Annotated in this window: 202 protein-coding genes, 2 tRNA genes, 3 pseudogenes and 2 riboswitches (1 of these 209 running past the window's edge); of the genes and pseudogenes, 154 read left to right on the plus strand and 53 right to left on the minus strand. The window is 31.9% G+C overall.

Going from position 1 to position 230686, the window contains the following annotated elements; genetic code table 11:
- Positions 1-600, plus strand: the 3' portion of a protein-coding gene (locus ACWJKS_RS03410; protein ID WP_462960448.1) for a DEAD/DEAH box helicase. Its footprint begins 2346 nt before the window's first position; the window shows 600 of its 2946 coding nt (coding positions 2347-2946); the start codon falls outside the window, past its left edge; the stop codon is at positions 598-600.
- Positions 601-654: 54 nt separating this feature from the next.
- Positions 655-1068: a hypothetical protein gene (locus ACWJKS_RS03415; protein WP_165413906.1), complete on the plus strand. Its 414-nt coding sequence runs from the start codon at positions 655-657 to the stop codon at positions 1066-1068.
- 87 nt (positions 1069-1155) lie between these two features.
- On the opposite strand, the pseudogene ACWJKS_RS03420 reads toward ACWJKS_RS03415, so the two are convergent.
- A pseudogene (locus tag ACWJKS_RS03420) lies at positions 1156-1470 on the minus strand (tyrosine-type recombinase/integrase); the annotation flags it as partial.
- Between the two features lie 62 nt (positions 1471-1532).
- Here ACWJKS_RS03420 and ACWJKS_RS03425 point away from each other — a divergent pair.
- Positions 1533-1922: a DnaB-like helicase C-terminal domain-containing protein gene (locus tag ACWJKS_RS03425; protein WP_462960450.1), complete on the plus strand. Its 390-nt coding sequence runs from the start codon at positions 1533-1535 to the stop codon at positions 1920-1922.
- 230 nt (positions 1923-2152) lie between these two features.
- Here ACWJKS_RS03425 and ACWJKS_RS03430 read toward each other — a convergent pair whose 3' ends face one another.
- The 4 genes and pseudogenes from ACWJKS_RS03430 to ACWJKS_RS03445 form a co-directional block, all read right to left on the minus strand.
- Positions 2153-3439, minus strand: a complete 1287-nt coding sequence (locus ACWJKS_RS03430) for a TolB family protein (RefSeq protein WP_462960452.1) — start codon at positions 3437-3439, stop codon at positions 2153-2155.
- 62 nt (positions 3440-3501) lie between these two features.
- Positions 3502-5010 (minus strand): HAMP domain-containing sensor histidine kinase, encoded by a 1509-nt coding sequence (locus tag ACWJKS_RS03435; protein WP_462960453.1) that lies wholly within the window; start codon positions 5008-5010, stop codon positions 3502-3504.
- 18 nt (positions 5011-5028) lie between these two features.
- Entirely contained in the window at positions 5029-5715 is a 687-nt protein-coding gene (locus ACWJKS_RS03440; protein ID WP_462960454.1) for a response regulator transcription factor, read from the minus strand.
- Positions 5716-6534: 819 nt separating this feature from the next.
- Positions 6535-7470: pseudogene (locus tag ACWJKS_RS03445) on the minus strand (magnesium transporter CorA family protein).
- 234 nt (positions 7471-7704) lie between these two features.
- Between ACWJKS_RS03445 and ACWJKS_RS03450 the strand changes: the two are divergent.
- The 5 genes from ACWJKS_RS03450 (at position 7705) to ACWJKS_RS03470 (ending at position 11960) form a co-directional block, all read left to right on the plus strand.
- Complete coding sequence (locus ACWJKS_RS03450; RefSeq protein ID WP_165411501.1) at positions 7705-8253, plus strand: manganese efflux pump MntP; 549 nt, start codon at positions 7705-7707, stop codon at positions 8251-8253.
- A gap of 17 nt (positions 8254-8270) precedes the next feature.
- A complete protein-coding gene (locus ACWJKS_RS03455; RefSeq protein WP_462960455.1) occupies positions 8271-9731 on the plus strand; it encodes an aminoacyl-histidine dipeptidase in 1461 nt (486 codons plus the stop codon).
- A 168-nt stretch (positions 9732-9899) separates the two neighbouring features.
- The gene (locus tag ACWJKS_RS03460; protein ID WP_165411503.1) at positions 9900-10307 is read left to right on the plus strand and encodes a Fur family transcriptional regulator; all 408 of its coding nucleotides are present in this window, start codon (positions 9900-9902) and stop codon (positions 10305-10307) included.
- 15 nt (positions 10308-10322) lie between these two features.
- Positions 10323-10721: a DUF6762 family protein gene (locus ACWJKS_RS03465; protein ID WP_462960456.1), complete on the plus strand. Its 399-nt coding sequence runs from the start codon at positions 10323-10325 to the stop codon at positions 10719-10721.
- A 234-nt stretch (positions 10722-10955) separates the two neighbouring features.
- On the plus strand, positions 10956-11960 hold the full coding sequence (locus ACWJKS_RS03470; protein ID WP_462960457.1) for a rhomboid family intramembrane serine protease: 1005 nt from the start codon (positions 10956-10958) through the stop codon (positions 11958-11960).
- Between the two features lie 57 nt (positions 11961-12017).
- Here the strand turns inward: ACWJKS_RS03470 and ACWJKS_RS03475 are convergent, their stop codons facing one another.
- Entirely contained in the window at positions 12018-13781 is a 1764-nt protein-coding gene (locus ACWJKS_RS03475; RefSeq protein WP_216302744.1) for an ATP-dependent metallopeptidase FtsH/Yme1/Tma family protein, read from the minus strand.
- A gap of 416 nt (positions 13782-14197) precedes the next feature.
- On the opposite strand from ACWJKS_RS03475, the gene ACWJKS_RS03480 reads away from it, so the two are divergent.
- The 5 genes from ACWJKS_RS03480 (at position 14198) to ACWJKS_RS03500 (ending at position 21319) form a co-directional block, all read left to right on the plus strand.
- Positions 14198-15127: a ribonuclease H1 domain-containing protein gene (locus ACWJKS_RS03480; protein WP_462960458.1), complete on the plus strand. Its 930-nt coding sequence runs from the start codon at positions 14198-14200 to the stop codon at positions 15125-15127.
- Positions 15128-15150: 23 nt separating this feature from the next.
- Complete coding sequence (locus tag ACWJKS_RS03485; RefSeq protein WP_462960459.1) at positions 15151-17883, plus strand: ATP-binding protein; 2733 nt, start codon at positions 15151-15153, stop codon at positions 17881-17883.
- Between the two features lie 179 nt (positions 17884-18062).
- Positions 18063-18239 carry a YtxH domain-containing protein gene (locus ACWJKS_RS03490; protein WP_165411508.1) on the plus strand — a complete coding sequence of 59 codons (177 nt, stop codon included), beginning with the start codon at positions 18063-18065 and terminating at the stop codon, positions 18237-18239.
- Positions 18240-18502: 263 nt separating this feature from the next.
- Positions 18503-19801 (plus strand): helix-turn-helix domain-containing protein, encoded by a 1299-nt coding sequence (locus ACWJKS_RS03495; protein WP_165411509.1) that lies wholly within the window; start codon positions 18503-18505, stop codon positions 19799-19801.
- Positions 19802-20023: 222 nt separating this feature from the next.
- Positions 20024-21319 (plus strand): helix-turn-helix domain-containing protein, encoded by a 1296-nt coding sequence (locus tag ACWJKS_RS03500; RefSeq protein ID WP_220286433.1) that lies wholly within the window; start codon positions 20024-20026, stop codon positions 21317-21319.
- Between the two features lie 36 nt (positions 21320-21355).
- Here the strand turns inward: ACWJKS_RS03500 and ACWJKS_RS03505 are convergent, their stop codons facing one another.
- Entirely contained in the window at positions 21356-22081 is a 726-nt protein-coding gene (locus ACWJKS_RS03505) for a type 1 glutamine amidotransferase (protein ID WP_165411511.1), read from the minus strand.
- A gap of 32 nt (positions 22082-22113) precedes the next feature.
- Positions 22114-23472 carry a DUF1727 domain-containing protein gene (locus ACWJKS_RS03510; RefSeq protein WP_462952559.1) on the minus strand — a complete coding sequence of 453 codons (1359 nt, stop codon included), beginning with the start codon at positions 23470-23472 and terminating at the stop codon, positions 22114-22116.
- A gap of 759 nt (positions 23473-24231) precedes the next feature.
- Between ACWJKS_RS03510 and pckA the strand changes: the two genes are divergently transcribed.
- Together pckA and ACWJKS_RS03520 are read left to right on the plus strand one after the other, a co-directional pair.
- The gene (gene pckA, locus ACWJKS_RS03515; RefSeq protein ID WP_462960460.1) at positions 24232-25809 is read left to right on the plus strand and encodes a phosphoenolpyruvate carboxykinase (ATP); all 1578 of its coding nucleotides are present in this window, start codon (positions 24232-24234) and stop codon (positions 25807-25809) included.
- A gap of 416 nt (positions 25810-26225) precedes the next feature.
- A complete protein-coding gene (locus tag ACWJKS_RS03520) occupies positions 26226-27053 on the plus strand; it encodes an undecaprenyl-diphosphate phosphatase (protein ID WP_462954304.1) in 828 nt (275 codons plus the stop codon).
- A 101-nt stretch (positions 27054-27154) separates the two neighbouring features.
- On the opposite strand, the gene ACWJKS_RS03525 is transcribed toward ACWJKS_RS03520, so the two are convergent.
- On the minus strand, positions 27155-28021 hold the full coding sequence (locus ACWJKS_RS03525; protein WP_216302752.1) for a ComEC/Rec2 family competence protein: 867 nt from the start codon (positions 28019-28021) through the stop codon (positions 27155-27157).
- A 153-nt stretch (positions 28022-28174) separates the two neighbouring features.
- On the opposite strand from ACWJKS_RS03525, the gene ACWJKS_RS03530 reads away from it, so the two are divergent.
- Positions 28175-28903: a lysophospholipid acyltransferase family protein gene (locus ACWJKS_RS03530; RefSeq protein WP_216302753.1), complete on the plus strand. Its 729-nt coding sequence runs from the start codon at positions 28175-28177 to the stop codon at positions 28901-28903.
- A gap of 114 nt (positions 28904-29017) precedes the next feature.
- On the opposite strand, the gene ACWJKS_RS03535 is transcribed toward ACWJKS_RS03530, so the two are convergent.
- The gene (locus ACWJKS_RS03535) at positions 29018-29239 is read right to left on the minus strand and encodes a DUF378 domain-containing protein (protein ID WP_462960461.1); all 222 of its coding nucleotides are present in this window, start codon (positions 29237-29239) and stop codon (positions 29018-29020) included.
- A 321-nt stretch (positions 29240-29560) separates the two neighbouring features.
- On the opposite strand from ACWJKS_RS03535, the gene ACWJKS_RS03540 reads away from it, so the two are divergent.
- Positions 29561-29947 carry a hypothetical protein gene (locus tag ACWJKS_RS03540; RefSeq protein ID WP_216302754.1) on the plus strand — a complete coding sequence of 129 codons (387 nt, stop codon included), beginning with the start codon at positions 29561-29563 and terminating at the stop codon, positions 29945-29947.
- A gap of 118 nt (positions 29948-30065) precedes the next feature.
- Here the strand turns inward: ACWJKS_RS03540 and ACWJKS_RS03545 are convergent, their stop codons facing one another.
- On the minus strand, positions 30066-33098 hold the full coding sequence (locus ACWJKS_RS03545; RefSeq protein ID WP_220319939.1) for a vitamin B12-dependent ribonucleotide reductase: 3033 nt from the start codon (positions 33096-33098) through the stop codon (positions 30066-30068).
- Positions 33099-33588: 490 nt separating this feature from the next.
- Between ACWJKS_RS03545 and ACWJKS_RS03550 the strand changes: the two genes are divergently transcribed.
- Positions 33589-34119 carry a gamma carbonic anhydrase family protein gene (locus ACWJKS_RS03550; protein WP_165411520.1) on the plus strand — a complete coding sequence of 177 codons (531 nt, stop codon included), beginning with the start codon at positions 33589-33591 and terminating at the stop codon, positions 34117-34119.
- Positions 34120-34283: 164 nt separating this feature from the next.
- Complete coding sequence (locus ACWJKS_RS03555; protein WP_220286427.1) at positions 34284-35123, plus strand: CvfB family protein; 840 nt, start codon at positions 34284-34286, stop codon at positions 35121-35123.
- 57 nt (positions 35124-35180) lie between these two features.
- Here ACWJKS_RS03555 and ACWJKS_RS03560 read toward each other — a convergent pair whose 3' ends face one another.
- From ACWJKS_RS03560 to ACWJKS_RS03575, 4 genes are all read right to left on the minus strand, one after another.
- Entirely contained in the window at positions 35181-37844 is a 2664-nt protein-coding gene (locus ACWJKS_RS03560) for a cation-translocating P-type ATPase (protein WP_462960462.1), read from the minus strand.
- Positions 37845-37888: 44 nt separating this feature from the next.
- The gene (locus ACWJKS_RS03565) at positions 37889-38413 is read right to left on the minus strand and encodes a chromate transporter (protein WP_462960463.1); all 525 of its coding nucleotides are present in this window, start codon (positions 38411-38413) and stop codon (positions 37889-37891) included.
- On the minus strand, positions 38414-38932 hold the full coding sequence (locus tag ACWJKS_RS03570; protein ID WP_216302766.1) for a chromate transporter: 519 nt from the start codon (positions 38930-38932) through the stop codon (positions 38414-38416).
- A 266-nt stretch (positions 38933-39198) separates the two neighbouring features.
- A complete protein-coding gene (locus tag ACWJKS_RS03575; RefSeq protein ID WP_462960464.1) occupies positions 39199-41109 on the minus strand; it encodes an NAD(+) synthase in 1911 nt (636 codons plus the stop codon).
- A 430-nt stretch (positions 41110-41539) separates the two neighbouring features.
- On the opposite strand from ACWJKS_RS03575, the gene ACWJKS_RS03580 reads away from it, so the two are divergent.
- Positions 41540-41968: an NfeD family protein gene (locus ACWJKS_RS03580; protein WP_216302761.1), complete on the plus strand. Its 429-nt coding sequence runs from the start codon at positions 41540-41542 to the stop codon at positions 41966-41968.
- Between the two features lie 30 nt (positions 41969-41998).
- A complete protein-coding gene (locus ACWJKS_RS03585; protein ID WP_216302762.1) occupies positions 41999-42964 on the plus strand; it encodes an SPFH domain-containing protein in 966 nt (321 codons plus the stop codon).
- A 16-nt stretch (positions 42965-42980) separates the two neighbouring features.
- On the opposite strand, the gene ACWJKS_RS03590 is transcribed toward ACWJKS_RS03585, so the two are convergent.
- Positions 42981-43583, minus strand: coding sequence for a flavin reductase family protein (locus ACWJKS_RS03590; RefSeq protein WP_462960465.1), 603 nt, complete (start codon positions 43581-43583; stop codon positions 42981-42983).
- A 182-nt stretch (positions 43584-43765) separates the two neighbouring features.
- Here ACWJKS_RS03590 and ACWJKS_RS03595 point away from each other — a divergent pair, with 182 nt between their 5' ends.
- Positions 43766-44122, plus strand: a complete 357-nt coding sequence (locus ACWJKS_RS03595; protein ID WP_216303398.1) for a hypothetical protein — start codon at positions 43766-43768, stop codon at positions 44120-44122.
- Positions 44123-44484: 362 nt separating this feature from the next.
- On the plus strand, positions 44485-45408 hold the full coding sequence (locus tag ACWJKS_RS03600; RefSeq protein WP_165411530.1) for an alpha/beta hydrolase: 924 nt from the start codon (positions 44485-44487) through the stop codon (positions 45406-45408).
- Between the two features lie 162 nt (positions 45409-45570).
- On the opposite strand, the gene ACWJKS_RS03605 is transcribed toward ACWJKS_RS03600, so the two are convergent.
- The 3 genes from ACWJKS_RS03605 to ACWJKS_RS03615 form a co-directional block, all read right to left on the minus strand.
- Positions 45571-46347, minus strand: coding sequence for a nitroreductase family protein (locus ACWJKS_RS03605; protein WP_462954298.1), 777 nt, complete (start codon positions 46345-46347; stop codon positions 45571-45573).
- 85 nt (positions 46348-46432) lie between these two features.
- Positions 46433-47230, minus strand: coding sequence for a metal ABC transporter permease (locus ACWJKS_RS03610; protein WP_165411532.1), 798 nt, complete (start codon positions 47228-47230; stop codon positions 46433-46435).
- 9 nt (positions 47231-47239) lie between these two features.
- On the minus strand, positions 47240-47899 hold the full coding sequence (locus ACWJKS_RS03615; RefSeq protein ID WP_216303400.1) for a metal ABC transporter ATP-binding protein: 660 nt from the start codon (positions 47897-47899) through the stop codon (positions 47240-47242).
- Positions 47900-48203: 304 nt separating this feature from the next.
- Here ACWJKS_RS03615 and ACWJKS_RS03620 point away from each other — a divergent pair, with 304 nt between their 5' ends.
- The 4 genes from ACWJKS_RS03620 (at position 48204) to cobS (ending at position 51218) form a co-directional block, all read left to right on the plus strand.
- Complete coding sequence (locus ACWJKS_RS03620) at positions 48204-48464, plus strand: DUF3892 domain-containing protein (protein WP_253198210.1); 261 nt, start codon at positions 48204-48206, stop codon at positions 48462-48464.
- 190 nt (positions 48465-48654) lie between these two features.
- Positions 48655-49737, plus strand: coding sequence for a nicotinate-nucleotide--dimethylbenzimidazole phosphoribosyltransferase (gene cobT / locus ACWJKS_RS03625; protein ID WP_462960466.1), 1083 nt, complete (start codon positions 48655-48657; stop codon positions 49735-49737).
- Positions 49738-49756: 19 nt separating this feature from the next.
- Positions 49757-50347, plus strand: a complete 591-nt coding sequence (cobC, locus tag ACWJKS_RS03630) for an alpha-ribazole phosphatase (protein WP_220286418.1) — start codon at positions 49757-49759, stop codon at positions 50345-50347.
- Between the two features lie 118 nt (positions 50348-50465).
- A complete protein-coding gene (gene cobS, locus ACWJKS_RS03635) occupies positions 50466-51218 on the plus strand; it encodes an adenosylcobinamide-GDP ribazoletransferase (protein WP_216303404.1) in 753 nt (250 codons plus the stop codon).
- A gap of 399 nt (positions 51219-51617) precedes the next feature.
- Here cobS and ACWJKS_RS03640 read toward each other — a convergent pair whose 3' ends face one another.
- Complete coding sequence (locus ACWJKS_RS03640) at positions 51618-52451, minus strand: transposase (protein WP_462960467.1); 834 nt, start codon at positions 52449-52451, stop codon at positions 51618-51620.
- Positions 52452-52664: 213 nt separating this feature from the next.
- A riboswitch (cobalamin riboswitch) is annotated at positions 52665-52849 on the plus strand.
- 145 nt (positions 52850-52994) lie between these two features.
- Between ACWJKS_RS03640 and ACWJKS_RS03645 the strand changes: the two genes are divergently transcribed.
- The 12 genes from ACWJKS_RS03645 to ACWJKS_RS03700 all read left to right on the plus strand — a co-directional run bounded on the left by ACWJKS_RS03645 (position 52995) and on the right by ACWJKS_RS03700 (position 63625).
- Positions 52995-53828, plus strand: coding sequence for a sirohydrochlorin cobaltochelatase (locus ACWJKS_RS03645; RefSeq protein ID WP_462960468.1), 834 nt, complete (start codon positions 52995-52997; stop codon positions 53826-53828).
- 69 nt (positions 53829-53897) lie between these two features.
- Positions 53898-55016, plus strand: coding sequence for a pyridoxal phosphate-dependent aminotransferase (locus ACWJKS_RS03650; protein WP_462960469.1), 1119 nt, complete (start codon positions 53898-53900; stop codon positions 55014-55016).
- Positions 55017-55057: 41 nt separating this feature from the next.
- Complete coding sequence (locus tag ACWJKS_RS03655) at positions 55058-56383, plus strand: cobyrinate a,c-diamide synthase (protein WP_220319945.1); 1326 nt, start codon at positions 55058-55060, stop codon at positions 56381-56383.
- A 68-nt stretch (positions 56384-56451) separates the two neighbouring features.
- On the plus strand, positions 56452-57078 hold the full coding sequence (locus ACWJKS_RS03660; RefSeq protein WP_165411542.1) for a precorrin-8X methylmutase: 627 nt from the start codon (positions 56452-56454) through the stop codon (positions 57076-57078).
- 92 nt (positions 57079-57170) lie between these two features.
- On the plus strand, positions 57171-58265 hold the full coding sequence (gene cbiD / locus ACWJKS_RS03665; protein WP_462960470.1) for a cobalt-precorrin-5B (C(1))-methyltransferase CbiD: 1095 nt from the start codon (positions 57171-57173) through the stop codon (positions 58263-58265).
- A 59-nt stretch (positions 58266-58324) separates the two neighbouring features.
- Positions 58325-58930, plus strand: a complete 606-nt coding sequence (cbiE, locus tag ACWJKS_RS03670; protein ID WP_165411544.1) for a precorrin-6y C5,15-methyltransferase (decarboxylating) subunit CbiE — start codon at positions 58325-58327, stop codon at positions 58928-58930.
- A 67-nt stretch (positions 58931-58997) separates the two neighbouring features.
- Positions 58998-59663: a cobalt-factor II C(20)-methyltransferase gene (locus ACWJKS_RS03675; RefSeq protein ID WP_220286414.1), complete on the plus strand. Its 666-nt coding sequence runs from the start codon at positions 58998-59000 to the stop codon at positions 59661-59663.
- A gap of 81 nt (positions 59664-59744) precedes the next feature.
- A complete protein-coding gene (cobM, locus tag ACWJKS_RS03680; RefSeq protein ID WP_165411546.1) occupies positions 59745-60497 on the plus strand; it encodes a precorrin-4 C(11)-methyltransferase in 753 nt (250 codons plus the stop codon).
- 20 nt (positions 60498-60517) lie between these two features.
- On the plus strand, positions 60518-61234 hold the full coding sequence (gene cobJ / locus ACWJKS_RS03685) for a precorrin-3B C(17)-methyltransferase (RefSeq protein ID WP_216303412.1): 717 nt from the start codon (positions 60518-60520) through the stop codon (positions 61232-61234).
- A gap of 99 nt (positions 61235-61333) precedes the next feature.
- Entirely contained in the window at positions 61334-62101 is a 768-nt protein-coding gene (locus ACWJKS_RS03690; protein ID WP_216303413.1) for a cobalt-precorrin-6A reductase, read from the plus strand.
- A gap of 213 nt (positions 62102-62314) precedes the next feature.
- Complete coding sequence (locus ACWJKS_RS03695; RefSeq protein WP_216303414.1) at positions 62315-63163, plus strand: DegV family protein; 849 nt, start codon at positions 62315-62317, stop codon at positions 63161-63163.
- A 6-nt stretch (positions 63164-63169) separates the two neighbouring features.
- On the plus strand, positions 63170-63625 hold the full coding sequence (locus ACWJKS_RS03700; protein ID WP_165411550.1) for a PadR family transcriptional regulator: 456 nt from the start codon (positions 63170-63172) through the stop codon (positions 63623-63625).
- An 80-nt stretch (positions 63626-63705) separates the two neighbouring features.
- Here ACWJKS_RS03700 and ACWJKS_RS03705 read toward each other — a convergent pair whose 3' ends face one another.
- Positions 63706-64731, minus strand: a complete 1026-nt coding sequence (locus ACWJKS_RS03705; protein WP_462960471.1) for a PTS transporter subunit IIC — start codon at positions 64729-64731, stop codon at positions 63706-63708.
- A gap of 292 nt (positions 64732-65023) precedes the next feature.
- On the opposite strand from ACWJKS_RS03705, the gene ACWJKS_RS03710 reads away from it, so the two are divergent.
- Genes ACWJKS_RS03710 through ACWJKS_RS03730 form a run of 5 tightly spaced genes read left to right on the plus strand, consistent with a single transcriptional unit; the run spans position 65024 to position 69719 of the window.
- Positions 65024-65356, plus strand: a complete 333-nt coding sequence (locus ACWJKS_RS03710; RefSeq protein WP_462960472.1) for a hypothetical protein — start codon at positions 65024-65026, stop codon at positions 65354-65356.
- Positions 65340-66224, plus strand: coding sequence for an ABC transporter ATP-binding protein (locus tag ACWJKS_RS03715; RefSeq protein WP_462960473.1), 885 nt, complete (start codon positions 65340-65342; stop codon positions 66222-66224). Before ACWJKS_RS03710 ends, ACWJKS_RS03715 begins: the two co-directional genes overlap by 17 nt.
- Complete coding sequence (locus ACWJKS_RS03720; protein ID WP_462960474.1) at positions 66208-67314, plus strand: ABC transporter permease subunit; 1107 nt, start codon at positions 66208-66210, stop codon at positions 67312-67314. Before ACWJKS_RS03715 ends, ACWJKS_RS03720 begins: the two co-directional genes overlap by 17 nt.
- Before the next feature lie 35 nt (positions 67315-67349).
- Positions 67350-68384 carry a hypothetical protein gene (locus ACWJKS_RS03725; RefSeq protein ID WP_462960475.1) on the plus strand — a complete coding sequence of 345 codons (1035 nt, stop codon included), beginning with the start codon at positions 67350-67352 and terminating at the stop codon, positions 68382-68384.
- An 18-nt stretch (positions 68385-68402) separates the two neighbouring features.
- Complete coding sequence (locus ACWJKS_RS03730; protein WP_462960476.1) at positions 68403-69719, plus strand: S8 family serine peptidase; 1317 nt, start codon at positions 68403-68405, stop codon at positions 69717-69719.
- An 86-nt stretch (positions 69720-69805) separates the two neighbouring features.
- Here the strand turns inward: ACWJKS_RS03730 and ACWJKS_RS03735 are convergent, their stop codons facing one another.
- The 4 genes from ACWJKS_RS03735 to ACWJKS_RS03750 all read right to left on the minus strand — a co-directional run bounded on the left by ACWJKS_RS03735 (position 69806) and on the right by ACWJKS_RS03750 (position 73862).
- Positions 69806-70474: a DUF4397 domain-containing protein gene (locus tag ACWJKS_RS03735; protein WP_462959342.1), complete on the minus strand. Its 669-nt coding sequence runs from the start codon at positions 70472-70474 to the stop codon at positions 69806-69808.
- A 277-nt stretch (positions 70475-70751) separates the two neighbouring features.
- Complete coding sequence (locus ACWJKS_RS03740) at positions 70752-71585, minus strand: carbohydrate ABC transporter permease (RefSeq protein ID WP_462960477.1); 834 nt, start codon at positions 71583-71585, stop codon at positions 70752-70754.
- Positions 71582-72445: a carbohydrate ABC transporter permease gene (locus tag ACWJKS_RS03745; RefSeq protein ID WP_462960478.1), complete on the minus strand. Its 864-nt coding sequence runs from the start codon at positions 72443-72445 to the stop codon at positions 71582-71584. The genes ACWJKS_RS03740 and ACWJKS_RS03745 overlap by 4 nt, the downstream gene beginning before the upstream one ends.
- Positions 72446-72539: 94 nt before the next feature.
- A complete protein-coding gene (locus tag ACWJKS_RS03750) occupies positions 72540-73862 on the minus strand; it encodes an ABC transporter substrate-binding protein (protein WP_462960479.1) in 1323 nt (440 codons plus the stop codon).
- Positions 73863-74453: 591 nt separating this feature from the next.
- On the opposite strand from ACWJKS_RS03750, the gene ACWJKS_RS03755 reads away from it, so the two are divergent.
- On the plus strand, positions 74454-76151 hold the full coding sequence (locus ACWJKS_RS03755) for an oleate hydratase (RefSeq protein WP_165411561.1): 1698 nt from the start codon (positions 74454-74456) through the stop codon (positions 76149-76151).
- Positions 76152-76291: 140 nt separating this feature from the next.
- Here the strand turns inward: ACWJKS_RS03755 and ACWJKS_RS03760 are convergent, their stop codons facing one another.
- Positions 76292-76852, minus strand: coding sequence for a TetR/AcrR family transcriptional regulator C-terminal domain-containing protein (locus tag ACWJKS_RS03760; RefSeq protein ID WP_165411562.1), 561 nt, complete (start codon positions 76850-76852; stop codon positions 76292-76294).
- 204 nt (positions 76853-77056) lie between these two features.
- Between ACWJKS_RS03760 and ACWJKS_RS03765 the strand changes: the two genes are divergently transcribed.
- The 4 genes from ACWJKS_RS03765 (at position 77057) to ACWJKS_RS03780 (ending at position 80544) form a co-directional block, all read left to right on the plus strand.
- Positions 77057-77476 carry a HutP family protein gene (locus ACWJKS_RS03765; protein ID WP_165411619.1) on the plus strand — a complete coding sequence of 140 codons (420 nt, stop codon included), beginning with the start codon at positions 77057-77059 and terminating at the stop codon, positions 77474-77476.
- A 386-nt stretch (positions 77477-77862) separates the two neighbouring features.
- Entirely contained in the window at positions 77863-78873 is a 1011-nt protein-coding gene (locus ACWJKS_RS03770; protein ID WP_462960480.1) for an ABC transporter substrate-binding protein, read from the plus strand.
- Complete coding sequence (locus ACWJKS_RS03775) at positions 78873-79766, plus strand: ABC transporter permease (RefSeq protein WP_165411564.1); 894 nt, start codon at positions 78873-78875, stop codon at positions 79764-79766. The genes ACWJKS_RS03770 and ACWJKS_RS03775 overlap by 1 nt, the downstream gene beginning before the upstream one ends.
- Entirely contained in the window at positions 79750-80544 is a 795-nt protein-coding gene (locus ACWJKS_RS03780; protein ID WP_165411565.1) for an ABC transporter ATP-binding protein, read from the plus strand. Before ACWJKS_RS03775 ends, ACWJKS_RS03780 begins: the two co-directional genes overlap by 17 nt.
- Positions 80545-80624: 80 nt before the next feature.
- Here ACWJKS_RS03780 and ACWJKS_RS03785 read toward each other — a convergent pair whose 3' ends face one another.
- Positions 80625-80909: a DUF4491 family protein gene (locus tag ACWJKS_RS03785; RefSeq protein ID WP_165411566.1), complete on the minus strand. Its 285-nt coding sequence runs from the start codon at positions 80907-80909 to the stop codon at positions 80625-80627.
- A gap of 426 nt (positions 80910-81335) precedes the next feature.
- Here ACWJKS_RS03785 and ACWJKS_RS03790 point away from each other — a divergent pair, with 426 nt between their 5' ends.
- From ACWJKS_RS03790 to ACWJKS_RS03860, 15 genes are all read left to right on the plus strand, one after another.
- Positions 81336-82502, plus strand: coding sequence for a 1-propanol dehydrogenase PduQ (locus tag ACWJKS_RS03790; RefSeq protein WP_462960481.1), 1167 nt, complete (start codon positions 81336-81338; stop codon positions 82500-82502).
- A 220-nt stretch (positions 82503-82722) separates the two neighbouring features.
- Positions 82723-83067 carry an ethanolamine utilization microcompartment protein EutS gene (eutS, locus tag ACWJKS_RS03795; RefSeq protein ID WP_165411568.1) on the plus strand — a complete coding sequence of 115 codons (345 nt, stop codon included), beginning with the start codon at positions 82723-82725 and terminating at the stop codon, positions 83065-83067.
- Between the two features lie 9 nt (positions 83068-83076).
- Entirely contained in the window at positions 83077-83508 is a 432-nt protein-coding gene (locus ACWJKS_RS03800) for a EutP/PduV family microcompartment system protein (protein ID WP_462960482.1), read from the plus strand.
- 38 nt (positions 83509-83546) lie between these two features.
- On the plus strand, positions 83547-84122 hold the full coding sequence (locus ACWJKS_RS03805) for an ANTAR domain-containing response regulator (RefSeq protein WP_165411570.1): 576 nt from the start codon (positions 83547-83549) through the stop codon (positions 84120-84122).
- Complete coding sequence (locus ACWJKS_RS03810; RefSeq protein WP_165411571.1) at positions 84112-85521, plus strand: sensor histidine kinase; 1410 nt, start codon at positions 84112-84114, stop codon at positions 85519-85521. Before ACWJKS_RS03805 ends, ACWJKS_RS03810 begins: the two co-directional genes overlap by 11 nt.
- 142 nt (positions 85522-85663) lie before the next feature.
- Positions 85664-87097, plus strand: a complete 1434-nt coding sequence (gene eutA, locus ACWJKS_RS03815) for an ethanolamine ammonia-lyase reactivating factor EutA (RefSeq protein WP_165411572.1) — start codon at positions 85664-85666, stop codon at positions 87095-87097.
- Between the two features lie 22 nt (positions 87098-87119).
- The gene (locus ACWJKS_RS03820) at positions 87120-88484 is read left to right on the plus strand and encodes an ethanolamine ammonia-lyase subunit EutB (protein WP_216303434.1); all 1365 of its coding nucleotides are present in this window, start codon (positions 87120-87122) and stop codon (positions 88482-88484) included.
- A gap of 17 nt (positions 88485-88501) precedes the next feature.
- Complete coding sequence (eutC, locus tag ACWJKS_RS03825; RefSeq protein WP_165411574.1) at positions 88502-89380, plus strand: ethanolamine ammonia-lyase subunit EutC; 879 nt, start codon at positions 88502-88504, stop codon at positions 89378-89380.
- A 30-nt stretch (positions 89381-89410) separates the two neighbouring features.
- Positions 89411-90064 carry an ethanolamine utilization microcompartment protein EutL gene (eutL, locus tag ACWJKS_RS03830; protein ID WP_165411575.1) on the plus strand — a complete coding sequence of 218 codons (654 nt, stop codon included), beginning with the start codon at positions 89411-89413 and terminating at the stop codon, positions 90062-90064.
- 14 nt (positions 90065-90078) lie between these two features.
- On the plus strand, positions 90079-90657 hold the full coding sequence (locus ACWJKS_RS03835) for a BMC domain-containing protein (RefSeq protein ID WP_165411576.1): 579 nt from the start codon (positions 90079-90081) through the stop codon (positions 90655-90657).
- 14 nt (positions 90658-90671) lie between these two features.
- Positions 90672-92117: an acetaldehyde dehydrogenase (acetylating) gene (locus ACWJKS_RS03840; protein WP_165411620.1), complete on the plus strand. Its 1446-nt coding sequence runs from the start codon at positions 90672-90674 to the stop codon at positions 92115-92117.
- A gap of 47 nt (positions 92118-92164) precedes the next feature.
- Entirely contained in the window at positions 92165-92461 is a 297-nt protein-coding gene (gene eutM / locus ACWJKS_RS03845; protein WP_165411577.1) for an ethanolamine utilization microcompartment protein EutM, read from the plus strand.
- An 85-nt stretch (positions 92462-92546) separates the two neighbouring features.
- Entirely contained in the window at positions 92547-93302 is a 756-nt protein-coding gene (locus ACWJKS_RS03850; protein ID WP_165411578.1) for a cobalamin adenosyltransferase, read from the plus strand.
- Positions 93303-93315: 13 nt separating this feature from the next.
- Positions 93316-93942: an ethanolamine utilization phosphate acetyltransferase EutD gene (gene eutD / locus ACWJKS_RS03855; RefSeq protein WP_165411579.1), complete on the plus strand. Its 627-nt coding sequence runs from the start codon at positions 93316-93318 to the stop codon at positions 93940-93942.
- A gap of 97 nt (positions 93943-94039) precedes the next feature.
- Complete coding sequence (locus ACWJKS_RS03860) at positions 94040-94804, plus strand: hypothetical protein (protein ID WP_165411580.1); 765 nt, start codon at positions 94040-94042, stop codon at positions 94802-94804.
- Positions 94805-94991: 187 nt separating this feature from the next.
- On the opposite strand, the gene ACWJKS_RS03865 is transcribed toward ACWJKS_RS03860, so the two are convergent.
- The gene (locus ACWJKS_RS03865) at positions 94992-96485 is read right to left on the minus strand and encodes a hypothetical protein (RefSeq protein ID WP_462959674.1); all 1494 of its coding nucleotides are present in this window, start codon (positions 96483-96485) and stop codon (positions 94992-94994) included.
- 180 nt (positions 96486-96665) lie between these two features.
- Here ACWJKS_RS03865 and ACWJKS_RS03870 point away from each other — a divergent pair, with 180 nt between their 5' ends.
- The 4 genes from ACWJKS_RS03870 to ACWJKS_RS03885 all read left to right on the plus strand — a co-directional run bounded on the left by ACWJKS_RS03870 (position 96666) and on the right by ACWJKS_RS03885 (position 99189).
- Entirely contained in the window at positions 96666-96944 is a 279-nt protein-coding gene (locus tag ACWJKS_RS03870) for a EutN/CcmL family microcompartment protein (RefSeq protein ID WP_165411581.1), read from the plus strand.
- A gap of 42 nt (positions 96945-96986) precedes the next feature.
- Entirely contained in the window at positions 96987-97529 is a 543-nt protein-coding gene (locus ACWJKS_RS03875) for a BMC domain-containing protein (protein WP_165411582.1), read from the plus strand.
- Positions 97530-97602: 73 nt separating this feature from the next.
- Positions 97603-98700 carry an ethanolamine utilization protein EutH gene (eutH, locus tag ACWJKS_RS03880; protein ID WP_165411583.1) on the plus strand — a complete coding sequence of 366 codons (1098 nt, stop codon included), beginning with the start codon at positions 97603-97605 and terminating at the stop codon, positions 98698-98700.
- A 36-nt stretch (positions 98701-98736) separates the two neighbouring features.
- Complete coding sequence (locus tag ACWJKS_RS03885) at positions 98737-99189, plus strand: cupin domain-containing protein (RefSeq protein ID WP_165411584.1); 453 nt, start codon at positions 98737-98739, stop codon at positions 99187-99189.
- Positions 99190-99273: 84 nt separating this feature from the next.
- Here ACWJKS_RS03885 and ACWJKS_RS03890 read toward each other — a convergent pair.
- Positions 99274-100844: pseudogene (locus ACWJKS_RS03890) on the minus strand (acyl CoA:acetate/3-ketoacid CoA transferase).
- Positions 100845-101066: 222 nt separating this feature from the next.
- Between ACWJKS_RS03890 and ACWJKS_RS03895 the strand changes: the two are divergent.
- The 6 genes from ACWJKS_RS03895 to iolG are packed head-to-tail and all read left to right on the plus strand — an operon-like array spanning position 101067 to position 107905.
- Positions 101067-102230, plus strand: coding sequence for an iron-containing alcohol dehydrogenase (locus tag ACWJKS_RS03895; protein ID WP_165411585.1), 1164 nt, complete (start codon positions 101067-101069; stop codon positions 102228-102230).
- Positions 102231-103076 carry a class II fructose-bisphosphate aldolase gene (locus ACWJKS_RS03900; RefSeq protein ID WP_165411586.1) on the plus strand — a complete coding sequence of 282 codons (846 nt, stop codon included), beginning with the start codon at positions 102231-102233 and terminating at the stop codon, positions 103074-103076.
- Positions 103077-103085: 9 nt separating this feature from the next.
- Positions 103086-104102 (plus strand): 5-dehydro-2-deoxygluconokinase, encoded by a 1017-nt coding sequence (gene iolC, locus ACWJKS_RS03905; RefSeq protein ID WP_165411587.1) that lies wholly within the window; start codon positions 103086-103088, stop codon positions 104100-104102.
- An 11-nt stretch (positions 104103-104113) separates the two neighbouring features.
- Complete coding sequence (locus tag ACWJKS_RS03910) at positions 104114-104902, plus strand: 5-deoxy-glucuronate isomerase (protein WP_165411588.1); 789 nt, start codon at positions 104114-104116, stop codon at positions 104900-104902.
- A 35-nt stretch (positions 104903-104937) separates the two neighbouring features.
- Positions 104938-106872 carry a 3D-(3,5/4)-trihydroxycyclohexane-1,2-dione acylhydrolase (decyclizing) gene (gene iolD / locus ACWJKS_RS03915; protein ID WP_462960483.1) on the plus strand — a complete coding sequence of 645 codons (1935 nt, stop codon included), beginning with the start codon at positions 104938-104940 and terminating at the stop codon, positions 106870-106872.
- Between the two features lie 19 nt (positions 106873-106891).
- Entirely contained in the window at positions 106892-107905 is a 1014-nt protein-coding gene (gene iolG / locus ACWJKS_RS03920; protein WP_165411590.1) for an inositol 2-dehydrogenase, read from the plus strand.
- 168 nt (positions 107906-108073) lie between these two features.
- Here the strand turns inward: iolG and ACWJKS_RS03925 are convergent, their stop codons facing one another.
- Entirely contained in the window at positions 108074-109609 is a 1536-nt protein-coding gene (locus ACWJKS_RS03925; protein WP_462959514.1) for a transposase, read from the minus strand.
- 267 nt (positions 109610-109876) lie between these two features.
- Between ACWJKS_RS03925 and iolE the strand changes: the two genes are divergently transcribed.
- The 16 genes from iolE to ACWJKS_RS04005 all read left to right on the plus strand — a co-directional run bounded on the left by iolE (position 109877) and on the right by ACWJKS_RS04005 (position 129101).
- Positions 109877-110773: a myo-inosose-2 dehydratase gene (iolE, locus tag ACWJKS_RS03930; RefSeq protein ID WP_165411591.1), complete on the plus strand. Its 897-nt coding sequence runs from the start codon at positions 109877-109879 to the stop codon at positions 110771-110773.
- Positions 110774-110799: 26 nt separating this feature from the next.
- On the plus strand, positions 110800-112395 hold the full coding sequence (locus ACWJKS_RS03935) for a solute:sodium symporter family transporter (protein WP_216303165.1): 1596 nt from the start codon (positions 110800-110802) through the stop codon (positions 112393-112395).
- A gap of 96 nt (positions 112396-112491) precedes the next feature.
- Positions 112492-113247, plus strand: coding sequence for a DeoR/GlpR family DNA-binding transcription regulator (locus tag ACWJKS_RS03940; protein WP_216303164.1), 756 nt, complete (start codon positions 112492-112494; stop codon positions 113245-113247).
- A 627-nt stretch (positions 113248-113874) separates the two neighbouring features.
- Complete coding sequence (locus tag ACWJKS_RS03945) at positions 113875-114573, plus strand: FadR/GntR family transcriptional regulator (RefSeq protein WP_216303163.1); 699 nt, start codon at positions 113875-113877, stop codon at positions 114571-114573.
- A gap of 216 nt (positions 114574-114789) precedes the next feature.
- Positions 114790-115578: an electron transfer flavoprotein subunit beta/FixA family protein gene (locus tag ACWJKS_RS03950; protein WP_216303162.1), complete on the plus strand. Its 789-nt coding sequence runs from the start codon at positions 114790-114792 to the stop codon at positions 115576-115578.
- A 17-nt stretch (positions 115579-115595) separates the two neighbouring features.
- Positions 115596-116804, plus strand: coding sequence for an electron transfer flavoprotein subunit alpha (locus ACWJKS_RS03955; RefSeq protein WP_216303161.1), 1209 nt, complete (start codon positions 115596-115598; stop codon positions 116802-116804).
- Positions 116805-116893: 89 nt separating this feature from the next.
- The gene (locus ACWJKS_RS03960; protein WP_462960484.1) at positions 116894-118291 is read left to right on the plus strand and encodes an FAD-binding oxidoreductase; all 1398 of its coding nucleotides are present in this window, start codon (positions 116894-116896) and stop codon (positions 118289-118291) included.
- Between the two features lie 110 nt (positions 118292-118401).
- Positions 118402-119925, plus strand: a complete 1524-nt coding sequence (locus tag ACWJKS_RS03965; RefSeq protein WP_216303159.1) for an L-lactate permease — start codon at positions 118402-118404, stop codon at positions 119923-119925.
- A 12-nt stretch (positions 119926-119937) separates the two neighbouring features.
- Positions 119938-121212, plus strand: coding sequence for a nickel-dependent lactate racemase (gene larA / locus ACWJKS_RS03970; protein ID WP_462960485.1), 1275 nt, complete (start codon positions 119938-119940; stop codon positions 121210-121212).
- Between the two features lie 517 nt (positions 121213-121729).
- Positions 121730-122221, plus strand: coding sequence for a MogA/MoaB family molybdenum cofactor biosynthesis protein (locus tag ACWJKS_RS03975; protein ID WP_220286535.1), 492 nt, complete (start codon positions 121730-121732; stop codon positions 122219-122221).
- Positions 122222-122238: 17 nt separating this feature from the next.
- On the plus strand, positions 122239-123462 hold the full coding sequence (locus ACWJKS_RS03980) for a molybdopterin molybdotransferase MoeA (RefSeq protein WP_462960486.1): 1224 nt from the start codon (positions 122239-122241) through the stop codon (positions 123460-123462).
- 14 nt (positions 123463-123476) lie between these two features.
- Positions 123477-125384 carry a molybdopterin biosynthesis protein gene (locus ACWJKS_RS03985; protein ID WP_165411602.1) on the plus strand — a complete coding sequence of 636 codons (1908 nt, stop codon included), beginning with the start codon at positions 123477-123479 and terminating at the stop codon, positions 125382-125384.
- An 11-nt stretch (positions 125385-125395) separates the two neighbouring features.
- The gene (moaA, locus tag ACWJKS_RS03990) at positions 125396-126355 is read left to right on the plus strand and encodes a GTP 3',8-cyclase MoaA (protein WP_165411603.1); all 960 of its coding nucleotides are present in this window, start codon (positions 125396-125398) and stop codon (positions 126353-126355) included.
- Between the two features lie 4 nt (positions 126356-126359).
- Positions 126360-126839: a cyclic pyranopterin monophosphate synthase MoaC gene (gene moaC / locus ACWJKS_RS03995; RefSeq protein ID WP_165411604.1), complete on the plus strand. Its 480-nt coding sequence runs from the start codon at positions 126360-126362 to the stop codon at positions 126837-126839.
- Entirely contained in the window at positions 126839-127273 is a 435-nt protein-coding gene (locus ACWJKS_RS04000) for an MOSC domain-containing protein (protein WP_165411605.1), read from the plus strand. Before moaC ends, ACWJKS_RS04000 begins: the two co-directional genes overlap by 1 nt.
- A gap of 31 nt (positions 127274-127304) precedes the next feature.
- A complete protein-coding gene (locus tag ACWJKS_RS04005) occupies positions 127305-129101 on the plus strand; it encodes an aldehyde ferredoxin oxidoreductase family protein (RefSeq protein ID WP_165411606.1) in 1797 nt (598 codons plus the stop codon).
- 245 nt (positions 129102-129346) lie between these two features.
- Here ACWJKS_RS04005 and ACWJKS_RS04010 read toward each other — a convergent pair whose 3' ends face one another.
- From ACWJKS_RS04010 to ACWJKS_RS04020, 3 genes are read right to left on the minus strand one after another with little or no spacing between them, the layout of a single operon-like run.
- Entirely contained in the window at positions 129347-130423 is a 1077-nt protein-coding gene (locus tag ACWJKS_RS04010; RefSeq protein ID WP_165411607.1) for an ABC transporter substrate-binding protein, read from the minus strand.
- Between the two features lie 35 nt (positions 130424-130458).
- Positions 130459-131256, minus strand: coding sequence for an ABC transporter ATP-binding protein (locus ACWJKS_RS04015; RefSeq protein ID WP_165411608.1), 798 nt, complete (start codon positions 131254-131256; stop codon positions 130459-130461).
- Positions 131253-132326, minus strand: a complete 1074-nt coding sequence (locus ACWJKS_RS04020) for a FecCD family ABC transporter permease (protein ID WP_165411609.1) — start codon at positions 132324-132326, stop codon at positions 131253-131255. Before ACWJKS_RS04020 ends, ACWJKS_RS04015 begins: the two co-directional genes overlap by 4 nt.
- A 216-nt stretch (positions 132327-132542) precedes the next feature.
- On the opposite strand from ACWJKS_RS04020, the gene ACWJKS_RS04025 reads away from it, so the two are divergent.
- Positions 132543-132634: transfer RNA gene (locus tag ACWJKS_RS04025), tRNA-Ser, on the plus strand.
- A gap of 234 nt (positions 132635-132868) precedes the next feature.
- Here ACWJKS_RS04025 and ACWJKS_RS04030 read toward each other — a convergent pair.
- Genes ACWJKS_RS04030 through ACWJKS_RS04050 form a run of 5 tightly spaced genes read right to left on the minus strand, consistent with a single transcriptional unit; the run spans position 132869 to position 137318 of the window.
- Positions 132869-135097 (minus strand): SBBP repeat-containing protein, encoded by a 2229-nt coding sequence (locus ACWJKS_RS04030; protein WP_462960487.1) that lies wholly within the window; start codon positions 135095-135097, stop codon positions 132869-132871.
- Positions 135098-135124: 27 nt separating this feature from the next.
- Positions 135125-135412 (minus strand): Ig-like domain-containing protein, encoded by a 288-nt coding sequence (locus tag ACWJKS_RS04035; RefSeq protein ID WP_462961043.1) that lies wholly within the window; start codon positions 135410-135412, stop codon positions 135125-135127.
- Entirely contained in the window at positions 135376-135651 is a 276-nt protein-coding gene (locus ACWJKS_RS04040; protein WP_462960488.1) for a leucine-rich repeat domain-containing protein, read from the minus strand. Before ACWJKS_RS04040 ends, ACWJKS_RS04035 begins: the two co-directional genes overlap by 37 nt.
- Entirely contained in the window at positions 135652-137043 is a 1392-nt protein-coding gene (locus ACWJKS_RS04045; RefSeq protein ID WP_165411612.1) for an SBBP repeat-containing protein, read from the minus strand.
- Positions 137044-137102: 59 nt separating this feature from the next.
- Positions 137103-137318 carry a hypothetical protein gene (locus tag ACWJKS_RS04050; protein ID WP_165411613.1) on the minus strand — a complete coding sequence of 72 codons (216 nt, stop codon included), beginning with the start codon at positions 137316-137318 and terminating at the stop codon, positions 137103-137105.
- A gap of 442 nt (positions 137319-137760) precedes the next feature.
- Here ACWJKS_RS04050 and ACWJKS_RS04055 point away from each other — a divergent pair, with 442 nt between their 5' ends.
- Positions 137761-138024 (plus strand): hypothetical protein, encoded by a 264-nt coding sequence (locus ACWJKS_RS04055; protein WP_224578789.1) that lies wholly within the window; start codon positions 137761-137763, stop codon positions 138022-138024.
- A complete protein-coding gene (locus tag ACWJKS_RS04060) occupies positions 138008-139066 on the plus strand; it encodes an MFS transporter (protein ID WP_165411614.1) in 1059 nt (352 codons plus the stop codon). The genes ACWJKS_RS04055 and ACWJKS_RS04060 overlap by 17 nt, the downstream gene beginning before the upstream one ends.
- A gap of 129 nt (positions 139067-139195) precedes the next feature.
- On the opposite strand, the gene ACWJKS_RS04065 is transcribed toward ACWJKS_RS04060, so the two are convergent.
- The 4 genes from ACWJKS_RS04065 to ACWJKS_RS04080 all read right to left on the minus strand — a co-directional run bounded on the left by ACWJKS_RS04065 (position 139196) and on the right by ACWJKS_RS04080 (position 143089).
- Complete coding sequence (locus tag ACWJKS_RS04065; RefSeq protein ID WP_165411615.1) at positions 139196-139978, minus strand: ABC transporter ATP-binding protein; 783 nt, start codon at positions 139976-139978, stop codon at positions 139196-139198.
- Between the two features lie 15 nt (positions 139979-139993).
- Positions 139994-141010, minus strand: a complete 1017-nt coding sequence (locus ACWJKS_RS04070; RefSeq protein ID WP_165411616.1) for a FecCD family ABC transporter permease — start codon at positions 141008-141010, stop codon at positions 139994-139996.
- Positions 141010-142041, minus strand: a complete 1032-nt coding sequence (locus tag ACWJKS_RS04075) for a FecCD family ABC transporter permease (RefSeq protein ID WP_224578791.1) — start codon at positions 142039-142041, stop codon at positions 141010-141012. Before ACWJKS_RS04075 ends, ACWJKS_RS04070 begins: the two co-directional genes overlap by 1 nt.
- A gap of 106 nt (positions 142042-142147) precedes the next feature.
- Complete coding sequence (locus ACWJKS_RS04080) at positions 142148-143089, minus strand: ABC transporter substrate-binding protein (RefSeq protein ID WP_165411617.1); 942 nt, start codon at positions 143087-143089, stop codon at positions 142148-142150.
- Between the two features lie 325 nt (positions 143090-143414).
- Here ACWJKS_RS04080 and ACWJKS_RS04085 point away from each other — a divergent pair, with 325 nt between their 5' ends.
- Positions 143415-144278: a YitT family protein gene (locus ACWJKS_RS04085; RefSeq protein WP_165413088.1), complete on the plus strand. Its 864-nt coding sequence runs from the start codon at positions 143415-143417 to the stop codon at positions 144276-144278.
- A gap of 38 nt (positions 144279-144316) precedes the next feature.
- Complete coding sequence (locus ACWJKS_RS04090) at positions 144317-145234, plus strand: S66 peptidase family protein (RefSeq protein ID WP_462960489.1); 918 nt, start codon at positions 144317-144319, stop codon at positions 145232-145234.
- 49 nt (positions 145235-145283) lie between these two features.
- On the opposite strand, the gene ACWJKS_RS04095 is transcribed toward ACWJKS_RS04090, so the two are convergent.
- Positions 145284-146669 carry a tryptophanase gene (locus ACWJKS_RS04095; RefSeq protein WP_462960490.1) on the minus strand — a complete coding sequence of 462 codons (1386 nt, stop codon included), beginning with the start codon at positions 146667-146669 and terminating at the stop codon, positions 145284-145286.
- Between the two features lie 433 nt (positions 146670-147102).
- On the opposite strand from ACWJKS_RS04095, the gene ACWJKS_RS04100 reads away from it, so the two are divergent.
- The 3 genes from ACWJKS_RS04100 (at position 147103) to ACWJKS_RS04110 (ending at position 149507) form a co-directional block, all read left to right on the plus strand.
- On the plus strand, positions 147103-147792 hold the full coding sequence (locus ACWJKS_RS04100; RefSeq protein ID WP_165413091.1) for a helix-turn-helix transcriptional regulator: 690 nt from the start codon (positions 147103-147105) through the stop codon (positions 147790-147792).
- Between the two features lie 150 nt (positions 147793-147942).
- Positions 147943-148905, plus strand: a complete 963-nt coding sequence (locus ACWJKS_RS04105) for an aromatic acid exporter family protein (RefSeq protein WP_165413092.1) — start codon at positions 147943-147945, stop codon at positions 148903-148905.
- A 143-nt stretch (positions 148906-149048) separates the two neighbouring features.
- Positions 149049-149507 carry a hypothetical protein gene (locus ACWJKS_RS04110; RefSeq protein ID WP_165413093.1) on the plus strand — a complete coding sequence of 153 codons (459 nt, stop codon included), beginning with the start codon at positions 149049-149051 and terminating at the stop codon, positions 149505-149507.
- A 165-nt stretch (positions 149508-149672) separates the two neighbouring features.
- On the opposite strand, the gene ACWJKS_RS04115 is transcribed toward ACWJKS_RS04110, so the two are convergent.
- Together ACWJKS_RS04115 and ACWJKS_RS04120 are read right to left on the minus strand one after the other, a co-directional pair.
- Positions 149673-151040 carry a TolB-like translocation protein gene (locus tag ACWJKS_RS04115; RefSeq protein ID WP_165413094.1) on the minus strand — a complete coding sequence of 456 codons (1368 nt, stop codon included), beginning with the start codon at positions 151038-151040 and terminating at the stop codon, positions 149673-149675.
- An 82-nt stretch (positions 151041-151122) separates the two neighbouring features.
- Positions 151123-151380 carry a glycyl-radical enzyme activating protein gene (locus ACWJKS_RS04120; protein WP_165413095.1) on the minus strand — a complete coding sequence of 86 codons (258 nt, stop codon included), beginning with the start codon at positions 151378-151380 and terminating at the stop codon, positions 151123-151125.
- A gap of 388 nt (positions 151381-151768) precedes the next feature.
- Between ACWJKS_RS04120 and zwf the strand changes: the two genes are divergently transcribed.
- From zwf to ltrA, 12 genes are all read left to right on the plus strand, one after another.
- A complete protein-coding gene (gene zwf, locus ACWJKS_RS04125; protein ID WP_202881869.1) occupies positions 151769-153274 on the plus strand; it encodes a glucose-6-phosphate dehydrogenase in 1506 nt (501 codons plus the stop codon).
- An 11-nt stretch (positions 153275-153285) separates the two neighbouring features.
- Positions 153286-153912 carry a cyclase family protein gene (locus ACWJKS_RS04130; protein ID WP_165413096.1) on the plus strand — a complete coding sequence of 209 codons (627 nt, stop codon included), beginning with the start codon at positions 153286-153288 and terminating at the stop codon, positions 153910-153912.
- Between the two features lie 136 nt (positions 153913-154048).
- Positions 154049-155821, plus strand: a complete 1773-nt coding sequence (locus tag ACWJKS_RS04135; protein WP_165413125.1) for an aminopeptidase P family protein — start codon at positions 154049-154051, stop codon at positions 155819-155821.
- Positions 155822-156380: 559 nt separating this feature from the next.
- Positions 156381-156800: a SoxR reducing system RseC family protein gene (locus tag ACWJKS_RS04140; protein WP_165413097.1), complete on the plus strand. Its 420-nt coding sequence runs from the start codon at positions 156381-156383 to the stop codon at positions 156798-156800.
- Between the two features lie 72 nt (positions 156801-156872).
- Positions 156873-158210, plus strand: coding sequence for an electron transport complex subunit RsxC (rsxC, locus tag ACWJKS_RS04145; RefSeq protein WP_165413098.1), 1338 nt, complete (start codon positions 156873-156875; stop codon positions 158208-158210).
- Positions 158207-159199 carry an RnfABCDGE type electron transport complex subunit D gene (locus ACWJKS_RS04150; protein ID WP_165413099.1) on the plus strand — a complete coding sequence of 331 codons (993 nt, stop codon included), beginning with the start codon at positions 158207-158209 and terminating at the stop codon, positions 159197-159199. The genes rsxC and ACWJKS_RS04150 overlap by 4 nt, the downstream gene beginning before the upstream one ends.
- Positions 159200-159205: 6 nt before the next feature.
- On the plus strand, positions 159206-159778 hold the full coding sequence (locus tag ACWJKS_RS04155) for an RnfABCDGE type electron transport complex subunit G (protein ID WP_165413100.1): 573 nt from the start codon (positions 159206-159208) through the stop codon (positions 159776-159778).
- A 1-nt stretch (position 159779) separates the two neighbouring features.
- A complete protein-coding gene (rsxE, locus tag ACWJKS_RS04160; RefSeq protein WP_165413101.1) occupies positions 159780-160403 on the plus strand; it encodes an electron transport complex subunit RsxE in 624 nt (207 codons plus the stop codon).
- Positions 160403-160984, plus strand: a complete 582-nt coding sequence (locus ACWJKS_RS04165; protein ID WP_165413102.1) for an electron transport complex protein RnfA — start codon at positions 160403-160405, stop codon at positions 160982-160984. Before rsxE ends, ACWJKS_RS04165 begins: the two co-directional genes overlap by 1 nt.
- A 29-nt stretch (positions 160985-161013) precedes the next feature.
- Positions 161014-161880 carry an RnfABCDGE type electron transport complex subunit B gene (rnfB, locus tag ACWJKS_RS04170; protein WP_165413126.1) on the plus strand — a complete coding sequence of 289 codons (867 nt, stop codon included), beginning with the start codon at positions 161014-161016 and terminating at the stop codon, positions 161878-161880.
- 130 nt (positions 161881-162010) lie between these two features.
- Positions 162011-162814, plus strand: a complete 804-nt coding sequence (nadE, locus tag ACWJKS_RS04175; protein WP_462960491.1) for an NAD(+) synthase — start codon at positions 162011-162013, stop codon at positions 162812-162814.
- A gap of 462 nt (positions 162815-163276) precedes the next feature.
- Positions 163277-164686: a group II intron reverse transcriptase/maturase gene (ltrA, locus tag ACWJKS_RS04180; protein WP_165415056.1), complete on the plus strand. Its 1410-nt coding sequence runs from the start codon at positions 163277-163279 to the stop codon at positions 164684-164686.
- 121 nt (positions 164687-164807) lie between these two features.
- Here ltrA and ACWJKS_RS04185 read toward each other — a convergent pair whose 3' ends face one another.
- Positions 164808-166433 carry a methyltransferase gene (locus ACWJKS_RS04185; RefSeq protein WP_165413104.1) on the minus strand — a complete coding sequence of 542 codons (1626 nt, stop codon included), beginning with the start codon at positions 166431-166433 and terminating at the stop codon, positions 164808-164810.
- A 292-nt stretch (positions 166434-166725) separates the two neighbouring features.
- Here ACWJKS_RS04185 and ACWJKS_RS04190 point away from each other — a divergent pair, with 292 nt between their 5' ends.
- The 10 genes from ACWJKS_RS04190 to ACWJKS_RS04235 all read left to right on the plus strand — a co-directional run bounded on the left by ACWJKS_RS04190 (position 166726) and on the right by ACWJKS_RS04235 (position 177155).
- On the plus strand, positions 166726-168438 hold the full coding sequence (locus ACWJKS_RS04190; RefSeq protein WP_165413105.1) for a peptide ABC transporter substrate-binding protein: 1713 nt from the start codon (positions 166726-166728) through the stop codon (positions 168436-168438).
- A 67-nt stretch (positions 168439-168505) separates the two neighbouring features.
- The gene (locus ACWJKS_RS04195) at positions 168506-169462 is read left to right on the plus strand and encodes an ABC transporter permease (RefSeq protein WP_165413127.1); all 957 of its coding nucleotides are present in this window, start codon (positions 168506-168508) and stop codon (positions 169460-169462) included.
- Between the two features lie 15 nt (positions 169463-169477).
- Positions 169478-170395, plus strand: coding sequence for an ABC transporter permease (locus ACWJKS_RS04200; protein WP_165413106.1), 918 nt, complete (start codon positions 169478-169480; stop codon positions 170393-170395).
- Positions 170396-170408: 13 nt separating this feature from the next.
- Entirely contained in the window at positions 170409-171431 is a 1023-nt protein-coding gene (locus ACWJKS_RS04205) for an ABC transporter ATP-binding protein (RefSeq protein WP_165413107.1), read from the plus strand.
- Positions 171431-172399, plus strand: coding sequence for an ABC transporter ATP-binding protein (locus ACWJKS_RS04210; RefSeq protein WP_165413108.1), 969 nt, complete (start codon positions 171431-171433; stop codon positions 172397-172399). Before ACWJKS_RS04205 ends, ACWJKS_RS04210 begins: the two co-directional genes overlap by 1 nt.
- 45 nt (positions 172400-172444) lie before the next feature.
- Positions 172445-172795, plus strand: a complete 351-nt coding sequence (locus ACWJKS_RS04215; protein ID WP_165413109.1) for a hypothetical protein — start codon at positions 172445-172447, stop codon at positions 172793-172795.
- A 329-nt stretch (positions 172796-173124) separates the two neighbouring features.
- A complete protein-coding gene (locus ACWJKS_RS04220) occupies positions 173125-173685 on the plus strand; it encodes a nitroreductase family protein (RefSeq protein ID WP_165413110.1) in 561 nt (186 codons plus the stop codon).
- Positions 173686-173741: 56 nt separating this feature from the next.
- Positions 173742-174557, plus strand: coding sequence for a purine-nucleoside phosphorylase (locus ACWJKS_RS04225; protein WP_462960492.1), 816 nt, complete (start codon positions 173742-173744; stop codon positions 174555-174557).
- Positions 174558-174748: 191 nt separating this feature from the next.
- Positions 174749-174825 (plus strand) — tRNA-Lys (locus ACWJKS_RS04230).
- Positions 174826-174932: 107 nt separating this feature from the next.
- The gene (locus ACWJKS_RS04235) at positions 174933-177155 is read left to right on the plus strand and encodes a flotillin family protein (RefSeq protein WP_165413112.1); all 2223 of its coding nucleotides are present in this window, start codon (positions 174933-174935) and stop codon (positions 177153-177155) included.
- Positions 177156-177223: 68 nt separating this feature from the next.
- On the opposite strand, the gene ACWJKS_RS04240 is transcribed toward ACWJKS_RS04235, so the two are convergent.
- Positions 177224-177802, minus strand: coding sequence for an NUDIX hydrolase (locus ACWJKS_RS04240; protein WP_462960493.1), 579 nt, complete (start codon positions 177800-177802; stop codon positions 177224-177226).
- 45 nt (positions 177803-177847) lie between these two features.
- On the minus strand, positions 177848-178132 hold the full coding sequence (locus tag ACWJKS_RS04245) for a hypothetical protein (protein WP_165413114.1): 285 nt from the start codon (positions 178130-178132) through the stop codon (positions 177848-177850).
- Positions 178133-178877: 745 nt separating this feature from the next.
- Between ACWJKS_RS04245 and ACWJKS_RS04250 the strand changes: the two genes are divergently transcribed.
- The 10 genes from ACWJKS_RS04250 (at position 178878) to ACWJKS_RS04295 (ending at position 194300) form a co-directional block, all read left to right on the plus strand.
- Positions 178878-180353: a Na+/H+ antiporter NhaC family protein gene (locus ACWJKS_RS04250; RefSeq protein WP_165413115.1), complete on the plus strand. Its 1476-nt coding sequence runs from the start codon at positions 178878-178880 to the stop codon at positions 180351-180353.
- A 218-nt stretch (positions 180354-180571) separates the two neighbouring features.
- Positions 180572-183679 (plus strand): insulinase family protein, encoded by a 3108-nt coding sequence (locus ACWJKS_RS04255; protein WP_165413116.1) that lies wholly within the window; start codon positions 180572-180574, stop codon positions 183677-183679.
- Positions 183680-183822: 143 nt separating this feature from the next.
- Positions 183823-187074 (plus strand): DEAD/DEAH box helicase, encoded by a 3252-nt coding sequence (locus ACWJKS_RS04260; RefSeq protein WP_462960494.1) that lies wholly within the window; start codon positions 183823-183825, stop codon positions 187072-187074.
- A 69-nt stretch (positions 187075-187143) separates the two neighbouring features.
- The gene (locus ACWJKS_RS04265; protein ID WP_462960495.1) at positions 187144-188334 is read left to right on the plus strand and encodes a sensor histidine kinase; all 1191 of its coding nucleotides are present in this window, start codon (positions 187144-187146) and stop codon (positions 188332-188334) included.
- A 52-nt stretch (positions 188335-188386) separates the two neighbouring features.
- A complete protein-coding gene (locus ACWJKS_RS04270) occupies positions 188387-189061 on the plus strand; it encodes a response regulator transcription factor (RefSeq protein ID WP_165413119.1) in 675 nt (224 codons plus the stop codon).
- 129 nt (positions 189062-189190) lie between these two features.
- Positions 189191-190330, plus strand: a complete 1140-nt coding sequence (locus ACWJKS_RS04275; RefSeq protein WP_165413120.1) for an ABC transporter permease — start codon at positions 189191-189193, stop codon at positions 190328-190330.
- A 17-nt stretch (positions 190331-190347) separates the two neighbouring features.
- Positions 190348-191052 (plus strand): ABC transporter ATP-binding protein, encoded by a 705-nt coding sequence (locus ACWJKS_RS04280; protein ID WP_165413121.1) that lies wholly within the window; start codon positions 190348-190350, stop codon positions 191050-191052.
- Positions 191030-192160 (plus strand): ABC transporter permease, encoded by a 1131-nt coding sequence (locus ACWJKS_RS04285; protein WP_462960496.1) that lies wholly within the window; start codon positions 191030-191032, stop codon positions 192158-192160. The genes ACWJKS_RS04280 and ACWJKS_RS04285 overlap by 23 nt, the downstream gene beginning before the upstream one ends.
- 68 nt (positions 192161-192228) lie before the next feature.
- Positions 192229-192675, plus strand: a complete 447-nt coding sequence (locus ACWJKS_RS04290; protein ID WP_462960497.1) for a DUF2383 domain-containing protein — start codon at positions 192229-192231, stop codon at positions 192673-192675.
- A 164-nt stretch (positions 192676-192839) separates the two neighbouring features.
- Entirely contained in the window at positions 192840-194300 is a 1461-nt protein-coding gene (locus tag ACWJKS_RS04295) for an IS1182 family transposase (RefSeq protein ID WP_462960498.1), read from the plus strand.
- A gap of 166 nt (positions 194301-194466) precedes the next feature.
- Here ACWJKS_RS04295 and ACWJKS_RS04300 read toward each other — a convergent pair whose 3' ends face one another.
- The gene (locus ACWJKS_RS04300; protein WP_462960499.1) at positions 194467-195192 is read right to left on the minus strand and encodes a tetratricopeptide repeat protein; all 726 of its coding nucleotides are present in this window, start codon (positions 195190-195192) and stop codon (positions 194467-194469) included.
- A 191-nt stretch (positions 195193-195383) separates the two neighbouring features.
- Between ACWJKS_RS04300 and ACWJKS_RS04305 the strand changes: the two genes are divergently transcribed.
- From ACWJKS_RS04305 to ACWJKS_RS04320, 4 genes are all read left to right on the plus strand, one after another.
- On the plus strand, positions 195384-196199 hold the full coding sequence (locus tag ACWJKS_RS04305) for a ZIP family metal transporter (protein WP_462960500.1): 816 nt from the start codon (positions 195384-195386) through the stop codon (positions 196197-196199).
- Between the two features lie 312 nt (positions 196200-196511).
- On the plus strand, positions 196512-197027 hold the full coding sequence (locus ACWJKS_RS04310; protein WP_462960501.1) for a hypothetical protein: 516 nt from the start codon (positions 196512-196514) through the stop codon (positions 197025-197027).
- 224 nt (positions 197028-197251) lie between these two features.
- Entirely contained in the window at positions 197252-198313 is a 1062-nt protein-coding gene (locus ACWJKS_RS04315; protein ID WP_224578950.1) for an IS30 family transposase, read from the plus strand.
- A gap of 159 nt (positions 198314-198472) precedes the next feature.
- On the plus strand, positions 198473-199579 hold the full coding sequence (locus ACWJKS_RS04320) for a DEAD/DEAH box helicase (protein WP_165413157.1): 1107 nt from the start codon (positions 198473-198475) through the stop codon (positions 199577-199579).
- A 62-nt stretch (positions 199580-199641) separates the two neighbouring features.
- On the opposite strand, the gene ACWJKS_RS04325 is transcribed toward ACWJKS_RS04320, so the two are convergent.
- On the minus strand, positions 199642-200886 hold the full coding sequence (locus ACWJKS_RS04325; RefSeq protein WP_165413161.1) for an HlyC/CorC family transporter: 1245 nt from the start codon (positions 200884-200886) through the stop codon (positions 199642-199644).
- Between the two features lie 338 nt (positions 200887-201224).
- On the opposite strand from ACWJKS_RS04325, the gene ACWJKS_RS04330 reads away from it, so the two are divergent.
- From ACWJKS_RS04330 to ACWJKS_RS04380, 11 genes are all read left to right on the plus strand, one after another.
- A complete protein-coding gene (locus tag ACWJKS_RS04330) occupies positions 201225-204629 on the plus strand; it encodes an ATP-binding protein (RefSeq protein ID WP_220286505.1) in 3405 nt (1134 codons plus the stop codon).
- A gap of 274 nt (positions 204630-204903) precedes the next feature.
- Positions 204904-205809 carry a DUF2156 domain-containing protein gene (locus ACWJKS_RS04335; RefSeq protein WP_216302925.1) on the plus strand — a complete coding sequence of 302 codons (906 nt, stop codon included), beginning with the start codon at positions 204904-204906 and terminating at the stop codon, positions 205807-205809.
- 120 nt (positions 205810-205929) lie between these two features.
- Complete coding sequence (locus ACWJKS_RS04340; protein ID WP_462960502.1) at positions 205930-206484, plus strand: GNAT family N-acetyltransferase; 555 nt, start codon at positions 205930-205932, stop codon at positions 206482-206484.
- A 342-nt stretch (positions 206485-206826) separates the two neighbouring features.
- The gene (locus tag ACWJKS_RS04345) at positions 206827-207321 is read left to right on the plus strand and encodes a TspO/MBR family protein (protein WP_216302924.1); all 495 of its coding nucleotides are present in this window, start codon (positions 206827-206829) and stop codon (positions 207319-207321) included.
- Positions 207322-207534: 213 nt separating this feature from the next.
- Positions 207535-210330: a sigma-54-dependent transcriptional regulator gene (locus tag ACWJKS_RS04350; RefSeq protein WP_462960503.1), complete on the plus strand. Its 2796-nt coding sequence runs from the start codon at positions 207535-207537 to the stop codon at positions 210328-210330.
- A 392-nt stretch (positions 210331-210722) separates the two neighbouring features.
- Positions 210723-211196: a mannose/fructose/sorbose PTS transporter subunit IIB gene (locus ACWJKS_RS04355; RefSeq protein ID WP_462960504.1), complete on the plus strand. Its 474-nt coding sequence runs from the start codon at positions 210723-210725 to the stop codon at positions 211194-211196.
- A 274-nt stretch (positions 211197-211470) separates the two neighbouring features.
- Entirely contained in the window at positions 211471-212448 is a 978-nt protein-coding gene (locus ACWJKS_RS04360) for a mannose/fructose/sorbose PTS transporter subunit IIA (RefSeq protein WP_462960505.1), read from the plus strand.
- Between the two features lie 50 nt (positions 212449-212498).
- Positions 212499-213305 carry a PTS mannose/fructose/sorbose transporter subunit IIC gene (locus tag ACWJKS_RS04365; RefSeq protein WP_462960506.1) on the plus strand — a complete coding sequence of 269 codons (807 nt, stop codon included), beginning with the start codon at positions 212499-212501 and terminating at the stop codon, positions 213303-213305.
- A gap of 19 nt (positions 213306-213324) precedes the next feature.
- Complete coding sequence (locus tag ACWJKS_RS04370) at positions 213325-214236, plus strand: PTS system mannose/fructose/sorbose family transporter subunit IID (protein WP_462960507.1); 912 nt, start codon at positions 213325-213327, stop codon at positions 214234-214236.
- A 244-nt stretch (positions 214237-214480) separates the two neighbouring features.
- Complete coding sequence (locus ACWJKS_RS04375) at positions 214481-214846, plus strand: DUF956 family protein (protein WP_462960508.1); 366 nt, start codon at positions 214481-214483, stop codon at positions 214844-214846.
- Between the two features lie 135 nt (positions 214847-214981).
- Positions 214982-216424: an MDR family MFS transporter gene (locus ACWJKS_RS04380; RefSeq protein ID WP_220286501.1), complete on the plus strand. Its 1443-nt coding sequence runs from the start codon at positions 214982-214984 to the stop codon at positions 216422-216424.
- Position 216425: 1 nt separating this feature from the next.
- Here ACWJKS_RS04380 and ACWJKS_RS04385 read toward each other — a convergent pair whose 3' ends face one another.
- Positions 216426-217544 (minus strand): AI-2E family transporter, encoded by a 1119-nt coding sequence (locus tag ACWJKS_RS04385; protein ID WP_462954258.1) that lies wholly within the window; start codon positions 217542-217544, stop codon positions 216426-216428.
- A gap of 551 nt (positions 217545-218095) precedes the next feature.
- On the opposite strand from ACWJKS_RS04385, the gene ACWJKS_RS04390 reads away from it, so the two are divergent.
- Together ACWJKS_RS04390 and ACWJKS_RS04395 are read left to right on the plus strand one after the other, a co-directional pair.
- On the plus strand, positions 218096-218695 hold the full coding sequence (locus ACWJKS_RS04390) for a 50S ribosomal protein L25 (RefSeq protein ID WP_216302915.1): 600 nt from the start codon (positions 218096-218098) through the stop codon (positions 218693-218695).
- Between the two features lie 156 nt (positions 218696-218851).
- Positions 218852-219139, plus strand: coding sequence for a hypothetical protein (locus ACWJKS_RS04395; RefSeq protein ID WP_462960509.1), 288 nt, complete (start codon positions 218852-218854; stop codon positions 219137-219139).
- Between the two features lie 119 nt (positions 219140-219258).
- Here ACWJKS_RS04395 and ACWJKS_RS04400 read toward each other — a convergent pair whose 3' ends face one another.
- Complete coding sequence (locus ACWJKS_RS04400; protein WP_216302913.1) at positions 219259-219618, minus strand: hypothetical protein; 360 nt, start codon at positions 219616-219618, stop codon at positions 219259-219261.
- Between the two features lie 323 nt (positions 219619-219941).
- Between ACWJKS_RS04400 and glpK the strand changes: the two genes are divergently transcribed.
- The 5 genes from glpK (at position 219942) to ACWJKS_RS04425 (ending at position 225636) form a co-directional block, all read left to right on the plus strand.
- Positions 219942-221432 carry a glycerol kinase GlpK gene (gene glpK / locus ACWJKS_RS04405; protein WP_216302912.1) on the plus strand — a complete coding sequence of 497 codons (1491 nt, stop codon included), beginning with the start codon at positions 219942-219944 and terminating at the stop codon, positions 221430-221432.
- A 69-nt stretch (positions 221433-221501) separates the two neighbouring features.
- Positions 221502-221612, plus strand: a riboswitch (TPP riboswitch).
- A 146-nt stretch (positions 221613-221758) separates the two neighbouring features.
- Positions 221759-222583 (plus strand): bifunctional hydroxymethylpyrimidine kinase/phosphomethylpyrimidine kinase, encoded by an 825-nt coding sequence (gene thiD, locus ACWJKS_RS04410; RefSeq protein ID WP_216302911.1) that lies wholly within the window; start codon positions 221759-221761, stop codon positions 222581-222583.
- A 205-nt stretch (positions 222584-222788) separates the two neighbouring features.
- Positions 222789-223625: a hydroxyethylthiazole kinase gene (gene thiM / locus ACWJKS_RS04415; RefSeq protein ID WP_216302910.1), complete on the plus strand. Its 837-nt coding sequence runs from the start codon at positions 222789-222791 to the stop codon at positions 223623-223625.
- The gene (gene thiE, locus ACWJKS_RS04420) at positions 223615-224244 is read left to right on the plus strand and encodes a thiamine phosphate synthase (protein WP_462960510.1); all 630 of its coding nucleotides are present in this window, start codon (positions 223615-223617) and stop codon (positions 224242-224244) included. The genes thiM and thiE overlap by 11 nt, the downstream gene beginning before the upstream one ends.
- An 18-nt stretch (positions 224245-224262) precedes the next feature.
- Positions 224263-225636 (plus strand): C40 family peptidase, encoded by a 1374-nt coding sequence (locus ACWJKS_RS04425; protein ID WP_462960511.1) that lies wholly within the window; start codon positions 224263-224265, stop codon positions 225634-225636.
- A 189-nt stretch (positions 225637-225825) separates the two neighbouring features.
- Here the strand turns inward: ACWJKS_RS04425 and ACWJKS_RS04430 are convergent, their stop codons facing one another.
- Complete coding sequence (locus ACWJKS_RS04430; protein WP_216302907.1) at positions 225826-227040, minus strand: alanyl-tRNA editing protein; 1215 nt, start codon at positions 227038-227040, stop codon at positions 225826-225828.
- Positions 227041-227321: 281 nt separating this feature from the next.
- Between ACWJKS_RS04430 and ACWJKS_RS04435 the strand changes: the two genes are divergently transcribed.
- Complete coding sequence (locus ACWJKS_RS04435) at positions 227322-229412, plus strand: PAS domain S-box protein (protein ID WP_462960512.1); 2091 nt, start codon at positions 227322-227324, stop codon at positions 229410-229412.
- Between the two features lie 243 nt (positions 229413-229655).
- A complete protein-coding gene (locus ACWJKS_RS04440; RefSeq protein WP_462960513.1) occupies positions 229656-230666 on the plus strand; it encodes a lysostaphin resistance A-like protein in 1011 nt (336 codons plus the stop codon).
- Positions 230667-230686 lie beyond the last annotated feature (20 nt).

Here is a 230686-nt window from a genome sequence, read left to right on the forward strand (position 1 = left end):
ATTTTTTCTTGTTTAACTAAGTTACGACAAATTTGTTTAGATCCTTCTCTTGTAATAGATGAATACAAAGGTGGAAGTGGAAAGCTGAAAATTGCAACTGAGCTTATAGAAAAGCATATGGAAACACACGGAAAAGTGTTATTATTTTCTCAATTTACGTCAGTACTTGAAAATATAGGAGAGAATTTAAATGAAAAGGGAATACGGTACCTTTATTTAGATGGAAAAACAAAAGCAAAGGATAGAATTAAACTGGTAGATGAATTTAATAACAGTTGTGAATCACTAGTTTTTTTAATCTCGCTAAAGGCAGGGGGAACAGGTCTTAACTTAACCTCTGCAAATTTAGTTATTCATTTTGACCCTTGGTGGAATCCAGCAGTAGAGAATCAGGCAACAGATAGGGCCCATAGAATTGGTCAAAAAAATGTAGTAGAAGTGATTAAGTTAGTTACTAAGGGGACTATAGAAGAAAAAATCATTCTACTCCAAGAAAACAAAAAACATTTAATAGACAGTGTAATTACAGGAGAACTTACGAGTAGTGATATTCTAGGGAAACTTACAAAAAAAGAACTTCTGGAGATTTTTAGATTTTAGGGTTTAGAGTGAGGGTGCCACGCGCTAAAAATAGCACCAAAAGGAGATATAAAAATGTACGTAGAGTTTAATAATAAAATTGTAGACAGCAAGGATATAAAAGATATAATTGAAAAAAATACAGAATTTAAAGTAGTTAAAGACATGAGTAAAGGTTCAAAGAGAAATGATATATTAGCTTTTAATTTAAGTGTAGAAATAAATACATTAAATGACCTAATGGAAGGTGAATTTAATTTAAATGAATTAACAGAAGATGAATTGTTTGATGAATACTTATCACTGGCAGAAGAAATTGCAATGGACATTGAAGAATACGTTCCTGACGGTGCTATTATGGACATTAAAGCTTATAAATGGGATAAATCAGATGATGGGATAAAGTTAGTTATAATTATAGCATCAGAGGATACTACAGAATTAAAATTAAAGGATATTATGAGGAAACTTATAACTCAAGTGGAGTAAAATTGCAGACTAACGTTGAAATAACTAGGTTTTACAAGTAACCAATCTTTTGATTTGGTCTATATGCCACCCCTTTGCCACCCTTAATTATTTTTGGGTGGCAAATATATTTTCAAGAATATTTACAGTATCATTTTTCATTTTTAAGGTTACATGAGAATAAGTATCCATAGTGGTGCCTATTTTGCTATGTCCAAGTCTTTCTTGAATATCTTTTGGAACAGCGCCACCTTCTAAAAGAATGGTGGCATGAGTATGTCTTAAAGAATGAAAATTATATTTAATTCCTAACTCATAATTAACTACACGAGATATATATATTAAACTATTATTTGAGACAAGTCCACCATTTTCTTGAGTACATACAAAATCATTTTTAGTATAAAATTCACCATAATATAAAAACAGTTAAGAACTTAAGTATTAAACGAGAACTAATAAAGGCGTGTCAAGATGATCTAAACATGGTGTATGGAGAAAATATAGACATAAGAGACGTAATTGCTACCTTAGAAACTAAGATGTTTAGCGCAAGCGATATGTACGAAGAAAAAACAGTAAACTTAGAAGAACTAATGACTCAATCAATAGATTTAATTGATAATGGATATAAAAATGGGGGACAACTACTAGGAACGACTACAGGATATAAGCCTCTTGATAATGCTATAAATGGTTTTGTAAAAGGAGATTTACGTATTATAGCTGTAAGGCCTAGTATGGGCAAAACTGCACTGAGTATGGAAATGTTAAACAAACTACCTCCTGGGAAAAAAGGCTTAATAAAAGATACTGACTTTAGTGTGATCCAAAAGGAAGCTGAAAAAATGGCATTTAAAAATATAGTCTCATAACTTAACTTAGTGGTCAAGTATTAATACTATGATTCTGAGATAAGATTTGATACAGTTTTGATGCCCTTTTATTAAAATTCACTTAAAACCAAATAAGCCTCAAAAACGAACGTTTTTGAGACTTGTTTATATATTTCAAATAATTTAACTAACTCATTTTGAGAGAATCAACAAAAGCATTATCATTTAATGCAGTCTTTGATAACCATTCTAAATAGGATTACTTTTTTCTATTTTAAATATATGCTATGAATACTTCCATTTTCAGCAAAGATCCTACCATCTAAATTTAAAATTTTAGATTCAAAAATTGTAACTTTATTGCTATCATTATTCCAAAATACTGTATTGCCTCTAAACATATTAAAATAATTTATATCTTTAAGCAATAAAATCTTATTAACTATTTCGTTTCCATTAAACTTTGCTGCATATATACTCCATACTCCTTTATAATCTTCACCACTATATGTTGCATAAACAATTTTGTTTTCATCCGGTGAAATCCAAAATGGCACAATATGGCTTCCTATTGATTGTGCAAATTTTTTTGTTTTTTTACTATTTACATCATAAATAAATAAACCATTTTCCCCATTTATATTTCCTTCAAAAACTATTTTTTGTCCTTCATTAATAACAGCAAAACCATAGTTAACTATACGGTTTTTTTGTGTCTTTGCTTCAGCAGATGGTAAAACCATCACAGGTTGCACTTTCCCATCATCTGTAGTTATCTTATAAATGCCTTCTGTTATAATTGTTTTTTCATTGTTTTTTGTTTTAGCAGTCCCTACAAAGTAAACATCTTTTCCATTATTGCTATAAATACCTGCTAATTGGTTTATTCTCTGATTACCCTCTTTAAATTCTTTTAATTTGTCGTTTTCCACGTCATATACAACTATTGATGGGCTTTTAGCAAATGTTAATCCTACTATATATTTACTATTTATAGACCATTGTCCCAGCATATTGCCTTTCACATTAATTTTCTTCTTGGAATTGCTTTTTATATCAACTATATAATAACAGCTTTCATCATTTTCCTTTGTGTTATACATATACTTTGTTTTATCGGGAGAAATTGTAGCACTATCTTCTAAATTGGAAGGTGACTTTCCAAAAGTAGATAAGTTAAGTTTATAGGTGCCTCCGTTAACCTCCTTACTAAATTTAAGTTCTTCTTCTTCATTTGTATTTTCATTATCAATCTTTTCAATTTTCTCCTCTATATCCTTTCTACTGAGTCCTATTTGAACAATAGCTTGGTTATCTCCTACCAGGCCTATCATATTATTAAGTCCTTCTATTCTATCTGTTTTTTCACTCTTTACTACTTGAAGTGGTTTATATTCATCTGGGGCGATTGCCTTTATTTTGTTATCCGACAGCACTACAGAATTATTACTTGCCATTAAGGGCTTGGAGTATGAATATACTACACTCACTGCCCCTAACACTAATATCCCTACAACTACAGCCCCTACTTTCCAATTCTTATTTCCTTGTCCCATAATTTCTTCCTCCTAAATTTAAATTTTATAAGTTAATTATAAACAAAAGTTGTAACATTGAGTTAACACGATGTTACGATGTTGTAAACTTTTAGAGGAATTACTATATGTACTTCAGTGCCTTTTCTCTCTTCACTAATTATTTTTATACTTCCATTATGTTTATCTATAATTTTTTTTACTATAGATAGTCCTAATCCAGAACTTCCTGCTTCTCTTGAAGTTTGTTTATTCACCCTATAAAAAGGTTCAAATATCATTTCTAACTTATTAGAAGGTATTCCTTGTCCTTTATCTTTAATAATTATATTACAGTTACCATTTTCCTTGGATAACTTCACATTTATAGTAGAGTTAACATTGCCATACTTAATAGAATTATCTATTATATTTATAATTACCCTTCTAATCTCGTTTGGATTACCTAATGCAATAACCTCTTTATCTATAACTTTTTCTATATGTATCTCATATTTATTTGCTCTTATTTTCATATCATTACATGCTGCACCTAAAATTTGTGATACGTTAACTTCTTCTTCTATATTTGAGATCATGTTTGATTCAACCTTTGAGATTTCCAATAGTTCAATTACCATGCTATGCATTCTTTCACTTTCATCATTTATCTTTTTTATACTTTTTCTAGCGAATTCTTTGTCCTTAAAGTCTTGCTTAAGAAGTATTTGACAATATCCAGATATTATAGTCAAAGGAGTTTTCATTTCATGAGTTATATTATCAAAAAAAACTTTCCTATGGCCTGCAATCTTTCTTAAATCATCTCTGTCATTTTCTATAGTTTCTATTTGATTTTTTATCTTGTTTTTCATTTTATTAAAATTTAAGGATAGTTCCTCTATCTCATCCTTAGAATTAATATTTATATCCTCTTCAAAATTGCCTTTTGAAACCTCTTTTGTAAACTTGCTCAATTTCAATATTGGTATAGTTATTTTTGTAGCTAACAACATTACAAATAAGAAAATAATTCCAAAAACTAATAATACAAAGGTATTGGTTAGCTTTAACAAATTTTTACTAGAACTAAATATCTCTGAATAATCCATAACGGATCTAACAATTCCTATACTTTTTTTGTTGTTTATGATATGACATGAAAAAACAACTAAATATTTATCTTTAACGGGTACTATTGTAAATGCAGACTTGTTATTAATAGATAGTTTTAAATCTTCATCACTATAATTATTTTTATTATCACTATCTTCATAATTTAGTACTTTTCCATTTGCATTTGCAGAATCAACTAAAAATTTTCCTTCGTATGAGTAAATCATTATTCTATTTCCAACCTTTATAGACAAATCTGAAGCTATACCATTGCTAGAATTATTAAAATTATTAGAATACATATCCTTATTTTTCAATTCAAAATACTGTCTTAAATATGTGTTCAAATCCTTTTCAAAGGTTACTAATTCCTTACTTATTATCTCTTTATTGTTTTCTACAATAAGCTTATTCATGAAAAAGCTCATTGTGTTATACCCTATATAAAATATAACTAAAAAACCAATGATAAATTTACGCTTTATAGACATTTTCATGAAAAATATATCCCCTTCCTACATAATCTTATACCCTACTCCAAATACAGTTTTTATAACAGAGTTATTTTTATCACTAGATAATTTTTTTCTTAACCTTTGAATATGAACATCTACAGTTCTGCTTTCACCTTCAAAATCAAACCCCCATATAGTTTCTAAAAGTTTATCGCGTGAAAATACTTTTCCCCTATTCTCTGCAAGTTTATATAGCAATTCATACTCTTTTGCTGTAAGATTCACTAATTTATCTCCCTTAAATACTTCATAATTATCTTTAAATATTGTTATGTTTTTTTCTAATTTTATAATATTTTCTTTATCCTTAATGTTTTTAAATTGTTCTATCCTTCTTATACTAACTTTTGCTCTTGCAACTACTTCTCTTATGTCAAAAGGTTTGGTAATATAATCGTCTGCTCCAAGTTCTAAGCCTACTACTTTGTCCATAATATCATTTTTTGCCGTAAGCATTATTATAGGGATTTTATATTCTACCGATACTTTCTTACATATTTCAAAACCACTTATATCAGGTAACATTAAATCCAGTATAATTAGTTCTATATATTGAATTTTTAAGATTTTTAATCCTTCTATACCCGTTGCAGCTTCAAAAACTTTAAACCCTTCTTCTTTAAATGAATATGTCAAAATTTCGCTTATACATTCATCGTCCTCAATTATAAGTATATTATTATTCATAGCATGGCCCCCTTACTTCAATAAGTATACAATACAGTTGTTACAAATTTATAACATATATCTCAAAATATCGAGCCAAATACTGTACAAAGTTCAATAACAAATTTGTATATTAAAATAAATGCTGAATTGAGAGTTGTATAAAGGGCAAATCGGTAGTCAATATATAGTTATTGATAGAAACAAAAGTAGTATATTAATTTTGCCCCTTATAGGTTGAATTAAATAGGTATTACTTAAACTTAGTTAAAAAGCAAAATGGCTAGGTATAAAGGATTGACGATATTTTAAACTTAATAAGAACTGCTTCTTTCGAATCTGAAGGTCGAAGGTTGTACAGGTCAAAATTGGAACCGTTAAATGTGTAATGAATATTCTATTGAATACCAGCTAAAGGAACATAATTGAACAATAGAGAAATGTTTATGGTGTGATTAGAAAATATAAGGGTTATAAAAAGGGTAGCAAATTTATCGTATGCCACCCTTTTGCCACCGCTCTATAAAAGATAATTAGATACAATTAGTTAATATTTAATCAAAAATAATATTTTACACCTCATAGATGGCTTAATATCAATGATTATATGGTTGTTTATAATATATATAGATAAGTTGAAATACAAGGTGTAAATATATAACTCAAGTGGAGTAGTAACAAATAAACTAATGAAACAAAGTAAAGAGTAAATAAGACGATATGATTCTTATTTGTTATAAAAGCCTCATACTATAAATCTAGTATGAGGCTTTATCCTATTAAAGATTATTTTTTTATTATTATAATGTAGCTACTCAAGCTATATTCCATTTCAATTGTTTAAAACATGTCCTTCTTATTCAAGAAATATATAACAAATATTACCATAAGTCCAATTAATGCAACCACATACCAAAAACCCACAGCATTAGCGGAAAACGGTATTCCAGATAGGTTCATTCCAAATAGCCCAGATATCATATTAGGTATAGCCATAACTATAGTAATAGCAGCAAGAAATTTCATTACTATATTAAGTTTATTTGATATAACAGAGGCATAGGCATCCATAGTACCATTTAAAATATTACTATAAATAGTACACATCTCTATAGCCTGTCTATTTTCAATAATGACATCATCTAATACGTCTTTATCTTCTTCGTATTTTTGAAGAATGTCTAATTTAAGCATTTTCTCTAAGGTAATTTCATTTCCCTTTAAGGGAGTGGAAAAATACACAAGAGATTTTTCGAGTGCCAATAATTGAATAAGTTCTTTATTTCTTAAGGTCTTGTGAAGTTGTTTTTCTACTATGTAGCTTTTTTTATCAATTTGTCTTAAGTATATTAGATAATAGTTGGCAATTCTATATAAGATTTGTAGCATAAACCTTGAACGCTTAAAGGTATAAAAGGAGCTAATTTTCCCTTCGGCGAAATCTGACAATACTTTACTGTTTATCAAACAAACTGTAATTATATTACTTTGTCAGTATGAATCATAGCTACAGGGTAAGTGTCATAGGTAAAGAGTTATCATCCATAGCTGTAAAGGGAATATCCAATATAATTAATGTACAATCTTCTATGTCAATACGGGAGGTTTCTTCTTCATCCAAAGCAGCCCTTAAAAAATCCATAGGAACATTAGTGTTTTTGAAATTAATATTAATTCTTCATCTGATGGATCAATCATGTTAATCCATCAACCTGGCTCTATATTTTCTAGCTTTGCTAGCTGGTTGTTTTCTACACTACTATATATTGAAATCATTGCAACACCTCCTAGTGTAATTCCCTTTATATTATAGTCTATAAAAGGCAGGATAGACAACTCATAATTATTTTAACCATAGCAATTCGAATACTAAACCACAGTTGACAAGGAAGCTCGAATAATTGATAATAGTATATGTAAAGTTTTTCACATAAATTTAAAAAAATGGAATAATAATAAAGAAAACAGACTAAATATATTGTGGAGTATTATTGGGGGGCGTAAAAATTCATGGATATGTACCCATTATTTACAATTGCTTTAGCATTATCTTTAGATGCTTTTGGAGTAGCTTTATGTATAGGATTAAACAATCAAACTAGATTTATAAATAAGGTAGGTTTTACAATTTCTTTTGGACTATTTCAATTTTTATTATCATATATAGGAGCTTATGCAGGCTTCCTTTTCAATACATATGTAGCTTCAATGCCTACCATAATTGGTGGTATGATTATATCTTTCGTTGGAGTGATTATGATTAAGGAAGGCTTTGAAAATCAAGGGAAGTGTCCACTGCTTAAACCTAAAATGTATTTTGTTTTAGGGATATCCGTAAGTATAGATGCAATGGTGGTAGGATTTACGGTATTAAATAATATAACAAATGCTATATTATTAAAAAATACACTATTCATTGGGGGAATAACTCTAGTAATGTCAATAATGGCCTTTGTAATTTCTAGATACCTAAAAAAAATAGAAATTGTAGGAAAATATGCAGACTACATTGGAGGAATAATCTTAATAATTTTCGGTCTAAAAATGATGTTTTTTTGAAAGGGAGGATGATATAAATGTTAAACAAATTAAAGGATTTAAATTCATTTAAGGCATTTAAATATTTTAAAGAGATGAACGAGATTCCAAGAGGTTCTGGCAATGAGAAAGCTGTAAGTGATTGGTTAGTAACCTTTGCAAAAGAACATAATTTGAAAGTTATCCAAGACACCGCATTAAACATTATAATTAAAAAGCCTGGTACAAAAGGTCGGGCTAATGCTCCAAAGGTAATACTTCAAGGTCATATGGACATGGTCTGTGAAAAAAACATAGGGATAAAGCATGATTTTTTAAGAGACCCTATTGAGTTTATTGTAGAGGATGATTTTTTAAGGGCAAATGGGACTACACTAGGCGCAGACGATGGGATCGCAGTAGCATTAAGTCTTGCAGTACTTGCGTCTAATGATATACCACATCCACCCATAGAGTTATTAGTAACTACAGAGGAAGAAACGGGTATGGGCGGAGCTCAGGCAATAGATCCTAAGAATTTAGATGGAAGAATATTAATAAATATAGATTCAGAAGAAGAAGGAAAACTTTTAGTAAGTTGTGCAGGAGGAGTGCGTGAAAAAATAAGGCTTCCAATAATTTGGGAAGAAGCAGATAAAAACTTTATAAGCTGTGAAATAAGACTAAGAGGATTAAAAGGCGGCCATTCTGGAATGGAAATAAACAAAGAAAGAGGAAACGCTAACAAAATTATGGGACGTTTTTTAATGGATTTAAGATCAGTTATAGATTTTAAAATAAACTCTATAAATGGAGGAGCTAAAAATAACGCAATTCCTCGTGATGCTGATGCTATTTTATTGTTTAGAGAAAATGATAAAAAAATAGTTAATGAAAAAATATCACAGTGGAATTCTACATTGAAAAATGAATTAAATACTATTGATCCAGATGTTGATTTAACTATTAAAATTTTGGAAAATAAAGTAAATAAGATTTTTTCAGATGACACCGCTACAAAAGCACTTCAAATACTTTTCTTAATTCCAAATGGAGTTAAAAGTATGAGTATGGCGATTGATGGATTAGTGCAAAGTTCAACAAATATAGGGATTCTTACGACGAGTGATGAAAATATAGTATTTGACTCTGCAATAAGAAGTTCTGTAAAGACTTTAAAGAAAGCAATATGCGATGAAACTATAGTACTTGCAGAAATGGCAGGAGCAACTATTGAATTTGAATCTGAATATCCAGAGTGGCAATACAATCCAGATTCTAAAATAAGGAGTATACTAGAGAAAGCATATACTGATTTATATGGTAAAATGCCTGAAATAGCAGCTATTCATGCAGGCCTCGAGTGCGGATTATTTAGTGAAAAGTTTGAAGGCGATATTGATCAAATATCTTTTGGACCAAATATGTATGATGTACACACACCGAGTGAACACCTAAGTATTTCATCAACAGAGAGGACATGGGATTACTTAGTAGCAATATTAAAAGAAATAAAATGATCATGTACATGAAATAGATAAAGCTACTTTAGTAGATAAAGCTATTTTAATGACTTATAAAAAGGCTCCTACTTTTGTAGAAGCCTTTTTATAAGCATTGCTTGTATTCATGACCATATTGAGGTATATTATAATTGTTATAATAATGTAGTAAGGTGATGTATATAGATGAATATAATTTCATATTTAAAAGAGAATAATATTAAAGTAACTAATGCAAGAAAAAGCATATTAGAAATTATAATTTGCAGTAAAGATGCTATAAATGCAAACCTAATATATGCGCTACTTAAAAAAGAGAATATAAAAATAGATTTGTCCACGGTATATAGAACCCTAGATTTGCTAGAGGGTAAAAAGATTTTAAATAAGTTTGATTTGGGGAATAATATGTATAATTACACTATAAATAACAATTCCCACAAACATGTAATTGAGTGTGATTTATGTCATAAGAAAATGGTCATAGATTGCCCAATACCCCAAATAGAAGAACAAATAAAAGCAAAGACAGGAATAACTCTTACAGAAAGCCATGTTTATTTAAAAGGCATATGTAAAGAATGTAAAAAATAAGAGAGGATGAGATTTATGCAATTTTCTTCATTGGTATTAATGGAAGTAGATAAAGAAACTAATCAATTTGTTAAAGAGCTTGGAAGTTATGAAACTTCTGAAGGGGCAGAATTTGTTACAAAATTAAATTATTCTGGAGAACTGATCAACTTGACGTTTGATACTCATGATGATGTGGAAGAGTGGCAATTTACAGCAATTTATGATTGTTTTAATGAAGAAATTTTTAGGTCTAAAGGTTATTCTATTGAAGCAGTAGATGATGAGTATAACCCAACTTGGTTAGTTAAGTTCAAATATTCTGACGAGCATATGATTGTTAGGGAAGATTTAATCGAAATTTGTGAATTAATAAAGCAAGAACTTAAAGAAGTTTTTATTAAAATTAAAGAAAAAGAAGAAGAGTACAAATAGAGATTGTATATGTAGAAGATGCTGGATTAGGTGATGATCAATAGAAGATGGAAAACTAAGTAATTTAAAATCAATAGCCATGAAAAAATATGTCTAAAATAATGAAAAACGTAAGTGTTATATGAAAAATAACTAGGGAACCTATTAAATTTTATGAAATAGATTTGTTGAAATGCAATAACATTGCGGTGCAGTCAATAATATAAAAAATATAAATTTGAGTAGGAGTAAAATATGAAAGAAAAAAATATAAAAACCATTATAACTGGTTTTACTCAGCAAAATGGATATTTTTTAGAGGAAATAAGAAGTAAGAATAACAATTCGAATATGTGGACAGTGAGCAAAGATATAGGTGGAGAGTCGTATCGGTTAATATTTATGATGTCGCTTAGCCTGCATCAATTAATACAATATGACATTCCAGATGACAAAAATAATATATATATACTATTTTCTAATGATGAAATCAATAAGGAAGAAGTTTCAAAAGAGATTGCAATAAATAATTTATTAGAAAAATCCTTAATTAGAGTGAATGTTTTGGAGAAAAAAGTGAATTATTCTGGAAATGTAAATTCACAAGTGGTTCAAGATTTAGCTTCCGTAATGAATAATACAAATTTACATAGTGATAGTGAAAAAACAAGTGCAAGAGATAGACCTTGGGTTACTATGGTAATTATAGCTATAAATGTAATGATGTATATAGTTACAGGTTATTTGAGTTATGTTTATGCGAAAGGTAGCATATTTAATAGTGACATCAAAATTCTAATTTTACTAGGTGCGAAAGTTAATGGGCTAATTGCACGAGGCCAGTATTTTAGACTCATTTCTTGTATGTTTTTACATGGCGGACTTGTGCATTTAGGGGTCAATATGTATTCACTTTATGCCATTGGGGCAATGGTTGAGAGGGTTTATGGAAAGATAAAGAATATTGCTATTTATTTTGTTTCTGGAATATGTGCATCAATGCTTAGTTATATCTTTTCAACAAGTGTTTCTATTGGTGCCTCTGGTGCAATCTTTGGACTACTCGGGGCAGTGCTTATTTTCGCAATTAAGTCTAAAGGAAAAACTGGAAATGATTTTATAAGAAGTATTTTATCGGTTATATTTATAAATATATTTATAGGAGTTACTCTACCAAACATTGATAATTTTGGTCATATAGGTGGACTACTTGGTGGCATAATTACATCATTTCTGATTAGTTTTAGAGCCGAAATCTAATAGTCACCATTAAATAAACAGACCCCCGAAGATTTAACTTCGAGGGTCTTAAAAACTTTAGGCAACTCCATTATTATGTCTATCTCTGATAATATTAATTAAATCCTCATGATCTATAGTTTCCTTCTCAATTAATAAAGCAGTCATAGCCTCTAAAGTTTCTTTATCACCTAATAGGATATTTTTAACATCTTCATATAGTTCTGAGATTAAATTTTTACATTCTGAAAGTACTGCTTCTTGATTCGTAAAGCCTGAGTCTTTTAATTGGTTCATAGTAAGTAGTCCTAAAGATTCACCCATACCATATTCTGTTATCATATTTGTTACAAGCTGTGTACTCCTTTGTAAATCATTATAAGCACCTGTGGTTACATGGTCTGATCCAAAGATAATTTCTTCAGCAGCCCTACCACCTAAAAGTACCATTATTTTTTTCTTTAAATGTTCCTTGTTCTGGTATAGCGTGTCTTCAGGAATACTTAAAGTATAACCGCCTGCACCTTTGGTAGTTGGAATTATAGTTACTTTAGAGACTTTATCCTTTGGTAACATCTTAAGTGAAACAAAAGCATGTCCTGCTTCATGGAAAGCGGTAATTTTTCTATCCTTGTCTTTAATGTAATCCCTATCAACTTTTTCATAACCAGCTAGCATTATTGAATAAGCTTTATCTAAATGTTCATTTCCAATAAACACAGAATTGTCTTTGCATGCAATAATAGCAGCTTCATTAGTTAAGTTCTCTAGCTTTGCACCTGAAAAAGATGAAGTTTTATGTGCCCATTCACTATAATCTATATCTTTAATAGGTTTATTTTTAAGGTGAAGTTTTAAGATTTTCTCTCTGGCAGATACATCAGGCAAAGTAACTTCAATATGCCTATCAAAACGTCCAGGTCTTAGTAGAGCTTCATCTAACATATCAAGCCTGTTGGTTGCTGCAATTATAATTATGCCCTCTGTTTCATTAAAACCAGACATCTCCGTTAAAAGAGCGTTAAGTGTTTGATCTTTTTCGTCAGAGCCCCCGCCGCGTCCGTTATCCCTTTTTTTACCAATAGCATCGATTTCATCAATAAAGATAACTGCTCTGCCATGACTTCTTGCTTTCTTAAATAAGCTTCTAATTCTCCCAGCTCCAACCCCTACATATATCTGAACGAAATCAGAACCGGATACCGCATAAAATGGAACGTTTGCTTCTCCTGCTACGGCTTTTGCAAGTAAGGTTTTACCAGTTCCAGGGTCTCCATATAAAATTACTCCTTTTGGCATTCTAGCACCATATGCGGAATATTTTTCAGGGTTTTTAAGGAAATCCACTACATCCTGTACACTATCTTTAGCCTCATCATTACCTGCTAAACTATCAAAGTTAAAACCTATATCCTTTACTGCGGTAACATCAAGATTCGTAGATGAGAACATACTTTTAGATTTTATCTTTGTATGTTTGAAGGACATAATTCCAAGTGCTATAAGTGAAAGCACAAATCCTGCAATTGATGCTATTTCAGCAGGATTTGTTAGAGTTTGCTCAGAAACATCTATACCATTCTTTAATAAACCTTCTTTGAAATTATTAGTTCTTGGATTATCAGTTTCATAAACAGTGCCATCTTTAAGTTTAACTTGAATTTTAGGAGCGGTTGTTACGTATACAGTTGAGACAGCCCTTAGCGAGGCATCTTTAAGAAAATCGGTATATTGTTTATTTGTAGGTGGTTTAAAGGGATTACTCACAAAAACAAGAAATACTAACGAACAAATTGCGGTGATAACAGGAAGTAAAATATATTTGTTCTTAAGTTTAATCATATGATAGAAGCGAGAGACCACTATGCTGTTTAAATCAACCGTGGAATCGCCTCATTCACCATCCTTTCGAGTAAGGCACATTCAAATAAACAATAAGTCGGTATAGGGGCCTATACTGGGATAGTACATTTATTTGAATGTGCCTAATATTTTTTTCCTTGTTTCTAATATTTAAATGTTATACTAATATATCTGTTATAGTAGTTTGTGAATTTTGAATGTTATACAAAATTGTATTGAAGAAATATCAACTTATAATGGCTATTATAATATTTTTATGAGGCCTTGTCCATTGAACCTAATAGAATTTGGAAATGTAAATAATGTAAAAATTATAATTGATAAATTCATTATTTGTTGTATACTTTATTTAAGGTTTAACACTAGGATAGATTTAAAAAAGGAGAACAGATAAAATGGGAAAGAAAGTTTATGCAATAAAGGAAGGATTTAATTTTAGTACTAATAAAAAAATAGTGAATAAAATAGTTGGCACTTGGGCAGAGTGCTTAAAATATGTAAAAGGTGTAAAAGGTGCTAAATATAAGAGTTTTGAGGATATAAATGAAGCTAAAAAGTTCTTAAGTGGGGTAGGAGATGTATTAAAAAAAATAGATAATAATTATCCGGAAAATTGCCTTCATATTTATGTTGATGGCAGCTACAATTCTGCCACGGAGGAGTATAGTTATGGAATGGTAGCTACGCGGAATGATGTAGTTATACATATAGAGAGCGGTGCAGGGAAAAGCGATACAGCAAAAAATATAAGACAAATAGCAGGAGAACTAGAAGGTGCATTAAAAGGTGTGCAGTATGCTCAGAACAAAGGTGAAAAGAAAGTAGTAATATTTCATGATTATGTAGGGATTTGTTACCATGCTACAGGATTTTGGGATAGAAAAGAAGAATCGTCAAAAAAATATTATGAGAAAATGCAAGAATTAATGAGTAGTGGAATAGAAGTTATATTTGTTAAGGTGGATAGTCACACGGGAGATTTATTTAATGAGCTTGTTGATGAAAAATGCAAAGAAAGGCTAGGTATAAAATCAGATAAAGTTGTAGAAAAATGGTTGCATAAAAATATTATAAATGTAGCAAGTGACGTTGTAAAACAAGAAATTTTAAAAATAGCGAGCAATGGGGAGTCGAATATAATTGTTATAAATTCTAAGGACGAGAAAAGTAAAGAAGAAATTAAGCTAGATGGGTTTAGCAATATTCTTAGTGAATATATCTTAAATCCAGAAGATGTAAGGTCGGTAATAGATAATCTAAGTAGTTCCGATAAAACAAATTTTATTACTTATTTATTAGATAAAATTAAAAAAACACAAATATAATATGAATATGGGGGAGGAATACATTGGGAAATATTTTTAATAGCAGAATAATAGAACCATATTTCTATTGTAGTGGGAGTATTTTAACAGAGGTTAATCAAGGGTTTCTTGATTTTACAGGATATTCATTGGATGAATTGTTAGGTAAATCACTTATAGAAATAGGGGAAATGCTTAAAATCAATTCACAAATATTTCTTGATAGTATAATCAGTAAGTACTCGGGATATATATTCACAAAATCCCTCAGTGCAAGAGAAGTAAATATATCGCTTTTTCATGATACCGAGGCAAATATAAAAAAATATACTTTTGTTGAGGAATTAAATTCTAGACTTGATGAAAAACTCATTTTTGTAGAACAAATATTTGTAGATGAGATATCGGGCGCAGCTGTTTACAGTTTGCCCGATTTAATACTGCTTAGAGCAAATAAGACGTATCTTAATTTTTTAGATTCACCTTTTAATAAAGAAGAAAATAGTATAGGTAGATCTATTAAGGAAATTCTAACAGGGTTTGCAGGAAGTCAAGTTGAAGCTATTTGGAATAATGTTCTTGTTTCGCAAAAGACCAGATATATAAATGAAGTCAGATTTGATGAGTTTGCACGAGGTACAACTTATTGGGAATCTACGCAAATGCCTATATATGAAAACAGAAAGATGAAATACAGATTTGTAACCGCTAATGATATTACTGAAAGGGTTTTAAAAAATAAAAGTATAAAACGACAAAACAAGATATTAGAACAGCAAAAGGAGAAGTTAGAACAATTAGAACAACAGAATATACAGTTAATTAGCGTAATTGAAAATTTATCTGAGGGAGTAATGTTTGCAGATAATAAAGGTGAAGTTATAATGGTGAATGCAGAAGCGAAGAGGTTAGTTTGTCAATCAGACATAGGAATTACCCTAGGCGATGCTTATAAAAACACTAAAGCATTTGATATGAAAGGCAAGGAGATACCATTTGAAAATTTTCCTTCAGTTAGAGCATTAAGAGGCGAAAGAATAAAAAATATTAAGATATTCGTATGCCATCCTAATAAAGAGTATTTTGCTGAAATTAGTTCAATTCCAATTTATAATGCGAGTGGAGAGTTAACTATGATAGTATCATGCTTTCATGATATTACTGAAACAATTAAACAATCTAGAAAAATTGAAGAACAGAAAAAGGAATTAGAAGCTATCATAGAAAATATATCTGATTCTATTGCTATTTTTGACAATAAAGAACGATATGTATTAATTAACAAAGCATCGAGGGAAATGTTTTTCCAATCTTATAATTGCATGGAAAATATAGTTGATGGGTATAAAACATCTGAGTTTTATGATGCTTTTGGAGAAAAAATTGAGACTGAAAATATTCCATCTCATAGAGTTATGAGGGGTGAAAAATTTAAAAACATGAGACTTATAGTAAAGTCCCCTTATAAAACATTACAATTAGATGTTAGTGGAACGCCTATATATGACCTCGAAGGGAAATTTACTTTAGGTGTGATTTGCAGCAAAGATATGACAACCTATTTAAAGCATGAAGAAGCTATAAGAAGCCGATATGAATTTTTGAACAGAATGGTAAATACTTTTGATTTACCTCTTGTCAGATTATCATGTCCTGATTTAAAGATTGTGGATATTAATAAAAAGGCATTTAGTATAATTAAGTTGCTCAGACCTACCGTTAAATCAATGGAGCAAATAAAAAATAATGGGATTGAAGGGTTATTTAAAACATTAGAGACAAGAGAATATTACCAGTGTATTGGTGAAGTGTTAAAAGAAAAGAAAATTAAGTATTTGAATAAAAAAAATCTTTTAATAAATGGGAACGAAGTATATTGGAATATTATTTTTGAACCCATGATTGAATTAAATGGAGAGGTCAGAGAAATATTAATTTTAATAATAGATGTTACTAATGAAATAAAATCTAATATGATCATGGAAAAAGCATTGAAATTACAGGGAGAATTTCTTGTTAACATATCACATGAGCTTAAAACACCTCTAAATGTTATATTTGCAACAGCTCAGTTATTTAATATGTATTGCAATAGTGGGTCCCTGGACGAGAAAAAGGATTCAATTATTAAATACATTGAATCAATTAAGCAAAATTCCTATAGATTATCTAAAATTATTAATAACATAGTTGATTTATCAAAAATTGAAGCAGGATTCTTTAAACTAAATCTATCAAATAACAATATAGTTGAAGTTGTAGAAGAAATAGTTATGTCTGTAACTGCACTAACTGAAAGTAAAGGATTAAATATTATTTTCGATACGGATATAGAAGAAAAAATTATTGCTTGTGATACAGAAAAGGTAGAAAGAATAGCATTGAATCTTATATCAAATGCGATAAAATTTTCAGATGAAGGTGATGAAATATTTGTGGACATTAAGGATATGAACGAGTATGTAGAAATATCAGTGAGGGATAATGGCATTGGTATTGAAGAAGAGCACTTGGATATGATATTTGATAGATTTAAGCAGGTAGATAAATCTCTATCAAGAAATGCAGAAGGTACAGGCATTGGCTTAAGTTTGGTTAAGTCGATTGTAGGATTACATGGTGGTAATATATATGTTGAAAGTAAATTTGGGAAAGGAAGTAAGTTTACAGTTTTGCTTCCTTCAAAAAAGGTACTTCATGAAAATATGATATATAGTAGCAATGTGAGAAGTAAAAACGAAAGTATACAAGTTGAACTGTCAGATATTTATTCGTAATGTCGTTATACTTTATGAAAATTTATAAAAACTTTAAGTTATGACATTAATATTTGTGAATTATTAGCTTTTTTAATGTCAGATATAAAGATAAAGTTTAAAAAAAAGAGATTAATTATTTGAAAAATGCACATCCTATAAAGAGTAAATAAACTAAAGAATGAAAGGATGTGTAACTTATGCATAATAAATTTATATCAACAATTACAGCAGGGGCAATAATTGGAGTAGCAGCAGGTGTAATGCTAATTCCTAATATGGACAGGAGCACAAAAAGAAGAGCTAAAAAAGCTGGTAAAGTGGTAATGAATATGGCAGGAGATATGTATGATAACGTGAAGGATTATATTTTATAAACATAATTAGAAAACTCCAAACTATATTAATAAATATATAGTTTGGAGTTTTTAATTGATATCATTATTACGAATTAAAATTCCAAAATATACAAATAAATGTATAGTTTACAATTTTTAATTTTATTAATGAGAATCAAAGAATTGTTCATAAAATTTTAATTTTATAGGTAAACTATGTTATAATTGAATTAAAATTGTCTAAGATTGTTTAAATTAATAATATTATATATATATTACCATGTTGTAAAGGAAGAGTGATTATGGAAATATTGTCTTTAGGAGAAAAGATAAAGAGGAAAAGAAAAAATTTCAATATGACATTAAAGGATCTTGCAGGAAGCAGAATAACTCCTGGACAAATTAGTTTGGTTGAATCGGGGAAGTCTAATCCCAGCATGGATTTATTAGAATATTTGGCAAATGCCTTAAATACATCTGTTGAATATCTAATGGAGTCGGAAGAGGCTCAAGCTGAGAAAATATGTTTATTTTATGAAAATATTGCTGAAGCACTTATTCTAAATAGTGACTTAATACAAGCGGAGCAAAATATCGAAAAATCTATATGTTATTCTGAAAAATATAAATTGGAATATAGAAAAGCCAGAAATTTATCATTAAGAGGGGATATATATATGGCTAGGGAAGAGGTCGCATCAGCTCAACAGGCTTTCATTTCCTCAAATGTAATATTCATCAAAAATAACTCTTATGAAGAAATAATTGGAACTTTTCTGAAGCTTGGGAAAATAACACTTGAACTTAGGGGTTATCAGTCAGCTTCGAGTTATTTTAAGCAAGCCGAAAAGGTTTTTACGGATAATCAGATTGGAAATGATTTTTTATTAGGTGAAATATATTATTACATAGGGTTTACTTATTTCAAATTAGAAAATATAGAAAAGGCTATAGAATATTCATATTTAGCTCAAGAAAAGTTTAAGCAAATAGATAATAAGAAAGAATACGCTAATTCACTTTTATTATTAGCACATGAATATAATAAAAAAGGCGATATTAAGAATGCTATAAAATATTCAGAGATTACTTTGAAAGTTTTTTATGAAATTAACAATTTAAGTTATGTGTCAGATATAGAAAACAATTTAGGGAGATTATTCTATGAGTTTGAAAACATGGAAGAATCATTTATACATTTAAATAAAGCTAAGGAAATAAGGCAAAAGACTAATGACTTAAAGTTAATAGATACCTTAGTAAATATTTGTGAAAATTATATTAAGCTTAAGTATGTAAATGAAGCTAAGGAAGCTTTAGATCGTATTATAGAATATATAGAAGATGGAAATTATAAAGAGTTATGCCATTACTATTTATTAAAATATAGGGTCGATTTATTAGAAGACAATAAGAATGAAGCAGAAAACACTTTAGTACAAGCACTAAATTTTGTGAAAGAACAAGGGCAAATAAAGGAAGCCGCTGAGATATCTATAATGATTGGAAAGTTCTATATTGAAGGCGGTAGAGGTACGGACGCAGCTAAATACCTAAACGAAGGTGTAGAGTTATTTAAAAAACTAGGAATAATTAAGTAGTTTAACGACATTTCAGAAGGAAAGTCTCCCTCTTCTATAAGAGGGGGTTACGGACTATAACAAAGAAAAAACTTTAGTGGGAATATAAATCTCCTTCTGAAGTCGTTGATATTGCAGCACCGCAGGTGATGATTTAACGACATTTCAGAAGATGATTTAAGTAAAGCTATTTTATGGTTAGCATCATAAATTAGTTATTTGACTTGTGGATGGGTGATGAGGATGGAAATATTATCAACGGGAGAAAAAATAAAAAGGACTAGAATATACAAAGGATATACCTTGAGAGAAATATGCGATGACAAGATCTCAGTGTCTAAAATGAGCTGTATAGAAAATAACAAGGTCATGGCGGAACGTTGGGTACTTGAACTGATTAGTAATAAATTGGACATAGATCTTGAATATTTAAATGAAAACGTGTTTGATCAAATTGAGGAAAACATTAAGGAGTTGAAACAGAATGACATGAATGTCATTCATGTAAATGATACAAATGATATCAATGATGATGCATTTGAAGCTAAAGTATCTTATAATTTGAAGTTTGCTGAAAAATATAATTACTATGATTTAGCAATTGAACTAATACATATGTTGTTTAATTTTTACTTAGATAAAAAAGACTTTGAGAAGACTCAATTAATTACTTCAAAATATTATGATTTACACCTAAAAACATCAATAGAGGATAATCAATTAACTTACTATATAGACATGGCAAGACGCTTATATATAAAAGAAGATTATCTTCAAGCCTCGAGCTATTATTGTAATGTGAGAAAAGGGTTAAAAGCGAGCAAGACGCCTAATTATAAAAAAATAATAACGGTAACTTATAGTGAGGCTGCCTGTAACATTATGCTTGGAAATTTTGAACGCGCTTATCATGTGGGAATAAGACTATTAGATTTACTTAAGCACGTGGATACAGAATTTAAAGCGGCCGAGATATATCATATGTTGGCTATGCTATCTATAAGAGTGAACAATGGTAAGTTCCAAGAATATGAAAAAAAGTCGTATAAGCTGTATAAAGATGAAAATTCTAGTAAGGCAATAGCTATTTTTAATTATGGATCCACAATGTTCGACTGTAATATGAAAGATAGAGCAGTTGAATATATCAATAAGGGTTTAAGCGTATATCCTAGGGGCGATAAGAGAGGACTAGTTAGCTTTATGCTAGATATCGTTAAAGAGCTTATTAAAAATGACGTAATAGAGTTCGCACAGTCTATTTCGGATGAAGTGTTAAACTATGCAATTAATTTAGATGATATTAAATTAATTGAAAAAAGCTATTATTATAAAGCTATTATTCTCGACAGACAAGGAAAGGCATCTAATGCAGAGATGTATATGAACTTGTCTTTAGATTCATTATTGAAATTCGGTGCGAAGCAAAATATATATTCGCGTTACTTAGAAATGGGAAGTATGTATCATAAACTTGGTAATGTAGCTGATTCTATAAAGTATTTCAGTTTAGCGGTCCAATTAGAAAAAAAGATGTAGGTTTGGAATTATCCAAGTCCTACATCTTTTTTTATTTTATTTAGAAGTTTCTCTATTTATTATAAATTGTTTAGCTTTAATTTCTAAACTATCATCTAAAGAAGTTAAGGCTACTTCATTATATTTATTAGTTAATGCTAGTGTAAGTATTCTGTCTGCGAGCTCAGGATTTTTAGATAAAAGGGAGCCATGGAAATAAGTACAGAATGTATTTTTGTAAACACAGCCCTCATAACCGTCTTCTCCGTTGTTGCCATAGCCAACTTCAACTGTGCCAAGTGGCTTTAAGTTGTTAATGTAGGTTCTTCCAGAATGATTTTCAAAGCCTACGTAGGTTTCATCAAAAGCTTCATTATGAATAACTGTGTTGCCTATGAAACGTTTATCTCCGCCTTCAGTGTAAATATCTAAAATACCAAGACCCTCAAGCTGCACGCCCTCAGGAGTAGTATAATATTTACCAAGCAATTGATATCCACCACAAATGGCTAAAAACACTTTTCCACTTTGTATATATTCTTCTATAGCAGATTTTTTGAATTCTATTAAATCAGGGGAAACTATGGCCTGCTCATAATCTTGTCCTCCACCGAAAAATACAATATCATAATCCTCTACTTTGAAAATATCGCCCATAGATATATTAACAATGGTTACTTTAATGCCACGCAGTTCAGCTCTATGTTTCAATATTAAAATATTTCCTACATCCCCATAAACATTCAATAAATCAGGATATAAATGACAAATGTTAATTTCCATAATATTCACCTTCTAATTTAAATTTTTTTATATTACCAAATTTTATCTATGTATCCTTTAGCGTGTAAAGATTTTCTTAAATTTATCATGGCAGTATAGGTAGCTAGTATATAAACTATTTCACCATCGCAAGCTTTGATTTGATGTAGTAAGGACTCTTCGTCTTTGCATAAGAGGAAGGATTCTGAGGTAAAACCTGCTACTTTAAGTCTTATGGCCATATCATACAAACGTATTCCTGATATCATAATTTTGTTAATATTAAGGCTAGTTAGACGTTCAAAATTAACATCCCAAATCCATGAAACATCTTTTCCATCAGCATAATTGTCATTTAGCAGAAGCGATAAATTTATTTTCCGTTTATCAAGATTAATAGTGTTTACTGCTTCATCATAGCCAGCTGGATTTTTAACTAATATTATTTTAACCTCTTTGCCTTCAATATTAAGGGTTTCTTGTCTGCCAAAGCTACTAGCTACTGTTTTAAGAGAGTGCTCTATAGAGGTATCTTCAAGGCCAAGTAACTTAGCTACGGAATATGCACATAGGGCATTATAAATATTATAAGTACCTGGTTGGTTTATGTAATACTCTTTATTATTAATATGAACAGTGGAACCACTGGTGTTTAAATCAACAATTTTATCCACAGAGTATGTAAGCTTTGGACGTTTATATCCACAACCGCTGCAATAGAAGTCCCCTAGATGGTTGTAGGTAATAAAATTATATTCATAAGGAGATTTGCAGATTGTGCAAAATTTAGCATCAGCATTGATATCTACAATGTTGTTATCATTAACTTTAGTACCGAAACCATAGTATACAATATCATTTTTGAGGTTTAAGTTTCCGAATAAAGATTCGTCCCCATTAAGAAGAAGTGTCGCTGTGGGAACTTTTTCTACACCTTCTAGTATCTTCTTGAGCGTTGTATACACCTCACCATATCTGTCCAGTTGATCTCTGAATAAATTGGTAACAGTAATTATACGCGGAGATATATATTCAGTTACAAACTTTACATTGGCTTCATCTACTTCTATAACAGCTATTTTTTTCTCGCAAGACTTTTTAAAAGAATAATTTGAAATAAAACACGCAACTATTCCTGTATACATATTTGCTCCAGTATTGTTAGTAATTACTTGCTTATTGCTATCTTTTACGATGCTGTAAATCATGCTTGTTGTTGTGGTTTTTCCATTTGTACCGGTTATGAGTATAACCTCATAATTATTAGCAATTGTTTTTAAAATATTTTTATCAAGCTTTAAGGCAATTTTGCCGGGGAAATTTGTGCCACCTTGAAATAAAAATTTTGATAATTTCATAATGGACTTTGAAACTAATATACTGAGTAACGACTGAATTTTAATGTTAAACACATCCTTTAATTGTACTTATGCACTTAGTTATTATTATTATTATTATTATTATTATTGACATTTATATAGAAAAACTCATCACTTATTTTAACCTGAATCTTTGGAGTGGTTACTTAATCTACTTAGTAAATTTAGCTTAGCATCGCCATTTAGAGGCGTTGGGCAATAGTCATTTGTATAATTCATAAAAAAAGTCAGTAGTAAAGATGAATAGCTTATTTCATTTTTTCTGTTAATTATTCTTATAGGTGATCCTTTTAAGAAAATGCCTCAACCCCACCATTGTTAAATAAATAATTATATATTTAAGCCAATATATAATTATAACATATTTGCATAAATCTCTAACATATTAATGTAACTCAAAATTAAATAATTTGGATTTTTAGTTATGCATTTATTAGAATATAACTATAACACACAAAACGTTAGATTTAACGACATTTCAGAAGGAAAGTTTGAAACCTCTTTAAGTGGGGGTTCCATACTGTAACAAATACTGTTAGTAACAGAAGCCGAAAACATTTTTTTATATTAATAAGATTTAGTTATCTATAACAATAATAAATTACTATAATGAAGGAATTTATGCATAAAAAGCATTGAAGGAATTTTTTTTCAATTTTTATCTTGCATTTTTGTTGGGATGTTGTACTATATTATTATAGTAACTAATTTTATAGGCAGGTTAAATATACTAATTATTTTTAAAATTATTAGATATAGAAATAATGATATTATGTAATTGGGGGTAACATTGTGGTTTGTTTAAAAAACTTGAATTATTTAAATATAAGAACATCAAAAAAAAAATACAGGAATTTACCTGTATCCGATCTAGTAAGTTTTGCGCTGCAAAGAGAAGAAGGCACTTTATCAGAATCAGGTGCATTGGTTGTAAACACAGGAAAATATACAGGCAGATCGCCTAAGGATAGATTTATAGTTTCACAAGAAAGTGTTGAAGAATTAATAAATTGGGGCGATATAAATTTACCAATTGAAGAGGGGATTTTTGAAAATTTGTATAGTCAAGTGTGTAAATATTTAAGTGATAAAGATATATTTGTATTTGATGGTTATGTTGGTGCTATGGAAGAATATAGACTACCTATTAGAGTAGTAAATGAATTTGCATCAGAGGCATTGCTTTCTAATCAATTATTTAGAAGACCAGATAAAACAATGCTTGAGTATCATAAGGCTGAATTCACAGTAATTGCGGCTCCGGGATTTAAAGCAAAAGGAGCAGAAGATGGAGTGAATTCTGAAGCTTTTATTATAATAAATTTTGATAAGAAAATTGTTTTAATTGGTGGAACACAGTATGCAGGAGAAATTAAAAAATCAATTTTTTCAATAATGAATTTTTTATTGCCTGGGAAAGGCGTATTCCCAATGCACTGTTCTTCCAATATAGGTAAAAATGGAGACACAGCAGTATTCTTTGGCCTTTCAGGTACAGGAAAAACCACATTGTCGGCAGATCCAGAAAGAAAGCTTATCGGAGATGATGAACATGGTTGGTGTGATAAAGGAGTATTTAACTTTGAAGGTGGATGCTATGCCAAAACTATAAAATTAGATAAAAATAATGAAAGTGAAATTTACTCAGCATTAAAATTTGGTGCATTGCTTGAAAATGTCGTGCTTGATGATAATAATATGCCTAACTATGATGATGATAGCTTAACAGAGAATACCAGAGGCGCATATCCTATAGAATATATCGAAAATGCAGAACTAAGTGGAATTGGTGGACAACCAAGCACTATAATATTTTTAACAGCAGATGCTTTTGGAGTTCTTCCACCAATTTCAAAACTTTCAAAAGAAGCTGCAATGTATCATTTTATTTCGGGATATACAAGTAAGCTTGCGGGTACAGAGCGTGGGATTACAGAACCGAAAGCGACTTTTTCATCTTGCTTTGGAGAAGCTTTTATGCTAATGAACCCTTCAGTTTATGCAAAGCTTTTAGGTGAGAGAATAGACAAATATGACACTGAAGTGTTTTTGGTAAATACAGGTTGGATTGGCGGAGAATATGGGGTAGGTTCAAGAATGAAACTATCATATACGAAAGCTATGGTAAAAGCTGCTCTTGAAGGTAAGCTTAAGGATGTTGAGTATAAAGAACATCCAATATTTAAAGTAGATATACCGGTGGCGGTGCCAAATGTTCCAACAAAAATGTTGAATCCACAAAATACATGGGGAGATAAAGAAAATTATGTTTTAAAAGCTAAAGAATTAGCATTCAAATTTGCTGAGAACTTTAGCAAATTTAAAGGAGTTGCAGAAAACATAAAAAAAGCTGGACCTATATATAAATAATATAAAAACCCGACGGCTAGAAGCATTATAATCCGACGGGTTTTTATGTGATTTTTTGCGTAAATATGATATACTCATTAAATAAATGAGTATCTATAGGTATTTTGAATAAGGAGGAATAATGAAAGAATGGTATTTTTTATAGGGTTTTAATTTCTGCTATTATAACAATAGGTATAGTTATTTGGAATCTTAAAGCTGGAACGGATTTAAGTTATTCATTTTTATTAATTGAATTCTCGAAATGAGAACTTATCAAAACTTAAAACAAAGTATGGACTAAATAAACTTATAGATAATAATGATAATAAATTTGAGAACTCAATAAAAATCATGCAATTTATTAATAGAAAAATAAACATATCTACATACAAATAGAATATAATAAATTATGCCTAGAAGGGAGCAGACATTAGATGAATTTAAACGTTATATTGGTGTTAAAAGCTATAATAATAGCTATAGTAGAAGGGGTAACAGAATTTGTTCCTATTTCCTCTACTGGACATATGATCATTGTAGGAGATATTATAAATTTTAAAGGGGCATTTGCAAATCAATTTGAGGTAGTCATTCAATTAGGAGCTATTCTTGCAATTATAGTTTTATATTGGAATAAAATATGGAAATCAGTTGTGGAGTTTTTTCAAGGGAAACCCTCAGGTATTAAGTTTTGGACTAATATTATAGTTGCATTTATACCAGCTGCAGTCTTTGGGTTTGTTCTAAATGATAAAATAGATAAATATCTTTTTAATTCAGGAACTGTAGCCGTGGGGTTAATAGTTGGCGGAGTTCTAATGATTATTATAGAAGGTAGATTTAGGCAAAAGTATACAACGGAAAGTATAGAGAAAATAAGTATTAAGCAATCATTTAAAATAGGTTTTTTTCAATGCTTAGCACTATGGCCAGGTATGTCAAGATCAGCATCGACGATAATGGGAGGTTGGATTTGTGGCGTTTCTACAGTTGCTGCAACTGAGTTTTCTTTCTTTTTAGCGATACCAACTATGGTTGGAGCTACAGCATTAACTTTATTTAAAAGCGGAATGAATTTTAGTAGTGGAGAAATTATAACTTTGGTTATTGGATTTGTAACAGCCTTTTTAGTTGCATTAATTGTGGTTGAAAAATTTGTTTCTTATTTAAAGAAAAAACCTATGAAGGTTTTCGCTATTTATAGAATAATTGTTGGTGTAGTTTTGCTGTTTTTAATTAAAATTGGTACTATTTCATTATAAATGATAATATTATGGCAATTAGATCATTACATGATTCGCTACATAGATTCGAAGAAGATTTAAATTAATGTTTTCTTGATTTAAATAAAAAAACTAGGTAACTAGTTTTTTTTATTTATGTTCGTGCCATCGCTTATAAGTATAATATTTTTATCTAAATCAGTTCTATAGACAATAGAATTTATCTTTTTCAATTTAGCTAAGGTTCCTTTATTTGGATGACCATAAGTGTTGTAAGTTCCACAACTTATTACAGCAATTTTTGGAGAAACTTTATTTAGAAATTCTTGTGAGGTTGATGACTTACTGCCATGATGAGCTACTTTAAGCACCTGAGATTTTAAATTGTAACCATTGTCTAGTAGTTCCTGCTCAGCTAGGGACTCTATATCACCTGTAAATAAATAAGTTGAATTTTTATAAGATACCTTTATTGTACAGGAGTAATTATTAGTATTTTCATAACTTGTTTTATTAGGTGATAGCATAACGCATGTTGTATTAGGGCCTAAATCTAAAGATATATTAGGGGCGGATACTTTTATTTTAAGATTTTTATTTCTTAGAGAATTGATCATATCAACAAATGACTGCGAGGAAGATATGACTTTAGGGGCATAGAATTCATCTATATCGAAGGTTTTAATTATTTTAGCCATACCGCCTATGTGGTCTTCGTGGGGATGAGTTGCAACTACATAGTCAAGTTTTTTAACATTATTTTTTTTTAGATATCTAATTAACTTTTGAGTTGAATCAACGGTGCCACTGTCAATTAGTAAGTTTTTATTATTTACTTGAACAAGTATACAATCACCTTGTCCTACATCAATAAAATGAGTAACCATATTATTTTCTAAATTTAAGTTAGTTTTTATAGTAGATTTATGACATATAGTTACACAGACAGATATAAAAACTAAGACGGTACAAAGTAAAATATATTTTAACCAGGTTTTCTTTGGCATATGATTAATCTCCTATGAAATATTTGAAGCATATAAATGATTTTATCCAATTATATAAAAAAATATCAATATCCAAGGACAAATTTGAAATAAGTCTTATAAACTAGTATAATTATAGTTGTAATTCAATCGTAAAATGAAAGGAACAGTGATATGAGAACTATATATTTTTATTTGTGTTTTATTATCAATTTGATCGGTAAAAGCTTTGAGAAGATAAAATTTAATAGCATAAAAAAACATAAAACTAGAGAAGAGGCAGATGTGTATATATTCAAAGTAGCTACGAAGTGGTCTAATTTTGTGCTTAGGGTTGCAGGATTAAATTTAACAGTCGTAGGAAAAGAAAATATACCAAATGAGCCTTGTGTTTTTGTGGGAAATCACCAAAGTAATTTTGATACACCAGTAATATTATCTAATATGAATAGACTTACTGGTGCAGTTGCTAAAAAAGAAATGAAAAAAATACCAATAATGAGCTATTGGATGAGGCAAATACATTGTGTATTTATGGATAGGGAAAATCCAAGAGAAGCTTTGAAGGCAATTTCGGAAGGTGTTCAAAATTTAAAGAATGGATATTCTATGATTATTTTTCCAGAGGGTACGAGAAGTAGAAGTAACAGCTTAGGTGAGTTTAAAAAAGGTAGTATGAGGCTAGCAATAAAGGCTGGGGTACCTATTGTTCCTATAACATTTTATGATACTTATAAAGCGATGGAAGGTAATAATGGGAAAATTAAAAAGACAAATGCTAAGCTTATAATAGATAAACCTATATATATTGAGGGTATGTCAAAGGAAGAAAAAGTAAAAATTTCAGAGGTAGTACAAAATATAATCCAAAATAATTTAAATAAGGAACGTGAGGAAAAATAGATTTATATGGTTACTTGTTATTTATTTAAATGCCCTAAAGCTGAAGTAATATAAAAGAAGCTGAATTTGAAACTTCAGCTTCTTTTATATTGTATAGAAATATTTATTTGAAAATTATTTAACCTCAGTTCTATCGCTGTCGCTAGCTCCGTCTCTTCCTAAGAAAGATAAAGAGTATAGACCGCATAAACCTACTAGAGCGAAAATAATTCTCGTAAATGCTGTTCCAGTGCCAAATAAGCTTGATACTAGGTCAAATTTGAAAAATCCAATTAGTCCCCAATTTATAGCGCCTATGATAACTAATACTAGTGCAGTACCATCTAATGCTTTCATTGTAAACATCTCCTCTTTCATAAGTCTTAGTATTATTGTTTACAATTTTTAAAAAATTATTACTATATTAAAAAAAAATATTTAATTTCACCATGTATTTAATAGTGGATTATTAATAATATGTTAAATAATTAAGTACAGTTCTTATTAAATACTGCTCACAGATATTTTGGTATAAACTTTTTTTAAATACAAATATAAATAGATAAATTAATGCATAAGCTATTGATATATATTAAAATATGTTTGATAATGTATAGTATACATTTATTTATAGAAAGATAGTGTTAACATTATCTATAAAAAAGGGAGGGATAAAATATGAATATCTTAATACAAATACTTAGCGTTGTTGCATTTGCAATTATTGTTCTTGTAATATATAATGTTTTAAAAGCTTATGTACTAGATAAGTTAAATATTAACAAGTGGATAGTACTTTTATTAGCTATTGCAATATATGTGGTTCCTGTGCTCATATGGCCTAATATTATAAATCATGCAACTTACTATGTAATGACAGGAATATCTGCTATTATGATTTTATGGTTTACGGATTTATCAGGTTTTTTAAAAAATTCGAATATTTTTAAAAAAAATTCAACAAGCATAGGTTCTGCAAATATTAATGCTAAAAAAGATAAGAAGGACGATGTAGTAATTAGGTCCAAGGCTAAACCTAATAGGAATAAAAATAATAAAAAATAATAAAAAGGAGTACAAATTTCCATGGGGAATTTGTACTCCTTTTGAATGTGTCTATATATATAATATTTAATACTTTTTAACTGTCACAAAATAATTGTGAGATTTTGGTTTGTTGAAGCTAACTACATCCAGTAGTAGTTCCACATTCAAGGCAAACTTTACAAGTGCCGTTTCTAACAAGCCTAGTACTTGAGCAATGAGAGCAGGTTTCAGAGTATAATCTTTCCCCTTGGATAGTGTCTGTGCTTATGTTAGTAGGGGCGAGGACATTCTCAGCGTCTGCTAGGCCAGTTGAAATTTCAGTCTCACCAGGCATTAGTGGATTTTTAGGTATATTAGCGTTGTCGTAATTTTCAGGTTTGATTTGACATCTACTATAATCTCCTAGTTCTATATCAATAATCTTACTAATTAAATCAGATATAGAAGAAACAGATTTAATATAAGGATGCTTTTGTACAAAACCATAAGGTTCAAATTTTTGTCCGCGAAGCATTTTAGAAATGGCTTGCGCAGGTACATGATGCTGAAGCATTACTGAAATTGCCTTTGAAAGAGAATTCAATAATCCAGTAATTATAGTACCTTCCCTATCTGTAGTTATATATATTTCAGAAATTTCTCCGTTTGAGCGCCTATTTATCGTAGTATAGACTTTTACATCATCAATTTGAGCAGGATGAGTAGTTCCATAACGTATTCCAATTGGCTTTTCTCTTGTGGAGTGGTTTGAAGTTTCTTGTAATGACTTTGCTTTCTTTAAAAGAGCCTCGTATGATAAATCCTCAAGTAACAGTTCTTTGTCAACAGATAAAGTAGTGTTTAAAGGTTGACTTGCTTTTGAACCATCTCTATATAAGGAGATACCTTTCACGCCTAGCTTCCAAGAATTTAATATCACTTCTTTAAAGTCTTCTATGGTAGCATTTTTAGGTAGATTTACAGTCTTTGATATAGAACCTGATATCATTGGGGTTATTGCCGCCATCATGAGAACATGTCCCATAAATGAAATATATCTTTTTCCGCTACCGCATTTGTTTGCTGTATCGAATATAGGCAAATGTTCTACCTTTAAATGTGGAGCACCCTCAATTTTTCCATCAATGATTTTTTCATATTCAAAGCCGTTTTCATCAACCTTTTCTTTTCTTAGAATATAATCAAGAATATCATTTGTTTCACTTTCGGAATATCCAAGGTTATCCAATGAGTCTTTAATTACAGGGTTTACGATGGTCATAAATCCACCACCAGATAATTTTTTATAAATAAAATGGCTGAAATATGGTTCAACTGAGGTTGCACCACAATCCATTGCAAAAGAAATAGTGCCAGTAGGAGCTAGAACTGTAACTTGAGCATTTCTAAAACCATATTTTTCACCACTGCTTAGTACTTTTGACCAACAGTTTTTTAAGGTTTCACTTATATTGCTTAGGGAATCATTACCTAAAATATCATGGTTAACTTTTATAGGATCATAATTCAAATGTTCATAGTTACTATTTAGAGCTCCAGCAGCTCTTGCATGATTCCTTATAACTATTTGCATATGTTTTTTGTTGATTTCATATTTTTCAAAAGGAGCTAGTTCTTTTGAAAGTAGGGATGATACATAATAAGCCTGTGCAGTCATTATTCCACTTAGCGCTGCAGCTATATTTCTAGCATCTTCTGAGTCATAGGCATAGCCCATTACCATAAATAAAGAAGCTAAATTTGAAAGCCCAAGACCTGTGGTTCTAAATAAATAACTTTTCCTTGCTATATCTTCAGTTGGAAACTGGCCCCAATGAATGGAGGATTCAAGGACTAATTGAGTAAGTCCTATTAGATGGACATATCCATCTACATCAAATTTTTTAGTCAAAGCATCATAAAATTTATAAATATTAATAGAAGCTAAATTACAAGAGGTATCATCTAAAAAAGCATATTCTCCACAAGGATTAGTCGAATTAATTCTATTATGTTTAGCATTAACTACTCCATCTTCTCCACCGGGGCAAGTATGCCATGCATTAAAGGTGTCATCAAATTGAGGCGCTGGATCAGCACATTGCCAAGCAGCGGTATTAAAGGTATCCCATAGCGTCTTAACACTTATGTCTGCATCAACTGTGGAATCACATCTCCCTTTAAGAGTAATAGTCTGATTAGGATTTTTCGATAAGGTATCAACTTTCATCATAAATTCATCTGAGAATCTTATGGAGTTGTTTCCATTTTGGCCAGATACAGTCTCATAAGCCTCTCCTTCAAAGCTACCATCATAACCCATTTTAGTAAGAGCGCGTACTTTATCTTCTTCTTTAGCTTTCCAAGTCATAAACTCCATTATTTCAGGGTGATTGATATCAAGGCATAGCATCTTAGCAGCACGCCTTGTAGTTCCACCAGATTTTATAGCTCCAGCATTTCTGTCAAGTCCTCTTAAAAAACTCATAAGACCTGATGAAACTCCACCACTAGATAAGCTTTCACCTATACCTCTTATGGATGAGAAGTTAGTTCCGGTGCCAGAGCCACCTTTAAATAATTTAGTCTCTGTTACATACTGCTCAGAGATTGAATGATTGCCAAGTAGTTTATCTTGGATTGATAGAATGAAACAAGCTGAAGCTTGAGTCCTTGTATAAGCATCTTCGCTTTTAACTATCATTTTTTCTTTTTCATCGTAATAAAAATTATCTAATGATTCGCCTTTTATACCATAGGATAGGTTAAGGCCCGTATTAAACCATTGAGGAGAATTTGGTGCAAACATTTGATTTAAAAATGCATATATTAATTCATCATAAATAATGCTTTTTTCCTCTTGAGATTTAATAATAGTCTCATCAGTCAAGGATTCACACCAAAAATTAACAAGTCTATGAGCTACCATTTTCATACTATCCTCATAACCTTGCTTATTATTAACACCAGATTTTCTGAAATATTTTGAAGCAATAATATCGCAAGAATTTTGAGAGTAATGCTCTGGAAATTCTAAAGCCTTCATATCTAAAAGCACTTTATTTGTTTTATGGTCTTTTAAAAAAACATTTACCTTTTTCCATTTGAACAAATCAAAAACAGTAATAGTTTTATCTTTTTCTAATTCCTTTGTATAAAATCGTTTGATTAAATTTTTTATCTCCGCCATAATTAATACTAGCTTAAAAAGCTAGTATATTCACCTCCTATTAGTTGCATGATAATTAAGATTAAGTCTAAATTATGTAAAACATACTTCTGTATGGTTGATATTACTACACTAAAAGATTTTCTTGATTATTTAGTTTAATTATTATGTGTTATATTAGTATAACACCATATGTAGTAAGTAGAAAAAGAATTATAACTACAGATGGTATTATATAATAGAATCAAATAAAAATCAACATTAAATATTAACCAAAAATATGACGAATAAACGGCAAATTTATATAATATAGTAGTATAATAAATACATATTTATTATTATGTAAAATAATAAACCTGAATATTTATTATTATGTAAAATAATAAATCTAAATATTTATTATTATGTAAAATAATAAATATTTATTATTATGCATAATAAACCTAAATATTTATTATTATGCATAATAAACCTACGTATTTATTATTTTGGAAGAGGTGATGATGAAATTATGATACATCAATTTGATGGAAAAATACCTAATGTACATAAACATTCTTATATTGCTTACAGTGCAGATGTTATAGGAAATGTGTCTATAGGAGAGTACAGTAGTATTTGGTTTGGAGCTGTATTAAGAGGCGATATGAATTCCATGTCTATAGGTTCTTATACAAATATTCAAGACAATTGTACAGTACATAATGATGATGAATTTTCGGTTAATATTGGAGAGTATGTAACTATAGGACATAATGCCATAATACATGGTTGTAAAATTTCAAGTTATACTTTAATTGGAATGGGAAGTACTATACTAAATGGAGCAGAAATAGGGGAGTATACTATAATCGGCGCTGGTAGCTTAGTTACTCAAGGAAAGAAAATACCCTCAGGGGTTCTTTGTATGGGAGTGCCGGCAAAGGTCATTCGCGAACTAACTACAGAGGAAAAGGAAGGATTAAAAAAATCAGCTCAGCATTATGTAGAGCTTTCAATGAAATATAATACAAAACAAATAAATGACCATACCTTAATTTAGATTGTTATAGAGCGCGAAAAATGATAATATTAAATGGAATAGAAAAGGTGACAGATGAGCAGAAATATAAATACATGTTTATAGAAAATATTTAGTACAATATGTTGATAAATTTAACAAATATATAGATTGGTCAAAAGTTTAAAAAAGGTAGGAGATAATAAATGATAAAAATAGGAGAATTTAATAATTTAAAAGTAGTTAGGCGAGCAGAATTTGGGTACTATTTGGGCGCAGAGACTGAAAACACTAGTGATGATATATTATTGCCAATGAAAAGCACTTTAGGTAGAGCACTTAATATTGATGATGAAGTTGAAGCCTTCGTATATAGGGACTCAAGTGATAGGTTAATTTCAACTTTAAAAAAACCTCTTGCAAAGGTTGGTGATTTAGCCTACCTTAAAGTAATTGACATGACTGCAATAGGAAGTTTTGTAGAAATTGGTTTAGAAAGAGACGTATTAGTTCCTTTTAAGGAGGAAAATTACAAATTAGAAACAGGCAAAAAATATCTTTTTTATATATATTTAGATAAGACTGGAAGAATAGCGGCCACTACTTTTATTGATAAATATTTATACGATACAGATTCATATGATATTGATGAGGAAGTGGAAGGAACAGTATACGGAATCCAGACTAATGGTACAGTAATGATAGCTATTGATGATATTTATAGGGCGGTTATTCTAAGAAATGAGAATTATATGAGTGTAATACCAGGAGATAGATTAAGTGTACGAGTGAAAAAATATTATGAAGATGGCAAAATGGACGTAACAGCAAGAAAACCAAGACTAGAAGAAAGAGATGTAGTTGAGGAACAAATAATAGAATACTTAGATAAAAGTGATGGCTTTATGCCATACAATGATAAAAGTTCTCCAGATGATATAAAGAAAGTTTTTAAAACAAGCAAAAATGCATTTAAAAGGGCATTAGGAGGACTTATGAAAAATGGGCTAATCCATCAAGATGAAGAAGGTACTAGATTAAAGTAATTAGATATATTTAAAATAGTAAAAGGCTGATGAGTTAACTCATCGGCCTTTTACTATTTATATTTTAGATGAACTACGTTTAAATATCTTTACAATTTCATTAAAAAGTAATGGCATTAAGGCTAAAATAGTAACGATACCCCAATCTGCTAAACTTAAAGCATGAACACTAAAAGCATTTGCTAGAGGTGGAATAGTTATTATCAAATCTTGTAGCAGTATACCTAAAACTATAGCTGCAATTAAATATTTGTTTGAAAATAAACCTATTTGGAATATGGATTTTTTATTATTTCTCATATTTAAAGAATGAACAAGCTGAGAAACACTAAGTACTACAAATGCCATAGTTTGTGCATGTTTTAAAGCATCTTGTGAAATGTTTTGAGGGAATAGTGGGAATAAGTTAGTTATGCCACTATAATATTTTGCACCTATTATAAAGGCTGCTAAAGTTACTAAACCTATTAACAATCCGTTAAGAAGTAAACTTAATGTTGAACCTTTAAATAAACCATCTTTTTGGTTGCGTGGTTTATACTTCATTACGTCGGGGTCGCCAGGATCTACACCTAAAGCTAAAGCTGGAAGCGTATCTGTAATTAAGTTAACCCATAATATATGGATAGGTCTAAGTGGCGATGCCCAACCTAAAAGTATTGCAAGAAATAGCGCTATAATTTCTCCAACATTACAGGAAATAAGAAATACTACAGTTTTCTTGATATTCGTGAAGATATTTCTTCCTTCCTTTATAGCGGAAACGATAGTTGAAAAGTTATCGTCTATTAATATCATATCAGCAGCACCTTTAGCTACATCAGTACCTGTTATACCCATGGCTACACCTATATCTGCCATTTTCAGGGATGGCGCGTCATTTACTCCATCACCAGTCATTGATACAATGTTTCCTTTGGATTTAAGAGCATTTATAATTTTTACTTTATGCTCTGGAGACACTCTTGCGAATACCCTTATATTATCAATTTTACTATTTAGTTCTTCATCTGAAAGTTTATCAAGCTCAGAGCCAGACATAACTGCTAGGGGATCTTTAGTAATATTAAGGTCTTTCGCTATAGCAAAAGCTGTGTTTTGGTGATCGCCGGTTATCATTACAGTTTTTATTCCGGAATTCGTGCACACAGAAATAGAATCCTTAACTTCCAGTCTAGGTGGATCTATCATACCTACCAGGCCAATAAGTATTAAATCACTTTCTAAAGAATCAATATCCACATGAGATGTTGGAAGAATTTTATAAGCTGCGCCTAGAACTCTTAAAGCATCATCAGACATTTTATTAGACACATCTAATATTTCTTTTTTTATGACTGGAGTAATTTCTATTATATTGCCTTTAATACAGGCTTTAGTACATAGTTTTAAGAGATTATCAATAGCCCCTTTTGTCATTACATAATATTCATTATCATATTTATTTACAGTAGTCATTAATTTTCTATCTGATTCAAAAGGAATCTCAGCGATTCTTTTATGGATTTTTTCTAAATGGTCTTTAAATATATTGTAATTTACCCCAGCTACTAGTAAAGCAATTTCAGTGGGGTCACCTGTTTTTGAACCCTCAGAGTACGTAGCATCATTACATAAAATAAGATTCTCAAGTAAGAGCTTATGCTCATTGTCATTAATGTTTAAATTGGTTATATTACCTAAGAGGCCATCTGTATAGAATTTTGTTACAGTCATTTTATTTTGAGTTAATGTTCCTGTCTTGTCTGAACATATAATATTTACTGAACCTAAAGTTTCAACTGCGGGTAATTTACGTACAATTGCATTCTTTTTTATCATTTTTTGAACGCCCATAGCAAGTACTATAGTGACTATTGCAGGAAGACCCTCAGGTATCGCAGCTACTGCTAAACTAATAGATGTAAGTAACATTTCAAAAATATCTCTTTTTTGAAGAACGCCTACTATAAACATAAGAGCACATATAAACAACGCACCTATTCCTAGGTATTTTCCAAGTTCAGCCAGTTTTTTTTGAAAGGGGGTCTGGTCGTCTACTTTTTCATCTAGCATTTTAGCAATTTTACCTAGCTGAGTATTCATTCCAGTAGATACGGCAATGCCTATACCTCTACCATAAGTTGCGAGTGTTGACATGAAGAGCATATTCTTTTGATCGCCGAGTGGAATATCATCACCAGTTAAGACCAGGGATGCATCTTTATCTACTGGCACAGATTCTCCTGTAAGTGTAGATTCTTCAATTTTTAAATTTGCAGTTTCAATAAGCCGTAAATCGCAAGGCACGTATCTTCCAGCGTCAATAATAATAATATCACCGGGTACAACTTCGTTAGATGGAATTTCTTTTAACTGCCCATAGCGTCTAACTACAGCTTTAGGTGTAGATAATTTTTTTAGTGCATCAAGAGCTTTTTCAGCTTTTGACTCTTGAATAATTCCGACTGTAGCATTAATAACAATTACAATAGCAATTATAACTGCATCACTTGTTTCACCAAGGAGGGCAGAAATTACAGCAGCTGCAATTAAAATATAAATTAAAATATCATTTAATTGGGAAAAAAACATAGATATTAAAGTTTTAGGCTTTTTACTTTCTAACTCATTTAGTCCGAATTTTTCTCTTTTTAGGGCTGTTTCTTTTTGAGAAAGTCCTGTTAGTGGATTGGAGCCTAATTCTTTTAGAACTTCCTCTATAGTTTTGTTAAAAAACATAAATACCACCTCGTGTATAGTATTTGTTGTTACCGTTTAATTTATTAAAAATAAAATACAATACCCAATATTCCTGAAATTATTATTACTAAAATTGGATGGAGTTTATTAGTTAATAATATTCCTAAAATTATAATTCCAATTATTATACTTTTAATATCTTTATATGATTCCATTCCCATGGATAAGAATACAGAGATTATAAGGCCAATTAGTGCAGGCCTCATACCGGATAGTGCAGCCTTCATTATATAGGATTCCTTAAATTTTGAAATATAGTGATTAGCTATGGAAACTAAGATAAAAGAAAATGAAACTACGCCTAGGGTTGCAGAAATAGCACCGAGTACTCCAGAAACTTTATAACCTACAAAAGTAGCTGAATTTATGGCTATGGGTCCCGGAGTCATTTGTGATATACCAATAATATCAACAAACTCTTTAAAGGTAATCCAATTATTAGTGGATACAATTTCTCTTTCGATAAGTGGAAGCATAGCATAGCCTCCACCAAAGCTAAAGGCACCTATTTTAAAGAACGATAGGTAAATTTTAATTAAAATAGACATTTACTTCACCTTCTTTCCAAGAAATATAATCCCGTATAAACCAGATAAAAGTATAACTATAACAGGGTGTACATTAAAAAATAGTATACTTACCATAGAAATTAAGATTATAATAAGATTTACATAGCTTTTCTTTAAAGATTTGGATAAGCTTACTACAGCTATGAGTATAAGAACTGGTACTGCAGCAGAAATGCCTTTGAAAACTAAATCAACATAATAATAATCTCTAAATTGCATAAAGAAAACTGCAATGCATAATATTATGAAAAATGAAGGTAAAATCACACCTAGAAGCCCGATGATAGCGCCAAGTAGGCCGTTAATTCTATAACCAATAAATATACTACTATTAACTGCTAAAGCTCCAGGAAAAGTTTGGGAAACAACAATTATATCCATGAAATCTTCTTTTGAAAGCCATTGTTTTTTACTTACAACTTCAGTCTCAATGAGTGGTATCATTGCATAACCTCCACCAAAGGTAAAAGCTCCAATTTTAAAGAAAGTCCAAAACATATTAAGTAATCTTTTCGTTTTTCTCACCTCAAATAGTTTAAATTTTTGATTATATCAATAGAAATGCCCTTAAAAGTATGAACCTATACTTTTAATCTATAATAGTTACCATATAAGTATACTATTATAAAAAAAATAGGCAAATATATAAACACTATTGATGAAATTTCAGGATTAATTGTAGATATTTATAAATGAAAAAGTACACATATTTTGTAAAGGTTGTTATATAAACTTCACAAAATATATGCACTTTTTTCAGAAATCTAAAAAAAAGAATTAAAACTAGCATCTGACGGCATTCTAAGATCTCCTCTTGGGGATACACTTATAGTTCCTACTTTTGGACCGTCTGGCAGAGCTGAACGTTTAAATTGTTGGGTAAAGAATCTTTTTATAAATTTATCTAACCATTTGCGTATATCTTTTTCGCAGTAATCAGCTTTGAAGGCTTCCTTAGCTAAAAATAATATTTTACTTGGCGAAGTACCTTGCTTCATAAAATAATAAAGGAAAAAGTCGTGTAATTCATATGGTCCTACTATGTCTTCAGTTTTTTGAGTTATTTGACCGTTCTTATCTTTGGGTAGAAGTTCAGGACTTATAGGAGTGTTAAGGATATCTAAAAGAATGTCTGTCACTTCCTTTGAAGCTTCTTTATCTGCTACATATTTAACTAAATATCTCACCAAAGTCTTAGGGATTGAGCAGTTTACGGAATACATAGACATATGATCACCATTATATGTGCACCAACCTAAGGCGAGTTCTGATAAATCTCCAGTACCTATTAAGAGTCCACCTTCCTTATTTGCAACATCCATAAGAATTTGAGTTCTTTCTCTTGCTTGAACATTTTCATAAGTTATATCATGTTTTTCCACTGGATGATCTATGTCTTTAAAATGCTTCAGACATGCATCTACTATATTAATTTCTCTGAGTTCTGTTCCTAAATTTTTACATAGGTTTATTGCATTCATATAAGTCCTATCTGTAGTTCCGAAACCAGGCATAGTTATAGTAATAATATTTTTTATGGGTATTTTTAACAGGTCGAAGGTTTTAACTATAACGAGTAGTGCTAAAGTTGAATCAAGCCCACCAGAAATCCCAATAATAGCCTTGTTAAGACCAGTATAGGAGAACCTTTTAGCAAGGGCTGAGGATTGAATATTAAATATTTCCTTGCAACGTATTTCACGTTTATATAAATTAGAAGGAACGAAAGGATGCTTATCAATATTTCTATCAAAAACGCCAAAACCTGCACTCCCAAATTCAAAAGGAATTTCACATGCTTCAAAAGGGCATATAGAAATGCTATTTCTAAAACTGGTATTTTTTAATCTTTCACTGTTTAATTTATCTATATCAATAATTGAAGTAACAACTTCATTTTCTCTTTGAAATCTATTATTTTCTTTTAATACTAAACCATTTTCGCTAATTAAAAGATGGCCACTGAAAAGTAAATCTGTAGAGGATTCAAAAACACCAGAGGATGCATATAAATAAGAACACATACATCTTGCGCTCTGGGATGAAACTAAGGATTTTCTATAATCAGCTTTGCTAACTAATTCATTTGATGCAGATAGATTAGCAATTATATTTGCACCTTGAAGAGCTAAATAGCTGCTTGGAGGAATAGTTACCCAAAGGTCTTCACAAATTTCAAAACCAAATTTAATATTGCCACTGGTAAATAATAAATTTGTCCCAAAAGGGATGCCTTTTGCAAAAGAAAGGTTTACAGTTTTGCTTATGAGGCCAAGACCTTCAGTAAACCATCTTTTTTCATAAAACTCAGAGTAATTTGGAATATAGCTTTTTGGTACTATTCCTAAAAGTTTACCATTAAATATTATATAAGCACAATTATATAGAGAATTGTTATAGTATAAAGGAGACCCTACAGCAATTAGGATATCTTTATTTTTAGAAAACTCACATAGAGATTTAATTGCATTTTCAGATTTTTCAATTAGCTGATGTTGTAAAAACAAATCCGCACATGTGTAAGCTGTTATGCAAAGTTCTGGGAAAACTATGAATTTTGATTTCTCATCATAAGCCTGATTAATGCAGTTTTTTATGTTGATTAAGTTAAATTCTATATCTGCTACATTTACAATTGGACAAGCAACAGAAACCTTTATAAAAGAAGTTTCCAAACTAATTCACGACCTTTCTTTAGTTTTTCAAATATAGTATATGTAAAATTGACTTTAAATAATAAATATTTACTGAAATTATATCATATTAGCTAGATTAGTAGGGTCGGTTAATGATTATTTTACCATTATTTTTTATTGCCTTTTTAATAGTTGTTAACTGTCCCTTGCTATTGTGACAATTTTAATTGTGAAGAGAATGAGAGCAGACATGAGAAAGAAGAAGTCTAAAACAATAAGAAGATGTATAATGCACTAAAATTAAACTTTATTAAGTTTAATATATAAAACATAAAATATATAATTATTGTAGTAACATAATAAAATTGTATTATAAAATGCACAGAAGATGTATAATTAAGATAGAAGTTAGTAATACGTAGTTGAAAAGAGCGTATAATATTAAGTGATATTCGTAAGGGGGTACAACATGAACTGGACGCCGATGATATTTTGGATAGTTGTAGCATTAGCAGCATTAATTATTGATATTACAACTAGTAGTTTTATGTTTATATGGTTTGCTGTAGGTGCAATGGCGGCAATAATTGCTATTGGGCTAAGTGCATCAATAATTGTTCAAGCAATTGTTTTTGTAGCAGTTAGTGCAGTGGTTATGGCTGTGGGTTATCCTATAGTCAAGAAAACTATAAAAAAAACTGTGAAAAAAACTTTAACTATGGAGGAAGGGTATGTTGGGAAAGAATTTACAATAACAAAAGATATTGATGAAAAAGCAAACATTAAGTTTCAAGGGATTTATTGGACTGTAAAAAATGTTGGAAAACCTTTGAAAAAAGGTGAATCAGTTCAAGTTATCGGTATAGAAGGGAATAAATTACTAATAACTAAAGTATAAGATATATTAAAATATAAGGGGGAATTTGTAATGGGAATAGGAACAGTTATAGGCTTGTTTATATTATTTGTAATAGTTATAATGATTTTATCATCGATTAAGATTGTTAATACTGGATCTGTGTATTTAGTAGAAAGATTTGGTCAGTTTCATAGGATACTAGAACCAGGCTGGCATTTTACAATTGTATTTGCAGATTTTGTTAGAAGAAGGATTTCTACTAAGCAGCAAATATTAGACATACAACCACAGAATGTTATAACTAAGGATAATGTTAATATATCGATTGATAATGTTATATTTTATAAGGTTATTAACTCAAGGGACGCGGTCTACAATATTGAGGATTATAAATCAGGTATAGTTTACTCAACTATAACTAATATGAGAAATATCGTGGGAGATTTGACTTTAGATGAAGTATTATCAGGAAGAGATAGAATAAATTCTAAGCTTCTTGAAATAATCGATGAAATCACGGATGCTTATGGAATAAAAATATTATCTGTAGAAATTAAAAATATAATTCCACCGGCTGAAATTCAACAGGCTATGGAAAAACAAATGAGAGCAGAGAGAGATAAGAGAGCATTTATTCTTACAGCAGAAGGTGAAAAACAAAGTCTAATTGAAAAAGCTGAAGGACATAAGCAAGCTCAAATATTAAATGCAGAGGCTGAAAAACAAGCAAATATTAGACATGCAGAAGGAATGAAGGAATCTCAACTTCTTGAAGCAGAGGGTAAAGCTCGTGCTATAGAGACTATTGCAATTGCAGAAGCAGATGCAATAAGAAAAATAAATACAGCTATTATAGAGTCAGGTACAAATGAAACAGTAATAGCATTAAAACAGATAGAAGCTCTTAAAGAAATGGCAAAAAATCCAGCTAATAAACTTATACTTCCAAATGAAACATTGTCAAGTTTAGGCAGTATAGCAGCCATAGCTGATATGTTAAAAATGAATAAGAACTGTGAAAATAAATCAATATAAAAGAAAGCCTGAGCGATCAGGCTTTCTTTTTATTTTTTGAATGAGATTTATTGTTTTTTTTCTGAACTGAATAACCAAATTTTCCTAAAGCGTTAGAATTAACAGTAAAATACTCGCCATGAGAATAGGTAATAAGATCTGCCTTTTCAAAATGAATTTTTCCAGAAGCATCTATTAAGCTATTATCTACATGAGTATTCACAATTTCAGCTAAAAATAAATCATGGGTACCTAAAGGTGTAATGCTTTTAACTTTGCACTCTAAAGCTATTGAGCATTCAGAAATTAGAGGCGCTATGACATCCTTGCCATTTTCAATAGTGAAGTTCATTTCGTGAATTTTATCTATTTGCTTACCAGAGCGTACCCCGCAATAATCAACTTCACGAACCATTCTAGAATTAGGTAGATTTACTACAAAGTCACCACTTTCTTTTATATATTCATAAGAAAGTCTGTCGGGTCTTATGGCTACAGTTATCATTGGTGGTTTAGTACAAGCCATTCCTATCCACCCTACTGTAAAAACGTTTATTTTTCCCTCTTTATTTTTTGAGGTGATTAATACCACGGGAACAGGGTTTAACATTGCACTGCCTTTAAATATAGTTTTTGTCATATATTTTCACTCCTATATCTTTATATTGTATAACATTACCCATTATACAATACCTTAAAAGATTTATACAGATGAGAGTAAATTGATTTAAAGAAGTCTTTAAAAAAGGTTATTAATAATAATTTTTTGATAATATGGTATAATAAGTGTATATAAATATAGGTATGGTGATAATTATGACGATGGCAGGAAAAATAATATATGGTTTTGGAAAATTAGTTGGAAATACCGCGGGATATAGTGTTAAACTAACGGGTAATGTTATATCATCTATAGCGGAAATCTCAGGAAACGAAAAATTAGCCATAAACACTAAGGAGTATGCTACGATAGCTTCTAAAGGGATTGATAAAGCTGTGAAAATAACAGCAGCAGTAACCGCTGTTGTAATAGATAAAACTATTGATGTAGCTTTAAACACTGCACAATATATTGAAGAAAACGCTGTGGAAACAAAAGTGCGGGTTTATGGGCAATCAGAGAAATTCTACGATAAAGATAAATATATAGAGGTTGACTATGAGGTCCTGGAGAAATAAATGGTAATATGTTAAAAAAGATACTTTAATGCAATATTAATTAATTATTTAAATAATATTACTTTGCAAATATATAGTTTAGTGATATAATTTATATGAGAGTAAATGTGAAATATGAAATATTGCTAAAAAAAATGAGAGCTACACTAACCAATCTGTTAAATAATGGATTAATTAGTGTGGCTTTTTGTGTTTAACGACATTTCAGAAGGAAAGCCTTCCGCTTATATAAGGGCGAGTTCAATACTATAACAAAGAGAAAACTTCAGTGGGAGTATAAATCTCCTTCTGAAGTCGCTAATATTGTAGCGACCCAGGAGATGATTTAATCACATTTCAAAATATAAATAGGGGATGAAGTTATGATAGTAGAAAATTTTAAGTTTAAAGATAAGGGTGACTTAGAGATATTTGTGTACAAATGGCTACCTGATGTGAACGTACAAATTAAGGGGGTAGTTCAGATAGCTCATGGAATGGCAGAGACAGCAGCTAGGTACGAAAATTTTGCAAGTGCGCTAACAAATGATGGGTTCATTGTTTATGCTAATGACCATAGAGGGCATGGAAAAACTGCAGGCGAAGTCCGAAAACTAGGAGAATTAGGTGATGATGGATTTAATTCGATGGTTGAAAATATGCATGAACTAAATGAGAAGATTAAAGAAGAAAATCCTAATTTACCTATATTTTTATTTGGGCATAGTATGGGATCTTTCTTAACACAAAGATATATTTGTTTATATGGAAGTGGATTAAAGGGGGCAATTATTTCAGGATCCTGCGGCAAACAGGGAATTATTATAGATATAGCAAGACTAATAGCAAAAAGAGAGATTAAGAAAAATGGAAAAATTGCAAAAAGCAAGAAACTAGATAGGTTATCTTTTGGAAGGTATAACAATTCTTTTAAACCAAATAGAACAGCATTCGATTGGTTAAGTAGGGATAACAAACAAGTAGATAAATATATAGACGATCCATTCTGTGGGACGGTTTTTACAACGGGATTTTTCTATGATTTTTTAGGTGGACTAAAGGGTATAGCTGACGACAAGGAAATTAAAAATATTCCTAAAGATTTACCCATTTATATTTTCTCGGGAGATAAAGATCCCGTAGGAAAGAATGGAAAGGGTGTTCTAAAACTGGTTAAGACTTATAAACGACATGGGATCAAGGATTTAACTTATAAACTTTATAAGAATGGAAGACATGAGATGCTTAATGAAACCAACAAGGAAGAAGTAATTGTGGATGTAATAAGATGGATTAAGGAACATTGAGTTTATTATAAAATAGTAAAAGCAACAGGAGACATGGGTATTGTCTACTGTTGCTTTTAATTTTAAGAAATATCTATTGAAAATTTAATTTAACTTAATAACTTCTGTAGAGTGAACTTGTGAATATTATATGTTTACTACTTGCAAACGTCAATATATTAATTAAGATTTATTTAATATGGCACTAAGAATATAAAGGGAGTTGCCTACGTCATGATAACTTTGCTTTAGTTCGACCTTATAGCCTAGTTCAATTGCCGAATTATATAAATGACTAAGCCCTATGCCCATATCTATACGGTTGGTGTCTTTAAGCATCTTTTTAGTTAAAATATTTCTGTTATCTAGATATAAGTCAAATTTATTATTGTTAATTGATAATTTCCAAGGTTGAGAGTTAATTGCAGAGGGGGCATCAATAAGTGATTGTATTATAGTTTCATATTGATTTTCATAATCACCAGTAACTAGTTTGATTTTATCAAATCTCTTTCTATTTACAACTGGTTTTAATTGAGAAGTTGGGTACCCAAAAGCAACTAAAATTATATAACTTTGTTTGTCTTTTACTTTGAATATTGTTTTAAATAACTCCTGTTTAATCGCACTTCCTAACCAACAAGTTCCAATACCAAGCTCTGTTAACTTAAGAACTATTTCCTCACCAATGAAGCCTATATTATCTAAATGACCTTCCTTAATTTCGGAAGTAAAGGCTAAATAATGTGGAGCTTTAACTTTTGTATATTTGGAAATAAGACCTTTAAATGTATCCGTAATTTTTTCACCATCTTCAATTAGTAATACTTCCATAGGTATATTGTCAAACAAAGGTTTAGCATCATTTATAATAGTTTTAATCTCTTGCAAATGTTCCCCGGATATTTTTTTATCTTTATAATTTCTTATGGATTTTCTTAAATTTATAGCTTGTATCATAATAAATTCCTCTACTTTATCTAAATTTTCGACTGCTATTTAATATTACAGCATTGAATATGATGAACGGCTGCACAGGTGACAATTAAACTCTAGACAATGCTTTTTTGCTGCCGATTACAAGTACTAAGACAAAGACAGAAGTCAGGGCTATAGTTCCCCCAGGGGCACAGTTTATGTAGTAAGATATAAGAAGTCCTAAAATTATGTCAATAAATCCGAACATTATTGAGTAAAGTAGGGTATGCTTAAAACCTTTATTGAGCTGCAGTGATGTTGCTACAGGTAACGCTATCATAGAGGACATAACAAGTATTCCAAGTATTCTTAGCGATGCTGAAATAGTAGCGCCTACGAGTAGCGCAAAAACATAGTTAATCACCTTAACTTTTACACCAGAAACCTTAGCACCCTCTTCATCGAAGGTAATATATAATAATTGATTATATAAAGAAAGTAGAGTTACTATAGAAATAATACTAAGTACAAGCATTATGTATAAATCATTTTTTGTAACAGTCAGAATGCTTCCAAATAAATAAGAATTAACATTGGCACCTGCTTTGCCTGTACTTACTAAAGTTATACCAACACCTACACTAAATGTAAGTAAAATTGCCAAAATCAATTCTGCGTATTTTTTATAATAATCTCTTAAAAATTCAATAGATAAACCGCATAGAGCTGTAAAAACAAAAGCACAAATTATGGGGTTATATCCAAGAACTAAGCCAATAGCCACCCCAGCGAAGGAGGCGTGCGACATAGTATCTCCCATCATGGAATACCTTTTTAATACAAGAAAAACCCCTACAATTGGGAACAAAATAGAAATTAAAACTGATGCAATTAAAGCATTTTGCATAAAACCATATTCAAACATAAAGTAATGTTACCCCCTTTCTTCATTTAATTTGTTTTTATAATTATGTATATTATAAAGTATTCCGCTACCATTACCCATTTCAAAAATATTAGTTGAATTATCTAATGCAGCTTTTAAATTATGTTCTACAGAAACAACTGTAATACCTAGGTTTTTATTTAAGCCTTTAATAATTCTATATATATCTTCCATACTTTGAATGTCTACACCAGTAGAAGGCTCATCTAAAATTAATAACTCAGGGTCACCAATTAAACTTCTAGCAATAAAGATTTTTTGTTGCTGACCTCCAGAAAGATTTCCAATAAGCGTATGAGTATGACTTTCCATACCTACAGCTTGCAGACTTTTTAAAATTAAACTTTTATCTTTAAGCTTTAATACTTTCCTGTGGCAATTTAGCATCTCATAAACTGTTATAGGAAACTGCGCATTAAAATTTTCAACTTTTTGCGCTACATATGCGATTTTAGAAGTAAATATAATAATTTGACCACTATTAGGTTTTAATAAGTTCAATATTAATTTAACTAAAGTACTCTTGGCACTACCATTTTCACCTAGTATTGAGACGTAGCTACCTTTTTCAATTTTAAGATTAACCTTATCTAATATATATGGCTTTGAATTTGTATATGTAAAACATAAATTTTTTATGTTAATCATGTAAATCCTCCTCACTAATTCTTTCAGTTAACAACTATTAATTATTACAAAATTAACTATGCAAAAGGCAATAATAATATGTGCACAAAAATAGTAGCAACAAATAGTATACACCCAAATGCGAATAACTTGCAATAATCTCTTAGTGTTATTGATAAATAAATATATTAATATTTTTCATAAAATTTATATAATTGGTAAAACTGTATATGGCGATACTTAATTTAAAAGTATATATAATATTGTTTAAGTATCTACCAATAAGAGATACATGTTTATATGTATTAAGAAAGGTAGTGTTATTTTGAATAAAAACGAAATCTCAGCTCATGTTATTAGTAGAGTAGCGAAAGACAATCAAGGAGAAATTACAGCTTACGAACTTGAAAATGGAGAAATAGTTTCAAAAGAACAAGCAGTGCTGCTTGCAAAACAAGGAAATATAAGTGGAGTATCTGTCTCAACTTCAAAAAAAGGTGAAGAATTTTTAAAAAGTCTACCTGATCAAGATAAATCCAATAATTTAGACAATTTACCAGTTATAGATGATAATGATATCTATTAAAAACATTAAAAAACAGGGATAACGAATGTCCCTGTTTTTTAATGTTTTTAATGAGGGACGGTTAACAACTAATTTACATTAGTTGTTAGCTGTAATTTATATCCAAAAAGTTTTTCCTTTGAAAAAGGGGGAAGGTGTGTTTAAATGTGTTAATATTATGTAATAACTATATAAGCAGGAGGGTAAACAAATGGTATTGCTAAACAACACATTACAGTGCATTAAACCACTAAATAAAGAGGCTATGAAAAAAGCGTGGGATAGACTTGATAGTTTATCAAAACCTATAGGAAGTCTTGGTGAAATAGAAAATATTATAGCTAAGATGGCAGGGATTACTGGAGACATACATAATAAAATTAATAAAAAGAATGTAGTTATAATGTGCAGCGATAATGGAGTGGTGGAAGAAGATGTGTCTAACTGTCCTAAAAACGTAACGGCTATAGTTACTAATAATTTCACTAAAAAAATCACGGGTGTATATGTTTTATCAAAATTTGTTGGAAGTGAGATTACAGTTGTAGATATAGGCGTTGATGCAGACTTTAACAATCCTAAAATTGTAAATAAAAAAATTGCATATGGCACCATGAACATGATGAAGGGGCCCGCAATGACTAGGGAGCAAACAATTAAAGCTATAGAGGTTGGAATCGATACAGTTGATGATTTAGCGCGTAAGGGGTATGATTTGTTTGGTACCGGGGAAATGGGGGTAGGAAATACTGCCACAAGTGCAGCAATTTTGAGCGTTCTTTCAGGACTTGAAGTAGAGGTGTCAGTAGGTAAAGGTTCAGGAATTACGCAGGAGCAATTTATTAATAAAAAGAGGGTAATTAAGAAAGCTATTGAAGTAAATAAACCAGATAAAAATGATGTTATCGATGTACTTTCAAAAGTTGGAGGATTTGATATTGCGGGACTATGTGGGTGCTTCCTGTCAGCTGCGAAGAATAGGGTGCCTATTGTTATTGATGGATTTATAGCCTCAGCAGCTGCATTATGTGCTTATAGACTAAACCCATTAGTGAAGGAATATATATTTGCATCTCACTTATCTGCGGAACCGGGGGCAGCTTTTATAATGAAGGAAATAGGATTAAAACCTATGCTTAATTTGAACATGAGACTGGGCGAAGGGTCAGGTTGTCCACTTGCTTTTAATATAATTGATGCGGCGCTTTTCACTATGGATAATATGGGGACATTTGAAGAGGCAACGCTTGATAGTAAAAAGTATATAGATATAAGGGAGAATACCGTAGGGTAAAATTTAGGTGTGAGAATTTATGAATATTTATTTGTTAAGACATGGCCAGACTGAAGAAAATAGAAAAGGGTCTTATTATGGTAATTTGGATATAAGTCTAAATGAAATTGGCATAGCTCAAGGCAATAAGGCTAAAGATTTCTTTGATGGCATAAAATTAGATAGAGTATACGTTAGTGATAAAAAAAGAACTTTAGAGATGGCAAAGTTAGTTTTAGGACAACAGGAAATTGCAGTTATACAAGATAATAGAATAAATGAAACTGATTTTGGAGATTTTGAAGGGAAAACATACGAGGAAATTAAAGTTTCATATCCCCAACAGTGTATTTGTTGGCAAAATAATTGGAAAGAATTTGTACCTCCGAATGGAGAAAGTTATATTAAACTATGTGAAAGAGTTAAGAACTTTATGGAGCATATTAAAAAGCTAGAATGCGATAATATTTTAATATGCGCTCATTCGGGAGTCATAAGAGCTATATATTGTTATATTATGAATGAGAATATAGATTTGTTTTGGAAATTTGGTTGTAAAAATGGGGATATAAGCATTATAAAATATGAATATGGTAATTTATATATTGATGCTATTATTCATAATGCATAGTTAGAAAATTGATTTGAGGTATATTTAGTTCTTGACGATTAACTTTAAAATTAAAATAAACATTACTATTTAGGAAAGAGGTGAGCTTTGCAAGGACAAGTCTTTGCGAGCAAATAAAATGAGAGAATATTTAAATGATTTTTTACTGTTTTTCCAATTCTTCACACGGATACCTATAAATAAAAGTTTAAACTGTGACAAGGAAAACTTTAGGCGGGGATCTGTATTTTTTCCGGTGGTAGGATTATTTATAGGAATTGTCCAGTGGATAACTTATTATATATTAATAAAAGTGCTGCCAGTAGATATTACAGCAATATTTGTAGTTATTATACCGATAGTTATTACTGGAGGATTACATGTGGATGGACTTGGAGATACTTGTGATGGTTTCTTTTCGTTTAAAGGAGACAAACATAAAATAATAGAAATTATGAAGGACAGCACAGTAGGCACTTATGCAACTATTGCTATAGTATTTGATATGTTAGCACGATATGCAGCGGTCTGCACTATCATAGGAAAGAATTTACCACTCATATTAATTGCAACGCCAATAATTGCAAGATTTACCGTTGTTTTTATATCTTTTATTGGTAAGAATGCTAAAGAAACAGGCTCGGGTAATATATTTATTGGAAATATTGACATCAAAAGGGTGGTAATTTCAGGTATTATAACTATTGTATTTGGAACCTTATTAATAGGATTTAACAAAAGTGTTATATTGATACTATCAGCGTTACTTTTAAGTTTCCTATTTAATAAGTTTTGCGAGAGTAAAATTACGGGACTTACGGGAGATAGCTTAGGAGCTAATAATGAATTAGTTGAAATTCTAACTATGATCTTATTTATAGCAATAAGTTAAGATAAGATAATGGGGACGGTTAACAATTATTTATATTATAATTGGGTGCAAGTTGTTTATGGAAACTTGTACCTTTTTATCGTTGAATTAATTTATTGAACACTAATTTTAATTATTTTTATATTATACATAAGTAAAATGTATATTTTTGATACTTGTCCATAATTAAATGCATATATCCATCTGTTATTCTAATTTTTTTTATTTAATATAACAGATTTAATAAATAGGTAGGTTAAAGTAAATAATTAGAATGAATTTTAATGATTGTCATTAAGTTATTAATCATAATATTGAAGATTATATTAATAAATTATTACTAAGCATAACGTTTAATAAAATCCATGATAATATTCTCATATTTATCTTCTGTTCCAATTAATTCGATGCCAATAGTGCTTAATTTTGATACTCTAGCCTGTGTAATGTTTCCAAGAGTGCTGGATATATATAGCTAGATTTAAAATTACAGAGGTTCCTCATTAGAACAACGGTTAAGGCTTTTGCCCGTACAAGCTTTCTGCTGTACTTCATATAAAGATGAGTCTTTGATACATTCATCTTTGACGCTATATATTCTATTATATCTTCTGGCTTAAAGTTCCTTACAAGTATTTTTCGTTCACATTTATACTCTGATTTTTCATCTTTAAATTCTATTTCTTGTTTTAATTTTTCTCCATTACAGCGAAAGACAAGATTATAGTAATTCTTTCTTGCATTTTTTAGGTTATTACCAAAAGAGCTCATAATAAATCCATAATCAACTAATTTAAAAGAATCATGTCTTTTTCCTAAAAATATGGCTAGACTAGAAAAAGCATATTTTTCAGGACAATTTTTATATTCATCTATATCCGTAGGATTATTGTGTATATATAGAGATAAAGTCTTCAAATATCGTTCATTATTAACTATTTTACTCTTAAATCTATCTTTAAAAAGATGTCCTTCCCTTTTATATTTTTTATTAAAGTACATTGCATAAGAAAAATTTATTCCATGCATTGCCTTTGATATATCAGTACCATTAGCATCAATCATTAAATGAGAATGGTTATCCATAAGACAGTAACCGTAGATTTTAAAATTATAGAGATATTTATACTTTTTTACAAGTGATAAATACTTGTTCTTATCCTCATCATCCTTGAATAAATTTATTTCGCTGATACTTTTGCACATAATATGAAATATCGAGTCATCTGTTTTTTCTCTTGCCTTTCTTGGCATTAAAATCACCCTTCCTCATAGATTTTTATTTGAATTATTGCCTATGAATCGGGATGATATTCATAATCTTAAGCTAATATATATATATAAATAATTTAAATAGTTGTTAACCGTCCCTAACTATTTTTGTGAATCATTTTTTTGCCTATTAAACTAAGGAGACACTCTAAATATTGACAGTACGGCTTAAATATAATAAACTAGAATTAATAGAGAATTGAATATGATTTTAGGTGCCTTGAAATAGGTGAAAAGGGAATGCGGTTTAAATCCGCAGCAGCCCCCGCTACTGTAATTGATGAAAAACTTTTAAATGCTACTTCGTAAATTAAAAATGAGGAAGGATAATTAAAGGAAGAATCAAAAGCCAGGAGACCTGCCTAAATGATGTTAACAAGCTTTCGGAGGGAAAGAACTATTTAATTATGGATTAATTAAAAAGTAGTCGCTATCGTATGCGTACTATTTTTTTTGTTTTAAAAAGCATTATATGTAAATGTTATGATAGATTTCGGAAAATATTTAGCAAGGTGGATGATCGAAATGAAGAAGGCAATTTTAATTGTAAGTTTTGGAACAACACATGAAGATGCAAGAAAAGTAACTATCGATGCAATAGAAGATAAAATAAGACATACTTTTGAAGAGTATGATATAAGAAGAGCATTTACTTCACATATTATTCTTAGAGTACTTAAGCATAGGGATAATATTCATGTAGATACTCCAGAAGAAGCTTTGGAAAAGTTAAAAAGCGAAGGATATAATGAGGTAATTGTTCAGCCTTTGCATGTTATTCCTGGAGTAGAATTTGATTATATAAATAATGTAGTTAATAGATACAAAGAATGTAAAGCATTTAAAAATATCTTAATAGGAAGACCTCTTTTATGTTTTAAGGGAGAAGAAGCAGGCGTGCCAGATGATTACTCAATAATGGTGGATGCTCTATCAAAGCAATTGCAACCAATGGATACAGTAATTTTGATGGGGCATGGTACAAACCATATTGCAAATGCAGTATATTGCTGTTTTGAAAGCGTTTTAAGGGATAGAGGTTTTAACAATGTCCATGTAGCAACCGTGGAAGGGTATCCAACTTTGGAAAGAGTAATACCTAATGTTACGACTCAGAGTATTAGCGAAGTCACTTTAATGCCACTACTGCTCGTAGCAGGAGACCATGCCAAGAATGACATGGCGGGAGATGCAGAGGACTCCTGGAAGAGTATTTTAGAGGCAAAAGGGTTTAAAGTTAAAATATATCTGCATGGGTTAGGGGAAAATAGTGACGTTCAAGACATTTATATACAGCACATTAATGATGTAATTAATGAAAAGTTTAAGAATGTAGGGAAAACACATAAGGGAAATTAAAATTCTGCGTAAGTTATAAGTAACTAAAGTACGGTAGATGAGAGTTACAAGTAGAAAGGAAGGTATTCAATGATACATGGTGGAGATGTTTATACTAATGGATTACTTGAGGGGCGAGAATTAATAGATTACAGTTCTAATATTAATCCATTAGGGGTTCCTAAAAGTTTCACTGATAACATTAGTGAAGCCGTAGATGCTTTAACAAGATATCCAGATATTCAATATAGGGAGGTATTGAAAGAATTAAAAGAATACATTGATTGCCCAAAAGAATATTTTGTTTTAGGAAATGGGGCTGCAGAAATAATTGACTTAGTTATAGCTTGTCATAAAAATCTACTAATTGTGGTGCCATCTTTTGTAGAGTACGAAATTGATGCTAAAAAGTGGAATTGTAGTATAGAGTATTCTTATTTAAAAGAGAAGATTAATGAGAATACCTTATTAAAGCATGAATATGCTGAGCTTTCCTATGATTATGAGGATATTCTTAATAGATTACAGAGTGTAGAAGGTGTGGTTTTAGGTAATCCAAATAACCCCAATGGCAATATCATAAATAAGGCTGAGTTTCAAAAAATTCTTGAATATTGTGAATGTAACGACAAAGTCATAATAATAGATGAGGCTTTTATAGAATTTACTGGAGATTCACAGCACAGTTTCAGTGAAAAAGTTAAAACATACAAATGTTTATTTATAATAAGAGCATTAACCAAATTTTTTGCGATGCCTGGTATAAGGTTTGGGTATGGAATAAGTAGTAACGTAGACCTATTAAAAAAAGTTAAAGAAAAACAAAACCCCTGGAACATAAACTGTTTTGCAGAAATGGCTGCACGTCATGTGTTAAAAGATAACGTTTATATTGAAAAAAGCAAAGAGTGGATAAGAGCGGAAAGGCCTAGGTTTATAAGATCACTTGAAAATATTTCATTTATAGATAAAGTGTATTTAACCTATGGAAATTATGTATTATGCAAATTAAAAGGACTGGACTCAGAGACACTTTATAAACTATGCCTAGCTCAAGGATTTGTTATAAGAAAAGCAGATAATTTTAGAGGACTAGATAAACAATATGTAAGGCTTGCTATTAAGGATAATGATAGGAATGGAAAATTGATTAAGTGTTTGAAAAACTTAGAATTGATAGTGAAAACATTGGGGACAGTTAACAACTAATTGCACATTAGGGGATAGTCCGCAAAAGGATGTGAATATAAATGAAGAGTATAGTCATAGCTTCAGATTCAAGTGGTGGTGGTAAGACCACAGTAACACTCGGAATTATGAAAGCGTTTAAAAATAGGGGATTTGAGATACAAGGGTATAAAGTAGGACCTGATTATATAGACTCAGCTTTTCATACAAAGATAACAGGTAAAGGTTCAAGAAATTTGGATTTGTATCTTATGGGAGAGGCGGGAGTTAAGGCTAGCTTTTCTAGAGGATGCGGAGAATTGGGTGTGGTCGAAGGTGTAATGGGTTTATATGATGGAAAAGGCATAAATACATCCTATTCTACGTATCACGTGTCAAAGGTTTTAGACTTGCCTATCATACTTGTATTGTCTCCAAAGGCTCAGGTAGCAACCCTCTGTGCAGAAATTAATGGAATAGTAAATTTTAAAGATGCGAATATAAAGGGCATAATACTAAATAATATAACAGAAAATTATTATAAGTTACTTAAGGCAGCAATTAAAGAAAACTGTAACTTGAAAGTGTTAGGCTATCTTCCAAAAGATGAACGATTAAGCTTAAAAAGTAGGCACTTAGGGCTAATTCAAAGCAGTGAAACAGAGGATTTAGATGAGAAAATTGAAATCTGTGCCAAGTTATTAGAAAAGCATTTGGATATGGATTTATTGTTAGAACAATTTAAAGAAAGTGAAAGGCATATAGATGATTTCCATGTGGAGAATAAGGGGAAAAGGATAGCGGTAGCCTATGACAAGGCCTTTAGTTTTTATTATAAAGAAAACTTAGAGCTTCTAGAGGAAATGGGACAAGTTATATATTTTAGTCCAATTAAAGATAAGAAGCTACCCAGTAATATTGATTTTCTTTACATAGGTGGAGGGTACCCTGAGGTTTTTATAAAGGAGCTATCTGAAAATACATCAATGCTTGGCAGTATAAAAAAAGCTCTTGATAATGGGCTACACTGTTACGCCGAATGTGGAGGATTAATGTATCTTACTGAGGGAGAAAAACTGCAAGGCGAAGAAAAAATATCACATAATACTGTTGGCTTTTTTAAGGGGTATTACACCTTAACAAAAAAGCTTCAGAACTTTGGGTATGCAGAAATAAAGGTAGGGGTAGAAAATAATATTTTACCGCAAAATATGAGTATAAACTGTCATGAGTTTCATAAATCTATTGTTAATTTATCTGAAGAAAAGGTATTTAAGCTTTCTAAAGAGGGTTATGATGGGTATGAGAAAAATTGGCAATGCGGATATGTTAAAAAAAATACTATGGCAGCTTATGGACATGTGCATTTTTGGGGAAACTTACAATGGTTTAAGGAGATTTTCAAATAGATTAATTAGTTGCTAACTGTCCCTACCTATGAACACTTATTTAAATTAAAAGAAAAGGAGATTAAAATATGGATTATATAAAGATTCCTATGGATATAGAAAAAAAAAGCTTCGAAATTATTGGAGAAGAAATGGGAGAACATAAATTTTCTGACAAAGAGCTTTCAATAATCAAAAGAGTAATACATACTACAGCAGATTTCGATTATAAAAACATAGTTTATATTAGGGATGGAGCTATTGATGAGGCTGTAGAGTTACTTAAAAATGGAGCTACCATTTATACTGATACAAAAATGGCACTGGCAGGTATAAACAAAAAAGCTCTTAAAGATTTAAATTGTAAGGCTTTATGCTATGTAAGTGATGAAAAAGTGGCAGAGATAGCAAAAGCGCGTCACATAACGCGGTCTATGGCAGCAGTTGAAAAAGCGGTAGATGATGGAGTAGAATTTTTCATATTTGGTAATGCACCTACAGCTTTGTTTAGATTAAAGGAACTAATCGAGGAAGGAAAGTGTAATGCTAAATTTATATTGGCAGCACCTATAGGTTTTGTTGGAGCAGCAGAATCTAAGAAAGAAATTGAAAAATTAGATCTGCCAATGATAACAGTGCGAGGAAGAAAAGGTGGAAGCACAGTAGCTGCATCCATTTTAAATGCACTGATGTACATGATAGTAGATAGGAGTTAGTAATCCGCTAGAGTTTCATAGTTATTAGGCATTTTGAAATAAATGTTAGGTATCTTTAAATGAATAAGAAACTTAACAGGGGGTACGTAATAATGCTGAATTTATATGTTAATAGTAATGGAAAAAAGCTTAGATGTGGATATACCACTGGTTCTTGTGCTGCTGGGGCAGCAAAAGCTGCCACACAAATTTTATTTTATGATACCGGAATAGACGAGATAAGGATAGATACTCCAAAGGGTATAGAATTATTGCTACCAATATCTAAGGTAGCAAAGGGAGAAAATTTTGCTGAGTGTTGTATTATAAAAGATGCGGGGGATGACCCTGATGCAACTAATGGTATAGAAATTTGGGCAAGGGCTGAAAAAGCAGAATCAGTATATACATTAAAAGGTGGAAAAGGTGTAGGGATAGTTAGAGGAGAAGGATTATATGTACCCAAAGGGGAATGGGCAATAAACCCAGTACCTAGAAAAATGATAGAAAAAGAAGTAAAAGAGGTGCTTCCTAAGAACTCTGGGATTACAATAACTATATTTGTGCCTAAGGGAGAAGAAATAGCCAAGAAAACATTTAATCCTAGACTTGGCATTGAAGGTGGTATATCAATACTCGGAACAACAGGAATTGTGACACCAATGTCAGAAGAAGCTCTCACACAATCTATACATATAGAAATATGTCAAAAGGTAGCTGCGGGGCATAAAAATCTTACCTTAGTTTTTGGTAACATGGGTGAGGATGTGGCTGCACAGGTAGGCCTTAAAGTTGACAATATAGTAATGATTTCAAATTTCATAGGATTTGCACTAAACAGCTGTATGGAAAAGGAAGTAGAAAGTGTAATTTTAGTAGGACATATAGGAAAGGTAAGTAAAATTGCAGCGGGATGTTTTCAAACTCACAGTAGAGTATGTGATGTGAGGCTTGAAGTAATAGCTTTAGAACTGGCGTTGGCTGGAGCACCTACGCAGCTTATTACACAGGTATATAAGGAAAAAACTACTGAAGGAGCAATAAAGCTAGTAGGTGAAAATTATAAGGATATATATGAAAACATTGCAAATAAGGTAAAGCGAAGATTATTCCAGTATACTTATGAAACAATTCCGGCAGAGGTTATTATGTTTTCTATGGATAAGGGAATTCTCTGTGACACAAGAAAGAATAGTTATAATGGTTAAAATGCTTAGGGACAGTTAACAACTAATAGATGAATAAATAATGAAAGGTAGCAGAGTATATGGTTTATATAGTGGGTATTGGGCCTGGAAGCCCTAAATATATTATTCCTTTGGCAGTAGAGACTATAGAAAAGGTTGATGTAATCATAGGATTTGAAAGAGCTGCAATGAGTATACCAAAGATTAATGTCGAAAAGATAGTAGTGAAAACATTAAAGGATATTATGAATTTTATAACAGAAAACATAGAGAAGGATATCGCAATAATAGCATCAGGTGATCCATGCTTTTATGGTATCACAAATTATATAAAGAGTAATTTTAAAAGCAAAATAGAAATAGTACCTGGTATAAGTTCTTTTCAATACTTAATGTGTAAGCTCCAAAAGCCGTGGCAAAACGCTTATTTAGGTAGTATGCATGGAAGACGAGAAGAATTCATAAAAATAGTGCGGGAACACGAGATATCTGTGTGGCTTACGGATAAAAGTAATTCGCCACAAGCTTTATGTAGAAAGCTCTATGAAAATAATATTAAAGCCACAGCATATGTTGGGGAAGAATTATCATACGAGGATGAAAGAATAATAAAAGGTACAGTGGAAGAAATTAAGGAAAAAACTTTTAATGACCTTAGTGTGGTTGTTATAGAAAATTTAAATTAAGTAAGACACATAAAAATAAACAATAATATTGATTTGTTTGTGCTTACTTAGATATGGGGGATTAAACATGGCAAAATTATATGGTGTAGGGGTAGGACCAGGAGATAAGGAATTACTTACAATAAAAGCAATAAAAACTATTGGAAAATGCGATGTAATAGTAGTGCCTAGTGCTATGAATGGAGGCAAAAGTATAGCACATGAAATAGCAGAAGAGTATATTAATAAGGACTCTGAGGTGCTAGTTAAGCATTTTCCTATGGGGGGAGAAGAGCAGGAATCTAAAATATATGAAGCATTTAAAGCTGTTGAAGAAAAGCTAAAAGCTGGGAAAGATGTGGCTTTCTTAACTATAGGCGACCCGTTTGTATATAGTACATATATATATCTTTTAAATTATATAAAGGAAAGCGGATATGAAGTTGAAACAATTCCAGGTATAACATCATTTTGTGCTTGTGCGAGTATTGCAAATGAGTATTTAGTAATTGGTAATGAGCCTCTTTTAATACTTCCAGCATCTAGGCTTGATACTATAAAGGATGAAAAATTCTTAGTAATTATGAAGGTTTATAAAGTAGAAGAGGAAGTAATAAATCATCTAGAAGCAAAGGGATATAGCTATGTATATGTTAAAAAAGCAGGTAGGGAAGGACAAGAAGTTCTAAGAAGCCGTTTGGATATATTAAAAAATAAAGAGTACATGAGTTTAATAATTGCTAAGAAGGAATAGGGTAGGGACAGGTAACAACTAATTAAGCGGGGACGGTTAACAACTATATCAATAATAATTAATAAGGGATAGGTGGATTTTATGGTTTATTTTATAGGTGCAGGGCCAGGAGATGTGGATTTAATAACAGTTAAGGGAAGAAATATATTATCTAGTGCAGATGTAGTTATATATGCGGGATCGCTTGTGAGTGCTGAGCATATGACTTTCTGTAAGGAAGATGCAGTAATTCATAATTCCGCTTCAATGACACTCGAAGAAGTTATTGAGGTTATGAGAAAGGCACATATTGAAAATAAAAATGTAGTAAGACTACATACTGGAGACCCAGCTATATACGGAGCTATAAAAGAACAAATGGATGAGTTAGATAAACTAAATATAGATTATTCAATAGTACCAGGAGTAAGCTCCTTTTCAGCGGCAGCTTCTGTTATAAAAAAAGAATTCACACTTCCAAGTGTAACTCAAACTTTAATTTTAACAAGAGTAGAGGGTAGAACCCCAGTACCTGAAACAGAAGATTTAGAAAAACTTGCATCAGTTGGAGCATCTATGGCTATTTTTTTATCTATAAGTATGATAGACAAGGTAGTTGCAAAGCTTAAAGCAGGTTACGGAAGGAATGTTCCAATAGCTGTGATTGAAAGAGCTACTTGGCCAGATGAAAGAGCTATTATTGGGACTTTAGATGATATAGCAGAAAAGGTAAAAATAGCTAAAATAACAAAATGTGCTCAAATTCTTGTAGGCGATTTTATAGATTGTGAATATGAAAAGAGCCTTTTGTATGACAAGACCTTTACACATATGTTTAGAGAAGGAAAAAAATAGATAGCGAAGGGGATGTAGAATTGGGTAAATTATATGTAATAGGAATAGGACCAGGTGGACTTTCTCATATGACAATAAGAGCAATGGAAGCCATTAAAGAGAGTGATATAGTTGTAGGCTATAACAAATATATAGATATGATAAAACCATTATTACAAGGCAAGGAAGTATTCTCTACAGGCATGATGGGAGAAGAAGAAAGATGCAAAAAGGCATTAGAGCTTTGCCGTGGTAAGATAGTTAGTGTAATAAGTACTGGTGATGCTGGAATTTACGGAATGGCGGGATTAATTCTTCAGCTTCGAATAGATGAGGAGGTTGAGGTTATTCCGGGAGTTACAGCATCGTCAGCTGCAGCTTCAGTACTAGGAGCACCTTTAATGCATGACAATTGTAACATAAGCTTAAGCGATTTAATGACTCCATACGAATTAATTACAAAAAGAGTAAAGTTAGCCGCAGAAGGCGATTTCATAATTTCATTATATAATCCTAAAAGTAAGGGTAGACCTCATTATTTAAAAGAAAGTATAGATTTAATAAAAAAATATAGAGAAGGAACAGTACCAATAGCCGTAGTTAAAAATGCGCTTAGGGATGGACAAGAAGTAAGTATATCTACATTAGATACCTTTGATGAAAACATAGTTGATATGCTTTCAATTGTTATAATTGGTAACAGTCAAAGCTATGTAAAAGATGGTAAGTTTATAACACCAAGAGGTTATAAGGTTTAAAAAAATTGAGGGACAGTTAACAACTGTTTAACTATTAGTAAACTAATAAGTAAGAAAAAGTTCTTAACCGTCCCCAACTATTTTAGGATGTGAATAAAAATGATAGGTTTAATTGTAGGGACTTCAGAGGGGAAAAATATTCTTGCAGGACTGAATGGGTTTACAGAGGATATTTTCATCTCAACAGCTACGGCTTATGGCGCAGAGCTTTTGAAAAATTATAAATATAAAATTTTCAATGAAAAACCATTAGACCTTTCAGGGTTAATGAAAGTCATACGATTACATGATATTAAAATATTAATTGATGCATCTCACCCTTATGCTCTAGAAATTACTGAAAATGCAATGGAAGCATGTAAAATCTATGGAGTACAATATGTTAGATATGAGAGGCCATCAGTTGTGGAAAAATTTAAGAAAAATAAAAATGTTATTGTGGTGGAGGATTATGATAGTCTATATACACAGCTTACAAAAGTAGAGGGAAATATTTTAAATACCACTGGTAGCAGAAATATAGATAAAATTCTAAGTTTTAATTTAAATAATAGGATAATACATAGGGTTTTACCTTCTGTTAAGGTTCTAGAAGAGATTTTAGAATTAGGAATAAGAGTTGAGGATATAGTGGCGATGAAGGGTCCTGTAGGCTATGAATTAAATTGTGGCTTTATTAAAGAATACAAGGCTAAGGCAATACTCATGAAGGATAGCGGAGTTCAAGGTGGAACTTACGACAAAATAAAAGCAGCTATAGATAATAATATACCAGCGTTTATAATAGGAAGAAAACCAATGGTATATTCACAGGTGTTTTATAGTGAAATAGAACTTATAAAATATATATCGGAATTAACGATGTAAAAATTAGTTTATACAAACCCCTTTAGTTTAATATTAGCTAAAGGGGTTTATAATTATGTATTATTTAAATTCATTAACTGTCTCACATACCTGTATGCATACATTTGTAGTTATTTGTACAAACTAATTAAAATGATTGTGGATGTATCACTATTGATACACATATATTATAGTGATATAATATTGATATTATGTAATGTAGGAGGATTTAATTTGAATAAAATAGCGTTGATTACAGACACTACAAGCGATTTAAGTAAAGAAACAATAGAGAAATATAATATAAATGTATTACCCTTTAGGATTATCTATTCTGATAGAGAATATTTGGATAATATAGATATATCGCCACAAGAAGTTTACGATAATATGAAAACAGAAGTACCTACATCCTCTTTGCCATCAATGAAGGATATGGAAGAACTGTTTTTGAAATTAGAAGAAGAAGGATACACTCATGTTATAGCAATAACTTTATCTACTGGGTTATCAGGTATATTTAATGCTGTGAAGCTTACAAGTGAAAATCATCCAAGTATTATTACTCATGTATGTGATTCACAATCTATAGCCCTAGGCGAAGGATTAATAGTAACGGAATGTGGAAAGCTGATACAAGAAGGAAAGAGTTTTGAAGAAATTGTTGAAGCTATTCCGTCTATTAAAAAAAGAATCCATCTATACTTTGTAGTAGGGACTTTAGAGTACTTAAAAAAAGGTGGAAGAATAGGGAAAGTTGCAGGCACAATAGCTGAGCTTTTAAACATTAAACCTATAATTTCGTTTGATGATGAAGGTAAGTATTGTACATGTGAAAAGGTAAGGGGTAGAAAGCAATCTCTTAATAAACTTGTAGAACTTACAAATAGCATTTTAGATAAAAAGAAGTGTAGGGTTTATATATTACACGGTGATGCATTAGAAGAGTCTAAAAAAGTAATGGAAAGTATAAGTCTCCATCCAAATGCTATTTCCGTAGAATTCGGAGGATATATAAGTCCTGTATCAGGGGTTCATAGTGGACCAGGTTTGGTAGGAATGGTTTGTATAGAGGAACCTTAAATAAAAATGGATGATATAGTGAATAAAGAAAGTGAGATAGACATTAGGGTGCAGGAAAAGAGGTTGTATGTTGAATACAAGAAAAAACTTTTACAGCTTCGAAAAGTTCAAAAGGAAAAAGAAGCTGTAGGTCAAGTATTCACAAAAGGGTTACTACCTTTGTACGTGCTATACATTCTAAGTTTAGGCGAAACTAATGGAAACGATATATCTCATAAAATTGGTGATAGAACAAATGGTCTTTGGATTCCTAGTACAGGCGGAATATATCCTCTTTTAAAAAAAATAGAAAAAGAAAAATTGATTATTGGGGAATGGAGTAATTCCAAGAAAGCACAGAAAATTTATAAAATCACGGTGGAAGGTAGAAGGCAGCTAGAAAATAAAAAATACCTACTACAAGATAAAATAGAAGAGGCTTTAGAAGTATTTAAAATTATTTATAGTGATTTATACAATTAAATATTATAACAAAAGAAGCTGCAGGTGAACTCACCCTAAGGGTGTATTATCACCTGCAGCTTCTTTTGAATTTCACTAACTCAAAGCTTAAGCTTTAAGTCTCCTTGACTAATCCACCCTTTCTTCCTCATAAGTTCTGAGAAGAGTAGGGTTAAAACAGCAGGGGCTATAAAGTGTAGAAGTAATATTTTTAAAACTATCACCGAAGTAGGTTGGCTCCCCTGCATAGCGGCAAGGGTTCCAAACTGACCTACAAGACCGCTAGTACCCATACCTGCACCTAGAGAGTTGTTTTTCATGGAGAAAACCGTAGTAGCAAGAGGGCCGAGTATTGCACCGGCAAGTGTTGGAGGTATCCAAACCTGGGGACGTCTTATTATGTTAGGTACTTGTAGCATAGAGGTACCTAGTCCTTGAGATACTAAACCACTTATCTTATTTTCTCTATAACTAGAAACAGCAAAACCTATCATTTGAGCACTGCAACCAACAGTGGCGGCACCGGCTGCAAGGCCAGACATTTTTAGTGAAATTGCTATGGCAGCACTACTAATTGGAGCAGTAAGCGCTAAACCCATTAAAGTAGATACAGCAATACCCATTGGAATAGGCATAAGAGTTGTAGCAGAATTTATGACTGCACCAATATTCGTCATAAGAACTGAGATATAAGGGCCAACAAACTTACCGGATATACTTCCAGTAACAATAGTAACAATGGGAACTATAACAATATCAATCTTAGTTTTTCCAGACACAAAGTTGCCAAGTTCTGCACCTATTACTGCAGCAATGAAAGATCCTACTGGGCCACCACCCATATACATATATCCAAAAGCACCAGTAGCAGCGCAGGAGAACATAGTAAGTGGGGTAACTTTTAAGCCCCAAGCTATAGCTACACCAATAGCTGCGCCAACTACGGGGGATTTAGCTGAAATGATTTCTGCAAACTCTTTAAGGAACTCTAGTGCAGGTATTTTTGATAATTGACTTAGTATTAGTCCAATAATTAATGAAGCAAATAGACCTAATGCCATCGCACTCAAGGCATCTAAAAAATATCGTTTAAGGCCTTTTTTTACAACGATTTTGAATTTTTCCATGAGTTTTCCTCCTAATAAAATATATACTTTGTTAAGTTATGAATATAAAGGATGTTTATAATATTATGCACATTAACTGTTATTTAACTCAGGTGCACATGTATATACTAGTGTATATACATGTGCACCTGACAACATTATAACATCTTATTATAAACACATCAATAAGATATACAAAAAAAATGACAAGCCTAATATATAGTGAATTATTAGTACCGCAATATTCATTATAGGGTATTTTATATCTATTAATCAGATTGATCCATACATTACCATTATGGCGTTAGCGCCTTTGCCTTCTATTTTAGGTATAGTTGAGGTTCTATGGAAGCTATCAGTACTGTGGCTAACACCGCTTACATTGGTTTCCGGAGTATCACTTTGGATAGCAATGAAAATCAAAGGAGATTATGCGGTAGCTGCGATTGTATCAATTTGGTCAATGGTAATTTTATATATGTGCATCGATAAGAAATTTGTAAATACCATTATGCAACTTGATACTGTTGCATATATGGTTATATTATCAATCAGTACATTAATGTTAGTACTACAGCTTAAAGCTTTACACAGCAGATATAATAATATTTTTGAGAGGGGAAATCAAATTGAAATTAGTGCTTGAAAACATATCAAAACAGTACAAAGACAAATATGCGGTTAAAAATCTAAAGGTTGAACTAACCCCAGGAGTGTATGGACTTCTTGGTCCTAATGGTTCGGGGAAGACAACACTTATGAGAATAATGACGGATATTTTAAACCCAACAGGAGGAAGAGTTATTCTTAATGGTGAGGATATTAAGGTAATGGGAGATAGGTATCGGGATATTCTGGGTTATTTACCGCAAAATTTTGGTATATATAAGGATTTTACTGCCCATAGGTTTCTTATGTACATTTCAGCCTTGAAGGGACTTGATACACGTTCTGCCCAAAGAAAGGTTGACGAACTGCTTGAACTTGTTAATTTGAAGGCAGTTAGCAAAAAAAAGCTGGGAACATTTTCAGGTGGAATGAAACAAAGAATAGGAATAGCACAGGCATTACTAAATGATCCTAAAATTCTTATATTGGATGAACCTACCACAGGACTTGATCCAAAGGAGCGGATAAGATTCAGAAATTTGATATCAGATATGTCAAAGGATAGAATTATAATATTTTCTACTCACATTGTTTCGGATATAGAATATATTTCAAAGGAAGTACTTCTGCTTAAAGATGGAGAGCTTATTGAAAAAGATTCTATCGATAATATTCTAAAGAATATGGAAAACAAAGTATGGAGCGCTATAGTTGAGGAAAATATGCTAAATGAGCTTAACAAGGATTTTAAAGTAGGCAATATAATGAGAAAAGAAAAAGGCATTGAAGTAAGAATAATAAGCGATGAAAAACCTTTACCTAAAGCGAAAGTTGAAGTTCCAAGACTAGAGGATTTATACATGTATTATTTTGAGGAGGAACAAACTGATGAGCAAGCTATTTAATTTAATAAAGCATGAGCTTTATAAAATTTATTATAAGAAAAGTGTTTTAATTTTATTGGCAGTGTTTGTAACAATTATAATATTAAGTACAATATTGACAGGTGGTGGGGATAAAGCGATAGAGGCTAAAAATTTAGTCAAAGAATATTATAAAACTGGTGGTAATGTAACAAAACTTAGTCAAATTACACAAAAAGAAAAAGAGGGATTATCAATCTATACAAATATTTTTAACTTAGAGGAATATAAAACAAATAATGATGAAAATGTTGCTGAATTGCAAAAGAAGTTAAATGAAATGAAGGCCAGTGGTATCACTGGATATGAGTACAAATCAAAGGTTATGGAGCTTAATATGTATAAAAAAGTAAACGAGAATGAAAAGCCTTATTACTTAGGTTTTTGGGGGAATATTAATCGTATAAGTACAAGTTATATTATACCTGTTGGTTTACTACTACTTTTATGTTTGGGACTTTCAGGAGTATTTTCAGAAGAATACTCGAGTGGTATGGATGCACTTATATTAAGCAGTAAGTATGGTAAAAAAACTATAATTACTGCAAAGGTCCTTGCTTCATGTATATATTCTTCTTCTGTTGTTTTAATATTTGGAATTACAACGATTCTATCATCTATTTTATACTATGGAAATATAGAAGGTTTTGATAGCCCGATGCAAGCTTTGGGAATGTATTCTTTTAGCCCATATCAGCTAAATATATCTCAGGTATATTTATTGAAGTTCTTGATGATATTTATAGGGATATTAGCATTCGGGTTATTGATTTTAATGTTTTCCTCACGTATAAGGAATCTACTTGTAACGTTCTTCGTTAGTTTTGCAGCAATTCTAATACCTAAATATCTTGCTGGAAATATGAGTCTTGAGCAATCTAAACTTGGACTTATAAATTCATATGGTTATTTTATAAGTCCTTCTGCTTTATTACAAATGGTTAATACTTATAATATATTTGGGACACCTGTGATAAATATATTCGCTTGTGGTATTGCTTTAATAATATTTTCTATGATTTATATATATATTACAAAGCGCTCTTTTAGAAAACATGAAGTTATTAATTAAATTACAGTTTTTGAAGTATAGATGGAGGTGAGTTTATGGATTTAGTAAGACATGAATTGTATAAAATATTTTCAAAGAAGATAGTAATTATTGGAATAGTGATACTTGCAGGTTTCATTGTATTAAAAGCTTCGCAGCTTTCTTATGTAAATAATACATTTAAAAAATATAATAATGCAATTAATACTGGTGAAAGTACAATAATGGTAAGTAATATGGAGCATGAGATATTATATAGCACAATTTCTCGTCCTAACATATTGTGGTCAAATCACAAAGAGAAGCTTACTAAACTAAAAAATGAAATAACAAAAATTCAAAAAGTAAAGGGGATAAGTAGTTATGCTTATAGGAAAAAGAACCTAGAATATACTTACCTTAAAAAGATAGGATCACCAGAAGCCATCAGTTACCATAGTATATGGCCGTCTATTCTTAGAAAAAATGATATATATTGCTTTATTGCGTTTCTTATTATACTTGGAATATCTCCTATATTTTCTGAGGAATATTCAACTGGTGTTGATGATCTAATACTAAGTAGTAAAAAAGGAAGAAATACTATAGTAAGAGCAAAAATATTAGCAGCGGTAGTATATATCATTGTTATTGCAGGTTTTGCATGTACACTTCAGACAATTTTCGATATAAGTATGCTGGTGGGTAATTATAGCGGTGTTGCATTCCCTTTAAGCATGTTTGGACATTTTGTTCTTCAATTTCTAACTAATCTTACTGCGGGTATAGCTCTTGGTTTATTCATTTTAGTTATTTCTGAAAAAGCTAAAAATTTGCTTATTCCGGCATTCACTGGAATTGCGGCTGTTGTAGCTATAAATGTAATTGAAATTATTCAAAGTATTCTTCCAGAGTGGCTAAAGAATTTAACAGATTTTTATTATATAAGATACATTTATTCGGATTATTTGTATAAAGACTTTAAAGCGTTTAATATACTGGGATATCCTGTATTATATCCTTACCTAGCATTCTTTGTAATGTTAGTAGCATCAATAAGTTGTATATTAATGACTAAGCGCTTATTTATTAATCATGATGTTTCAGATTAAGAAATTTGGAGGATAAATATGAGAAAAATATATTTGTTGTTGGCATTATCTATAGTTTTAATGCTTTCAGGTTGCAATGCAAAAAATAATGCTGTAACTACTGCATTACAAAGCTCTAATAGTGAAAATACTCCTACTTCTAAAAGTGGGACGTATATTGTGAGGCATCCTCCTACACCCGGAGAAAATATTGGTGGTCTTAATGTAATAACAGGTCACAAATCAAAGTTCTTAGGAGATGTGAAAAATTTTAACGGTTATCTTGATTTACGGCATAGTGACTTAAGTAATGTTAATCTAAGTCAAAATAGTGAACAACTTAGTAATTGCTTTTTTAGTAATCATACTAAATGGCCTAAAAAAATGACAAAAGAATATAAGCCAGATACCATTTTGGAGCTTGGTAAAAATCAAGGATTAGGAATAAGCAAGCTTAACAATGAGGGTATAGATGGTAGAGGAATTAATATTGCTATAATAGACCAGCCCTTATTAGTTGATCATGAAGAATATAAAGATCAGATAAAGTTCTATGATGAGATCAATGGCAATGGAGCAGCATCAATGCACGGGCCTGCAATGACGTCAATAGCTGTAGGTAAGTCAATAGGAGTTGCACCAAAAGCTAATCTTTATTATATTGGTTGCTATAATTTTAATACTAAAGAAAATAATTCGAAAATAGATTTCATATGGGAGGCAAAAGCAGTTGATAAAATTGTAAAAATTAATAAAACCCTTTCTGAAAAAGATAAAATAAGAGTATTATCAATTTCATCTGTATGGTCTCCTAATAATAGAGGATATAAGGAAATGAATGAAGCGGTGAAAAGAGCCGAAAATGCTGGGATTTTCGTTATATCTGCCAATATATTTGAAACTTCTAATTATAAGTTTTGGTATTATGGAGTTGATAGAGAACCTATGGCTGATCCAGAGAAACAATCCTCCTACAAACCTCATAAATGGAGTAATTGGATTTCTTTCGTAGCAGAGATACCTGGTTTTGGTAAATATTATGAAGAAAAGTATAATGAATTAGCAACAAAAGAAATGCTATTAGTTCCAATGAGTTCAAAAACCTTTGCGATTCCAGAAGATGTCAAGGGCTACAGTTTTGCTAGAATAGGTGGGTGGAGCTCGGTAGAACCTTATCTTGCTGGATTATATGCCCTTTCTTGTCAAGTAAAACCCAATATTACTCCCGATCTATTTTGGAGTACTGCACTGAAAACAGGTGATACTATGGAGATAAAGAATGAAGGTAAAGAAACCAAAACAGGCAAACTTATAAATCCAACAAAACTAATAGAGGCATTAAAGGATGATAAGTAAGAATTTTAGCGCACCATAAAGTTCTAGGAATTTTTGCAAATCCTAGAACTTTAATTTTAATATTTTTTATCAAAAACACGCAATAACTAATCTTCGCGTAAATCTAAATAAGAACTACCATCAAGAGGAATTAGAGCTTGAAGGCCTGGAATATCGTTAGCTAATCCTACAGCATAAACAGTGTAAAAACGATTAGGTTTTAGTTTTATATTAGGGACGTATAAAGCAATAGTCGTGGTACCAGTAGGTCTAACTTCTAAAGTATAAGTTCCAACAGGGACTTCTATATAATCAGTAAATTGTTTGTACTTAATATTTTTAAGTAGAATTTTACCGTCTGGTAATGCAACATCTACAGCACCAAGATTAGGTGATAAATGAGCAAATTTAATATAAGCATTGTTACTAGGATTTATAACTATAGGTTCTGGAATAGGTAGTAACTCAATGTTAGGTAATAGACCAATAACTGCAACGGTGTAAATTTTTTCAGGCGGAATAAAAATATTTTTATTAAGTACAGGTGTAGTTTTAGTACCTGTAGCATACAATTTTACATTGTAATTTCCAGCCATAACTTCTATATAATCTGTAAAAGCACCATAAGTAAGGTTTTTAAATTTTAACATATCATTAATATATACATCAACAGCTGGGGATTTAGGTGAAGCATGAAGAATCCTAAAATAAGAATTCTTAGGGGTAACTCTATATAGCGGATAAGGATCATTATAATTGTTTGGACAATAGAACATAAAAGGCTCCCTTCAAATATTTCTACTGTATTAATATATGAAGAACAATCCTAGAATGTTACTGAAATTAGTTGTAACTCGACTATCACATGGTAAAACTCGTATTATTGAATGAATCTGTTGAATAAATAGCCAACTAATAAATCCCGGAGAATTAACATCTTCCGGGATTTATTAGTTGGCTATTTATGTAGAAATTTTTAAATAAGCTTAGAAATTGTATGGATTCCTAAGTTTGGTTCACACTAAAGATATCTACAATTTAAAGAAAAACTGATTATTTTATGCTTCCAGCTGCAATAGATTTTATAATTTGTTTTTGTGCTAAAAAATAAAATATTATAACTGGAATAATTGCGAGAGTTAGTCCCGCAAGAGCTAAATTCCACTGTTTGGTATATTCACCAAAGAAAAAGAAAGTTCTCAATGGCAATGTTTGTGTTCCTGGTCTATTAATAACTAAGGATGGCAATAAAAAATCATTCCAAATCCAAACGGTATTTAAGATAGAAACTGTAACAGTTATTGGTTTTAACAAAGGAAATATTATATACCAAAAGGTTTGAAATTTGTTGCAACCATCTAACATGGAAGCTTCATCTAACTCCTTTGGGATTCCTTTTACAAAACCATGATACAGGAATATGGATAAGGCTGATCCAAAGCCAAGATACATAAATATGAGTCCACCCATATTCAATAATTTAAATTTACCCATAATTCTAACTAGGGGCAACATGATTGCTTGAAAAGGTATTAACATGGATGAAATAAATAACAAAAGAATTGCGTTGCTCAGTTTTGTTTTTGTCCGCTCTAACATCCAGCCCGCCATTGAAGCGAATATTGCAATAACAATAACACCAGATATTGTTATTGTTAAAGAGTTAGTAATTGCATTTAAATAGTGCAACCTATCAAATGCTTCTTTATAATTATTTAAAGTGAATATTTCAGGAAAGGACAATACACTTGCAAATAATTCTTTTTTTGTTTTAAGGGAATTGATAATAATGATATAAAAAGGTGATAAAAATAATGCGCCTAAGGCAATACCAATAACTCCTAGAGCTAGTTTACCTACATTTAATTTTCTGGTTTTTTTTATCATGCTTCCACCTCATTTTTCTTAGAAAGATATACTTGTGTTAAAGTAACCGCACCAACTATTAGTAAAAATATAACAGCTTTTGCTTGCGCTACGCCCATTTGATTAAATTTGAATGCGGTGTTGTAAATATTCATAGAGAGCATCTGTGTTGAATTTGCAGGACCACCTGCAGTTAAGGATAAATTTTGGTCATAAAGTTTAAAGGAATTAGATAAAGTTAAAAATAAACTTACTGTAAAGGCAGGTCCTACTAGAGGGAATGTAATATTCTTTATTCTCTGCCATGCATTTGCGCCATCAATCTCAGCTGCTTCCGTAAGCTCTGGTGGTATGTTTTGAAGAGCAGCTACATAAATAACCATTAAATATCCTGACATTTGCCATGACATTAAAATTACTAATCCATAAAATCCAGTAGTTCCATCTGATAACCATCCAAGTAACCATTGCTGATGAAAAATAGTTCCAATTCCAGAAAAAACTTGCGTGAAAATAAACTGCCAAATAAATCCAAGTATAAGTCCTCCTATCAAGTTAGGCATAAAAAATATAGTTCTAAGTAGATTATTGCTTTTCATACCAGTTGTTACAAGTAAAGCGAGGCCAAATCCAATACAATTTATTACAACAACTGAAACTATAGTAAATTTAGCTGTAAATAAGAATGAAGCAAGGAAAGTCTCATCCTTAAATGCAGAGACGTAGTTTGCAAATCCGATCCAACTTATATCGGATGCAATTCCATTCCAGTCTGTAAAAGAATAGTAAACTCCAAAAAGCAATGGTATGATCAAAACTATAGTGAACACAGCTAAAATTGGACCTACAAACATCCAAAATGACGCATTATTTTTTTTCATTACAGTATCTCCTTTCGTACATTAGCTTGATATTAATAAAATCCTGGAACAGATTTGAACTTTCCCAGGATTTTGAAACCTTAAATCATATTCATTATTTTTTTCTTGCTGCTGACCAGGTCGTTTTCATATTATCTACTAATTTATCCCATGTGATGGTGCCAGCAATATATTTTTGAACGTCTGTTCCGAATTTTTCCATACCCCATGCAGTAGGATATCCCATAAATACCCATGGAATTGTTTTTCCTTCGTTTACGTATCTAAGTACTTCTTTACCTAGTGCATCTGTTGGTTGTAAGTTTTGACCGTCATAACCTTTGAAAGCTGGTATAAACTTAAAGTCTTTAATGATCATTTCTTTACCTCTGTCTGAAGTATATAACCAGTTTAAGAAGTCTGCAGCAGCTTTCTTAGCTCCATCATCTTTTGAACTGTTAATAGCCCAATACATAGGTACTCCAACTTGGATACAACCTTCTTTAACGCCATCTAAAGGCATTGGTAATATACCAATATTTTTGGACAATTCTGGATCGATACCATCTATTGATCCAAAAGCCCAGTTTCCTTGTTGAATTATTGCTACTTTACTCATAGAGAACATTTTTTCAACTTGAGTAGAATAGTCCACGCTGTTAATTGATTTATTAGTACCATCTGGCTTATAAGCATATTTAATTTGAAGATCTAATAGTTTCTTTAATGGCTCATTTTGTTTGAATGTTATTTCTTTTGCATTAAATGCATCTACAACTGTTGGAAATTCATTTGCAAAAGCAACGTTAGATAAATGCAATCCTGTTACCCAAGTTTCCTTGCCAGGTAAAGCAAATACTGCATCTAGCTTTAATTCTTTCTTCTTTGAATCCAACGTTTTCGATGCGGCTTTTAAATCTGCATATGTTTTGATTTTTGAAGCATCAATTCCTGCTTTTGTGAATATTGTTTTATTGTAAATAAGTCCAGATCCTTCTTGGTTAAACGGCATACCATAAAGTTTACCATCCATCTTTACAGCATCTAAAGTTCCTGGGTAAGCTTGTGATACCCATGGTTCGCTTGATAAATCTTGAAGTTTAGCCTTCCAGTCAAGGACATCTTGAGTTCCTCCAATATTGTATATTGTTGGTTCTTGTCCTGATGCAAATTTAGATTTTAATGCCGCACCGTAGTCTTCTCCACCACCAACTGTTTGTACATTAATTTTAACATTTTTATTTAATGCCATGTATTCTTTTGTAGCTTTTTCAAGAGCATCCTTAGCTTCAACTTTAAATTGGAATATGTCCACTACGACGTCCTTGCCTACCGCCTTTGAAGCAGCAGGATCTGTACTTTTACTACAACCAGACAACATACCTGTCATTATAGCAACTGTACATGCAACTGCTATAAGCTTTTTTGTGTTCTTCATTATTAAGCCCCCCCTATTTTCTAATTGAATCTTATCTATGCAATCGTTTGCTTAAACATTATAATAAACCATTTAGAGAATATTGTCAATATAGTAATTTTATTTTTTTCTTTCAGTATTTTAGTAAATACTAAAAGAGAAAATATAACATTTCTACTGATATTATTCTAATAAATTTTTTTGATAAGTGACAGCCATTTCGTGGATATCAGTACATTGCTGAGCTTTTATTATAACTACCACTGGTGAAGTTTCAGGGCCCTATAACTATGGTATTTAAGAGAGCGTTCCAATATTTCAAGTATGGTCAATGAGGAGTGATTTTAGTAATTATAAACCTAATTTTGTTAGCATTTAGTATCGTATTTATTAGAACTCAAAAATAAGAAGAGTAGAGGTGATTTGTATGAAAAATAATAAATTTTAGATTTAATGGAGAATTATGCTTGATTCTGAATTTATTGCACAAAATTATGATTTTATTGCAAAATTGCACATTCGTTGAAGATTGATGATTTGTTTTTTTCTGTAGTTGTAGTAAATTACTTAGTAGACGTATGAATTAATTAACATTTAGGGGGATGAATATTTATGGGGAATTTTCGGAATATTAATACTTTAAAGCCAGAAGGCATTGAAAACAAAAAAGCATATTTAGTCGGAGGGGGTATAGCCTCTCTTGCGGCTGCTGCATACTTAATTCGAGATGGTCATATGGATGGTAAAAATATCACTATTTTAGAACAAGCACATATTATCGGTGGTAGTATGGATGGAGCTGGAAACGCAAAGGACGGTTACGTTGTTCGCGGTGGACGCGAAATGGAAGAACATTATGAGTGTTGTTGGGATTTATTTAGCGCGGTTCCTTCTCTAAGCGCCCCTAATCGAACTGTTTTGGACGAATTTCGAGAGCTAAATATGGCTGACCCTAACGAATCGACTTGTAGGTTACTTCATAACTGTGGTGAAAAGGCCGATTTTTCCTCTCTTGGATTAAACGATCTTCATATTAAGCAGCTTACTATGCTTCTTCTTGCAACCGAAGAAAATTTGGGAGCCACAACTGTTGAGCAGTATTTTCACCCATCTTTTTTAGAAACTAATATGTGGTGCTTCTGGAGCTCTATGTTTGCATTTGAAAATTGGCACAGCGTTGTGGAAATGAAACGATATATGCAACGTTTTATGCACTTGCTTCCTGGAATGAGCCATATGAAAAACATTATGTTTCCAAAGTACAACCAGTATGAGTCTATGATTCTTCCTTTGGAAAAATGGTTGCAATCTAAAAATGTAGTCATTAACCTAAATGCACAGGTTACAGATTTGGATATTGATATAGAAACTGATAAAAAAACTGTTACGGCCATTCGACTGTTGCATAATGGCAAGGAAGAAATAATTCATACAACCGAGAATGATTTGGTATTTGTTACCAATGGATCTATGACAGAAAATTCTACGATTGGAAGTATGCACGAGCCTGCAACAATTAATCGTGGAACAGGAGGTTGCTGGGATCTATGGAAAAACATAGCTAAGAAAGATCCTTCATTTGGAAAACCAGAAGTTTTTTGTAGTGACATAGACAAAAGCAAATGGGAATCTTTTACTATAACTAGCGCGGATCCTAAAATAGCAGATCTTCTTAAGGAATTAACCGGTAATGACCCATATTCCGGGAAAACTGTTACAGGAGGTATTATAACTATCAAAGATTCAAGCTGGCTTTTGAGCGTAACTTGTAATAGACAGCCTCACTTTATTGACCAACCTAAAAATGTATTGGTACTATGGGCTTATGGTCTTTTCCCTGACAATGTTGGAGATTTTGTAAAAAAGAGAATGTGCGATTGCACTGGTGAAGAACTTGTAACGGAGCTTTTATACCATATGGGTAAGAAAGATGAAATACCAGAAATCCTTAAAAACGTTAATGTTATCCCTTGCATGATGCCTTATACAACCAGTCAGTTTATGCCACGTGTCAAGGGTGATCGTCCTGACGTTATTCCGAAAGGCAGCAACAATCTTGCCTTTTTAGGACAATTTGCAGAAGTTGCAGATGATTGTGTATTCACAGTTGAATATTCCATTCGTTCAGCTATGATGGCGGTTTATACGCTACTTAATCTTGAGAAAGAAGTACCGGATGTATATCCCACTAAATACGATGTTCGCGTGATTGCTGCGGCAACAAAGACATTATATAGTGGACGTCCTCTCCCCGCTGAGATGATTGTGAAAAAGCTTTTGAAAAACACAACACTTGAAGGGTTAATTTAAATATAAAAAAGAGAACCAGGAGAAATTTAATTCCTCCTTGTTCTTTTTTTTATAAATATTTTTATAATAACTACCACATACAATTTCTGACGTTTAAATAACTATACTATCAGTGACAGTATGGTTGGTAAAATTGTTTACTATTTTTGTATTTTGCATTTTAACAACGCTCTATGTATATCGCCACTTATTACATTATTGAGATCGGCGATAAGTTGTTCTGGATTTTTAACCATCCTTGCTCTTATCCAATCAAGCAATAACCCTACAAATGCAAATTTATAAAAATTAACTATAAATTCTTTTTTTTCTTCCCAAATTTTCATGTCCACGGCGATCTCATCAACAACATTAAAGACAAGAGTGTACACTGCATTGTATAAATGGGTTTCCAAATACTCACGCCCAACGGAATTATAGGTATTTAACACCATTTTATTATTTTGATCTAAATAGAGAAATATTTGCAAAAATCCCTGTTGCCATGTTTGATACGTTTTATTTTCTGCCATGACACTAGCAACTTCAGTTTCAAAAACCCACTCTAAAAGTGCATAGATATCTTGAAAGTGATAGTAGAATGTACGGCGATTTACTCCACAGTCGTTAACAATATCATTAATTGTAATTTTTGTTAATGGAGTAGTATTCATTAGTTTTTTCAATGATGATGCTAAAGCTTTTTTTGTGGTTTGAGACATACATTACAGCTCCTTTCCCTGCGCATTATATATATTATATTTATAATGAAGGAGTTAGTCAATGAGGTAGTAAGGAGCTGGATTTAGTTATATCCTACGGAATCATGTTCGTAGCCTAAAGAATATAAAATGATAAAACTTTTGGATGCAAGTATGATATATGTTATACTAAAAGTGAAAAATATTAATTTAGAGGTGATACTTATGGATCATAAAAGTACAGATATTGCTAAAATTTCTGTGAAAATGTCCCTATGTCCAAGAGCTAGTGAAGAAAAATTTATCGCAGCTTACAAAGAAAAAGGAATATTAGTTGCCGCAATAGATATTGGAGGTAATTTTTCTGCATTTACTACAAAGGTAATTGAAAGTGCTATTGTAGCCTCCAAAAGAGGTGGACTTATAAAGGAGTGTCATGTTCATGAGGGTGCTGTAGCTGGTGCTACTAAAGATGCTTTAGCCCAGGTTGCACCTAAAGCTAACGGATTAAATGTAGGTGGGAAAATGGGAATAGCGAGATCTGGTGAACATATAAGTGTATGTATATTTTTAAGTATAGGTTTGCTCCATTTGAATGAAGTTGTAATAGGACTTTCACATCGTTCTATACCTGATATTTATTAACTGAAATTTTATAATTTAAAAATCTAATATTTTAGAAATATATTGACAATTTGAAAAAAATGCTATAAGATTAATAAAAAATTTAACATAGAATGATAATGTAGTTAAGGTATTTTGTAGCATGTAGTATGGTAGTATGGTAGTGTAATAATGGTAGGGATTAAGACGTAAATAAAGATAACTATAAAATTAATGACATTTCAGAAGGAAAGTCTCCAACTATTATAAGTGGGAGTTCTATACTATAACAAAGAAAAAATTCTTGCGGGAGTATAAAGCTCCTTCTGAAGTCATTAATATTGCAGCTCCGCAGGAGATGACTCCGCAGGAGATGATTTAATAGTAGCTTTTATTTTTATAATTAAATATTTTAGGAGGATGGTAGTATGGTAGCGAAAAAGAGATTATTATGTGTAATTGGCACGTTGTTTTTAGGTGCCTCAGTTTTAGCAGGTTGTTCGACTGCTAAAACAAAAAGTAAAGGTAATTCTGGTAAGGTGACAAGTATTGGAATAATTCAACTTGTAGAACATCCCGCACTAGACAAAGCTCACAAAGGATTTATAGATGCTCTTAGTTCTAAGGGGTTTATAGATGGTGAAAAAATAAAAATAGACTTTCAAAATGCTCAAGGCGATATTCCAACAGCTCAAACTATTGCAAGCAATTTCACTTCAACTAAAAAGGATTTAATATATGCTATAGCAACGCCTTGCGCACAGGTAGCATATAACAGTACTAAAAGTATTCCTATACTTATAACTGCTGTAAGTGATCCTGTAAAATCAGGTCTGGTAAAATCTCTAAACAAACCCGATACAAATGTTACAGGCACTAGTGATGAATTGCCTATGGATAAACAATTTCAGTTAATAAAAATACTAAAACCTAACTGTAAAAAGGTAGGTATATTATATAATACAAGTGAAGCAAATTCAGAAATTCAAGTAGAAATGGCAAAAAATCAAGGTTCAAAGATGAATTTAGAAATAATAGCTGTGGGGATTTCAAGTTCTAACGATATATCTCAAGCATTAGCTTCATTGCTTCCTAGAATTGATGTTTTATATACAACAACTGATAACTTAGTAGCATCTTCAATGCCCCTCATCAGCTTAAAATCCATTGAAAAAGGAATCCCTATAATAGGCGCTGAAAAAGCCCATGTAGATGCTGGTGCATTAGCTACAGAAGGTATAGACTACTATAAACTTGGTTTTGAGACAGGTCTTATGGCAGTAGATATCATAAATGGTAAAAAGCCAAATGATATGCCTATACAAACTTTAAAGGAATCAACACTTACCATAAATGAAGATACGGCAAGCAAACTTAAAATTACTATACCAAGTGATTTAGTGGCAAAAGCAGTGATAGTTAAGGGCGGTGCTAAGTAATGGATGGCCTTATTATAAACATACTAGAACAAGGATTTATTTTTGCAATAATGGCTATAGGAGTTTATATAACTTATAGAATATTAGATTTTCCCGATTTATCTGTAGATGGAACTTTTGCATTAGGCGCTGCAGTTACAGCAGCCGCATTAGTAAAAGGTGTAAATCCTTTTATATCACTAATTTTAGCTTTTATTTCAGGCATAATGGCCGGAGGAATTACTGGGATACTTCATGTGAAGCTTAAAATAACAAATTTACTTTCAGGTATTTTAGTTATGATAGGACTTTATTCTATAAATCTTAGGATAATGGGTAAAGCTAATGTGCCATTATTTTCACAAAGCACTATTTTTTCTAATGATATTTCTCCAGTAATCATAATTGCTTTATTTGCTATTTTAGCTAAGATAGTTTTAGATTTGTTTTTGAATACAAAACTAGGGTTTATATTAAGAGCTACAGGAGATAATTCTCAAATGGTAACTTCCTTAGGAATTGATATAGGGACTATCAAAATACTTGGTCTTATGCTTTCAAATGGTCTTGTAGCAGTTTCTGGTTCTATGATGGCTCAATATCAAAGATTTTCTGATGTAGGCATGGGAACTGGAATTATAGTTATGGGTCTAGCGTCTGTTATATTAGGAGAAGCTATTTTCAAAAAAACTTCATGGATGCTTCCAACGACTACTGCAATTTTAGGTTCAATATTATATAAAGGCAGTATATCTCTTGCTTTAAACTTAGGGTTACCTCCAACAGATTTAAAACTTATAACTTGTATAATTGTTATATTTGCTTTGTCCTTAAATGGGAGAAAGGTTAATTTAAGTTTTAAAATGTTAAAGAAATTTAAGTCAGGAGGTGTTCCAATTGCTTCAGATAAATAATCTTCAAAAGGTTTTTAACAAGGATACAATAAATGAAAAAGTTATATTTAATAATTTGAACCTTCATTTAAACAAGGGAGATTTTATTACTGTAATAGGTAGCAATGGTGCCGGCAAATCATCTCTATTAAATTTAATATCTGGTTCAATATTACCTGACAAGGGTTCTATTTGTTTAAATGGAAGAAATATCTCATCGCTTCCAGAACATAAAAGAACAAAATTTATAGGAAGGGTATTCCAAGATCCAACTTTAGGTACTTCTCCTTCTATGTCCATATTAGAAAATTTATCAATGGCTTATAATAAAGGGAGTAAATTTGGATTAACTCCTGGCATTAACAATAAAAATTTAGAATTATTTAAGGAATCATTATCCAGACTTTCTTTGGGTCTTGAAAATAACTTAAATAAAAAGGTTGGTTTATTATCAGGTGGTCAAAGACAAGCTTTGTCACTACTTATATCAACTATATCTAATCCTGATTTATTGCTTTTAGATGAGCATACCGCAGCCTTAGATCCAAAGACTTCTGAAAATATAATAAAATTAACTAAAAATACAGTTAGTGAAAAAAATATAACTACACTTATGATAACTCATAATTTAAATTATGCCATAGATATAGGAAATAGGCTGATAATGCTTCATGGTGGAGAAATAGTTTTAGATATCAGCGGAGAAGAAAAGAAAAGTTTGACTATACCCAAACTTTTAGACAGATTTAACAACAAAAATTCCAATGACTTTATAAGTGATGAAGTGGCTTTTTCATAAAATTTTAGCAAGGAACTAACTAAAATGTACCCTATAGAGTAGACAATTTTAAAAAAGTCTATCCTGCAGGGTAGTTTTAGTTATTTCCTATTTGTTTTTTTTGGAAACCATCCTTTTTTAACTCTTTCTTCTTGCTCTATAATTTCATGAATACTCCAAATGCATGAGAAACCAGCTACCCCTACTATAGCTGATAGTGTAGTATTTTTAATATACAAGGAGATAAGCACAAAAACAATTCCTAAAATTAAAAATACAGGCCATATTTTTTTACCAAAATAGTATTCTCCTTTAATTACTATAGGATGAAAAACTCCAATAATAAGAAAGGCAGCAATGCCAATAAAAATTCCATGAAAATTCATTATAAGACCTCCTAAGCATTCTGAATAGTGTTAACACTATTGTTGTTGTATATATAGTATCATATAAAAACATCTTCCTCACCTAATTCGTTTTTACTAACAAAAAATGTAATATTATTAATCCTTGACATATTATAATTAAAAATATAGAATTTAAGTGATAACATAATTTTATATTTTTAATTATGCACAATGAAGTGTATTAAATGAGCATTGAGGCTCCGTGGGAATTGATTCCTATGGCGCTTTTTTATTTAACGACAGTTTAGAAGCAAAGACTCCCACTTCTATAAGCGGGAACTACGTACTATAACAAATAGAAAACTTCAGTGGGTGTATAAATCTCCTTCTGAAGTCGTCAATGCAGCTTCCGCGAAGCTGTTTCAGCTCCGCAGGAGATGATTTAATTCTGAAAGGAGAATATTAATGGAAAGTTTTAACATTAAAACGCAGATATATTTTGGAGACGGTTCATTAGAAAGATTAAATCAACTTGATTGTAAAAGGGCATTTATAGTTACAGACCCTTTTATGGTAAAGTCAGGTGCCATAAACAAGATTACTAATGAAGTTTCGAAGGGTGACATTCAGTATATGGTATTTTCAGATATTGTACCAGACCCACCAATCGAAGTTGTGGTAAAAGGTATAGAGGTTATGATGAAATTTAATCCAGAAGTAGTAATAGCTCTAGGTGGAGGTTCTGCTATAGATGCAGCAAAAGCAATATGTTCTTTTAGTTCTAAGATACATGATCGTATGGATCGTGGCGTGAATAATAAAAAAATTAAATTTATAGCTATACCTACAACTAGTGGCACAGGTTCAGAGGTTACAAGTTTTTCTGTGATTACAGATAAAAGTAAGAATATAAAATATCCTTTAGTATCAGATGAACTACTACCTGACGAAGCTATATTAGATGCAGAACTTGTTACAACTGTGCCAAATTTTATAACAGGAGATACAGGAATGGATGTACTAACCCATGCTATAGAAGCTTATGTATCTACTAAAGCAACAGATTATACAGATGCATTAGCAGAAAAATCTATAAAATTGGTTTTTGAAAATTTAATGAGAGCTTATAAGAATGGTAATGATTTAGACGCAAGAAAAAAAATGCACAATGCTTCTTGTATAGCAGGGATAGCTTTTAATAATGCATCACTAGGGTTAAATCATGGAATGGCACATATTGTTGGTGGAAGATTTCATGTGTCTCATGGAAAAACTAATGCTATATTACTGCCATATGTAATAGAATACAATGCAGATTTAAAAGGTTTTAATTCAAATGATTATACAAAGGCTGCTAAAAGATATTCAGAAATATCCAAAATATTAGGATTGCCATCATCAAATGTTAGACAAGGGGTAAAAAGTCTAATAGCAGCTATAAATAAGCTTTTAAATGAATTAAATATGCCTACATCGCTAAAAGAAACAGGGATAAAGGCAGATGATTTTAAAAAAGAAGTTTCACAAATGGCCCTAATAGCTATAGAGGATAGATGTACTGAAACGAATCCACGAGTACCTAATATAGAGGAAATAATAGCTTTATTTGAAAGGGTTTTTGATAAAAAATAATAGGTCACATTGATATAAATAGCACGGAAAAATTAACAATATTAAAAACGTTTTCCATATTAATTTTTCATATTGACAAATTAGAATAAAGAGTATAATATTTAAGCATAGGTACACAATGGCGTGTACATTTTAAAGAAGGCAATGAGGCTTGTTAAAAATATAATTATATTTTTAGTGAGCCTATTTTTTTATAAAAATTCAAAGAAGTGGTGATACTATGGAAGAGAAACAAAGAGTAATACAAGAATATGTTCCTGGCAAGCAAGTTACATTAGCCCACTTAATTGCAAACCCCAACAAAGATCTATATAAAAAGCTAGGACTTACAGCAGATCATAAGGATGCCTTAGGTATACTTACTATAACACCTAGCGAGGCCTCTATTATAGCAGCAGACGTGGCAACAAAGTCGGCAGATGTATCTATTGGATTTGTGGATAGATTTAGTGGATCAGTGGTTATAGTTGGTGATGTAGGCAGTGTAGAGTCAGCACTTACTGAAGTTATTAAGGTTCTTAGTAATGTACTCGATTTTTCTGAATGTAAGATAACCAGATCTTAGAGGTGGTATATGAAAACCTTAATGTTAATTGGAAAAACAAATTGTGGCAAAACTACTTTGACTCAAGCAATAAACGAAGACGATTTACATTATAAGAAAACTCAGACAGTTGAAATTATCGACGGAATTATAGATACTCCTGGTGAGTACATTGAAAACAGATCTTATTATAGAGCTCTTATAGTTACTTCTGCAGATAGTGATGTAATCGCTATGATTCACGATTGTACGCAGGAAGATAGTATTTTCCCGCCAAGCTTTGCTAGTATATTTGCAAAGCCTATTATTGGAATTATTACAAAAACAGATTTGTGCTGTGATGAAAACAAGTTAAAAGCAGCAGAAGAAGTTCTAGTAAGCGCAGGAGTAGAAAGAATTTTTAGAATAAGTGCTTTTGATAAATCTGGTTTAGAAAATTTAAAGGATTATATTATGAATTAAACTTTTTAAAAATCTATTTTTATTTTATGAGGTGAAGTATGAATAAAAAAATAGTAATAGCCGATGATGAGCCTATTACAAGAATGGATTTAAAAGAAATACTAGAAGCGGCAGGATACGATGTTGTAGGAGAAGCTTCAGATGGATTTGATGCAGTATCATTGTGTAGAAAACATTCACCAGATTTAGTGCTTATGGATATAAAGATGCCTCTTCTTGATGGATTAAATGCAGCTAAAATAATTCAAAATGAAAATTTGGCCAGTGGGATAGTTCTGCTAACTGCTTATAGTGGCAAAGAGTTTGTAGAAAAAGCTATCAAAGTAGGGGCTATAGGATACATAGTTAAGCCTATAGATGAAAAATCACTTATTCCAACTTTGGAGGTAGCTATATCCAAGAGCGCAGAAATAAAAAAAATGAAAATAGAAATTGAAAAAGGTTGTAGTAAGCTAGAAGAAAGAAAAATTATTGAAAAAGCTAAAGGCTTATTGATTCAAAGAGATAAAATTACTGAGCAAGATGCTTATGACCAGATTAGAACACTTAGTATGAATAAAAGATGTTCAATGGGAGATATAGCTGAGGCTATAATAATGAGTTATGAACAGTAAAAAAATATATGAACTATGTAGAATGTACACTAATTTAGATGAAGATGACATTTTAAAAATACAGCAAATGTCATCTTGTATTAAATATTTTGCCGACATTTTAAATGCAGATGTTTTTATAGATTGTCCAACTAGAGAAGCTGATGAAGCTATAGTAATAGCTGAGGCAAAACCTATTAATAGACCTTCGATGTATCAAAATACTGTAGTAGGAGAACTAGCATTAAGAGATAATGAGCCTGCTGTGCTTAGAACATTAGATCTTGGAATAACAACCAAAGACTTGAAGGCTGTAACTCAAGAACATATAAATGTACGACAAACGGTGTCACCTATAGAGAATAACGGCAAAATTATAGGGGTTCTAATAGTAGAGAATGACATAACAGAAAAAATAAAAAAAAAAAAACATATGGAAATGCTAGAACAAGGCTACGAGGAGTTAGCTAATACTTTAGTATCTTCTACAGAAAATGAAAATAACATAGCTGATCACTTAGATGAAGCTATTATTATCTTTGATGAAGAAGGAGTAGTTAGGTTTAAAAATCCTATTGCTGATTTACTATATAAAAAGCTTGGCTACAAGGACAGCCTACTAGGCATGGATTATGATAATTTAGCCTTAGATGATATTAATTTTACGGAGGTAATGAATTTTCCTAATTCTAATGAATGTGAAGTGCATTTAGGAAAACTGTTTTTAAAAGTTAAGAGGATAATATTAACTGATAAAAAATTAAAACTTGTTACCATGATTAGGGATATAACAATGATGAAGGAAAAAGAGAAGGAATTAATTTTAAAATCTGTAGCTATTAAAGAAATTCACCATAGAGTGAAAAATAATCTACAGACTATAGCAAGTTTATTAAGACTTCAAGCAAGAAGAAGTGATAACCAGCAGACTAAAGATGCATTAAATGAAAGCATGAATAGAATTTTAAGTATAGCAGCTACCCATGAGATATTATCGCAAGAAGGTCTGGATGAAGTAAGTATACAAGAAGTTATTTCTAATATTAAAGATAACGCTATAAGATATTTTAATGCAACTAATAAAAATATTAAAGTGAATTTAATTGGAGGTAATTTTAAAGTAAGTTCTGATAAAGCGACTTCAATAGCTCTTGTAGTAAATGAATTACTTCATAATTCTATGCAATATGCTTTTGTAGATAAACCTTCAGGTAATATAGATATTGTAATCGAAAAAAGTGAAATATATTCTACCATTGTAATAGTTGACAATGGTACAGGATTTGATATTAATAAGGTTAGAAAAAATAGTTTAGGACTTAGTATAGTAAAGACTATAGTTAAGGATAAGCTAAATGGAGATATTAATATAGCAACAGATTCAGAAGGAACTAGAGTGGTATTTGATTTCAAAAATTAATATGGATAATGGAAACACAAGGGCGTGTTTTTAAGATAAGCGATGAGGCTTAAAGTTATTTTTTAAAATGACTTTAAGCCTTTTTTTGTTCTTTAAACTGTGTTTCTGAAAATTTATAAGGCATTTGAAAAGAGGAATTAATATGAGAGAAGAAATTATAAGTGTTGGTATAGACATTGGGACTTCAACAACACAGCTTGTATTTAGCAAGATAATTATAGAAAATTTGGCCTCAAATTTCTCTATACCTAGAATATCCATTGTGGATAAGGAAATTATATATAGAAGTGAAATATACTTCACACCACTTAAATCACAAAAGGAGATAGATGGTGAAAAGGTTCGCGAAATAGTAAAAAGAGAGTACCTTGCAGCAGGAATAGCGCCCTCAGATGTTATAACTGGGGCGGTTATAATAACAGGTGAAACTGCTAGAAAGCAAAATGCTAACGATGTTTTGCAAAAATTAAGTGGACTTGCAGGAGAGTTTGTTGTAGCTACTGCAGGACCTGATTTAGAATCAATAATCTCAGCAAAAGGTGCAGGAGCAGATAAAATTTCTGAGGATGAAGAGTCTACTGTAGTTAACTTGGATATTGGTGGAGGAACTACTAATATAGCAGTCTTCAAAGAAGGAAAACTTTTAGATACAGGATGTTTAGATATAGGTGGAAGACTTATTAAAATTGATAAGTCTTCGGGCAAAGTTCTATATATTGCGGAGAAGATAAAGGAATTAGCTAAGTTAAATCATGTTTCTATAGAAGAGGGGCAGAAGTCAACCTTTGAGGCTTTGAATATTATAGTCGATGAAATGGTTAAACTTTTAGAGGAAAGTGTGAATATAAGAGAAAAGAGCAGCTTCTATGAAAGAATACTTACCAATAAGGGAATTAGAAGCGATATAGCAATAGATTATATTACCTTTTCTGGAGGAGTTGCTGATTATGTTTGCAATCTGGAACCTGAAGAAATGTTTAAGTATGGAGATATAGGTATATTACTTGGTCAAGCTATTAGTAAGTCAAAGTTATGTACTAAAATTGTGGTTAAAAAATCTATAGAGACCATAAGGGCTACGGTGGTAGGAGCTGGTTCTCACACCACAGAAATTAGCGGCAGTACAATAACATATACAGAGGATAAGTTTCCTATTAAAAACCTTCCAATACTAAAACTTTCAGAGGATGAAGAAAATTCAGGTTATGAAAACATGGTTAAGGTTATAAAGGAAAAACTTAAATGGTTTACTTTAGAGAATGAGCTTCAACCCGTGGCTATAGCCATAAAAGGAAAGTTGAATCCTAGCTTTGTAGAGGTGCAAAAACTAGCGGAGACTTTGCTTTTGGGAATGGAAGAGATTTTGAAAGGTGATTTTCCAACTGTTTTAGTAGTTGAAAATGATATAGCTAAAGTCTTGGGACAAACTTTATATAGACAGCTTAATTTCAAAAAAGAAGTTGTGTGTATTGACACTATAAACGTAGAAAATGGCGATTACATAGACATAGGTAAACCTCTAGCAAATGGTAGGGTTGTACCAGTAATAATTAAAACACTAATATTTAATTCATAAAAAATAAGAGGGGTGAATTATCTTGAAATTAAAAACAAAGTTATTTGGAAAAGTGTATGATTTTAAATCAATAATGGAAGTTATGGCAAAGGCAAATGAAGAAAAGTCAGGAGATAAGCTTGCAGGAATTGCAGCAGAATCTTCAGAAGAAAGAGTGGCGGCTAAGGTAGTTTTGAGTCATTTAACTTTAGAGGATTTGAGGAATTGTCCAGCAGTACCTTATGAAATAGATGAGGTAACAAGAATAATTCAAGATGATGTCAATGAAAAGATATACGCTGGAATTAAAGACTTAACAGTATCTGAATTTAGAGAGTGGATATTAAATGAAAATACTACTGGAGAAGATATTAAAAGGATAAGTCGCGGACTTACTAGTGAGATGGTAGCTGCTGTAGCTAAGTTAATGTCTAATTTAGATTTAATTTATGGAGCAAAAAAGATAAGAATTACTGCACATTGTAATACAACAATAGGACTAGACGGAACCTTATCTGCAAGACTTCAACCTAACCATACCACAGATAATCCACAGGGGATTTTAGCTTCTCTTATGGAAGGATTAACTTATGGTGTTGGAGATGCGGTTATAGGCTTAAACCCAGTTGATGATTCCGTTGAAAGTGTAATGCGAGTTCTTAAAACCTTTGAAGACTTTAAGAATAAATGGGAAATACCAACTCAAAACTGTGTATTAGCTCATGTAACAACACAAATGGAAGCTATAAGACGTGGAGCTCCTGCGGATTTAATTTTCCAAAGTATAGCAGGTTCTCAAAAAGGAAATGAAGCTTTTGGAATAACTGCAGATATGATAGAAGAAGCAAGGCAGTTAGCACTTAAAGAAGGCACAGGATCTGGCCCTAATGTAATGTATTTTGAGACAGGACAGGGTTCAGAATTATCTTCAGATAGTCATAATGGTGTAGACCAAGTAACTATGGAAGCAAGATGTTATGGATTTGCTAAGAGATATAACCCATTCCTAGTAAATACTGTTGTTGGATTTATAGGACCCGAATATTTATATGATAGTAAAGAAGTTATAAGAGCAGGTCTTGAGGATCACTTCATGGGTAAATTAACTGGAGTACCAATGGGTGTTGATGCTTGTTATACAAACCATATGAAGGCAGATCAAAATGATATAGAAAATTTATCCGTACTTCTTACAGCGGCAGGATGTAACTTCTTTATGGGATTACCTCATGGTGATGATATAATGCTTAACTACCAGTCTACTGGATACCATGAAACAGCAACATTAAGAGATTTATTACACTTAAAACCAATAAAAGAGTTTGAAGTTTGGATGGAAAAAATGGGATTCACAAAAGATGGTAAATTGACTGAAAAAACAGGAGATGCATCTGTATTTCTTAAATAATGAGAGGAGGAAAAATAATGGTATCAGAAAATGATTTAAAAAAATTGGTTGAACAGGTACTACTTGAAATGACAAGTAAAGATAAGAAAGTTACAGCTAAAGTTGAAAATTCTATTAAAACAGAGGTTGAAGATGGATTTATTGAGGACATTACAACTGTTGATATTAAAAAACAACTTTTAGTTCCAAACCCAGCAGATGCTAAGGGATATTTAAAAATGAAGGAATCTACTCCAGCAAGATTAGGAATTTGGAGAGCAGGTCCTAGATATAAAACTGAAACAGCTTTAAGAGTTAGAGCAGATCATGCGGCAGCTCAAGATTCAGTTTTCTCAGATGTTTCAGAGGAATTCTTAAAGGAAATGAATTTATTTTCTGTTAAAACAGAATGCATCAATAAAGATGAATTTATAACAAGACCAGACCTTGGGAAAAAGATAACTGAAGAGGGTATAAAAGCTATAAAAACTAACTGCAAAATGAGACCACAGGTACAAATATATGTATCAGATGGATTAAGCTCAGCAGCTATAGAAGCTAATATTCGTGATGTATTTCCAGCTATGGTGCAGGGCCTCGAGGGCTACAAAATTTCTGTAGGAACTCCATTCTTCGTTAAAAATGGAAGAGTTGGCGTTATGGATGTAGTATCTGAAACCTTAGAAGCAGATGTTACTTGTGTACTTATAGGGGAAAGACCAGGCCTTGTTACAGCAGAAAGTATGAGTGCTTATATAGCATACAAAGCTACTGTAAATATGCCAGAAGCTAGAAGAACAGTTGTATCTAATATACATAAAGGTGGTACTCCTCCAGTAGAAGCAGGTGCTCATATTTCTGAAATAATAAAATTAATGCTAGAAAAGAAAGCAAGTGGAGTAGATTTAAAATTATAGTAAAGAAATTATAATTAGGAGGCAAAACACATGAAAAATGAAGCTATTCGTGCAACGGTATTAGGTGTAAAAATAATATCAAATGTTAGTCAAGATTTGGTAGAAGCCTTTAATTTAGCGCCACATCATAAGAGTTTAGGAATTATAACAGCAGATATAGATGATGTTACTTATACAGCTTTAGATGAAGCTACGAAATCAGCAGAGGTAGAAATAGTATATGCAAAATCAATGTATGCAGGTTCTGCAAATGCAAGTACAAAACTAGCAGGTGAAGTTATAGGAATAATGGCTGGACCAAGTCCAGCAGAGGTTAGAAGTGGACTTAATTCTGCTCTAGATTTCATAGAAAATGGAGCAAGTTTTACAAGTGCTAATGATGATAATACAGTTCCATATTATGCTCACTGTGTATCAAGAACAGGCAGCTTTTTATCGAAAACTGCGAATATTAAAGAGGGAGAGCCTATAGCTTATTTGATAGCTCCTCCACTTGAAGCTGTATATGCATTAGATGCTGCTTTAAAAGCAGCAGATGTTAAATTAGTAACTTTTTACGGACCACCATCAGAAACTAACTTTGGTGGAGCATTGCTTACAGGTAGCCAATCAGCTTGTCAAGCAGCTTGTGATGCTTTTGCAGCAGCAGTCCAATTTGTAGCTGAAAATCCTACAAATTTTTAAAGTGAGGCAATTAAATGTATAAGGGAGCATTAGGGTTAATCGAGGTACATGGGTACCTTGGTGCCATAGAAGCTGCAGATGTGGCACTTAAGACATCTAATGTAAAGCTTATAGGTTGTGAAATAGTTGATGGTGGTTTGGTTACAGTAAAGATAAAGGGTGATGTTTCTTCAGTTAAAGCAGCTGTTGAAGCGGCTGAAATTGCTGTGACAAAGTTAAATATTTTAGTAGTAGCTCATGTAATTCCTGGACCAGACTTATCAGTATGGAACACTATTGTGGAAAATACAAGCACTAAGGATTGTGAACATAAGGAATGTAGTGAAGAGGTATTAGTTGTTGAAAGTAAAAAAATCAAGAATGTAAATCAAGACAAAAAAACACAAGAGATTAAAGCGATAGAATTTGGAGGTAACACTCTAAGTAATAGTACAAGCCTAAAAGAGCAGTTAGAGAGTGAAAAAGTAAATGAACTCAGAACATTAGCGAGAAGTCTTGACTTAGATAATATGACTAAGAAACAGATAAAGTTTGCTAAAAAAGATAGGCTTGTAGAAGAGATCGTATTATTCTATCAAAGGAGGAGTAAATAGTGGATAAGGATTTAATGTCAATTCAAGAAGTTAGGAACCTAATAGCTAAAGCAAAGATTGCACAAAAGAAATTAGGCGAAATGAGCCAAAGCGAAATCGACAGAATAGTTAAAGCTATTAGTGATTCAGCTTATAATAATGCTGAAAAATTAGCTAAAATGGCAGAAGAGGAAACTGGTTTTGGAAAATGGCAAGATAAGATTGTGAAAAATACTTTTGCTAGTAAGGGAGTTTATGAATATATAAAGGATTTAAAAACTGTAGGAATAATAAATGAAGATAAAGATAAAAAATTAGTTGAGGTGGCAGTTCCAGTAGGGGTTGTTGCAGGACTTATTCCATCAACTAACCCTACATCTACAGCTATATATAAAGCTATGATATCTATAAAAGCAGGAAATTCCATAGTTTTCTCACCACATCCAATGGGTAAAAAATGTATATTGGAAACTGTAAGAATAATATCTGAAGCAGCTGTGGCTGCAGGAGCACCAGAAGGAACTATTGGATGCATGTCTATACCTACTATGCAAGGTACAGATCAGTTAATGAAACATAGTGATATTTCATTAATACTCGCAACTGGTGGTACACCTATGGTTAAAGCAGCCTATAGCTCAGGTAATCCAGCTATAGGAGTAGGACCAGGAAATGGACCAGCTTTCATAGAAAAATCTGCAGATATTCCTTTAGCAGTAAAGAGAATATTAGATAGTAAGACTTTTGATAATGGAACTATCTGTGCTTCAGAACAATCTATAGTAGTTGAAGCTTGCTCTAAGGACAAAGTAGTTTCTGAATTAAAAGCACAGGGCGCTTATTTCTTAAATAGAGAAGAAGCTGATAGATTAGCAGGATTTATACTTAGAAGTAATGGTTCAATGAATCCTCAAATAGTAGGAAAAAGTGTTGAAGCTATAGCTAAAATGGCTAACTTAAATGTTCCTACTGGAGCTAGAGTACTTATATCTGAAGAAACAAATGTAGGACATAAGTATCCATATTCAAGAGAAAAGTTAGCTCCAATTTTAGGTTTCTTCTGTGAAGAAACTTGGGAAAAGGCTTGTGAAAAATGTATTGATATATTAAACAATGAGGGAGCAGGGCATACTCTTATAATACACTCAAATAATGAGGCTGTAATTAGAGAATTTGCACTTAAAAAACCTGTATCAAGATTATTAGTTAATACTCCAGGTTCACTAGGTGGAATAGGAGCTACTACAAGCTTAGTACCAGCTTTAACTTTAGGCTGTGGAGCAGTTGGCGGAAGTGCAACTTCTGATAATGTTGGACCTATGAACTTATTGAATATAAGAAGATTGGTTTATGGAACTCGTGAAATAGAGGATATAGTAGATAGAAGTAACACTGTTAATTCTAATATTAGCAAAGAAGATTTAAATGAAGACTCTATAAATCTAATAGTAGAAAAAATCATGGAAAAATTGAAAAGCTAGTTATATAAAATTAATATAGATAAAAAAAATTTTAGGAGGAATATAAAATGGCAAGTACAAACGCATTAGGAATGGTTGAAACAAGAGGACTCGTAGGTGCAATAGAAGCTGCAGATGCTATGGTTAAAGCTGCAAATGTTACATTAGTAGGAAAAGAGCAAATTGGTGCAGGACTCGTAACTGTAATGGTTAGAGGAGATGTTGGAGCTGTTAAAGCAGCTACAGATGCTGGAGCTGCTGCTGCAGAACGAGTAGGAGAATTAGTTTCTGTTCATGTAATTCCAAGACCACATGCTGAAGTAGATGCAATACTTCCAAAAGTAAAAGAAGTAATAGAAGAATAATATTTAAAAACATACTATCCCCACAATTCAAAAGGTTGTGGGGTAGTATGCTTATATACAATCTTCTTAAGGGGATGTGAGTTATATGAGTTTGTTAACTGAAAGTGAACTAAGAAAACAACTTAAAAATACAGATATTAAAGAATACGAAGTAGTAAAGGGTGTTATTATTACCCCCTCTGCAAAACAGTATCTACAAGATAAAAACATTAAACTAATAATTGTTGATACATTGAGTGCTAAGAAACAAGGTAATTCCAAAACTGAAAAGGAAGATGAAGGAAAAATTTTCCCGAAATATATTTGCCTCAAGGGTGGTTATGTAGAGGAAAAACCAGAGCATATGACACAGTTATATGGAAATAAATTAGTACCTAAAGATCATAGAAAAATAGAGTTTAGAGGAAGACTTGATAGTCTTCAATCTAAAATTTTGGAAGTTCAAGTAATAGCTTCAAAACTTCAAAATGAAGGAGTAGCAAAAGACTTAGAGGAGATTCTATCTTTTGTACGTAACATATTAAGGGCGGAAGTATTAGAAGAAAATCTTCCGGAATTCTCTATTTTAGGAATTAGTGAGAATGACCTGAGGGAAATGTCACATAATCCCAAAAAATATTTTAATATGGATCATTTTATGCCTAATTATAAAATGGGTGAAATAGTTGTTGGACTTAATTCCATAAGAAGTAATATAAGAGAAGTTGAAATATGTGGTTTCAAGGCATTTAAAGACATTGACGCAGAGATAACAAGAAACGATATTATAAGATATTTAAATAGATTAAGCAGCTGTTTATATATAATGATGTTTAAGTTTTTGTCAGGAAAATATAAATAGAGGGGGCACATCAGTGACCGGTATAGACATTGAATACATTATAGAAGAAGTCATAAAAAGAGTAAATGAAAAATTTAAAATTACAGTGGAAGCTTCAGGAAAACATGTTCATCTTTCAAGAGAAAGTATTGATACATTATTTGGTAAGGGTTATAAATTAACAGAGGTAAAGAAATTATCACAACCAGGTCAATATAGCTGCAACGAAAGAGTTAGCCTAACTGGGCCTAAAGGAACAATTAAAAATGTAGTTGTACTTGGACCAGAAAGAACACACACACAGGCTGAAATATCTAAGAGTGATGCTGTTATTTTAGGAGTAAAAGCACCAATTCGTGAATCAGGAAAATTACAGGGTAGTGCAGGTGTAACTATATCTACAGAAAAAGCTTCTTTAACAATTAAAGAGGGGTTAATAGTTGCAAAACGTCATATACATTTAACATTAGAAGATGCAAAGTTATTTAAGGTTCGTGATAAAGATATAGTTAAAGTTGAAGTTTCTGGGGAAAGACCGCTAATATTTGATGATGTTGTAATTAGGGTAAAGAAAGAATTTAGAACATTTATGCACATAGATTATGATGAGGCAAATGCCTGTGGATATAATAAAGGCACTACTGCAAAAATTATAAAATAGAATTGTTGTTTTATAGATGATTTTAAAAATAAGATGATATACCTTATATGTTAAGCTGTATTAAACATTATAATTTTTATATAAGGAAGTGATTTAAGTGGATATAGAAAAATTAGTAGATATGATCACTAAGGAAGTTATGAAGAGGATTCCTAGCAGTAGAAATAGTACTGCAATGGATAAAGAAAAGGTATTGGTAATAAGTTCCTCTGAAGAAGAGTTAACAGTGATTAAAGAGCTTGTAGAAGATAAATACGAGGTTCATATTTATGATAAAGAAGATATAAATTTGAGAGACTATGAGCATATAATAGTTACAAATTTATGTAATAAAGGATTATCATCAATGGCGCTTGGGTTATGTAATAATGGTGTACAAGCGTTTATAGTAGAGGCTCTTTTTAACGGTAAGAAGGTTTATGTATTAAAAGAGGGAATACAGTACAGAAAACATTTAAGTACGTCTAATGAAGCTTTATATAATCTATATAATCAATATGAACACAAAATCATGTCTTATGGAATTGTTTTAGTCCATCAAAAGGATTTATTAAAAAGCATGCAAATGGGCGCTAATTGCAATGATGAATCAGTGCAAAAATCCTGCTCAATAGAATCAAATATAGTAATCGATGATATGCATAATAAAACTGAATCACAAGCTAAAAAAGCGGTTTCAGAGGATACTGTGCAATCTCATCAAATAGTAGAAATAAATAATAAAAGACTGATTACAGAATCAGACCTTAGAAAATTATATATGAACGGAATAAAGGAAGTAAACTTAATTAAAAAAGCTATATTAACCCCACTTGCTCAAGATTTTATAAGAATAAAACGATTAAAGATAAATAGAGTTTAGGGTTATTCTAAAACATTTTAAAAGATGAGTAGTCACGGAAACTAATATGTAAAACTTAATTATGTATAGAGTCATTATAGTGCTATAAATTTTATGTTCAGAGAGCAGTTAGGAATAAAAATAGGTATAGCAAACAAGCCTACACGATGCAGGAATTTTCAGAAAAAAGTACTTAATTGTCAAACAGCTACTCTAATAAATTTAAAATACTAAAACCTGAAACTTTAAGTCTTGCATCTAGATGAATATTAATTCCAGCAATCATAGTCATAAATGAATAACGTTTTTTACCATGTATTCGTAAAGTATGAATTTTATAATCATTTAGAATACGATTGTTTATACGTTCTGAGCAGGTTCTAGTTTTATAAATAGTTTTCCATTGTTTTGAGCCGCGAGGCACAGGAGTAAACAACCGCAAATCCCATGATGGTTTAGTGTAGATTACTCGCCCATAAGGTGAAGGTGAGCACTGTTCACAGCAAGAGCAACTAGCAACCTTTTTTAAAACTAAAGGGCAACGCCATTTAAGGCGTGAACGACTTTTTTCATAACCGTTATAGACCATTTCATGGCCACCAATACAGATAGGAAATCCTTTTTCATTAATATCTAGAGTAACTGGATATTTTGAATTTCCTTTGTTTTTGGAGTTCAGATCAATAAAGGGATTAATGTTCCATTTAGAACATAATTCATATGTAGGGTAGTTATCATTAGCTGAGTCAAGAACATAATTTGATATAGTGAACTGCGGTAACAGTTCTCTAAATTCAGCTAATGCTACTATTCCAGTGACACTGTCGTGTCTGCTTGCCTCTACAAATCGTAGATAAATAGGTAGATCTATCTTATATTTTTTATTATAGACAGATAAAGCATAGAGAGTGTAGCCATAAAACCAACGATTTTCATGGCTGTCCCAACCCCAATTAGCATTTATGTCAGAAAGTCTACGAGGGCATTTGCAATCGTAAATTCCATTTTCACGGCAGTCACAAACTTTAGAACCATAGTAAGAAGACTTACAGTGAACACAAGTACCATCGCCGCCAACTGTAAGGTTATCTTTTTCTATTAAGTTAAGATTAAAAGAGGGTTCTACAGCAACTAATGAGAATATTTTTTGAAGCAGCCTTTCGGCTCTTAGGGAAAATGAGCGACCAGCTTCAAAAAAATCTGAAATTCTCTTAACAACACCAGTTTTTTTATTAGGAAGCTTTTTATTTTTCCCGGGTGCCTTAATTTTAGAGGGTTTCTTCTTATACGAATATATTTTTTTTAGGTTTACCCTGTCGGTAGACAGATTTGAAAGCCATAATCTAGAGATAAAATCATAATGAGCACCAAGTGATGGGACATTATTTTTAGTGCAGCCTATACAGGTTGCAAGTAACTCACAGGCATGAATCTTTTTAACCCAGTTGGTAATGCTTGTTTCCTTTTGAAAAAGCATTAAAGAAAATGAACGAAATATCTCAGGTTGAAGAGTTGCAGGTCTACCAATATTAGAATAATAAGGTTTTAATATCTCTCTAAGAATATCTAAGTCTAAGCAATACAACTTAGAGATAGAAGGTTCAAGTTCTATAATTTTTTTAGGAAAAGCTTTGTAGAAACATGAGAGATTTAAAATAATAAATTGCTGATAATCAGCATGAGAGCTCCAATTTTTAAGCATAAAATAATCCTCCTATTAAAACATGTCTTTAAGAGGAGGACCGCAAAATTTTACAGGCTTGTCAAGTGTTTTATGCAAAAAAAGTGGGGGAATCAACAAAAATTAATGATACTAAAAATGAGTAATCACAGGAGCTAAGGAGTTTCCGTGAAAGCTCAAGATAAAAAGGGGGGGCAGTTAATGATTATTGGTAAAGTTATAGGCAATGTTTGGGCTACAAGAAAAGATGAAAAATTAAATGGATTAAAATTCTTAGTGATAGAACCATCTAAAGCTGCAGCCGGCGAGGGGAGCGGAATTTTTGTTGCCGCAGATATAGTAGGGGCTGGCATAGGGGATAGTGTACTAGTGACTAAAGGTAGCGCTGCTAGCGCATCACTGCATATAAAAGATGTGCCTGTGGATGCTGTTATAGTAGGTATAATAGATAGTTTAGAAGTAGATGCAGAATTTCTATAATTAAGCACTTCTCGTATAAATAAATTTATTTGGAGTGAATCTATGATTAAAACTTTAGGAATGATGGAATTTAGAAGTATTGCAAAAGGAATAGAAATAGCGGATGTAGTTCTAAAAGCAGCAGAGGTAGAATTAGTATTTTGTAGAACTATTTGTCCAGGGAAATTTATGATACTTATATCAGGAGAAGTAGGATCTGTTAAAGAAGCCTTAGACAAGGGGACGAATCAAAGTAAAGGTTTTTTGATAGGAAGTTTTCTACTTCCTAATGTACATAAGGATATTATACAATCATTAAAAAATAAAATAAAAGTAGTACCTAATGGAGCTATAGGAGTAGTGGAGACCACTAATGTAGTTTCTGGAATATTTATCTTAGATAAGGCGCTTAAAGCAGCAGAGGTAAGGCTTTTTAAGTTAAGTCTCGGCACTTTAATTGGTGGAAAATCTTATTTTATTATATATGGTGATATGAGTTCTGTGCAGGAAGCTGTAAAAGAAGCTTTAAGAGAAATTGATGAGAAAAAAATAGTTTCAAGTATAGTAATTCCATCACCATCTAAGGAACTAATCAGTAGCTTATAATAATAGTTAACAATGTAGATAAATTCTAAAAAAATACATATGATCAAAAAATAATTTTCTGGAAGGAGAAAAAATGGGAATAAATGAAATTATTATATATATAATGGTTGTTTTCATGGTTTTAGGTGCAATAGATAAGTGCATAGGAAATAAATTTGGTTTAGGAGAACAATTTGAAGAGGGATTTATGGCAATGGGTTCATTAACTATAGCAATGGTTGGTGTAGTTTGTTTAGCACCAGTACTTGCTAGTGTATTAAAACCTGTAATAGTCCCAATTTACACTGCATTAGGAGCAGATCCATCTATGTTTGCTACTACTTTACTTGCTTGTGATATGGGAGGATATCCTCTTGCAAAAGAACTTGCACAAACAGCACAAGCAGCAAGCTTCTCAGGCGTAATTATAGGATCTATGATGGGACCAACTATTGTATTTACTATACCAGTTGCTCTTGGAATAATTAAAAAAGAAGACCATAAATTTTTGGCAACAGGTGTACTTGCAGGGATAATAACAATTCCTATAGGCGCGCTTATAGGTGGACTTGTAGCTGGATTTGGAGTAATAATGTTACTTAAAAATCTTGTGCCAATAATAATATTTGCAGCACTTCTCGCTGTAGGATTATGGTTAATTCCTGAAAAAATGATAAAAGGCTTTACCGTTTTCGGAAAAGGCGTAGTTGTGCTTATAACAATAGGTCTTGCAGCTATAATAATAGAAACTTTAACAGGAGTAGTTGTTATTCCTGGAATGGCACCACTATCCGAAGGCATTGAGATAGTAGGTTCTATTGCAATAGTACTCGCAGGAGCCTTCCCAATGGTTTATGTTATAACAAAAGTATTTAAAAAACCTCTAATGAAGCTTGGTTCATTACTAGGTATGAATGATATTTCAGCAGCAGGTATGGTGGCAAGTCTTGCAAATAGTATACCAATGTTTGGAATGATGAAAGACATGGATGAGCGGGGTAAGATAATAAACGTTGCATTTGCAGTTAGTGCAGCTTTTGTATTTGGAGATCATTTAGGTTTTGTTGCTGGAGTAGAAAAAGGAATGATATTCCCTATGATAGTTGCAAAATTAGTCGGTGGAGTTGCAGCGGTTGCGTTAGCTTGTTTTATACTTTCGAAAAATAAAAAAGATAAGTCTGTTCAAGCATAATAGCATTATAAGATAATAATGAATGGAGGAATTAAAATGGAAAATATAGATTCAAAATTAATTGAAGACATGGTTAGAAAAATCATAGCAGAAAGTTTATCAAAGGAAAAATGCGAATTTGAAAAGCATGTAGATCCTAGTGGTATAATGTCAATAAAATTAGACACTGTAAAAATGGGTAAGTTTGATACTGGCAAAGAGGGAGATGACGTACTTTTAACAGATGTTTTAACATTAGAAGAAAGTCCGAGACTTGGATGCGGTCTTATGGAAATGAAAGAAACGTGCTTTGATTGGACATTAAAATATGATGAAATAGATTATGTTATAGAGGGAACTTTAGAAGTAAATATTGATGGAAGAAAAGTTGTAGCCAATAAAGGGGAAATGATTTTAATTCCTAAAAATTCAAAAATTCAATTCAGTGTTCCAAACTATGCAAAATTTATGTTTGTGACATATCCTGCTAATTGGGCAGATATAAAGTAGATATTTTTTAAGGTAAAGACTTAGAACAAAATAAAAAAAAAGCTTCATACTATTTAATTAATCTAGTATGAGGCTTTTATCTTATTAAATATATTTCTCTCTTGATAAACTAAAATCTATTAATCCCATTGGTTTATCATAGAAAATGCGCTCATCCATAAGTTTGGGAATATCATTCATTTTTGGCTTGAAAGCCATTAAATCTAAAATATCCTTTTGCAAATCAATACCTGGCGCTATTTCAGTAAGATAAAGTCCGTCCTTTTTAAGTTCGAATACAGCTCTTTCAGTAATGTACATTACTGGCTGATTTACCTTTTGTGCATATTTCCCACTAAAAGTAATTTGCTCAACTTGATCAATAAATTTAAATAGCTTACCTTCTTGTTTGATAACAAGCTTTCCATCTTTTATTTCTTGTTTAAGTCCCTGGGCTGTAAATGTTCCACAGAACATAACTTTTTTTGCATTTTGGGTAATATTGATAAAGCCACCGCATCCTGCAACACGTGTTCCAAACTTACTTACATTTAAGTTACCGTCTTTATCAACTTGAGCTAATCCTAAGAATGCTAAATCAACTCCACCACCATCATAAAAATCAAATTGGCATGCTTGGTCTAGAATTGCTTCTGGGTTTACTGATGCACCAAAAGCTAATCCACCCTGTGGCAATCCACCAACTGCGCCTGCCTCTACTGTAAGTGTCATATAATCGCAAATTCCCTCTTCACTAGCAACTAATGATATCACCTCAGGTATTCCAATTCCTAAATTTACAACAGTATTAGATTTAAGCTCAAAGGCAGCTCTCCTTTAGATATTTTCCTAATATCTAAAGGGGTATTTTCAATTGAATCCATTATTGCTTTTATTTCACCTGTACAAGCTGGATTATATTCAAATCCAAAGGTCTGCTCATGTTCCTCTGGTTTTGAAACAACAACATAGTCTACATATATACCAGGAATTTTCACAAGTCGTGGATCAAGGGTGCCATCAGCTACTACTCTTTCAACTTGAACTACAACTATTCCACCGCAGTTTTTTGTTGCTTGAGTAATGGATGTTGCTTCGAGAGTAGCTATTTCTCTTTCTAGACTAATATTACCATTTTTATCTGCATATGTACCGCGTACAAAACAGATATCAATTGGAAATGATTTATATAGTAGCTTCTCCTCACCTTCGATTTCAATTATCTTTACAATATCCTCCTTTGTAATATCATTTAATTTCCCTCCTTCAATTCTAGGGTCAACAAATGTGTTTAGTCCTACATGAGTTATAGTACCAACCCTTTTACCGGCAATATCCCTAAAAAGCTGAGAAAGGGTTCCTCGTGGAAGATTATAGGCTTCTATTTTATTTTCTACAGCTAATTTTCCTAGGGCAGGTGCCATGTTATAATGACCACCTACTACTCTTTTAGTCATTCCTTCGTGTGCAAAATGATCTGCACCTCTTCCATTTTGATTACCCTGAGCAGCGGCGTATATAAGATTTAAATTTATAGGCTTACCAGTTTCTAAAAAACGCTTTTCTAAAGCTGTAGTAAGGGTTTCAGGACAACAACTGCCAACAAATCCATCTGTTACAATATAATCGCCATCCTTTACTAACTCAGCAGCTTCTTTAGGTTTTAATATTTTCATAGAACTACATCACCTTTAACAGTATACTGTAAAATTATTAATATAGATTAGCATCATAATTATAACTATTATTCAGTTGTCTACGATATTCCAGGGAAAATGATAATGATAATGAATGTGAAGAAATAATTAAATATACTACTATTATTAACATATATTGGTTAAGTTGCGCATAATATACTTAAGAAGTGACATTAAAACAACAACATGGGAGGTTATATAATGAGCAACTTGTTTTTAACACCAAGATATATAATTACTGGAAAGGAAGCACTTAATCTAGCTAGCGAAAACGTTAAACAGCTAGGGGAAAAAGCTTTAATTGTAACCGATGATGTAATGGTCAAGATTGGAAGTTTAAAAAAAGTAACAGATATGTTGGATAGTATTAATATTGAATATGCGATCTATAGTAAAGTAAATAGTGAACCGACAGATATCATGGTAAACGATGGAACTAAAGCTTATAAAGAAGGAAAATGTGATTTCTTAATTGGATTAGGTGGAGGAAGCCCTATAGATACAATGAAAGCGGTAGGGGCTATGATAACGAATACGGGGGAAATTAATGATTATTTAGGGAAAACGATTCCTAATGCAACCCCTCCTCTAGTTGCATTACCTACAACAGCAGGAACGGGTTCAGAAGCAACTCAGTTCACTATAATATCGGATACAAAGAGGGATATAAAAATGTTGTTAAAGGGATCTTATCTAATGCCAACTTTAGCAATAATAGATCCGATTTTTACGACGACAGCTCCACCTAACGTAACAGCAGCTACAGGATTGGATGCATTAACTCATGCAATCGAAGCATATACATCAAAGAAATCGCAGCCAATGTCGGATACCTTTGCTCTTTCTGCGGTTAAAAGGATAACTAAGTATTTATTAAAAGCTTATCAAAATGGGAATGATGTTGAAGCTAGAACAGAAATGTCAATAGCTGCACTTGAAGCTGGAATTGCTTTTAATAACTCTTCAGTGACAATAGTTCACGGTATGAGTAGACCAGTGGGTGCACTTTATCATGTACCACATGGATTATCTAATGCTATATTGTTGCAAGATTGTTTGAATTTTGCACTATCTGGAACACCAGAAAGATTTTGTGATTTAGCTAAAGCTATAGGCATCTATAAGAAAGGTGAGAGTGATATAGAAGCAGGTCAAGCTTTTATAAAAGAAATTGGAGATCTATGTAGAGACTTAAACATCCAAACCCTTGAAGAGGTTGGTGTTAATAAGCAAAAATTCTTTGAAAATTTAGAAAAAATGGCGGGCGATGCTTTAGACAGTGGCAGCCCAGGAAATACAAGAAGAAAGACTGAAAAGGAAGACATAATAAATATTTATAAATTATTATGGAAACAGGTGAAATAAATGCCACTAGTAAATATGCGAGATTTATTGAGTAAAGCAGAAAAAGGAAAATATGCTGTTGGATCTTTTAGCGTAGCAAATATGGAAATGTTAATCGGTGCTATAAAGGCTGGTGAAGAGTTAAATTCTCCAATAATAATTCAAATTGCAGAAGTAAGATTAAAAGCATCGCCATTAGAGTTAATAGGATCTATGATGGTTGCAGGAGCAAAAAAAGCGAAAATACCAGTAGCTATACATTTTGATCATGGTTTAACTTTAGAAAAGATAAAGGAAGCTCTCCAGATTGGATTTACTTCAGTTATGATAGATGGTTCGAAATATCCACTGAAAGATAATATAAGGTTAACAAGAGAAGTTATAGATGAAGCAAAAAAATATAATGCAGACGTAGAAGCTGAAATAGGACGAGTAGGCGGTAGTGAAGATGGCTTAAAAGAAATATCAGGTTTGTTTACTAGGGTAGATGAGGCAAAGGAGTTTTTCGATGCAACAGGCATTGATGCATTAGCAGTGGCAATAGGAAATGCTCACGGAGTATATTTAGAAAATCCGAAATTAAATTTTGATGTATTAGACAAAATAAACAAAAGGGTAGATGTTCCATTAGTATTGCATGGGGGAACAGGTATAAGTGATGACGATTTTAGAAAATGTGTAAGTCTTGGAATTAGAAAAATTAATATAGCAACAGCAACATTTGCTTCAGTTGAAGAAAATGTTGGGAAGTTATATGAAGAGTCCGAAAAAGTTGATTATTTCGAGTTGCATGAGAAAGAAATAGAAGGTGCTTATATTAATGTAAAGAGACATATTAAGGTATTCGGAAGTCAAAACAAAGCATAGGGGGAAATAATGGGTTACATTAAATTTGATAATAGTAGAGAATTTGATATTGTGCCACTCGGAAGAGCTGCAATTGATTTTAATCCTATTGATATAAATATGCCACTTTCAGAAAGTACGACTTTTAAAAAATATTTAGGTGGGTCGCCAGCTAATACTGCAGTTGGACTTGCAAGACTAGGTAAAAAGGTAGGGTTTATTGGTAAAGTATCAAATGATAGGTTTGGTGAATTTGTTATTAACTATTTTAAAAATGAAGGAATAGATACAACGCAAATTTATTTTGCTAAAAATGGAGAAAATTTAGGACTTACTTTTACTGAAATATTTAGTCCAACAGAAAGTAGTATTTTAATGTACAGAAATGGTGTTGCAGATTTAGCGCTGGAGGTCTCCGAAATTAGTGAAGAATATATTAAGAATACTAAAGCTATTATAATATCTGGGACTGCTTTATCTCAGAGTCCGTCAAGAGAAGCAACCTTGAAGGCATTAGAGTATGCAAAGAAAAATAATACAGTAGTTATTTTTGATATTGATTATAGGGAATATTCATGGGCTAATAATGATGAGATTGCAATTTATTATGCTCTAGTCGCGAAAAACAGTGATGTTATAATAGGGTCAAGAGAAGAATTTGATTTAACGCAAGGAATAATTGGACAAGATAGTAGCGATCAGGAAACCGCTAATAGATGGTTTAATTATGGTAGTAAAATTGTTGTTATAAAGCATGGAAAAGATGGATCAACTGCTTATACATCAGATAAAAAAAGCTTTAATATAAAGCCTTTCCCAGTTAAACTTCTTAAATCTTTTGGTGGCGGGGATGCATATGGGTCTGCATTTGTTTATGGATTACTTGAAGGATGGGATATTATTGACTGCTTAGAGTTTGGTAGTGCTTCAGCATCAATGTTAGTTGCAAGTCACAGCTGCTCTGATGCGATGCCAAAAGTCGAAGGGATTAATGAATTTATAAGAAAGAGCAAAGAGGAATATGGTGAAATGGTCGTAAAATCATAAGGAGGATTTAAATGGTAGAAAGTTTAGGTAATCTAAAATACGGTGAAAATACAATATGCGAGATTAACGGTAAAAACAAAAAAATGTTAATGGATATTGCTGTAATAAAACTTGAAAAAGGTTCAGTTAAAACGTACTATTCAGATTTCAAAGAATTGGCTGTATTGATGTTAACAGGAAAACTTGAAATTAGGTGGTCAGGAAATAAAAAAGTAATAGAGAGAACTTCAGTATTTGATGAAGGTCCCTGGTGTTTACATGTGCCAAAGGATACAAAGGTCCAAGTAGAAATTTTAGAACAAAGCGAAATACTTCTTCAATATACAGATAATAAAAATACCTTTGAAGCAAAATTATATTATCCAGAAGATTGTAAAAGTGAAGTATTTGGTGAAGGGGTATGGAATGGTACTGCAAGAAGAGTAGTTAGAACAGTATTTGATTATAAAAATGAACCATATTCAAACATGGTAATGGGAGAAGTTATTACTTATCCTGGTAAATGGTCAAGTTACCCACCACATCATCATCCACAACCTGAAGTTTATTACTATAAATTTAATAAACCTCAAGGATTTGGTTTATGTCTAATAGGTGAAAATGCTTATAAGATAACAGATAGAAGCTTTGCTTTAATTCAAGGAGGCCTCGTTCATCCTCAAACAGCTGCACCAGGTTATGCTATGTACTATTGTTGGATGATAAGACATTTAGATAATAACCCATGGACTGACAGAATAGATGATAAAGATCATACTTGGCTTTGGGACAAAAATGTTAAGATATGGCCAGAAAAATAGTATAAATGATTGATTAAGATATAAGGGGGTTTGAGATGGGTACAATTAAACTGACTACTGCACAAGCATTGGTTAAATTTTTAAATAACCAGTTTATAAGTTTTGATGGCAAAGAAGAAAGATTCATCGAAGGAATTTTCGCAATATTCGGACATGGAAATGTATTAGGTCTTGGTCAAGCATTAGAACAAGATCCTGGCAAATTAATAGTGCGTCAAGGTAGAAATGAACAAGGCATGGCCCAAGCAGCTGTGGCTTTCGCTAAGCAAAAAAGAAGGAAAAAAATATATGCATGTACATCATCGGTAGGTCCTGGATCTGCTAATATGGTAACTGCTGCCGCAACAGCAACAGCAAATAATATACCTGTATTATTATTTCCAGGTGATACATTTGCTACAAGGCAGCCAGATCCTGTACTTCAACAAGTCGAACAAGATCATGATGCTTCAATTACTACAAATGATGCTTTTAAACCTGTAAGTAAATATTGGGATAGAGTGAGCAGACCAGAACAATTGATGTCAGCTATGATAAATGCAATGAGAGTATTAACAGATGAGGGAGATACTGGCGCAGTATGTATTGCACTGCCACAGGATGTTCAAGGAGAGGCTTACGATTATCCAGAATATTTTTTCAAGAAGAGAGTGCATAGAATTGAAAGAAGAAAAGCTACGGATTTAGAAATAGAAGATGCTATAAGTTTAATAGCTAGAAAGAAAAAACCATTAATCATTTGTGGTGGAGGAGCCAAATATTCAGAAGCAGGTGAAGAACTAAAGAAATTTGCGCAGGAATTTAATATACCTATTGCAGAAACGCAGGCAGGAAAAAGTGCAGTAGAATCAACCCTTTATCTGAATCTAGGAGGTATTGGAGTTACAGGTACCCTTGCTGCAAATATTATAGCTAAAGATGCAGACCTCATAATAGGACTTGGAACAAAATTTACAGATTTTACAACAGCTTCTAAAGGATTATTTAAGAATGATGAAGTTGAATTCTTGACAATAAATACATCTAAATATAATGCAACTAAAATGGATGCTACTAAAGTGGTCGGGGATGTATTGGTTAATTTAGAACAACTTAGATATAAGCTTATTGAAAAAGGATATAAAAGCGAGTATAACAAGGAGATTTCTGATGCCAAAAATAAATGGGGAAAAGAAATTGAGAGATTATATAGTATAAAATATATTGAAGATAATTTCAAACGTGAAATGCTAGGACAAAATGAAGCAAGCTTAAGAGAATTTTATGAACTTTGCGGAGAAGCTCTTCCACAAACCACAGTTATAGGTGAAATTAATAATTTTCTTAAAAAAGATTATGTTGTAGTGGGTGCTGCGGGAAGTTTACCAGGCGATTTACAAAAGTTATGGACTTCAAGAGATAAGTATAGCTACCACATGGAATATGGTTATTCATGTATGGGATACGAAATATCAGGAGCTTTAGGAGTGAAGCTTGCAGAACCTAATAAAGAAGTATATGCATTTGTTGGTGATGGAAGTTACTTAATGCTTCATTCGGAATTAATAACGTCTATTCAAGAAAACAAGAAGATAAATGTATTACTATTTGATAACAGTGGATTTGGTTGCATTAACAATTTAGAAATGGGAAATGGAATGGGCAGTTTTGGAACAGAATTTAGATATAGAAATGAAAAAAGCGGCAAGCTTAATGGTGGATTGATTCCAATAGATTTTGCAAAATGTGCACAAGGGTATGGAGTAAAAAGCTATACAGTCAAAACAATAGAAGAGCTTAAAGAAGCGCTAGTAGATGCCAAAAAACAAACTAGATCTACTTTAATAGATATAAAAACACTTCCAAAAACAATGACAAACGGTTATGAGTCTTGGTGGCATGTAGGAGTTGCTGAGGTTTCTGATAAAGATTCAATAAAAAATGCGTACATTAACAAAACAGATAATCTTACAAATGCAAGAAAATATTAAAACGGGGAGAGATGTTATTATGTTAAAGGTTGGAATTATTGGTGTAGGAAGAATTGGGAAGGTACATGGAGAAAGTATATCAAAATATGTTAAAAATGTTGAAATTAAATCAATTGCTGATGCATACTTAAACGATGCTACAAGAGAATGGGCAAAGAGTAAGGGAATACTTGAGGTATATACTGACTATAAAAAAATATTAGAAGATCCAGAAATTGATGCAGTATTAATTTGCTCCTCAACAGATACACACTCACCAATCTCAATAGAAGCAATAAGAGCAGGAAAGCATGTTTTCTGTGAAAAACCAATTGATCATGATTTAACTAGAATAAAAGAAGTCATTAATGAATTAGGTAAATCTAAGGTTAAGTATCAAGTAGGGTTTAATAGAAGATTTGACCATAACTTTAAATCAGTTAAGAATGCGGTTGCTAGTGGAAAAATTGGAGAACCTCATATTTTGAAAATAACTTCAAGAGATCCTGAGCCACCTTCAATAGATTATGTGAAGATTTCTGGTGGCATGTTCTTAGATATGACAATTCATGATTTTGATATGGCTAGATATCTTTTAGATAGTGAAGTTGAAGAAGTTTATGCAGTCGGTAATGTATTGATAGACAACGCTATAGGCGAAGCTGGGGACATTGATACAGCTATTATAACATTAAAGATGCAAAACGGAACTTTAGCAGTAATTGATAACTCAAGGCAGTCAGCTTATGGATATGATCAAAGGGCTGAAGTGTTTGGATCATTAGGTCAGGTTTCAATAGCAAATGATAGCACTTCATCGGCAGTAATATCAAATGAAAATGGTGTTACAGGAGAAAAGCCATTATTCTTCTTCCTAGAAAGATATATGCAGGCTTATGCGCAGGAAATAACAGAATTTATTGACGCAATTGTAAATAATACAGATACACCCGTAGATGCCGAAGATGGCTTACAAGCTGTATTAATTGGTGAAGCTGCTACAAAATCATTACATGAGAATAGACCAGTTAAATTATCTGAAATTAAATTTTAAGAGTGTACTCGAAAAACAATAATTAACAATTCCCATATTTGAGGAATAAAAGTATTTATTTGGATGAAATGCTATACTTGAATTAATAGTAGGCATGATAAAAAGGCTTTTTTATACACTATTTTAAAAAAGCCGTAGGCTGGTTATTGAGTTAAAACTGATTATAAATTAGGCAGCTATTTTCTTGAAAACCGGGAAGATATCAGCAATTGTTACCTCTTTTTCATTAGCCCAAGCATCTATAAAACAGCAAAATGCACCAAGAAATACTCTTGTTATTCTGCGACCAACGGAATAGATAATCGATTTTTCAGCATGGAAGTCGTTGTTTATTCTATCCCAACACCTTTCAGTAGTTGAACGTCGTTTATAAAGAGATTTCCATTGCTTTGAACCTCTTAGTATAGGAGTAAAATATCTTGGATTATCTAATGTTTTAGTGTAATAAATTTTCTTGCTTTTAATAGGACATTTTTCACAGTGGTCACATTGAACTGGGAATAACCATTTATGCCTAAATTCCTTACGGACGATTCCCCAATTACGAAGCTGATGTCCACAAATTTTCCCATGAGGAATGCCCTTATCGTCAAGTTCAACAAAATCACTGCCTGATGAAGGTTTTAAAGAACGTGAATTTAAATCAATAATAGGATTTATTCCATAATGCATGCATAAAAGATAAAATGCATTAGCATCATAGGCAGAATCTAAGGCTACGGAATAGAATTTAATTTCAGGGTATAAATCTACAATCTCTTTAAGTGCATAAACACCGGTAACAGAATCATGCCGTGCTGCACTAACAAATTTAATATGGATAGGTAGGCTGTAAAAACTATCACAGGCAGTGAACCCGTGATAAGTTTGACCATAGTAATAGTGTTCATTAAAGCTATCCCAACCCCAGCTAGCACTGGGATCGGTAAACTTTCGATAACAAGCACAATGCTCTCCTGGTTTAAGTTTGCAATCACAAACTTTTTTACCATAAGGCGAAGCCTGTGTAGGCATACAAGTTCCATCACCAGCAATATTTAGTTTAGAAGGGTCACCCAAAATGCCCATTGATAAGGAAGGAATAACAAATAATTCCTTAAGTATGTTGTTCATTTTGGATTCTATTCTGTCAGAAAGCTTAGAATTATCATATTTTAAGATTCTTTTAACTAAACGTTCGACTACACCAGATTTGGAGTTATTCATCTTTTGGTTTTTCTTTTGTTTTTTACTTGGTTTACGTTTCAATTTACGCAGTTTGGATTTATATAGGATTTTATCCTTATGAATCAGCCTATCCATAAAATCATAAAAAGTACCTATGCCAGGTATTTGATCAGCAACTATGCCTTCGGCTTTAAAAGGCGAGTAGCAAGCAGGGATAAAGCCTGACAGAATTGCATAAAACGGTTCTGAACGTAATGTCTTTATCCAAGATGATATGCTGGTTTCTTTACAATAAGCCATAATAATAAGTGATCTGAGTAAAGCTACCGCATCTTTGGGCGGAGCCCCTTGATTGGAGTTAGAATAAGCACTTTGTATTAGAGGGACAATTCCGGTTAGGTCGGCAGACCAGATTTTTGTTATTATTGAACTACGCTCAAACAAAGTAATTTCTTGATTATTTTGAATAAAGAATTTTTCTAGAAATGTTTCAACGAAATTTTGATATTGAGTATGTGAGGCCTTAACAGTTAACATAAAAATCACTCCTTATAAATGAAAAATGGTAATAATATACATAATTCATTTTGCGAAATTTTTACTGCTGTCAAGTCTTATTTAAAACTATTTAATTAAAATAAATCGATAATACTAGGGATAGCTTAGACTATCTATGCTACCCGAAAGATATAAAACTCGAAGAAATTCTGGGGTGAAGTTGATATATGAATAAAAATGAACCTAGAATTAGCAATGGCTTGAGAGTTTCCGAGAGTACTATTTTAATTATGAGGGGTGTTAATTATGTTAGATAGTAAAAAGGTCAAATTAGGTATTGCTCCAATTGCATGGACAAATGATGATATGCCAGATTTAGGAAAAGAAAATACTTTTGATCAGTGCTTGAGTGAAGCCGCATTAGCCGGTTTCCAAGGAACAGAGGTAGGAAATAAGTATCCAAAGGATGTTAAAGTTTTAAAAAAGGCTTTAGAGCTTAGAGGGTTGGAAATTGCAAGTGCTTGGTTTAGTTCGTTCTTAACTACGAAACCATATGAAGAAACTGAGGCAGAATTTATTAAGCATAGAGATTTTCTACATGATCTGGGGGCTAATGTAATCGTTGTAGCTGAGCAAGGACATAGCGTACAAGGTGAACTAGATACTCCAGTGTTTGATGGGAAGTACCATTTTAATGAGGAAGAATGGAAGCTGCTTGGAAATGGATTAAACAAGCTAGGAAAGTTAGCTCAAGATAAGGGAATGAAAATGGTTTACCATCATCATATGGGAACAGGAGTACAAACAACAAAAGAGATAGATAAGCTTATGAGTATTACTGATGAAAAGTTAGTTTACTTGTTATTTGATTCAGGTCATTTAGTATATTCAGGTGAGGATCATATAGCAATACTTAAAAAATATATAAATAGAATCAAGCATGTTCATTTAAAAGATATTAGACCGGAGATAGTAAAAAAGGTTAAAGATGAAAAACTTAGTTTTTTAAAAGGAGTTCGATTAGGAGCTTTTACAGTACCAGGTGATGGAAGCATTGATTTTAAGCCAATATTCAAAATTTTAGCAGAAAATAATTATGAGGGTTGGCTATTGGTGGAAGCAGAGCAAGACCCAGCAAAGGCAAATCCATTTGAATATGCAGTAAAAGCAAGAAAATATATTAAAGATATATGCGGAGCATAATCCTATTACAAAAAGGGGGTGACTTAATGAATCTCTTTTCAGGAATTACATTTATGGCTATCGTTGCAACTGTATGGTTTATTGCTTGGAAAAAATCACAATTAATTAACAAAGATGATGCGGATGGTTATTTCCTTGGAGGACGAAGCCTAACAGGAATAACAATTGCTGGAACAATTCTAATGACGAATCTATCTACAGAGCAAATTGTTGGACAAAATGGCCAAAGTTACGTAGCTGGAATGGAGGTAATGGCTTGGGAGGTTACAGCTGCTTTTGCTTGTGTGCTACTGGCGTTTGTTTTCTTACCTAAATACTTAAAACATGGAATTAGTACTATTTCTGATTTTATTGAAATTCGTTATGATACAACGACTAAAAGAATTATATCATTTTTGTTTCTAGTAAGTTATACAGTTACTTTTTTACCGGTCGTATTGTTTTCAGGAGCGTTAGTTTTTAATAAACTTTTCCATATAGATAAGTTATTAAATGTAAATGGCCAAGTTGCAATTATAATTGTAGCAGCATTTATTGGCTTGGTTGGACTCCTGTATGTGTTGATTGGAGGAATTTCTTTAAGTGCCTTTAGTGATACGATTTATGGTGTTGGTTTAATTGTTGGAGGTATTTCAATTCCAATTTTAGGATTAATCTTGCTCGGTAACGGTAGTTTCACTGGAGGAATTCAATTAATAATCCAGCGAACTCCAGACAAATTAAATGCTATCGGAGCACTTGATTCAAAATTGATTCCTTGGCCGACATTGTTCCTCGGGATGTTTTTCAATAATCTATTTTATTGGTGTACTAATCAAATGATTGTTCAAAAAGCATTAGCTGGAAAGAATCTCAAAGAAGCACAAAAGGGTGCTTTATATGTAGGCTTTTTTAAAATTTTTGGAGCTTTATTTTTAGTTTTTCCGGGGATTATTGCATATAATATGTTTGGAAAGACACTAAAAGTAGCTGATGATGCGTACCCATCTTTAGTCACGGCAGTACTTCCAACATGGGCTTATGGTATTTTCGGAGCAGTAATTTTTGGAGCTATTTTAAGTTCTTTCGCAGGAGCTTTAAATAGTACTTCAACCCTATTCGCATTAGACTTTTATAAACCAATAATTCGTCCTAAAGCTTCTGACAAAGAAGTTGTTAAGGTTGGGAAAATAGTGACAGCATTTGTAGCAATAGTTTCAATAGTTGTAGCCCCTTTTATTGCTTATGCACCAGCAGGTTTGTATACTTTCCTTCAAGAATACAATGGCTTTTATAATATGCCATTACTAGCAATTATTCTGCTTGGCTTCTATACAAAACGTGTTCCTGCCTTAGCCGCAAAAGTAACAATGATTTTTCATATTATAGCCTATACGATTTCTAAATTTTTATTTGCTGATGTTAATTTTTTATACGTATTGAGTGGTTTATTTTTCTTGGATATTTTAATAATGTTATTAATTGGTAAATTAAAACCGATGGAAATACCATTCAAAATTCAAGATGATGAAAGTAAAGTTGATTTAACACCTTGGAAATATGGAAAGTGTATTGGAATAGCTGTTGTAATTTGTATGATCGGAATGTATATATTATTTTCACCACTAGGACTTGCTAGATAAAAAAGAAATAAGAGAATGTTCTTATGGGTTTTTGCTATAAATACTGAAATTACAATCTATCGCCTAGAAAAATCATGTGCGAAAGGATAATTGATTATGAAAATTAATAGAATCAAAGAAATTGAGGAATATATATTAAGAAATGAATCAGTCACTTTAGATTCATTATGCGATATTTTTAAAATCTCTAAAAATACAATTCGCCGATATATAAATGAACTTGTAAAAAAAGGGAGTGTAAAAAAAGTTTATGGAGGAGTAACAGCTATTATTAAAGAAATAATTCCTTTCGAAGAAAGAAACATTAAAAATAATTATGAAAAAATGGCAATAGCTAAGGTTGCATCTGAATTTGTAAATGATGGAGATGTAATATTCATTGATTCTGGGACAACAACAATTAATATGATAGACTTCTTAAAAAACAAAAATGATGTAACTATACTGACGAATAGTTTGAATGTTATAATAATCGCACTCCCTTTTCCAAATTTAAATGTTATTTGTACGGGAGGAAGGTTAATAAGAAAAACAAATTCTTTTGAGGTGATAAATACTCTTACAATATTCAAAGATTATAATATAAATAAAGCATTTATGGCTGCTTCAGGTATTTCTATATCTAATGGAGCCACAAATTCTTCACCATTAGAATATAAAATTAAAAAAATTATAGTAGAAAAGAGTAATGAGTTGTATTTGTTAGCAGATTCGTCTAAATTTGAAGTTTCATCACTTATGACTTATTGTCAATTAACAGATATAGATTATCTTATAACAGATAGAAAACCATCTGAAAAATATATAGAATTTTTTGAAGAAAATAAAATTAATTTTATTTTCTCTGAATAATGGTTCAAGGGCATTTTTAATTATTGTGGATTATAATAAAAATAATAAAAAATTTATCAAATTAAACTGTTTTTCAGTATAATTTTTTGTTATAATTATATTCATAAAGAACATCCCTTTTGGTTTTTGTTTGTTGTCATTCAATTATGCCAAATAAGGGGATGTCCTTCTATTTTTAAACCATAAATACTGAAATTAAAGGCTATCGCATTAAAAATTTATGTGAGAAGGCTTTGCTTCTAAAAATCAATCCAAATTAGCGGGAAAACTGAATAGCATGGTTCAAAATTTAAACTGTAAGATTAATTTTGCAGCGTCCAAGATGATGAGCAGCTACGAAGGTGATGATTTAACCGATAAGACTGTATGAGTCTTGTCGGTTTTTTAATCCACTCTGATGATGTTTATTATGCCAATCCACAATTATATATAGTTATTAAGAAATTTTTTGAAGTATTATGAAACTATAATTATTACGTTGCAATACATATATTATGTTATAATGTATATATTATGTGGAATTTGAATAAAATGTATTGTGCGGGTTTTGAATATTAGAAGAAGCGTAATAGATAAAAATGTAAAATTTATATTTAACTATTTGCAGAAATATACAGGGGGAACAAAATGTTTAGTCCAATAAAAAACACAAAAGTTTATGAACAGGTAATAGATCAAATAAAAAATATGATTGATAAAGGTACGCTTAAAAAGGGTGACAAACTTCCTTCAGAGAGGAATTTAGTGGAGCAATTAAAGGTAAGCAGGGCTTCTATCCGTGAAGCGCTTAGAACATTAGAAGTCATTGGACTTATAGAGTGCAGACAAGGAGAAGGTAGTTATATAAAAGCAAATTTTCAAGATAAATTATTTGAACCGCTATCAATTATGTTTATGTTAGAGGGAAGCAATCCAGAAGAGATATGGGAGCTTAGAAAGATTGTGGAGGTTGAGGCTTCAGGCCTTGCTGCGAATAGGATAACCAGTGAACAACTAAAAGAGTTAAAAGAGCTTACTCAAAGATTTATGAATTGTGCGGACGAGAATACTAATGTTGAAATTGATAAAGAGTTTCATTATAAGATTGCTGAGTGCTCGGGCAATGTTTTAGTATTTAACATTCTTAAAACAGTTTCAACGCTTGTAGATCATTTTATTAAGGATGCAAGAAAATTAATATTAGTTGACCCAGAAAATAAAGAAATACTTTTTTCTCAGCACAATGAGATATATTTATCTATGGAAAAACATAGCTCAGCTGATGCTAGAAAAGCAATGCGGGAACATTTAGATTTTGCAAATAGGTATATGAGTAAAATAAAATGATTTCAAAACATATAATTTTGTCCAAAGCAAAAAGTGAGAGTAATAACAAATATTACCCTCGCTTTTAAATTTTTAAATAAAATAAATATTGTTAATTAATTAATTAATAATAGTAGAAATATTTTCAATAGTGTGTTATTATGATTTAAAAGATGGTCAGACCATCTTACCATTAATGAGTTTTAGATTTTCTATAAAAAGAATGGAGGAGCACATATGGAAATTTTAGTTTGTATAAAGCAAGTTCCAGGAACTTCAAAAGTTGAAGTAGATCCAGTTACAGGTGTTTTAAAAAGAGATGGTGTAGATTCAAAAATGAATCCTTATGATTTATATGCATTAGAAACAGCACTTAGAATAAAGGAAGAAAAAGGTGGGGTAATTAAGGTTATAACTATGGGACCACCACAAGCAAATGATGTAATTCGCGAAGCATATATGATGGGAGCAGATGAAGGAGCACTTGTATCTGATAGAAAGTTTGCCGGAGCAGATGTTCTTGCTACAGCGTATACACTTTCACAAGGTGTAAGGAAAATGGGAGAATTTGATCTCATATTATGTGGAAAGCAGACAACAGACGGAGACACTGCTCAAGTAGGACCAGAAATGGCTGAATATCTTAATATTCCTCACATTGCAAACGTTTTAAAAATAATAGAAATAAAAGAAAAATCAATTATTGTAGAAATGGATATGGCAAATACTGTTGAAGTAGCAGAGATTCAATTTCCATGTCTTTTAACTGTAGATAAAGATATATTTCAACCAAGACTTCCATCTTATAGGAAAAAATTAGCTACAAAAGATAGAGAAATAAAAATGATAACACTAAACGATTTTGAAGATAAAGATGAAAAGAAATATGGACTTAATGGTTCACCAACTCAGGTAGAAAGAATATTTCCACCAGATGTAAATAATGATAGAGAAACATGGACAGGCAATGGTGCAGAGCTTAGTTTAAAAATAGCGGCAAAACTTAAAGAATTAAAATTTGTATAGAGAAGGGTGGAATTTTCATGAGTAAGTTAATTTGTAACCAAGAGAAAGTAAACGATTCAAATATTCAAGAATTAATAAAGGTTTGCCCTTTTGGTGCTATTGAATACATAGATGGTAAAATTGAAGTTAATGCAGGATGTAAAATGTGTAAGATTTGCGTTAAAAAAGGTCCAACAGGTGTAATGGAATTTATTGAAACAGAGGCCGTGCAAGTTGATAAAAGTTTATGGAAGGGTATAGGAGTATATGTTGACCATGTAGAAGGAGTTATACATCCTGTAACAATGGAGCTTATCGGAAAAGCTAGGGAGCTTGCGGCAGTTGTTAATTTCCCAGTATATTGTGTATTTATTGGTTATAACATAAAGGAAAAGGCTAAAGAATTGCTTCATTATGGAGTTGATGAGGTCTTTGTATACGATTATAAAGAATTTGAAGAGTTTAGAATAGAACCTTATACAGCTGCATTTGAAGACTTTGTAAACAAGGTAAAGCCATCATCATTATTGGTTGGTGCTACAACAATTGGTAGATCTCTTGCCCCAAGGGTAGCCGCAAGGTTTAGAACTGGACTCACAGCTGATTGTACAATACTTAAAATGAAAGAAAATACAGACCTTGTACAGATAAGACCTGCTTTTGGTGGTAACATTATGGCTCAAATTGTATGTCCTAATAATAGACCACAGATGTCAACAGTAAGATATAAGGTTATGAATGCACCTGAAAAACAGTGCGATGCAAAAGGTAAGATTACAATCTGTGAAATGGATAGAGCAAAACTCGATTCGAATATTGAAGTATTAAAGGTTACAAAGAAAGAAGTTGAGGAAAATATTTCAGATGCAGAAGTAATCATTGCAGTTGGTAGGGCATTAAAATCAGAAAAGGATATGGTTATGATTCAAGAATTAGCAGACATTCTTGGTGCTCAAATAGCTGGGACAAGACCAACAATTGAAGCAGGTTGGATTAATGCTAAGAAACAAATTGGTCTTTCTGGTAGAACAGTTAAACCAAAGCTAATAATAGCTCTTGGAATTTCTGGTGCAGTTCAGTTTACAGCTGGTATGAATAGTTCAGAGCGTATATTTGCAATAAATAAAGATGAAAATGCTTCTATATTCAATGTAGCTCATTATGGGATAGTAGGAGATATTTATGAAATAGTTCCTCAATTGATTGAAAATATTAAAAATTCAGGAGCTGAGTATTGTATACGTTAACTTTTATGTTGGAGTTATAGATAATAAGTAAGTTAGTGTTTAAACTAACTAGGTTTAAACACTAAATTCAGAATCGAGGAGGTAATTTTATGGATTACAAAAAACTTGATGCTAAGGATATAGAGTTTTTAGTGTCAATATTAGATAAAGATAGGGTGTTTACTGGAGAAGCAATAAATGATGATTTTAGCCATGACGAGATGGGTGGAATAAGCAAAATGCCCGACGTATTAGTTGAGGTTCTTGAAGCAAGCGAAGTATCAAAGATTATGAAATATGCAAATGAAAACATGATTCCTGTTGTAGCAAGAGGTTCTGGAACAGGACTAGTTGGAGCATCAGTTCCAATTCACGGTGGAATTATGATAAATATGTCCAGAATGAACAAAATACTTGAGATTGATGAAGAAAACTTAACATTAACTCTTGAACCAGGCGTACTTTTAATGGAAATAAGCAAATACGTTGAAGAGTTTGATTTATTTTATCCACCAGACCCAGGTGAAAAGTCGGCTACAATTGCTGGTAACATCAATACAAATGCAGGTGGAATGAGAGCTGTTAAGTACGGAGTTACTAGAGACTATATAAGAGGCCTTGAAGTAGTGCTTCCAAGCGGAGAAATACTTGATGTTGGAGGTAAAGTAGTTAAGAATTCTACTGGATACAGCATAAAAGATTTAATATGTGGATCTGAAGGAACCCTTGGAATAATCACAAAAATTATATTAAAACTTATACCACTACCTAAGAAAGCTGTATCGCTCTTAATACCTTTTCCAAATCTTGATATGGCAATAGGAACAGTACCTTTGATAGTTAAATCAAAATCTGTACCAACTGCTATAGAATTTATGCAAAGAGAAGTTATTATTGCTGCTGAAGAATTCCTAGGAAAAAAATTCCCTGATAATTCATCAGATGCATATCTTTTATTAACTTTTGATGGTAATAGCATAGAAGAAATAGAAAGAGCTTATGAAAGTGTAGCCAACATTTGCCTTGAAGAAGGTGCTCTTGATGTATTTATAACTGATACAGATGAAAGAAAAGAAGCTGTTTGGTCTGCAAGAGGAGCTTTCCTTGAAGCTGTTAAAGCAACGACAACTGATATGGATGAATGTGATGTTGTTGTTCCAAGAAATAAAGTTGCGCAGTTCATTAAGTATACTAATGAACTTCAAAAAGAATTTGATGTGAGAATAAGAAGCTTTGGTCATGCAGGTGATGGTAATTTACATGTGTATGTATTAAAGGATGAGCTTACAGATAAAGAATGGTCAGTGAAGATTGAAGAAGTATTTGAAGCAATGTATAAAAAATCAAGGGAGCTCAAAGGTTTAGTATCTGGAGAACATGGAATTGGATTTGCTAAGAAAACATATATGCTTGAACAATTTGGCCCTGTATATGTAGGACTTATGAAAAATATAAAATTGGCATTTGATCCTAATAATATATTAAATCCAGGAAAGGTTTGTGAATAGAAAAAATGATATCGCCAATGTCTTTTAAAGATGTTGGCGATATAATAATACTTTGATGTAGTCGATTTCAGTATTGTGACTAGTATTATTAATAGAGGAGGGAATAAAAGATGAATAATTATTTATTATTTTTCATAGCACTTATCCCCATTGTATGGCTCATGGTTTCGCTCGGTGTTTTAAAAATGCCAGGACATAAAACTTGTTCAATCACACTCGTAATTACAATAATACTTGCAATCCTAGTTTGGAAGATGCCAATTAGTCAAGCTCTCACAGCGACACTTGAGGGTGCAGCAATGGCAATATGGCCAATAATTGTTGTAATAATTGCAGCAGTGTTTACCTACAATCTTTCTATTCATACAAAAAGTATGGACGTAATAAAGGATATGATGACAGGAATCACAACTGATAAGAGAATTTTAGTTTTAATTATTGCTTGGGGTTTTGGTGGATTTCTTGAAGCAATTGCAGGTTTTGGTACGGCAGTTGCAATACCTGCCAGTATTTTAGCCGCACTTGGCTTTAATCCTGTATTTGCAGCAATAATATGTCTTATTGCAAATACAACACCAACAGCTTTTGGAGCAATAGGTCTACCTGTAACAACCTTAGCAAAGGTTGCAGCAATTGATCCTGTTACTTTAAGCTATGCAGTTGCAATTCAATTATTTGTATTAATTGCAGTTTTACCATTAATATTAGTAATGCTAACAGGTAAAAGTGTAAAGGCAATAAAGGGAGTTGTGCTTATTTGTATTGCGTCAGGACTAGCTTTTGCAATACCAGAACTTCTAGTTGCAAAATATATGGGTCCTGAACTTCCAGCACTAATTGGTTCAATAATATGTATTATTGTAACAGTTGCAATAACTAAAATATTCTATAAAAATACTGCATCTAAAGATAAAGTTAGTATATCCGCAAAACAAGGGTTATTGGCATGGGTGCCATTTATCTTAGTTCTGACTTTTATATTAATAACAAGTTCTCTTATACCAGCAATCAATAAACCATTATCATCTATACAAACATCTGTTCAAATATATAATGGCCCAGATGCAAAAATTAGTTCTTTTATATGGATTGCTAATCCAGGGACACTTATAATTCTTGCCACATTTATAGGGGGACTTATTCAGGGAGCTAAGTTTAAAGAAATAGTAAAAGTATTTATTGATACTTGCAAACAAATGAGTAAAACTGCAATTACAATACTTGCAATAGTCTCTCTTGCAAAGGTAATGAGTCATAGCGGAATGATAACATCTATTGCCGTGGTTTTAGTTGCAGCAACAGGAAGCTTTTATCCATTGTTTGCCCCAATTATAGGTGCTTTAGGTACTTTTGTAACTGGGAGTGATACCTCTGCAAATGTATTGTTCGGACCACTTCAAGTTGAAGTTGCAAAAAATTTACATATGAGTCCTTATTGGTTAGCAGCTGCTAATACTGGTGGTGCCACTGCAGGTAAAATGATTTCTCCTCAAAGCATTGCAGTTGCCACAGCAGCCACTGGACTTGTAGGAGCTGAAGGTAAGATATTAAAGGCAACTTTAAAATTTTGCCTTGCATATGTAGCAATATTAGGATTAATTACGTACTTTGGAGCAAAATATTTTATAATGTAGGGAGGAATATATATGACTAAAGTAAAAATACCATATTCAAAACAGTTTTTGGAAATTGAAATTCCAGATAAAAATTTGGTAGCAATATTAGAATCAAAAGCTCATGCATACAAAGTTGAAAGTAATCAGCAGGAAATTGTAAAAAAAGCACTTGATAACCCTATTGGAAGTGCAAAACTAGAAGAGCTAGTTAAGGGGAAGAAAAACTTAGTATTAATAACTAGTGACCATACAAGACCTGTACCAAGTAAAGTAACACTGCCAATACTACTTGAAAGAATAAGATCATCGAACCCTAAAATTGAAATAACAATATTAATTGCTACTGGTTTCCATAGACCTACTACAAGAGAAGAAATGATTGATAAGTTTGGTCAGGAAATAGTAGATAATGAAGTTATAATAAATCATGTATCAGAGGATTATGGCGATATGGTACGCGTCGGAACTCTTCCCTCAGGTGGAGAACTATTGCTTAATAAGATAGCGATGGAAGCTGAACTTTTAATTTCAGAAGGATTTATAGAACCACACTTCTTTGCAGGTTTTTCTGGAGGACGCAAGAGTGTTCTCCCCGGAGTGGCATCAGCAAAGACAGTTATGGCAAATCATTGTTCTGAATTTATAGCAAGTGAGTACGCACGGTCCGGAGTTATTGAAAATAATCCAATTCATAGAGATATGTTATACGCTGCTAAGCAAGCTAAACTGGCATTTATACTAAATGTTGTTATTGACAGTGAGAAGAATGTTATAAATGCATTTGCAGGAGATAGTGAGCTTGCCCACGTTGAAGGTTGTAAATTTGTTATGGAACTTGCAGCTGTGAAAGCTGTGAAGGCAGATATTGCAATATCAACTAATGGAGGATATCCACTAGACCAAAATATATATCAGACTGTAAAAGGTATGACTGCAGCAGAAGCAACTTGTAAGGACGGCGGACTTATAATCATGGTGTCTGCTTGTAATGATGGACATGGTGGTCAGTCATTTTATGACAATATCGCAAATGCAAGTAGCCCAAGAGAAGTTCTTGATAGGGTAATTAAAGTAGGAAGAAATGATACAGCACCAGATCAATGGGAATTTCAGATTCTTGCGCGGATACTAGATGCGCATACCGTAATTCTTGTTACAGATATGTGTGACCCTGAAATGATAAAGAATATGCATATGCAGCATGCATTTACCTTTGAAGAAGCGCTTGTTAGAGCTCTTAAAATAAAGGGAGATGATGCGACGATAACAGTAATACCAGATGGAGTTTCAGTTGTTGTAAAATAACATTCAAATTAATACTACTATTGAATATAATTTGGGGGCGGGTAAAATACATTGGGTGGAAGAATTCACATAATTTTATTTCAAGACTAATAATACTGTGGAGTGGGGAACTGAATTTTGAGTTTCCCACTTTTTTTCAATTTTAGGTAAATGTAAAAAAATAAAGATAGAGAGGAGGGGTGAGTAGTCACTAATATTGTTACGTAAGTAGCCACATAGTATATAAATTAAAAATGTGGTAAAATACTTGTATTATAGTAAAGTGTTATAATTAAACAAAAAAGTACAAAATTTAAAAAATAACCAATAAGTATAACTTTGTCATTTATTATACCTTACTTGTGAATTTATAAGAAGAGATATATTAGTTATACTTCAAAAGCCCTATTTATTGAATTCTTCAGTAATTGAAAATATAATAATGAGATTAAAATTAAGTAAATTAAGTAAAAAAATAAGGTTCTTAAGTTTCTAGAGCATAAATTGTTAAGACCGATGTTGAAAAGGAGTGATGAAAATGATAAAAACTGCAATTTTAACCATGAGTGATAAAGGTTCTAGGGGAGAAAGAATTGATGGGACAGGTCCTGCAATAAGAAATGAATTAGAAGGTAAAGGATTTGTTATAAGTTTCTATAAAATAATTTCTGATGAGAAACAGGAAATAGAAAAAGAATTGATTTATTTATGTGATGAGCTTAAGGTGGATTTAATTTTAACTAATGGAGGAACGGGGTTTTCAGAAAGAGATGTTACGCCAGAGGCAACTAGAAATGTAATTGAGAAATATGTACCCGGCATTGGTGAGGTTATGAGGATGAAATCACTCCAGATTACATCAAAGGCTGTGCTTTCAAGAAGCATTGCAGGAATCCGCAAAAAAACCCTAATTATTAATCTTCCGGGAAGCCCAAAAGGTGCTGTAGAAAATCTTCAATTTATAATACCTGCAATTCCACATGGAATTGCTATACTTACAGGGGAAGCTAGCGAGTGTGGTAGAAGTTAACAAAAGGGAGAATGAGAATGGAATTTTTTAATGTGGTATCTGTAAAAGAAGCTAAACAAATAATAGATAGTTCTTTTATCTATAAGATTGAATCTGAAAAAATTAACATTATGCAAAGCGTTAATAGAATTAGTTTTAAAGATATAAAAGCAGAATGTAATATACCAGAATTTAAGAGATCGACAGTAGATGGCTTTGCAGTAAGATCAAGAGATGTATTTGGAGCTAGTGAAGGACTCCCGTCTATGCTTGAACTAAAGGGTGAGGTATTTATGGGGAATATCCCACCCTCGGATATTGCAGGGGGGGAGTGCTTATACGTACCTACAGGAGGGATGCTTCCGGAAAGCGTAGATAGTGTTGTTATGGTTGAGTACAGCCATAAGCTAGATGATAATACAATACTTATTTATTCACCTGTGGCTATGGGTGATAATGTAATACAAATTGGTGAAGATATAAATACTCAGGATATTGTCGTAAAAAAGGGAAGTAAACTCAGACCTTATGAGATAGGTGTTCTTGCAAGTATAGGAATTTCTGAGGTGATGGTTTATAAAAGACCTAGGGTTGGTATTATTTCAACTGGTGATGAAGTAGTACCCTGCGAAGTAAAGCCTTCTTTGGGTGAAGTGAGGGACATAAACACTTACCTGATTTGGTCTCTACTTCTTGAGGATGGAATGGAGCCAGTAAGCTATGGAATTATTAAGGATGATTATGAACTGTTAAAGAGTGCAACACAAAAAGCATTTAATGAATGTGATGTGGTACTAATTTCAGGAGGAAGTTCTGTTGGCACGAAAGATCACACTTTAAAGGTTATAGCTTCATTTGACGATGGAGAGGTCTTGGTACATGGAATAGCAGTAAAGCCTGGGAAACCAACTATAATAGGAAAACATAAAGAAAAAATAATATTTGGACTTCCAGGACATCCACTTGCATGTTGTATTATATATAAAATACTAGTTCAAAATTATATATATAGCCTAATGCTTCAAAGCGAAAAGATTTATGGAACAAATGCAGTAATGAGTATAAATTACCATAAAGCTAAAGGCCGGGAAGAATATCTACCTGTAGAGCTTGAAACAATAGAAGGCATGGTTATTGCAAAGCCGGTGTTTGGTAAATCTGGGATTATAACAGCATTTTCAAAGGCATGGGGGTATATAAAGATAGAAAAAAACGCGGAAGGTTTAAAAGAAGGACAAGCAGTTGAAGTCTATAAATTATAAAGGAGATGAGAGTATTGGCTCAAGAAGTCTTTCTATCAAATGTTGATTTGAATGAAGCAGTTAAAATATATTTTAATAAGTTATTATGCATTAAAGGTGAAAAGGAAAATGTGGTTACTTGGGAATCTGTAGGAAGAGTTTCATACTCATCAATTTTTGCGAAAATATCTTCACCCTTTTATAAGAGTTCTGCTATGGATGGTATTGCAACTATAAGTACCAAAACATATGGAGCAACAGATCGGAGTCATATCCAACTTCAAGAAGGAATTGATTATTTAGTAGTGGATACTGGAGATCCACTACCTAAAGAATTCGATTGTGTAATTATGGTAGAGGATTTGATAAATTTAGATAAGGGAAAAGTAGCTATTTATAAAAGTGCTGCCCCTTTTCAGAATATTAGACCAATTGGAGAAGATATTGTAAAAACACAACTTATTATCCCTTCAAATTATATGATTAGACCAGTAGATATAGGCTCTATTATAGCTGGGGGAGTAAATAATATTGATGTTTATAAAAGGCCGGTGGTTGGAATAATTCCGACTGGAACGGAGATGGTGGAGCCAGGTGAAGAACTTAATATTGGGGACATAATTGAGTTCAATTCAAGAGTATTTTCTGCCCAAGTTCAGGAATGGGGAGGTATACCCCTAAGATTTGATATAGTAAAAGATGATTATTTGCTTATTAAAGATGCTGTAAAAAAGGCAGTCCAGCAATGCGATATTATACTTATTAATGCAGGATCTTCAGCTGGTAGAGAGGATTTTACTTGTAATGTAATAGAAGAATTAGGTGAGGTTTATGTACATGGAATAGCTATAAAGCCCGGTAAACCTGTTATTCTTGGAAGTATAGAGGGAAAGCCTGTGATTGGTATACCTGGATTTCCAGTATCTGCTTATGTCGTAATGGACAATATATGCAAGAAAATAGTACATGCTTATATAGGGATAAATGAAGAAGAATATACCACTGTTGAGGTTGTACTTACTAGGCGTATAATGTCTACTTTAAAATATTTAGAATTTGTAAGAGTTAAAATTGGATTTGTTTCGGGAAAATATATTGCAACACCTATAGGTCGTGGAGCTGGAACAACAATGTCATTAGTAAGGGCAGATGGTATATTAGAAATACCACAAAATATTGAGGGCTATGAAGTAGGAACTGCGGTGAATGTTAAACTTTTAAGAAGCAAGGAAGAAATTAAAAATACAGTTGTATGTATTGGAAGCCATGACCCAATAGTTGATATAGCTTCGGATCTTTTTCATATAAAAAATGGGAAGTATTTTCTTTCTTCTGCTCATGTTGGAAGTATGGGAGGAATAATGGCATTAATAGGTTCAGAAACTCATATAGCACCTATTCATTTATTGGATATGGAGAATGGTATTTATAATATTTCTTATATTAAAAAGTATTTACCGAATAAACCTATGGTATTAATTAAAGGTGTTAAAAGAGTTCAGGGAATTATGGTTTCTAAAGGGAATCCTTTAGATATTAAATGTTTACAGGATATAGTTATAAAAGGTAGAAGATTTATAAATAGGCAAAGAGGTTCAGGTACAAGGTTATTTCTAGATTATAATTTAAAAAAGCTCCATATTAATCCACAAAACATATCAGGATATGAAAGAGAAGAATTCACCCATATTGCCGTCGCAGCAGTAGTTGCAGCAGGAGATGCAGATTGTGGACTTGGAATTTATTCTGCAGCCAAGCTTTTGGGTCTAGATTTTATAAAACTTGGGGATGAGGATTATGATTTTGTTGTGCCTAAGGAATTTATAGATATGGATATGATAAGGGAATTCATTAAAGTAATTAAAACAGATGAATTTAAAGGTGAGCTTGATAAACTTGGAGGCTATGATTATACGCAAATAGGGGAAATAATTGAACTTTAGGAGACGGTTTTATGAGGGATAGTCATGGAAGAGATATCAATTATTTAAGGATATCGGTAACTGATAGATGTAATTTAAGATGTATATATTGCATGCCAGAGCAGGGAATTAAGAGTAAGAATCATGTGGATATTCTACGTTTTGAAGAGATATTAAAAATTGTGAAGGCAGCAGAAAAATTAGGTATTAATAAAGTAAGATACACTGGTGGGGAACCACTAGTAATGAAAGATTTAGACAAGCTTATATATGAAACTTCAAAACTGCCAGGAATAGATGATATTGCTATAACTACAAATGGTATTTTACTATCTGGTATGGCATCAGATTTGAAAAAAGCTGGACTTAAAAGGGTAAATATTAGCCTTGATACTTTAGATAAAGAAAAGTTTAAAAGTATAACGAGAATAGGAAATCTAGATAAGGTAATGGAAAGTATAGATAAATGTTTAACCCTTGGGTTAAAACCGGTCAAAATAAACACAGTATTAATGAAAGGCTTTAATGATGCAGAGTTTGAAGGCTTTTTAACCTTAATTCGAGAAATGCCAATCGAAGTAAGGTTTATTGAACTCATGCCAATAGGTGAAGGTATTAAACTTTATGAAAAAAGTAAATTAAGTTTTAGGGAAATGCTAAAGTTGCATCCTGAGTTAACTGAAATAGAAACCTCTAAAAGTAGCACCGCTCAATTGTACAAGATTAAAGGGACAAAAGGAAAAATTGGATTCATTAGTCCAGTAAGTTGTAAATTTTGTGCGGATTGTAATAAAATAAGGCTCACATCTACAGGAACTATTAAAGCATGTCTTCATTCAAAGGAAGAAATAAATATTAGGAAATACCTAAATAACGAAGAGATGCTTACAAATGAATTAAAACAAGCAATTTTTAATAAACCGCTCGAACATCATCTTGAAGAGGAAAAAACCAGTAGAAGTGAAAAGATGATGTATCAGATAGGAGGATAAAGTGATGGAACTTACGCATATAAATGAAGAAGGAAGAGCTAAAATGGTTGATGTATCTGAAAAGTGTGACACTGTTCGGGAAGCTATAGCAGTTGGGTCAATTTCTATGAAAAGAGAAACACTTGAAAGAATAAGGGATGGGTCTATTTCAAAAGGAGACGTACTAGCTGTAGCACAAGTAGGGGGAATTATGGGTGCAAAAAGTACTTCGCAAATAATACCAATGTGCCATCCTATAATGATATCAGCTTGTGATATAAGTTTTAAAATTGACTTTGAAAATACTAAAATAGAAATAGAAGCAACGACAAGGACTGTAGGAAAGACAGGCATTGAGATGGAAGCGCTAACTGCGGTATCTGTTGCAGCATTAACTATTTATGATATGTGTAAGGCAATTGACAGGGAAATGCTTATAAATAATATTATGCTTGTGAGAAAAAGCGGGGGAAAATCAGGAATATTCGAAAGGAAGTCGTTATAATGGCAAAGGTTATTGCAATAAATACAAGTGAAAAAAAAGGTGTGATAAAACACCCTATAGAGAAAGGCTTTTTTAAAGTCAATCACGGACTTGAGGGAGATGCACATGCAGGTAATTGGCATAGACAGGTGAGTTTTCTTGGTGTTGAGAGTATTGATAAAATGAAAGCTAAGGGAGCTCTGGGCTTATGTTCAGGAAAGTTTGCTGAAAATATTACTACCGAAGGAATAATTTTGTATGAACTGCCTGTGGGAACTAAACTTAAAATAGGAAATGTAGTTTTAGAGGTAACACAAATAGGAAAGGAATGTCATAAGGGTTGTGAAATTATGAAATTGGTTGGTGACTGTATAATGCCAAGAGAAGGGATATTTGCTAAGGTACTAGAGGAGGGGTATATCCAGGCTGGAGATGAGATTGTAGTGGAGGAATAAGTATTTAGAGAAAATAAAAGGGGGAATTTTAATGTACGGTTACAATGGTAAAATATTAAGAATTAATTTAAAAGATAAGACTATTAAAGTTGAGGTACTTGATTTAAAGCAAGCTAAAAAATTTATTGGTGGTAGAGGGCTTGGAACAAAAATATTTATGGATGAAGTAGATCCGAGAGTTGATCCATTAAGCCCTGAAAATAAACTTATAATTATTACAGGACCATTAACAGGTACGCCTGTTCCAACCGGTGGAAGATACATGGTAGTTACAAAATCACCACAATCAGGTACAATTGCTTGTTCAAATTCAGGTGGTTATTGGGGAGCTGAATTCAAAGCTACAGGCTATGATATGATCATATTTGAGGACAAGGCTGATGCACCAGTTTACTTAACTATAATAGATGATAAAGTGGAAATAAAGGATGCTAGCAGTCTTTGGGGAAAGCTTGTTACAGAAACTACAGATATTCTAAGGAAAGAAATGCCTGATAAATCAAGAGTTATGACCATTGGACCGGCAGGAGAAGGACTATCCAATATGGCTGCTATAATGAATGATTATGATAGAGCAGCGGCCCGTTCTGGTGTCGGAGCTGTTATGGGTTCGAAAAATCTCAAAGCTATTGTAGTTAAAGGAAGTTCAAAACCACAAGTAGCAGATGCGACAACGCTAAAAGAGGTTTCGAAAGTTTGGTTGAAGACTATAAAAGCCAATGGGGTTACAGGCACAGGTCTCCCAACATACGGAACTGCAGTACTTGTAAATATACTAAATGAAAATGGGATATATCCAACCAATAATTTTCAAAAGTCTTACTTTGAAAAAGCTGATGACGTAAGTGGAGAGGCAATGACAAAGGATTACCTTGTTCGTAAAAACCCTTGTTATAGATGTCCCATTGCCTGTGGCAGATATGTAAAAATAGAGGATATGGGTATAGAAGTAGGCGGACCTGAATATGAAACACTTTGGGCTTTTAGTGGAGATTGTGGTATTTCTGATATGGTTACAACTTTCAAGGCGAACTACTGGTGTAATGAATATGGTATGGACACAATCTCTGTAGGTACAACTATCGCAGCGGCTATGGAACTACGTGAAAAGGGATATATTAAAAACGAAGAACTTGAAGGGACTCCTCTAGAATTTGGAAACATAGAGGGTGTAGTTGAATGGACAATAAAAATAGGTAAAGCTGAAGGACTAGGAGCAAAAATGTCTGAAGGTTCATACAGACTATGCGCATCTTATGGTGCACCAGAGTTTTCAATGTCAGTTAAAAAGCTTGAAATTCCTGCTTATGATCCAAGGGGTATAATGGGACAAGGGCTTCAATTTGCTACTTCAAACAGAGGCGGATGCCATGTTAGAGGATATATGATATCACCAGAAATATTAGGCTTGCCACAAAAGTTGGATAGATTTTCACTTGAAGGAAAAGCTACTTGGGTTAAGATTTTCCAAGACTTAACTGCATCTATAGATTCCCTTGGATTGTGTTTGTTTACGTCTTTTGCTATGGGAGCTCAAGATTATGCTAACTTGTATAATGCAGTATGTGGTACAGAGCACACTGCAGAATCCATACTTGATTCAGGAGACAGAATTTGGAACATTGAAAGACAATTTAATTTACAGGCTGGAATAGATGCGACGCAGGATACACTACCCAAAAGATTACTAGAGGAGCCAATTCCAGAAGGACCTTCAAAAGGGAATGTGCACAGATTATCTGAACTTCTTCCATCATATTATAATGAAAGAGGCTGGAATGAAAAAGGTATTCCAACGGAAGAAAAATTAAAAGAATTGGGACTATAGTTTCATAAATTTCAAACATTGCTATAAATGTCTAATTGGGAGGTGGATGAGGATGATTTTGGAAAGTAAAAGCAACAAGGGAATCAGCGCTAATTTAGGTGATTCCCTTGTTATTTATGATTTAACAGTAATTGTTGGATTAGCACCACATAAATGAATATGAAAATAAAACCTACTCCAGAGGCTGCAAGATAATATATAAGAGAAGAGGCCTCTTGTGCAGTAGATGCGTATAAATATCTTTATTATTGTGCTTTTGTCGGAGGGTTACCACTAATTATTAGATTTGCCTCTTCTTTTGTAAGGTTATAGTTAAGAAACTCTTTATAAAAGTTCATAGTCTCTTTAACAATATCTAAATTATTAAATTTATCAGGATGTAAAAGTTTTGCAGCCCATTGTATCTGTAATGCTTCTTCAGCACTGTAACGATCCCACATATAAGCTCCATCAGGATTGTGAACTACTTTTCCCTTTTGAACGGCAGTTACTTTTTCCCAGCCATCAGAACTCATAACACTTTCTGAATTTTTTGTATCTGCTCCAAGAATGATAACATCTGGATTCCATTTAAGTACTTGTTCCATAGATACAACCTTCATATTGCCTTTGATTTCACCTGCAACATTTGTTCCACCAGCAGCATTAATCCATGCATCAATAATTGAGCTGCTACCGTCAATAGCTAATGGTGAAAGTGAACTTATATGAAGAACCTTTGGTTTCTGATTTTTTGGTATAATTGAAGTTATATCTGTTACCATTTTAAGTTTACTATCTAAATATGAATTGTATTTAGTTGCTTTTTGCTTAGCTTCGGTTCCAAGTATATCTCCTGTGAGTTTGAAGCAACTTTTTAATTCTTCATAATTTGTAAAATTTAATTGAACAACGGGGATACCTGCACTTGTTATTTTGTCGCTATATTTATAGCTTGAAGGCATAAATACAATATCAGGTTTTGTTTTCAAAAGCTCTTCTACATTAACATCTGCAGCAGTAAAAACGGTTTCTGATTTGTTCATCTGAGGATTTACTTTATATAACCAAGGTCTTCCCCGTGGAGTGAGGACTGTAGCAACAATTTTTTCACCTGAACCTAGCATACTTAATACTTCATTATGGGCAGGCCATGAGTCACCAATTTTTTGAATGTTTGTTGGTATTTTAACTTTTTCTCCAGACATATTGGTAATTGTTCTTGTTGTAGGTTGATTCTTTTGTGAAGTTTTTGAGGAACTAGCATTATTCCCACACCCAGTGAACGAAATAATTATTATAATAACTACTAGTATTGATAAAAAAAAATTATTTCTTTTCATTTTAATCCATCCTTTTTTATATATAAGATTTTGAATTAGTAAGATTTTACATTATTTAACAACGGTATACATGATTTGATTTTTTCACCATTGCTAGTTTCTGTGCTTATGATTTTAACATTGATGCCATAGGCGGATTTAAGATTTTCTTCAGTTATAACTTCGTCCATACTTCCAATGATAAATTTATTGTTTTTATGCATCAGTGCTACTTTAGTAGAACATAGGAAAGCATGATCGGGAAAATGCGAAGTCATTATAACTCCAAGGCCTTTTTTTGCAAGATTATTAATCTGTTCTAAAACACGTATCTGATTACCAAAGTCTAGATTAGAGGTAGGCTCGTCCAAGATAAGTATTTTAGACTGTTGCGCAAGGGCCCTAGCTATTAAAACCATTTGTCTTTCGCCACCACTGATTTCCGTATATATTTTGTCTTTGAGATAGGATATGTTTAAGTCATTAATTGCTGATTCTGCAATTTCTTTATCCGTTTTGGAAGGGGCAGAAAACATACCTATATGAGCTGTTCTTCCCATTAATACTACATCAAATACATTGAAAGGAAATGGGGGCGTATGAGTCTGAGGAACATAACTAATCATTTTCGCTATTTGGTTTTTGGACCAATTCTTAGTATTTTTGCCATCTAATAATATTTCTCCACCCTGCAATTTTAAAAATCCCAGTATAGTCTTAAAAAATGTTGTCTTTCCTACACCATTTGGTCCAAGTATACACAATATTTCCCCAGATTTAACGCTTGTAGATATGTTATTTACAATGGGTTTTGATCCATATCCACATACTGCATTTTTTATCTCAAGTATCATAACCAACTTCTCCTTCCTTTTAACAATAGATAAATAAAAAATGGTGCTCCAATCAATGATGTTAGAATACCTAATGGTATTTCCACTGGAAACATACTACGAGCTAAATCGTCTACTAGTAGAAGAAAGATACTTCCCAACAAGAGAGAAGCAGGCAATAGGGTTTTATAATTAGGCCCAACAATCATTCTGGCAAGATGGGGTATAATAAGCCCAATCCATCCTACCATGCCACTAATTGACACCGCGGCGGCAGTTAGCAGTGAGGAACATATGATAACAATAGCTTTCATTTTAGAAGTATTAATACCAAGAGAGGCAGCCTCCTCATCTCCAAATGAAATCACATTCATTTGCCACCTCAATAAAATCAGGGGTATTATACTTATGATTATAGGGAAAATTATAATTTTCAAATCTTTAAAGGTAACCGAAGATAATCCACCCAATAACCAAAAAGTTATTGCTGGAAGTTTGTTATCTGTATCAGCTACATATTTTATTATTGAAATAAAGGCTGTAAATAGATTTGAAACAACCATGCCAATCAATACTAGTACCATAACTGAATTGTTTCCACGGCTTATAATTTTACCTAATAAATAAGTAAATGTAACTGCTACTAGTCCAAAGGCGAATGATGAAAACTGTATAGCAATAATATTAAATGACAAAAGAATTGCTAAAGCTGAACCAAAGCCAGCACCAGCAGAAGCTCCAAGTATATCGGGAGATACCATGGGGTTTTTAAACAAGCCCTGGTAGGCTGCACCAGATATGGAAAGAGAAGTCCCGACTAGAATAGCGGCTATAACCCTTGGTAGTCTTACTTTAAACAACACAGATTCTACAGCAGGTGGACATGTTATTGGAAGGTTAAATAGCTTTGAATAAATGATGTTAAAAATTTGGTAGAGAGGGATTGTATACCTGCCTACTGTTAGTGAAATAAAAAAAACAGCAACAAGGATTATGAAAAGTAAAATAATTATTTGTGTTTCATGGTTTTTTTTTATCGATATAGAAGTACTAGATTTCTTATTTAATACTATTTTAATTAAATCATTCATTTAATTATCTCCTTTTTTACAATTTATATTATAAGTATACAAGATTAAATAAAAATTTCATATTATTCAAGGTAATAACATCCATTTATATCCTACACCATAAATGTAAATACAAAAAGACAAATATTGTATATGCGGTTTAATTTCTAATTTAAAGATAAAAGGTGTTTTAAATAAAATTCAAATATGGTATAATTAAAAAGCAATTTAATATATGGAGAGATGTCCGAGTGGCCTATGGTACCTGCCTCGAAAACAGGCGAACGGGTTATTCCGTTCCGGGGGTTCAAATCCCCCTTTCTCCGCCAAAATAAAGAACTCTAGCAGAAATGTTAGAGTCCCTTTTGCTATGGTATTTTCCTGGAAAAGGGCTTTGTGATGTCTGTTTGACGACAAAGTGGGAAAGAGTAAATGGATTAATGTAATACGAAATAGTTTTAATAAGTGGTGGATGTTGCATAATGTGATTCGCCTCCACCAGTAAAACCCTCAACTAATTAATTAGTTGAGGGTTTTACTGGTGTGCCAGGCGCTGAAATTAACTACCTATTTCTTAATGGCACAGTCACCGTTCCATTAAAAGTACCTTTGCCTTTATAAGTAAACGATACATCGTTATTAGTAGTAATTCCATGCCAAACAATTCTATCATCACTTAAAACACCTTTATAAGAAATATTTACGATAGATGGTATTGTTCCATCTATATCCCAAAGAAAATCTAAATATAATATAGCATCTTCTGCTGTTGTTTTTATTATCTTATTTTGTTTTGTTTTTTGATTGCTAAAATCTACATTCACCAAATATTTAAGCTTTATTATTGGCATCAAGTTTTCAATTTGGTTGTCAGCAAGATTTAAATATTCTAACTGTTCCAAATTTGCTAAAGAGGCAATTTTCTCTATTTCATTTTTTTCTAAGGATAAAACTACTAATTTGTCTAAAAATAATAATGCATTAATATATTCGATTTTATTATTACCCATATATAAAGTTTTTAGTTTATTCAGGGATGCTAATGGAGTAATACTATGAATGTTGTTATTACTAGCATATAGATACTCTAAATTATGAAGGGTACCTATAGATGATAAGGTTTGAATTTCATTATTATTTATAGCAAGTTTTGTAACATTAATAGCATATTCTAGCCCTTTAATATTTTTAATCCCTTTCGAAGCCAAAGTAAGCTCTTTTGGAAGATTTCGCATATCAGAATCAGTAATATTATGAGTTTCATCTCTTTTTAGTATTTGATTTATGGCCTTTTTTAAGTTTTCATCTGGAATATCCACTTTAATAACAGTTGAATTTTTAGCATCAAATTTCATTGCAAAGCCATCATTTGATTTACTAGCATATTTCTCACAATAAGCATTAGTTGTAGTTGCAAAATCGCCTGAATTTGTTGGACCAGCTATATAAACAGTTGGCAAATCGCCTAAAGCTAACGCATCTAAACTATCTTTTTTAGAACCACCAATAAAAGTGGAGTATGCTAATTTATTATCCACTACATTTAATCTGCTTAGAAATCCATCTATTTCTCCACCCAAATAGGTTGTTTTATAAGCTCCCTCTGTAGTTTTAAAATCAGATGAGTTGGTGCTACCTACCATAAAAACAGTCCCGCCATTATCTACTTTCATAGCCTTAACAGAATTATTGTTGCATCCACCAAAATAAGAAGAGTAGTCTAAATTAGTTCCATCCGTGTTAACTTTTGCTATAAAAGTAGTTTGGTCCCCAGCGTAATAGATTTTTTGATAAGCATCTTTAGTTATTTCAAAATTTCCTGTAGTAATCCCAGCTACATAAGCATTACCATCATTATCACAGTCAATGGACATTCCACTATCGGAACCATTGCTTCCGAGGTAACTGCAGTACTTAACGTTGCCTAGATTGTTAAGTTTTATGACGAAAGCATCACCGTTACCACCTCCAAATTTTTCTTGATAGGAACCAGTGGTAACCTTGAAGTGTCCTCGGCCTTCTGGTGACTCATTTTCACTTAATTGGTCAGCTATTCCAGTAACATATACGTTGTTATTTTTATCAATAGCAATAGCATTACCGCTGTCTGACTGTTTTCCTCCTAGAAGTGTCGAATACAAAAATTTACTGCCGCTGCTATTAAATTTAGTTATAAATGCATTCTGTATTCCAGAAATTTCACATTGATACGCAGATTCTTTTGTAGTTGGAAAATTCTTTGCCATAATACCCATAGTGCTACCAGTTACCCATGCATTGCCATCATTATCCACTGCTATGGCATTTATCATATCCATTGTCATTACCGCTTGAGCGCCTAAATAAGTGGCATATATTATTTCGGCTTTAGTTTCAAAAAAAGATTCACCTTTAAGTTTTATAATAATCCCAGTCGCACCTAAACTTCCCTTTTCTTCTTGCGCTGCGCCTGGAGTTACTGGAAAAGAATTATCAATATTTCCAGTCCATCCACAAGCATGAACATCGCCATTTTTATCTATTGCCAGCCCCGTTCCTATATTTCCCTTAGGAAGAGCAAATTCTCCAAGAAGTTTTTCACCTGTATTATTTAGCTTCTTAATTAGCATTACATTGTTGAGATCACTACCTTCATTAACTAGGATAAAAGCATTACCACTTTTATCTTTAACTAATCCTTTTACTTCACAATTTTTGGGCATCCCTAGAAGTGTTGAATATTTTGTGTCTGAAAATAATTCACCTGTAACATCAACAGGACTTGGTTGGTTTAATACCTCTACTATATTCATATTATCTTCACCACTTATACTTTATTTTTATATTATTTTTATTGGAGTGGTAATTAATCCACTAAAATTGTTATTACTGGCAAACTTAAAAGTTACATCTTTATTTTTAGTGATTTCCCCCCAAGTAATCATATTATCCTTATAAACTCCATTATCGGAAATGTCAAATATTAACGGCGTGCTTCCGTCAATATTTGATAAGAAGTCTAATACTAATACTGCATCATCATATAGAGATTTTTCTATGGGAGCTAGTATAACTTTTTGATTGCTAAAGTTTATTTTAATAATGTGGTGTAGGTTTTTAGTGGGGATAGATCAACAATTTTATTACCACTAAAATCTACTTTTTTTAGCCATTTTAATTCTGCTAAGGCAGACACATCATCTATATGGTTATTATTCATTTCTAAATCCATTAATTGCTTCATTTCTAAAAGTACATCTAAATTATCAATGCTATTTTCATTTAAATATAACTGCAGTAAATTTTCCGAATTTTTAAGTGCACCAATATTATTTAATAAATTTTTACTAGCATCTAAATATTGCAATCAAACTAAATTTAATAGGGGCATCGTAGTCCGAATTTTATTGTTATCTATATTTAAGCTTCTTACATACACTGCATATTCTAATCCTTTTAAATTTTCAATGCTTTTAGAACTTAAATTTATTTCTATTGGTAGCTTTTCCATATCATTATTAGTAATTTTATGATTACCATCTCTACCTAGCATTTCATTTAAAGTTTTTTTTAAATCAATATCAGGCATATCTATTTCTTTTTCTTCTGCAACTTTTAGTGAAAGTTCTATAATAAAGCCATCGTTATTTTTACTGGGATTTGTTTTACAAAAGGCATCCTCAGTCACAAAAAAATCTTTAGAACTCGTTACACCAGATATATAGGCAATACCAGTATTACCTAAATAGAAAGAGTCACAACTATCTTTTTTACTTCCTCCAATATAGGTTGAATAAATCAACTTATTTCCATCTTCATTAAGCTTAGATAAAAAACCGTCTCCATTTCCTGCAAAATATTTTGTTTCATAAGCTCCATTGGTAACATTAAAATCACAGGAGGTGGTATTCCCAACTAAATATAAATTATTGTTATTATCTAATCTAATGAACTTTACCTCATCGGTGCTACTCCCTCCTAAATAGGTTGAATATAATAGTTTGGAGCCATCACTGCTCATTTTGGTTACAAAAATTGATTGATTCCCTCCAGGAAAACTAGGATTAAAGGCACCTTCTGTAACAATAAAATCTCCGAAAGTTTTTCCAGACACATAGGCATTTCCTTCTTTATCACAAGAAATAGCAGTTCCACTGTCAGCAATTTTTCCACCTAAATAGGTGCAATAGACAACGGTGCCATCATTAGTTAACTTTATGATAAAAGCAGCATTAGCTCCGCCACCAAATTGTTTTTGAAAAGCGTTTTCTGATACTTTAAACTTGTTTTGATAAGGCTTGCCATTGTAATAATTATCAACTATGGCATAGTCTGCAAAGCCTGTGGCATATACATTTCCTTTATCATCCACGGAAATTGCCAGTCCGGTGTCTTCTTGTTGACCACCTAAAAAGGTTGAATATAAAAATTCACTACCAGTGCTATTAATTTTAGTTATAAAAGCATCAACACTTGGCAATCCACCAGCATATGCTAGTTTTTCTTGATATGGCTTGCCTGTTATTGGAAAGTCTGCAGAAGTAGTTGAGCCTGTTACCCAGGCGTTTTCAGCATCATCTACTGCTATGGCATAACCTACATCTGAACTAGAACCGCCTAAATAAGTTGCATAAATTACAGTAGGTTTAGTTTCAAAGGTTTTTCCTTCTACTTTTGCTACAAATGCATGAGCTAACCCATCGGTTTTTCGCTTAGTTTGAGCAGCATTTTTTGTAACTGGGAAATCAACATCTTTCACGTCAGCTATTAGGCCTGTAATATAAATATCACCTTTTTTATCTATTGTGAGTCCATAGCCTAAACAAGGTTTGCACAGTAAAAAATCTTTAAGAAGTTACCAGAAGAGTTAAATTTTTTTATAACAACTAATCCTTGATACAGGGTTGATTCTTCTGCTGAAATCTCATTAGTTAGTACATAGAAATTTCCCTGTTTGTCCGTTACAATTCCATTAATAAAGCAATGATCTTTTATATTTAAAAAGGTAGAATAAATCGGATCATTTTCTATCATATTTTCCTCATCCTCTCAATAAAACTCATCATAGGAACATAAATCTGGTTGCTTAGAAGTCTGCATTTTTGGATACTTACCGGTAACAGTATATGTAACAAATATTAAATAGTGAATAGTGGACAAATGCTTACCACCAACACTTTAGCATTTGTATCTTAAAAATCATTGATATAAGTGATGTTCGGGTTTTTTTACTATCAATAAAATAAAAAAAACAGGAGTTCAGCCTATTTATATTATTCAAAATGCGATTTTTCAGAACCTTCTCAAACAGGATTTTACATTTTTTAGGATACGGCATTTATGCAGTTCCAAGCCCTTATTGCAACATTGGTAATCGATCAATTTTAAAAAATTCAGGAAAAACGCAGGAAAATCAAAAAAATCTTCTTTATATTGGGTCTGTTATCTTTTCCTTGATGTAAATATAGATGAATTTATGGGTGTGTCTCCTGATAAAAAGTATGTTCTTTATTCAGAGGCAAGAACCATTCCTAAATGTGAAAGTCCGGAATGGCAAAAAGCTCTTGATTCAGGAGAGCTTCTTCATAAAAACGTAAAATTATTAAATTTATCTACAGGCGAAATTACGAATGTAAATACAGAAAGACTTAATAGTGATGCACAATTTATATGGATAAGTAAGAATAAAATTTTAGCGAATTATTTTGAAAAATGGGCAATCATTGATAAGGCAAAATAGAAACTTATCTTTGTCTAATATGTTTTTAATAGAGTCTATATCCTGGATATTAATGATTATTTTTGAAATCCCATGGGGATGGTTTGCAGATAAATTTGGGTATAAGAAAACACTTGTTATCTCAAATTTTATATTTTTTATATCAAAAATAGTTTTTTATAAATCAAATTCCTTTGGGATGTTCCTCATAGAACGAGTGTTATTAGCAGTAGCATTAGCCGGAATTTCAGGTTGTGACATTGCTCTAATATATTCATCAGTTAAGCAAGAGGAGAGTGAAAAAGTATTTGGAATATATAATGCATTTTCAACTGGTGGTTATTTAATTGCCTCTATTATGTTTTCAATACTCGTAAAACAGTCCATGGATAGTACTGCATTTTGGACTATTATACCTTATGCAGTGGCAGCAGTATTAACTTTGTTTATAAAAGAGGTTAATGTGCAGCAAATCGAAAAGCCTAAGTTTAAGCAAAGTTTACTAACAGCTTTTAAAAACAAAAGCATTATTATATTGGTAATTTCTTTTGCCTTAATAAATGAAGGAGTTCAAGTAGTAGGTGTATTTTTAAATCAATCACAATATGTGCGTTGTGGAATAAGTATTAAATATTTTGGAGTATTGGCAGTTGTTATGCAAATAGTTCGATTGAGTTCAATTAAAGCTTATAAAGTAAGCATTAAGCTAGGTTCCAATAGAAGTATTCAAATTATATATATGATTATTACTATATGTTGTACAATACTTATATTTACATCTAGCGCTGCATTAACTATACTTTCAATAATTGTTATATGTGGAAGTGCAGCTATAATTTCACCTATAGTTTTAGATATTGAAAATAGAAATATAAGTACTGCTAGCAGGGCGACCCTTTTATCAGTATTTGCTATGTTTGGAGATTTAACTGCTGCAGGAGCAAATGTAATTATTGGAAAGACCGCTGATATTTCAACGTCCTCAGCATTTATAACTTGTGTGATTATGTGTGTTTGTGCATATATATTATTGCTTCTCTATAAAAAAACATCAAAGAAATAAGTACAAAAAAACAAGTTAATTAATAGTAGCCCCTAAAATAATGCAACAATATCAGTAATACCGATGGATTGTTATGCTTGCCTATGAAATCACACTTTGCATCAAACATAGGAAAGCATATTAATAACTTTATATTAAGTTATATGTAATACAAACTGGTTTGTTATTTAGGGGCTCATTAACTACTACAGCATCTATATTAAATATTTTCCTTAAGTTATCTTTAGTCATTATTTCTTTAGGACTGCCAGTGCAAACTATGTTACCATCTTTAATTCCTACCATATAATCTGCAAACCTTGCGGCATTATTTAGATCGTGAATAACCATAACAATGGTTTGTCCTTGCGTCTTATTCAAACTTTCTAGTAATTGTAGAATTTCTAGCTGATGTGCTAAATCTAAATAGGTAGTAGGTTCGTCTAATAATAATATTTCAGTTTCTTGGGCGAGTGCCATAGCTATCCAAACTCTTTGCCTTTGGCCACCTGACAATGTCTCTATAGGTCTGTCCTTAAATTCTTGCATGCCAATTATCTTCAGTGCCCAATCTATTTTTTCTTTATCTTGACTAGTTAGTTTACCGAATCCACTTTGATGGGGAAATCTTCCATAGGATACGAGCTCACCAACAGTTAATCCATTTGGTGCTTGAGGACTTTGTGGCAAAACCGCCATTTCTTTAGATATGAAACTAGAACTTAAATCCTGAATGTCATTATCATTTATGTATATGACTCCATTTTTAGGCTTCAATATTCTTGCAATAGTCTTTAATATAGTTGATTTCCCACATCCATTAGAGCCTATAATAGTTGTGATTTTTCCTTTAGGTATGTTCAAATTTAAATCTTTTACTATGTCAAAATATCCATAAGATATAGATAAATTTTCGGTTTTTATGCTGTTCATATGTAACCTCCTAAGTTATTCCTTCATGATTAAATAGATGAAATAGGGTACGCCAATAATTGAAACAACTATTCCAATGGGCATTTCAATAGGAGCTAAAACATTTTTAGCTATGGTATCAGACAATAATAAAATTATTGAACTAACTAGTGCTGCAGTTGGTATTAATAATTTGTGCTTTGGTCCAACAAGCCGCCTTGCTATGTGTGGGGAAATTAGCCCTAAGAATGATATGGTTCCGGCAACCGCCGTAGCCGTACCAGCTAATGCCACGGTATATATTAGTAGTGATCTTCTTTCTTTTTCTATATGTACGCCGAGTCCAACTGAGAGTTCGTCGCCTAAACTTAAAACATCTAGATATCTTGCTTTATAAATTATAAGTCCGGTAAAAATAAATACAAATGGCAGAGTTGCAATAACATAACTCCAATTGGTTCCCCAAATACTTCCTGAGGTCCAAACCATTATTTTGTTGAAATCTTGAGTTGTAAATCTAAATTGAAATAGGATCAATATAGCATTAAAAGCAGAATTAATACCTATCCCCATCAAAATCAATCTAGTAGGATTTAGCCCCTTTTTCCAAGCTAAAGTATAAATAAGGAAAGCTGCAAAACCTGCTCCAAGCAAAGCTACGATAGGTATGGTAAACACTGTTAGCATGCTTATATCAGAATATACTTCTCCATTCATAAAATATATATAAATAACTACAGCCAAGGCTGCACCAGAACTTATGCCTAATATGCCGGGGTCAGCCAGATCATTTTTAGTTATTCCTTGAAGTACGGTTCCTGCTATAGCTAAGGCACTTGCCACAAGTATAGCTATAATTATTCGTGGAAGCCTCATAGTGAAGAGTACCAGTTCCTGCTTTTTATTTCCCTGCCCAAATAAAGTTTTAATTACATCTAGAGGACCTATAGCAAAAGTTCCAATATTAAAGCTAATTATAAATATTGAAAAGAGTAGAACGAATAATATGCTTATAATCAAAATTAGCTTTTTCTTTCTTTTATGGTTTCGCATTATAATGAATTGGCCTCCTTTCTGACAATATATATGAAGAAGGGTACACCCAGTAATGCTGTTAGCGACCCGATAGGAGTTTCATAAGGCTGATTTATCATCCTAGCTGCTATATCGCTATAAACTAGCAAATCCGCACCGAGTACTAGTGAACACGGGATTATAAATCTATAATCTGGTCCAACTAAACTTCTTACAATTTGTGGCACAATAAGCCCAAGAAAAGAAATATTTCCGGCTACCGCGACTGAACTACCGCTAAGTAATATTACGATGACTATACCAATAAATCTTATGATATTTGTCTTTTGACCAAGGCCTATGGCAATCTCTTCCCCTAGACTTAAAATGGTTATTTTAGGAGATATAATTATTGCGGCAATGACACCAAAGGCACCAACGGAGGCTAATAATTTTACCCCTTGCCATTTTGCAGTAACAAATCCACCAGCAACCCAAAAGCTTAGTTGCTGAGATAAATTAGAATACATTGCAATAGCGGTTGCGAGAGATATTAAAAGAGTTCCTAGAGCAGTTCCCGCTAAAATAAGTTTAATGGGACTAACACCTTTACTAGATTTTGAACTTAATAGATACACGAATACACCACTTAAACTAGCTCCAATAAAAGCGAAAAAGATCAGTCCTGAAGTCCCTATATTAGCCCTCATTGCAAAGGCTATAGCTATGGTAAAAGTTGCACCTTGAGTAATACCCATTATAGAGGGGTCAGCTATTGGGTTTCTTGTTATTCCTTGCATTATAGCACCAGATACTGCTAAAAAAGCTCCGACCAAAGCAGCTGCAATCATCCGGGGAAGTCTTATATCACGGATAATCTTTGAGTTTATATCAACGCCATCTAAAAATATGCTATTAACTACTGTATATAGGTCTATATGTTTTGCACCCAGGGATACGGACAATACCATACCAAAAAATAGTATAATAAGTCCAATTACAATTAATAATGAGCTTATGATTAGTCTATTCATTTTTTTCTTATGTTCTGTAACTATCGATTTTTCCATTAAAGCGGTACACCTCACATTAGCCTTAGATTAAAATGTATTAGGATAAAAGGGTGATAACGGTATATGGAAATATATCATTTATCACCTAGAAATATAATATATGTTATTTCACGAATTCTTTCTTTATCAAATCAAGTAATAATTCTCTTCCTATTGGAGAATAACCTTGTGCAAAATATGGGCTACTATCAAGTGTTGTAACATTTCCATTTTTTACAGCTCTCATGCTTTTCCAAACAGTACTACTCTCTAAATCTTTTTTATCAGCATCAGCTGCTATAACCACAATATGATCTGCATCAATGGATGATAAACCTTCCATAGTTACTACTGGTAAACTTATTCCTTCTTGCTTTGGAATGTTAGACGGTTGAGCTAATTTCATATCTGACAATAGTATTGAACCTATACCTGCATCACTGAAAATATAAAATTTGCCTGAACTTGCAAGTAGCGTAAGGTAAGTTTGCGGGCCATTTTCTTTCTTTATCTCAGATCCTATATGAATAGCTTTTTTATCGTATTCAGCTAGCCATTTTTGAGCATCTTTTTCTTGCCCAAATAGCTTGGAAACATCAGTTAATCGGGTCCGCCAATCGTTAGCATAGTCTTTAAGCATTACGACAGGTGCAATAGCTTTTAACTGAGCATATATTTTTGTTTGTCTTTCGCTCATTAAAATTAAATCTGGATCTAATTTTAGTATAGCTTCCATATCCATAGTATCCATCATGGAAAAGCCTACAAGTTCAGAGGTACTCATTTTATCTTTTAGATAACTTGGTATTTCCGTAGTTTTATAAGAATCAGCATTTGCAGTACCTACGGGGATATGGTTTAAAATTAATAATTCCTCGCTTGATCCAGATATATCTACAATACGTTTAGGGGGGGTAGTAGGGACTGTTACATCACCTTTTATTGTACTAACCACCTTGGTTACACTCTTTTCTTTAACTTCTTCAACGGTTTTTGAACAACCTGTAAAAGCTATAATGGAAATTACTGTTAATGTTATTAATCCTAATAATCTTTTTTTCTTCATAATAAATCTCTCCTAGTTTAATTTGAATTAGATATGTATACGACCCAATGATTAACCGAAATCATAAATTATTTATATGAGTGATAATTGCAAATGACAATCATTATCAATGAATCACAATTTTTATTATATCAGAACTACTAAATATGTCAATAATTTTTTAAAATTTTAATAAAGACAAGATTGGGTGCAAAGTTTAAGGCTAAATAAATCTTTAGCCTAGAAACGGTACAAAAAAATAATTTGACTATATATTGGTATAAAGAAGAAATGTTTACGTTTATGAGTAAAGATAATCAAAATAAATAAAGATGGAGAGGCTAGTATGAAAGTTGATACGATATTAAACAAGCAAAATATAAAGAATGCATTTTTTGTGATACTGGGGTGTTTATTATCTGCTATAGGTGTAAATATGTTTTTAGTAAATGCAAAACTATTCAGTGGAGGTCTGTCAGGTATGGCAATTTTAATACAGTATGCTTTGAAGGTTCCAGCAGGATATACTGTACTACTAGCTAATATACCTTTATTGGCATTAAGTTATAGGAAATTAAACAAAAGATTTACTATATACAGTATGATAGGGACTGTATCACTATCGCTATTTTTAGTAATGACTAAAAATTTAAGCAGTATTATTACGGTACATGATGCGCTTCTAATTTCTGTATATGGAGGGGTATTAATGGGCGCAGGAGCAGGGCTTGCATACTCAAACCACGGCTCAGAGGGTGGTATGAACATAATAGTAATGTTAATTAAAAAGAAATGTGATAGTTTTGATGTAGGTCAATTGGGTTTTATTGTAAATTGCATTATAGTATTTTTAGGAATGCTACTAAATGGAATAACTATTGCATTATACACGTTAATGAGCATGTATATAGCAGCTTTTGTTACAGATAAGATAATCCGCGGTTTATCACGAAAAAAGGTATTACTTATAATTACAGATAAAGAGGAGGAAGTTTGTGAGTATATAACAAACTCTAAGCACCGTGGAGCTACAATACTAAAGGGCAACGCACTTACAGGCAAAGAAAGAAAAGTTATCTATTGCATAGTACATGTATCAAAATTACCAGAGTTTAAATATTCAGTGCAGAAAATAGACGAGGATGCTTTAATTTCAATAATAGATGCTTCAGAAGTAGATGGTAGAGGATTTAATTCGAATATTTTATAAAAGATATTATCTCAAATTAATTCGAGGAAGTGTTAATAATGCTTGGAAAAAGACTATGTTTAGGAGACACTATTGGACTCATTGCTCCTGCCAGCCCAGAAAATATTGAAGCAATACAAAAGGCAATTTCATTTCTAAAAAATAGAGGGTTTAATATAATAGAAGGAAAACACCTATATGATAAGTGGGGATATCTTGCTGGCAAGGATGAAGACAGAGCAACAGATATAATGGAAATGTTCAAAAATCAAGCAGTAGATATGATCCTCTGCATAAGAGGGGGATATGGTTCAAGCAGAGTACTCCCTTATCTAGATTTTGATGTAATAAAAAAAAATCCAAAGATATTTGCGGGTTTTAGTGACATAACAGTTTTTCTAAATTCATTTTATGAGAAATGTGAACTAACTACATTTCATAGCCCAATGGGCAGTTCTAATCTAGAAGATATTGAAACTTTTAAAAGTTTTATGTTCACATTTATGGAAGGGTATAAGCCCTATACTATTGAAAACCCATCTGGATTTACTACTAAGTGTATTACAAAAGGTAAGGCTGAGGGTAATCTTATAGGTGGTAATCTTGGGCTATTATGCAACTTGCTTGGAACTCCCTATGAAATTAATATGAAAGATAAAATCTTCTTTATAGAAGAGGTTGGCGAAGAACCTTATAGAGTTGATAGGATGCTAACACAACTCCTATTAGCTAAAAAACTTCAACAGTGCAAGGGGATTATTTTAGGCCAATTTAAAGGTTGTGATTTACCTAGTTATCAAAGAAGCCTTACTTTAGAAGAGGTTTTTCAAGATAGATTATATAAGTTAGGTATCCCAATGTTTTCAAGGTTTTGCTCAGGTCATGACTATCCAAAACTCACCCTTCCCATTGGAGCAAGGGTGGAAATGGATGCTGAGACTGGAGTTATTCATGTAATGGAAGGCGTAGTGGAGTAATATAAAAGCTTGCAACTTAAAAAAATTGCAAGCTTTTATTTAAAATATCTTATTTTTTTACTGGTTCAAGACTTGCTTGGAAGTGTCTAAGAACAGCTGGCTCCCATGTAATTCGGTAACCTGTTATTTCGCTTGCCCTTTTTTTAATTGCAATTAGGGCATCTGCCATAATATCGATATGTGATTGAGTATAAACACGACGTGGAATTGCAAAACGTGTAAACTCAAATTCTGATTCTATTTGTTTTCCTGTATCAGGATCATTTCCCATCATATAAGATCCAATATCGCATGTGCGAATTCCGGCTTCTATATAAAGCTCAATCGCTAGAGCTTGCCCTGGAAATTCATAGTATGGAATCTGAGGTAACAACGCCTTTGCATCTACAAATACACCATGGCCTCCTACTGGTGATTGGTACGTAACGCCTGCGTCATCAAGTCGTGCTGCAAGATACTCCATTTGTCCAATACGATAGTTAAGGTAATTTTCATCAAGTCCTTCATAAAGACCAATTGCTAAACTCTCAAGATCACGACCTGAAAGACCGCCATAAGTAATAAAACCTTCGAATAAAATTGTACGTGCCTTACAAAGTTGGAACAATTTATCATCATCTTTAATACCAATTAATCCACCCATATTGACAATTGTGTCTTTCTTAGCACTCATTGTAAACATATCTGCATAACTAAACATTTCTTTTACAATTTCTTTAATTGATTTATCTGCAAACTCTTTTTCTCTTAGTTTTACTAAGTAAGCGTTTTCAGCATAACGTGCAGCATCGATACATAATTTAATACCATATTTTTTACAAACATTTGATGTTTCTCTTACATTTTGTACAGATACTGGCTGACCACCTGCTGAATTATTTGTAACTGTAATAACAACAAGACCAATCTTATCGGCACCATACTCTTTAATTAAAGATTCTAATTTTTCAACATCCATATTTCCTTTAAAAGGTGCTCTTTTAGCTGGATCCTTAGCCTCAGCAACAACACAATCAATGGCTCTTGCACCTGTTGCTTCTACGTGTGCTCTTGTTGTATCAAAGAAGGTATTAGAGATAGCGTATTTACCTTTTTCCATTAATAATCCAAACATAACCTTCTCCGCTGCGCGACCTTGATGAACTGGCTGAATGTATTTATAACCAAAAATATCTTGACCTGCTTCTACAAGTTTATAGTAACTTGATGAACCAGCATAGGCTTCGTCGCCTCTCATGATACCAGCCCATTGTTCTTGACTCATTGCATTAGTTCCACTATCTGTTAATAAGTCAATATAAACATCTTCACCACGAAGGTTAAACATATTGTATTTTGCTTCAGCAATCTTTTGTTTTCTTTCCTCACGTGTAAGCATCTTAAGAGTCTCTACCATCTTAATTCTAAATGGTTCTGGTATATATTTTATGCTCATAATAAAAACCTCCATTTTATTTATTTAAAATGTAATTATGTTGAATGAATAAATCATTGCCCCCCTGTAATATAATGGTTTTTATATTTAAACCCCCTATAGAACGATTTTATCACTGCAATAATATCTAGTCAATGGTCTTAATAAAATTATTAACAATAAGTAGAAATAATTACTAGTAAATGGGATTTGTTATACTGTTTTGCCTGATTTAAGGATTTTTTATAGCTTTAAATGAATTTGTAGTTGATAAGTAATTACTTTATTAATAATAAATTATTAATAAAGTAACGTTTACGTTGTAACTTTTATATAATTGTGATAATCTATATAGCATATTATAAATTTAGATTTTAAAATTTCTATAATAAATACACTAGTTATGAAGTTCCATATAAAGTGGTGTAATAAATATATAAGAGTAGGTGGAAAAATGAATGACATTATGTTAAAACAATATAGCATTCTTGTAGAATTTTTAGGAAAGTCCCTAGGTCCAGACTATGAAGTTGCTTTACATGATTTTGGATACGATACAAATTCCGTAGTTGCAATAGCGAATGGATATGTTAGCGGACGAACAGTTGGTGCTCCCATGACTAATCTAGCACTGAGTATTATATCAGATAAGAGTTATAAAAATAACAACTATAAACTCAACTATAATGGAGTTTCTAAAGATCAACGCATATTGAGATCTTCAACCATGTTTATTAAGGACGAGAACGATGAGCTTGTGGGGATGTTGTGCATTAATTTCGACGATAAAAAATATGTAGATATAAGCGACCAAATATTAAAGCTTTGTCACCCAGATAAATTAATTGAGCAAAATAGCACATATGAATCTGTTAATTCTCTTTTGAATGATAATACTGAGACCTTTTCGGGATCTATTGCCGAAGTAACAGAAACTGTTTTAAATAAGGTATTAGACGACAATAACATCCCTATTGATCGATTGTCGAAGAATGAACGGATAAATATCATTGATATATTAAACCGAAAAGGTGTTTTTATGCTTAAGGGAGCTGTAAGTGAAGTAGCAAAACAACTTTATTGTTCAGAGCCTAGTATCTATCGCTATCTTAGCAAAGTCAATAGAAATATGGATTGTACTTGATAAAGAAAACAAATAAAAAACCTTGAAATTCAAAGGTTTTTTGTTATATGATGCACCATAATAAGAAACCTGACTGAAATAAAAAGCAAAAAAGTTAATTATAAATAAAGAACATACCATATAATTATGGTAGTAGGAGAAAGTTGTGAAATGATAAAATATTTACAATCAAAAACAGTTAAGATAACTTTGTCTGCAACAATAGCAATTATTATATCAAATTATATGGGATTAGAATTTGGAGTAACTTCGGGTATAATTGCAATATTAAGTATTCAAGATACGAAGAAAGAATCTATATTAGTTGCAGGTAGGAGAATAATCGCATCCACCGTAGCTATACTTTTATCTTTTATGTTATATATTTTACTTGGTAATAATCCTATTGTATTTGGACTATTTTTACTTATATTTATACCGATAACTAATATTTTGAAAACAAGTGAGGGTATGGTTATTGGCGCAGTATTATCAACACATCTTTTAATAAGTACAGATATTAATATTTTTTGGATTATAAATGAAGCAAAGTTAACTATAATAGGTATTGGGGTTGCAATGGTTTTTAATTTATATACAGCATCATTAGAAGAGGATTTTGAGAAGAATAAAGAGAATATAGAAGAACAATATAGATTAATATTATCAGATATGGCATTAAGTTTGATTTCACAAGCTGTACCAATTTATGAGCAAGAAGTAATTTCGAGTGTTGAAAAACTAATTAAAAATACTAAATTGATGGTACAAATAATAAATAATAATCATTTGTTTAAGAGTAATGATTATTATGTAAGTTATATAGATATGAGAAAAATACAATTAGAGGCTATAAAAAGAATGAAAAGACATTTTTCAAGATTTTATATAACCTATGATCAAACTATAACATTGTCAGAATTTACTAATGATGTTGCAACTAATATTCATGAAGATAATGATTGCATCGAACTTATTAATAAGCTCACTTTACTTAGGAAAGATTATGAAATTATGGCATTGCCAAAGAATAGAAATGAATTTGAAAATAGGGCATTATTATTTCTATTTTTAAATGATTTAGAGGACTTTTTAATTATCAAGAAGGAATTTAAAGAATGTTTTGAAAATTAACAATACGTAGTCAAGTCTAAACAAATTCATAACATATTATTTACAATTAACTACTATAATAACTACAACGAATATATATATCAGAGGCTTTGAAAATTTTAGTTTTATTAATCTAGTATTTTATTAGAAAGGTGAGGATTAAAATGAAAGAAGAAGAATTGTTATATAATGTGATTTTTCCCGAAGATAGTGATCCTAATTATATTAATTATGGTTATTTTATTGGGAAGAGTAAAAAAGATGTATTTAAATTGAAAGCTATTATAAATGAAAGTCAATTAAATCCAATATTAATTTGTGATGGCAATAAGGCAAATGCTTTTTTTGCCAAAGTTTTTCAAAGTGAAGTAGATAGGTTTTTGAAAATTGTAAGTGAACTTAAGTTTAAACAAATTAAAATAAATAGTTGTCATATGAACGAAGTAAAAAACATGTTTGAGGAAGATATAATGAATCACCGGAAAAAGGGGTATAAGCCAGCTAGATATCTATTACCACGGAGATTTAATAGAGGAATAAGAAATTGGAAATTACCAGATATAATAGAGCTAAATTCAAGAGATGAAAACAAACCAACATTAAATGGAGTAATTAATCTATAAAGATTCAAAAGGTCTATTTATTTTTAATATATATTTTTCTCGCTATTAAATAAAGGGCTTTAGCAATTTTGCTAGAACCTTTTTGAACTTTATTTATCATAAATGAAAGTAATAAATTTTATATTACGTAAAAATCATCCATAGAAAGGGGATAACTTCAATTTGCTATCGTATATCAGTATACTGAGTGGTGTTAAAATGACCAAAATAGTTTTGGGCTGGATAATTCATATCATCATAAAATATTAAACCATCTGCAAGCATAGTTTCCTGGCCATTAGCATATTTCCAAATAGACACATTTTCAGATTTATCACTACGGAAGAATATGATGTCTTTGTTATTTATATATATTGGCGAAAAATCGAAATAATTTTGGTTATTTGTAAGCTGTTTTATTTGTTTTGTAGTTGTATCAATACTGAAAATATGGTGTTGCCCGTTTAAAAGCCATTGAGTTAAGCCGCTAGGCACATATTTTTGTTCTTTAGAGGAAGCATATAGGATTGTATTCTCATCATTTGTGTAATAAGGTGTCATGATTGTTTTTCCCTTTGGGGATAAGGACTGAAATTTGCCAGTTAAGATATCTAGAACAACTAAAACTTTGTTATTACCCATCTCTCTACCACCACCGTAGATTAATGCTAAAGAGTTACTGTTTTTAGGGTTTGGGTATATATTATCACTATAGCCTAGTGAAATTATATTTGGATTAGTATATTCTATTAATTTATTTTGTGAAATATCGTACACTGCCAAATCAACTCCATCTGCTGGAAGAGAGCCAGCATGTGGATGTTTCCATATATACAGATACTTATCATCATTTGATATACCGATTATGATAGGATACATTCCTAAATCGTCACCTGTATCTATTTTACTTGGGATTGATTTTATAACTATTTTTTGTGTTTTTGCTATTGGATCAAAAAATAATATTCCATAATCATTTCTATAATCAGATCCATTTTTTTTATAGTATAGGTACTGCTCTGCATATATTCTTCCTTTACTATCTAAGGTAATATTTTGGTAATTAAACTCATTTTGAAGGTAAGGTTTACTGATTTTATTTACAACATCATAAACATATAAGCCGCCAGTGGTAGGAGAGTATAGTAAAGTATTTTTATCTTGCCATGCAAATGATAACTGTGACGCATTATCGACTACTTTTATATGTTCCAGTTTATCCGTTGTAATATATAAAACACTATCATTCATGTATGAAACCAGACTTTTATCAGGAGATATGAGTGGGTGAGAAAAGGTACCTCCACTATCTAATGTGATATTATCATTTTTATCATTTAAGGAGACTAAAAGTAATTCATTTTTCCGTATTACCACAGCGTTCATACTTTTAATGTCTGGAGTTTTTTTTATTGCAGTATTTTGTAATTTAAATGTTCCTATGCTCTTTTCGCTTTTACTGATTTTTGATGGATAGCCGCTTGTAATGCCAATAGCAGCTAGCAATAACATTGTAATTGTTAGGCTTTCCACCTTTACTTTTATATTTATCATGATTTCATACCGCCAATCTATCTTTTTATAGATAGCATTCCCTGATTTCTATGAAACAAACTGGAATAAAAAATAGCCTAAATTATATTATACAATTTAGGCCGTTTTGAATAAATATCTCTTTATATGAGTTTAAATCTTCTTCATGTAGTTGCGCAACATCTGCAAACTTGTATTCCTTATTTAATAAGGAATATTTATTTTGTCCAAATTGATGGAAGGGTAATAGATTTACTTCGGCTACACCCACTTCTTTTAATAGATTACAAAAGCCCTGCGCATCTTCCAAACTATCATTGATACCAGGTATTACGGGGATACGTATAATAACCTCTTTCATTACATAATCAAGGCTTCGGTATTCTCCGAAGACGGTGGAGGATTTTACAGCTGATTTTGAAACGGTATTCGGAAAAGGTGTAACAATTGTAGATTTATAGAATATAAATAAAGCTAATCTGTATTTTTTTACAGGTTGGCTTTTTATTTAGAAACACTAATTTCTAATGAAAAAAATACAATATATAGAAATTCAACAAAAGTACTTGCAAATATACTTTTACGCATTTCATGAGTTTGTGGTATATTATTATTAATTGAAATTGTAATATGATAGCTATTTCATTTAAGTAAACCCGTAGATGTAGTTATTAATTAATATGCTATGATCAGAACAAAAAAATAAGAAATAGTGCGTATGAAAAGAATTGCAGGAAGGAGCACTTTTAATGGAGAAAAGTATGGATGAAGAACTTTCTAGTATATTTATAATTTTTGGTGGAACTGGTGATTTGACAAAAAGAAAACTTATTCCAGCTATTTTTAGTTTGATGTACGAGGAGAAATTACCTGAAAATTTTACAATTGTGTCTATAGGAAGACGGGAAAAAATAAATCAGCAATATAGAGAAGAAATGTATGAATCAGTGAAAAAATTCTCTAGGTTTTCTTTAAATGAAGAACTATGGGATAAATTTAGTAAGAAAATTTTTTATAAGAATTTTGATTTTACTTCAGATAATGAAGCGTACAAGGATTTAGATTCATTTTTGGAAACAATGGAGACTAAATATTTAACTGGAGGCAAAAGATTATATTATTTAGCAGTTGCACCAGAGTTTTTTGAAGGGATAATTAGAAATTTAAAGAATAATGCTATGGTTTGCAAAGACACTGGCTGGCAGAGGATAATGATCGAAAAGCCTTTTGGATCAAGTTTGAAAACGGCTAGGATTTTAAATGATAACATATCAAAGCTTATACCTGAAGAGGATATATTTAGAATAGATCACTATCTGGGAAAGGAAATGATCCAAAACATATTAGCAATAAGATTTGGTAACTCATTATTTGAACCACTATGGAATGCAAATTATATTGATAATATTCAAATTACGTCCTATGAACTTTTAGGCGTAGAGAACAGAGGCGGATATTATGAAAATGCTGGTATTTTAAAAGATATGCTTCAAAATCATTTGTTACAAATATTGACTATGATTGCGATGGAACCTCCAGTAGACTTCCAACCTGAATCTATAAGAGATGAAAAAGTCAAGGTATTACGATCACTCAGACCTTTTACCGCTGAGACTTGCACGGAAAATATTGTTCGAGGTCAATATGGCTCTGGCTTTGTCAATGGTATAAAAGAGGTGGCGTATAGAGACGAAGATAGGGTATCAAAAGTGTCAAACACAGATACTTTTATAGCCCTTAAGACTTATATTGACAATTTCCGGTGGGGAGGAGTACCCATATATATAAGAGCAGGAAAAAGAATGGATACTAAAAGCACAGAGATAGTTATTCAGTTTAAAAAACTTCCTGGAATTAATTATTATAAGGAGTTTAATCAGATTAGTCATAATCTTTTAGTCTTAAAAATTCAGCCAGAAGAGGGCTTTTTCTTTCAGATAAATGCTAAAAGGCCAGGTAGTGAATTTAAAATGGAAAAAGTTGAATTAGATTATTGTCAAAGCTGTAAGTATTTAAATGATTCACCCGAGGCTTATGAGAGGCTATTACTTGAAGCAATTAGAAATAACTCATCTTTGTTTACTAGATGGGATGAACTTGAATACTCATGGAAATTTATTGAAAGTATTGAAAAAGGATTTGAAAATAATATACCTAATTATCCTAATTACTCAGCAGGGACCTCAGGCCCAGAGGAAGCAATGCATTTAGTTGAGCGGGATGGCGGACAGTGGTGGAATACAGCACAAAATTAAGGAGGCGTAACATGATTATATATGATATATCTATGACTATAGAAAAAAGTATGGGAGTATACAAGAATATAGAGGGAAAAAGACCAGTGATTAAATTTGAAAGGAAAATCCCAAAGGATAGCATTAATGAATCTAGTATATGTATGAATTTACATACAGGAACTCATATTGATGCACCGTATCATGTAGATGATATGGGTGCTACTATTGATGCTATTGATTTAAATAAATTGATTACAAAGTGTAGAGTTTTGGATTTAACAAAAATAGTAAATGGAATAACAAAAGAAGATCTTATGGATAAAAACATAAGGCCAGGTGAATTCTTATTGCTTAAAACTCGCAACTCATTCACAAATGAGTTTGAATTTGATTTTGTTTTTCTTGAAAAAAGTGGAGCAGAGTATCTAGCAGAAAGAGAAATAATTGGAGTAGCAATAGATTCACTTGGAATAGAAAGGTCTCAGCCAGAACATGAAACCCATAAAATTCTTTTTAGCAAGGGAATAACTATAATAGAAGGTGTTAGACTAAAAGAAATAAAAGAAGATGAATACTTCATGTGTGCTATGCCACTTAAAATTAAGGGAGCAGATGGTGCTCCTGCTAGGATAGTTTTAATAAAAGACTTAATATAAGTACTTATAGTTCAAAACTTAAAAATTATATAAAATTACAGTTTTTGTTTTAATAATCCCAACTTATTTATGGTATAATTAAACAAGTAATTTAAAAATTGTAAGTAAACGCTTGCAAATTAACGGGGTGAATATGATGAATGTAAAAGAAAGAATTGAAGAGTTAAGAAATGGTATGAGAGAAAGAGGCATAGAAGCATATATAGTACCTAGTTCAGATCCACATCAAAGTGAATATGTAGCAGAACATTATACTGCTAGAACGTTTATAACAGGATTTACAGGTTCTGCTGGTACTGCAATTATAACACTTACGGATGCTTATCTTTGGACAGATGGAAGATATTTTATTCAAGCAGAAAGTGAATTACAAGGTACAGGTGTAACTTTATTTAAAATGGGAGAGAGTAATGTTCCAACTGTTGAGGAATTTTTGAAGGAATCTCTTAGCGAAGGAGCAAAGATTGCTTTTGATGGCAAGGTTATTTCAGTAGAGTATTTTAGAGGGTTAGAGAAAGCGTTAGAAAGTAAGAAATTTTCATTTGAAGTTAATGAAGATTTAATAGATAAAATATGGAAGGATAGACCAGCAAGACCCTCCAGTGAGGTGATTTTGCACGATATAGTGTATGCAGGAAAGTCAAGAGGAACAAAACTTGCGCAAGTAGTCCAGGAAATGAAGAATATGGGAGCAAATTACTATGTTATATCAGGACTCGATGATATAGCATGGCTATTAAACATTAGAGGAAGAGATGTAAAATGTAATCCCTTAACAATAGCTTATACAGTTATCTCAGAGGAAAAATGTTATTTATTTATAGATGAAATAAAGATTAATTCAAAAGTTAGATCTGAGCTTGAAAAGGCCAATGTAGAAATAATGCCATACGATAGCATAGGGGAATTTTTAAAAAATATTAAAGCCGGAACAATATTATTTGATCCAGCGAAAAACAGTACTTGGATATATAGTGCCATAAAGATTAAAACGGTAGAAGCTATGGATATAACTACAAAATTTAAGGGTATAAAAAATGATGTTGAAATTCAAAATGTTAGAAAGGCAATGGTACGTGATGGCGTGGCTATGGTTAAATTTATAAACTGGATGAAAAAAACTATAAAAACGCGTAATATTACTGAAATAGAGGCATCAGATAAAATTTGCGAAATAAGAAAAGCAGGAGAAAATTTTTATGATTTAAGTTTCGCATCTATTTCGGCTTACGGAGCAAATGCATCTATGCCTCACTATACTGCTACAGAAAAAAATCAGGCTACTATAAAGAAAGAAGGCCTTTATTTATTAGATTCTGGTGCTCAGTACTTAGATGGAACAACAGATATTACAAGGACCCTAGCAGTAGGCCCATTAACGGAAGAAGAGAAAACAGATTTCACTCTAGTTTTAAGAGGAATGATTGATTTAAGTATGCAGAGATTTTTATATGGAACCACTGGTTCAAACTTGGATATTATAGCTAGAATTCCACTTTGGAATGCGGGTATGAATTTTAAACATGGAACAGGGCATGGAGTAGGTTTCTTTTTAAATGTTCATGAGGGGCCACATCGAATATCTATGGCTGCCAGTACTATTAAGCTTGAAAAAGGAATGATAGTGTCCAATGAACCAGGGGTTTATAAGGATGGAAAACATGGTATAAGAATAGAAAACTTAGTTACTGTTAAGGAAGATGAAAAAACTCAATATGGTGGACAATTTATGAAGTTTGAGACTTTAACCTTTTGCCCTATAGATTTAGAAGCTATAGATGCGCTTTTATTAACATATGACGAAAAGGCGTGGCTAAATAATTATCATAGAACCGTATTTGAGAAACTTTCCCCATATTTAAAAGGAGAAGAACTAGAGTATTTAAAGGGTGCAACAATAGCAATATAAATATAAGATTAATGAATTAATAAGGGTTAAAGAGATGCAAATGCATCTCTTTTTTATTTCCTTATTAGCAATGCTTTTGCATGATTACTTTTAGTTTTAGTATCATAAGAAGGCATTGTTAATATTTTAACACGAATTAACAATAATATTAAATTGAGTTAAAATAAAAAAATATTAACAAATAAAATTGTAATAATACTGAAAAAAGAATATATAAGAGCTTACGCTAATACTTTAACACAGTAATATGTTAGGGATTGTTCAAAACATTAGTACGAATAAGTAGGAATTGTGAAAATAAAAGGTGGACAAAATGTTTTGTATACATTTACAAAAGAATGGTTTTTGAGTAAAAAAAATGTAAATCATTATATATTTGTTTGTTAAAAAATTAATTATCATTGACTTTTACTCTGAAAAAAACTATCTTAAGTTGTAGAAATTGAAATTAATATATAATTTAACAGGCGGTGTATAATTTTACATGTGGAATATATAAAAACTTTATCGTAGCCTTACAATAAAATTAATATTGTAGTCAAGGAGAGGAGCTGTAAAGGTGATAAAAGAGGAAGAAGGAATTATAATAGAAACATTTGAGGATAACATTGCGAAAGTCAAGGTAGGTAGGCATAACGAATGTAAAAATTGTGGTGCATGCCCAGGTGATAGTTCATTGGTGATTCAGGCTCAAAATTTTATTGGGGCTAAGGCTGGACAACGAATTGCCTTTGAAATGAAAGAAACAAATATGTTAATGGCAGCTTTTGTTGTATATATAGTGCCTCTTATTGCTATTGTAGTGGGGGTTATCGCTGGACAAGTAATAGCAAAAAAAATTGGTTATTCTGTGCGAGGTTTTCAAATAGGAGGCGGAATACTAACATTTATATTGTCCATAGTGAATATAAAAATTTTTGATGAATTTGCTCATAATAATGACGAAATGCAACTTGTTATTACTCGGATTCTATCTTGAAATAGTTTTTTTGATTTAAAGATATCTATATAATTCAATATATTTTAAAATATGCTAAATAGGGGTGGGAAAGTGATAAAAAGTTTTCGTGGAGGAATACATCCAAATGATAATAAAAATTATACCGCGGATAAGACTATAGAAATAGCACTAATGCCAAGTAAGGTTGTTATTCCTGTGAGGCAGCATATTGGTGCGCCGTGTTCACCCATTGTAGTTAAGGGTGATTTTGTAAAAAAAGGACAGGTTATAGCGAATAACACAGTTTTTGTATCTAGCCCTGTGCATGCATCAATATCCGGTATTGTTATAGATGTGGCAGAATACCCTCATCCGGTATTTGGAAAGTGTCTTTCTATTGTAATTGAAAATGATGGCTTCGATGATTGGATAGAAGGAATTCCAATTGAAAGAGATTGGGAGAAGTTAAATGATAATGAAATAAAAGATATTATTAAAGAAGCTGGTATCGTTGGAATGGGAGGGGCAACTTTTCCAACTCATGTAAAATTATCGCCACCAAAAGAAAACAAAATTGATACTTTTATTTTAAATGCGGCCGAATGTGAACCGTTTTTAACCGCAGATCACAGAATGATGCTAGAGTATTCCCAGCAAATTCTTACTGGTGTAAAAATAGTAATGAAGGTCCTCGGTGTTCAAAAAGCATATGTGGGAATAGAGGATAATAAGCCAGATGCAATTAGTGCTATGCAAAAAACTTTTGCAGGAACCAGAGTAGAAGTTAAGGCAATTCCTACTAAATATCCACAAGGTGCGGAAAAGATGCTTATTAAAGTGTTAGTGGATCGTGAGGTTCCATCCGGTAGTTTGCCAATGGATGTAGGAGTCGTTGTTCAAAATGTAGGAACAGTTATTGCAATATATGATGCTGTGGTAAAAGGAATTCCTTTGATTCAAAGAGTAATAACTGTAAGTGGAAGTGCTGTAAATGAACCTAAAAATCTTTTGCTTAGAATTGGAACAAGTTTTAAAGATGCTATTGAAAATTGTGGTGGATTTGTAGAGGCACCAGCTAAAATTATTATGGGTGGTCCCATGATGGGATTTGCTCAATCAAATTTAAATGTTTCTATTGTTAAAGGCGTTTCTGGAATTTTATGTTTAAATAAAAAAGATATTAATAATGGAAAGCAATCTCCTTGTATTCGTTGTGGGAAATGTGTAAGCATTTGTCCTTGTGGACTTAATCCAAGTATGCTAAGTATATTGGGAGAAAAAAACATGTATGAAGAAGCAAAGCTTGAACAAAATCTTTTTGATTGTGCAGAATGTGGAAGTTGTGTTTATGTATGTCCCGCTAAGCGGAATATAGTACAATACATTAGATATTGTAAAATGCAAAATACAGCGGATGCTGCAAAAAAAAAGGAGATGTTAGCTAAATGAATAGTGAAATAAAATTACAAGATAATCTCTTTACCATTTCAACATCTCCACATATACGTTCAGAGGCATCTATTTCTAAAATTATGTGGACTGTGAATTTGGCTTTGTCGCCAGCTGCAATTTTTGGGATTTATCACTTTGGGATTCCTGCTTTAATTATACTTCTTATGGGAAGTCTGTCAGCAGTTGGGTTCGAGTGCCTAATGCAAAAAATTAGAAAAAAGAAAATAACTATTTCTGATGGAAGTGCATTCCTAACAGGACTATTGCTTGCAATGTGTTTGCCACCGACGATTCCACCTTATATGGCGATAGTTGGTTCATTTATTGCTATCGTAATAGCAAAGCATTCTATGGGTGGTCTTGGGTATAATATTTTTAACCCAGCTCATATTGGTAGGGCAGCTCTTATGGTATCATGGCCTATTGCAATGACAACTTGGACAAGAATGAGTACAAGTGTAGATGTAGTAACTACTGCAACGCCTTTAAATATTTTAAAACAACAAGGATATGGAAAACTCATTGATACATTTGGAAGTGCACCTCAAATGTATAAAGCTATGTTCATTGGTGCTCGCAGTGGAAGTATTGGTGAGACATCTACAGTTTTACTAGTGATTGGAGGCATATATTTAATTTATAAAGGATATGTAAATTGGGAAGTTCCTGTATTTATGATTGGAACTGTAGGTATTTTAACTTGGATATTTGGACCGACAGGTTTATTTAGCGGAGATCCGCTATTCCATATTATGGCTGGAGGCCTTGTTATAGGAGCATTCTTTATGGCTACAGATATGGTTACTATTCCTATTACAAAGAAGGGGCAGGTGATCTTTGCTATGGGTGCTGGGGCGCTTACTGTTCTAATTCGGCTAAAGGGTGGATATCCAGAAGGGGTTTGTTATTCCATTTTGTTAATGAATGCAGTTACACCGCTTATAGATCGCGTGATAAAGCCGGTTAAATTTGGAGCAAGGAGGTAGCGAAGAATGTCAGATGACAATAATGTTTTGCATAATAAAGAGTATAGTATTTTTCAAATTGCTATGAATTTAACAGTTGCTTGTTTCATATCAGGCGCAATTATTGCTTCAACCTATTTTTTTACAGCACCAGTTGCAGCAGAAAAAGCGGCTATGATGAAGACTAATGCAATGAAGTCATTGGTGGTGGATGCAGAAAAGTTTGAGCCAGTGAAGGGGAAAAAAGAATGGTTTATTGCAGAAAAGAATGGGAAAGTAATTGCATATATAGTTCCAGCAGAGAGTAAAGGATATGGGGGAGCAATAAAAATGATTGTATCTGTGTCGCCACAAGGTAAAATTATTGAATTTGCTATATTAGAGAGTAATGAAACGCCCGGACTTGGAGAAAATGCAGGTAAAGAACCTTTTAGAGGTCAATTTAAAGGTAAAAAAACCAAAGATTTAGAAGTCGTAAAAGATAAATCAAAAGAAAATAATATTCAAGCTATGACTGGGGCTACCATTTCTTCAAAAGCGGTAACGAAAGGTATCAAAGAAGCTGTGGAACAGGTTACACAGTTTGTAGGGGGGAAATAATATGAGAGAGTTATGGAATATATTTAAAAAAGGGATTATTGAAGAAAATCCAATTTTTGTTCTTGCACTTAGTCTTTGTCCTGCTTTAGCGGTAACGAATAACTCGATAAATTCTCTAACTATGGGTTTAGCAGTTATCTTCGTTATTACTGCAAATAATACTATTGTATCTATTAGTAGAAAAGTAGTGAATCCTAAGGTCCGTGTACCGGTGTATATTACATCCATAGCAACCATTGTTACTGTAGTACAGTTGGTATTACAAGCATATGCGCCAGTGCTTTATAAGGCATTAGGAATATATTTAGCATTAATTGTTGTTTTTGCAATTATTTTAGCTAGAGCGGAAGTTTTTGCTTCAAAAAATTCAGTGATTCCATCCTTTTTTGATGGACTAGGAATGGGATGTGGTTTTGCACTTGCACTTTTATCTATCGGGATGATACGTGAACTTTTTGGTACAGGAGCTATATTTGGGATAAAAATTTTTGGCTCTTGGTATAATCCTGCACTTATCATGATTTTACCACCAGGTGCATTTATACTCATTGGCTATATGGTAGCCGGGTTTAAGATGCTGACTGAACATATGGAAAAAAATAAAATTGAGAGAGGCGAAGCATAATGGGTGAGTATCTAACTCTGTTTGTAAGTGTGGTAGTCGTAAATAACTTCGTTTTAACAAGGTTTTTAGGGCTTTGTATTTTTTTTGGGGTTTCTAAGAGCTTAAAAGCCTCTATTGGTATGGGAATGGCTGTAACTTCTGTTATGACTCTGAGTTCCATGCTAGCATGGTTGGTATTCCATTTTATATTGGCTCCATTTCATTTAACATTTTTAACAACGGCGGTGTTTGTGCTTTTAATTGCTAGCTTTGTGCAGCTTTTAGAAATGATTATTAAAAAATATGCACCTACATTATATAATATGTGGGGAATATATTTATTACTAATTGCTACAAATTGTGTTGTACTTGGCGTACCACTTTTAAATGTAGAATCAAATTTTTCATTTGTAAAAAGTGCAATATCTGCCGTTGGATCTGGTTTGGGGTTTGCTTTGGCAATTATACTTATGGCAAGTTTAAGAGAAAAACTAAGATTAGCAGATGTCCCTAAACCATTAGAGGGGCTCGGCATTGCGTTTATTTTAGCGGGCATGTTAGCATTAGCTTTCATGGGGTTTTCTGGGATTATAGCAGCGTAGAAAGGAGCTGAGAAATTATTATGAGTAATATAAGTATAGCGATTGCAGTTTTAGTTGTAATGACATCAGTTGGGCTAGTGTTTGGTTTAATTTTGGCGGTTGCAAATAAAAAATTTGCCATTGAAGTAAATCCATTGATTCATATTGTTGAAGATATATTACCAAAAGGTCAGTGTGGAGCCTGTGGATATGCTGGTTGTATGGCGTATGCAGAAGCTGTGGTTATAAACCCAGATGTAGCACCAAATCTTTGCATTCCAGGGAAAGCACCTGTTGCAAAAATGGTAGCAAATCTAACTGGTAAAGTGGCAGCAGAAATGGAGCCAAAAGTGGCTTTTGTAAAATGTGCTGGTACAGTAAGTAAAGCTATTAAGGATTATAAGTATCAAGGTGTTCAAGATTGTGTTGCAGCATCAGTGCTACAGGGAGGACCAAAGGGATGTAAATATGGTTGCCTCGGTTTTGGAACATGTGTTAAAAATTGTCCTTTTGATGCAATGACAATGAGCAAAGAAGGCATACCAATTATTAACAATAAAAAGTGTACGGGTTGTGGAAAATGTAAAATAGTTTGTCCTAAAAAAGTTATTGAATTAGTTCCAAATGGAATTAATGTATCTTTGAATTGTAATTCAAACGACAAAGGTGTTGTGACACGTAAACTTTGCAAAGTAGGCTGCATTGGATGTGGAATTTGTGTTAAGAATTGTCCATATGGTGCAATAAAAATTGAGAACAATCTAGCTGTAGTAGATTGTGATGTATGTGTTTCAATATGTAATGAATCTACTTGCTTATATAAATGCCCAACGGGTGCAATTAAAAAGTCTATAGAAAGTATATCACAGACAAGAATAGCAGCTAAATTATCTGAAAATAAAACTCTCTCTGATTAAAATAGGATGTTTTTTCTGATTTATCAATAAGGACGGATATTAATTTTAATCTTTCATTTTAATAATTTGTGGTTAATATGGGATTATATGTGATACAATAAACATATAAACAAGTTTAAGGAGGCTAGATATGAATAAAATTAAACAACAAGAAATAGGGAATGAGTTTGGTATACCTTGTCCTCTTGAAAATGAGTCAGATGAAAAGTATGCATATAGAATGATAGAAGAAATTTGTACTTTCTTAAAAAAGTATGCTATGCATACCGGAAAAAAAGGTTATGTTTGTCATCTTACAGGTGGAGTAGATAGCTTTGTTACAAGTATGCTTATAAAAAAATCAGGAATATATCTAATCAATCTATCTCTCCCATTTGGAATTAAATCAGACATGGCAGATGTAGAACTTGCAAGAGACATTATAAAGCCAGATGTATTTCAAACCTATGATGTAATGGGTCCCGTAATTGAATCCATTGAGCTTCTTCGTGGGCTACCTCCTTCAAAAGTAGATATAGGGAATACGAAATCTAGAGTGAGAATGACCGTGTTATATAGAGTAGCTGAAGTTTATGATGTTCTAGTTGCTGGCTACACGAATGTAGCCGAGCTAACTCTAGGAATGGTGACGAAACATGGTGACGATGCAGCAGATATACAACCACTTGAGGGAATAACAAAAAGCATAATTTACGAGATGGCAAAAATATTTAATGCACCTAAATCTATAATTAATAAAATTTCTACAAGTGGTGTATGGGACAATAGATCCAATCAAAAAGAAGTAACAGAACTAAATCATCAGGTTTGTATGTATTTAAGGGGTAAAGACATCTCAGAAGAATACGAGAAGAAAATATTAAAATTGTATACAGTTTCCAAACACAAAAGACATTCACCAGTTTCTCCAAAAGACACTTGGTGGCTTGAATAAATTAGTAAAAAAAATAGATGCACCTAATGTATAGGTGTATCTATTTCTTTTAGTGTGCCCGGCATGGGCGTAATCTAACGGGTGAAAGTCCCGAGTGCGGGTTGATAGTGCCAAGCACATAGTTGAACACCAAGGGTGTCCTCGGCGACGAGGAATCTGAAGGCAGGTGTAGACAAATTTCCAGTCTGACGAACAGAAATTACATATAAGGCATGGTATACTGGGTAAAATTGCTAAACAAATTGAAGCCCAAAACTATTCAAAAAAATATACTGTGTAAATGTAGCAGATACATGGAGAGAAAGATTGCGTTCTTACCCGGGGAGAGCTCATGGACATGTTAAGATGTATTTCGATACATGGTTGAAATAAGATTTATCATGAGCAGTCAGCCGACGCCATAGTACCAAAATATTTATAAATATTTTGGGAAGGGCTGAACTATAGGAGGTTTTGAAAATTTTGAAGAACTCAAAGAAATATGTAGAAATCAGAAAACTTCATAATGAAGACTATCTATGCGAGGTAGGGTTGGAAATCCAAGATAACATAGAAGTGATGAGTATTTCTTCGGCGTCAAGGAATGGAAGAGACGACAAGAAACGAGATACTAATAACCTAATGGAGCAAATTCTTCATCGTGGCAATTTGAACAAAGCATACAAAAAGGTGAAGAAAAATAAAGGAAGTAGTGGCGTGGATGGAATGACAGTAGATGAACTACTAGAATACCTAAAACGTAACAACAGCCAACTTCAAAAGGATTTAATAGAAGAAAGTTATACCCCAATGCCAGTCCGTAGGGTAGAAATAGATAAACCCGACGGTGGGAAAAGACTTCTAGGAATACCTACGGTAGTAGACAGGGTAGTACAACAGGCGATAGCCCAAGTGTTAACACCAATCTACGAGGAAAAGTTTTCAGAAACAAGTTTTGGATTCCGACCAGGAAGAAGTCAACACCAAGCGATTGAAAAATGTAAAGAACACATCAACGACGGTTATAAATGGGTCGTTGACATTGACATATCTAAGTATTTTGATACTGTAAATCATGATAAACTCATGTCCATCCTATCCAAGGATTTAGATGACAAAAAGGTATTAAGATTAATAAGGAAATATTTACAATCAGGTGTAATGATAAACGGAGTGGTCGCAGAAACAGACCTCGGATGCCCGCAGGGTGGTCCATGTAGTCCGCTACTCAGTAATATTTATCTAAATGAATTGGATAAAGAACTGGAAAGGCGTGGATTAAGGTTCTGTCGTTTTGCAGATGATTGCAATATCTACGTTAAGAGCAAACGATCTGCGGAAAGAGTAATGAGGTCAGTTACAAAATTTCTGGAGGAAGAACTGAAACTGAAAATAAATCTAAACAAAAGTAAGGTAGCTAGGCCATGGAAACTGAAATACTTAAGTTTTTCATTTTACAATGGCAAAGGTGGAATTCAAGTACGTGTACACCCGAAAGCTATAGAAAAACTTAAGAAAAACATCAAAGAAGTAACTTCAAGAAGTAATGGGAAAAGCCTAGAATGGAGATTCCAAAAACTGAATCAGAAACTTCGAGGATGGATAAATTATTTCAGAATAGCTAATATGAAAACTATAGCAAAAGAGCTAGACCGATGGTTAAGGAGAAGGATACGCCTCTGTATATGGAAACAATGGAAAAGGGTCAGAACGAGATTCAAGGAACTTAAAAAGAGAGGGCTATCAAAACAAAAGTCTTGGGAATATGCAAATACACGAAGAAGTTATTGGAGAATATCCAAGAGTCCAATTATGAATATTGCATATAAAGATAAAGACCTAGAAAGTCTAGGTCTAATCAGTATAACGAAATATTATCTTAGAACTTGTTAGTTCTTATAGAACCGCCTTGTACCGAACGGTATGCAGGGTGGTGTGAGAGGTCGGCTAATCAAATAATGATTAGCCTCCTACTCGATTAAGTACATTAGACTCATTATGTATTTCATGTGCATTATTTTACTTTTAGCACAAATACATGAGGTGTAAGCCTACCACTTTCAATTTTTATCTCTTGAAGTAATTCAAGTTGATCATTATCCAGCAGAACTTCCCTAAATAATTGCTTTTCTATTGTATAAACAAATGCCATTCCTCCTGGTCTTATAAAATCAGGGATTTTATTTACAAATGCACTATACAAGTCCGCGTACTTATTATGGGTGGTGGACTTATTGTCAAAAGGCATATTTGTTATCATCTCATCAAATTGGCCGTAAGGCACAAATTCTAATATATCTTCAGCTATAAGGTCTATATCTACATTAGCTAATTTGGAATTTATTGTTGCAGCGTTTATAGCTGTTCTAAATATATCAACTCCTGTTAGAGATCCAAATTCTTCTAATTTAGATCTTTCAATAAGCATTGTTCCAGCGCCACAAAAGGGGTCTATAACTTTAGCACTAGGGTCTAGCCATTTTTCTATTGATTTTATTGCAATAGCCGCAGTTACAGGATTTATGGATGTAGCTAAGTCGTTTTTTCTATAGTCAAATCTATTATCCTTTACGGAATACAGTTTGACAAATACACTGCAGAGATTATTTCTTTCAAGTATTCGAATTTCAACTTCATATGAGGAAGGGCTGTTTCTTAAGTTCCCACAAGAAAGTTCGTCTAATTCTCTAGATAAGTTTTTTACAAACTCTGACCGTTCTCTATTAGAATCCATTGTTTTAAATTCAACTCTATACCCAAAAGGATCATTAGAATCATTATCATGACACTGATTTAAAAAATCTACAAAATTTGCATTTATAATTGCATCAGCTATTACCTTATAATCAAAGTCTAAATCTTCACACTCAGCTAAAGGATACAAAAGTTCATAAAAGGTCCTGCAGGTGTAAATCTTATCTAAATCCTTTTCGCAGATAAGTATACCGTCATCTACAAGTCTACCATCAATCCATTTATCATCTAGTTCCTTTAAAGTAAGCTGATACTGATAATTCATAACAGTAAGCAGCATAGGTACAGGACTTTCAAATCCTTTAAACTCATGGCGCGCTGTAGGAGACAATTTATCTATGGCTCTTGTTAGTGCAAGCTTTTCCTCATTAATATGCTTATTAGTTGTTACTAGTGAGTCATTTTCTTGACAAGCTTTTTCATTTGTTACTACATCTTCAAACATTCTCTTTAACTTTTCTGCGTCATTTGCACTGCCGCAGTTCCCGATTGCAAGTACGTAGGAGTATCTTACAAATAATTTATCCTCAGCGTTATAGGCATTATATAAAGCTTCTAAATACACAGGGTCTGCGAGTTCTCCAATAACGCCACATACATTCTTTCGTACCTTTGGATCTGAATGCGAAAGAAGAGCGCTAAGTTTTTCTTTTGAATTACCAATAGTTCTTTTGAACATTCCTTTGGGCTTTTCCTTTTTTAAAATATCCCTTAAAACGGAAAGTATTCCTCTTGGATCATCCCCAGTTATTATTTTTGACCATAACATGGGAATTGCATTATTATAATCTAGAGAAAGTTTATTTATTATAGCAGATCTCTGTTTATCATCTGAAGTTTTTAGATTTTCTATTAAACTTGATATCTTATCAGTATTTTCTATCATTTGTTACACCTCTTATGCTTAAATTTATTAAATTATAATTAATCTATTAAATACAATTATATCATATATTTATTTTTTTAGTGTGATGGGTAATTTTAAATATTTAAATATATTGCAAATTACCAAATTATAGATTAATATGATATAAAATACATACATATACTATTAATGTAAATAACGAAGATTTATTGAATAAAACAAGAATTAAAACACCAAAATGTTAAGGATATATTCCCTTATACTTAGTATAAGGTCTATATAGAAATTATTAATATTTAGGGGGGATTATTTAATGAAAACAAAAAGAATACTTAGTTTGCTGCTGACATCAACAATGATGTTAACGGTTGCAACAGGCCTAGTGGGATGCAAAAAAGACAAAGCAACAGTTTCAACGAATACTAGTACTAAAAAAGATGATGATCAACATTTAAAGTTAGTATTTATTGAACCTTTGACCCTAGATCCAAATGAAGCATCGGATGTAGATTCTTTCACAATAATAAATGAAATGCAAGAAGGGTTAGCAAGAATAAAGGTTGTAGATGGGAAGGACAAAATTGAACCAGCAGGAGCTGAAAGCTGGGAAACATCTAAGGATGGATTAACTTGGACTTTTCACTTAAGAGATTATAAATGGAGCGATGGAGTGCCAGTTACGGCTCAGCAATACGTGGATTCATTCCAAAGACTTCTAAAAAAGGAGAATGCCTTTTCATATGCTTACTATGCCTATGAAATAAAAGGTGCTGAAGATTTCAATAATGGTACTGGAAAGTCTGAAGATGTTGGGGTAGTGGCAAAAGATGATAAGACATTGGTTATAAATTTAGTTAAACCTACACCATATTTTGAAAAGAAATTACCGTTTGTTAATTTTGGACCAATAAGACTTGATGTTATAAAAAAAGGTGGAGAAAACTGGAAAACAGACATTGCAAACCAGGTTTATTGTGGACCTTATAAAATAAAGGAATGGGTAAAGAATAACAGCATGACATTTGAAAAGAATCCTACCTATTGGGATGCTAATAACGTATTCATTAAAACGGCAGAGATGAATGCAATTCCAGAATTCTCAACCCAAGCTCAATTATTTGAGAGTTCACAACTAGACGTTACTGGATGTAGTCAAGAGTATGTTAAGAAGTGGCAAGACGAAGCAAAGGCAGGGAAATTTCAATTTGCAGAAGGGGACAAAGCATCTACTGGGTATTTAGCCTTCAACAATGATGGTGGACCAAGTGGATTAATGTCAAATAAAAAGATAAGACTTGCAATGTCATTAGCATTTGATAGAGAAGACTATATAAATACACTTTTGAGTAGATATTCTCCAGCCTATGGGTGGATTCCAACGTCATTACAATCAGGTAAAGATGTATATAGAGATGAAGTTAAGGAGCCATTAAAAGATTTAGCAACTGAGTATGTAAACAAGCCTGAAAAACTTCAAGCATTATTTAAAGAAGGACTTAAAGAGCTTGGAAAAGATACAATTGATTTAAGCAAGATAAAGATTAAATATGTTACTTCGGGAGCTGACTCAGCTGCAAAACAAAAAAATGAATGGTGGCAGCAACAATTCAAAACGAATTTAGGAATAGATTTATCTGTAGAAGTATTTGGAACTGCTCCACTTTTAGAGCAAGCTAAAAAAGATAGAAAATGGGATGCTTGCTACGGTGGATGGGGAGCAGATTTCGATGATCCAATAAACTTTTTTGAAGTATTTGCTAGTGAAGGTGACAATAACAAAATTAAATATAATAACCCAGAGTATAATAAGATAATTAAAGATCTTGAAACTGAGATAGACCCTGCAAATAGAGTGGAAAAATATCAAAAACTTGAAGCGATGCTAGTTAAAGATGACGTTGCTTTAGCTCCGATTTATTATCAAGATACAAGGAGATTTTCACAAAACTATGTTAAAGATTTTATGAGTCCTCATTTTGGAGCTACTTATGAATGGAGATGGGCATACACTTCTGGTAGAAAATAGTAATCATAATAATAATGCACAGGAGCTCATTGCGAGCCCTGCGCGTTATAAAAAAGGAGAGAGTTTCATGATTCATTATACTATTAGAAGATTTGGGGAAATGTTACTCACGCTTTTTATAATAGCAACAGCTACATTTTTTTTATTGCAAGCAGTGCCAGGTGATCCACTAATTTCAAGAGTGGAAAAATTACCAACAAATATAAAAGAACAAGTTTATATAAAATACGGATATGATAAACCGGTTGGTGAAAGATATGTTAAGTGTATTACGGGTATGTTAAGAGGCGACTTTGGTGAATCCATAGTTTATCCTGGACAAACTATGGGAAGTATAATAAAAGACAAGCTACCAGCATCTGCGAGGCTTGGAATACAACAAATGGTACTGGGAATGGTTATTGGAATTATGCTGGGGATTCTTGCAGCTATGAAAAGAGGTACATGGATTGACTACACCGTAATAACCAGTGCTGTTTTTCTTATTTCTATACCATCCTTTGTATTTGCATTACTACTTCAAAAATGGTTTGCAGGAGATCTTGGGTGGTTTCCAGTAATAGGATGGCCTAAAGGTAAAGATTTGTGGCTGGGTGGATGGGAGTATACAGTTCTACCTACATTAGCAGGATGTTTTGGCTATATTGCACATTATTCAAGACTTTTAAAAACCTCTATGCTTGATGTTATTAATCAAGATTATGTATTAACTGCAAAATCTAAAGGATTATCAACTAAAAGATTAATATCTAAGCATATAATGAGAAACTCAATGATACCAATAGTTACATTTCTTCCTATGACTATTGTAATGTGTATAACGGGATCATTTTTTATTGAAAGAGTATTTTCTATTCCAGGACTGGGGCTTTATTATATAGGGGCAGTTCAAGGACTAGATCTTCCGATAATTATGGGACAAACAATATTAACTACGGCTATGTATATATTGTGTATATTTATGTCCGATATATTGTATACAGTTGTTGATCCAAGAATAAGACTTACAGGTGGTAAAAAATAAAGGGGGGAGTTATCAATGACAAAATTTAAAAAAGAAGAATTTGAGTTAATTGATTGTGAACAGCAAAATGCTGATATGATAACAAGACCCAATATAACATACTGGCAGGATGCTTGGAGAAGACTTAAAAAAAATCCTATTGCAATGATATCGTTAGTGATATTAATAGTATTAATATTAATGGTTATTTTTGGTCCGTATATAAATGGAAAGGATTTCAAGACGGTTAATGGAAGCAAAAAAAATATATCACCCTGTAGTGAATATTGGTTTGGAACTGATGCATTAGGAAGAGATTTATTCGCAAGAATTTGGTATGGTGGTAGAGTATCCATTGCAATAGGGTTGATTGCAACAGGCATACAAATAATTGTTGGATGCTTATACGGCGGTGTAATGGCTTACTTTGGCGGATGGATAGATGAGGTTATGATGAGAATTATAGAGGTATTAACTAGTATCCCATCATTACTTTTAACAATACTAATAATGGTGGTTTTAGGTAATAGTATTACAACTTTAATTATTGCATTGACCATTACATCATGGTGTGGTACATCAAGAATGATAAGAGGGCAGTTGATGCAACTTAGGGAAAATGAATATATACTTGCAGCTGAGGCATTAGGCGCTTCGCCGGTAAGAGTTATAATAAAACATTTAATTCCAAATACAATAGGAGTATTGATATTAACTATTGCAACTAGCATACCGGGATATATATTTGCAGAAGCAGGACTAAGCTTTTTAGGACTCGGACTTCAGGCTCCAAATACAAGCTGGGGTGTGCTTATATCCTATGGACAAAGTGCAATGGCTTTTTATCCATATCAATTATTTTTTCCAACATTTGCAATTTGTTTAACAGTGTTAGCATTTAACTTGTTTGGTGATGGTTTAAGAGATGCACTTGATCCAAAACTTCGTCAATAGTAGGAGGCAAACTATGGAAAAGTTAATAGAAGTTAAAAATTTAAAAGTATCATATAATACTTATGCCGGTGAAGTACAAGCGGTAAGGGGAATGTCCTTTGACGTAGATAAAGGAGAATGTATAGCAATAGTTGGAGAATCAGGATGTGGTAAAACTGTTACTTCTAAGGCAATAATGGGACTAATACAATCACCACAAGGTGTTGTTAAAGAAGGTAGTGAAATTGTATATAAAGGTGAAAATATATTAAAATTTACTGAGAAGCAGTGGCAAGATTTTAGGGGTGAGCAATGTAGTATGATTTTTCAAGATGCTTTAACAGCCTTAAATCCAACTATGAAAGTTGGCAACCAAATAGCAGAAAATTTAATGATTCACAGAGGCATGGATAAGAATGAGGCTTTAAAAGAGGCCTTAAAAATGTTGGAGCTTGTTGGAATTCCTAATGCGGATAGAAGGCTTAAGCAATATCCACATGAATTTTCAGGTGGTATGAGGCAAAGAGTTATGATTGCCATAGCACTTGCATGTAATCCAAGTATGATAATAGCTGACGAGCCAACCACAGCCTTAGACGTTACAATACAAGCACAGATTATAGATATAATTAAAGGTCTTCAACAAAAGCTAGGAACATCGGTTATACTAATTACTCATGACCTTGGAGTGGTTGCTGACCTTGCTAATAGGATATTTGTTATGTACGCTGGCAAGGTAGTTGAAGGAGGAAGTTTTGAAGATATATTCTACAACCCTAAGCATCCTTATACTTGGGCATTACTTAAAGCAGTGCCAAGATTAGATCTTGAAAATAAGGAAAAACTAGTAGCTATTAAAGGCACACCACCTGATATGGTTTTTCCTCCAAAGGGCTGTGGATTTGCACAGAGATGTTCACATTGTATGAAGATATGTTTAACAAAGGAACCTCCTGCATATAAATTTGGGAGAGAACATAAGGCATCTTGCTGGCTACATTATGAAATGGCTCCAAAGTTAAATATACCTTTTGAAGTTGGTGGGGGTGTTTTATAATGACAGAAAATAAAAAAGATGTAGTATTAGAAGTTAAGAATTTAAAGAAATATTTTGATGTAGGAAAAGATGCAGTTTTAAAAGCAGTTGATGATGTGAGTTTTGTAATAAGAGAAGGTGAAACAATAGGTCTTGTTGGGGAATCTGGCTGCGGGAAGACTACTTGTGGTAGAACTTGTATAGGAATGTACAATAAAACTTCCGGTAGTGTCCTATATAAGGGAAGGGATGTTCATAAAATACAGGGGGTTGAAAAGAAAGCATTTTACAAAGAAGTACAAACAATTTTTCAAGATCCATATGCATCATTAGATCCAAGAATGACAGTTGGAGACATAATAGCAGAGGGAATTGATATCCATAAGATTGCGGCTAATGGTAAAGATAGAACAGATAGAATTCAGAATCTTTTACAACTAGTTGGGCTTAATAAAGAACATAGTAATAGATTTGTTCATGAGTTCTCAGGTGGACAAAGACAAAGAATAGGGATAGCAAGAGCATTAGCTGTTGAACCTAAATTTATAATGTGCGATGAACCTATATCAGCCCTTGATGTTTCCATACAGGCACAGGTTGTAAACCTTCTTATTAAACTTCAGAGAGAAATGGGACTTACTTATTTATTTATTGCCCATGATCTTTCAATGGTTAAACATATGTCTGACAGAGTAGCTGTTATGTATCTAGGTGTTATAGCTGAAATTACAGAGAGTGGAGAGCTTTATAAAAATCCTCTTCATCCATATACTAAAGCTCTTTTATCAGCAATTCCAATTCCCGACCCAAGACTTGAAAGAACAAGGGAAAAGATAATGCTTAAAGGTGAGGTTCCAAGCCCAATAAATCCTCCAATTGGATGTAGATTTAAGACAAGATGTAGCTATGCTACTTCCTTATGTAGTGAGCAAACACCACTTCTTAAAGAAGTAGCTCCAAATCATTTTGTAGCTTGCCATTTATATTAAAATGATTTGTTATTTTAATATAAATGTATAGGGGAGGATAACCATATGGACAAAATTTTAATTTTTATTAAGGATATTATTAAATCAATAATATTGGGATTAATAATATCTCTAATATTAATATTAATATCTATATTAGGAGCTATTTTAGTAATACACGGTGGAACTAAAGTCACACTGGAAATTGTACGTAGTACATTATTCATTGTAGGAGGCCTTGGCTTAATTGTTTATTCTGGTTTTATATTAAAGAGAAACGCAAGAAGATCGCTTAGAAATGATAAGCAGTGGAAAGAAAGGTTTCAAGTTATAAACTTTGTTAATGTGCTACTCATTGTAAATATCATGATTCTGATTTCAGGAATTGTAATTGATGATATAAGATATTACCTGTAGATTTATCTCAAAAATATTATTGAAGTAGAGAAGTCCTATATAATTTCAGAAAATGCTCTACTTCTTTTTTAAAAATAAACTGTGTTCATGTTGCAGTTACAAGTCGCGTTGATTATTGTTAATAAATAAAATATATTGATGGTATAATTTTAGTGACTATATGTTGTAAAAGTGCGTACTTACATTAAACTAATATAGTAGTATTATTATAACTAATGACAATAAAAATAAATGTTTATTTTATGTAGGGCAAATAGGGCATTATACTGTTATTAAAAGGCTTTACAATGCGGTGTATTCAAAAAAATAAGTAAACGGAGGACTTTAAAATGAATGAAACTTTAAAAAACATAAGAAATAGAAGAAGCACAAGGGCGTTTTTACCAGAACAAGTTAATGGAGCACATGTGACAGATATAATAGATGCAGGTATTTATGCACCGAGTGCTAATAATACGCAGCCATGGCATTTTACGATAATACAAAGAAAAGATATTATAGACAGATTAAGTGATGCTTTTAAAAAAATTGCTAGAAAATCTGATAATGAATATATTAGAAGATTTGCTGATAATGAAAAATTTCATGTGTTTTACAATGCACCAACTGTAGTATTAGTTTCAGGAGACAAAAGTAACAACTCCGCCTCAGTTGATTGCGCAGTGGCAGTAGAAAATATGCTTATAGCAGCAGAAGCCTTAGAAATTGGTTCTTGTTGGATTGGTCTTATTGCACATCTATTAAATAGTGAAGAAGGTGCAGAGTTTGTTAAGGAGCTTGAAATACCAGAAGGATTTAGACAAATACATGCATTTTGCCTTGGATATAAAAAAATTGAGATAACTAATGCACCAGCGAGAAAAGAAAATACGGTAAATTATATAAAATAATGATATAAGGCATCAATATATAGGATTTACTATAATTCTATAGGGGGAGATTTTAAATGTATGATAAAGTTATAGAATCAGTAAATTATATAAAAGGTAAGGTAGATAAGAAACCAGTAGTTGCAGTGATATTAGGTTCTGGCTTAGGAAATTTAGCGGGTGCAGTTGAAAATAGCAAATACATTGAGTATAAAGATATTCCTAATTTTCCACAAACTACAGTGGCAGGGCACCAGGGTAGATTAGTTTTCGGGCAAATTAGTGGTGTAGAAGTAGTATTAATGCAGGGAAGATTTCATTACTATGAGGGATACACAATGAAACAGGTAACCTATCCTGTATATGTTATGCAACAGTTAGGAATTAAAAATATTATTGTAACAAATGCATGTGGAGGAATAAATACAAGTTTTACTCCAGGAACATTAATGATTATTAATGATTTCATAAATCTTGTTAGTGATAATCCATTAATTGGAGTTAATGATGAAAGATTTGGTTTGAGATTCCCGGATATGTCTGAACCATATAAAATAGAACTTATTGATAAGGCGAAAACTATTGCAGATGAGATTGGTGTAGAATATAAAGAAGGTGTTTACGCTGGTTTTATGGGACCGTACTATGAAACTGCTGCAGAAATTAGATCGATTGGAAGACAAGGGGCTGATGCGGTTGGGATGTCAACAGTTCCTGAAACAATAGTAGCAAACTATTTAGGAATGGACGTGATTGGTATTGCTTGCATTACAAATATGGCTACAGGAATTCAAAAAGTTAAACACTCACATGATAGGGTAGTAGAAACCGCAAGAAAAGCATCTACGAAATTGTGCAAATGGGTGGTTAAGATTATTGAATGTATGGGTTAGCCTAAGTACATACTTAAGCAACTCTAATCGGTATAATCACAGTTATTACTGTTAAAATCAAATAGTAAGTATGCTTTTCTCTATTTGTATTTTCTTATAAAACTAATAAATAACTATTTATCTATTAGTTTTATAAAAAAAGTGTTTACAAATACGTAAAAATGATATATAATAAAGATGTTGTCGGACATGCTTCATTAGCTCAGCTGGTTAGAGTACCTGACTCTTAATCAGGGTGTCCAGGGTTCGATTCCCTGATGGAGCACCATAAAGAAACATCAAGATCTTGTGATCTTGATGTTTCTTTTTATATAGACTAATTTTAAAATATTAACATATAATACAATAAAATATAAATTATACAAGGGGGAAATTATGGGTTCATACACCGTGTTAATTACAGTAGGTATAGTTGTAGTATCATTAATTTTAATTGCTTATGGCATAGGGTTTACAAGCATAGGAACAGATGAGGTGGGGATTGTCGAGAAGTGGTGGAGTTTAAGCGGCTCAGTGCCGGCCGATAGTCTTATAGCACTAAAGGGAGAAGCGGGTTATCAACCAGAAGTACTAAGGGCCGGTGTTCACTTCAAAACGCCTTTCAAGTATAAGGTTAAGAAGGTAAGGCTCGTAACTATACCACAAGGTCAAATAGCTTATGTATTTTCAAGGTCAGGGGAAAGTTTAGGGGATGGTCAAACTTTAGGTAAGGTTATACCACAAAGTAAGTCATTTCAAGATGTTGTGGCATTTTTGAATAATGGTGGACAAAAAGGTCCACAGAGACATATTCTTCGTGAGGGTACTTATGCATTTAACTTGGCACAATTTATTATAATCACGAAAGACAAGGTACACTCTATATTTACGTCAAAAGATGAGACGGCACAAATAGAAACAATGCGAAGTGACTTAGCTAGAGAAGGTGGGTTTAATCCTGTAATTATATCAAGTTCAAAAACTACGGAGCAATACACTCAGCAGAATGATGGTAGTGAAATGGAAGCCTCATATAATAAAGGAAGGAATAAGGACGGTAACCTTGATACTATAGGTATTGTAACTATCAATGAGGGGCCTACACCGGACAATGGAGCAATTATAGCACCTATTGTTGGTGAGAGTATAAATAATGAGTTCTATCACAATAACTTCCAAGAGCCAGAAAAGTTTTTAGCTGCAGATGGCAGAAAAGGTAAGCAGATGCAAGTACTTACGGATGGAGTTTACTTCATTAATAGAATGTTTGCAAGTGTTGATATAGTACCTAAAAGTATAATAGATATTGGTTATGTAGGGGTTGTGGTAAGTTATTTTGGTGATAAAGGGGAGGATGTTTCAGGTACGGGTTATTCTCATGGAGAACTTGTAGAGCAAGGCAAAAAAGGTATTTGGAGAGATTCCATGATGCCAGGAAAGTATGCATTTAATACTTATGCAGGTAAAGTTGTACCAGTTCCTACTACTAATGTAATATTAAAATGGATTACTGGTCAAAGTGGAGTGCACAAGTTAGATGATAATTTAAAAGAGATTAGTTTAATAACTAAGGATGCCTTCGAGCCTAATCTACCACTAACCGTAGTATTTAACATCGATTATAGAAAAGCATCATCAGTTATACAAAGGTTTGGGGATATTAAAATGCTTATTGAACAATCGCTTGACCCAATGATAGCTGGTTACTTCAAGAATATTGGGCAAACTAAGACTCTTATACAATTAGTTCAAGATAGAAGTGAAATTCAGAAGCAGGCATCAGATGAAATGAAAGAGAAGTTTAAACTATATGATTTAGAGCTACAAGAAGTATTAATTGGAACACCGGCAGCTTCTGCTAGTGATACAAGAATTGAAAAAATTCTTGCACAGCTAAGAGATAGACAAGTAGCTATGGAAGAGATTAAGACCAATGAAGCTAAACAAAAATCTGCTGAAAAGCAAAGAGAATTAAATGAAGCTCAGGCAAAAGCAACAGCACAGTCAGCTCTTACGCAATCAAGTATTGACATAGAGGTAGCGGATAATAAGGGTAAATCTGAATTGAGATTGGCAGAACAGTTAGCACTAAAAACGCAGAAACTTTCTGAAGCGGACAAATATAAGAGAACTCAAGAAGCTGATGCTGAAAGATATACTAGAGAAGCCCAGGCAGCGGCACAAGCCAAAACTATTGAATTAACTGCGGGTGCTAATGCTAAACAAGTGGAACTTGCGGCAAGAGCAGAATCATTCAAACTTGAAACAGTAGGTAAAGCAACAGCACTAAATATTAAAGCAGTTGCAGATGCTACTGCTGAGCAAGAAACAAAGGTAGGTATCGCAAAGGGGACAGCGGCGAGGGCTTTAGTTGAGGCATATGGCGGCCCAGATTTACAAGTTAGGCAAAGCGTTATGATAGCATTTGCAGAGGCGTTAAAGATAAGTAAATCTCCACTAGTACCACAAACCATAATAATGGGTGGAACTGATGGGAAAACACCTAATGCAATGGAAGGTATAATGAGTATGGTGCTTGCAAATATGGCAAATGATAAAAGTGTAGTGATGCCTAAAGATATAGATAATGTAAATGCTAAAGATGTAATAAAACAATAAAGAAACTAATGTAAAAAAACCATCAGAATAAATTAATTTATTCTGATGGCTTTTTTATTTAACAACATCTAACCTATAAAGTTTTGTATTGCAAGAAAAGCCTTAATATCTATCTTCTCATTAGAACTGATTAAAATACTAGCTTCTTCCTTGGATAATAACATAACTTCAATATCCTCATCTGGTTCTAAATAATATTTTGATATTTCGCCTGAGCAAGTACAATACACTAAGGCAGCAGACTCGTCTGTCATACCTGTAGATATATACGCCTTAGATTTTGTCTTATCATAATCAATTTGAATCAAATCAAGGCCGGTTTCTTCTTTTAGTTCGCGGCTTACAGTAGTTTTAAAATCCTCTCCACAATCTATAAGTCCAGCTGGGATTTCATAAACATAATTATTAAGAGGAACCCTAAATTGCTTTATAACCACTAATTTATTTTGAGCTACATGAGTAGCTACAATTATAACAGCGTCTATATTGTCCTCTGCGCCATTAAAATAGTTGTTTTTTAATGTAGCTAAATCTTTTCTAGAAGCTATGGACCAATTTCTAGGTTCTCCACTTTTATTGGTATACTCTGCATTATAAAGTTTTAAATACTTTGTATCTGCTAGTGTTGTAATGTTTTTTATACTCATTATTTCATCTCCAGTAATACTTCATTTTATGCTATCTATATTAGGTTACTCAAAATCCTCTGATTTTAAATTATTCACATAATCTAAAACGGCATCTAGTGATTTAGAGGAGTACATTGCGTCTACTCCGCCTTTATGATAATAAACCGAAAAGCGATCATTTTTGAAATAGAAAATGTGATAGCTTCTACTACCTACCTGTCTATGCCCTAAACAACTTTCGTCATCTATAATAAGCTCATTCAATATTTTATTTCCTACATTGACATCATTTATGACAGCTAAACTCAAATAACGAGGTTCAAAAGTAAATTCTTTCATTGTGTTCATTTTAATTCCTCCTTAATTAATGTATATAAATTAATAGTAGCACTTTGAATGAATAAAAACAAATAAAGGAAGAAGTAATCATTAAGAAATATATGAAATATTTTACCAATATTCAAGAGAGAAGTTACAATTAATAGCTAAATGTTCAATTTAAATAAATTCGATTGATTTATATTAAATAGTATTATATACTGTTTGTAGTGGAATAAAAAAAATGTAAAAAAATCGTATATGATGAAATAAGTTATACTTTTATGCTTGTTTTGTGATCAAATCAATCAAGTTAAAACTTATATTTACGTTATTTATTTTTTGTAACTTACGGTGTAATCGTTATATTTTTATTTTTTATAACTTGCAATGTAATCGTTATACATACAAAGAAATGAAAAAATTTTAATGATTTATGCAATGTGAAATTATATTAGAAATCTAATAGCTAATCAAAGAAAACTTTCAAGGAAATATGGAAGTTTAAAATGACACACTAATGTGTATGATCAAAAATTACATAAGAAAAAATTAACTCTTTATCAAAATTTAAGACATAATTTTTATTTTGAAATTTTGTTGAAGTTTTAAAAAAATATCGAAAGGGGGAGCTACTCTCAAATTATTCAACAGTAATTATTAACGTACGAAAATTTAATTTATAATTGTATATATATTAAAAAAACTGCGTAAATGAAATTATTAATTTATTAGTGAATATATTTGACCATATTTTGAGTAGCATATATGTTTAATGAGTTTATTAAAACTATCACCAGTATTTTTAATGGCGGGATTGATGATGTCCAGAATGGATGCATTAATTGCAGCTCCAATTTCAGTAATTTATGCAGCTATAATAGCGGCAATAACTTGTAAGTTCAAATTTAATGATATTGTTGATTCTGCTGTGGAGAACGTAAAAGAAATGCAATTAGTTTTTTTTATACTAATGCTAGCATATGCACTAGCAGAAGCGTTTATGTCAACAGGTGTTGGAGCTGCGATAATTAATTTAGCACTTACGCTTGGAATAACGGGTAGAACAGTAGCGCTTACAGGCCTTTCAGTAACAGCTGTTCTATCAATTGCAACAGGATCTTCATGGGGAACATTTGCAGCTTGTGCTCCAATTTTCCTATGGCTAAATCATATAACAGGTGGAAATATAATGCTTACTACAGCTGCTATTGCAGGAGGAGCTTGCTTTGGAGATAATATAGGACTTATTTCAGATACAACTGTTGTAAGTTCTGGTATTCAAAGTGTTGATGTCACTGATAGAATAAAGCATCAAGGTGTATGGGCTCTTATAACGTTAGTAATAACGGCAGGTATTTTCTACTTTGTAAGTGTGTCAATGAACCTTCCAACTATAGTTGGAAGTTCATCCCAAGCAATAGATCAAATCCCAGAAAGTGTGTGGAAATCCCTTGAAGCAGCTAAACCATCAGCAGTAGTACTATTAAATCAAGTTAAAACCGGAGTTCCAGTTTACATGATTATTCCACTATTGGTAGTGCTTGTAGTTGCGGTAAAGGGAATGCCAACACTTGCTTGTTTAGGACTTGGAATAATAACATCGTTAATCCTTGGATTAACAGCTGGAACAATAACAGACATACCTCAATTTTTAGAATTAATGAAAAAAGGATTCGCAGATGCAGGTTCATGGGTTATAGTAATGATGATGTGGATTGGAGCTTTTGCAGGTATAATGGGTAAAATAAATGCATTTGCACCATTGTCAAGATTGGTTTCGAAAATGTCATGCAACGTAAAACAACTTATGTTTTGGAACGGTATGCTTTCAATTCTTGGGAATGCAGCATTAGCAGATGAAATGGCTCAAATTGTAACAGTTGGACCAATAATTAAAAATCTTCTTGAAGACAACGTAGAAGGTAGTGAAGAAGACTTATATACGCTACGGCTTAGAAATGCTACTTTTGGAAGTTCTCTTGGAGTATTTGGATCTCAGCTTATTCCATGGCACGTATATATCGGATTTTATGTAGGGATAGCCTCTGCAGTTTATCCATTATACAAATTTGCTCCAATTGATATAATAAAATATAACTTTATGGCTATGGTAGCAGTATTTTCATTATTAGTTCTTACAATAACAGGTTGGGATAGATTTATACCCCATTTCAAATTGCCAAGGGAACCTGATGTAAGATTAAAGAAAAATGTAGAAGAGGAAGTAAAAGAAGAACGTTCTGCATAAAAGTAAATAAACATATCTTTATAAAAAGCTCACTGAAAAGTGAGCTTCTTTTTTATTGTAAAATTTTAATCTTATAGTTATTTTTTGATTATTTCTAAGTTAAATTTAGGATATACAATAATTGATGCATTGAATGTTGTAAATAAAACATACTACTTATAACATAAAAAATTATAAATTATAAATTATTATAAATTTTATAGTTAAGGGGGAATCAAATGAAGAGGTTCACAAAAACAACTTCTATATTGGTAGCAATTGGATTATTATTTAATAGCTTCAGTAATGTCGCACTAGGTGCGCAAGTCGTACATGGTACACAAATCGCACTAGGTGCGAAAACGAAGCAGGTAAAATTAAATAATTCATTGTCAGTTATAAGTGATAAGGAAGAGTTGAAAACAGGAAAAAGTATATCAGGCTTTAAGTTAGAGTCTAAAAAATGGCTTCCCGATGTACACTCAACTGCCATGATATTTAAGCATATTAAAAGTGGGGCCAAACTGATTTATTTACAGAATGAGGATGAAAACAAAGTATTTTCAATAAGTTTCCGTACTCCAGTGAATGATAATACTGGTGTTAACCACATTATTGAGCATTCAGTTTTATGCGGTTCAAAGAAGTATCCTGTTAAAGACCCGTTTTTAATTATGACTAAGCAATCACTAAGTACATTTATAAATGCGTTTACAGGACCAGATTTTACAATGTATCCAGTAGCAAGTAAGAATGAAAAGGATTTTGACAATTTGATGAGTGTATACATGGATGCAGTGTTTTATCCAAATATATCTAAAAATCCTAAAATACTTAAACAAGAAGGGTGGCATTACGAGGTTAATAGTAAGACAGGAGAGTTACATTATAATGGAATAGTATACAATGAAATGAAGGGGAATAACTCTTCTCCAGAGGTAATATTATCTAATACTATTAATCAATCGCTTTTTAATGAAAATTCATACAGTTTTGAATCGGGAGGTAAGCCAGATAATATTCCTGACCTAACCTACGACAAATTTATCGAAACATATAAAAAATATTATGTTCCATCAAATAGCTCTATATATTTATATGGAAAATTGGATATTGAACATACATTGAAATTTATGAATGATAATTATCTGAGTAAACTTAAAAAAACAACAGTGGATAGTAAAATTAAATTACAGAAACCTTATGAAAATGAAAAAAAGGTTGAAAAAACAGCTTTATATCCTGTGGCTAAAGGTGTAGGTACAGCAGATATGACGTACTTATCATCTAATTATATGATCGATAAGGTAACAGATGTAGAAAATATTTTAGGTTTTCAAATATTGCAAGAGATTCTTTTGAATACTAAAACTTCACCTCTAAGGAAATCATTATTAAATAATGGGATTGGAGGGGATGTCTATGCAAGTTTTAACCCCTCAACTAAGCAACCAACTTTCAGTATAATTGCTACCAATGCAAATGAATCAGAGAAATATAAATTTAAAAGTCTTGTTGATGATTCCTTAAAACAAGTGGTAAAAGAGGGGTTTGATAAAGAATTAGTAAATTCAGTATTCAGTGCTGTAGAACTAAGTTTGCGCACTCAAAATTCGGATGCTAACAGAGGTATGAATTATATGTCTTCAGCTTTAAATTGCTGGAATTATGATGTGAGTCCTACAGAATATCTAGAGATTACCCCAGCACTTAATAAAATAAAATCTAAAATATCCGATGGGTATTTTGAAAAGTTAGTACAAAAATATTTATTGGATAATAAAAATAATTCATTAGTTGTTTTAAAACCTTCTAGTGGATTAAATGAAATAAAAGAAGAAATGGTAAAAAAGAAACTTTCAGAGTATAAAAAATCACTATCGCAAATTGAATTAGCTACAATTAAAAAAGACGCAGAAGAATTAAAAAAATGGCAGGGAACATTAGATTCAAAAGAAAAATTATCGAAAATACCAACGCTTACACTTAAGGATTTAAATTTAAAATCAGAAGAAATTCCAACAAAAGAAAAACTAGAAGGAGGTATAAAAGTATTAAGTCATCCGATGTTCACTGATGGAATTACTTATTCTAATTTATATTTTGACAGTTCAAAGGTTCCTCAAAACAAAGTATTATATTTGAAATTACTTGCGAGTGTTTTAGGAAATATTAGTACTGAAAAATATAATATTATGCAACTTTCAAATAAAATGATGAAGTATACCGGGGGAATTGCCTTTAATTCAACATCATTTAAAAATAATACTGATAGTAATAAATACTCTCCTAAAATGAGTGTTTCAGTAAATTCTATTAATAATGCATTACCAAATTCCTTGGAACTATTAGATGAAATAATGAATCATAGTAAGTTTGATGATAAGGAACGGATGAAAGATTTAATTAAAAAAATAAGAGTAAATTATGAATCTATGTTTGTTAATGAAGGTAACCGAATTGCAATAAAACGTACATTGTCCTATTTATCATATAGTGGTAAGTATACTGATTTGGATTATTTGCCTTACTACGATTTTATTTGTGATTTGGATGATAACTTTGATGTGAAATTTGAAGAAACGGTAAAAAATTTAAATGATGTTAAAGATATTGTATTTAACAAAGAGGACTTGGTTGTAAGTTACACTGGAGATGAAAAAAATTATGAAGAATTTGTTATTAGTCTTAATAAATTAGGAGAAAGAATTAAGGATAAAAAATTTCCTAAGCAGAAATATGAGTTTGATTTTTCGAAAAAGAATGAGGCTTTTATAATTCCATCTCAAGTGCAATATGTGGTTAAGGCTGGTTGTTTTAAAAAAGCAGGGTACAACTATAATGGACATATGAAGGTTCTTGAAAATATTTTAAATAGTGATTATTTATGGCAGGAAGTTAGAGTGAAAGGCGGTGCATACGGTGGGGCTATGAGTTTTACAAAGGACGAGGTATTGTTCTATTCTTACCGCGATCCAAATTTAAAGGAGACATTAAACACATTTGATGATGCTGTAAAATTTTTAAAAAACTTTAAAGCAAGTGAAAAGGATATGACTAATTATATAATAGGAACGATAGGAAGTATGGATTCTTTAGCAGGGCCATCTTCTAAAGGTCTAATGGGGGACAATATGTATTTTACAGGAACTACTCAAGCTGATATTCAAAAGCTACGTGATGAAGTGTTAGCGACTACCGCGGGTGACATAAGAAACTTCGCGGATCTGTTGGATACTATAAAAAAACAGAAATTACACTGCGTTGTTGGTAGTGAAACTAAAGTAAATCAAAATAAAGATTTATTCGATAGGATTATAGTACCTATTAAGAAGGCTAAACATTAATATTTCAGCTCCGCAGGAGATGATTAAATATGCTTTAAATTGCAGTATACATTTAGAAAAGAACATAAAGCGCAAGTTTTATGTTCTTTCTGTGTTTATGGTATAATTAAAAGAATATAAAACTTAAGAACTAGGGAGAAAATATGTTGAAAGAAGATATGATATTACAAATATTTAATGAAGGAACCAGTGGTAAAAATCATGCCAGTGGGCAAAGGGTCCTTAATAATGATTTGGTTTCTTCTGTAAATATTACAAATGAAGATAAATTAATATGTATAGATGGAAATGTGATTTCAGAGAAACTTTTTAATGAATATCGCACGAAAATTGAGATGGATGCAGTTCGGAGAAGTATTTTTACTACATTCTGTAGCTGTTCTGATTTTGAAAGCAATGAGTTTAAAAAAGAAAATTATTGTTGCAAACATTTAGTAGCAACATTTTATAAAGCATTAGAGGATTTATCAAGTCACCCACTTTTAAGGGAAGATGATGTTATGAATCCAAGTACATTTAAAAATAGTAGTAATGTACTATCTATGCTTTTGGGCGATGAAAGACATAAAGAAGAAATTAAAATAGAGGTGTACATAAATAAAAATCAGTGGACTAGCGACCTTACAGCTGAGTTTAAAATAGGGTTAACTTCTATGAGTGCAAGTAATCTTTATGTTTTAAAGGATATCAATCACTTTTTATTAGGGTATTATAATAATATTCCTATAAACTATAGCAAAAATTTTACTTTTAATATGGAAAATCAAAAAATGTCCACAAAGGATAAAAGGATTATTGATTTTATTGAAATGTTAAAGACGATTGAGGGAACTCGGAGGCACGTTAACAGACGTGAAGACCGGTATGTAGATGGAAAAAACATAAATATTCCTAAATATCTAACCAGGGAATTTTTCGAAATTATAATTAAGCATAGAGTCTATTTAAATGATGGCTTTTTTTATAGACCTGTGGATACAGAAATTTTATATGAGTCTCCACCCCTAGATTTTGATTTAAAAATAATAAAGGATAATTATGTACTTAAATCTTCAAGCGGAATGCCAGCATCTTTAGGATCTAAGAATGATGTTTTCTTGTATGGAACAAATATATATATTCCAGATTATGAGTTTTGTTATAAGATAAGTCCGTACCTTCAAGTTTTTAATGAGGCAAAGGTCGTAACTATTACAAGATTTGAGGAGGAGAATATATTAAGAAGGCTGATTCCAGATCTTAATTTATTGTCACCGAGTGTTGTTTTATCTAAGGCTATAAAAGATAAAATAGTAATGGGTAAGTGCGAGTTTAGTTTCTACTTTAATCAGGAGGGGAAAGATATTACTCTAACATTAAAAGTAAAGTATGGAACTTTTCAGTTTAATATCTTTGAGGATTGCCTTGAAAAAATAGTATATAGGGATTATAAAAAGGAAGCTCAGGTTATATCAATTCTAAAAGTTTTAGGTTTTCAGGAGATAAGAAATAAGTTTTATTTCTTAAAGGGAGGGGACTATATATTCAAATTTTTTAAAAGTGATATTGGGAGACTTCAAGAAATAGGAGAAGTTTATTACTCCGAAAACTTTAAAGGTATAAAATCCTTAGGTGCTAAGGGTATTAGTGGAGATATTAAAAGCGGAAAGTATAATTATTTTGAAATGGATTTTAAAATAGGGGATATTGAGCCACGAGAAACTACAAATATACTAAGAGCTTTTAGAAATTATCTTAAGTATTATAAGCTGAAAAATGGTGAGTATCTTGATTTGGAGGAATTAGAGCTTTATAAATTCTTAAAGCTTTTAGATGTGATTACACCATCTGATAGTGATAATAATCATATTGAAATATCTAAAAGCAAAGGTATTTTCCTAGATGGTTATTTAAAGGAAAATAACATTAGATATATAAAAGGAAAAAAAGAATTAAAAGAGGTAAGAGATAAGATTAAGAATATTGAAAAATTGAATTTTAAAGAACCAGTTGATTTAAAAGGAAAATTAAGAGAGTATCAAAAGATCGGATATAATTGGTTTAAAACATTAGATTATTTAGGGTTTGGTGGGATTTTAGGAGACGAAATGGGTCTTGGTAAAACTATTCAAGCTATTACTTTTATATTAGCAAGTAAGGGAAGTAAGACTTTAATTGTAGCACCTACATCCCTAATATATAATTGGATAAGCGAGTTTGAAAAGTTTGCACCTAGGTTAAAGGTTGCTGCGGTTAATGGGTTAAAGGACGCGCGAGAAGAAATAGTAAATAATATAGAAAATTATGATGTGATTATAACTACCTATAACCTATTAAAGAGGGACTCGGAAAGTTACAAGGTATTAGAGTTTGATTATTGCATACTTGATGAAGCTCAAAATATAAAAAATCCAAACTCTCAAAATGCAATAGCTGTGAAGGAGATAAGGGCGAAGACAAGATTTGCACTATCCGGTACACCAATAGAAAATTCTCTTATGGATTTATGGTCTATATTTGATTTTATAATGCCAGGATACCTATATGATCAAAAGAGATTTAGTGTAAGATACCATAAAAAGCTTAAGGAGAGTCCGGAGATATTAGAAGATTTAAATAGGCTTATAAAACCTTTTATTTTAAGGCGTCTGAAAAAAGATGTTTTAAAGGAATTACCTGATAAAATAGAAAAAACGCTAATAGTAAGTTTAGAGGAGGAGCAAAAGAAAGTTTATAAAACCTATGCAAATCATGCAATGGAACTTATTGAAAAGAAGGTGAAAAATGATGAGTTTAAAAATAGTAAAATAGAGATACTTTCGTATATAACAAAGTTAAGACAAATATGTTTAGATCCAAAAGTACTCATGGATGATTATAGTGGTGGTAGCGCAAAAATAGAAGCTCTAGTGGAACAACTTCATAAGAGTATAGAGGAGGGGCATAGAGTACTTGTTTTCTCTCAATTCACCTCTGTTCTTAAGAATATACAAAAAAGACTTGTAGTAGAGAGAATAGCTTTTAGTTACTTGGATGGATCAGTGCTGTCAGAGAAGAGAATAAATTTGGTAAAAGACTTCAATGATGGCGAAAATTCTGTATTTTTAATAAGCTTAAAGGCTGGAGGCACAGGCCTAAATTTAACTTCTGCAGATGTAGTAATTCACTTTGATCCTTGGTGGAATCCAGCAGTAGAAGAGCAGGCAACTGATAGGGCTCATAGAATAGGGCAAAAGAATGTGGTGAGTGTTATAAAAATTATAGCTAAGGGCACAATTGAGGAAAAAATTCTGTCACTTCAAGAAGAGAAGAAAAAGCTTATATCAGAGCTTATGGGGGATGAACTATCTGGCGGCGAAGGTTTTGCAGCCTTAAGTGAGGAAGAGATATTTGGATTGTTTGAAATGAAAGAGTAAAACTTGATTATAAATTCTTTTTATTGTAAAGTTAGGTAATAATACTATTTTAAATTTATGAGGTATTTTATGAAAAATAAGATTAAGGACATTTTACTGATTATTAATTATATACTATTTACTGGGATATTTTTAATAACTGCGCTTTATAACGCTGAAAATCAATTGTTAATTATTACTTTAACCTTCTTATTTTTAACATCTTACACTATTAGAGTGTTTTTCATATATGATAGTGAAAATCATAAAAATTTAAGTTGTTTTTCTTTAATAATAGATTTTATATTTATATTTACACTTAATCTAAATGATAACTCTCATCTATCTTTATGTTTATATTATTTTATGTTGGAAGATATTGTTCTAAATTTCAAATTAGCATTTGGTATAATTGCTTCAATTTTTTCATTTGTACTTTACTGCGTAACTTTAAGTATTATGGTGGATTTTGAATTTGCAAGTATCATTGTGAAAATATTTTTAAGTCTATCAATTTTTTCTATGATTTATTTGATGTTTTTCCTTGTGAGATATTTATTAAAGCAAGCAGAAATAATTGAAGTCTCTTTAAATGAAATAACTATGGAGAAATTAGAAAAAGAATGCATATATATGAATTTAAAGGATGCATATGAAAAGTTAGAGATGATGACTATTATTAAAGAGAGAAATAAGATAGCACGGGAAATTCATGATACAGTGGGGCATACATTAACCACTGTATTAGTAGAAATAGAGGCTAGCAAAAGGCTGATGAAGGTGAATTCGAATTTATCAAAAGAGAAACTTTGCTTAGCACAAAGTCAAGTGAGAAAGGGTCTTAATGATATTCGTACCTCTGTCCGGGTGCTTGAAAAAGGTGATGAATTACTGGAGTTTTATCCTTCATTAGAAGCGCTCATTAAGGATACTCAATTACACTCAGGGGTCGTAATTAAAACTGAAATAGACTCTTCATTAAATTTAAATAAACAAGCGAAAAATGTAATTTTATCTTCTCTACTAGAGGGGCTTACCAATGGGATTCGTCATGGTAAAAGTAATGCTTTTTTGTTTAAACTTATAAAAAAAGATGATAAAGTATGTTTTTCTCTTGAAGATAATGGCGAAGGTGCAGGTACATTAAACTACGGATTCGGGCTTCGCGCTATGCGAGATAGAGTTTATGACTTAGAAGGAAGCTTTGACATTAATTCTGATGTGCAAGAGGGCTTAGAACTTCTCATTACACTTTCTTATTCTAAAGCTTGCCTTCAATAACTTTTAGAAAAATGTAAAAATATTAAATGCTTTATTTTTGGGGGAGGCTTTTATGGACAAAATAAGAGTGTTAATTGCAGATGATCAAACCCTTATGAGGGATGGACTTAAGACAATACTTGAACTAGAGGAAAATATAGAAGTAGTGGCCCTTGCAAAAGATGGGGTGGAGGCACTAGAATTATGCTCTGAAACTAAACCTCAGGTGGTGTTAATGGATATAAGAATGCCAAATATGGATGGAGTACAATGCACCAAATTAATAAAGGGAAAATTCCCTAATATAATTATACTTATTCTTACAACCTTTGATGATGAAGAATTCATTGTTAAAGCTTTAAGCAATGGTGCAACTGGTTATATTTTGAAGGATATAGAAGGGGATGGACTTATAAAAGCGGTGAAGGATGCGTACACGGGTGCTTTTATATTGCCCTCTAAAATTGCTATAGTGCTTGCTGGTAAAATAGTCAAAGAGTACAGTAATGACAATCAAAAAAATATTAAGAATCGTGAAGCTAAATTATTAAGTTCTTTTGGACTTTCAGAAAAAGAAATTGAAATTGCAAAAATGCTATCTCAGGGTTTTACCAATAAGCAAATTGCATCTTCATTATACATATCTGGTGGAACAGTGAAAAACTATGTAAGTAATCTTTATAGTAAAATAGGCATTTCTGATAGAACATCAGCAGCGATATATATTAAGGATTTACTTTTGGAATAGATATACATTAAAAAAGTAACCCTGGTCATTTTATTTTGTGACCAGGGTTACTTTTATATTACTCCTAAAATTGGTATTATTTTATTAGAAGGTAATTATAAAAAACATGCTATGAAAGGAGTTAGTAAAATGAAACCTTTATCATCTTTAAGTTATTGTAAAAATAACAAGAAAAAACTTATTACGTCTACCATATCAATATTAGTGGCCGTTTCATTTTTATATATTTTCCAGACCTTTGTAAAATCTATAGGAGACTCAATGCAAGAGCTAAATGTAAACCCATATAAAAATCATATGACAGTGCAAAGTATGGGAAAAGACAAACCAATACCAGAAAGTATCATGAGGACACTTAAAGACAACTCTAATGTAGAAAATATAATCCCATTTGTTTCATATCAAACACGCTACGATATACCCGGAAGTTCAACCAATGCTCCCATTTTAGGTATACGACCTGAAAATATAGAATATGTTATGAAAAAACACAACATAACATTAAAGGAAGGAAGACTACCACTGGAAAATCATAAAGAAGTGGCACTAGATTATAGAATATCAAAAAATAAAAATGTAGAGATCGGGGATAAAATAGGGAATTCTATTGATAAAAATGATGCCTTAAATGGTGAGTATACAGTGGTAGGAATAGTTGAAGGCGATGCGTATTTATCATTTATGCCTTATAACATTAATATAGCCAAAATAAATACCAAGGATACAATTACAGCGGAAAAATCGATATTAGTTTTTCCAAAGGACAATAAAGTAAAAGATGTGGATAAACTGCTACTAAGTTTCCCTAAAAAGGAGGTAACAGTGATGACTTTAAGTGGAATAATTAAACTTTATAATGAAATAGCATCTATAATGCGTACATTAGATATGATTTGTATAATTGCGATTATAGTAATGGTTATTTCCGCTGGAAGCTCTAAATATGTAGAATTTTTTAGTAGAAAACAGGAACTTGGTATCTTAAATGCCATGGGGTATACCAAGGTGGAACTAATGAAGAAGGTATTTTGGGAAGTGTTTATTGTAAATCTACTAGGATTTACTCTAGGGCTAATTTTAGGATGGTTGTCTTCTATCTTAATAAATGATGGAACATTTGGAGCGGTTGGAGGGGTTTCAGTACACTATTCTTCAAAAGCTTTATATATGGCAATTTATATACCACTATTTACAACATTATTTACATTAATACCTGTAAACAGAATGATAAGTAAGCTAGATCCTATAGTAATGATAGAAGGAATATAAAAAAGGAGTGAATCATTATGTTATTTAAAGTAGAAAATTTAAATTTGATATATGATATTGGAAAAGAGGTTCAGACATATGCTTTAAGAAATATTAATCTTTCATTGGAAGAAAACAGGTTAATAGGCATAATGGGACCATCTGGTAGCGGTAAAAGTTCATTGCTATATTCATTAGCAGGACTTAAAATTCCATCATCAGGCATCATAAGTTACAATAATATGAAATTTAATGAATTATCTATTTCTAGAAGTACAGAGCTTAGGCGTAAAGATTTTGGGTTTATTTTCCAAAGGCATTTTCTTATAGATTATATGAGCGTAATAGATAATGTATTAACACCAATAAATGACAATAGTACTCGTGCAAAAGAAAAAGCTTTGGGTTTATTAAAAAAGCTTGGCATTGAGCATTTGGCAAACAAAAAGCCCCATCAATTATCTGGTGGACAAAGACAAAAGGCTGCAATTGCTAGAGCACTTATAAATGACCCTAAAGTAATTTTTGGTGATGAGATTACTGCATCTTTAGATCATTCTAGTGCAAGGGAAGTAATGAAGCTACTAGACGCATATAAAAATAATGCCTTAGTTATTGTTGTAACACATGATGCTTCCATACTTGAAAATGCAGATGATATAATTAATATATGGGATGGGGCTGTTACCTCAATTAAAAAAAGAGGAATGGAGGGATGTAATGAATCCGCTATCAGCCTTTAAGTATATTAAGAATAATACTTTTAAAATATTGCCAATACTAATGTCTATAATGGTGGGTGTTTTACTAATTTATTTTTATTCACTAATAAATAAAAGTACTATTGAGCTAACAAAGATAACAGCGACTAATATTTTTAGTAAATACACAACAGTGTCTAGCAATAATGAAGATCCTATTCCCAAAGATTACTTAGACAAAATAACTAATGATAATAATGTAGGGTATATTGTCCCTCTAATTGGTGAGTATGGTTCTCTTCAATATAGTGGCTTTTTGGGTTCAATGTCTATAGAGGTTTTAAATTTTTATGAAAAGGATATATCGAGGGTTCTTACTACCCTTGATATGAAACTAATTCAAGGTAGACTTCCTAGGACCAATAAGAATGAAATCATTATTCCTAAAAAATATGCTCTGCAAAACAAATTAAATACAGGAGATTATATTGGCTCAGAGATATCCGCAAGCTACCAAATAGAAGGCAAATTTAAAGTGTCAGGAATTACAGATGGTCCAGTAATGCTGGCGGTAGTCAGCGATAATAAGAATAATATTCTTAGAAGTGCAGTAATGAAGCACTCTATAGCATTTTCGGTTAAAAATATAAAAGATAAAAATTTAATTAATTATTTATCTAAAAGTACACCTAAAAGTATTTTGATTAGGGATTATTACAGTCTTTCAACGCAACTGGATGAAATTCTAAGGCCTATGAATAGTTTATCATTTATGCTTAATATGATAATAATAGTAGTGCTATGTATATCACTTGGAAATTTGAATTACATTAACTTCCTTAATCGAAAATACGAATTTGGAGTATTATTAGCTATAGGTTATAAAAAAAGTACACTTTATTTTAAACTTTGGAAGGAAAACGCTACGATATGTTTACTTGGATATATAGGTGGAATACTATTAACTACGCTTATAGCTTTTATTTTGAATTTAACTGTACTTTATCCAACTGGTAAATTTATTCCTTTGTGGAGCATTTCTGGTGCAGAGGTAGCGTTGTTTATACCAATAATTGTATCATTTTTAAGCTTAATTGCACCTATTAAGGAACTTCGAAAAACCGATCCCATTGATGTAATTGGAGGTTAAGGGACATTCAAGTAAATAATTATGTATAAAGCAAACAGCTAATGCTCACAATAAACTGAGGTGAGATTATGGATGTAAATAAGGATATAAAAGAAATGAATAAATTCTTAAAAGGAATACACATGGGAGGTACTACTTTTAAAGATTATCTGCATAAAGCTAAAGAGCCAAAGCTTAAAAATGAACTAGTTCAAATTATAGAATCATTTAAAACACATGAAGAGGCAATTACCAATAGGATAGAAAAGTTAGGTGGTAATGCTTCCGATACTCTTGGAATAATGGGGACTATGGCAGATTTTTTTGAGAAAATTAAACTTATACCCGTAAATACTGATTTGGATGTATGCGAGCATGTAATAGATGCTATGGAAATGGGAATAAAGCAAGGCAATAAATTTATAGAGCAGAATAAGGAGTTGGATACTAGTCTAATGAGTGAAGTAGAAGGTGTTGTAGCCGACTATGACAATCATTTAAGAAAAATACAAGAAATAGTAAGACTATGTAAATAGTAAAATGCTCTCACATATAAGGAGGCCACTGAAAAACTATAAAAAAAATCGTCATCGAATTAAAGATGGCGATTTTTTTTATGTAAAAGACTAAAAACAAAAAGGAATTTTAAAAGATATGTCGAATTAGTATAGTAGACTAAAATAAAAGGGGCTATACTATTATGCTAAAAGGACAATTGGAAATAAAAATAAATACATACCATAGCTTATATTCGTTAATTATTCCGGAAGATAACATTTTAAAGCAAATTAATGACCTTATTGACTTTTCATTTGTTTATGATGAATTGGTGGTTAACTATAGTTCATCTATGGGTAGAGGTGCTATTAACCCCATAATGCTATTTAAATATTTACTTTTGAAAGTAATATATGAATTGTCTGATGAAGATGTTGTTGAAAGAACTCTTTATGATATGTCCTTTAAATATTTTCTAAATTTAGCCCCAGAAGAAACAAATTTAATAAACTCAAGTACATTAACTAAATTTAGAAAGCTTCGCCTTAAAGACATGAATTTATTGGATTTATTAATAAACAAGACTGTAGAACTTGCTATAAAAGAGGGAGTTTTAAAAAGTAAAGCAATAATAGTTGATGCTACGCATACCAAGTCACGTTATAACCAAAAGTCAGCGAGCGAAGAATTATTGAAACGTGCAAAAAACTTAAGAAAAACATTGTATGGAGTACATCCTGGTATTAAAGAAGAGTTACCTAATAAAGTTACAACTGGAGTACTTGAAGATATTCTTGAGTACTGCAAATTATTAATTGATAGCATAAACGAGAAGCCAGAAACTGCAGCAAATCCAGCTGTGAAAACTAAATTAAACTACTTAATGGAAGCTATTAATGATGACTTAGAAAATCTAAAACTATCAAAAGATGAGGATGCAAAAGTGGGGCATAAAACTGAAGATAGTTCTTTTTTTGGATATAAATCACACCTTGCTATGAGTGAAGAACGTTTAATTACAGCAGCTGTTATTACAACTGGCGAAAAAAGTGATGGAAAGGAGCTCATAGCCTTAATAGAAAAAAGCCGTGAGGCTGGTATAGATGTTAATGAAGTAATTGGAGATACAGCTTATTCTGAAATGAAAAACTTAAAATATACAAAAGAAAATAAAATTGTATTAATTTCAAGACTAAATCCTGTAATTTCACAAGGAATGCGAAAAAAAGAAGATGAATTTGAGTTTAATAAAGATGCTGGTTTATTTGTATGTCCGGCAGGCCATATGGCTATTAAAAAAGCAAAACAGGGAAAGAAGAATGTTGGTAAAAATCAAGTGCTAACTTACTATTTTAATGTAGAAAAGTGTAAAAATTGTGTTCATAAAGATGGGTGCTATAAAGAAGGTGCTAAATCTAAAACTTATTCGGTTTCAATAAAGTCAAATACTCACAAAGATCAAATAGAGTTCGAAAAAAGTGAGTATTTTAAAAAACGTGCTAGAGAACGTTATATGATAGAGGCTAAAAACAGTGAACTTAAGCACCAGCATGGCTATGATGTAGCAACATCGTCAGGTTTAATTAGCATGCAAATGCAAGGTGCGTTATCAATCTTCACTGTGAATCTAAAGAGAATAATCAAGTTGAAAGGCATGAAATAAGGCTTTTTTAACTTAAATATAAAAATATAAAAAGAAAAAGCATGAAACATCCAAAAATATGGGTATTTCATGTTTTTTCTGTTCAAGCCTAAAAAACTTACTGAAAAGAGAGTGCTTTTTTCAGTGGCCTCCATATAAGGTGGGAGCATTTTATTATTAAGCGACATTACAACAGCGAAGGAGATGATTTAATACCTATGTACATATTTTTTAATACGGTATAATGGCATTTATACCATTCATTTTCAGGTTCCAGTTCATATGCTTTTGCTGCATATTTTAAGGCTATTATTCGATTTTCCATAGCCATACATACTTTTGATTTTCCAAAATATGCAACACTTCTAGTGATATCAACTTCAATGGCTTTATTATATATTACAAGAGCCTCTTTACCCTTATGTAGAGAGAGTAGTGCACTTCCTTTACCACATAGTGCATCATAAAAATCAGGACTTAGTTTTAGGGATTCATCAAAACATTCTAAAGCTTTTTCAAAATCGTTAATAATAGCTAAAAATTCTGCTTTTTTTAAATATATGTTTGTATTTTGTTTATCGGCCTCAAGAAGTTTTTCACAATAGTAAATACATTTATCAAAGTCACCAGTTAAATCGTTTATATCAATTAACTTCCAGTAGCCTTTTGGGTCACCAGGGACTAACTGTAAATATTTATTTATGCATTTTTCAGCTTCGTAAGCTTCGTACATTTCAATATAAGCTTGAGCTTTGACAAAATAAGCCTGCGCATATTCCTTGTTGAGGAAAATGGCTTTATTAAAATTTTTGAATGCTTTTTCAATTTTCCCATCATTGAAAAGCCCCTTGCCTCTTTCTATATATTCTTTAATTAGGGTTTCATCATCGCTTAAACGGATACTAGTTTTCATTAACATGCTCCTTTCAATTGCAATCACACATTAAAATTATTGACATAAAAGAAAACGGTATACATGTGACTGGAATGAAATAAATGTTTTTATCTTAAATGATAATATTTACAAACATAAAAGGGTATAGTATTCTGTAAATAAAGGTACTATTGAAAAAATACAAGAAGTATTAGAATGGAGGATTTTTTATGATAATAGACTGGCTTAAAGGCTTTGATCCCGTAGTTCAGGCTATTTTTGCAACATTATTTACTTGGGGTGTAACTGCTTTAGGAGCGTCTTTAGTATTTTTCTTTAAAAATATAAGCAGAAAGGTGCTAAATGGTATGCTTGGTTTTGCAGCAGGAGTTATGATCGCTGCCAGCTTTTGGTCATTGCTAGCGCCTGCTATAGAGATGGCAGAACAAACAAGTACACCATCGTGGATTCCTGCAGCAGTAGGGTTCCTCGCAGGTGGGGGTTTCCTTTTGGCAGTGGATAAAATTTTACCACATCTACATCTTAATCAACCAATAGAACAGGCGGAAGGGATTAAAACTAGTTGGCAAAGAAGTATTTTATTGGTACTTGCAATAACGCTACATAACATACCAGAAGGACTTGCGGTTGGGGTTGCATTTGGAGCAGTAGCAGCTAATATTCCTTCAGCTTCATTAGCAGGAGCTGTTGCACTGGCAGTTGGTATTGGTATTCAAAACTTTCCAGAAGGGGCTGCCGTTTCTATACCATTAAGACGAGAGGGTTTCTCTAGGTTTAAAAGCTTTATGTACGGTCAGGCGTCAGGGATAGTTGAACCTATAGCAGGAGTGATAGGTGCATTTGCAGTAATAGCTATGAAACCTATTCTTCCCTATGCACTATCCTTTGCAGCAGGTGCTATGATTTTTGTAGTTGTTGAAGAACTAATACCCGAATCACAACAGGATTCAAAAACAGATATTTCAACTATAGGTGCTATGGTAGGGTTTGTAATTATGATGATATTGGATGTAGCTTTGGGATAATGTAAAAATATGATAAAAGTATGTTGATATATAAATATCATTTAAATAAAGGCGGCGCTATGGAAAAGTTTAGTGGTAATTTAAATTCTCTAAAAAAACTAGGTGTTATTTTTAGTATATCAATTTTAAATGTCAGAAATAAACGAATTTATAGATAAGATTAAGATTAAATTAGGAGTTATTAATTTTGTTCATTTTGTAATTACTAATTACTACATAATACCCATATTTCATCTTGTTATATTTTTATCACGTGTGATATACTGATTTTGTTAAGGAATGTAACAATTAAAAAATAAGGGGGAGATTCGTATGAAAATTAAAACAATAATACTATCACTAGCTGTAGGTGCTACTTTATTAGTAGGATGTGGCGCTAAAGAAGAAGCAAAAACTGATGTAGTAACAACAGCTTCAATAGTAGATACTCAGGCAGCTTTTGAAAATGCAATAAGCAGTAAAGGTACATGGATTATTGCAACGCTTAAGGATTTAACTGTTGATAAAGATCTTGTAGTTGAAGGTGATTTTAAAAACACTAAAGAGCCAGCAGTTGCACAACGTAAAATAGGTCTATACACACAAGATGATAAACATGTAGTAACAGCTAGATTCACTTTAACTGCTCCAAAATTAACTTTTAGTAGTCCTGCGGGAAGCATAGAACATGGAACTTTCAAAGGTGACCTTTATGTAACAGCAAGTAACTTTCAGTTAAAAGATGCTACAGTAGACGGAAATGTATATTTTACTACAGATGAAGCTAAATCTACATTTAAAATGGATGATAAAAGTAAAGTAACTGGAGTTAAAGAATTGAAAAAATAAAGTATAAAGTATAATTTGTACTTTTAAAAGTACTCAAATTGAAGGCAGATATGCATTAGTAAAACTAATGGGCATCTGCTTTTTTTTAATACAATCTACACTTTATTGCAGAATATGGTAAGTTGTAAAATGAAATGACCATAGAACAAAAAATAAAGACTCAAGAGAAAAAATCTTGTACAATGTTAAGTGACTAAACCAACACAAGTACAGGAGGATTTCAAATGAGTCAATCAAATTTTATCACAGAGAACAAAAAAGGTAAACACCTAACATATGAGGATCGTATAAAGATAGAGACATTATACAAAATGGGGCTAAATTCAAGCTGTATTGCGGAGCAAATAGGTGGACGTTCAGAGCGTACAATAAGGCGTGAAATTGCTAAAGGAATAGTAGAATTATTGAATAGTGATTTAACCACTCGAATGGAATATAGCGCAGAAATTGGGCAGTCAGAACATGACAGACAAGGCACAGCAAAAGGGCCTGCATTGAAAATAGGGAAAGATCACAAATTGGTGAAGTACTTAGAAAAAGCCATTGGTAAATATGGCGAATCTCCGTATGCAGCTATTCAAAATATAACAAATAAAGATCTACAATTCGAAACAACTATTTGCTTCAAAACTGTGTATAACTATTTGGATAATAATTTATTCTTAAACATAAGTAACAAAGATCTGCCTGTTAAAAAGAATGCCAAAAAGAGAAACTATAAAAAAATAAGGCCGGCGTATAACAATACCAAAGGAACAAGTATATCAGAAAGACCTACAGCGGTAGCTGCACGTGATGAGATAGGGCACTGGGAAATGGACACCGTAGTAGGAAAGCAGGGTACGAAGACTGTATTAATGGTATTAAGCGAAAGAGTAACTCGCAAGGAGTTAATCTTTAAAATACCTTCTAAATCACAGGTCGCTGTTGTGAAGGAATTGGACAAATTGGAGCGTAAAATGGGAATGGCATTCTCAAAAACATTTAAAACAATCACCTGTGATAACGGCTGTGAGAACCTTGATTTCGAGGGTATTGAGACCTCAGTAAGGAATAAACGAAAGAGAACTAAAGTATATTATGCCCATCCATATAGTTCATGGGAACGAGGCACAAACGAGAATATCAATAAAATGATACGACGATTTATCCCAAAAGGTGTGGATATTTCAGCATTCTCTAAAAAACAAATTATGCAAATACAGCACTGGATCAACAATTATCCAAGAAGGATTTTTAACGGTCTATCTGCTAATATGATGGAACGGAAAACCATTACAACTTAACATTATATTTTTCTTGAAAATTTCGGACATTTTATATTGCAATCTACATTATTGCAGAATATTTATAAAACTCTTCTTATTATAATTAATGTCTGCTATAATTAATTGGTTTGTATAAAAAGTTAACAAAAATATGTTTAAATAGAAAGGTAAATAAAAATGATAAAGTTTAAAGAGCTAGGACTTAGCGACGATATACTAAATACGATTAAAATTCAAGGAATTACTGAGCCAACGCCTATACAAGAGCAAAGTATTAGGCTAATAAAAGGCGGTAAGGATGTTATAGCAGAGGCACAAACAGGCACCGGAAAAACACTTGCGTTTCTACTGCCAATGTTTGATAATATGTCAAATGATATAAATACGATTCAAGGATTAATAGTGACTCCTACAAGAGAACTTGCAATACAGATAACTAGTGAAGCTAAAAAGCTTGCAGAAGGTAAAAATTTAAATATTTTGGCAGCGTATGGTGGCAAGGACATAGGTGCACAGCTGAAAAAATTAAAAGGAAATATTCATTTAGTAATAGCAACACCAGGAAGATTACTAGACCATCTTAGTCGAGGTACGGTAAGGCTTGATAACCTTAAAACCATAGTATTAGATGAGGCGGATCAAATGCTTCTTATGGGATTTAAAAATGATGTGGAGTCTATCTTAGAAAAAACACCAAAAAACAGGCAGACGCTATGTTTTTCAGCAACTATGAGTTCTGATGTGAAAAAAATGGCTTATAAGTATATGAACGATCCTAAAGAAGTAATTATTAAAAAAGAAGAGACAACACTTAAAACTATAAAACAATTTTTAATAGAAACTACGGATAGACGCAAACAAGAAGATTTATGTAAAGTAATGGACGAAGATAATCCATTTATGGCCATCATTTTTTGTAGAACTAAAAGAAGAGTTGATGATCTTGAGATGGCTCTTTATAAAAAAGGTTATAATTGTAAAAAACTACATTCTGATGTAACTCAATCAAAAAGAGAAAAAATAATGAAAGAGTTTAAGAAGTGTGATATTCAGTATTTAATTGCCACAGATGTAGCAGCAAGAGGCCTTGATATAAATGGAGTTAGTCATGTTTATAACTACGATATGCCTGAAAGTGCAGAAGGATATATCCACCGCATTGGAAGAACAGGAAGAGCTGGCGAAGAAGGATATACATATTTATTTTCAGCTCCAAAGGATAAAGTTCTTTTAGATGCTATAGAAAAGAAAATAAAAGGTAAAATTCCTAGAAAAATTTTGTAGTGAATTTAAACGATAAAATACTTAAAGCTAATTTAAATTAACTTTAAGTATTTTTATTTATATTAAGTTATAATTTTTAGTTTTACTATACGATTTTTACTGGTGTTTTGTATAATAAATTTTGTGTCATTATAATTTATTGTCTCGCCTGTCTTTGGAAGTCGCCCTAGTATGCCGGTAACGAAACCGCCTATGGAATCAAAATCCTCTGATTCTATATTGAGGCCTATCATTTCATTAACCATGCTTATTTTTGTGTCACCATCAACAATATATTCATCTTCTTTGATAACTTCGATTTTATCTGTATCATCGTCGTATTCATCATCTATATCTCCCACAATTTCTTCTACTAAATCTTCGATTGTAACAATTCCAGAAGTTCCACCGTATTCATCTAATAAAATGGCTATAGGAACTCGTTTTGCACGCATATCTGCAAATAAATCTACGGTGCTTTTGTACTCATACGTAAAGTAAGGGACACGCATATGTTTCTCTATGCTGAATTCTTCTCTTCCATCTTCGAAGAAAATTAAATCTTTAATGTATAAAACGCCAATAATATTATCAACAGTCTCTTCATATATAGGCAATCTAGAAAATTGCTCTTCCCTGAAGATTTTTATGAGCTCTTCGTAAGTAGAGGTTACATTTGCTACAATCATATCAGTTCTTGGAGTCATGACATCTTTTGCTTGCGAATCTCCAAATTCAAATACATTATAAATCATTTGCTTTTCTTCGCCTTCTAAAACACCTTCCTCATGACTTACACTAACCATTGTTTTTAACTCTTCTTCAGTAATAAAAGGTTTTACCTTAGTGACTTCCCCACCAAGTACTTTTATTATTGTATTTGTTATATAAATTAAGACTGTAATAAGGGGATTTAAAATGAAGGTAATTAGACTTAATGGCCGAGCAACTTTTAAAGCAATTTTTTCGGAATTTTGTGCAGCTAATGATTTTGGTGTTATTTCCGCAAAAATCAATACAAGAATTGTCATAATAGCGGTCGCAATAGCTACCCCAGAGGCTTTATAATAGTGAATGGCTAGGGAAGTTGCTAGTGCAGAAGCACCTATATTGGAAATGTTATTCCCTACTAAAATAACGCCTAAAAGTTTACTTGGATTTTCAAGTAATTTACTAATTCGCTCAGCACCACAAACTTTTGAATCTACCATATGCCTTAGCCTTATTTTGCTTAAAGTCATCAAAGCAGTTTCAGAAGCAGAGAAAAAGGCTGAAAACAGTAATAAAATTACTAAAGATATAATTTGCCACGTACCATCGGGGTCCATAATATATTTCACGCTCCTTAAGATATAACCTAAGGAAATTATATCATAAGATAAGAAATATTTAAATGGAATTATCATTAATGTTTTAAATGATTACACAAATATGTAAATGTTATACATAAATTGATTTGTTTGAGTACATATCTTCAATTGCAATGTACCAGCTACTATCCAGTAACTGTTTTCTTGAGATAATTTTTTAAAATACAAAATACATGGAATAATGAGTAGTATTTTGTTGATATTTATCATATATATGACATTTAATATGTTATTATATACTATAAGAGTATATTTTAAGATGTTACTATAAATACAATTAATAAAGGAGATAATTCATGGAAGAAATTAAGTCACACAAAATAAAAATATTTATGTTACTATCAATAACTTTAATTATGTTTATTACAATAATAAAAGGAAGTAGTGGAATTAGCCATACAAAAAAGAATATACCCTTGGCAGCAAAGGGGGTGTTAGACTTAAGAAATTGGGATTTTAAAAAGGATGGTATGATAAAACTTAATGGAGAATGGGAGTTTTATGACAATGAGTTACACATGCCTCAGGATTTCCAAAGTATTCCTGAAGACGCTATTAGATATGAGAAGTTACCAGGTACGTTTGGACAAGAAGGCTATTGTACGTACAGATTAAAGCTACTTATAGACAATAAGAAGGAACTTTATTCAGTGAAAATAAATTTTATCCAAAATGCATATGAACTTTGGGCTAACAATAAACTAATAACATCGGCTGGACGGGTGGGCAAATCTAAAAACGAAATGATTCCAGAAAATGAGCCAGCTAGCGGCTCATTCTATGTAGAAAATGATGAAACCTATTTAGTCCTTCGGGTTAGTAATTTTTATAATAAATATGGATATGTAGATACATTAGTACTTGGGGAATCAAAGGAAATTACAGCTATAAGAGAGCAGAAGCTAGCATTGAGCTTGTTTATTATTGGATGCACCATCATGGCAGCTATATATAGTTTTGGACTATTTATTAATAGAAGAAAAGAAAAGGCTCAATTATATTTTTCAATCATTTGTTTAATCATTGCGATTAGAACACTATTTATTGGCCAAGGGTTCTTTTTTTCACTATTCCCTCACCTTAATTATATTTTCTCTACAAAAATGAAAATATGGACCTTTTATGCATACATTCCCTTTATTATCTTGTTTATAGATAAATCTTATGAAAAAATAATGTCACGTAAAGTAGTTAAAGTATCCAATTATTTAGGAGTGGTATATACTTTAAGTGTGATTTTTACTCCGGTTAAATATTATTTATACTTTATAGCACCTTTTGAATTATCTGCACTTGCATTGCTATTTTATATGATGTGTAAGATTTGTAAAATATGCATAAATAACAAACAAACTGATCATATAGTTGTTGTAGGACTGTTTGCTTTATTTATTACAAGAATCAATGATATCTTGTATGAATACAGTATAATAATTACGGACTCATTTGCATCTCAAGGCATATTAATATTTATTGTTGTAAATTACTATGTTTTAGCAAAGAGGCAAGCCAATGAACTTTCTAACATAGAAAGTAGTAGTGCTAAACTTAAATCTTTAAATGAATTAAAAGACGATTTTCTAGCGGTAACTTCACATGAACTAAAAACTCCATTGAACGGAATTGTTGGATTAACTGAAGGAATAGTAAATAATAAATATGCTGATTTAGATGTTGAGCTCAGAGAGGACCTATTTTTGGTGAATTCTAGTGCTAAAAGATTATCTAACTTGGTTAATGATATGATGATATTTTCAAAGCTTAAAAATAATCAAATTGTGTTACGTACGAAATTTGTTAATATAAGCAATGTGGTAGAAATGGTAATAAAATTTAGTGAAATATCTATAAATAATAAAAACGTTACTTTTAAAAATTTAATAGATAAAGACACACCTTATGTATTTGGGGATGAAGATAGGATACAGCAAATTTTATATAATTTACTTAGTAATGCTATAAAATTCACACATGAGGGGGAGATAATATTATCCTATATCGTAAAAAATTCTTTTGTTGAGATTTGTGTTACAGATACAGGAATAGGAATTCCAGAGCAGAAGCTTCATAAAATTTTCAGTAGATATGAGCAGGTGGATGGAATTGCAGAAAAGTATGGCGGCACTGGAGTAGGGCTTTATGTAACCAAAGAACTTATTCAAATACAGGGTGGGACTATAAAGGTTTCTTCTGTTATAGGAGAAGGCAGTAAATTTATTTTTACTCTCCCATTATGCACTGAGGAAGAGCTCAAGAGTAATCTTCATGAAAATCTTTATAATAAAGAAAATGAAGAGACAGCAGAACTATTAGCGCAGTATTCAAATAATCTAGAACTAAAACCTGATATAGTAAGTGTATCTATAGATAATGTTAGAAAAATTATTAATGAAAATATAAATTCAAGTAAGAAAGATAGGTATAAGGTTTTAATAGTTGATGATGAGTATGTGAATCTTAAAGTATTGAAAAATTATCTATCAAATGACACTTTTGAAGTTTTAGAAGCATCCAGTGGTAAGGAAGCATTGAGAATAATTGACGAAAATGTAGATTTAGATTTAGTAATTCTCGATATGATGATGCCAGATATTTCAGGTAATGAAGTATGTGCGATTATTAGGGAAGAACAATCGATTTTTGAACTACCTGTGCTAATTATGACTGCAGATAGCAATGTAGAGCACTTAGTTATATCCTTTGAGTGTGGTGCAAATGATTATTTAAGCAAACCTTTTAATATGCATGAGTTACTCTGTAGAATAAACACTTTGATAACATTAAAGGATTCAGTTAAAAAAGCCTTAGCATTAGTAAATGAGCTTGGAGTAGCTAAAAACCAAGTTGAAGCCCTTAGCGTGCAAAATGCCGAAGCTAGTAGACAAGTTGAAGAACTTATAGCATATGACAAAGTGAAAACGGATTTTTTAACTAATATGTCACATGAACTTAGAACTCCTCTAAATGTAATTTGTAGCACAATACAGTTATTAAAGTCTCTTGATGGAGCAAAAAACTTAGGTGATGAAAAGATTAAATATTATATTAATATAATGAATCAGAATTCTCTAAGGTTACTTAGACTTATAAATAATATAATAGACACAAATAAAATAGAGGCAGATTACATAAGTCTTAACTTGAAAAATGGTGACATAGTTTATGTTGTAGAGGAAATATCGCAATCTGTAGCTGAGTATATAAAAAGTCATGAAATAACACTCATATTTGATACTGATGTAGAAGAAAAAATAATTGCATTTGATGAAGAAAAAATTGAAAGAATTATGTTGAATTTACTATCCAATGCAGTTAAATTTACAGATAAAAAGGGAAGTATTCTAGTTAATATTTATGATAAAGGTGGTTTTATTGAAATATCTGTAAAGGATACAGGAATAGGAATTCCAAAAGGCAAGTTAGAGTTTGTTTTTGAGCGTTTTGCGCAAATCGATAAATCTACATCAAGGCATAATGAAGGTAGTGGAATAGGACTAGCATTAGTAAAGTCTCTTGTAGAAATGCATGAGGGGAACATTAGTGTAAATAGTGAAGGGGGAAAAGGAAGCGAATTTATTATAAATCTCCCAGTTAGAACAGTTGACAGGGAAGAGGAAGAAAACAATCTTAATAATAAAGAGGTATTTGAAACAAACTATGAACAAAATCTATCAATAGAATTCTCTGATATATATAAATAGTTAAATCATTACCTGCTTAGCTGTTTCAGGTTGTTAATATAATAATATTATATTATTCGGTAATACTATCAATATAATGTTATTATATTGATAAGAAATGTAGTTAATAGAATTATAAAAAAATACGTATTTATGTTATAATTAATTAGTATCTATATGGTAACTAAAGTTCATAAAAGTATCTACTTGCAAAAAATGAGTAAACGGTCTAAAATAATAGAAGAATATAAAAATATGATGATATTTATGGTATATCCTAAGGGGAAAGGTTGAGATGATGATTTTTAAAAGACTTATGATTGAAGATAAGAATGTATTTGAAAAATTTATATATCCATATAAATTTTTAAGTTGTGAATATTCTTTTACAACTTTATATATATGGAGAGAAGCTTGTGATGTTTGTTTTACTATTTATAAAGGTGCTCTAATAATAAAAAAGAAGGATTTCGAAGGAAGATATTATTTTATGCAACCTTTGGGATATAGTAAAGAAAATCTTAAAGAAATAATAGATGCATTAAAAGAATACAAAACAGAAAACAATATGGAATACTTATTTAAAGATCTTGATGAGGGTGTTATGGAGGAGATAAGGGATATATATGATGATGCTCATGGTATCTGTATCAAGGAAGATAGAGATAACTTTGATTATTTATATGAAGCAGAAAAGCTTATAAAGCTTTCGGGTAAGAAGCTTCATGGGAAAAAAAATCATTATAATTCCTTTATAAAGAAGTATAACTATGAAGTTAAAGACATTAAAGGGGAAGAAGTAGTAAATGACGTAATAGTAGCTGCAGAAAAATGGTATGCAGGTAATAATGATGATGATGTACTTTATTACGAATTACAGGGGATAAAAGACATCGTAAAAGATATGGGAATTTTTAATAATAAAGGGATAGCTGTTTATGTAGATGAAAAGATTGTAGCGTTTAGTTTGGGAGAAAAATTAAATGATGATTTGGCAGTGATTCATATAGAAAAGGCAGATACAAAGTATAGCGGAGTCTATAGCTTTATTAACAAAACGTTTGTTGATACGAGTTTTAGTGATGTTAAGATAATCAATAGGGAACAGGACCTAGGAATCGTAGGCCTTAGAAAATCTAAATTATCCTATCATCCTTTTAAATTAGAAAAAAAATATATTTTTAATTTTGGTAATGCTTAAGGATATTTCAGCATCGCGGGTGATGGTTTAATAGAGTAGAATAGACTAGCGTACAGCTAGTCTATTTTTTGAAGAGTACATATAATCAATTCCAAATTAAAGCTGAGGAAAGGTGATAGAGTGAAAAATCTTTTGGTTGGAAAAAAAATAAAACTTACGTCTATAAACGAAGAAGATATTTTGGAACTTAAAAAGTGGCATAATGATGTGTCCTTCATGCGTAATTATGATGTAATAAGCGCAATTCCTAAAAACATGGAAGAGGTAAAGGAGATAATAAGAGAGGCAAAAGAATGTAATAGAGCTTATATTTTTGCTGTTAAAGACAGTGAACAGGAAGAAATTATTGGTATTACAGGATTTGAAAATATATCTTGGAATAATGGAACTGCATTAATATATATAGGAATAGGGGAAGAAAAATATAGGGGACAAGGGCACGGAAAAGAAGCTCTTAAATTAACTATAGAGTTTGGATTTGAGGAACTAAATTTTCATAGAATATATCTTACTGTGCTTGAATACAATGAACCTGCAATAAAGCTATATGAGAAATTAGGGTTTAAAAGAGAAGGGGTCTATAGGGAATTTATTCACAGAGATGGTAGACGGTATGATATGTATTTGTATGGAATACTGAGACCTGAGTGGGAAGAGGCCTCAAAGGGAAAGTAAATATAATATATAAATAGGGGTGTCTCAAAATGATTGAAAAATCATTTCAAGAGGCACCTCCTTTTCATTACTATTTTTAGAACTAATTTTGATATTTCAGTCCTAAGTTTTAAGATGCGTTTTTTTTATACTGGAGAAAAGAACAGGTTTATATAGGCATAGTTCAGCTGGGATGTGTATATAATACTGTATAAGCGAAAGTGACAAGTTGCAAATTAAGGTAATTTTGCATTAGGGCAAAATAAAATAAGTATTGTCTTTAATGGTCTTTCTGCATCAGCAGATAAGCTTCATTCATTTGTCACTTTTAAATTGTCACTGAATAATGGGGAGTGTGGTAAATTGAACATTTTGAAGGTTGGGGATAAAACTAAAATAGGTGCTGCTATTCTAAGTATTATTATAGCACTTGGGGTTGGTGGTCTCAGTGGATTTTTAAGCATGGATAATATGAAAGATTATGAGGGATTTGCAAAACCGGTGTTTTCACCGCCAGGGTGGGTGTTTCCAATTGTATGGACAATTCTATATATACTAATGGGACTTGCAGCATATAGGGTATGGGAACAAGGGAAACAAGGTCAAGATGTTAAAAAAGCTCTGGTTTTATATGCACTGCAATTATTTCTGAATTTTTTATGGCCTATAATATTTTTCGAATTCAGATTATATGGACTTGCTTTTGTGGAGTTGTTGGTGCTATTAATTTTTATTTTGCTTACAACTTTTGAATTTTTTAGAATTGACAGGACAGCAGGATATCTAATGCTACCTTATATCGTATGGGTTTCTTTTGCAGGTATTCTTAATTTTGCAATTTGGTCTTTAAATAGCTAAAAATCAATGTGACAATGATAATGATTGAGTAGCTAAAACTATAAACAAATTTATACTTAATAATTTAAATTAATACTTTTTAGCATTGAAATTAAAATATTGATGCTAAGAAGCTTTTTTTATACTTAAAACTTGAACATTTATTTCAATAGAGTTTATAATAAGGGAAGTGTATTAAGCGTATTAAGTGTATTAATATTTGGGAGTGATAATTTGAAGAGAAGCGAAAAAATATATGAGTATATTGCTGAAAAAACAGAAAAATTTAATCGTGAAAACTTAGAGGAAAAAATCGGTTTTAGCACAGCTGAAATATCTCAGAGTTTAGATATTTTAAGAAATAACGTAAGTATGGAATTAAATGAATTGCTTAGACAGGATAGAATAATAAAAATAAAATCTAGACCTGTGTTATACGTTGATAATGCTTGTTTAGAAAGGATTTTGAATAAAAAATTGCCAGCTGGGCCAATAGAAGTAAAAAAATTAAATGAGTTATTATTGGGAAAAAATGAAAATAGTCAGGAAGAATGTCCTTTTGATAAACTTATTGGAGCACAAACTAGTCTTAAAAATCAAATTGAACAGGCAAAAGCTGCAATACTTTATCCTCCAAATGGTTTGCACACATTAATTGTTGGTCAAACAGGAGTTGGTAAAACCTTGTTTGCAAATATGATGTACAAACAAGCAAAGTATTCGAAAAAATTGGATGAAAAATCACCATTTATAGTATTTAATTGTGCTGATTATTATAACAATCCTCAACTTTTAACCTCACATCTGTTTGGACATATTAAAGGAGCATACACCGGTGCTGATAGCGAAAAGGCTGGAATTGTTGAAAAAGCAGATAGCGGTATATTATTTCTAGATGAAATACACAGATTACCACCAGAAGGACAGGAAATGTTGTTTTATTTTATGGATACAGGTATGTTTAATAGATTAGGTGAGACAGAGAGAAACAGAAAATCCTGCGTTTTAATAATTGGAGCCACTACGGAGGATCCCAATTCATCACTACTAAAGACATTTGTAAGAAGAATACCAATAATTATAACTATTCCTAGCTTTGATAAAAGGACAGCCAGTGATAAAGTTGATTTTATCAAATTTTTATTAGCCAATGAGGCACATAGAGTAAGCAAAGTAATAAAAATTGAAGATAAAGCAGTTAAGGCAATTATTGGAAGTGCGTCTAATGGGAATATTGGTAAGATGAAATCAAATATTCAACTTATTTGCGCTAAGGGTTTTTTAAATAGTATCAATAATAAGGATTTTATAGAAATAGATTTTAATTCGTTGCCTTCAGATATTAAAAGCGGATTATTTTATCTAAGTGGCAAACGTAAAGAAATGGAAGAAATATCTGGCTATTTAGATTCGCAACTAATAGTTACTCCAGAAGGTCACAGTGTATTAATTGAAAAAGATCCTTATGATCCACCTTTTAATTTATACAAGATAATAGAAGATAAGGCAGCCTTTTTGAAAAAAGGAGGTGCAGATGAGGAGTATATAAACAATTTTATTACAACTGATATTAATGTGCATATTAAATCCTTTTATAACAAGGTTAAAAATGATGAGGATGGTAGAAGTAAAATATTAAAAATAGTAGATGAAGATATTCTTGAATTTTCAGAAGAAATAATGGACATGATTGAAAAAAAGCTTGATAAAACACTAACGGATAGATTTTTATATGCATTAAGTCTACATTTAAGTTCATTTTTAAACAGATTAAGTAATCATCAAAATCTTAAGTATAAAAATATAGAAGGTATAATAGATGATAAACGCACAGAATTCAATATTGCAGTAGACGTAAAGGGAATGGTTGAAAAAAAATATATTGTGGTTGTCCCAAAGATTGAAGTTATATATCTTACATTGTTAATCAGTTCTATTATGGAGGAACAAACAAATCAGCATGTGGCAATAATTGTAGCGGCACATGGAAGCAGCACAGCAAGTAGTATGGTTAATGTGGCAAAGCAGCTTCTAGGGGAGGGTGTAATCGAAGCAATAGATATGCCATTAGAAGTTAGTCCTACTCAAACTTTAGATGAAATTATTGAAAAGGTTAGGGAAATAGACATGGGTAAGGGGGTTCTATTACTTGTGGATATGGGTTCACTTGTTAACTTTGAGTCTATAATAATGGAAAAAACAGATATAAAGGTTAAGACACTAGATATGGTTACCACCTCATTAGTATTAGAAGCCATAAGGAAAGCAACTATTTTAGATATGAATTTAAATACCTTATATAATTCTCTAAAGCAATTTAGAGGGTCTTCAAAGATTGAGGAAGAAGAGAAAGTGATTAATGAAGATGATGCAAATAAGAAAAGGGCAATAATAACAATATGCTCCACAGGTGAGGGGACTGCAGTAAAGCTAAAAGGACTTGTGGAGAACATTGTTAGAAGTACAGATGAAAAAGAAATTGAAATTTTACCAATAAGCATAAAAGACATAAAAAGGAAAATGATAAAAATAAAAAATAACTATAGTATTATAGCCTCTGTAGGTATTTTAAATCCTAAAATTGAAGCTCCGTTTATCTCCCTCGAAGAGTTAATTAGTGGTTATGGTGAAAATATTTTAATAAGTATAATACAGAGAAAAGACTTTAAAATTGAAAAAGGCCATGAAAATACAGTAGTTAAGGATTTATGTAAAGACAGCTTAAATCAATTTTTAACTTATTTAAATCCTTCTAAAATAATAAGTGTATTGTATCAATTTGTAAGTCTTTTAGAAGAAAACACAAAAATAAGCTTTAACAATGCAACCAAAATAAGAATAATGGTGCATGTAGGTTGTGCACTAGAAAGAATGATAATAAAGGATGGGTTAAAGTACAAGAGGGAAAAAGCTAAGATAAATTCACACTTGGTAGAGATTATTACAGGGGCAAATAAAGTATTTAAAGATGCAATAAACATAAGTTTAACTCAAGATGAAATATTATTTATAGCAGAAATGATAGAATAGGAGATAATATACTGATACACTTCTCTTTTGATACACTTTTTATCAGCCGAAAATTAAAATTAGTATTGAAACTATAGAAGAAGTGTATCAAAATAAAAAAATAAAAAATATTAAAATAAAAAATGGCTATTTTAAAAGATTTAACGACATTTGAGAATGAAAGTCTCCCACTTCTATAAGTGGGAGTTAACTACCCTATCAAGAACAAGACTTCAGTGGGAGTATAAATCTCCTTCCGAAGTCGTAAATGCATCTCCTGCGAAGATGTTGCAGCTCCGCAGGAGATGATTTAACACAAACATAAAAAACAATACACTATTTTGGCGCGACAATTGCTATATATAATAGTGTGACAACTTAGGTGAAAGTGCTGATTAGGAGGATGATTTATAATGAATATAGTGTTAGCAAGAATTGATGACAGATTAATACATGGTCAAGTAGCAACAATTTGGTCAAAAGACACAAAATGTCAAAGAATAATTGTATGTAATGATGATGTAACAAAGGACTCAATTAGAAAGACACTTTTGGAGCAAGTTGGACCTCCAGGAATTAAATCAAGCATTGTAGGAATTGATGAGGCAATAAGGGTTTATAATAATCCAAAATACCAAGATGATAGAGTGCTATTTCTATTCACTAATCCAACTGATGTTGTAAGAATGGTTGAAGGTGGAGTAGCCATAAAGAGTGTAAATATTGGTGGTATGTCATTTAAAGATGGAAAGAAACAAATAACTAGTGCAATATCGGTAAATGATACAGATATTGAAGCTTTCAAAAAATTAAATGAAAAAGGCATTGAACTAGAAATAAGAAAAATTTCTTCAGATTCAAAAGTAGATTTAATGTCAAAAATATAAGATTCACCATATTAACTTCTACCCAAATACTATAGTATTAGTGTATCGTACGGGCCAAAGAAACTAATGTTGAATGGGTTTTAGTTGTAAACGTTATGATTGCTTGCGATGAGCTCCAAAAATTTTTGTTAAGCATCTCCACCTGGAGTGAAATCAAATGTCATTACAATTCGTAAATTATTTAAATATATCATAATTATTAATTTTGGTTACAGGTTTTTAAAACTTTTATATAAATTTTACTGTAATAAATAAAAAATTGGAGGTATAAAAGATGGTAGGAATTATTCTTGCTAGTCACGGAGAATTTGCTAAAGGCATCTTGCAATCTGGTGCGATGATTTTCGGAGAACAAGAAAATGTACAAGCTGTTACGTTGATGTCTAGTGAAGGCCCAGATGATGTTAAAGCAAAAATGAAAGATGCAATCGCATCCTTTGACAACCAAGATGAGGTTTTATTCTTAGTTGATCTTTGGGGCGGTACACCATTCAACCAAGCAAATAGTCTATTTGAAGAACACAAAGATAAATGGGCAATCGTAGCTGGTATGAATCTACCAATGGTGATTGAAGCTTATGCTTCACGTTCTTCAATGGAATCCGCACAGGAAATGGCGGCTTATATTTTAAAAGCAGCTAAAGAAGGAGTTAAAGTTAAGCCTGAAGAATTAGAACTGGAAGATAATGGTAAATCTTCTGCAACTTCGGCGGATCAATCGAGTGTAGGTGCACCTGGATCATTCGAATATGTTTTAGCTCGTATTGACTCTCGTTTACTTCATGGACAAGTAGCGACTGCTTGGACAAAAGCTGTGCAACCGACCCGGATTATTGTCGTGTCAGATGCGGTAGCCAAAGATGAGCTTCGTAGGAAATTGATCCAACAGGCTGCTCCTCCGGGTGTTAAAGCTCATGTTGTTCCAATTAATCAAATGATTAAACTTGCAAAAAATGATCAACATTTTGGCGGACAACGTGCATTGCTTCTTTTTGAAAACTCGCAAGATGTACTTAGAGCGGTAGAAGGGGGAGTACCTTTGAAGACAATCAATGTTGGCTCTATGGCTCACTCTCTGGGTAAAGTTCAACCAAACAAAGTACTTGCTTTCAATCAAGAAGATATTGATACCTTCAATAAGCTTAAAGAAGCTGGACTGGATTTTGATGTTCGTAAAGTTCCAAATGATTCAAAAGGAAATATGGACGAAATCCTCAAAAAAGCACAAGTGGAATTAAATAAACTGAAATAATTTATAATTTATAATTTAACTATTTAAATGAAAAAGGGGGATTAATAATCATGGATATAAATATTGTCCAAATGATATTAGTCGTTATCGTGGCATTTATAGCTGGTATGGAAGGTATCTTGGATGAATTTCAATTCCACCAACCAGTAATTGCGTGTACGTTAATCGGCTTAGTTACAGGTAACTTAGTGCCATGCCTAATCTTAGGTGGTACTCTTCAAATGATTGCTTTAGGTTGGGCAAATATCGGTGCTGCCGTAGCACCAGATACAGCGCTAGCATCTGTTGCATCTGCAATTATTCTAGTTCTTGGTGGCCAAGGTACAGCAGGGGTTCCAGCAGCTTACGCTATTGCTGTTCCGCTAGCAGTTGCAGGGCTATTATTAACAATTATTTGTCGTACCATCGCTACAGTGTTTGTACATTTCATGGATGCTGCTGCTAAACAAGGAAATATCAGAAAAGTTGAAATGTGGCATATCATTGCTATTTGTATGCAGGGTGTACGTATTGCAATTCCAGCAGTCTTGATCTTAGCAATTGGTGCTGGTCCGATTCGTTCAGTACTTGAAGCTATGCCTACTTGGTTAACAGGTGGTTTAGCAATTGGTGGTGGAATGGTCGTAGCTGTTGGTTATGCAATGGTAATCAACATGATGGCTACTAAAGAAGTATGGCCATTCTTTGGAATTGGTTTTGTGTTAGCAACTATTTCAGAAATTACACTTATCGGACTAGGGGCAATCGGTGTATGTGTGGCTCTTATTTACTTAAAGCTTACTAAACAAGGCGGCTCAGGTAATGGTGGAAGCTCAAATACTGGTGATCCATTAGGCGATATTATTGACACTTACTAAGAAGGGAGAGAACATGAAAATGGCAAATAAATTAAAATTAACAAAAAAAGATCGTATTTCTGTTTGGTTCCGTTCATTTTTCCTTCAAGGGTCTTGGAACTATGAAAGAATGCAAAACGGTGGTTGGGCATACGCATTGATTCCCGCAATTAAAAAATTATATAAGACTAAAGAAGATCGTGCAGCTGCATTGAAACGTCACTTGGAGTTCTTTAACACTCACCCATATGTAGCTTCACCAGTCATTGGTGTAACATTAGCCTTAGAGGAAGACCGTGCGAATGGTCTACCAATCGATGACATAACTATTCAAGGTGTTAAAGTTGGTATGATGGGACCTTTAGCTGGTATCGGAGATCCAGTTTTCTGGTTTACTGTTAGGCCAATTTTAGGGGCATTAGCGGCTTCTCTTGCTATGAGTGGTAACATCCTTGGACCAATTATCTTTTTCTTCGCTTGGAATATCATCCGTATGTCATTTATGTGGTATACACAAGAGTTTGGTTACAAAGCAGGCTCTCGTATTACCGATGATTTATCAGGTAATTTACTACAAGATGTTACAAAAGGAGCATCCATCCTTGGTATGTTCATTTTGGGATCATTAGTTAACCGATGGGTATCTGTTGTATTTGCACCGACTGTATCAGCCGTTAAGTTAGCTAAGGGTGCCTTTATTGATTGGAGCAGCCTTCCTGCAGGAGCGGAAGGTATTAAACAAGCTATGTTGCAACAATCGGGTGGCTTGTCATTAACTGATGTTAAGGTTACAACATTGCAAAATAACTTGGATTCTTTGATTCCTGGAATTGCAGGATTAGGATTGACATTACTTTGTATGTGGTTGCTTAAGAAGAAAGTATCTCCAATTACAATTATTTTTGGGCTGTTCGCAGTCGGGATTCTTTTCCACTTAATCGGTTTAATGTAATATTTTTACCCAACCTGGGCTTTTGGCCTGGGTTTTTTTATTACTTTCTATGTTAATATTGCAGCGACCCAGGAGATGATTTAATTTTATGTCTAGTAAAACTGTTTTTGACGGTTGTGCTTTGCGGAACTTGATTATTTCATCTTCAGAATGTATATTATATACTATAGTCAACAATCATTGTACAATGATTTATTAATTAATAGAAACAAATGTGTGTATAAATAGAAAAGAGGTAGATCGTATGGTTCAATCACTAAATACAAAGGTGGATCTAGTAATTGATGCAACAGCTTTTACGGGGTTTGCAGATTATGGGAAAATTATGATCGGCGACAAAGGTTTTGAGTTTTATAATTCTCGTGATTCTCGCAAATATATTCAAATTCCTTGGGAAGAGGTTGACTATGTCATTGCGTCCGTATTGCTAAAAGGAAAGTGGATTCCTCGATATGCAATCCAAACGAAGAAAAATGTTACCTATACTTTTTCTTCTAAAGAAGCAAAAAAAGTGCTTCGTGCTGTTCGAAAATATGTTGAGCCAAATCATATGGTTAATTCGTTAAGTTTTTTTGATGTGCTCAAACGAGCGGTGCAGCACCGCAGGTGATGATTTAACTAATTGGCAGTTTTTAATTTACTGTGCAGATATTTATAATTAATGGTAAAATGATATTTGTCGTTTATTTGTACTTTAGGTTAAATATAGATGATAATCATCACATTAAAGGAAGTGTAACAAAGGATGAAATCAAAAAAAAGAAGTATAGTCATTGCATTAATGGTGTCAATGTTCCTTGCAGCTGTAGAGGGAACAGTTGTGACTACTGCGATACCAACAATAGTTAAAGAGCTAAATGGGTTTGAACTTATAAGTTGGGTTTTTTCTGCTTATTTATTGACAACAGCCATTTCTACACCAATATACGGAAAATTAGCTGATTTATATGGAAGAAAAAACATTCTTTCTATTGGAATAATAATTTTTTTAGTTGGGAGCTGTCTTTGTGGGTTATCACAAAACATGTATCAGCTTATAGCTTTTCGTGCAGTTCAAGGAATGGGAGCAGGAGCAATATTTACAGTTACTTATACTATATTGGGTGACATTTTTACTGTTGAAGAAAGGCCAAAGATCCAAGGATGGTTAAGTACAGTATGGGGGATAGCAAGTTTAGCTGGTCCTTTTTTAGGGGGGTTTTTAATAGACAATTTCTCATGGCATTGGATTTTCTTTATAAACCTACCTTTTGGAATAATATCTATAGTGATTTTACAAAGAAATCTAATTGAAACTTTTGAGAAAAAGAAACATAAGATAGATTATGTAGGTGCTTTATTATTTTCAGTTGCAATTATAACGTTTTTACTGGGTAGCTTAGCAGGTGGAAGAAATAATATTATAATAGCTTTAGTAGTTACAATTGCAGTGATGATTGTGTTTTATTATGTGGAAAAAAGAGCGGATGAGCCTATTATACCTTTTGAAATTTTCACAAAAAGTAGCACCATTGTAAATATAATAACATTTTTAGCCGCAGGGATTTTAATAGGAATAGAGGTTTATTTACCTATATATATGCAAAATGTTTTAGGATTTAGTCCTACAGTTGCTGGAGTGTCTATGGCACCTATGTCTATTGCTTGGTTCTTATCTTCATTTGTTTTGTCTAAAGCTATCCCTAAATATGGTGGAAGAATAGTGATTGGCGTATCTACTCTAATTTTGCTTATTAGTTGTGTGTTTTTGTCTACTTTAAGTAGTGAATCTCTATTAGTATCAGTTATAGTTTATGGGTTCATTATGGGATTTGGATTTGGAGGAGCTTTTACTACATTAACAATAATGGTACAAGAGTCAGTGGGATATAACAAAAGAGGCGCAGCTACAGCAGCGAATTCCCTGGTGCGTACACTAGGTCAAACTATAGGCGTAAGTGTTTTTGGAATTATATTAAATATGAATATAATTAAATATTTCAATAATATAGGAAGAAAGGGAATAGAACCTAACAATTTGTATTCTAAGGCAACTTTGAGTAGTGGAGTAAGTTTGCAGCAGATAAAGCAAGCTTTAAATTCAGGGCTTCATGAAGTATTTATAATATTTATCATAATTGCTTTAGCATCATTGGCACTTTCTTTTATATTTGACTCAAAATTAAAAAATAATTCATGTGAACAATAAGTTATTTAATTAATTTTTCTTCAATTTGTTTATCATTAATTTGTTTATTCATAAAATTTTCTAGTAGGGTCTTTATTAAGGCTATAGTGGGAACTCCAAGTAACATTCCTAAAACACCAAAAAAACCTCCCCCAAGAACAATTCCTAGTATTATAAGTAGTGGACTAATCCCAACCTTATCTCCAATAATCTTTGGAGATATGAACCACCCATCAATATTACTTAAGGTTGTAATAAATAGTACCAACTGAACACATTTCATTGGGCTAAAGAATATTGTTATTATAACAGCGGGAACCATCCCTATAATATTTCCAAAATAAGGGATCATATTTGTTACACCTATTACTAAACTAAAAGGTAAAGCGTAAGGTATTTTTAATATCGTAAATCCTATAAAAGTAATAATACCAAAAATAATAGAGTCAATCATTTTCCCAACAAAATATTTCTTAAAAGTAGTGTTAACTATCTTAAAAAAATCAATTATTTTAATAGCAACTGTTTCATTTAAAACAGAATAAACAAATTTTTTAAGATTAAAAATAATAGATTCTTTATCAATCAAGAAGTAAATTGAAATTACGATTCCAGACATTAATTTCATAAAAAAAGAACCCAAACCCATTAGGTAATCAATTATAAGTTGAAAACCGGGGCTAAAATATGCAGATACATCCTTATTAAAAGAACTAAGGTAACTATCTAAGTAAGAAGTAGCATCAAATTTGTTTAGTAGTTCATTTTTAGATAAAAAATTGGTAGACCATTTATACGCTTTATTTGCAAAGTGAGGGATATTATTAAATAAATCAACGGAGCTTTTAATAATATTAGGAGTAACTAAAGTGATTATAAAAATTATTATGCCTATAAATAATGTGTAAATTATGCATATACTATAAATCCTTTTCATTTTTGTTCTCTTTTCAATAAACACCATAAGCGGGTTAAGTAAATAAGCTATGACGAAACCCCAAATAAAATAAGTAAGTAAAGAAAAAAAATTATTTAATATTGAACCTATATTTTCAACGTTGTTTACTATTCTATAAAGTAGAAGGGCAATTATAATAATAGGGACAAGCTGTATATATGGTATCTTTTTATATTTAATCAATGCAATTCCTCCAGTCAATATTTAGCCGCTTGTTATAAGATCAATGTAGTATTATGTAATTGTAATATTGTAGATTAGAAGAAGATGATTGTAGCTTATTTAATTATATCATTCTTAAAACAATTTATTAATATTCATTTTTAAAAAAATTAACGACATATTGCGTAATAATAGTAGGTTACAGAAATAGGTAACACACCTTACAATTTCTGTTTGCAAACATGTGCAATAATGTGCTATAATATAGTTATATTTAAATACTAATGTTATCTTTTAGGTAGTGATGCTGATTTTTTTATTTATTTGTATAAATAATGGATATAACATGGAAATTCAATAAATATATTTATGAAAACATGAAAGACAGCAGGGTAATTCATGTTGTCTTTTAATGTTTGTAATTATATACATTGAATTTTCAGTTACTTGTAGTTAAAAAAATCATATCATTTTAAAGTTCAACACAAATTTTAGTGAAAATTATTAGTGGTAACATATGTACATAAAATAATAAACAGAAAGGCTTTATAAGCCAAGAGGAGCGAATTATTATGGAAGAAATGATTTTAGATGCATTTGAAAGAATTCCAACAAATAAAAGATTTGTAGAGGAAGGTTTTATTGCAGGTGTAATGTATGGCGATGGCGTTAAGGAAGCAACTTCAATAAAGGTTCAAGACGTTGAATTAATAAAGATTCTTAAAAAACATGGTTCTAATGCTAAAATATGGATTAAATACGGAGAAGATAAAAAATTTGGATTTATAAAAGAAATTCAAAGACATCCTGTAACAGCAAAAATTAATCACATAGACGTACAACTTGTTTCTAAAGATCGTGAAATAAAAATGCAATTACCTATTTCTTTCAAGGGAGAAGAGAATGTAGCAGCCAATCTACTTGAGTTGAAGATTTATAAAGCTGAGATAGATGTTGTTGGAAGCATGGGTATATTACCTGATGGAATAAGTATTGATATATCACAAAAAATACTTGGAGATACAATTACAATAAAGGACTTTGATTTAAATAATCAAATAAAAGTTACTGATGATGAAAATCAAATTTACGCAGCTATAGCACAAATGAAAGAAGAAGTGACTGAAGAAGTTACAGCTGAAGCAGTTGTTGCTGAAACTGAAGCTAAATAATAAAATAGTAATTATATAATAATAAAAGGATGAACATGAAAAGTTCATCCTTTTATCTATTATGGATAAAATTTAAAATGTTTTGATGATGAGGTAAGAAAAAGAATATAAGCAAATAGATACTTATTATTGTGAGTAAAATTAGGAGGCTAAAGAATGGCAAATATATTGAGATATTCAAAAAAACAATTAGATAGAACATTAAAAGATTTCGGAAAGAGAGAAAATATAGGTTCTAATGACACATCCGAGTGGATAAGACTAATAAACGATTTTATATATGAATTTGAACTAAAGTCTGAAGTTAATGAAGTAGATAAACTTTCTATAACAACTAGCAAAGGAGAACAAGTGGTAATTGAAAAAATGATGTATGCACTAGAAGGTACAAAAACTTCTTTGAATTACATTTTTGATGGTAATATTACTTATATAGAAGAATAGGTTATTATAACAATAAAATAAATATTAAAGGAAGCCATTTAATTAAATGGCTTCCTTTAAAAAGTATCATATCATCGAAAAATTATTAAATGGAATCTAAAGAACATATAAATAAAAGTTTATTTTGAACTAGTACCTTTATTTGCATAGGATTGATTATTTAGCTTTTTTGTCTCTTCTAAAGCAGCATCACTATTGCTACTACTCATATTAGACATACCAGCACTTGATTGACTATTTAATTGTTTTGTTTCTGCTAAAGTAGAGTCACTAGTGCTGCTAGACATATTTGACATAGCAGAATTTGAAACACCACTAGTACCTTTATTTGAAGCTGATTCATTATTTAATTGAATTGTTTCTTGTAGAGTGGAAGCACTAGTGCTACTAGACATACCAGCATTTGAGTAAGAGCTTGAACCTCCATTAGCTGCTGATTGTTTATTTAATTCTTTTGTTTCTTCTAAATTGTTATTCATAAGTATCTCTCCCTTCTAATATAAAAATTACACTAATCAAGTACAGTATATAGTTTACCCATTTTATCTTAAAATATAGATGAAAATATTGAGAATTTTTACTTGAAATTTTAGGATTGTAAAAATTTTAAGATCTTATTATATATTGTAGCAGCGACGATGTGATATTTAAAAAATAAATCTAAATAGTGAAGTTTATAAGTTATATTGCAATAAATATAATAATCAGTTATACTAAATATAATGATATTTTAACGTATTTTTTTATTTATTAATGTGTAAACGATTCAATAAGACTAATTTCAAAAAGGAGTTTTGCTAAAATGGCTAAATATATAATGGCACTTGATCAAGGTACAACCAGTTCAAGGTGTATTCTATTCAATGAAAGGGGACTTATTGTAACGTCCGCTCAAAAAGAATTTACTCAGATTTTCCCAAAAGGAGGGTGGGTAGAACATGACCCAATGGAGATATGGTCAAGTCAAATTAGCGTTGCAACAGAAGCGATGGCTGAAGTTAATGCTACGGCGTCTGATATAGCAGCAATAGGTATTACAAATCAAAGAGAAACTACTGTAGTTTGGGATAGACGAACGGGAGTTCCGGTATACAATGCAATTGTATGGCAATGTAGAAGAACTGCAGAGACTTGTGATGAATTAACACAAAAAGGATTTGATAAAATTGTTAGAGCTAAAACGGGATTGATTTTAGACGCTTATTTTTCTGGAACAAAAATAAAATGGATATTGGACAATGTAGAAGGCGCTAGAGCAGAAGCTGAAGCAGGAAATTTATTGTTTGGCAATATAGATACTTGGTTAATTTGGAATTTAACAAAAGGAAAAACATATGTAACAGACTATTCTAATGCTTCAAGAACAATGCTATTTAATATTCATGAACTTACATGGGATGACGAAATTTTAGAAACATTGAACATACCAAAATCAATGCTCCCAGAAGTAAAACCTTCAAGTTGTGTATATGGCAACACCGATATTTCATTGTTTGGAGGGGAAATTCCAATTGCTGGAGCGGCTGGAGACCAACAAGCGGCATTATTTGGACAAACTTGCTATTCACCAGGAACAGCCAAAAACACATATGGGACAGGCTGCTTCATGCTTATGAATACAGGAGACAAAGCAATTCAATCTAAACAGGGATTACTTACAACGATTGCTTGGGGAATAGATGGAAAAGTAGAGTATGCTCTTGAGGGTAGTGTATTTATAGCTGGAGCAGCTATACAATGGTTAAGAGATGAGCTACGCATGATTGACAATGCTGCTGATTGCGAAGAATATGCTAATGCGGTAGAAGATACAAATGGAGTATATGTAGTTCCGGCTTTTGTTGGACTTGGAGCACCATATTGGGATCCTTATGCAAGAGGAACAATTGTAGGTCTTACAAGAGGAGCAAAGAAAGAACATTTAATAAGAGCAACTCTCGAAGCGCTTGCTTACCAAACACATGATGTTTTAAAAGCAATGCAAGAAGATTCTGGAATTATACTTACAGAACTTAAAGTAGATGGAGGAGCTTGCAATAACAATTTCTTAATGCAGTTTCAATCTGATATTTTAAACGTTCAAGTAGACAGACCAGAGGTTACTGAAACTACAGCACTCGGTGCGGCTTATCTTGCAGGGCTAGCAGTAGGATATTGGAAGAGCAAAGATGAAGTAGCAAAGCATTGGGCAATATCAAGAAGTTTCAAACCTAGTATGACAGAAGAAAAAAGAAAAGAATTACTTCATGGATGGCATATAGCTGTTAAAAGATCAGGCATAAAACTTGAATAGTAGTAACGAAATATTAATTGTTAATAATAATTTGTTATGCTATTATTAACATATGAAATATAAAAGAATAACCTAACACAGGGGAGTTGGATAGGCCAACTGAGAGAAAGAACTTTAATTCTTTGACCCTATAACCTGATCTGGATAATGCCAGCGTAGGAAGTTGTTTATTGGTGTATTATATATGTATATATTTTTATATATCAAGATAATTTAAACACGAATCCTATGGGTTTGTGTTTTTTGTTTTATAAATAAAATGGATGAATAGTGCCGCAGGTGATGATTTAACATTTAAAAAATAATTATTTTAGGAGGGAATTGATATGAAAAAAGTTTTAACTATAGCAGGTTCTGACAGCTCAGGAGGAGCAGGTGTACAGGCAGATTTAAAAAGCTTAAGTGCGAGTGGCGTATACGGGATGAGTGTAATTACAGCGATAACAGCACAAAATACTATGGGGGTTTTTGCAGTGCAAGACTTGGGCGAAGAAATCATCAAGGCACAAATTGATGCTATTTTTACAGACATAGTTGTAGATGCGGTTAAAATTGGTATGGTTTCTGTGATCTCAACTATTGATGTGATAAGTGAGAAATTAAAACAATACAAGCCTAAAAACGTAGTACTCGATCCCGTAATGATCTCAAAAAGCGGTTATTCACTGTTAAAGCCAGAGTCAAAAACGGCTTTGGTTAAAAAATTAATTCCACTAGCGTCAATTATTACACCTAATGTCCCAGAGGCTGAAGAAATTTTAAAAGAAGTAAATTCAGATATTACGAGCATTGAAACAGTAGTAGATATGGAAAGTGCAGCAAAAGAAATGTACAAGCTAGGATGCAAAAATGTGCTTTTAAAGGGAGGACATATGCAGGGGGAAGCCGTAGATGTGTTTTATGATGGAAGTGAAATTACACATTTTACGTCTGAGAGAATAAATACAAAAAATACTCATGGAACTGGATGTACTTTGTCTTCAGCCATAGCTGCAAATTTGGCGCTTGGCTATAGCATGAAGGATTCAATAAAAAATTCAAAGCAGTATATAACAACTGCTATAAAGCATTCTTTAGATATTGGGCATGGGGTGGGACCTACAAATCATTTCTACGAATTATATAAAAAAGCAGGGATGGCAAATGATTAAGGATAGTGAAAAACTGGATTTTTAGCAGCGAGTTCTGTAAACTTAATAACACAAAGTTTAAGGGGAGTAAATAATGTATTAGTATGTATCATATTTATAGCAGTAGATATTACTTTATAAAACGTTATTTATTACTTGGAGCTACAATGCCCGTTATGATTATTACAGGATTTATATAAACAATAATTTGGAGGATGATGTCAAAATGGAAATTAATAAGAAAATAATTAAATTACTAAACAATTTAAGAGAAAAAACCCCATTGGTGCACCAAATAACAAATTATGTTACCGTTAATGATTGTGCCAATATTACACTAGCAATAGGTGGGTCACCGGTTATGGCGGAGGATATTCATGAAGTTCGCGAGATGGTATCACTTGCATCTTCACTTGTTATAAATATAGGAACATTAAATAGTGTAATTATAGAGGCTATGATTGAGGCAGGAAAGATGGCAAATGAATTAAACATACCTGTTATCTTAGATCCTGTCGGAGTAGGTGCAACAACTTATAGAACAGAAACTTGCAAAAGAATTATAAATGAAGTGAAATTAGCAGTTATTAGAGGGAATTTATCTGAAATAAAAACAATTTATGGTATTAAAACTATAACAAGAGGTGTAGATGCTAGTGAGAGTTTTTCTGTAGATAGTAATGAATTTACAAGAGAGAAAGAAATGGCAAGGAATTTTGCTGTTAAATTTAATACGGTAGTAGTTATAACAGGTGCTGTAGACATTATATCAGATGGTAAGACTCTTTACACCGCATCTAACGGTCATAAAATAATGTCTAGGGTTACAGGTACAGGATGTATGTGTACTTCCGTTATTGGTTGTTATTTAGGCGCTGGAGATAATAATTTAATAGCAGCACTCGCAGGAATTGTTTCAATGGGTATTGCAGGAGAAACAGCTTATGAAAGCTTAGATAAAAATAGCGAAGGATCAGGAACATTTAAAGTGAAAATGCTAGATGCTATTTACAGTTTATCTGAAGCTCTAATAATGGAAAGGAGTAAAATAAATGAAGAATAATGTGAATTATAGCCTTTATCTCGTTACAGATAGAGATGTGTTAGTGGATTTAGATATATTTGCAGCGGTGGAGGAAGCAATAAAAGGCGGGGTTACATTAGTCCAGCTTAGAGAAAAGAGATTAAGTACTTTAGAGTTTTATAATATTGCAGTGAAAATAAAAATTATTACAGATAAATATAAGATTCCCCTAATAATAAACGATAGAATTGATATTGCACAGGCCATAGATGCAGCGGGGGTACACATAGGTCAAAGTGATATGCCAGCGACTATCGCGAGAAGTATAATAGGAGATAATAAGATACTAGGGGTTTCTACTGCAACACTTAAGGAAGCACAAAGGGCAGAAAAACAAGGAGCAGATTATGTGGGTGTTGGGGCGATGTTTCCTACAACTACTAAAGATGATGCAAGTGCAGTTTCAGTATTATGTTTAAAAGAAATAAAAGAAAAAATTTCTATCCCTGTAGTTGCTATTGGTGGAATTAATGAAAAAAATGTAAATTTATTAAAGATAGCAAATATTGATGGAATAGCTGTTGTTTCAGATATTCTTGGGAAAAAATCTGTAAGGTCATCAGCAGAAAGGCTATGTTCTTCCATAAAGCAGAAATAATAGTGGGGGGGATTTATAATGTTTATCAAGCCGACTGGATTCGAAAAGAACCTATCTGGAAACGAGGTAGATAAGGTAATCTATTCAAATATTCCAAGATTAAAGGAAAAAATGCTTTGCATGAACTATTGGACAAAATTGAGTGGCATGAATAAAGATATTATGAATGTACAGGAGATTGAAGCATACAACAAGAGTAGTTTAACAACTGTTGGATCAATTGTGGACTTAGAAAATTACGAAGAATCCTTTAGTATGCAAGAATTAATAAACAAGATAAATACTATTAGCTCTATGCCCAAATATGAAAGATTCCATGCGGATGGGAAATTAGTAGTTCAAGAATATTATAATAAGTTAATAAAGAATTGCAATATTGAAAAATTAATGGACTTATTCGATATCAAATATGCAATAACCATTAGAAAGACTGTGATGAGGACATTCCCAACCTATGATAAAATATTTAAAACTGGAGATAACTATGAATTTGACAGATTTCAGGAGACAGCTGTTTATCCTGTTGAACCAATTGTAATTCTGCTATCAAGTGTGGATAAAAAGTGGTATTTTGCACAGATGTATAATTATTTAGCATGGATACCCGAAAAAGATGTGGCAATATCTAGTAAAGAAGAAATTTTTGATTATCTTAAAACAGAAAATTTCTTAGTAACTACAGGGAAAAGAGTATTTACAAATTATAACCCATTAAATGAGCAATTATCAGAAGTGAAATTTGACATGGGAATTAAAATACCACTTGCAGATATTAAGGAAATAGAAGGTGATATTTATGGTCAAAATTCCGCAGGTAATTATGTGGTTAAGCTTCCAACAAGAGATAATAAGGGAAATGTAGAATTCAAAAAAGCTCTGATTGCAAAAAATGAAGATATCTCATTAGGGTACTTACCTTATACCAGAAAAAATATCATAGTTAATGCCTTTAAATTTTTAGGCGAAAGATATGGATGGGGTGGAATGTTCAATTCTAGAGATTGTGCAAGTTTTATAATGGATGTTTATAGAACTATGGGTATTAAGCTTCCTAGGAATTCAGAGGATCAGGGGAAACTCGCAGTGGGCAATTTCTATGAAATGCCGGAAAATATGACTATGGGAGATAGAGAAAAGTTACTGAATAAATTGAAGCCTGGAACGCCAGTATTTATGAATGGACATACAATGATTTATATAGGTAAAGAAAAAGGTCAATATTATGCTATTCATGATTTTTCAGGCTTTTATAAACCACAGCAGGACGGGAGCTTAAAATATTATAAGGTACGCGAAGTGATGGTTTCTCCATTGTGTATAGTATTATCAGAGGATGGTAAAACATATATTGAAGGATTATACGGAGCTAGAGATTTTGTTAATGTGGATTAATTAGCCTGACCATTTCGGTCCAGCGAAAAGCAAGAGCTCCTCCAATAAATATAGATATACGATATAGTATGAAGTTTATCCATAGTGTTTTGAAATAAGAAGAGCAGAAACATTAGAATTTCTTAATGAAATTTCACGTTTCAATCTCTTATTTCAAGTCACGTAGGAGAAACTTCATAGATTGCACTATTATTTGTTCCTAGAAATTATATCAGCGTGGATTTTACTCCATGCATAATCTAGCGCAGAATCTAAATTATTATTATTCTTACCACCACCTTGTGCTGAAAAGGCACTTCCACCACCTTTGCCGTCTATTAGAGTTATGGCATCTTTTAAAATAGAGCTCATGCTAATTATATTCAAATCCTTAGAGCACATAAATAAAAGATTTGCTTTATCTTGAGATTTTACTCCAAATAAGACTATAACTTTTGGAGAGGATACTAATTTTGTTGCTAACATATTAGTATATTTTAAATCCCCATTATCATAAATGCATTTAAGCATCCTGATATCTTCTATTTTTGGGGCTGCCTCTAACATATTTTGAACTTCGTACTGCGCAACCTCTGACTTTAGGGCCCTTTTTTCAGTAAGTGCTTTATTAAGTTCATCTGAAAGTCGTTCTACAACGGACGAAACTGTAGCATTATTGCAGGAAAAAAGTTTAGACATTTTTTCCATGGATTCATGTTTTAAGGCATAATCAGAAACAGCCCTTTGTCCACATATAAATTCAATTCTTATTCCAGTCTTATACTTTTCAAATTTTGTAACCTTAATTAATTGAACCTCAATAGTTGAACTAGGATGTATACCACAACATGGGTTTATATCAATATCACCTATCTTAACTATTCTTACTTTTTCACCAGCCTTTATTGGGAGTTTTTTAAGCGATAATTTTTTTAGTTCAGAGTTAGTTGGATATAGTACTTCTACTTTAATATTGTCTAATACAATTTTGTTAGCTTTTTTTTCGGCAATTTTAATTTCATTATTGCCAATAACTTTATCAATATCAATAGTTGTAGAATCCGTGCCGAGGTGAAACCCAATAGTAGTTGCATTAAATAGATCAGAAATAGCAGCAGAAAGTATATGCTGCCCTAGATGCTGTTGCATATAGTCAAACCGTTTATCAAAGTCTATGATGCATTTAACCCTATGAATTTTTAAAGGGTTCACGGCAACTACATGATAAATTTTTTCATCTTCTTCATACACATAGGTTACAGCAGCACCATTTATATATCCAGTATCACTTGGTTGACCACCACCTTCAGGGTAAAAATAGGTTTTGTCAAGTTCAACGTGATACTTGTTTTCTTTTTGGATTACGTTTATGACTTCAGCTGTAAATTCTGCTTGATATGGATTTTCGTAATATAACTTTTCCAAAGTTTTGCATCTCCTTTTGCGAGCTAGGCTTCAATAGAATACATGATGTGTTTTTAATCTAATTGTACCATAAAAATATTATGCTACAAAATAATACCGGGTTTTTACTTTGATTTTGTCATAAATTAGTAATAAATTCTAAATTATACAAAGAAAAATCCGAAAAAAAAAGGTTTACACTATATTTTGTAGAATATAATATTTTGAGAATGTTCTAAAAATAAGTCAATTCAGTTATAAAGTTAACGACATTTCAATGGATTTTTAAAGGGGAAATTAAAATGAGTGAATATGTTAATGATAATGTATTACAAGAAACAGATATTGATAAAGTTATTGAGTTATCAAAGGTTTTGTTATTTGAAAATGATAGAAATGCTTTGCATAGCAAGTTAATTAATATAATAAATAGTTATTTTAAAGTTAAAAGGGTATTAATTTTAGAGTGTGTAAATAGAAATTTTGAAGTAGTAATAGAATGGAAAGAGCAGTGTGGTGAAGCAATTTTTTATAATGAAAGAAATATTAAAGACACCTCTAATATATTTAGAGGCATTATAGAAGAAGTCTGTGATTGCAAAAAAGAAAAAGTAATTAATAAAGGTAGTGAAGGTTTTGAAGTTTTTTACCCATTGATTTACAAGGAAGAGTTATTAGAAATTATATACATAGAGAAAAATCTTGAATATAGTAATATGGATTTAAAAATGCTTAAGCTAATTTGCTTTCAGGTTGCGGCTGTTATGGAAAGAATAAGTATAGAAGAGGCTAAAGTTCAGAAAATTGAAAGTGAAGAAGAATATAAAAAGTTATTTGAATTATCTCCTGATGCTATATGTGTGCTCAGCGGTGGGAAAATAGTATTAGCTAATCCTGCGACTGAAGGATTATTCGATGTGAAGGACTCTAAGGATATAATTGGAAGAAGTATTATGGAGTTTGTTCATCTTGATTACATTGATATTGCTAGGAGTAGAATAAATATAATATATGAAGGCGGAATGACGACACCATTTATTGAAGAGAAATTTCTTACAAGTGGTGGGTCTGTTATTGATGTTGAGTTAGGCACAGCTGCTTTTAAGTATAAGGGGGAGCTAGCAGTTTTAATAGTGACTCGCAATATTGACAAAAGAAAAAAGATGGAGAGAAATCTAAGGGAGAGTGAAACACTATTAAGGGAGATAACTGAAAATACTTCTGATATGATTATAAAAACAGATACTGATGGTAGAATTAAATATATTACAGCTGCTCAAAAGGCGATACTTGGGTATGCTACAGATAATGTCATTGAAAGGCACGTTTTTGATTTTGTTTACGGGGATGATAAGAAAAATGTATTAAGGGAAATTAGAAAACTAATTACTTCAACTACAAATGAAAAATTCAAATGTAGATGCTTGCATGCAAATGGAGATATTGTATGGTTAGAGATTTGTGGTAGTAAATTATTAGATGATAATAATAAAGTTAAAGCCTTAATATTGTCATCAAGAGATATTACTAAGCGACTTGAAAACGAAGGGATAATGAAAGAAAATGAGGAAAAGACAAGATTTTTAAATCAAGCAATAAAATATGATAGATTTAGGACGGATTTTTTTGCGAATATATCTCATGAATTAAGAACACCGATCAATGTTATTTCGGGTACGATCCAGCTTATGGAACTTAAATTCAAGGAACTCTTTAATGTAAATGAGGGTAAAAGCAAGGAATATTTAAAAACTATGAAACAAAACTGTTATAGATTAATAAGATTGACTGACAACTTAATAGATGTAACAAAAATAGATGCGGGATATTTTGAAATTCATTTAGGTAATTGTAATATTGTTAGTATTATAGAGGAAATAACTTTGTCTGTAGCTGAGTATGTATCAAATAAAGGAATATCACTTTTATTTGATACAGAAATGGAAGAAAAAATAATAGCTTGTGATAAAGATAAAATAGAAAGAATAATGTTGAATCTCATTTCAAATGCAATAAAATTCACAAATTCAGGTGGAAATATTTTAGTATATATTTTTGAAAAAAAAGATAGTGTTGTTATCTCTGTTAAGGATACAGGTATTGGAATAGAAAAAGAAAAGCAACAATGTATTTTCGAAAGATTTATTCAAGTTGATAAGTCACTTACGAGAAATAGAGAAGGGAGTGGCATAGGATTATCTTTAGTTAAGTCGTTAGTAGAAATGCATGGAGGTAAAATGTTTTTAGAAAGCGAGATTAATATAGGAAGTAAATTTAGTTTTGAACTTCCTATAAAAAAGTTACTAGATATTGAGGAAGTTTTTGTTGATAATAATTTGAGTGTTAATAGTAATATTGAAAAGATTAAGATTGAGTTTTCAGATATATATTAATGTCTACTACCTTAGGGTTATACAGGAAACCGTGCTATAAATAGCATGGTTTTTTTTATAAGCCACCCTGCAAGGTAGGTTTTTTAAGTGAAAATCCTGTAACAGATAGTGGAATTTAAGAATTTGATTATTTTAGGTGATTAGCTTATTATATATATTGGGGTATTAGTATTTAGTGAAATTAATGCCGTGCTTAAAAAAGTATTAATTCGAAGAAAATCTTATGTTTTAAGGAGAAAATTTATGAAAGATAAAAGAATACTACTAGCGAATAGTTTATTATTAGGAGCGTTATTGTTATTTATTTCAATACCCTTAATAGCAATAAAGGTATTTAGATTACAGGGTTCTATAAGCGGGGATACCTCACTTCTACTTTCTGGAGGGTCAAGTGTTATAGCACTTGGTGGAATTGCTTTATTATATTGCAGGATTACTAAAAGAAGCTTTAATAAGGTAATGGTAATAAAGAAGATATCTCTAAAGCAAGTTTTTTTAATTATGTCTATATCAGTCGGTACTTATATTTTTGCAATAGGCGTTAATATGATAAGCATGAAGTTATTTCCCATTGCAATAAAGGATAGTATGGCAATATCTAAATTACTAAACAGTAGTTCAACATTATTAGGGTTAGTGGTGATAGTTTTGGTGCCAGCATTTTTTGAGGAAATATTTTTTAGAGGAATTTTCTTAGATGCTTATGAGGGGATAAATAAAAAAATTAAATTTTTTATAATAACTGCAATCTTTGCAACCTTTCATGGTAATGTAATGCAAATTATTTACGTAATGTTTTTAGGACTTGTTCTATTAAAGGTAAGGGAATATACAGGATCGCTTGTAGGGAGTATGACACTTCATGCAGTAAATAATGCAATATCTTTTATTTTAAGTAAAGTCGTAATGAATTATATGAAGCTTGCGGATAATGGAATAAAGAATGGTGTGATAGATCAAACACAAGTACAAGCAGTTGCGACAACTGATGCAATGGATGCTAGTTTAACTGTAATTTTACTTAGAGCTTCAATATTTTTACTAATCGGAGGATCTATATTATTTATAAACTTAAGAAAATTAAAAGAATATAAAGAGGGAAAATATGAATCAGAACTCATTGAAGAAGAAAAGGACAGTGAAGGAAAATATATAGCAAGAAAAGAAGAAATTATAGATATAGATAAAAAACAATATATTCCATTAGTTATATATTTTATTTCTATGACTGTGCTGGTTGTTCTAAGGTATTAAAGCATCTTCTGCGAAGATGA

The sequence above is a fragment of the Clostridium sp. CM038 genome, from assembly GCF_055081105.1.

Bases quoted from the DNA above. Each gene is read 5' to 3' on its own strand.
- ACWJKS_RS03595 (WP_216303398.1), top strand. From the start codon at position 43,766: ATGGCAGGAAAAATAATATATGGTTTTGGAAAATTAGTTGGAAATACC.
- ACWJKS_RS04130 (WP_165413096.1), top strand. From the start codon at position 153,286: ATGATTATATATGATATATCTATGACTATAGAAAAAAGTATGGGAGTA.
- ACWJKS_RS03530 (WP_216302753.1), top strand. From the start codon at position 28,175: ATGAGAACTATATATTTTTATTTGTGTTTTATTATCAATTTGATCGGT.
- ACWJKS_RS03725 (WP_462960475.1), top strand. From the start codon at position 67,350: ATGGATTTAGTAAGACATGAATTGTATAAAATATTTTCAAAGAAGATA.
- ACWJKS_RS04335 (WP_216302925.1), top strand. From the start codon at position 204,904: ATGATGATTTTTAAAAGACTTATGATTGAAGATAAGAATGTATTTGAA.
- ACWJKS_RS03565 (WP_462960463.1), bottom strand. From the start codon at position 38,413: ATGTCTATTTTAATTAAAATTTACCTATCGTTCTTTAAAATAGGTGCC.
- ACWJKS_RS03570 (WP_216302766.1), bottom strand. From the start codon at position 38,932: ATGTTTTGGACTTTCTTTAAAATTGGAGCTTTTACCTTTGGTGGAGGT.
- ACWJKS_RS04320 (WP_165413157.1), top strand. From the start codon at position 198,473: ATGATAAAGTTTAAAGAGCTAGGACTTAGCGACGATATACTAAATACG.
- cobS (WP_216303404.1), top strand. From the start codon at position 50,466: ATGAGAGAATATTTAAATGATTTTTTACTGTTTTTCCAATTCTTCACA.
- cobM (WP_165411546.1), top strand. From the start codon at position 59,745: ATGGTTTATTTTATAGGTGCAGGGCCAGGAGATGTGGATTTAATAACA.
- ACWJKS_RS04290 (WP_462960497.1), top strand. From the start codon at position 192,229: ATGGATGTAAATAAGGATATAAAAGAAATGAATAAATTCTTAAAAGGA.
- ACWJKS_RS04065 (WP_165411615.1), bottom strand. From the start codon at position 139,978: ATGAACAGCATAAAAACCGAAAATTTATCTATATCTTATGGATATTTT.
- ACWJKS_RS03495 (WP_165411509.1), top strand. From the start codon at position 18,503: ATGGAAATATTGTCTTTAGGAGAAAAGATAAAGAGGAAAAGAAAAAAT.
- ACWJKS_RS03590 (WP_462960465.1), bottom strand. From the start codon at position 43,583: ATGACAAAAACTATATTTAAAGGCAGTGCAATGTTAAACCCTGTTCCC.
- ACWJKS_RS03805 (WP_165411570.1), top strand. From the start codon at position 83,547: ATGAATAAAAAAATAGTAATAGCCGATGATGAGCCTATTACAAGAATG.
- ACWJKS_RS03440 (WP_462960454.1), bottom strand. From the start codon at position 5,715: ATGAATAATAATATACTTATAATTGAGGACGATGAATGTATAAGCGAA.
- ACWJKS_RS03465 (WP_462960456.1), top strand. From the start codon at position 10,323: ATGCAATTTTCTTCATTGGTATTAATGGAAGTAGATAAAGAAACTAAT.
- ACWJKS_RS04105 (WP_165413092.1), top strand. From the start codon at position 147,943: ATGATAAAATATTTACAATCAAAAACAGTTAAGATAACTTTGTCTGCA.
- ACWJKS_RS04215 (WP_165413109.1), top strand. From the start codon at position 172,445: ATGGACAAAATTTTAATTTTTATTAAGGATATTATTAAATCAATAATA.
- ACWJKS_RS03580 (WP_216302761.1), top strand. From the start codon at position 41,540: ATGAACTGGACGCCGATGATATTTTGGATAGTTGTAGCATTAGCAGCA.
- ACWJKS_RS04080 (WP_165411617.1), bottom strand. From the start codon at position 143,089: ATGAAGAAAAAAAGATTATTAGGATTAATAACATTAACAGTAATTTCC.
- ACWJKS_RS03520 (WP_462954304.1), top strand. From the start codon at position 26,226: ATGAATTTAAACGTTATATTGGTGTTAAAAGCTATAATAATAGCTATA.
- ACWJKS_RS03870 (WP_165411581.1), top strand. From the start codon at position 96,666: ATGATTATTGGTAAAGTTATAGGCAATGTTTGGGCTACAAGAAAAGAT.
- ACWJKS_RS03545 (WP_220319939.1), bottom strand. From the start codon at position 33,098: ATGGCGGAGATAAAAAATTTAATCAAACGATTTTATACAAAGGAATTA.
- ACWJKS_RS04260 (WP_462960494.1), top strand. From the start codon at position 183,823: ATGTTGAAAGAAGATATGATATTACAAATATTTAATGAAGGAACCAGT.
- ACWJKS_RS03750 (WP_462960479.1), bottom strand. From the start codon at position 73,862: ATGAAGAACACAAAAAAGCTTATAGCAGTTGCATGTACAGTTGCTATA.
- ACWJKS_RS03550 (WP_165411520.1), top strand. From the start codon at position 33,589: ATGATACATCAATTTGATGGAAAAATACCTAATGTACATAAACATTCT.
- ACWJKS_RS04070 (WP_165411616.1), bottom strand. From the start codon at position 141,010: ATGCGAAACCATAAAAGAAAGAAAAAGCTAATTTTGATTATAAGCATA.
- ACWJKS_RS04435 (WP_462960512.1), top strand. From the start codon at position 227,322: ATGAGTGAATATGTTAATGATAATGTATTACAAGAAACAGATATTGAT.
- ACWJKS_RS04270 (WP_165413119.1), top strand. From the start codon at position 188,387: ATGGACAAAATAAGAGTGTTAATTGCAGATGATCAAACCCTTATGAGG.
- ACWJKS_RS04190 (WP_165413105.1), top strand. From the start codon at position 166,726: ATGAAAACAAAAAGAATACTTAGTTTGCTGCTGACATCAACAATGATG.
- ACWJKS_RS03775 (WP_165411564.1), top strand. From the start codon at position 78,873: ATGGATGGCCTTATTATAAACATACTAGAACAAGGATTTATTTTTGCA.
- ACWJKS_RS03935 (WP_216303165.1), top strand. From the start codon at position 110,800: ATGAATCTCTTTTCAGGAATTACATTTATGGCTATCGTTGCAACTGTA.
- ACWJKS_RS03770 (WP_462960480.1), top strand. From the start codon at position 77,863: ATGGTAGCGAAAAAGAGATTATTATGTGTAATTGGCACGTTGTTTTTA.
- ACWJKS_RS03435 (WP_462960453.1), bottom strand. From the start codon at position 5,010: ATGAAAATGTCTATAAAGCGTAAATTTATCATTGGTTTTTTAGTTATA.
- iolC (WP_165411587.1), top strand. From the start codon at position 103,086: ATGGGTTACATTAAATTTGATAATAGTAGAGAATTTGATATTGTGCCA.
- ACWJKS_RS03955 (WP_216303161.1), top strand. From the start codon at position 115,596: ATGAGTAAGTTAATTTGTAACCAAGAGAAAGTAAACGATTCAAATATT.
- iolD (WP_462960483.1), top strand. From the start codon at position 104,938: ATGGGTACAATTAAACTGACTACTGCACAAGCATTGGTTAAATTTTTA.
- ACWJKS_RS03480 (WP_462960458.1), top strand. From the start codon at position 14,198: ATGGGAAAGAAAGTTTATGCAATAAAGGAAGGATTTAATTTTAGTACT.
- ACWJKS_RS03705 (WP_462960471.1), bottom strand. From the start codon at position 64,731: ATGGAAAAATTCAAAATCGTTGTAAAAAAAGGCCTTAAACGATATTTT.
- ACWJKS_RS04000 (WP_165411605.1), top strand. From the start codon at position 126,839: ATGGCAAAGGTTATTGCAATAAATACAAGTGAAAAAAAAGGTGTGATA.
- ACWJKS_RS03745 (WP_462960478.1), bottom strand. From the start codon at position 72,445: ATGAAAAAAAATAATGCGTCATTTTGGATGTTTGTAGGTCCAATTTTA.
- ACWJKS_RS03645 (WP_462960468.1), top strand. From the start codon at position 52,995: ATGAAGAAGGCAATTTTAATTGTAAGTTTTGGAACAACACATGAAGAT.
- ACWJKS_RS04365 (WP_462960506.1), top strand. From the start codon at position 212,499: ATGGATATAAATATTGTCCAAATGATATTAGTCGTTATCGTGGCATTT.
- ACWJKS_RS04355 (WP_462960504.1), top strand. From the start codon at position 210,723: ATGAATATAGTGTTAGCAAGAATTGATGACAGATTAATACATGGTCAA.
- ACWJKS_RS04195 (WP_165413127.1), top strand. From the start codon at position 168,506: ATGATTCATTATACTATTAGAAGATTTGGGGAAATGTTACTCACGCTT.
- thiD (WP_216302911.1), top strand. From the start codon at position 221,759: ATGAAAAAAGTTTTAACTATAGCAGGTTCTGACAGCTCAGGAGGAGCA.
- cbiE (WP_165411544.1), top strand. From the start codon at position 58,325: ATGGTTTATATAGTGGGTATTGGGCCTGGAAGCCCTAAATATATTATT.
- ACWJKS_RS04440 (WP_462960513.1), top strand. From the start codon at position 229,656: ATGAAAGATAAAAGAATACTACTAGCGAATAGTTTATTATTAGGAGCG.
- ACWJKS_RS04005 (WP_165411606.1), top strand. From the start codon at position 127,305: ATGTACGGTTACAATGGTAAAATATTAAGAATTAATTTAAAAGATAAG.
- ACWJKS_RS04300 (WP_462960499.1), bottom strand. From the start codon at position 195,192: ATGAAAACTAGTATCCGTTTAAGCGATGATGAAACCCTAATTAAAGAA.
- ACWJKS_RS03690 (WP_216303413.1), top strand. From the start codon at position 61,334: ATGATAGGTTTAATTGTAGGGACTTCAGAGGGGAAAAATATTCTTGCA.
- ACWJKS_RS03450 (WP_165411501.1), top strand. From the start codon at position 7,705: ATGGATATGTACCCATTATTTACAATTGCTTTAGCATTATCTTTAGAT.
- ACWJKS_RS04220 (WP_165413110.1), top strand. From the start codon at position 173,125: ATGAATGAAACTTTAAAAAACATAAGAAATAGAAGAAGCACAAGGGCG.
- ACWJKS_RS03700 (WP_165411550.1), top strand. From the start codon at position 63,170: ATGGATGATATAGTGAATAAAGAAAGTGAGATAGACATTAGGGTGCAG.
- ACWJKS_RS03865 (WP_462959674.1), bottom strand. From the start codon at position 96,485: ATGCTTAAAAATTGGAGCTCTCATGCTGATTATCAGCAATTTATTATT.
- ACWJKS_RS03980 (WP_462960486.1), top strand. From the start codon at position 122,239: ATGGAATTTTTTAATGTGGTATCTGTAAAAGAAGCTAAACAAATAATA.
- ACWJKS_RS04165 (WP_165413102.1), top strand. From the start codon at position 160,403: ATGGGTGAGTATCTAACTCTGTTTGTAAGTGTGGTAGTCGTAAATAAC.
- ACWJKS_RS03800 (WP_462960482.1), top strand. From the start codon at position 83,077: ATGAAAACCTTAATGTTAATTGGAAAAACAAATTGTGGCAAAACTACT.
- eutS (WP_165411568.1), top strand. From the start codon at position 82,723: ATGGAAGAGAAACAAAGAGTAATACAAGAATATGTTCCTGGCAAGCAA.
- rsxE (WP_165413101.1), top strand. From the start codon at position 159,780: ATGAGAGAGTTATGGAATATATTTAAAAAAGGGATTATTGAAGAAAAT.
- ACWJKS_RS04315 (WP_224578950.1), top strand. From the start codon at position 197,252: ATGAGTCAATCAAATTTTATCACAGAGAACAAAAAAGGTAAACACCTA.
- ACWJKS_RS04245 (WP_165413114.1), bottom strand. From the start codon at position 178,132: ATGAACACAATGAAAGAATTTACTTTTGAACCTCGTTATTTGAGTTTA.
- ACWJKS_RS04310 (WP_462960501.1), top strand. From the start codon at position 196,512: ATGAAAATTAAAACAATAATACTATCACTAGCTGTAGGTGCTACTTTA.
- ACWJKS_RS04390 (WP_216302915.1), top strand. From the start codon at position 218,096: ATGGAAGAAATGATTTTAGATGCATTTGAAAGAATTCCAACAAATAAA.
- ACWJKS_RS03875 (WP_165411582.1), top strand. From the start codon at position 96,987: ATGATTAAAACTTTAGGAATGATGGAATTTAGAAGTATTGCAAAAGGA.
- ACWJKS_RS03675 (WP_220286414.1), top strand. From the start codon at position 58,998: ATGGCAAAATTATATGGTGTAGGGGTAGGACCAGGAGATAAGGAATTA.
- ACWJKS_RS04205 (WP_165413107.1), top strand. From the start codon at position 170,409: ATGGAAAAGTTAATAGAAGTTAAAAATTTAAAAGTATCATATAATACT.
- ACWJKS_RS03605 (WP_462954298.1), bottom strand. From the start codon at position 46,347: ATGATACAAGCTATAAATTTAAGAAAATCCATAAGAAATTATAAAGAT.
- cobC (WP_220286418.1), top strand. From the start codon at position 49,757: ATGAATATTTATTTGTTAAGACATGGCCAGACTGAAGAAAATAGAAAA.
- ACWJKS_RS04115 (WP_165413094.1), bottom strand. From the start codon at position 151,040: ATGATAAATATAAAAGTAAAGGTGGAAAGCCTAACAATTACAATGTTA.
- eutL (WP_165411575.1), top strand. From the start codon at position 89,411: ATGAAAAATGAAGCTATTCGTGCAACGGTATTAGGTGTAAAAATAATA.
- ACWJKS_RS04015 (WP_165411608.1), bottom strand. From the start codon at position 131,256: ATGATACTTGAGATAAAAAATGCAGTATGTGGATATGGATCAAAACCC.
- ACWJKS_RS03415 (WP_165413906.1), top strand. From the start codon at position 655: ATGTACGTAGAGTTTAATAATAAAATTGTAGACAGCAAGGATATAAAA.
- ACWJKS_RS03975 (WP_220286535.1), top strand. From the start codon at position 121,730: ATGATAAAAACTGCAATTTTAACCATGAGTGATAAAGGTTCTAGGGGA.
- ACWJKS_RS04395 (WP_462960509.1), top strand. From the start codon at position 218,852: ATGGCAAATATATTGAGATATTCAAAAAAACAATTAGATAGAACATTA.
- ACWJKS_RS04375 (WP_462960508.1), top strand. From the start codon at position 214,481: ATGGTTCAATCACTAAATACAAAGGTGGATCTAGTAATTGATGCAACA.
- ACWJKS_RS04370 (WP_462960507.1), top strand. From the start codon at position 213,325: ATGGCAAATAAATTAAAATTAACAAAAAAAGATCGTATTTCTGTTTGG.
- ACWJKS_RS03790 (WP_462960481.1), top strand. From the start codon at position 81,336: ATGGAAAGTTTTAACATTAAAACGCAGATATATTTTGGAGACGGTTCA.
- ACWJKS_RS04295 (WP_462960498.1), top strand. From the start codon at position 192,840: ATGCTAAAAGGACAATTGGAAATAAAAATAAATACATACCATAGCTTA.
- ACWJKS_RS03600 (WP_165411530.1), top strand. From the start codon at position 44,485: ATGATAGTAGAAAATTTTAAGTTTAAAGATAAGGGTGACTTAGAGATA.
- ACWJKS_RS03810 (WP_165411571.1), top strand. From the start codon at position 84,112: ATGAACAGTAAAAAAATATATGAACTATGTAGAATGTACACTAATTTA.
- ACWJKS_RS03895 (WP_165411585.1), top strand. From the start codon at position 101,067: ATGAGCAACTTGTTTTTAACACCAAGATATATAATTACTGGAAAGGAA.
- ACWJKS_RS03650 (WP_462960469.1), top strand. From the start codon at position 53,898: ATGATACATGGTGGAGATGTTTATACTAATGGATTACTTGAGGGGCGA.
- ACWJKS_RS04235 (WP_165413112.1), top strand. From the start codon at position 174,933: ATGGGTTCATACACCGTGTTAATTACAGTAGGTATAGTTGTAGTATCA.
- ACWJKS_RS03900 (WP_165411586.1), top strand. From the start codon at position 102,231: ATGCCACTAGTAAATATGCGAGATTTATTGAGTAAAGCAGAAAAAGGA.
- ACWJKS_RS03585 (WP_216302762.1), top strand. From the start codon at position 41,999: ATGGGAATAGGAACAGTTATAGGCTTGTTTATATTATTTGTAATAGTT.
- ACWJKS_RS03455 (WP_462960455.1), top strand. From the start codon at position 8,271: ATGTTAAACAAATTAAAGGATTTAAATTCATTTAAGGCATTTAAATAT.
- ACWJKS_RS04075 (WP_224578791.1), bottom strand. From the start codon at position 142,041: ATGGAAAAATCGATAGTTACAGAACATAAGAAAAAAATGAATAGACTA.
- ACWJKS_RS03555 (WP_220286427.1), top strand. From the start codon at position 34,284: ATGATAAAAATAGGAGAATTTAATAATTTAAAAGTAGTTAGGCGAGCA.
- iolG (WP_165411590.1), top strand. From the start codon at position 106,892: ATGTTAAAGGTTGGAATTATTGGTGTAGGAAGAATTGGGAAGGTACAT.
- ACWJKS_RS03660 (WP_165411542.1), top strand. From the start codon at position 56,452: ATGGATTATATAAAGATTCCTATGGATATAGAAAAAAAAAGCTTCGAA.
- ACWJKS_RS03735 (WP_462959342.1), bottom strand. From the start codon at position 70,474: ATGTTCTATTGTCCAAACAATTATAATGATCCTTATCCGCTATATAGA.
- eutC (WP_165411574.1), top strand. From the start codon at position 88,502: ATGGTATCAGAAAATGATTTAAAAAAATTGGTTGAACAGGTACTACTT.
- ACWJKS_RS03460 (WP_165411503.1), top strand. From the start codon at position 9,900: ATGAATATAATTTCATATTTAAAAGAGAATAATATTAAAGTAACTAAT.
- ACWJKS_RS03940 (WP_216303164.1), top strand. From the start codon at position 112,492: ATGAAAATTAATAGAATCAAAGAAATTGAGGAATATATATTAAGAAAT.
- ACWJKS_RS03560 (WP_462960462.1), bottom strand. From the start codon at position 37,844: ATGTTTTTTAACAAAACTATAGAGGAAGTTCTAAAAGAATTAGGCTCC.
- eutH (WP_165411583.1), top strand. From the start codon at position 97,603: ATGGGAATAAATGAAATTATTATATATATAATGGTTGTTTTCATGGTT.
- ACWJKS_RS03540 (WP_216302754.1), top strand. From the start codon at position 29,561: ATGAATATCTTAATACAAATACTTAGCGTTGTTGCATTTGCAATTATT.
- ACWJKS_RS03430 (WP_462960452.1), bottom strand. From the start codon at position 3,439: ATGGGACAAGGAAATAAGAATTGGAAAGTAGGGGCTGTAGTTGTAGGG.
- ACWJKS_RS03760 (WP_165411562.1), bottom strand. From the start codon at position 76,852: ATGTCTCAAACCACAAAAAAAGCTTTAGCATCATCATTGAAAAAACTA.
- ACWJKS_RS03960 (WP_462960484.1), top strand. From the start codon at position 116,894: ATGGATTACAAAAAACTTGATGCTAAGGATATAGAGTTTTTAGTGTCA.
- ACWJKS_RS03615 (WP_216303400.1), bottom strand. From the start codon at position 47,899: ATGATTAACATAAAAAATTTATGTTTTACATATACAAATTCAAAGCCA.
- ACWJKS_RS03755 (WP_165411561.1), top strand. From the start codon at position 74,454: ATGGGGAATTTTCGGAATATTAATACTTTAAAGCCAGAAGGCATTGAA.
- ACWJKS_RS03785 (WP_165411566.1), bottom strand. From the start codon at position 80,909: ATGAATTTTCATGGAATTTTTATTGGCATTGCTGCCTTTCTTATTATT.
- ACWJKS_RS04135 (WP_165413125.1), top strand. From the start codon at position 154,049: ATGAATGTAAAAGAAAGAATTGAAGAGTTAAGAAATGGTATGAGAGAA.
- ACWJKS_RS04030 (WP_462960487.1), bottom strand. From the start codon at position 135,097: ATGAATATAGTAGAGGTATTAAACCAACCAAGTCCTGTTGATGTTACA.
- zwf (WP_202881869.1), top strand. From the start codon at position 151,769: ATGGAGAAAAGTATGGATGAAGAACTTTCTAGTATATTTATAATTTTT.
- ACWJKS_RS03945 (WP_216303163.1), top strand. From the start codon at position 113,875: ATGTTTAGTCCAATAAAAAACACAAAAGTTTATGAACAGGTAATAGAT.
- thiM (WP_216302910.1), top strand. From the start codon at position 222,789: ATGGAAATTAATAAGAAAATAATTAAATTACTAAACAATTTAAGAGAA.
- ACWJKS_RS03950 (WP_216303162.1), top strand. From the start codon at position 114,790: ATGGAAATTTTAGTTTGTATAAAGCAAGTTCCAGGAACTTCAAAAGTT.
- ACWJKS_RS04380 (WP_220286501.1), top strand. From the start codon at position 214,982: ATGAAATCAAAAAAAAGAAGTATAGTCATTGCATTAATGGTGTCAATG.
- ACWJKS_RS04275 (WP_165413120.1), top strand. From the start codon at position 189,191: ATGAAACCTTTATCATCTTTAAGTTATTGTAAAAATAACAAGAAAAAA.
- ACWJKS_RS03535 (WP_462960461.1), bottom strand. From the start codon at position 29,239: ATGAAAGCATTAGATGGTACTGCACTAGTATTAGTTATCATAGGCGCT.
- ACWJKS_RS03505 (WP_165411511.1), bottom strand. From the start codon at position 22,081: ATGGAAATTAACATTTGTCATTTATATCCTGATTTATTGAATGTTTAT.
- ACWJKS_RS03740 (WP_462960477.1), bottom strand. From the start codon at position 71,585: ATGATAAAAAAAACCAGAAAATTAAATGTAGGTAAACTAGCTCTAGGA.
- ACWJKS_RS04150 (WP_165413099.1), top strand. From the start codon at position 158,207: ATGAATAGTGAAATAAAATTACAAGATAATCTCTTTACCATTTCAACA.
- ACWJKS_RS04090 (WP_462960489.1), top strand. From the start codon at position 144,317: ATGCTTGGAAAAAGACTATGTTTAGGAGACACTATTGGACTCATTGCT.
- ACWJKS_RS04330 (WP_220286505.1), top strand. From the start codon at position 201,225: ATGGAAGAAATTAAGTCACACAAAATAAAAATATTTATGTTACTATCA.
- ACWJKS_RS04305 (WP_462960500.1), top strand. From the start codon at position 195,384: ATGATAATAGACTGGCTTAAAGGCTTTGATCCCGTAGTTCAGGCTATT.
- ACWJKS_RS03525 (WP_216302752.1), bottom strand. From the start codon at position 28,021: ATGCCAAAGAAAACCTGGTTAAAATATATTTTACTTTGTACCGTCTTA.
- ACWJKS_RS04325 (WP_165413161.1), bottom strand. From the start codon at position 200,886: ATGGACCCCGATGGTACGTGGCAAATTATATCTTTAGTAATTTTATTA.
- iolE (WP_165411591.1), top strand. From the start codon at position 109,877: ATGTTAGATAGTAAAAAGGTCAAATTAGGTATTGCTCCAATTGCATGG.
- ACWJKS_RS04095 (WP_462960490.1), bottom strand. From the start codon at position 146,669: ATGAGCATAAAATATATACCAGAACCATTTAGAATTAAGATGGTAGAG.
- ACWJKS_RS03655 (WP_220319945.1), top strand. From the start codon at position 55,058: ATGAAGAGTATAGTCATAGCTTCAGATTCAAGTGGTGGTGGTAAGACC.
- ACWJKS_RS04250 (WP_165413115.1), top strand. From the start codon at position 178,878: ATGAGTTTATTAAAACTATCACCAGTATTTTTAATGGCGGGATTGATG.
- ACWJKS_RS04360 (WP_462960505.1), top strand. From the start codon at position 211,471: ATGGTAGGAATTATTCTTGCTAGTCACGGAGAATTTGCTAAAGGCATC.
- ACWJKS_RS04240 (WP_462960493.1), bottom strand. From the start codon at position 177,802: ATGAGTATAAAAAACATTACAACACTAGCAGATACAAAGTATTTAAAA.
- ACWJKS_RS04225 (WP_462960492.1), top strand. From the start codon at position 173,742: ATGTATGATAAAGTTATAGAATCAGTAAATTATATAAAAGGTAAGGTA.
- ACWJKS_RS03965 (WP_216303159.1), top strand. From the start codon at position 118,402: ATGAATAATTATTTATTATTTTTCATAGCACTTATCCCCATTGTATGG.
- ACWJKS_RS03610 (WP_165411532.1), bottom strand. From the start codon at position 47,230: ATGTTTGAATATGGTTTTATGCAAAATGCTTTAATTGCATCAGTTTTA.
- ACWJKS_RS04265 (WP_462960495.1), top strand. From the start codon at position 187,144: ATGAAAAATAAGATTAAGGACATTTTACTGATTATTAATTATATACTA.
- ACWJKS_RS03850 (WP_165411578.1), top strand. From the start codon at position 92,547: ATGAGTTTGTTAACTGAAAGTGAACTAAGAAAACAACTTAAAAATACA.
- ACWJKS_RS03730 (WP_462960476.1), top strand. From the start codon at position 68,403: ATGAGAAAAATATATTTGTTGTTGGCATTATCTATAGTTTTAATGCTT.
- ACWJKS_RS04120 (WP_165413095.1), bottom strand. From the start codon at position 151,380: ATGAAAGAGGTTATTATACGTATCCCCGTAATACCTGGTATCAATGAT.
- ACWJKS_RS03490 (WP_165411508.1), top strand. From the start codon at position 18,063: ATGCATAATAAATTTATATCAACAATTACAGCAGGGGCAATAATTGGA.
- nadE (WP_462960491.1), top strand. From the start codon at position 162,011: ATGAATAAAATTAAACAACAAGAAATAGGGAATGAGTTTGGTATACCT.
- eutM (WP_165411577.1), top strand. From the start codon at position 92,165: ATGGCAAGTACAAACGCATTAGGAATGGTTGAAACAAGAGGACTCGTA.
- ACWJKS_RS03840 (WP_165411620.1), top strand. From the start codon at position 90,672: ATGTCAATTCAAGAAGTTAGGAACCTAATAGCTAAAGCAAAGATTGCA.
- ACWJKS_RS03720 (WP_462960474.1), top strand. From the start codon at position 66,208: ATGAGCAAGCTATTTAATTTAATAAAGCATGAGCTTTATAAAATTTAT.
- ACWJKS_RS04155 (WP_165413100.1), top strand. From the start codon at position 159,206: ATGTCAGATGACAATAATGTTTTGCATAATAAAGAGTATAGTATTTTT.
- ACWJKS_RS04100 (WP_165413091.1), top strand. From the start codon at position 147,103: ATGAATGACATTATGTTAAAACAATATAGCATTCTTGTAGAATTTTTA.
- ACWJKS_RS04425 (WP_462960511.1), top strand. From the start codon at position 224,263: ATGTTTATCAAGCCGACTGGATTCGAAAAGAACCTATCTGGAAACGAG.
- ACWJKS_RS03640 (WP_462960467.1), bottom strand. From the start codon at position 52,451: ATGCCAAGAAAGGCAAGAGAAAAAACAGATGACTCGATATTTCATATT.
- ACWJKS_RS03500 (WP_220286433.1), top strand. From the start codon at position 20,024: ATGGAAATATTATCAACGGGAGAAAAAATAAAAAGGACTAGAATATAC.
- ACWJKS_RS04210 (WP_165413108.1), top strand. From the start codon at position 171,431: ATGACAGAAAATAAAAAAGATGTAGTATTAGAAGTTAAGAATTTAAAG.
- eutA (WP_165411572.1), top strand. From the start codon at position 85,664: ATGAGAGAAGAAATTATAAGTGTTGGTATAGACATTGGGACTTCAACA.
- ACWJKS_RS04285 (WP_462960496.1), top strand. From the start codon at position 191,030: ATGAATCCGCTATCAGCCTTTAAGTATATTAAGAATAATACTTTTAAA.
- ACWJKS_RS04085 (WP_165413088.1), top strand. From the start codon at position 143,415: ATGAAAGTTGATACGATATTAAACAAGCAAAATATAAAGAATGCATTT.
- ACWJKS_RS04110 (WP_165413093.1), top strand. From the start codon at position 149,049: ATGAAAGAAGAAGAATTGTTATATAATGTGATTTTTCCCGAAGATAGT.
- ACWJKS_RS04055 (WP_224578789.1), top strand. From the start codon at position 137,761: ATGGGTGTGTCTCCTGATAAAAAGTATGTTCTTTATTCAGAGGCAAGA.
- ACWJKS_RS04185 (WP_165413104.1), bottom strand. From the start codon at position 166,433: ATGATAGAAAATACTGATAAGATATCAAGTTTAATAGAAAATCTAAAA.
- cobT (WP_462960466.1), top strand. From the start codon at position 48,655: ATGGTATTGCTAAACAACACATTACAGTGCATTAAACCACTAAATAAA.
- ACWJKS_RS03475 (WP_216302744.1), bottom strand. From the start codon at position 13,781: ATGATTAAACTTAAGAACAAATATATTTTACTTCCTGTTATCACCGCA.
- ACWJKS_RS03425 (WP_462960450.1), top strand. From the start codon at position 1,533: ATGGTGTATGGAGAAAATATAGACATAAGAGACGTAATTGCTACCTTA.
- larA (WP_462960485.1), top strand. From the start codon at position 119,938: ATGACTAAAGTAAAAATACCATATTCAAAACAGTTTTTGGAAATTGAA.
- ACWJKS_RS04400 (WP_216302913.1), bottom strand. From the start codon at position 219,618: ATGAATAACAATTTAGAAGAAACAAAAGAATTAAATAAACAATCAGCA.
- ACWJKS_RS04255 (WP_165413116.1), top strand. From the start codon at position 180,572: ATGAAGAGGTTCACAAAAACAACTTCTATATTGGTAGCAATTGGATTA.
- ACWJKS_RS03910 (WP_165411588.1), top strand. From the start codon at position 104,114: ATGGTAGAAAGTTTAGGTAATCTAAAATACGGTGAAAATACAATATGC.
- ACWJKS_RS04050 (WP_165411613.1), bottom strand. From the start codon at position 137,318: ATGATAGAAAATGATCCGATTTATTCTACCTTTTTAAATATAAAAGAT.
- ACWJKS_RS03835 (WP_165411576.1), top strand. From the start codon at position 90,079: ATGTATAAGGGAGCATTAGGGTTAATCGAGGTACATGGGTACCTTGGT.
- ACWJKS_RS04010 (WP_165411607.1), bottom strand. From the start codon at position 130,423: ATGAAAAGAAATAATTTTTTTTTATCAATACTAGTAGTTATTATAATA.
- ACWJKS_RS03470 (WP_462960457.1), top strand. From the start codon at position 10,956: ATGAAAGAAAAAAATATAAAAACCATTATAACTGGTTTTACTCAGCAA.
- thiE (WP_462960510.1), top strand. From the start codon at position 223,615: ATGAAGAATAATGTGAATTATAGCCTTTATCTCGTTACAGATAGAGAT.
- cbiD (WP_462960470.1), top strand. From the start codon at position 57,171: ATGCTGAATTTATATGTTAATAGTAATGGAAAAAAGCTTAGATGTGGA.
- ACWJKS_RS04200 (WP_165413106.1), top strand. From the start codon at position 169,478: ATGACAAAATTTAAAAAAGAAGAATTTGAGTTAATTGATTGTGAACAG.
- ACWJKS_RS04020 (WP_165411609.1), bottom strand. From the start codon at position 132,326: ATGAATGATTTAATTAAAATAGTATTAAATAAGAAATCTAGTACTTCT.
- glpK (WP_216302912.1), top strand. From the start codon at position 219,942: ATGGCTAAATATATAATGGCACTTGATCAAGGTACAACCAGTTCAAGG.
- moaA (WP_165411603.1), top strand. From the start codon at position 125,396: ATGAGGGATAGTCATGGAAGAGATATCAATTATTTAAGGATATCGGTA.
- ACWJKS_RS03925 (WP_462959514.1), bottom strand. From the start codon at position 109,609: ATGTTAACTGTTAAGGCCTCACATACTCAATATCAAAATTTCGTTGAA.
- ACWJKS_RS03765 (WP_165411619.1), top strand. From the start codon at position 77,057: ATGGATCATAAAAGTACAGATATTGCTAAAATTTCTGTGAAAATGTCC.
- moaC (WP_165411604.1), top strand. From the start codon at position 126,360: ATGGAACTTACGCATATAAATGAAGAAGGAAGAGCTAAAATGGTTGAT.
- ACWJKS_RS03885 (WP_165411584.1), top strand. From the start codon at position 98,737: ATGGAAAATATAGATTCAAAATTAATTGAAGACATGGTTAGAAAAATC.
- ACWJKS_RS04280 (WP_165413121.1), top strand. From the start codon at position 190,348: ATGTTATTTAAAGTAGAAAATTTAAATTTGATATATGATATTGGAAAA.